At 41.1% G+C, this 230686-nt stretch carries 218 protein-coding genes, 1 tRNA gene, 1 other RNA gene, 2 pseudogenes, 3 riboswitches and 1 other annotated feature (2 of these 226 running past the window's edge); of the genes and pseudogenes, 107 read left to right on the plus strand and 115 right to left on the minus strand.

Going from position 1 to position 230686, the window contains the following annotated elements; all coding sequences use genetic code 11:
- The 3 genes in view from rsmD to HMPREF1521_RS01230 are tightly spaced (at most 11 nt apart) and all read left to right on the plus strand, a layout consistent with a single transcriptional unit that may run on beyond the window.
- Positions 1–98: the 3' portion of a 16S rRNA (guanine(966)-N(2))-methyltransferase RsmD gene (rsmD, locus tag HMPREF1521_RS01220; protein ID WP_038114851.1), read on the plus strand. The gene continues 454 nt to the left of window position 1, outside the view; only the last 98 of its 552 coding nucleotides appear in the window; the start codon falls outside the window, past its left edge; its stop codon occupies positions 96–98.
- Between the two features lie 4 nt (positions 99–102).
- Positions 103–594: a pantetheine-phosphate adenylyltransferase gene (gene coaD, locus HMPREF1521_RS01225; protein ID WP_038114853.1), complete on the plus strand. Its 492-nt coding sequence runs from the start codon at positions 103–105 to the stop codon at positions 592–594.
- Positions 595–605: 11 nt separating this feature from the next.
- A complete protein-coding gene (locus tag HMPREF1521_RS01230) occupies positions 606–1073 on the plus strand; it encodes a hypothetical protein (protein WP_038114855.1) in 468 nt (155 codons plus the stop codon).
- Between the two features lie 53 nt (positions 1074–1126).
- On the opposite strand, the gene HMPREF1521_RS01235 is transcribed toward HMPREF1521_RS01230, so the two are convergent.
- Entirely contained in the window at positions 1127–2842 is a 1716-nt protein-coding gene (locus tag HMPREF1521_RS01235; protein ID WP_038114857.1) for an NFACT family protein, read from the minus strand.
- Positions 2843–2975: 133 nt separating this feature from the next.
- Between HMPREF1521_RS01235 and HMPREF1521_RS01240 the strand changes: the two genes are divergently transcribed.
- The 52 genes and pseudogenes from HMPREF1521_RS01240 to HMPREF1521_RS01495 all read left to right on the plus strand — a co-directional run bounded on the left by HMPREF1521_RS01240 (position 2976) and on the right by HMPREF1521_RS01495 (position 58413).
- Positions 2976–3857 carry a YicC/YloC family endoribonuclease gene (locus HMPREF1521_RS01240; RefSeq protein WP_038114860.1) on the plus strand — a complete coding sequence of 294 codons (882 nt, stop codon included), beginning with the start codon at positions 2976–2978 and terminating at the stop codon, positions 3855–3857.
- A gap of 14 nt (positions 3858–3871) precedes the next feature.
- Complete coding sequence (remA, locus tag HMPREF1521_RS01245) at positions 3872–4141, plus strand: extracellular matrix/biofilm regulator RemA (RefSeq protein ID WP_038114863.1); 270 nt, start codon at positions 3872–3874, stop codon at positions 4139–4141.
- An 8-nt stretch (positions 4142–4149) separates the two neighbouring features.
- Entirely contained in the window at positions 4150–4779 is a 630-nt protein-coding gene (gmk, locus tag HMPREF1521_RS01250) for a guanylate kinase (RefSeq protein ID WP_038114866.1), read from the plus strand.
- Between the two features lie 4 nt (positions 4780–4783).
- The gene (rpoZ, locus tag HMPREF1521_RS01255; protein WP_038114868.1) at positions 4784–4999 is read left to right on the plus strand and encodes a DNA-directed RNA polymerase subunit omega; all 216 of its coding nucleotides are present in this window, start codon (positions 4784–4786) and stop codon (positions 4997–4999) included.
- A gap of 54 nt (positions 5000–5053) precedes the next feature.
- Positions 5054–6256 carry a bifunctional phosphopantothenoylcysteine decarboxylase/phosphopantothenate--cysteine ligase CoaBC gene (gene coaBC / locus HMPREF1521_RS01260; RefSeq protein ID WP_038114871.1) on the plus strand — a complete coding sequence of 401 codons (1203 nt, stop codon included), beginning with the start codon at positions 5054–5056 and terminating at the stop codon, positions 6254–6256.
- A 55-nt stretch (positions 6257–6311) separates the two neighbouring features.
- A complete protein-coding gene (locus tag HMPREF1521_RS01265; protein WP_038114873.1) occupies positions 6312–7967 on the plus strand; it encodes a SulP family inorganic anion transporter in 1656 nt (551 codons plus the stop codon).
- 33 nt (positions 7968–8000) lie between these two features.
- Positions 8001–8101: riboswitch (SAM riboswitch) on the plus strand.
- A 47-nt stretch (positions 8102–8148) separates the two neighbouring features.
- A complete protein-coding gene (gene metK, locus HMPREF1521_RS01270; RefSeq protein WP_038114874.1) occupies positions 8149–9339 on the plus strand; it encodes a methionine adenosyltransferase in 1191 nt (396 codons plus the stop codon).
- Positions 9340–9402: 63 nt separating this feature from the next.
- Positions 9403–11586, plus strand: coding sequence for a primosomal protein N' (priA, locus tag HMPREF1521_RS01275; protein ID WP_038114877.1), 2184 nt, complete (start codon positions 9403–9405; stop codon positions 11584–11586).
- A 13-nt stretch (positions 11587–11599) separates the two neighbouring features.
- Entirely contained in the window at positions 11600–12088 is a 489-nt protein-coding gene (gene def / locus HMPREF1521_RS01280; RefSeq protein ID WP_038114879.1) for a peptide deformylase, read from the plus strand.
- A gap of 25 nt (positions 12089–12113) precedes the next feature.
- Entirely contained in the window at positions 12114–13088 is a 975-nt protein-coding gene (gene fmt / locus HMPREF1521_RS01285; RefSeq protein ID WP_369759693.1) for a methionyl-tRNA formyltransferase, read from the plus strand.
- Complete coding sequence (locus HMPREF1521_RS01290) at positions 13072–13860, plus strand: DUF116 domain-containing protein (protein ID WP_038114884.1); 789 nt, start codon at positions 13072–13074, stop codon at positions 13858–13860. Before fmt ends, HMPREF1521_RS01290 begins: the two co-directional genes overlap by 17 nt.
- Positions 13847–15202 carry a 16S rRNA (cytosine(967)-C(5))-methyltransferase RsmB gene (gene rsmB, locus HMPREF1521_RS01295; RefSeq protein WP_038114886.1) on the plus strand — a complete coding sequence of 452 codons (1356 nt, stop codon included), beginning with the start codon at positions 13847–13849 and terminating at the stop codon, positions 15200–15202. The genes HMPREF1521_RS01290 and rsmB overlap by 14 nt, the downstream gene beginning before the upstream one ends.
- A gap of 20 nt (positions 15203–15222) precedes the next feature.
- Positions 15223–16269 (plus strand): 23S rRNA (adenine(2503)-C(2))-methyltransferase RlmN, encoded by a 1047-nt coding sequence (gene rlmN, locus HMPREF1521_RS01300; protein WP_038114887.1) that lies wholly within the window; start codon positions 15223–15225, stop codon positions 16267–16269.
- The gene (locus tag HMPREF1521_RS01305) at positions 16262–16963 is read left to right on the plus strand and encodes a Stp1/IreP family PP2C-type Ser/Thr phosphatase (protein ID WP_038114890.1); all 702 of its coding nucleotides are present in this window, start codon (positions 16262–16264) and stop codon (positions 16961–16963) included. Before rlmN ends, HMPREF1521_RS01305 begins: the two co-directional genes overlap by 8 nt.
- 27 nt (positions 16964–16990) lie before the next feature.
- Positions 16991–18910 carry a Stk1 family PASTA domain-containing Ser/Thr kinase gene (gene pknB / locus HMPREF1521_RS01310; protein ID WP_038116003.1) on the plus strand — a complete coding sequence of 640 codons (1920 nt, stop codon included), beginning with the start codon at positions 16991–16993 and terminating at the stop codon, positions 18908–18910.
- 8 nt (positions 18911–18918) lie between these two features.
- The gene (gene rsgA, locus HMPREF1521_RS01315) at positions 18919–19782 is read left to right on the plus strand and encodes a ribosome small subunit-dependent GTPase A (protein ID WP_038114892.1); all 864 of its coding nucleotides are present in this window, start codon (positions 18919–18921) and stop codon (positions 19780–19782) included.
- A 1-nt stretch (position 19783) separates the two neighbouring features.
- Complete coding sequence (gene rpe, locus HMPREF1521_RS01320; protein ID WP_038114894.1) at positions 19784–20434, plus strand: ribulose-phosphate 3-epimerase; 651 nt, start codon at positions 19784–19786, stop codon at positions 20432–20434.
- Positions 20435–20615: 181 nt separating this feature from the next.
- Complete coding sequence (gene rpsB / locus HMPREF1521_RS01325; RefSeq protein WP_038114897.1) at positions 20616–21368, plus strand: 30S ribosomal protein S2; 753 nt, start codon at positions 20616–20618, stop codon at positions 21366–21368.
- A 99-nt stretch (positions 21369–21467) separates the two neighbouring features.
- Entirely contained in the window at positions 21468–22148 is a 681-nt protein-coding gene (gene tsf / locus HMPREF1521_RS01330; RefSeq protein ID WP_038114899.1) for a translation elongation factor Ts, read from the plus strand.
- Between the two features lie 62 nt (positions 22149–22210).
- On the plus strand, positions 22211–22936 hold the full coding sequence (gene pyrH, locus HMPREF1521_RS01335; RefSeq protein WP_038114901.1) for a UMP kinase: 726 nt from the start codon (positions 22211–22213) through the stop codon (positions 22934–22936).
- Between the two features lie 5 nt (positions 22937–22941).
- Positions 22942–23502, plus strand: coding sequence for a ribosome recycling factor (gene frr, locus HMPREF1521_RS01340; RefSeq protein ID WP_038114903.1), 561 nt, complete (start codon positions 22942–22944; stop codon positions 23500–23502).
- 26 nt (positions 23503–23528) lie between these two features.
- The gene (locus HMPREF1521_RS01345; protein ID WP_232203159.1) at positions 23529–23753 is read left to right on the plus strand and encodes a hypothetical protein; all 225 of its coding nucleotides are present in this window, start codon (positions 23529–23531) and stop codon (positions 23751–23753) included.
- Entirely contained in the window at positions 23734–24495 is a 762-nt protein-coding gene (locus HMPREF1521_RS01350; RefSeq protein WP_038114909.1) for an isoprenyl transferase, read from the plus strand. The genes HMPREF1521_RS01345 and HMPREF1521_RS01350 overlap by 20 nt, the downstream gene beginning before the upstream one ends.
- Positions 24496–24497: 2 nt before the next feature.
- Positions 24498–25319 (plus strand): phosphatidate cytidylyltransferase, encoded by an 822-nt coding sequence (locus HMPREF1521_RS01355; RefSeq protein ID WP_038114910.1) that lies wholly within the window; start codon positions 24498–24500, stop codon positions 25317–25319.
- Positions 25320–25338: 19 nt separating this feature from the next.
- A complete protein-coding gene (locus tag HMPREF1521_RS01360) occupies positions 25339–26484 on the plus strand; it encodes a 1-deoxy-D-xylulose-5-phosphate reductoisomerase (protein WP_038114913.1) in 1146 nt (381 codons plus the stop codon).
- An 8-nt stretch (positions 26485–26492) separates the two neighbouring features.
- On the plus strand, positions 26493–27509 hold the full coding sequence (gene rseP / locus HMPREF1521_RS01365; RefSeq protein ID WP_038114916.1) for an RIP metalloprotease RseP: 1017 nt from the start codon (positions 26493–26495) through the stop codon (positions 27507–27509).
- An 18-nt stretch (positions 27510–27527) separates the two neighbouring features.
- A complete protein-coding gene (gene ispG, locus HMPREF1521_RS01370) occupies positions 27528–28604 on the plus strand; it encodes a flavodoxin-dependent (E)-4-hydroxy-3-methylbut-2-enyl-diphosphate synthase (RefSeq protein ID WP_038114918.1) in 1077 nt (358 codons plus the stop codon).
- A gap of 2 nt (positions 28605–28606) precedes the next feature.
- Complete coding sequence (locus HMPREF1521_RS01375) at positions 28607–30325, plus strand: proline--tRNA ligase (protein ID WP_038114921.1); 1719 nt, start codon at positions 28607–28609, stop codon at positions 30323–30325.
- 115 nt (positions 30326–30440) lie between these two features.
- Positions 30441–31268, plus strand: a complete 828-nt coding sequence (locus HMPREF1521_RS01380; RefSeq protein ID WP_038114923.1) for a PHP domain-containing protein — start codon at positions 30441–30443, stop codon at positions 31266–31268.
- Positions 31269–31283: 15 nt separating this feature from the next.
- A complete protein-coding gene (locus HMPREF1521_RS01385; protein ID WP_038114925.1) occupies positions 31284–32162 on the plus strand; it encodes an Asp23/Gls24 family envelope stress response protein in 879 nt (292 codons plus the stop codon).
- An 8-nt stretch (positions 32163–32170) separates the two neighbouring features.
- Entirely contained in the window at positions 32171–33481 is a 1311-nt protein-coding gene (gene miaB / locus HMPREF1521_RS01390; protein ID WP_038114927.1) for a tRNA (N6-isopentenyl adenosine(37)-C2)-methylthiotransferase MiaB, read from the plus strand.
- A 244-nt stretch (positions 33482–33725) separates the two neighbouring features.
- Positions 33726–34526, plus strand: a complete 801-nt coding sequence (locus HMPREF1521_RS01395) for a class I SAM-dependent methyltransferase (protein ID WP_038114929.1) — start codon at positions 33726–33728, stop codon at positions 34524–34526.
- Between the two features lie 26 nt (positions 34527–34552).
- A complete protein-coding gene (mutS, locus tag HMPREF1521_RS01400; RefSeq protein WP_038114932.1) occupies positions 34553–37174 on the plus strand; it encodes a DNA mismatch repair protein MutS in 2622 nt (873 codons plus the stop codon).
- On the plus strand, positions 37174–39162 hold the full coding sequence (gene mutL / locus HMPREF1521_RS01405) for a DNA mismatch repair endonuclease MutL (protein ID WP_038114934.1): 1989 nt from the start codon (positions 37174–37176) through the stop codon (positions 39160–39162). Before mutS ends, mutL begins: the two co-directional genes overlap by 1 nt.
- A gap of 1 nt (position 39163) precedes the next feature.
- Complete coding sequence (locus tag HMPREF1521_RS01410) at positions 39164–39979, plus strand: class I SAM-dependent methyltransferase (RefSeq protein WP_038114936.1); 816 nt, start codon at positions 39164–39166, stop codon at positions 39977–39979.
- Positions 39976–40905, plus strand: coding sequence for a tRNA (adenosine(37)-N6)-dimethylallyltransferase MiaA (miaA, locus tag HMPREF1521_RS01415; protein WP_038114939.1), 930 nt, complete (start codon positions 39976–39978; stop codon positions 40903–40905). The genes HMPREF1521_RS01410 and miaA overlap by 4 nt, the downstream gene beginning before the upstream one ends.
- Positions 40902–42140, plus strand: a complete 1239-nt coding sequence (locus HMPREF1521_RS01420) for a methionine gamma-lyase family protein (RefSeq protein WP_038114941.1) — start codon at positions 40902–40904, stop codon at positions 42138–42140. The genes miaA and HMPREF1521_RS01420 overlap by 4 nt, the downstream gene beginning before the upstream one ends.
- Positions 42141–42339: 199 nt before the next feature.
- Positions 42340–43401: a tRNA 2-thiouridine(34) synthase MnmA gene (gene mnmA, locus HMPREF1521_RS01425; RefSeq protein WP_038114944.1), complete on the plus strand. Its 1062-nt coding sequence runs from the start codon at positions 42340–42342 to the stop codon at positions 43399–43401.
- Between the two features lie 38 nt (positions 43402–43439).
- Positions 43440–45239, plus strand: a complete 1800-nt coding sequence (gene lepA / locus HMPREF1521_RS01430) for a translation elongation factor 4 (protein ID WP_038114945.1) — start codon at positions 43440–43442, stop codon at positions 45237–45239.
- A gap of 25 nt (positions 45240–45264) precedes the next feature.
- Positions 45265–46428 (plus strand): radical SAM family heme chaperone HemW, encoded by a 1164-nt coding sequence (gene hemW, locus HMPREF1521_RS01435; RefSeq protein ID WP_038116005.1) that lies wholly within the window; start codon positions 45265–45267, stop codon positions 46426–46428.
- Positions 46429–46514: 86 nt separating this feature from the next.
- Positions 46515–47117, plus strand: coding sequence for a nitrate/sulfite reductase (locus tag HMPREF1521_RS01440; RefSeq protein WP_038114947.1), 603 nt, complete (start codon positions 46515–46517; stop codon positions 47115–47117).
- 315 nt (positions 47118–47432) lie between these two features.
- Positions 47433–48462: pseudogene (hrcA, locus tag HMPREF1521_RS01445) on the plus strand (heat-inducible transcriptional repressor HrcA).
- Positions 48462–49007, plus strand: coding sequence for a nucleotide exchange factor GrpE (gene grpE, locus HMPREF1521_RS01450; RefSeq protein ID WP_038114951.1), 546 nt, complete (start codon positions 48462–48464; stop codon positions 49005–49007). The pseudogene hrcA and the gene grpE overlap by 1 nt, the downstream one beginning before the upstream one ends.
- Before the next feature lie 28 nt (positions 49008–49035).
- On the plus strand, positions 49036–50874 hold the full coding sequence (gene dnaK / locus HMPREF1521_RS01455) for a molecular chaperone DnaK (protein WP_038114953.1): 1839 nt from the start codon (positions 49036–49038) through the stop codon (positions 50872–50874).
- A gap of 16 nt (positions 50875–50890) precedes the next feature.
- Positions 50891–52027 (plus strand): molecular chaperone DnaJ, encoded by a 1137-nt coding sequence (gene dnaJ, locus HMPREF1521_RS01460; protein WP_038114955.1) that lies wholly within the window; start codon positions 50891–50893, stop codon positions 52025–52027.
- 55 nt (positions 52028–52082) lie between these two features.
- Positions 52083–52946 carry a 50S ribosomal protein L11 methyltransferase gene (locus HMPREF1521_RS01465; RefSeq protein WP_038114960.1) on the plus strand — a complete coding sequence of 288 codons (864 nt, stop codon included), beginning with the start codon at positions 52083–52085 and terminating at the stop codon, positions 52944–52946.
- A complete protein-coding gene (locus HMPREF1521_RS01470; protein WP_038114961.1) occupies positions 52943–53674 on the plus strand; it encodes a 16S rRNA (uracil(1498)-N(3))-methyltransferase in 732 nt (243 codons plus the stop codon). The genes HMPREF1521_RS01465 and HMPREF1521_RS01470 overlap by 4 nt, the downstream gene beginning before the upstream one ends.
- A 37-nt stretch (positions 53675–53711) precedes the next feature.
- Positions 53712–55007, plus strand: coding sequence for a tRNA (N(6)-L-threonylcarbamoyladenosine(37)-C(2))-methylthiotransferase MtaB (gene mtaB, locus HMPREF1521_RS01475; RefSeq protein WP_038114963.1), 1296 nt, complete (start codon positions 53712–53714; stop codon positions 55005–55007).
- Between the two features lie 11 nt (positions 55008–55018).
- A complete protein-coding gene (locus tag HMPREF1521_RS01480; protein ID WP_038114965.1) occupies positions 55019–55363 on the plus strand; it encodes a histidine triad nucleotide-binding protein in 345 nt (114 codons plus the stop codon).
- Positions 55364–55521: 158 nt separating this feature from the next.
- Positions 55522–55701, plus strand: a complete 180-nt coding sequence (gene rpsU / locus HMPREF1521_RS01485; RefSeq protein WP_004695751.1) for a 30S ribosomal protein S21 — start codon at positions 55522–55524, stop codon at positions 55699–55701.
- Positions 55702–55829: 128 nt separating this feature from the next.
- Entirely contained in the window at positions 55830–56273 is a 444-nt protein-coding gene (locus tag HMPREF1521_RS01490) for a GatB/YqeY domain-containing protein (protein ID WP_038114966.1), read from the plus strand.
- Between the two features lie 235 nt (positions 56274–56508).
- On the plus strand, positions 56509–58413 hold the full coding sequence (locus HMPREF1521_RS01495) for a glutamine synthetase (protein ID WP_038114967.1): 1905 nt from the start codon (positions 56509–56511) through the stop codon (positions 58411–58413).
- A gap of 85 nt (positions 58414–58498) precedes the next feature.
- Here the strand turns inward: HMPREF1521_RS01495 and HMPREF1521_RS01500 are convergent, their stop codons facing one another.
- Both HMPREF1521_RS01500 and tpx read right to left on the minus strand, forming a co-directional pair.
- The gene (locus tag HMPREF1521_RS01500; RefSeq protein ID WP_004695756.1) at positions 58499–58894 is read right to left on the minus strand and encodes a phosphate-starvation-inducible protein PsiE; all 396 of its coding nucleotides are present in this window, start codon (positions 58892–58894) and stop codon (positions 58499–58501) included.
- A 104-nt stretch (positions 58895–58998) separates the two neighbouring features.
- Positions 58999–59514: a thiol peroxidase gene (gene tpx / locus HMPREF1521_RS01505; RefSeq protein ID WP_038114968.1), complete on the minus strand. Its 516-nt coding sequence runs from the start codon at positions 59512–59514 to the stop codon at positions 58999–59001.
- Positions 59515–59732: 218 nt separating this feature from the next.
- Between tpx and HMPREF1521_RS01510 the strand changes: the two genes are divergently transcribed.
- The 11 genes from HMPREF1521_RS01510 (at position 59733) to HMPREF1521_RS01560 (ending at position 70597) form a co-directional block, all read left to right on the plus strand.
- A complete protein-coding gene (locus HMPREF1521_RS01510; protein ID WP_038114969.1) occupies positions 59733–61457 on the plus strand; it encodes an ABC transporter ATP-binding protein in 1725 nt (574 codons plus the stop codon).
- Positions 61444–63189: an ABC transporter ATP-binding protein gene (locus HMPREF1521_RS01515; RefSeq protein ID WP_038114971.1), complete on the plus strand. Its 1746-nt coding sequence runs from the start codon at positions 61444–61446 to the stop codon at positions 63187–63189. The genes HMPREF1521_RS01510 and HMPREF1521_RS01515 overlap by 14 nt, the downstream gene beginning before the upstream one ends.
- A gap of 1 nt (position 63190) precedes the next feature.
- The gene (locus HMPREF1521_RS01520) at positions 63191–63985 is read left to right on the plus strand and encodes an RNA methyltransferase (RefSeq protein WP_038114972.1); all 795 of its coding nucleotides are present in this window, start codon (positions 63191–63193) and stop codon (positions 63983–63985) included.
- A 136-nt stretch (positions 63986–64121) separates the two neighbouring features.
- Positions 64122–64976, plus strand: a complete 855-nt coding sequence (locus HMPREF1521_RS01525; protein WP_038114974.1) for a ChbG/HpnK family deacetylase — start codon at positions 64122–64124, stop codon at positions 64974–64976.
- Positions 64973–65965, plus strand: coding sequence for a lysylphosphatidylglycerol synthase transmembrane domain-containing protein (locus tag HMPREF1521_RS01530; protein ID WP_038114975.1), 993 nt, complete (start codon positions 64973–64975; stop codon positions 65963–65965). Before HMPREF1521_RS01525 ends, HMPREF1521_RS01530 begins: the two co-directional genes overlap by 4 nt.
- Before the next feature lie 13 nt (positions 65966–65978).
- Positions 65979–66428 carry an ACT domain-containing protein gene (locus HMPREF1521_RS01535; RefSeq protein ID WP_038114976.1) on the plus strand — a complete coding sequence of 150 codons (450 nt, stop codon included), beginning with the start codon at positions 65979–65981 and terminating at the stop codon, positions 66426–66428.
- 25 nt (positions 66429–66453) lie between these two features.
- Positions 66454–67743: a homoserine dehydrogenase gene (locus HMPREF1521_RS01540; protein ID WP_038114978.1), complete on the plus strand. Its 1290-nt coding sequence runs from the start codon at positions 66454–66456 to the stop codon at positions 67741–67743.
- A 5-nt stretch (positions 67744–67748) separates the two neighbouring features.
- Positions 67749–68663 carry a homoserine kinase gene (gene thrB / locus HMPREF1521_RS01545; protein WP_038116007.1) on the plus strand — a complete coding sequence of 305 codons (915 nt, stop codon included), beginning with the start codon at positions 67749–67751 and terminating at the stop codon, positions 68661–68663.
- 57 nt (positions 68664–68720) lie between these two features.
- A complete protein-coding gene (gene htpX, locus HMPREF1521_RS01550; RefSeq protein WP_038114980.1) occupies positions 68721–69593 on the plus strand; it encodes a zinc metalloprotease HtpX in 873 nt (290 codons plus the stop codon).
- Between the two features lie 13 nt (positions 69594–69606).
- On the plus strand, positions 69607–70014 hold the full coding sequence (ndk, locus tag HMPREF1521_RS01555; protein ID WP_038114982.1) for a nucleoside-diphosphate kinase: 408 nt from the start codon (positions 69607–69609) through the stop codon (positions 70012–70014).
- A gap of 67 nt (positions 70015–70081) precedes the next feature.
- On the plus strand, positions 70082–70597 hold the full coding sequence (locus tag HMPREF1521_RS01560) for a cob(I)yrinic acid a,c-diamide adenosyltransferase (protein ID WP_038114983.1): 516 nt from the start codon (positions 70082–70084) through the stop codon (positions 70595–70597).
- Positions 70598–70657: 60 nt separating this feature from the next.
- Here the strand turns inward: HMPREF1521_RS01560 and HMPREF1521_RS01565 are convergent, their stop codons facing one another.
- Positions 70658–70993 carry a hypothetical protein gene (locus HMPREF1521_RS01565; protein ID WP_038114985.1) on the minus strand — a complete coding sequence of 112 codons (336 nt, stop codon included), beginning with the start codon at positions 70991–70993 and terminating at the stop codon, positions 70658–70660.
- Positions 70994–71056: 63 nt separating this feature from the next.
- Here HMPREF1521_RS01565 and cobU point away from each other — a divergent pair, with 63 nt between their 5' ends.
- The 30 genes and pseudogenes from cobU to HMPREF1521_RS01710 all read left to right on the plus strand — a co-directional run bounded on the left by cobU (position 71057) and on the right by HMPREF1521_RS01710 (position 95621).
- A complete protein-coding gene (cobU, locus tag HMPREF1521_RS01570) occupies positions 71057–71635 on the plus strand; it encodes a bifunctional adenosylcobinamide kinase/adenosylcobinamide-phosphate guanylyltransferase (RefSeq protein WP_038114988.1) in 579 nt (192 codons plus the stop codon).
- Positions 71628–73145, plus strand: a complete 1518-nt coding sequence (locus tag HMPREF1521_RS01575) for a cobyric acid synthase (RefSeq protein WP_038114991.1) — start codon at positions 71628–71630, stop codon at positions 73143–73145. The genes cobU and HMPREF1521_RS01575 overlap by 8 nt, the downstream gene beginning before the upstream one ends.
- Positions 73146–73159: 14 nt before the next feature.
- On the plus strand, positions 73160–74155 hold the full coding sequence (cbiB, locus tag HMPREF1521_RS01580; RefSeq protein ID WP_038114993.1) for an adenosylcobinamide-phosphate synthase CbiB: 996 nt from the start codon (positions 73160–73162) through the stop codon (positions 74153–74155).
- Complete coding sequence (gene cobS / locus HMPREF1521_RS01585; protein WP_038114995.1) at positions 74152–75045, plus strand: adenosylcobinamide-GDP ribazoletransferase; 894 nt, start codon at positions 74152–74154, stop codon at positions 75043–75045. The genes cbiB and cobS overlap by 4 nt, the downstream gene beginning before the upstream one ends.
- A 292-nt stretch (positions 75046–75337) precedes the next feature.
- Entirely contained in the window at positions 75338–75985 is a 648-nt protein-coding gene (locus HMPREF1521_RS01590) for a GHMP kinase (protein WP_232203160.1), read from the plus strand.
- A 30-nt stretch (positions 75986–76015) separates the two neighbouring features.
- Positions 76016–77146, plus strand: a complete 1131-nt coding sequence (locus tag HMPREF1521_RS01595) for a histidinol-phosphate transaminase (RefSeq protein ID WP_038114996.1) — start codon at positions 76016–76018, stop codon at positions 77144–77146.
- 8 nt (positions 77147–77154) lie between these two features.
- A complete protein-coding gene (gene cobC / locus HMPREF1521_RS01600; RefSeq protein WP_038114999.1) occupies positions 77155–77793 on the plus strand; it encodes an alpha-ribazole phosphatase in 639 nt (212 codons plus the stop codon).
- The gene (locus HMPREF1521_RS01605) at positions 77793–78491 is read left to right on the plus strand and encodes a pseudouridine synthase (protein WP_038115001.1); all 699 of its coding nucleotides are present in this window, start codon (positions 77793–77795) and stop codon (positions 78489–78491) included. Before cobC ends, HMPREF1521_RS01605 begins: the two co-directional genes overlap by 1 nt.
- A 70-nt stretch (positions 78492–78561) precedes the next feature.
- On the plus strand, positions 78562–79635 hold the full coding sequence (locus tag HMPREF1521_RS01610) for a Xaa-Pro peptidase family protein (protein ID WP_038115003.1): 1074 nt from the start codon (positions 78562–78564) through the stop codon (positions 79633–79635).
- A gap of 15 nt (positions 79636–79650) precedes the next feature.
- A complete protein-coding gene (efp, locus tag HMPREF1521_RS01615) occupies positions 79651–80208 on the plus strand; it encodes an elongation factor P (RefSeq protein ID WP_038115007.1) in 558 nt (185 codons plus the stop codon).
- A 137-nt stretch (positions 80209–80345) separates the two neighbouring features.
- The gene (locus HMPREF1521_RS01620; protein WP_038115008.1) at positions 80346–80726 is read left to right on the plus strand and encodes an Asp23/Gls24 family envelope stress response protein; all 381 of its coding nucleotides are present in this window, start codon (positions 80346–80348) and stop codon (positions 80724–80726) included.
- A gap of 9 nt (positions 80727–80735) precedes the next feature.
- The gene (locus tag HMPREF1521_RS01625; protein WP_038115009.1) at positions 80736–81131 is read left to right on the plus strand and encodes an Asp23/Gls24 family envelope stress response protein; all 396 of its coding nucleotides are present in this window, start codon (positions 80736–80738) and stop codon (positions 81129–81131) included.
- A complete protein-coding gene (gene nusB / locus HMPREF1521_RS01630) occupies positions 81121–81525 on the plus strand; it encodes a transcription antitermination factor NusB (RefSeq protein WP_038115011.1) in 405 nt (134 codons plus the stop codon). The genes HMPREF1521_RS01625 and nusB overlap by 11 nt, the downstream gene beginning before the upstream one ends.
- The gene (locus tag HMPREF1521_RS01635; RefSeq protein WP_038115013.1) at positions 81525–82469 is read left to right on the plus strand and encodes a metallohydrolase; all 945 of its coding nucleotides are present in this window, start codon (positions 81525–81527) and stop codon (positions 82467–82469) included. Before nusB ends, HMPREF1521_RS01635 begins: the two co-directional genes overlap by 1 nt.
- A gap of 2 nt (positions 82470–82471) precedes the next feature.
- The gene (xseA, locus tag HMPREF1521_RS01640) at positions 82472–83695 is read left to right on the plus strand and encodes an exodeoxyribonuclease VII large subunit (protein WP_038115016.1); all 1224 of its coding nucleotides are present in this window, start codon (positions 82472–82474) and stop codon (positions 83693–83695) included.
- The gene (xseB, locus tag HMPREF1521_RS01645) at positions 83670–83876 is read left to right on the plus strand and encodes an exodeoxyribonuclease VII small subunit (protein ID WP_038115019.1); all 207 of its coding nucleotides are present in this window, start codon (positions 83670–83672) and stop codon (positions 83874–83876) included. Before xseA ends, xseB begins: the two co-directional genes overlap by 26 nt.
- A gap of 10 nt (positions 83877–83886) precedes the next feature.
- Positions 83887–84765 carry a polyprenyl synthetase family protein gene (locus HMPREF1521_RS01650; RefSeq protein WP_038115022.1) on the plus strand — a complete coding sequence of 293 codons (879 nt, stop codon included), beginning with the start codon at positions 83887–83889 and terminating at the stop codon, positions 84763–84765.
- Between the two features lie 31 nt (positions 84766–84796).
- On the plus strand, positions 84797–85279 hold the full coding sequence (locus HMPREF1521_RS01655; RefSeq protein ID WP_038115026.1) for a divergent PAP2 family protein: 483 nt from the start codon (positions 84797–84799) through the stop codon (positions 85277–85279).
- Positions 85276–86079, plus strand: coding sequence for a TlyA family RNA methyltransferase (locus tag HMPREF1521_RS01660; RefSeq protein WP_038115030.1), 804 nt, complete (start codon positions 85276–85278; stop codon positions 86077–86079). The genes HMPREF1521_RS01655 and HMPREF1521_RS01660 overlap by 4 nt, the downstream gene beginning before the upstream one ends.
- Positions 86080–86089: 10 nt before the next feature.
- Positions 86090–86974 carry an NAD(+)/NADH kinase gene (locus HMPREF1521_RS01665; RefSeq protein WP_038115031.1) on the plus strand — a complete coding sequence of 295 codons (885 nt, stop codon included), beginning with the start codon at positions 86090–86092 and terminating at the stop codon, positions 86972–86974.
- Between the two features lie 80 nt (positions 86975–87054).
- A pseudogene (locus tag HMPREF1521_RS09130) lies at positions 87055–87315 on the plus strand (methyltransferase domain-containing protein); the annotation flags it as partial.
- A 52-nt stretch (positions 87316–87367) separates the two neighbouring features.
- On the plus strand, positions 87368–87577 hold the full coding sequence (locus HMPREF1521_RS09135; protein WP_255325706.1) for a class I SAM-dependent methyltransferase: 210 nt from the start codon (positions 87368–87370) through the stop codon (positions 87575–87577).
- A 314-nt stretch (positions 87578–87891) separates the two neighbouring features.
- Positions 87892–88347, plus strand: a complete 456-nt coding sequence (gene argR / locus HMPREF1521_RS01675) for an arginine repressor (RefSeq protein WP_038115034.1) — start codon at positions 87892–87894, stop codon at positions 88345–88347.
- Between the two features lie 4 nt (positions 88348–88351).
- On the plus strand, positions 88352–90016 hold the full coding sequence (gene recN / locus HMPREF1521_RS01680) for a DNA repair protein RecN (protein WP_038115037.1): 1665 nt from the start codon (positions 88352–88354) through the stop codon (positions 90014–90016).
- A 41-nt stretch (positions 90017–90057) separates the two neighbouring features.
- A riboswitch (Lysine riboswitch) is annotated at positions 90058–90231 on the plus strand.
- Positions 90232–90309: 78 nt separating this feature from the next.
- The gene (gene dapB / locus HMPREF1521_RS01685) at positions 90310–91107 is read left to right on the plus strand and encodes a 4-hydroxy-tetrahydrodipicolinate reductase (protein ID WP_038115040.1); all 798 of its coding nucleotides are present in this window, start codon (positions 90310–90312) and stop codon (positions 91105–91107) included.
- A gap of 23 nt (positions 91108–91130) precedes the next feature.
- Positions 91131–92162: an aspartate-semialdehyde dehydrogenase gene (locus HMPREF1521_RS01690; protein ID WP_038115044.1), complete on the plus strand. Its 1032-nt coding sequence runs from the start codon at positions 91131–91133 to the stop codon at positions 92160–92162.
- A 24-nt stretch (positions 92163–92186) separates the two neighbouring features.
- Positions 92187–93077, plus strand: a complete 891-nt coding sequence (gene dapA / locus HMPREF1521_RS01695) for a 4-hydroxy-tetrahydrodipicolinate synthase (RefSeq protein ID WP_038115047.1) — start codon at positions 92187–92189, stop codon at positions 93075–93077.
- Between the two features lie 288 nt (positions 93078–93365).
- On the plus strand, positions 93366–93767 hold the full coding sequence (panD, locus tag HMPREF1521_RS01700) for an aspartate 1-decarboxylase (protein WP_038115050.1): 402 nt from the start codon (positions 93366–93368) through the stop codon (positions 93765–93767).
- Positions 93768–93846: 79 nt separating this feature from the next.
- Positions 93847–94692, plus strand: coding sequence for a pantoate--beta-alanine ligase (gene panC / locus HMPREF1521_RS01705; RefSeq protein WP_038115053.1), 846 nt, complete (start codon positions 93847–93849; stop codon positions 94690–94692).
- 8 nt (positions 94693–94700) lie between these two features.
- Positions 94701–95621, plus strand: a complete 921-nt coding sequence (locus HMPREF1521_RS01710; RefSeq protein WP_038115055.1) for a bile acid:sodium symporter family protein — start codon at positions 94701–94703, stop codon at positions 95619–95621.
- A gap of 228 nt (positions 95622–95849) precedes the next feature.
- On the opposite strand, the gene lexA is transcribed toward HMPREF1521_RS01710, so the two are convergent.
- Complete coding sequence (gene lexA / locus HMPREF1521_RS01715) at positions 95850–96521, minus strand: transcriptional repressor LexA (protein WP_038115058.1); 672 nt, start codon at positions 96519–96521, stop codon at positions 95850–95852.
- A 236-nt stretch (positions 96522–96757) separates the two neighbouring features.
- On the opposite strand from lexA, the gene HMPREF1521_RS01720 reads away from it, so the two are divergent.
- Positions 96758–97066 carry a LysM domain-containing protein gene (locus HMPREF1521_RS01720; protein ID WP_038115061.1) on the plus strand — a complete coding sequence of 103 codons (309 nt, stop codon included), beginning with the start codon at positions 96758–96760 and terminating at the stop codon, positions 97064–97066.
- Positions 97067–97156: 90 nt separating this feature from the next.
- Here HMPREF1521_RS01720 and HMPREF1521_RS01725 read toward each other — a convergent pair whose 3' ends face one another.
- Positions 97157–98167, minus strand: a complete 1011-nt coding sequence (locus HMPREF1521_RS01725) for a site-specific integrase (protein WP_038115063.1) — start codon at positions 98165–98167, stop codon at positions 97157–97159.
- A 109-nt stretch (positions 98168–98276) separates the two neighbouring features.
- Between HMPREF1521_RS01725 and HMPREF1521_RS01730 the strand changes: the two genes are divergently transcribed.
- The 3 genes from HMPREF1521_RS01730 (at position 98277) to HMPREF1521_RS09025 (ending at position 100886) form a co-directional block, all read left to right on the plus strand.
- Positions 98277–99599 carry a VanW family protein gene (locus HMPREF1521_RS01730; protein WP_038115068.1) on the plus strand — a complete coding sequence of 441 codons (1323 nt, stop codon included), beginning with the start codon at positions 98277–98279 and terminating at the stop codon, positions 99597–99599.
- A gap of 184 nt (positions 99600–99783) precedes the next feature.
- Positions 99784–100401 carry a phosphatase PAP2 family protein gene (locus tag HMPREF1521_RS01735; protein ID WP_038115072.1) on the plus strand — a complete coding sequence of 206 codons (618 nt, stop codon included), beginning with the start codon at positions 99784–99786 and terminating at the stop codon, positions 100399–100401.
- A 335-nt stretch (positions 100402–100736) separates the two neighbouring features.
- Positions 100737–100886, plus strand: coding sequence for a hypothetical protein (locus tag HMPREF1521_RS09025; RefSeq protein ID WP_198014205.1), 150 nt, complete (start codon positions 100737–100739; stop codon positions 100884–100886).
- Between the two features lie 237 nt (positions 100887–101123).
- Here HMPREF1521_RS09025 and HMPREF1521_RS01740 read toward each other — a convergent pair whose 3' ends face one another.
- The 3 genes from HMPREF1521_RS01740 to HMPREF1521_RS01750 all read right to left on the minus strand — a co-directional run bounded on the left by HMPREF1521_RS01740 (position 101124) and on the right by HMPREF1521_RS01750 (position 103778).
- On the minus strand, positions 101124–101870 hold the full coding sequence (locus HMPREF1521_RS01740; RefSeq protein ID WP_038115075.1) for a DUF4241 domain-containing protein: 747 nt from the start codon (positions 101868–101870) through the stop codon (positions 101124–101126).
- Positions 101871–101931: 61 nt separating this feature from the next.
- Positions 101932–102825 (minus strand): HAD family hydrolase, encoded by an 894-nt coding sequence (locus HMPREF1521_RS01745; RefSeq protein ID WP_038115077.1) that lies wholly within the window; start codon positions 102823–102825, stop codon positions 101932–101934.
- Between the two features lie 14 nt (positions 102826–102839).
- Positions 102840–103778, minus strand: a complete 939-nt coding sequence (locus tag HMPREF1521_RS01750) for a DUF1848 domain-containing protein (RefSeq protein ID WP_038115081.1) — start codon at positions 103776–103778, stop codon at positions 102840–102842.
- A gap of 244 nt (positions 103779–104022) precedes the next feature.
- Between HMPREF1521_RS01750 and HMPREF1521_RS01755 the strand changes: the two genes are divergently transcribed.
- The gene (locus HMPREF1521_RS01755) at positions 104023–104772 is read left to right on the plus strand and encodes a class I SAM-dependent methyltransferase (protein WP_038115084.1); all 750 of its coding nucleotides are present in this window, start codon (positions 104023–104025) and stop codon (positions 104770–104772) included.
- A 137-nt stretch (positions 104773–104909) separates the two neighbouring features.
- On the opposite strand, the gene HMPREF1521_RS01760 is transcribed toward HMPREF1521_RS01755, so the two are convergent.
- The 9 genes from HMPREF1521_RS01760 to ribD all read right to left on the minus strand — a co-directional run bounded on the left by HMPREF1521_RS01760 (position 104910) and on the right by ribD (position 114080).
- Positions 104910–106199: an amidohydrolase gene (locus HMPREF1521_RS01760; protein ID WP_038115087.1), complete on the minus strand. Its 1290-nt coding sequence runs from the start codon at positions 106197–106199 to the stop codon at positions 104910–104912.
- Positions 106200–106275: 76 nt separating this feature from the next.
- Positions 106276–107520 (minus strand): adenosylhomocysteinase, encoded by a 1245-nt coding sequence (locus HMPREF1521_RS01765; RefSeq protein ID WP_038115090.1) that lies wholly within the window; start codon positions 107518–107520, stop codon positions 106276–106278.
- Positions 107521–107573: 53 nt separating this feature from the next.
- Positions 107574–108638, minus strand: a complete 1065-nt coding sequence (mtnA, locus tag HMPREF1521_RS01770; RefSeq protein ID WP_038115094.1) for an S-methyl-5-thioribose-1-phosphate isomerase — start codon at positions 108636–108638, stop codon at positions 107574–107576.
- A 30-nt stretch (positions 108639–108668) separates the two neighbouring features.
- Positions 108669–109463: an S-methyl-5'-thioadenosine phosphorylase gene (gene mtnP / locus HMPREF1521_RS01775; RefSeq protein ID WP_038115097.1), complete on the minus strand. Its 795-nt coding sequence runs from the start codon at positions 109461–109463 to the stop codon at positions 108669–108671.
- Between the two features lie 110 nt (positions 109464–109573).
- Positions 109574–110452 (minus strand): Hsp33 family molecular chaperone HslO, encoded by an 879-nt coding sequence (gene hslO, locus HMPREF1521_RS01780; RefSeq protein ID WP_038115100.1) that lies wholly within the window; start codon positions 110450–110452, stop codon positions 109574–109576.
- A gap of 23 nt (positions 110453–110475) precedes the next feature.
- Positions 110476–110937, minus strand: a complete 462-nt coding sequence (gene ribE, locus HMPREF1521_RS01785; RefSeq protein ID WP_038115103.1) for a 6,7-dimethyl-8-ribityllumazine synthase — start codon at positions 110935–110937, stop codon at positions 110476–110478.
- A gap of 68 nt (positions 110938–111005) precedes the next feature.
- The gene (locus HMPREF1521_RS01790) at positions 111006–112208 is read right to left on the minus strand and encodes a bifunctional 3,4-dihydroxy-2-butanone-4-phosphate synthase/GTP cyclohydrolase II (RefSeq protein WP_038115105.1); all 1203 of its coding nucleotides are present in this window, start codon (positions 112206–112208) and stop codon (positions 111006–111008) included.
- Between the two features lie 20 nt (positions 112209–112228).
- Complete coding sequence (locus HMPREF1521_RS01795; protein WP_038115108.1) at positions 112229–112885, minus strand: riboflavin synthase; 657 nt, start codon at positions 112883–112885, stop codon at positions 112229–112231.
- Positions 112866–114080: a bifunctional diaminohydroxyphosphoribosylaminopyrimidine deaminase/5-amino-6-(5-phosphoribosylamino)uracil reductase RibD gene (gene ribD / locus HMPREF1521_RS01800; RefSeq protein WP_051435729.1), complete on the minus strand. Its 1215-nt coding sequence runs from the start codon at positions 114078–114080 to the stop codon at positions 112866–112868. Before ribD ends, HMPREF1521_RS01795 begins: the two co-directional genes overlap by 20 nt.
- A 74-nt stretch (positions 114081–114154) precedes the next feature.
- Positions 114155–114270, minus strand: a riboswitch (FMN riboswitch).
- 162 nt (positions 114271–114432) lie between these two features.
- On the opposite strand from ribD, the gene poxB reads away from it, so the two are divergent.
- Entirely contained in the window at positions 114433–116175 is a 1743-nt protein-coding gene (poxB, locus tag HMPREF1521_RS01805; RefSeq protein WP_038115111.1) for a ubiquinone-dependent pyruvate dehydrogenase, read from the plus strand.
- A gap of 125 nt (positions 116176–116300) precedes the next feature.
- Here poxB and HMPREF1521_RS08965 read toward each other — a convergent pair whose 3' ends face one another.
- The 5 genes from HMPREF1521_RS08965 to HMPREF1521_RS01825 all read right to left on the minus strand — a co-directional run bounded on the left by HMPREF1521_RS08965 (position 116301) and on the right by HMPREF1521_RS01825 (position 124061).
- Positions 116301–116474: a hypothetical protein gene (locus HMPREF1521_RS08965; protein WP_156924909.1), complete on the minus strand. Its 174-nt coding sequence runs from the start codon at positions 116472–116474 to the stop codon at positions 116301–116303.
- Between the two features lie 61 nt (positions 116475–116535).
- Positions 116536–120351, minus strand: a complete 3816-nt coding sequence (locus HMPREF1521_RS01810; RefSeq protein ID WP_038115112.1) for a PolC-type DNA polymerase III — start codon at positions 120349–120351, stop codon at positions 116536–116538.
- A 2-nt stretch (positions 120352–120353) separates the two neighbouring features.
- On the minus strand, positions 120354–121331 hold the full coding sequence (gene holA / locus HMPREF1521_RS01815) for a DNA polymerase III subunit delta (protein ID WP_038115114.1): 978 nt from the start codon (positions 121329–121331) through the stop codon (positions 120354–120356).
- An 11-nt stretch (positions 121332–121342) separates the two neighbouring features.
- Positions 121343–123319 carry a ComEC/Rec2 family competence protein gene (locus HMPREF1521_RS01820; protein WP_232203161.1) on the minus strand — a complete coding sequence of 659 codons (1977 nt, stop codon included), beginning with the start codon at positions 123317–123319 and terminating at the stop codon, positions 121343–121345.
- 175 nt (positions 123320–123494) lie between these two features.
- On the minus strand, positions 123495–124061 hold the full coding sequence (locus HMPREF1521_RS01825; RefSeq protein ID WP_038115119.1) for a helix-hairpin-helix domain-containing protein: 567 nt from the start codon (positions 124059–124061) through the stop codon (positions 123495–123497).
- Positions 124062–124173: 112 nt separating this feature from the next.
- Between HMPREF1521_RS01825 and HMPREF1521_RS01830 the strand changes: the two genes are divergently transcribed.
- Complete coding sequence (locus HMPREF1521_RS01830) at positions 124174–125403, plus strand: aminopeptidase (RefSeq protein WP_038116012.1); 1230 nt, start codon at positions 124174–124176, stop codon at positions 125401–125403.
- Between the two features lie 132 nt (positions 125404–125535).
- On the opposite strand, the gene HMPREF1521_RS01835 is transcribed toward HMPREF1521_RS01830, so the two are convergent.
- The 3 genes from HMPREF1521_RS01835 to HMPREF1521_RS01845 all read right to left on the minus strand — a co-directional run bounded on the left by HMPREF1521_RS01835 (position 125536) and on the right by HMPREF1521_RS01845 (position 130195).
- The gene (locus HMPREF1521_RS01835; protein WP_038115121.1) at positions 125536–126015 is read right to left on the minus strand and encodes a dCMP deaminase family protein; all 480 of its coding nucleotides are present in this window, start codon (positions 126013–126015) and stop codon (positions 125536–125538) included.
- 78 nt (positions 126016–126093) lie between these two features.
- Positions 126094–128562, minus strand: a complete 2469-nt coding sequence (gene leuS / locus HMPREF1521_RS01840) for a leucine--tRNA ligase (protein WP_038115125.1) — start codon at positions 128560–128562, stop codon at positions 126094–126096.
- Positions 128563–128653: 91 nt separating this feature from the next.
- Positions 128654–130195 carry a glycosyl hydrolase family 18 protein gene (locus tag HMPREF1521_RS01845; RefSeq protein ID WP_038115128.1) on the minus strand — a complete coding sequence of 514 codons (1542 nt, stop codon included), beginning with the start codon at positions 130193–130195 and terminating at the stop codon, positions 128654–128656.
- A 168-nt stretch (positions 130196–130363) separates the two neighbouring features.
- Here HMPREF1521_RS01845 and lgt point away from each other — a divergent pair, with 168 nt between their 5' ends.
- Complete coding sequence (gene lgt, locus HMPREF1521_RS01850) at positions 130364–131191, plus strand: prolipoprotein diacylglyceryl transferase (RefSeq protein WP_038115129.1); 828 nt, start codon at positions 130364–130366, stop codon at positions 131189–131191.
- A gap of 64 nt (positions 131192–131255) precedes the next feature.
- On the opposite strand, the gene hslU is transcribed toward lgt, so the two are convergent.
- From hslU to HMPREF1521_RS02100, 51 genes are all read right to left on the minus strand, one after another.
- Positions 131256–132650 (minus strand): ATP-dependent protease ATPase subunit HslU, encoded by a 1395-nt coding sequence (hslU, locus tag HMPREF1521_RS01855; protein WP_038115130.1) that lies wholly within the window; start codon positions 132648–132650, stop codon positions 131256–131258.
- A gap of 1 nt (position 132651) precedes the next feature.
- Positions 132652–133194, minus strand: a complete 543-nt coding sequence (gene hslV / locus HMPREF1521_RS01860; RefSeq protein ID WP_038115132.1) for an ATP-dependent protease subunit HslV — start codon at positions 133192–133194, stop codon at positions 132652–132654.
- Positions 133195–133259: 65 nt separating this feature from the next.
- Positions 133260–134576, minus strand: a complete 1317-nt coding sequence (gene trmFO, locus HMPREF1521_RS01865; RefSeq protein WP_038115134.1) for a methylenetetrahydrofolate--tRNA-(uracil(54)-C(5))-methyltransferase (FADH(2)-oxidizing) TrmFO — start codon at positions 134574–134576, stop codon at positions 133260–133262.
- A 38-nt stretch (positions 134577–134614) separates the two neighbouring features.
- On the minus strand, positions 134615–136942 hold the full coding sequence (gene topA / locus HMPREF1521_RS01870; protein WP_038115136.1) for a type I DNA topoisomerase: 2328 nt from the start codon (positions 136940–136942) through the stop codon (positions 134615–134617).
- Positions 136932–138131: a DNA-processing protein DprA gene (dprA, locus tag HMPREF1521_RS01875; protein ID WP_038115138.1), complete on the minus strand. Its 1200-nt coding sequence runs from the start codon at positions 138129–138131 to the stop codon at positions 136932–136934. The genes topA and dprA overlap by 11 nt, the downstream gene beginning before the upstream one ends.
- Before the next feature lie 8 nt (positions 138132–138139).
- Positions 138140–139702, minus strand: coding sequence for a YifB family Mg chelatase-like AAA ATPase (locus HMPREF1521_RS01880; RefSeq protein ID WP_038115141.1), 1563 nt, complete (start codon positions 139700–139702; stop codon positions 138140–138142).
- Between the two features lie 13 nt (positions 139703–139715).
- A complete protein-coding gene (locus HMPREF1521_RS01885) occupies positions 139716–140114 on the minus strand; it encodes a YraN family protein (protein ID WP_038115143.1) in 399 nt (132 codons plus the stop codon).
- A 215-nt stretch (positions 140115–140329) separates the two neighbouring features.
- The gene (locus HMPREF1521_RS01890; protein ID WP_038115145.1) at positions 140330–141124 is read right to left on the minus strand and encodes a ribonuclease HII; all 795 of its coding nucleotides are present in this window, start codon (positions 141122–141124) and stop codon (positions 140330–140332) included.
- On the minus strand, positions 141117–142022 hold the full coding sequence (ylqF, locus tag HMPREF1521_RS01895; RefSeq protein ID WP_038115147.1) for a ribosome biogenesis GTPase YlqF: 906 nt from the start codon (positions 142020–142022) through the stop codon (positions 141117–141119). The genes HMPREF1521_RS01890 and ylqF overlap by 8 nt, the downstream gene beginning before the upstream one ends.
- A gap of 224 nt (positions 142023–142246) precedes the next feature.
- The gene (gene rplS, locus HMPREF1521_RS01900; RefSeq protein ID WP_038115149.1) at positions 142247–142588 is read right to left on the minus strand and encodes a 50S ribosomal protein L19; all 342 of its coding nucleotides are present in this window, start codon (positions 142586–142588) and stop codon (positions 142247–142249) included.
- 154 nt (positions 142589–142742) lie between these two features.
- Positions 142743–143117, minus strand: coding sequence for a MarR family winged helix-turn-helix transcriptional regulator (locus HMPREF1521_RS01905; protein WP_038115151.1), 375 nt, complete (start codon positions 143115–143117; stop codon positions 142743–142745).
- A 169-nt stretch (positions 143118–143286) separates the two neighbouring features.
- The gene (gene glyS, locus HMPREF1521_RS01910) at positions 143287–145338 is read right to left on the minus strand and encodes a glycine--tRNA ligase subunit beta (RefSeq protein WP_038115153.1); all 2052 of its coding nucleotides are present in this window, start codon (positions 145336–145338) and stop codon (positions 143287–143289) included.
- Position 145339: 1 nt separating this feature from the next.
- A complete protein-coding gene (gene glyQ, locus HMPREF1521_RS01915; protein ID WP_038115155.1) occupies positions 145340–146215 on the minus strand; it encodes a glycine--tRNA ligase subunit alpha in 876 nt (291 codons plus the stop codon).
- Positions 146216–146586: 371 nt separating this feature from the next.
- Positions 146587–148104 (minus strand): capsule assembly Wzi family protein, encoded by a 1518-nt coding sequence (locus HMPREF1521_RS01920; RefSeq protein WP_038115159.1) that lies wholly within the window; start codon positions 148102–148104, stop codon positions 146587–146589.
- A gap of 106 nt (positions 148105–148210) precedes the next feature.
- Entirely contained in the window at positions 148211–148918 is a 708-nt protein-coding gene (locus HMPREF1521_RS01925; RefSeq protein ID WP_038115160.1) for a DNA repair protein RecO, read from the minus strand.
- Positions 148905–150236 (minus strand): hemolysin family protein, encoded by a 1332-nt coding sequence (locus HMPREF1521_RS01930; protein WP_038115162.1) that lies wholly within the window; start codon positions 150234–150236, stop codon positions 148905–148907. Before HMPREF1521_RS01930 ends, HMPREF1521_RS01925 begins: the two co-directional genes overlap by 14 nt.
- Positions 150237–150370: 134 nt before the next feature.
- Positions 150371–151270 (minus strand): GTPase Era, encoded by a 900-nt coding sequence (gene era / locus HMPREF1521_RS01935; protein ID WP_038115164.1) that lies wholly within the window; start codon positions 151268–151270, stop codon positions 150371–150373.
- Positions 151263–151739 (minus strand): rRNA maturation RNase YbeY, encoded by a 477-nt coding sequence (gene ybeY, locus HMPREF1521_RS01940; protein WP_038115165.1) that lies wholly within the window; start codon positions 151737–151739, stop codon positions 151263–151265. Before ybeY ends, era begins: the two co-directional genes overlap by 8 nt.
- 2 nt (positions 151740–151741) lie before the next feature.
- Positions 151742–152761 carry a PhoH family protein gene (locus tag HMPREF1521_RS01945; protein ID WP_051435730.1) on the minus strand — a complete coding sequence of 340 codons (1020 nt, stop codon included), beginning with the start codon at positions 152759–152761 and terminating at the stop codon, positions 151742–151744.
- Positions 152762–152769: 8 nt separating this feature from the next.
- Entirely contained in the window at positions 152770–153735 is a 966-nt protein-coding gene (locus HMPREF1521_RS01950; protein ID WP_038115167.1) for a TIGR01212 family radical SAM protein, read from the minus strand.
- Between the two features lie 82 nt (positions 153736–153817).
- Complete coding sequence (locus HMPREF1521_RS01955; protein ID WP_038115169.1) at positions 153818–155566, minus strand: B12-binding domain-containing radical SAM protein; 1749 nt, start codon at positions 155564–155566, stop codon at positions 153818–153820.
- Between the two features lie 58 nt (positions 155567–155624).
- The gene (locus HMPREF1521_RS01960) at positions 155625–156035 is read right to left on the minus strand and encodes a hypothetical protein (protein WP_038115171.1); all 411 of its coding nucleotides are present in this window, start codon (positions 156033–156035) and stop codon (positions 155625–155627) included.
- A gap of 172 nt (positions 156036–156207) precedes the next feature.
- Positions 156208–157656 carry an Asp-tRNA(Asn)/Glu-tRNA(Gln) amidotransferase subunit GatB gene (gene gatB / locus HMPREF1521_RS01965; protein ID WP_038115173.1) on the minus strand — a complete coding sequence of 483 codons (1449 nt, stop codon included), beginning with the start codon at positions 157654–157656 and terminating at the stop codon, positions 156208–156210.
- Complete coding sequence (gene gatA / locus HMPREF1521_RS01970) at positions 157653–159113, minus strand: Asp-tRNA(Asn)/Glu-tRNA(Gln) amidotransferase subunit GatA (protein ID WP_038115175.1); 1461 nt, start codon at positions 159111–159113, stop codon at positions 157653–157655. The genes gatB and gatA overlap by 4 nt, the downstream gene beginning before the upstream one ends.
- A gap of 11 nt (positions 159114–159124) precedes the next feature.
- A complete protein-coding gene (gene gatC / locus HMPREF1521_RS01975) occupies positions 159125–159415 on the minus strand; it encodes an Asp-tRNA(Asn)/Glu-tRNA(Gln) amidotransferase subunit GatC (protein WP_038115177.1) in 291 nt (96 codons plus the stop codon).
- Positions 159416–159475: 60 nt separating this feature from the next.
- Positions 159476–161473 carry an NAD-dependent DNA ligase LigA gene (gene ligA, locus HMPREF1521_RS01980; protein WP_038115179.1) on the minus strand — a complete coding sequence of 666 codons (1998 nt, stop codon included), beginning with the start codon at positions 161471–161473 and terminating at the stop codon, positions 159476–159478.
- 93 nt (positions 161474–161566) lie between these two features.
- A complete protein-coding gene (gene pcrA / locus HMPREF1521_RS01985) occupies positions 161567–163756 on the minus strand; it encodes a DNA helicase PcrA (RefSeq protein ID WP_038115181.1) in 2190 nt (729 codons plus the stop codon).
- Positions 163757–163981: 225 nt separating this feature from the next.
- Positions 163982–164923, minus strand: coding sequence for a manganese-dependent inorganic pyrophosphatase (locus tag HMPREF1521_RS01990; RefSeq protein ID WP_038115183.1), 942 nt, complete (start codon positions 164921–164923; stop codon positions 163982–163984).
- Between the two features lie 156 nt (positions 164924–165079).
- Complete coding sequence (locus HMPREF1521_RS01995; protein ID WP_038115186.1) at positions 165080–168262, minus strand: efflux RND transporter permease subunit; 3183 nt, start codon at positions 168260–168262, stop codon at positions 165080–165082.
- A 14-nt stretch (positions 168263–168276) separates the two neighbouring features.
- On the minus strand, positions 168277–169404 hold the full coding sequence (locus tag HMPREF1521_RS02000) for an efflux RND transporter periplasmic adaptor subunit (protein WP_038115188.1): 1128 nt from the start codon (positions 169402–169404) through the stop codon (positions 168277–168279).
- A 252-nt stretch (positions 169405–169656) separates the two neighbouring features.
- Positions 169657–170274, minus strand: coding sequence for a Type 1 glutamine amidotransferase-like domain-containing protein (locus HMPREF1521_RS02005; protein ID WP_038115190.1), 618 nt, complete (start codon positions 170272–170274; stop codon positions 169657–169659).
- A gap of 197 nt (positions 170275–170471) precedes the next feature.
- Positions 170472–170813, minus strand: a transfer-messenger RNA (tmRNA) gene (ssrA, locus tag HMPREF1521_RS08860).
- 54 nt (positions 170814–170867) lie between these two features.
- Complete coding sequence (bioF, locus tag HMPREF1521_RS02010) at positions 170868–172022, minus strand: 8-amino-7-oxononanoate synthase (RefSeq protein WP_038115191.1); 1155 nt, start codon at positions 172020–172022, stop codon at positions 170868–170870.
- Between the two features lie 4 nt (positions 172023–172026).
- The gene (locus HMPREF1521_RS02015) at positions 172027–172758 is read right to left on the minus strand and encodes a 6-carboxyhexanoate--CoA ligase (RefSeq protein WP_038116016.1); all 732 of its coding nucleotides are present in this window, start codon (positions 172756–172758) and stop codon (positions 172027–172029) included.
- The gene (locus HMPREF1521_RS02020) at positions 172758–173258 is read right to left on the minus strand and encodes a hypothetical protein (RefSeq protein ID WP_038115192.1); all 501 of its coding nucleotides are present in this window, start codon (positions 173256–173258) and stop codon (positions 172758–172760) included. Before HMPREF1521_RS02020 ends, HMPREF1521_RS02015 begins: the two co-directional genes overlap by 1 nt.
- Positions 173259–173408: 150 nt before the next feature.
- Positions 173409–173879 carry an SsrA-binding protein SmpB gene (gene smpB / locus HMPREF1521_RS02025; RefSeq protein WP_038115193.1) on the minus strand — a complete coding sequence of 157 codons (471 nt, stop codon included), beginning with the start codon at positions 173877–173879 and terminating at the stop codon, positions 173409–173411.
- An 8-nt stretch (positions 173880–173887) separates the two neighbouring features.
- Complete coding sequence (rnr, locus tag HMPREF1521_RS02030; RefSeq protein ID WP_038115195.1) at positions 173888–176251, minus strand: ribonuclease R; 2364 nt, start codon at positions 176249–176251, stop codon at positions 173888–173890.
- 55 nt (positions 176252–176306) lie between these two features.
- The gene (gene secG, locus HMPREF1521_RS02035) at positions 176307–176528 is read right to left on the minus strand and encodes a preprotein translocase subunit SecG (protein ID WP_038116018.1); all 222 of its coding nucleotides are present in this window, start codon (positions 176526–176528) and stop codon (positions 176307–176309) included.
- An 11-nt stretch (positions 176529–176539) separates the two neighbouring features.
- Complete coding sequence (sigH, locus tag HMPREF1521_RS02040) at positions 176540–177223, minus strand: RNA polymerase sporulation sigma factor SigH (protein WP_038115199.1); 684 nt, start codon at positions 177221–177223, stop codon at positions 176540–176542.
- Positions 177224–177297: 74 nt separating this feature from the next.
- On the minus strand, positions 177298–178029 hold the full coding sequence (gene rlmB / locus HMPREF1521_RS02045) for a 23S rRNA (guanosine(2251)-2'-O)-methyltransferase RlmB (RefSeq protein ID WP_038115202.1): 732 nt from the start codon (positions 178027–178029) through the stop codon (positions 177298–177300).
- A complete protein-coding gene (locus HMPREF1521_RS02050; protein WP_038115206.1) occupies positions 178022–178507 on the minus strand; it encodes a Mini-ribonuclease 3 in 486 nt (161 codons plus the stop codon). Before HMPREF1521_RS02050 ends, rlmB begins: the two co-directional genes overlap by 8 nt.
- Positions 178497–179945, minus strand: a complete 1449-nt coding sequence (cysS, locus tag HMPREF1521_RS02055; RefSeq protein ID WP_038116019.1) for a cysteine--tRNA ligase — start codon at positions 179943–179945, stop codon at positions 178497–178499. Before cysS ends, HMPREF1521_RS02050 begins: the two co-directional genes overlap by 11 nt.
- Positions 179946–179995: 50 nt before the next feature.
- Positions 179996–180198 (minus strand) — a binding site (T-box leader).
- Between the two features lie 162 nt (positions 180199–180360).
- Positions 180361–181314, minus strand: a complete 954-nt coding sequence (locus tag HMPREF1521_RS02060; protein WP_038115209.1) for a bile acid:sodium symporter family protein — start codon at positions 181312–181314, stop codon at positions 180361–180363.
- A gap of 135 nt (positions 181315–181449) precedes the next feature.
- Positions 181450–182919 carry a glutamate--tRNA ligase gene (gene gltX, locus HMPREF1521_RS02065; protein WP_084214610.1) on the minus strand — a complete coding sequence of 490 codons (1470 nt, stop codon included), beginning with the start codon at positions 182917–182919 and terminating at the stop codon, positions 181450–181452.
- Positions 182919–184097 (minus strand): 2-C-methyl-D-erythritol 4-phosphate cytidylyltransferase, encoded by a 1179-nt coding sequence (gene ispD / locus HMPREF1521_RS02070; RefSeq protein WP_038115210.1) that lies wholly within the window; start codon positions 184095–184097, stop codon positions 182919–182921. Before ispD ends, gltX begins: the two co-directional genes overlap by 1 nt.
- Positions 184081–185232, minus strand: coding sequence for a PIN/TRAM domain-containing protein (locus tag HMPREF1521_RS02075; RefSeq protein WP_038115213.1), 1152 nt, complete (start codon positions 185230–185232; stop codon positions 184081–184083). Before HMPREF1521_RS02075 ends, ispD begins: the two co-directional genes overlap by 17 nt.
- Before the next feature lie 15 nt (positions 185233–185247).
- Positions 185248–186621 carry a DNA repair protein RadA gene (gene radA / locus HMPREF1521_RS02080; protein ID WP_038115216.1) on the minus strand — a complete coding sequence of 458 codons (1374 nt, stop codon included), beginning with the start codon at positions 186619–186621 and terminating at the stop codon, positions 185248–185250.
- Between the two features lie 175 nt (positions 186622–186796).
- Positions 186797–189244 (minus strand): ATP-dependent Clp protease ATP-binding subunit, encoded by a 2448-nt coding sequence (locus HMPREF1521_RS02085; protein WP_038115218.1) that lies wholly within the window; start codon positions 189242–189244, stop codon positions 186797–186799.
- Positions 189245–189461: 217 nt separating this feature from the next.
- Positions 189462–190523 (minus strand): protein arginine kinase, encoded by a 1062-nt coding sequence (locus tag HMPREF1521_RS02090; protein WP_038115221.1) that lies wholly within the window; start codon positions 190521–190523, stop codon positions 189462–189464.
- 11 nt (positions 190524–190534) lie between these two features.
- On the minus strand, positions 190535–191074 hold the full coding sequence (locus tag HMPREF1521_RS02095) for a UvrB/UvrC motif-containing protein (RefSeq protein ID WP_038115225.1): 540 nt from the start codon (positions 191072–191074) through the stop codon (positions 190535–190537).
- Between the two features lie 6 nt (positions 191075–191080).
- A complete protein-coding gene (locus tag HMPREF1521_RS02100; RefSeq protein ID WP_038115227.1) occupies positions 191081–191560 on the minus strand; it encodes a CtsR family transcriptional regulator in 480 nt (159 codons plus the stop codon).
- 165 nt (positions 191561–191725) lie between these two features.
- Between HMPREF1521_RS02100 and HMPREF1521_RS02105 the strand changes: the two genes are divergently transcribed.
- The gene (locus HMPREF1521_RS02105; RefSeq protein ID WP_038115229.1) at positions 191726–192232 is read left to right on the plus strand and encodes an S-adenosylmethionine decarboxylase family protein; all 507 of its coding nucleotides are present in this window, start codon (positions 191726–191728) and stop codon (positions 192230–192232) included.
- Between the two features lie 62 nt (positions 192233–192294).
- Here the strand turns inward: HMPREF1521_RS02105 and HMPREF1521_RS02110 are convergent, their stop codons facing one another.
- From HMPREF1521_RS02110 to recG, 32 genes are all read right to left on the minus strand, one after another.
- The gene (locus tag HMPREF1521_RS02110; protein WP_038115232.1) at positions 192295–192978 is read right to left on the minus strand and encodes an HAD hydrolase-like protein; all 684 of its coding nucleotides are present in this window, start codon (positions 192976–192978) and stop codon (positions 192295–192297) included.
- Between the two features lies 1 nt (position 192979).
- On the minus strand, positions 192980–193405 hold the full coding sequence (sufU, locus tag HMPREF1521_RS02115) for a Fe-S cluster assembly sulfur transfer protein SufU (RefSeq protein ID WP_038115234.1): 426 nt from the start codon (positions 193403–193405) through the stop codon (positions 192980–192982).
- Positions 193406–193417: 12 nt separating this feature from the next.
- On the minus strand, positions 193418–194647 hold the full coding sequence (locus tag HMPREF1521_RS02120; RefSeq protein WP_038115236.1) for a SufS family cysteine desulfurase: 1230 nt from the start codon (positions 194645–194647) through the stop codon (positions 193418–193420).
- Positions 194648–194658: 11 nt separating this feature from the next.
- A complete protein-coding gene (locus HMPREF1521_RS02125) occupies positions 194659–195705 on the minus strand; it encodes a SufD family Fe-S cluster assembly protein (protein ID WP_038115239.1) in 1047 nt (348 codons plus the stop codon).
- Positions 195706–195714: 9 nt separating this feature from the next.
- Positions 195715–197124, minus strand: a complete 1410-nt coding sequence (gene sufB, locus HMPREF1521_RS02130; protein WP_038115241.1) for a Fe-S cluster assembly protein SufB — start codon at positions 197122–197124, stop codon at positions 195715–195717.
- A gap of 8 nt (positions 197125–197132) precedes the next feature.
- Entirely contained in the window at positions 197133–197876 is a 744-nt protein-coding gene (sufC, locus tag HMPREF1521_RS02135) for a Fe-S cluster assembly ATPase SufC (RefSeq protein ID WP_038115244.1), read from the minus strand.
- Positions 197877–198175: 299 nt separating this feature from the next.
- Positions 198176–199432, minus strand: coding sequence for a diaminopimelate decarboxylase (locus tag HMPREF1521_RS02140; protein WP_038115246.1), 1257 nt, complete (start codon positions 199430–199432; stop codon positions 198176–198178).
- A gap of 59 nt (positions 199433–199491) precedes the next feature.
- A complete protein-coding gene (locus tag HMPREF1521_RS02145; RefSeq protein ID WP_038115249.1) occupies positions 199492–199908 on the minus strand; it encodes a DoxX family protein in 417 nt (138 codons plus the stop codon).
- Positions 199909–200192: 284 nt separating this feature from the next.
- A complete protein-coding gene (gene groL / locus HMPREF1521_RS02150; RefSeq protein WP_038115252.1) occupies positions 200193–201818 on the minus strand; it encodes a chaperonin GroEL in 1626 nt (541 codons plus the stop codon).
- A gap of 121 nt (positions 201819–201939) precedes the next feature.
- Positions 201940–202221 carry a co-chaperone GroES gene (gene groES / locus HMPREF1521_RS02155; RefSeq protein WP_038115255.1) on the minus strand — a complete coding sequence of 94 codons (282 nt, stop codon included), beginning with the start codon at positions 202219–202221 and terminating at the stop codon, positions 201940–201942.
- A 124-nt stretch (positions 202222–202345) separates the two neighbouring features.
- Positions 202346–202924 (minus strand): ANTAR domain-containing response regulator, encoded by a 579-nt coding sequence (locus tag HMPREF1521_RS02160; protein ID WP_038115258.1) that lies wholly within the window; start codon positions 202922–202924, stop codon positions 202346–202348.
- The gene (locus HMPREF1521_RS02165; protein WP_038115259.1) at positions 202925–204316 is read right to left on the minus strand and encodes a sensor histidine kinase; all 1392 of its coding nucleotides are present in this window, start codon (positions 204314–204316) and stop codon (positions 202925–202927) included.
- Positions 204317–204318: 2 nt separating this feature from the next.
- Positions 204319–205350, minus strand: coding sequence for a tRNA (adenosine(37)-N6)-threonylcarbamoyltransferase complex transferase subunit TsaD (gene tsaD / locus HMPREF1521_RS02170; RefSeq protein ID WP_038115260.1), 1032 nt, complete (start codon positions 205348–205350; stop codon positions 204319–204321).
- Positions 205350–205796, minus strand: a complete 447-nt coding sequence (gene rimI, locus HMPREF1521_RS02175) for a ribosomal protein S18-alanine N-acetyltransferase (protein ID WP_038115263.1) — start codon at positions 205794–205796, stop codon at positions 205350–205352. Before rimI ends, tsaD begins: the two co-directional genes overlap by 1 nt.
- Positions 205796–206554: a tRNA (adenosine(37)-N6)-threonylcarbamoyltransferase complex dimerization subunit type 1 TsaB gene (gene tsaB, locus HMPREF1521_RS02180; RefSeq protein ID WP_038115266.1), complete on the minus strand. Its 759-nt coding sequence runs from the start codon at positions 206552–206554 to the stop codon at positions 205796–205798. Before tsaB ends, rimI begins: the two co-directional genes overlap by 1 nt.
- On the minus strand, positions 206538–207032 hold the full coding sequence (gene tsaE / locus HMPREF1521_RS02185) for a tRNA (adenosine(37)-N6)-threonylcarbamoyltransferase complex ATPase subunit type 1 TsaE (protein WP_038115269.1): 495 nt from the start codon (positions 207030–207032) through the stop codon (positions 206538–206540). Before tsaE ends, tsaB begins: the two co-directional genes overlap by 17 nt.
- Complete coding sequence (gene thiL, locus HMPREF1521_RS02190) at positions 207022–208002, minus strand: thiamine-phosphate kinase (protein ID WP_038115272.1); 981 nt, start codon at positions 208000–208002, stop codon at positions 207022–207024. The genes tsaE and thiL overlap by 11 nt, the downstream gene beginning before the upstream one ends.
- A 116-nt stretch (positions 208003–208118) precedes the next feature.
- Complete coding sequence (locus HMPREF1521_RS02195) at positions 208119–208679, minus strand: GerMN domain-containing protein (protein WP_038115274.1); 561 nt, start codon at positions 208677–208679, stop codon at positions 208119–208121.
- Positions 208680–208682: 3 nt separating this feature from the next.
- Positions 208683–209780: an N-acetylmuramoyl-L-alanine amidase gene (locus HMPREF1521_RS02200; protein ID WP_038115277.1), complete on the minus strand. Its 1098-nt coding sequence runs from the start codon at positions 209778–209780 to the stop codon at positions 208683–208685.
- A gap of 224 nt (positions 209781–210004) precedes the next feature.
- The gene (locus HMPREF1521_RS02205) at positions 210005–210946 is read right to left on the minus strand and encodes a ComEC/Rec2 family competence protein (protein ID WP_038115282.1); all 942 of its coding nucleotides are present in this window, start codon (positions 210944–210946) and stop codon (positions 210005–210007) included.
- Positions 210943–212523: a bifunctional ADP-dependent NAD(P)H-hydrate dehydratase/NAD(P)H-hydrate epimerase gene (locus HMPREF1521_RS02210; protein WP_038115285.1), complete on the minus strand. Its 1581-nt coding sequence runs from the start codon at positions 212521–212523 to the stop codon at positions 210943–210945. The genes HMPREF1521_RS02205 and HMPREF1521_RS02210 overlap by 4 nt, the downstream gene beginning before the upstream one ends.
- A 1-nt stretch (position 212524) precedes the next feature.
- Positions 212525–212896, minus strand: coding sequence for a holo-ACP synthase (gene acpS, locus HMPREF1521_RS02215; protein ID WP_038115288.1), 372 nt, complete (start codon positions 212894–212896; stop codon positions 212525–212527).
- A 282-nt stretch (positions 212897–213178) separates the two neighbouring features.
- Positions 213179–213970, minus strand: coding sequence for a hypothetical protein (locus HMPREF1521_RS02220; RefSeq protein WP_038115291.1), 792 nt, complete (start codon positions 213968–213970; stop codon positions 213179–213181).
- A gap of 132 nt (positions 213971–214102) precedes the next feature.
- Positions 214103–214186: transfer RNA gene (locus tag HMPREF1521_RS02225), tRNA-Leu, on the minus strand.
- 53 nt (positions 214187–214239) lie between these two features.
- Entirely contained in the window at positions 214240–215001 is a 762-nt protein-coding gene (surE, locus tag HMPREF1521_RS02230; RefSeq protein WP_038115293.1) for a 5'/3'-nucleotidase SurE, read from the minus strand.
- Between the two features lie 17 nt (positions 215002–215018).
- Positions 215019–216284, minus strand: coding sequence for a glycosyltransferase family 2 protein (locus HMPREF1521_RS02235; RefSeq protein ID WP_038115296.1), 1266 nt, complete (start codon positions 216282–216284; stop codon positions 215019–215021).
- Between the two features lie 19 nt (positions 216285–216303).
- Positions 216304–216975, minus strand: coding sequence for a CDP-diacylglycerol--serine O-phosphatidyltransferase (gene pssA / locus HMPREF1521_RS02240; protein WP_038115299.1), 672 nt, complete (start codon positions 216973–216975; stop codon positions 216304–216306).
- The gene (locus tag HMPREF1521_RS02245) at positions 216968–217609 is read right to left on the minus strand and encodes a phosphatidylserine decarboxylase family protein (RefSeq protein WP_038115301.1); all 642 of its coding nucleotides are present in this window, start codon (positions 217607–217609) and stop codon (positions 216968–216970) included. Before HMPREF1521_RS02245 ends, pssA begins: the two co-directional genes overlap by 8 nt.
- Before the next feature lie 14 nt (positions 217610–217623).
- Positions 217624–218346 carry a WecB/TagA/CpsF family glycosyltransferase gene (locus tag HMPREF1521_RS02250; RefSeq protein ID WP_038115304.1) on the minus strand — a complete coding sequence of 241 codons (723 nt, stop codon included), beginning with the start codon at positions 218344–218346 and terminating at the stop codon, positions 217624–217626.
- 12 nt (positions 218347–218358) lie between these two features.
- Positions 218359–219816: an IMP dehydrogenase gene (gene guaB / locus HMPREF1521_RS02255; protein ID WP_038115308.1), complete on the minus strand. Its 1458-nt coding sequence runs from the start codon at positions 219814–219816 to the stop codon at positions 218359–218361.
- Between the two features lie 73 nt (positions 219817–219889).
- Complete coding sequence (locus tag HMPREF1521_RS02260; RefSeq protein ID WP_038115311.1) at positions 219890–220075, minus strand: 4-oxalocrotonate tautomerase; 186 nt, start codon at positions 220073–220075, stop codon at positions 219890–219892.
- 127 nt (positions 220076–220202) lie between these two features.
- A complete protein-coding gene (gene recG, locus HMPREF1521_RS02265) occupies positions 220203–222245 on the minus strand; it encodes an ATP-dependent DNA helicase RecG (protein WP_038115313.1) in 2043 nt (680 codons plus the stop codon).
- Between the two features lie 220 nt (positions 222246–222465).
- Here recG and rpmB point away from each other — a divergent pair, with 220 nt between their 5' ends.
- Positions 222466–222654 carry a 50S ribosomal protein L28 gene (gene rpmB, locus HMPREF1521_RS08865; protein ID WP_071991523.1) on the plus strand — a complete coding sequence of 63 codons (189 nt, stop codon included), beginning with the start codon at positions 222466–222468 and terminating at the stop codon, positions 222652–222654.
- A gap of 77 nt (positions 222655–222731) precedes the next feature.
- Here the strand turns inward: rpmB and HMPREF1521_RS02270 are convergent, their stop codons facing one another.
- From HMPREF1521_RS02270 to tyrS, 6 genes are all read right to left on the minus strand, one after another.
- Positions 222732–223721 (minus strand): deoxyguanosinetriphosphate triphosphohydrolase, encoded by a 990-nt coding sequence (locus HMPREF1521_RS02270; protein ID WP_038115316.1) that lies wholly within the window; start codon positions 223719–223721, stop codon positions 222732–222734.
- The gene (locus HMPREF1521_RS02275) at positions 223718–224539 is read right to left on the minus strand and encodes a pyruvate, water dikinase regulatory protein (RefSeq protein WP_038115318.1); all 822 of its coding nucleotides are present in this window, start codon (positions 224537–224539) and stop codon (positions 223718–223720) included. Before HMPREF1521_RS02275 ends, HMPREF1521_RS02270 begins: the two co-directional genes overlap by 4 nt.
- Before the next feature lie 10 nt (positions 224540–224549).
- Positions 224550–225179, minus strand: a complete 630-nt coding sequence (locus tag HMPREF1521_RS02280) for a helix-turn-helix transcriptional regulator (protein ID WP_084214611.1) — start codon at positions 225177–225179, stop codon at positions 224550–224552.
- 104 nt (positions 225180–225283) lie between these two features.
- Positions 225284–227668, minus strand: coding sequence for a phosphoenolpyruvate synthase (ppsA, locus tag HMPREF1521_RS02285; protein ID WP_038115323.1), 2385 nt, complete (start codon positions 227666–227668; stop codon positions 225284–225286).
- A gap of 77 nt (positions 227669–227745) precedes the next feature.
- Entirely contained in the window at positions 227746–228387 is a 642-nt protein-coding gene (locus HMPREF1521_RS02290; RefSeq protein WP_038115325.1) for a CoA pyrophosphatase, read from the minus strand.
- 255 nt (positions 228388–228642) lie between these two features.
- Positions 228643–229851, minus strand: coding sequence for a tyrosine--tRNA ligase (gene tyrS, locus HMPREF1521_RS02295; protein WP_038115326.1), 1209 nt, complete (start codon positions 229849–229851; stop codon positions 228643–228645).
- Between the two features lie 156 nt (positions 229852–230007).
- Between tyrS and HMPREF1521_RS02300 the strand changes: the two genes are divergently transcribed.
- A protein-coding gene (locus HMPREF1521_RS02300) for a transglycosylase domain-containing protein (protein WP_038115328.1) crosses the window boundary here: on the plus strand, positions 230008–230686 show its 5' end (the start). Its footprint extends 1412 nt past the window's final position; 679 of the gene's 2091 nt are visible here — the first part of the coding sequence; its start codon is at positions 230008–230010; the stop codon falls past the right edge of the window.

Consider the following 230686-nt stretch of genomic DNA (forward strand, 5'->3'; position numbering starts at 1 on the left):
AAGTGTTTACATTACCTGAATCATGGGACTGTATCAAAGTACAGAAATTTGGTTATACGATGGTTTCCTATTTTGTAAATGCTGCTGAAAGGAGCTAGACCTGTGCGTATAGGTATATGTCCGGGGAGTTTTGACCCAGTTACAAATGGACATGTTGATATTTTTGAGCGGGGCAGTCGGTTAGTGGACAAGTTGATTATCGCGGTCAGCACTAATCCGAATAAAAACTCTTTGTTTACGATGGAGGAACGGGTCGAGATGATTCGAAACTCCGTAAAACATATTCCGAATGTTGAAATTGACTGTACAGGTGGTTTACTCAATGAATATGTAAAGTCTAAAAATGCGACTATAATTATTCGTGGGTTACGTGCATTGAGTGATTTTGAATACGAGTTTCAGCGCGCTTTATTTGCAAAATATTTGGATGATGACATTGAGACTGTTTTTATTATGACAAATAATAAATATTCTTTTGTCAGCTCCACAGGCATTCGTGAATTGGCTAAATTTGGTGGAAAGCTGGATGGTCTCGTTCCGGATGATGTAAAGTTAAAACTTGAAGAACGCTTTAATACGGTACATAATAAATAGGAGTGATTTGTATGAAAACAGAAAAATTATTAGAAGATTTAGAGGTTCTTATTGAATCCAGCAGTCGTATTCCTATGACTACTAAACGCATGGTAGAAGAAGATGAAATTATGCGTATTATTGACTCCATTCAAGAATCTTTACCGTTGGAGCTTGATGAATCACGTCGTATCGTAGCTGAGAAGGATAAGGTGTTGGCTGATGCCCAACGTCAGGCTGAAACATTAATCGATCAGGCGAAGGATTACATCGCTAAATTGACTGCTGAAAGTGAATTGGTTAAACAGGCTCAGGAACAGGCCAACCAAATCATCAATGCGGCAAATCAATCCTCTGAAGAATTGAAAGCCAGTTCAATCCAATATGCCGGCGATGTTCTTAAATATGTGGAAAACAACTTAGAAAAAACATTGGAAAGTTTACGTCAGAATCGTGAAAGCTTGAAGCAAACGGAAGAACGGACGGAAGAAAATCAATAGTTTAAAATTATAGTAGAAAGGCTATATGCAGAATAAACTGCATATAGCCTTTTTTAGTCGATATAGTTTTCAGGTTTCTTAGGTTCTACAATCATGGTTTGATGCGTATTGAATATGACAAATCCCAGCGGTGACCCAGGTGGCTTTTTAATATTTTTTATATAGGTGTAGTCAACAGGCACTTTACTGGTTTCACGAGCTTTACTGAAGTATGCCGCGTATTGAGCTACTTTGGATATAATCATATCATTCGGCTTCACGTTTAGTCTTAAGATGAGATGTGAGCCCTGAATTTCCTGCGTATGGAACCAGATATCAGTAGGTTTTGCAAAGCGATGTGTTAAATATTCGTTTTGCTGATTGTTGCGTCCGATGAAGATTTCGCCTTCATCTATTGTGAGGTGAATGTAATTGGATTTCCCCAATTTATAGGATAGCGGCTTTTTGGATTTTTTGATAATCCCCGCATCCATACATTCTCGGCGAATTTCTTCGAGACTTTCACGGGTAGTGGCAAGGGAGATACTGTATAAGATGGACTTTAAATATTCCAACTTTGTTGTGCTCGCATTGAGCTGATACTCGCCGCTGACCATACGATTTTTAAGTTTGGTATATAGTTTATAATACCATTGTGCATTTTCGACGATTGTCAACTGAGGTTTTAATGGAATGGTTAATGTTTCATTGTTTTCAGATAAAAGATTCGGTAATTCGATGGATGGTTGATATTGTACCTGCAGATGGGCGTTGATCATCAAAATATCACCGTATAGTTTGTATGTTTCCATCTTTTCCGTATCATCTAATTCGGCTTGAATTTTTTGATGACGTGTTTCTTCTTTCTTGATGGCTGCGGTAAGAATTTTTTCAAGCTCCTTATCCGCAGTGTGAATCGATTTTGTGGAATGAATGGATTCTTCTAATGCCTCTGAAATGGTTTTGTAGGTTTTGATGATTTTATAATCGTGCAGAGGTAGTGAGGCGTAAGCTTTTTTGTGATTACTATTCTCCAATACATAGAGGCCCGAGCTTGAGTTTAAGTCCGTACGAAGGCTGTAGAGAGCCTGTGCCAGATTGTTTATCTCCTCTTCTGACATGGATTCCATATATTCGTCGCCTATTAGTTGTGCTCGATGCAGTACTTCATCTAAAAGCGGCTTGCCGAAGCCGTTAAAGATAGAGCGGATGGTTTCCTGAACTGTACCGGTACTAAAGGATGTAAGAAGATTTAGTATTTCTGTTTCATCAAAGTCCATTAAATTGACGCGATTTGCATTTGGCGGTAGTTCATATGTTAATTTAGGCCCAATCGATCGCTCGCGATTCATGAGGGGAGAGACATGGATGAGGGATTCCAGAATTATATTATCCTGTACAAAAATACAGTTGGAATACTTGCCCATCAATTCCACATAAATATAGGTGGTTGTAATGGATCCGTCCATTTCCAACTTATCCGATTGGATACATAGTATTCTGTCCCCATTAATCTGTTCAACCTTTACAATGCGACTGCCTTCGATATGTTTGCGTAGGAACATACATAAGGAACTCGGTTCTTTTGGCAGATCCTGAAGCGGCTGGCTTAGATACAGTGCCGGATTGGAGCCTACGGTAATGATCAGATTCTGATCTTCATTATGTGCGCGAATTTTAAATAATAGCGTGGTTTTATCGATTTGGTATAATTTTTGTATTTGTCCTGTCTGTAATCGCTCGTGCAGCTCCTTGGCGAGTACGGACATGGTAAGTCCATCTAAATTCATGGCTATCCTTTCATAAATGAATGGTATAGAAATATAGTTTAGTATACCACAGAGCGAAGAGATTTCTTAGTATTTGAACAGCAAAAATGAATATTTCGTGGTACAATAAGAGAAACTGTAAGGAGGATGGTCTATGAAGAGTATGACAGGTTTTGGCTGCGGTACCGCCACTGCAGACAACCTTACTTGTACGGTTGAGATCAAATCCGTCAATGCACGGTATTTAGATTTATTTATACGAAGTCCGAAACAAATCAATCCTTTTGAAAACCTAATTCGAGAACAGATACAACAACATGTTGCTCGCGGTAAGGTAGAAGTATCCGTATCGATACAAGATGTGGGGGAACGGCCAAAAACTTTCACTATCAATCGTGTGCTGCGTGAGCAAATTCAGGAGATGTTGGTGGAGCAGGGCTTTTATACAACCCTTAAAGAGGTGCCCCTATCAGCGGTTATGTCCGTTTCAAATGAATGGATCCAACAACAGGATGAACCTGTTGCGGAAGATGTCATGATATCCGTTGTGACGGAGGCGACCGGTCGGGCTGTTGCACAGTTATTACAGATGAGAAGTGAAGAAGGTCGTCATATTCAAGAGGATTTGTTAAGTCGAATTTCTACGTTGAAATCAACGATTCGACGTATTGATGATAATAAATCGGTTGCCGTAGAAAATTATCGAAATCATATTTTATCAAAGATTAAGGAGTATTTAATAGAGCTGGAAGCGAGCATCAGTGAGGACAGATTTTTACAGGAAATTGCAATTCTTGCAGACAAGACCGATATTACAGAAGAGATTGTCCGATTCACCTCACATGTGGTACAATTAAAAAACACACTTATAGATGAGAATCCTATAGGTCGTAAGCTTGATTTTATCCTGCAGGAGATGAATCGAGAGGTGAATACTATCGGCTCCAAAACAGTTGATTCGAATATTACGGAATGGGTTGTTCAGTTAAAGTGTGAGTTGGAAAAAATTAGAGAGCAAGTACAGAATGTGGAGTGATAGGAGGTCCATGGATGAGTATTCAACTATTGAATATAGGTTTTGGCAATATGGTATCTGCAAACCGGGTTATGGCCATCATCAGTCCCGAGTCGGCGCCGATTAAGCGTATGGTGCAGGATGCCAGAGACAAGGGCTTACTCATTGATGCTACATATGGACGCAAGACTCGTGCTGTATTAGTTATGGACAGCGGTCAGATTGTGTTATCTGCAATTCAGCCGGAAACCGTAGCACATCGAATTGTGCAATATGATGTAGATGAAGATACAGTAGAAGCATAGGAGTATATATGTCAGACAGAGGATTGTTAATCGTTATATCCGGGCCGTCTGGTGCAGGTAAAGGAACCATTTGTTCTAATATTCGAAAGGAAATGCCGAATTTAGTTTATTCTGTTTCCATGACGACACGTGAGCCGCGAGTCGGTGAGGAGGAAGGCGTAAATTACTTTTTCCGATCAAAGGATGAATTTGAATCTCTTTTGGCAGAAGATGCCTTTCTGGAATATGCTAAAGTATATGACAATTACTATGGTACACCTAAGCAGCATGTAATGGATTTATTGGATGAGGGTAAAAGTGTACTGTTGGAAATCGATATACAGGGGGCGATGCAGGTAAAGGAACGCTTTAGTGATGCTGTATTTATCTATATCGTACCTCCGTCCTTAACAGAGTTATCCGAGCGGTTACATAATCGAGGAACCGATGCTAAAGAGGTCATTGATAAGCGTTTATCTCTAGCGTGTTCCGAACTAGCGCTGGCGCATCGTTATGATTATATTGTTGTTAATGATGATTTAGCGGAAGCTTCGGAGAAGGTAGCCTCTATCTTGCGGGCCGAATCCTGTAAGATCAGTCGCAATAAAGAACAAATTCAATTTATTTATAAGCAATACCAAGAGTCTAAGGAGAAGTGATAGTATGATGGTAAAACCTCCATTGAAAGCATTAGAAAATCAAGTAGACAGCAAGTATACATTGGTAACATTGGCAGCAAAACGAGCTCGTGAACTTACTGACGGCAGTCCTTGCCTTGCTGAACATACACATGCTACTGACAAGCCTGTATCTTTGGCATTTTATGAAATCGCTGAAGGTGAAGTCACTTATAAACGCACTAAAGAAGGTATTAAATAAAATGAATCAATTCCTTGTATCGTTGATACAAGGAATTTTTAAAAGGAGTAGACTATGCAGGGAAAATATATCGTTGTCGCCGTATCTGCAGGAATTGCAGCGTATAAAGCTATAGAAGTGGTCAGTCGCCTTCGTAAAAAAGGGGCCGAAGTTAAGGTTGTTATGACTCGAAATGCCACTCATATCGCATCTCCTTTAACCTTTGGTGAAATAAGCGGCCATCCTGTGGCTTTGGATATGTTTGAGCAAATACAGAATTGGAATGTAGAACATATTGCTTTGGCTACATGGGCAGATGCTTATGTAGTTGTACCGGCAACCGCTAATGTGATAGCTAAAATTTATGCGGGCATTGCCGATGATATGCTGACTACGACCATTTTGGCTACAACAGCACCAAAATATATCTGTCCGGCGATGAATACGGAAATGTATAATAATCAAATCACACAGCGGAATATAGAGGGGCTGAAAGTACTTGGATATCATATTCTTGAACCGTCCAGCGGCTGGCTTGCATGCGGTGTGATCGGGAGCGGCCGTCTACCAGAACCTGAAGAAATTGTAGCGTGGCTTGAAGCAGAGCTCTGTGCTACTGAAGAGTTTTCAGGAAAAACCGTATTAGTTACGGCCGGAGGTACGCAGGAAAATATCGATCCCGTCCGTTATATAGGTAATCGTTCCAGCGGTAAAATGGGCTATGCTATTGCTGCGGAAGCACAGAAAATGGGGGCTCGTGTTATTTTAGTGAGCGCACCTTCATCACTCGATGTGCCTAATGGGGTGGAATATGTACCGGTCGATTCGGCTGTATCTATGCAGAAAGCCGTTGAGTCTCGATATAAAGATGTCGATGTGGTCATCATGGCCGCTGCAGTGTCTGATTTTAGAGTTCTTAACAAAGCGGATCATAAAATTAAAAAAATGGATTCCATGACGTTGAAACTTGTCAAGAATCCGGATATATTGCAAGGCTTAGGAGCGCATAAAACACATCAATTATTAGTCGGGTTTGCTGCAGAAACACAGGATGTTGTCGCATATGGACAGGATAAGGTACATAGAAAACATCTGGATATGCTGGTTGCCAATGATGTAAGCAAGAGTAATGCGGGCTTTAATGTGGATACAAATGAAGGGTATTTTTTGTATCCTGATAAAGAGCCGAGGGCAATTCCTAACATGAAAAAAACGGACTTGGCCAAATGTATTCTTACGGAAGTGGCTGAGCTAATGAAATTAAAAAGTACAAGATAACTTTTTAAGATGTTTGTTTATATGGGTTTATAGAGAGAAGGAAAGTGTTAGTTAAATGTTTGCGATACAAAGGGCATATCGTCAAGGGGGATTAGCAAGATCACAGTGGAGTAATAATATTATTGCCGGCTTGGTGGTTGGTGTTGTGGCGTTGCCGCTAGCGATGGCTTTTGCTATTGCCAGCGGTGTTACACCGCAGGCAGGTATATACACCGCTATCATTGCCGGTATATTCGTGTCTATTTTTGGGGGTTCTCAAGTACAGATTGCAGGCCCTACGGGTGCATTTATTGTCCTGCTTAGCAGTATAGTGGTAAACTATGGCTTTGAGGGTTTACAGATTGCCACCATGATGGCCGGCATTATGCTGATTCTTATGAGTACGGCTAAATTGGGTACTGTTATTCGTTTTATTCCAACCCCTGTTATTATGGGCTTTACAGCAGGTATCGGAGTGACTATTTGGGTTGGACAATGGCCTTATTTTTTTGGTTTTCCGTCATTACCGTATATGGAGCATTTTCACGAAAAGTTATGGCTCATGATTCAATCTTTGCCATATTTGGATATTCCCACTCTGTGTATTGCATTGCTTAGTCTTGCTCTATTGCTGATATTGCCAAAGATTCCATATATCAATAAAATACCTGCTCCAATAGTGGCCATGATTGTCGCTACAGTGATTCAGAGTTACTATCAATTCCCTACAGTAAAGACTATAGGCAGTGCTTTTGGCGGTATTCCTCAAGGCCTACCGGAATTTTCCATCCCTAATCTGTCGTTGGATAAGATATTCTCGTTAATTGGTCCTGCTTTTACCATCGCCATGTTAGGCGCGATTGAATCTCTGTTATCTGCCGTCGTGGCCGATGGTATGAGCGGAACGAAGCATGAATCTAATACGGAATTATTCGGGCAAGGGGTAGCTAATATTGTAGCCCCTTTATTTGGAGGGATTGCGTCGACAGGGGCTATTGCACGGACGGCGACCAATATTCGACAAGGTGGAACATCACCTATCGCCGGAATTGTTCATGCCATCGTATTAGTGGCTATCCTATTGTTCTTGGCACCATATGCCGTGTATATCCCGTTGGCATCGATGGCCGCGATTTTATTTGTCGTAGCTTACAATATGAGTGATGTACCTCGATTTATTAAAATGATTATATTGGCACCGCAGGCGGACCGCATTATATTGATATTAACATTTTTTTTGACGATCTTTACGGATTTAGTCGTAGCTGTTAATGTGGGTGTTATATTGGCGGTATTGCAATTTATGAGAAAAATGGTGAGAACCATTGATGTTCATGAGATGAGTTGTGAGGAACTGTCGGAACAAGTTAAACACGAGGTTACCATTCATCCTGAAATTATGGTATATACCGTGGAGGGCCCCTTGTTTTTTGGCGCCATCAGCGCTTTTGAAAGGGCTCTTAACTCCATACATAAAGACCCTAAATTCTTAATTATCCGATTTGGACAAGTTCCATTTGTAGATTTAACCGGCCTTCGTATCTTGCGAGGTATTATCGAAGAGTTACAGAAAAGAGGAATAGAGGTTTTGCTGAGTGATGTCAATTATGATATACGCCACGAAATGTATAAATCTGATTTCTTAACGATTTTAGGTCGGCATCATATGTATCGCCAGTTTGAAAGTGCTTTACATAAAGCGGAACATGATTTAGCTGTTAAAATGTCTTGATTTCTACTAATAAATACACTATAATGATTCTGTAACTCATCAAGAGTAGTGGAGGGACAGGCCCTGTGAAGCTACAGCAACCATTCCAAGGAGAAAAGGTGCTAATTCCTATGGTGTGAGCCATTAGATGGGAGGTCTCTCATGAGTTCATGGGAGGCTTTTTTTATATTAGGAGGATAAAATGGCAGAAAAACATATGTTTTTTACTTCTGAATCAGTTACTGAAGGCCATCCAGATAAAATAGCCGACCAAATTTCCGATGCTGTTTTGGATGCGATTATTGAAAAGGATCCTGCTGCTCGTGTAGCTTGCGAGACTCTGGTTACGACCGGTCTTGTTCATGTGGTAGGTGAAATTTCTACTAATGTCTATGTAGACATTCCTCGCATCGTACGCGATACTATTCGTGAAATTGGTTATACTCGTGCGAAATTCGGATTTGACTGTGATACATGCGGTGTACTGGTATCTATTGACGAACAATCTTCTGATATCGCCATGGGCGTTGATGAAGCGCTCGAATCTAAAGACGGTCGCGGTGAAGTATTGGATAAGATCGGTGCCGGTGACCAAGGCATGATGTTCGGTTATGCATCTAATGAAACGCCGGAATTTATGCCGATGCCGATATCTTTGGCACATCGTTTATCCCGTCGCCTTACAGAAGTTCGTAAAGATGGTACCTTATCATATTTGCGCCCGGACGGAAAGACACAGGTAACTGTAGAATATGTTGACGGTAAACCGAAACGTATCGATACAATTGTTATATCCACACAACATAGTCCGGAAGTAACGCAGGAACAAATTAAAAATGATCTTAAGCGTTATGTTATCGACGCTGCGTTACCTGCGGAATTCGTTGATGAAAATACCAAATTTTTCATCAATCCTACAGGTCGCTTTGTAATCGGTGGACCTCATGGTGATGCCGGTCTTACCGGACGTAAAATCATCGTTGATACATATGGCGGTATGGCGCGCCATGGGGGCGGTGCTTTTTCCGGTAAAGATCCATCCAAGGTTGACCGCTCTGCTGCATATGCTGCCCGTTATGTAGCTAAGAACGTCGTGGCTGCAGGTTTGGCCGATAAATGCGAAGTACAGGTGGCATACGCTATCGGTGTTGCTCATCCGGTATCCATTTTAGTTGATACATTTGGTACGGCACATATCGAAGAAGAAAAAATTCAGGAATTGATAAAGAAACATTTTGATTTACGACCTGCGGGTATCATCGAAATGCTCGACTTATTGAAACCTCATTATCGTAAGACGGCTGCGTATGGTCATTTTGGTAGAACAGATGTTGATCTCCCTTGGGAACGTACAGATAAAGCTCAAATTTTAAAACGAGAAGCTGGCTTATAATGAAAAAGGTCTTGGTAGAACTTCTACTGAGACCTTTTATAGTAAATTTAAGGATGTGAACCTATGCGTGTTGCACAGATTATTATTAATCGACCGGCTAAACAACTACATAAACCGTTAAGCTATTTAATGCCGGAAAAATTCGGTACTGTTTTACCCGGTACACGTGTATTGGTTCCTCTTGGTAATAGTAGAGAGGAAGGAATCCTTATCGGGTACACCGAATTAACGGAGTCTCCCGAGTTTACACTGCGTAATATAGTACAGATTTTAGATAGTGAGCCATGGTTTACACCGGAAATGATGGATACGGCAAGACGACTAAATGAATATTATCTTTGCTCCTATGGTGATGCATTACGTCTTTTTACGGTTCATAAAACGTTAAAGTCCTATGAAGCTCCGAAAGAGGAGTGGCTTGTAGTCACTCCTGATTTTTCTGTTGATCAATTTAGTGCACGTAAAAGAAAACAACGTGAACTGGCCTCCTATTTGCTTGAGGTTGGGGGTGCATCCAAGGCTTTATTATTGGCTAAAGGTTATTCCCGTATGGTCATCAAGCAGGTAAGCGAAGCTTATGGGATAGTTGTCGAATCCCGATTCAAAGCTACCAAAACGGTTTTCGATGAGCTATTGACGGAGGAATATAAAATACCCTTATCAGAGGCGCAACAGAAGGCTTATGAGTCAATTCAATATGCCATGGATCATCATGTTTATCAGCCCTTTTTACTTCATGGTGTTACGGGGAGCGGTAAGACACAGATTTATTTGCGAGCTACCGCACGGTGTATCAGTCAGGATAAAACCGCTATCATTTTGGTTCCGGAAATTATTTTAACTGATCAGATTGTTCGTCGCTTTGTGGAAACCTTTGGGGATGAAGTCGTTGTTTTCCATAGTAAATTAACGGTGCAGCAGCGTAATAACAATTGGGAACGATTACGTCGTAAAGATAGTCATATCATTATCGGCGCTCGGTCCGCAATATTTGCACCGGCCGAAGATATAGGTCTCATTGTTGTCGATGAAGAGCATGATACATCTTATAAGCAGGAAGATATGGTGCGTTATCATGCAAGAAATGTTGCATTATGGCGTGGTGAGGCACATGGCTGTCCGGTAATTCTCGGGTCTGCAACACCTTCTGTAGTATCCTATTACAAGGCACAAAACGGCACATATCGGTTATTGGAGTTACCGAACCGTATTTTTGAACAACCGATGCCTTCCGTATCGATTGTGGATATGAAAGAAGAAATGCTGCATGGTAATTATTCTGTATTTTCCGATGCCATGATGCATCTTATTCAACGTACATTGGATGAGCATAATCAGATGATTATACTTTTAAATCGTCGCGGTTACAGCACATTTGTTATGTGTCGTGATTGTGGGGAAACGATTATGTGCCCTCATTGTGATGTGGCTATGGTATATCATCAGGCCGGTGAGGAGTTACGTTGTCATTATTGTGAACATCATGAACCGATTCCTGTTGTTTGTCCAAAATGTAAAAGTAAGCGCATCAAGTTTTTCGGATCCGGTACACAAAAGGTAGAGGAAGAACTGAGAGCTCACTTTCAACATGCCCGTATCGCAAGGCTGGATCAGGATGTAACGAAACATAAGCAAGTAGCGGAGGATATACTTCACGATTTCGGGAATCATAAATATGATATTCTATTGGGGACTCAAATGGTATCTAAAGGGCACGATTTTAAAGGTGTGACTGCCGTTGGCATTTTGACGGCGGATTCAGTATTAAATATACCTGTTTATTCCGCATCGGAGCGAACGTTTGATTTATTGACACAAACGTCAGGACGAGCTGGCCGTGGCGATAAAACTGGTCATGTCGTGATACAAACATATAATCCTTTAAACTATGCTATAATAAAGAGTAAGACTCATGATTATGTTGGCTTTTACCATGAAGAAATACAGAATCGTGAAGCCCTTGGTTATCCACCGTTCCGTGAAATGATTCATATGGTCGTACGTCATCAGGATATGAATACGCTGGAATCTGTTGCTAATCGCATAGTAAATGATTTGGAACGTCATAAGGGAAATCTGGATATAACAATTAACGGACCTTATGAAGCAAGTATTAAAAAGGTACGTGATATGTACCGTTTAGCGATTATGATTCGCGGTACGGATTTGACTGATATGAAGAAATATATATATCACTCGTGGATTTTTACGCAAGAAGGATTACTTATTGATGTAGATCCTGTGTAGTGTAGGAGAATTTATGGCGGTATTAGATGTGATTAAGGCGGGTCATCCGGTATTGAAACAAGTGGCGGAACCTGTTGACTATGTAAACAAAAAATTAAGAGCATTTATCGATGATATGGCGGAGACTATGTATGAAACACAAGGCGTAGGACTTGCAGCGCCACAGGTGGCCGTATCGAAGCGCATTATCGTCGTTGATGATCAGGTAGGTAGCGGACTTATCGCTTTAATCAATCCTGAGATTACACATGCTGAAGGCACACAGGTTGGTCCGGAAGGTTGCCTAAGTGTTCCCGGTTATTTTGGCGATGTGGAGCGATTTGAAAAGATTACCGTGAAGGGGGTTGACCCTTATAATAAGAAGGTCACAATTAAAGCCGAAGGATTTTTGGCTCGTATTTTTCAACATGAAATCGATCACTTAGAAGGACATCTATTTATTGAAAAAGCGACGAATTTACGATTAATATCGGATCATCCGGAGGAGAAAGAAATTGTCTAGTAAAAAATCGCTACGTGTTGTATTTATGGGAACACCGGATTTTTCCGTTCCCACATTAGAAGCGTTGGTGCGGTCTGACTTTTCTGTCGTAGGCGTGTATTGTCAGCCCGATAAACAAAAGGGACGAGGTAAACAGGTACAGATGCCGCCCGTAAAAATGGCTGCACTGGCTCATGATTTGCCTGTTTATCAACCTGTTACGTTGCGGGATGAAACGATTCAGGCTCAATTAGAACAGTTGAATCCGGATATAATTGTTGTCATCGCATATGGGAAGATTTTACCGCCATGGTTAATTCGACTTCCCCAATATGGATGCATCAATATTCATGCCTCTGCCTTACCGAAATATAGAGGGGCGGCACCGATTCATTATGCAGTTCTCAATGGTGATAAAGAAACCGGTGTTACCATTATGCATATGGATGATGGCCTTGATACAGGGGATATTATCGACATTGTTAAAACGGATATTCTGCCCGGGGAAACTACGGGTGAACTCTTTGACCGTATTGCACAGCTTGGCGCAGATACGATTGTACCTGTTTTGCATCGTTGGGTTAACGGTGAAATTAATGCTGTCCCTCAGAATGATGAAGAGGCAACACATACAGCTAAAATCACAAAGGAAATGGGTTTTATTGATTGGAATCGATCGTCCGTATCCATTGTTAATTTGATTCGTGGCCTTAATCCGGCGCCAGGCTGCTATACATTCTTAGGTGGTAAGCGGTTAAAGATATGGCGTGCTGACCTTGTTGAACAGATTTCTGCTGATGATAATACCATTGTTCTAAACGGTAAATCTGTGATACTCCAATCCGATTGTACTCCGGGAACTATCGTTTCACGTGCGGACGGATTGATTGTCGCTACCGGCGATCACGGATTTGTCCGTCTTATCGAGGTTCAACCGGAGAATAAAAAGCGAATCAGTGCAAATGATTTTGTAAATGGTCATCAAATAAAGGACGGGATGGTTTTTGGAAACCAAATCTAAGCAATACGAAACATTTCCCTTATATCTTGTGCTATCCACTTTGACTTGTGCCATTTTGACCGGGTTTTTGAGCTTTCTCATGTATATTTTATGGCCAGGACTTTTACAATTACACTTTATGGCGCCTCTGATTATCTGTGTAATACTGGTTCTAATTATTTGTATCATATGGTTCTTATGTGCTTCACTAATCGTGGCTTCTACGGGGATAGTTAAATTACATCCGGTTATTTTGCGCCTAGCAAACCGATTTATATATGGGCTGTTTCCTTTATCATTGGCTCTCGGCAAAGTGAGAGGTGTTACAAAGGATCGGTTGCGTCAGTCGATGATTGATCTGATTAATCATTTGGTTACACTTGATATGTATATTGTTGAACCGGAACGGATTCTTTTATTAACGCCACATTGTCTACAGGAAAGTTCCTGTGTACATAAGGTAACTCATGATGTAAATAATTGTAAACAGTGCGGACGATGTCAGGTGGGGGATTTATTACAAATCGCAAGGGACTACGGATGCCAGTTTATCGTTGTTACCGGCGGGACGTTGGCGCGTCTGAAAGTAAAAGAGGCACGTCCAAAGGCGATTGTGGCCATTGCGTGCGAACGCGATTTAGCAAGCGGTATGGCTGATGTATTTCCGATTCCTGTAATCGGTGTATTAAATGAGCGTCCCAACGGTCCTTGCTGTAATACAAAGGTTGATTCCGAACGTGTTCGTACCGTAATTGAACAATTGATTGGTAGGAATAATCATGACATTAGTTAAGAATAAGCAACAACCGAATATACGTTTATTGGCTGTGAAAGCATTGTCTGATATCAATCGCAACGGTGCTTATGCGAATATAAAACTGCAGGAATATTTGCGAACTTATCATTTAGAGGATTTAGATCGCCGTTTCTTCACTGAACTCGTTTATGGGGTTATTCGCAGAAGAAATTATTTAGATGCCATTATTGTTCATTTCGCTAACAGGCCTATAAAAAAGTTATCATCCATGGTCGTTGAGATTTTGCGCCTCGGTATTTATCAAATTTTATATATGGATAAGGTTCCTGAAAGCGCGGCGGTGAATGAATCCGTTAAATTAGCAAAAAAATTAACGCGAGGTTTGTCGGGGTTCGTCAATGCCGTCATGAGGTCCGTATTGCGTGACATGGATAGTATCTCCATCGGTGAATTGGCTACATCTGAAGCGGAGGAAATATCATTTATCTATAATCAACCTCTCTGGCTTGTGGAATTGTGGTTAAACGAAATGGGAAAAGACAAAACTATAGACCTTTGTTCCTGGTTTAATGAACAATCTCGTTTAACGGCTCGTATTAATACGATTAAGGTGAGTGTTGACGAATGTTTACAGGAGTTACGCGCATTAGGCTGGACTGTTGACCGGGATGAATATATTCCCGAATGTATTTATATCGATGGTCATCAAGGACATCTAGAGAAAGCACGCCCTGTTTTGGACGGGCATATCACGTTTATGGATAAAGCATCCATGCTTGTAGCCCATGTGGTTAATCCTCAGCCGGGTGAACGTATTCTGGACTGTTGTGCTGCACCCGGTGGCAAGTCAATGCATATGGCAAGCTTAATGGAAAATACAGGAGCTATCATGAGTTGTGATATATATGAACATAAATTACAATTAATGCAGTCCAATGTTGAACGGCTCGGTGTTTCCATTATCTCCATGAAATTACAGGACGGACGGACTTTGCCCGATTCATGGATTAATCAATTTGATCGTGTCCTGGTGGATGCACCGTGTTCAGGATTAGGTATTTTACAAAAAAAACTTGATATGCGTTGGCGTAAGTCCAGAGAGTTACTATTTGAACTGCCGACGTTACAATTAGAAATTCTGGAGTGCGCATCCAAAATGGTGAAGGTCGGGGGCTATCTCGTATATTCAACTTGTACTTTAAATCACGGTGAAAACGAGGATGTATTAGAGAAGTTTCTAGAACATCATAAAGACTTTGTTATTGAACCTGTAGAACTGAAAGGACTACCTTCATCTAAGGATGGTATGATTACCACCTATCCTCCTCGGGATGATATGGATGGATTTTTTATGGCTCGTATGAAGCGCCTATCATAATCAAAAGAAATGGAGTATTTATGATAGAATTATTGGGTAAGTCTTTAGAAGAGTTACAAATTATTTTCAAGACCCATAATATACAAAAATTTCGAGCGAAACAGCTACTTGATTATATATATCATAGGTATGTTTTTGACTTTCAGGAAATGACACAGTTTCCAAAAGATTTGCGACAGTGGTTAACGGAGAATTGTGTTATATCTATACCTGCATTAATTACAGAATCGATTGCACCTGACGGCAAGACCCGTAAAATTTTATTGGAAATGAATGACCACAGTAGGGTTGAAGCGGTGTTGATGGAGCAGCACTACGGATATTCCGTATGTGTCTCTTCCCAAGTGGGCTGTGCGATGGGGTGTGTGTTCTGTGCTTCTACGCAGGGCGGTTTATATCGTGATTTAACGGTAGCGGAAATCGTAGGTCAAGTTGTTATCTTTGGACAAATCATAAAGCAGCCGATTCACTCTGTTGTTGTAATGGGGGCCGGCGAGCCGCTTCAAAATTATGATAATGTATTGAATGCGCTTAAGTTATTACATGATCCTGCGATTTGTAATATCAGTTATCGTAAGATGACCATTTCTACCTGTGGCTGGGTTCCTAATATATATAAGCTTGCTGATGAAGGCTTACCGATTACGCTTGCATTGTCATTGCATGCGACAACTGATGATATACGACGCAGTATAATGCCTGTAGGAGCTCATTATAATTTGACTCAGGTGTTGGATGCGGTAAAATATTATTATGATACGACACAGCGTCGTATTACCTTTGAATATATTTTGATTGATTCCGTGAACGCCTCCTTTGATGAGGCTCATGTATTAGGACAAATCTGTAAGGATTTTCCTAATTGCCATGTTAATTTGATTCCTGTTAATGGCAATGAACATATTGATTTATATAAACCATCTATGATTAATATGAATAGATTTAAAGATATCGTCGCATCTTACGGTATATCTGTCACTATACGTAAAGAAATGGGCGATGCAATCCAAGCCGCATGTGGACAGTTGAAAGCTGCTCACGGTCGGGAAAAGGAGACTTATGAATAATTTTGTTGGTTTAAGTAAAATTGGTCTTGTACGGCAGCGTAATGAGGATCGCTTTTTTATAGACGGTCCTATTTGTGCTGTTACTGATGGTATGGGCGGCTATAGCGGTGGTGAAATTGCCAGCACGTATGCCGTGGATGAAATACGAGACTACTTATCCGCTATAGAGCATGTTGAACAGAAGGACTTATGTGATGCTGTTCTTCATGCGAATCAGCGGATTGTCGATCACGTAGCTCACGAAGAACGTCTGGCTGGAATGGGAACTACTGCAGTGGTAACCGCCATTGATGAAGATAAATTATATTGGGCCAGTGTTGGAGATAGTCGCCTTTATATTTTTAGAGACGGCGTATTGAGACAAATTACTACGGATCATTCTATGGTACAAGAATTACTGGATTCCGGAGACATTACGAAAGACGAAATGCTTACACATCCTCAAAGAAATTTATTGACCCGTGCCGTCGGTGTCGATGAAAATCTTGAGGTTGACAGTGGTGTTGAGACGGTACAAACCGGTGACCGTATCTTGTTGTGTACCGATGGATTAAGCGGATATGTAACGGATGAAGATATTGCATCCACTTTACATGCTATTGATGATAATATGCAAGCTATCGAATCTTTAATGACGGCTGTATATGATGTCGGTGCCGGAGATAATGTAACTATTGTGGTTGGTACAATCTAGTCTAGAAACGGAGAAATAATGAGTGCTATGAATATAAAGGATATACTTCTAGATAATCGATACCGCATCGTTGATAAAATTGGTGTAGGCGGTATGGCGGATGTGTACCTTGGAGAAGATACTTTATTAGGAAGACCTGTAGCTATAAAAATTTTACATGCAAATTTTGCTAATGATGATGAATTTGTTAAACGTTTTAAACGTGAAGCACAGGCGGCAGGTAAACTTAATCACCCCAATATAGTCAATATGTATGATGTAGGTTTTGATCAGAATTTACATTATATTATTATGGAATATGTTGATGGAGAAACGTTAAAGGAATATATAACGCGTCATGGTCGATTATCTATTGATGAAGCTGTGAAATTCACTATTGCTATTGCAGAAGGCCTCGAACACGCTCATGCGATGGGGATAGTTCATTGTGATATTAAACCTCATAATGTGATAATTACTCGTACGGGTCGTGTAAAAGTAACGGACTTTGGTATTGCGCGCGCTATGAATGCGACAAATACAGTAATGTATACCAATTCTATTTTGGGATCCGCCCATTACTTGTCACCTGAACAAGCTAGCGGTAAGCCTGTTGATGGAAATACGGACATTTATTCGTTAGGTGTTGTGCTGTACGAAATGTTGACGGGGCGTGTGCCATTTGAGGGAGAGACACCGATTGCGGTAGCTTTAAAACATGTGCGTGAAAAGGTTACTCCTCCGACTAGATATAATCCTTCTATCCCGCCGCTTTTAGAGGCGGTTGTGATGAAAGCACTGGCAAAAAATCCTGCTGATCGATTTGAGTCAATCTCGGATATGATTAGTGATTTACGGCTTTCACAAGGATTTACAATGGGAAAAACGCAACGTCATGAACCATATGATTTTGCGACACAAATGATTCCTGCGGTGGACCCTGACGCACTGGAGGATTTCAATATCGATAGAGAGAGTAGTCAGAAAGTTGAGAGTAAAAAGAAGCGTATGTTGAATAAAATTGCGTCTATCCCGCAGAAATACATTGTTCTAGGGGCGGCTGTCATCTTCTTAATCGCCTTTTTAGGAGCATTTTTAACTTATGGTAATTTCTGGAGTAATACAACTGTAGATGTGCCTAATGTGGTAGGCAAACAGGTATCCGTCGCTAAAAATATTTTAGAAGATAAACATCTACGCGTGTCTACTAGTGAGGTCACAAATTCTGATGTGCCCGCAGGACAAGTCATTTCTCAAACGCCGAATGCCGGTGAAAAGGTTAAAGAACAACGTACAATTCATCTCGTTGTCTCAAAAGGCGTAGGGGATCTTACGGTTCCGGATTTATCCGGTCTGACGGTGGATCAAGCTCGTCAGCGCCTAAAAGATTTAGGTCTTGTTGTAGGTAAGATTACACAAGAGAGTGTAGACGGAAAGCCTGACGGTGTCATCATCGCGCAAACGCCATCCGGTGATTCCAAGGTGTCTAAAGGGGCTACAATCGATCTTGTAGTAAATAAGGCGAAGGTAAAAAAAGTTAAGGTACCTAATGTAGTAGGCATGTCTTTAAAAGAGGCCCGTGATGCATTAAGTGCGGTTAATATCGCTGTAAATCAGGTGGCCGGTTCCGTAGAGGATAAATCTGTGGTAACGGAACAAAGTCTCAAAGCAGGCGATGAGGTAGATGAAGGTTCGTCCTTAAATCTTACGACCGAATATAAGGACAAAAAGAAGGACGATTCCAAACAAAGTGGCAATAAAACAACAGGAACCGTTGACGTAACAGTACCACCGGGATCAAAGAATCAGGAACTGAAGATCATCGTAAAAGATGATGAAGGTTCTGCCGTAATTTACGATGATACGAATAAGCCTGGTGATCGCATAGTTAAAAAAGTATCAGGTGTCGGCAATGTTCGTATCGAAGTATATCTCAATGGCGCATTAGTTCAGGATACGGCATTATAAGAGGCAGTATGATTACAGGCATTGTTATCAAGAATATGAACGGTTACTTCTATGTGCAAGATGAAGAGGGAACCGTTCATGAATGCAAGGTTCGTGGACGGTTGAAAAAAGGACGTTACAGTTTATTAGTAGGTGATCGAGTTACTATTTCCAACGATGGATTCGTAGAATCCATTCACGAGCGTCATAATTCGATGATTCGCCCCGCTGTGGCCAATATCGATCAGGTGGTTCTGGTCGTGGCCGCACATGAGCCAGATATTAACGAGCTATTATTAAATAAGATGCTCGTTATGATTGAACATGCGGATATTCCTATCATATTATGTGTTAATAAATGCGATTTAATGGATGCATCTACGATATCTCTGGTGGATCTGTATCGATCTATCGGCTACGATGTGATTATGACGTCCACTTATGCTATGACGGGGATTGATGAATTACGACATGTGCTGGAACATAAGGTCACTGCTTTTGCAGGCCCTTCAGGGGTTGGTAAAAGCAGTCTTCTCAACGCGGTGGATTCGAAATTTACGTTCCAAACAGGTGAAGTAAGCGATAAAATTAAGCGCGGTAGACATACGACGCGTCATGCATCATTATTTAGTTTGAATACGGATTCCTTCATCATGGATACTCCTGGATTCAGTGCTATCGAATTTAATGATGTATCATTGGAACGATTGACTACATTGTTTCCTGAATTTGCTGATTATGTAGAGGATTGCAAATTTAATCCTTGTTATCATGAACATGAGCCGATTTGCGGTATTAAAGAAGCGTTAGCATCCGGACTAATCCATAAGGGGCGCTATGATGCGTATATGTCCATACGAAGAGACATAGAGAATCAAAGAAAGAGGTTTTAAGATGATTAAAGTTGCACCATCTATGTTATCTGCTGATTTTGCTATCTTAAGTGAAGAGCTAAAATCCATTGAAACGGCCGGAGCGGATTTATTACATATCGATGTTATGGATGGACACTTTGTGCCTAACCTGACTTTTGGCGCTCCTGTTGTGAAAGCTATCCGGCCGTATACGAAGCTGCCTTTCGATGTTCATTTGATGGTGACAAATCCGGGAGATTATGTTGAAGAGTATGCCAAGATAGGTGTGGAGTACTTTACATTTCATCAGGAAACGGTACCTCATATACATCGTCTGGTGCAGCATATCAAACAATGCGGTATGAAGGCCGGCATTGCATTGAACCCGGGTACTCCGGTTGCTGTTCTTGAAGATATTGCGGCTGATCTTGACATGATATTAATCATGTCTGTTAACCCCGGGTTCGGGGGACAATCTTTTATACCGAACGCTATTAAAAAAGTTAAGCAAGCAAAGCTGTTACTTGAAGAGGTTGATAATACTTCGGCTGTAATCGAAGTAGATGGTGGTATCAACGATATAACCTGTGTCCCCATTAAAAGAGCCGGTGCTACGGTACTCGTAGCGGGATCTGCAGTATTCGGAGCTTCAAATCGGGCTCAGATGATCGAAGCGATTCGGACAAATTGATAGAATATTTCGAGAGGTGAATTCCAAAGAATTCACCTCTCTTTTGCTTGCTTTTAAAAAACTTTTTTGTTAAAATTAGTGGGTATGAAAAATATGCACGTCAGTGGACTTCGGTACTGTGCCTAATTTTGGGTGACCCGAAGGATGAAGCGGCGGAAGTTAATTAACAGGAGGTGCCACAATGGCAGTAGTATCAATGAAACAATTATTAGAGGCTGGTGTACACTTTGGTCATCAGACTAGAAGATGGAACCCTAAAATGGCGAAATTCATCTTCACTGAACGCAATGGTATCTATATCATTGATTTGTCTAAAACAGTTAAAAAAGTAGAAGAAGCTTACAGTTTCTTACGTGAAGTTGCTTCTCAAGGTGAAGTAATCCTGTTCGTAGGTACTAAAAAACAAGCTCAAGAAGCTATTAAAGAAGAAGCTATCCGCGCTAACATGTTCTTCGTAAATGAACGTTGGTTGGGCGGTATGTTGACTAATTTCAAAACAATTGAAACACGTATCAAACGTTTGAAACAATTGGAAGCTATGGCTGAAGACGGCACTTTTGAAGTATTGCCTAAGAAAGAAGTTATCGGTCTTCGTCATGAAATGGATAAATTGGAAAAATACCTTGGCGGCATCAAAGATATGCCTAAAATGCCAGGTGCGCTTTTCGTAGTCGATCCTAAAAAAGAAAAAATCGCTATTGCAGAAGCTAAAAAATTGGGTATCCCTGTTGTGGCAACAGTTGACACTAACTGCGATCCGGACGAAGTTGAATTCCCAATTCCGGCAAATGATGACGCTATTCGCGCTGTAAAATTGTTGGCTGGTAAAATGGCTGATGCTGTTCTAGAAGGTCGTCAAGGCGAGTCCTTTGAAGAAGCATTGGATAACATGGTAGCTGATTCCGCTGAAATGGTTCGTGACGGTAAAGCTTAATCGTTGTCGGATTGGCATTTGAAAGATAAATCTATAACATATATAATTAGGGTAAGGACTATATCCTTACCTTAATTAATACTAGGAGGTAACAAAATAATGGCAATTACTGCTGCTTTGGTAAAAGAATTGCGCGACATGACTGGCGCAGGTATGATGGATGCTAAAAAAGCATTGGTTGAAACCGATGGTGATATTGATAAAGCGGTTGACCTTCTTCGTGAGAAAGGTTTGGCTGCGGCAGCTAAAAAAGCTGGTCGTATTGCCGCAGAAGGCGTTGTTTCTTCTTACATTCATGCGGGCGGTCGTATCGGTGTATTAGTAGAAGTTAACTGCGAAACTGATTTCGTTGCTAAAACGGATGATTTCCAAAATTTGGCACGCGATATCGCTATGCAAATCGCTGCTGTTAATCCTACATACTTGAACCGTGAAGAAGTTCCTGCAGAAGTAATCGAACATGAAAAACAAGTATTGTTGGAACAAGCTAAAGTAGAAGCTGAAGAAGACGTAAAAGCAGGCCGCAAACCAAAACCTGAAGCTGTTTTGGAAAAAATGGTGGCCGGTCGTATTGAAAAATTCTATAAAGAAAATTGCCTATTAGAACAAGCATTTATTAAAGATGGCGACAAATCCGTTACAGACATCATTAATGAAAATATTGCAAAAATCGGTGAAAACATCAACGTACGTCGTTTTGTGCGCTACGGTTTGGGCGAAGGCATTGAAAAACGTCAAGATGACTTCGTAGCTGAAGTAATGGCATCTGTTGGTAAATAAGTAAGATTTAATAAGAGAACACCGTACAGTGTTCTCTTATTTTGCAATAGAGGAGTATACACATGGCAAAGAGAAACTTTAAGCGTGTTGTTTTGAAGTTAAGTGGAGAGGCATTAGCCGGAGATCAAGGTTTCGGCATTAATCCGGATGTGGTAGAAAAATTTGCCCAAGAAATCGCCAGTTTAGCAAAATCTACCGATTTAGAAATCGCTATTGTTGTTGGTGGCGGTAATCTATGGAGAGGATTGGCGGGAAGCAATCAAGGGATGGACCGAGCTACTGCCGATTATATGGGTATGCTTGCTACAGTGATGAACTCTTTGGCATTACAAGATGCATTAGAGCAGGCCGGGGTTGATACACGTGTTCAAACGGCTATCGAAATGCAGGAAATTGCCGAACCGTATATTCGTCGACGTGCGATTCGTCATTTAGAGAAAAAACGCATTGTCATCTTCGGTGCGGGACTTGGTAAACCATATTTTTCGACTGATACTACGGCTGCTTTACGTGCCGCAGAAATTGAAGCGGATGCTATTTTGATGGCAAAAAAATTTGCTGACGGTGTATATGATTCCGATCCTAAGACAAATCCTAATGCCGTAAAATTTGATGAGCTTACATATAACGATATTATTACGAAAGAATTAAAAGTTATGGACGCTACATCTACTACATTATGTAAAGATAATAATATTCCTATTATCGTATTTAGCATGGATATTCCTGGTAATATTACTAAAGCCGCTAAGGGTGAAGAAATCGGGACCATAGTTCGAGGAGAATGATTCAGATGGAAATTAAAGAGTTACTACAACAGCAAGAAGAGCGCATGACAAAGTCCATTGAGGCTTTAAAGCATGAATTTGCATCGATTCGTACGGGTCGTGCTAGTGTAGCTTTACTTGATAAAGTTATGGTCGATTATTACGGCAGTCAGACTCCAATCAATCAAGTTGCAAATATTTCCGTACCGGAACCGCGTATGATTGTTATCGCTCCATGGGATAAAACTATGATTGGTGCTATTGAGAAAGCTATATTACAATCTGACCTCGGCTTGAATCCTGGTAATGACGGGGCTCAAATTCGTTTGACTATTCCACAATTAACAGAGGAACGCCGTAAAGAAATCGTCAAGGTGGTTCATAAAAAAGCGGAAGATGCTAAAATCTCGATTCGCAATATTCGTCGTGATGTAAATGATGCTTTGAAAAAGGAAGAAAAAGCTAAAACGATTACCGAAGATGATGTTAAAGACGGATTAGATCAGATTCAAAAACTAACGGATTCTAAAATCAAACAGATTGATGAATTAAAAGCAGTAAAAGAAAAGGATGTATTAGAAGTATAATGTGCAGTTCTAATACTCTTATTGGAATGCCATGGCAGCTTGCAAAATCTCGTTTGCAGGCTGCCCATATTCCTTTTAAGGTGATGATTGGAGCATCCTTCAACCGATATTTTGAAATCGCTAATGAAGGATTGTATGTAGCACGTATTACCGAAGTTGATGAGTGTTTACATGTATTAGTGTATAGACCAATGATTGCTTCCGACTTTGGACGTTCTATCGAGGTAGACTATGCTAAAGAAAATATTTAACCGTAATCAGCCTTCCACATCTGACATTGATAATAATGCTATACCGAAACATGTTGCTATTATTATGGACGGAAACGGCCGTTGGGCGAAACGTAGAGGTATGCCACGTTCTATGGGACATAAGGCGGGTGCCGATGTATTAAAGCAAATTGTTATCGCTGCTGATGAACTGGGCATTAAGGCGCTTACCGTATACGGTTTTTCTACGGAGAACTGGAAACGGCCTGAACAGGAAGTTTCTCTTTTAATGTCTTTGATAAAAGAATATTTAAATAAAAACGTGAAATATATGCATGAGCATAATGTCCGTATCCGATTTATCGGGTTTATAGGCGGACTTTCACAAGAATTACAATCCATTATTGAGGATGCAGAACAATTAACGAAGAATAATACAGGTCTAACCTTGCAGTTGGCAATTAATTATGGTGGACGTGATGAAATAGTGAGAACCATATGTGATATTTCCGAATCCGTTGCTAATGGTTCCATTCGTATTGATGATATTACAGAGAATTATGTCAGTGAACATTTGTTTACGAAAGAGTTCAGCGATGTGGATCTTCTGATTCGTCCTAGCGGTGATTTTAGGATCAGCAATTTTCTCTTATGGCAGATTGCCTATGCGGAGTTCTGGTTTACAGATTTACATTGGCCTGATTTTACAAAGGATACATTGATTGAAGCTGTAATTGCGTATCAGAAACGGGAACGCCGATTTGGCGGCTTATATGAGGAATAAAAATGTTAAAAACACGCGTTATAACTGCTGTTATAGGGTTTATCATTGCTCTTGGGGCCATTACAATAGGAGGCTCTGTTTATGATACACTTATCACGATATTGGCACTTTTGGGGTGGCGTGAATTTGTCTTGCTAGGTAAAGCTAAACATGTGCGTATGTCTATCATATGGGGATACGCGAGTGTGCTATTGATCATGATTTCATTGGCTATACAGATGTATGTATTGGCAGGTGCCATAATTGTGTTAGGGTTATTCGCTAATTATATGTTGTGTACCTTCGGTGAAAGTAAATATAACATGTCGAGCGTATCGTACAGCGTCTTCGGTCTACTCTATGTAGTAATCGGCATGGCGTCGTTACTAATTATTCGCCATGACTCGGTATACATGTTATTACCTATGCCTTTTGAACTGTATAATTGGGGCGTCATTACATTGTGGTTTTTGTTATTCACTACTTGGGCCAGCGATACATTTGCTTATTTTGCAGGGCGCGCTTTTGGTAAGCATAAAATAGTTCCGACTATCAGTCCAAATAAGACTTTAGAAGGTTTTATCGGTGGATTTATCGGATGTATCATCACAGGTGCTGTTTTCTCCTATATTGTGGGAATTCCCTTTTGGTTCGGTATTCACGTAGGGATGATTTGCGGTATTTTGGCACCTTTAGGTGATTTATTTGAATCAAAATTAAAGCGTTTATGTAATGTGAAAGATTCCGGAACTTTGTTACCGGGGCATGGCGGCGTATTGGATCGCTTTGATAGTCTGCTGTTTACAGCTCCGGCGATACTTATTTACGTATTGATGCTTTCATAGACATTAGGGGATTCCTTTCATGAAATATCTTAGTATTATAGGAAGTACCGGTTCCATAGGTACACAAACATTGGATGTGGTCTCTCAGCATCCGGATCAATTTAAGGTTGTCGCATTAGTGGCGCATCATAATATCGATCTTTTAGAGAAACAAATCAAAGAATTTGAGCCGTTAATAGCAGGGATTGTCGATGAAATAGCATTTGAAGAACTGAAAAAACGTTATACCGGATCTACCAGATTAATTGGCGGTAAAGAGGCTCTTATTGCGGCGGCCACTATTCAAGAAGCATCTATGGTGGTGACGGCTATTGTAGGTGCTGCCGGCATCGAACCGACTGTTGAAGCTATAAAGAAAGGCAAGACAATAGGCCTTGCCAATAAGGAAACCCTCGTGGCCGGTGGCCCACTTATTACATCCTTAGCTAAAGCGCATAATGTTCAGATTTTGCCGATTGACAGTGAGCATAGCGCCATATTTCAATGTTTAGAAGGACAGGACCGCAGTAATGTGGATTCACTAATTGTAACTGCATCAGGCGGTCCGTTACGAACCTGGGATTCCGCGTCTATACAATCTGCTACAGCAGCGGACTGTTTACGTCATCCCACTTGGAATATGGGGAATAAAATTACCATTGATTCGGCATCATTATTTAATAAAGGCCTAGAAGTTATAGAGGCTCACTGGCTTTTTGATTTTGATTTTGACCATATTGATGTGGTAGTTCACCCGCAGAGTATTGTCCACTCCATGATTCGTATGAAGGATGGGGCTATTTTGGCACAATTGGGGAATCCCGATATGCGTGAACCTATCCAGTATGCTTTGACGTACCCGAAACGTGAGCATTTATCTATGACTCATTTGGACTTTTCAAAGGCGTTACAATTAGAATTTTTGCCGCCTCGATATGATGATTTTCCTGCATTACGACTTGCTTATGAGGTAGGTCGTGCGGGAGGCTTTAAACCGGCCGTATTTAATGCGGCAAATGAAACGGCTGTTTATGCATTTTTAGATGATAAAATCGCCTTTGGCGATATTTATAAGGTTGTTACAGCTGTTCTTGATTCTATGGGGAGAGAAGATATTTTTACATTAGATAATTTATTAGCCATCGATCGATGGGCCAGAGAAAAGGCCATATCATTGATGCCATAGGAGTATATATGACAACGGCATTAGCCACGATTTTTGTATTTGGCTTAATCGTATTTATTCATGAATTAGGCCATTTTATTACGGCCAAGATGTCGGGTATGCAAGTCGATGAATTTGCTATCGGTTTTGGACCGGCTATAGCGAAGGTGAAAAAGGGGGAAACCTTGTATTCCATTCGCATTATTCCATTGGGTGGATTTAATCGTATCTCCGGTATGAGTCCGGAGGAGGAACTCCATGAACGTTCATTTTATACAAAGCCGGCATGGAAGAAGTTTATCGTAATTTCCGCCGGCGCAGTATTTAATTTTTTGTTGGCTATCGTTATTTTCTTTGGTTTAAATTTATCGGTAGGCAATATGACCTATAGTGATGAACCGGTTATTGGGAATGTTATTTCCGGCAGTGCTGCAGAGCAGGCTGATTTAAAGGCTAACGATCGCATTATAACCATTGACGGTAAGCCGATTACTAAATGGGAAGAAATTCGTCCTAGCTTAATGGGGACCGCTAATCATGGTGTTCCTGTTGTGGTAAATCGTAATGGTGAAAGCATCGAAACGACTGTTATTCCTAAAATGGAGCAGGGATCAGTAAAGATTGGTATTTATCCTAGCTTTACCAGCGAGCAATACGGTGTAGGTGAAGCTTTCACAAAGGCTGTAACCGATACAGGTAAAACCATAACAGCTATGATACAGGGATTATACGAGATGATTCGCGGTACACAGGCCGCTGAGTTATCAGGTCCTGTAGGTATTTCACAAATGGCAGGAACGGTAGCTCAATCCGGATTTGCACCGCTTTTAGCATTTGCCGCATTCCTCAGCATTAATTTAGGTGTCATCAATTTATTGCCGTTACCGGTTCTTGATGGCGGACATTTGATTATTATTATAGTGGAGGCCATTACGGGGCGTAAGTTACCGGCTAAAGCGCTTATGTACATTCAAATGGTTGGCATCGCTTTATTGGTAACATTATTCCTATATGTGACGACTCAGGATATTTTCCGTTTACTATAATACAATTAGGAGATTATAATGATTATTCGTAAACCTACAAACGGTATCTATGTAGGTACAGTAAAAATCGGGGATTACGCACCGATTAGTATTCAGTCAATGATTACTACGGATCCTGTACATATGGAAAAAGCCATTGCGGAAATCAATCATCTGGCTGAAGCTGGTTGTGAGTTGGTACGTGTCGCAGTACCTACAATGGCTTCCGCAAAGGCGATTAAGGCTGTTCGTGCGGGTATTTCTATCCCCTTGATTGCAGATATTCATTTTGATTATAGATTAGCTCTGGAAGCTATTGATAATAATGTCGATGGTTTGCGTATCAATCCCGGGAATATTGGCGGTGAAGATAAGGTATTGGCGGTTATAGAAAAAGCAAAACCAAAGCAGATTCCGATTCGAATAGGTGTCAATGCGGGTTCACTGCCAAAACATATTCTTGATGCTCATGGCGGGCATCCTACGGCAGACGGAATGGTGGACACCGCATTGGAGCATGTTCGTATTCTTGAAAAACTCGATTATCGTCAGATGAAATTATCTATAAAGGCAACCGAGGTGCCTCTTATGGTTGAGGCATATCGTAAATTATCTGATAAGATCCCCTATCCATTGCATTTAGGTGTTACGGAGGCTGGAACGATAAAACAGGGTACCATTAAATCCGCTATGGGAATCGGGGCTTTATTATTGGATGGTATCGGAGATACATTGAGGGTTTCACTTACGGGAGATCCGATTCATGAAATTGAAGTAGGCCGAAGTATTTTAAGTAATCTAGGTCTGCGAAACTTCGGGGCTACCATGATTTCCTGTCCTACCTGTGGACGATGTCAGGTAAATCTGTTCGATATGGCCGGGATTGTGGAGGAACGCTTAGCGTCTATTAAGGCACCTATTAAGGTGGCTGTCATGGGCTGTGTTGTAAATGGTCCCGGGGAAGCACGTGAGGCTGACTTCGGTATCGCCGGCGGTAACGGACAAGGAATTGTCTTTAGAAAAGGCGAGGTTATTAAAACTGTGCCTGAATCTGAACTTGTAGATACATTATTTAGAGAAATCGATCAATATTTAGAATTATTGGATGAGGAGTAATTATGTTAGCCAGTAAATTGTATGCGCCTACATTACGTGAAGTTCCGGCTGATGCAGACGTGGTGAGTCAACAGTTAATGTTGAGAGCGGGCTTTATTCGGAAAACGGCCAGCGGTTTATATAGCTTTTTGCCATTAGGGTGGAGAAGTATAAAAAAAATCGAAGCTATTGTAAGAGAAGAAATGGACCGTGCTAACGCACAGGAAATTATGATGCCTATTTTACAGCCGGCTGAGATTTGGAAAGATTCCGGTCGATGGAAGGCATATGGTGCGGAAATGATGCGCATCCATGATCGCCATGAAAATGAATATTGCTTGGGACCGACTCATGAAGAAATGATTACGACCTTAGTAAAAAACGAAATTAACTCATATCGTCAATTACCTGTAAATTTATATCAGATTCAAAGTAAGTTCCGTGATGAACGTCGTCCCAGATATGGTTTGATGCGCAGTCGCGAATTTATTATGAAGGATGCTTACTCCTTTGATATAGATGAAAAAGGTCTCGATGAATCCTATAAATCCATGTATGACGCATACATGAACATTTTTAACCGCTGCGGTCTTACGTTCCGTCCGGTTGAGGCGGATTCTGGTGCTATCGGCGGTAGCGGGACTCATGAATTTATGGCTATTGCCGATGCCGGTGAAGCGGACATCGTGTATTGTACAGCTTGTGACTATGCGGCCAACATAGAAATCGGTAGACCTGGTGTTATGAAGCAGGATGAAGAAGTATATAAGAATCTCGAAATTGTGGATACTCCTCATGCTAGTACTATTGAAGCTGTTGCAGATATGCTTAACCTGCCATTGGAGAAAACAATTAAAGCCGTTGTATTTTCAATTGACGAAAAGGTTGTTCTGGCTATCGTTCGAGGCGATCATGAGGTTAATGAAATTGCGGTTCAACATGCTGTGCTCGGCACGGTGGAACCGGAAATGGCTACGCCGGAAGAACTTGAAAAAGTAGGTTTGACGGCCGGCTTTATAAGTCCTGTAGGATTACATCAATCAGATGATTTCGCTATCGTTGTTGATGAGTCCGTTATGGAAACATATAATGTGTGTGGTGGCGCTAATATAAAGGATGCACATTATATCAATATCAATCCAAAACGGGATTTTGATGTGGATGATATCATCATCGCTCCAATTCGTCTGATTACAGACGATGATGTATGCCCTTGTTGCGGCGGTACTTTGGAACATGCTAAAGGTATTGAAGTAGGACAAGTTTTTAAGTTAGGTACAAAGTATTCCGAAGCGTTGCAAGCTACATTCCTGGATCAAAACGGTCGACCAAATCCGATGGTTATGGGCTGTTATGGTATCGGGGTATCCCGCACATTGGCGGCGGCTATAGAACAATATCATGATGAAAACGGTATTATCTGGCCGCGTGCCATTGCACCGTTTGAAACCGTTATCGTGCCTATTAATGCGAAGGACTCGGTTTTGATGGAGGCAAGTCAGAGAATTTATGATTCTTTGCAACAGGCCGATGTAGATGTATTATTAGATGATCGAAAGGATCGGGCCGGTGTCAAGTTTAAAGATGCGGACCTCATCGGTTATCCATTGCGTATTACGGTAAGTAAGAGCACCGTAGAACATGATGAAGTGGAAATTCAAATTCGCAAGTCGGGGGAGACCATCACTTGTGCTATAGATATGGTTACATCTAAGGTGACCGAATTACTGCAAAATTTATAATTAAGATTGCGATTTCGATGAATATTCATCGGAATCGCAATTTTTTCCTCTTCTTGAATTAATTATAGGAATCAGTCATAATTAATTAATAAGGTAATTATAATGGGAGGCATGTATGTTAGTTGATTTTCATATGCATTCCACATTTTCGGATGGGGTTGAATCTCCTGAATCTTTATTTCGTCATAGTTTAGCCTCTAATCTGTCGATGATATCCTTAACAGATCATGATGAAATAGATGGAATTATGATGCTGCGTGATGCTCAGAAAAAATGGGATTTTGCACAATCTATAAAGATTATTACAGGCTGTGAGTTTAGCGGTAATTATAAAGGTAAAGATATTCATATTTTAGGATATCGTTTTGATGAGACTGATGAAAAACTTATGCAATTCATCAATTATGTCAAGGCTGAAAGAGCTTCGCGCGTTGCAAAGATGATTCAACGCTGTAACGAGGCAGGTTATCGTATTACGATGGACATGCTTGAAAATACATTTCCTCATGCTCGGGCATATGGGCGACCTCATATAGGTCAACTACTCATCGATAATGGGTATGCAAAGGATATTAACGAAGTCTTTTCCACCGTTTTACATAAGGACAGTCCCTGCTATATACCTAAGGTTAAGATTGAAGTTCCAAAGATTATCGATATCATTCACACAGCAGGGGGCTTAGCTGTTATGGCTCATCCTAAGTTAATCCGTAACGATGATTATGTTGTAGAGATGTTAGAGTTTGATTTTGACGGTATTGAGGCATACCATTCTAAGCACGATAGTACGGATGAATCGAAATATAAGGCTTTAGCAATGGAACGCCATCTATTTATTACAGGCGGATCGGATTATCATGGCATTCAAGGTAAACCTCCTGCAAGATTAGGTGATTTTGTAGTCGATAGTGAAAGTGTGTCCAAATTTATAGATTTATTATAAATACCGAGGTAAAGTATGGAAGTCATTGCATTTGTTGGCAGCAGCGGGACAGGCAAAAGTCATCGTGCACTTGTTCTAGCTCATGAAAATAAAATAGAATGCATCATCGATGATGGTATTTTAATTCATGATAATAAAATTGTGGCAGGTTTTTCAGCTAAAAAGGAATCAAGCCGTCTGAAAGCGGTACGACGCGCTATATTTCAGGATCCTGTGCAGGTGAAGTCGGTTCGTGATCAACTGGATAAAATCAATCCGAATAAATTAATGATTATCGGCACATCGGATAATATGGTGAAAAAAATAACGAAGGCCTTGGGATTACAGGAACCGGACCGTTATATACGCATTGAAGATGTGGCGACACCGAAGGAAATAGAGCGCGCTCAACATGCGCGTTTAAAGGAAGGCAAGCATATTATTCCCGTTCCGACGATGGAGCTTAAACCTCATTTTAAAGGGTATCTTATCGATCCGATTAAGACGATGTGGCGCCGTCGAACATTGAAAAAACAGGATCAGGATACATTGGGACAAATCGGGTCTGAAGGCTTTGAACGATCTGTTGTACGTCCTGCTTTCAGTTATTACGGGCGCTTAACATTCGATGACGATGTGATTATCAAGTTGATTCGTAACGGTTTAAAAAAAGTTGCCGGTGTAGACGAATCCAGTGATATTTCTTTTAAGAAGAGTAAAAAAGGACAAAACGGACTCATTTTGGATATGGCCGTTGTCATTGAACACGGGTATCCCGTCAAGAATTTGATGCAACAGGTGCAAAAGTCCGTACGTAATGAGATTGAATATATTACCGGTATGTCTATCGAGCGAATGTCCATCAAAGTGAAGAATATTGTAGAAACAAAACGGAAAATTATAAAACATATGTAGGAGTTGGAATGAAGTCATACTATATTTATACTTACGGTTGTCAAATGAATACGGCGGATTCGGAGCGGCTGGCACATCAGTTGGAGTCAGTAGGCTATATTCCTACTGATGATGTGGAACAGGCGGATTTGATTATATTGAATACCTGTGCGGTTCGGGAGACTGCCGAAACGAAGGTGTACGGTCGTATCGGTGAATTAAAGCATTTAAAAGCGAAAAATAAAGATTTAATAATCGCTATTACCGGATGTATGTCCCAGAAAAATCAGGCGGATATGTTTAAACGGGCGCCGCATATTGACATCGTACTGGGGACACATAATATTCGCCATATTAATGAAATGATTGCCGAAGTGGAGCGCACTCATGCGCATCAAATCAATGTTGATATGGATAATACGGTGTTGCCGGAGTTACAAGCTAAACCTAACGGTATATTTTTTGCCTGGGTTCCTATAATGAACGGGTGCAATAAATTTTGTACATATTGTATTGTGCCTCATGTCAGAGGTCGAGAAATCAGTCGTCCCGTATCTGCAATCGTAAAAGAAGTGACGGAGTTAGGACAAAAAGGATTCAAAGAGATAACATTACTCGGGCAAAATGTGAATTCCTACGGTTTGGACTTTAAAGACGGTACTGATTTCGGAACACTCATAGATGCGTTAGACGGTATTCCTGGCATTGAGCGTGTTCGTTATATGACGAGCCACCCTCAGGATATGACGAAATCTATGATTGATGCGCTTGGCCGTTCGAGTAATGTGGTAACACATCTACATCTACCGATTCAATCCGGTTCCAATCGGATTTTGCAGAAAATGAATCGTCATTACACGGTTGAGCATTATAAAGAGCTTTTACAATACTGCAGAGAGAAAATTAGAGATATCGTAGTCACTACCGATATTATTGTAGGCTTTCCGGGTGAAACCGATGAGGATTTTGAACAAACGCTAGAATTATTACAGGATATCCGTTATGATATGGCGTATACATTTATATACTCAAAACGTTCCGGTACGCCTGCAGCGACCATGGATGAACAGATACCGGAAGAAGTGAAACGCGTACGTCTACAAAAATTGATGGATATACAGAATGAAATTTCTCTGGAGTTAAATAAAGAAATGGAAGGCAAGGTATTTGATATCATTGTAGAAGGTCCTAGTGCAAAGGATGAATCCATGTGGTTCGGACGTACATCAGGTAATAAAATGGTTCTCTTTCCAAAAGATGAATCTTTGAAAATCGGTGATACCGTTTCAGCTCATATTGATAAAGCTCAAACATGGGTTTGCTACGGAAGCATTTTATAATACATGAATTAAAGCGTTAAAGAGAACACACCATTATTATGTAATTTCTAAAGTTAGATCTATCTGGTTTAAGTTTAGCGTGTACTGCATATGGTGGAGGTGTTCTCTTTTTTATTGTATGACAGATGATGATTAGAAAATATGTGTGTTATAATAATAGAATAATATAAAAGTTGTATATTGATGACTTTCATAGGTATGAACACCATTTAGATTTCTTATTTTCTATAAAGAAGGTGTAACTATGAAATTGGATTTAAACGCTGTAGGTGAAACGGCCTTATTAACTTTATATGCGCGAGCGAAAGATTACGAGTCAGAACAATCCGTATTAAAGGATAAAAAATCATGGGATATTATAAAACAAATCGATTATGATTTCAGTCAATTTAAAGATGTAAAGATGTCCTATTACGGAATTTTAGGACGGGCGAAAGTAATCGATGAGGAGATACGAAAGTTTATATCTATATATCCAGATTGTATTGTCGTATCTTTAGGTGCCGGTTTAGACACAATGTTTTATCGAGTCGACAACGGTTATATTGATTGGTATAATATTGATTTTGCCGGAGTGATTGAGGCGCGTACACATTTCTTTGTACCGCATGATCGTGTACATAATCTGGTGGGCTCCATAACTGAAGATTCATGGACTGCTCAAATTGAAACAAACGGTCGTAAATTGCTGTTTGTGAGTGAAGGCGTGGTCATGTATCTTACACTGGATGAAATGAAGCAGTTCTTAGGATTACTGACGGATTCTTTTGAAGAATTCACGTTATATCTTGATATGATTTCTCCTTACGTGGCAAAACGCACAAAACAGCATGATATGCTCAGTAAGATGGATGTTTCATTCCAATGGGGCACAAAAGATGGTCATGAAATTATGGACATGAATCCTAAACTTAAACAGACCGGACTGATTAACTTTACGGGAAGCATGTTGTCATTGGCTCCTGTAGTCTATAAATTGTTGTATCCGATTATTTATTTAGTTAACAATCGATTGGGTATATATGAATATAAGCGGAATATATGATATGACTCATAATATATGAGGTGAATATGAGTAAAAAACAGACACCAATGATGGAACAGTATCTTGATATCAAATCGAGATATAAAGAGGAACTTCTGTTCTTTCGGTTAGGTGACTTTTACGAATTGTTTAATGATGATGCTTTGTTAGCATCTCGAGAATTGAATATAACGTTAACAGGACGTCCTACGGGCGATGAGGAACGCACACCGATGTGTGGCGTTCCTTTTCACGCTGCTGAAAGCTATATAGAGACGTTGGTTAAAAAAGGTTATAAGGTAGCTATTTGTGAGCAGCTGGAGGATCCTAAAGCGGTTAAGGGCATTGTAAAACGGGATGTCATAAAAGTTATGACGCCGGGGACTGTTATGACGGAAAATGCCAATGATGCGCGGGCCAATAATTTTTTAGCTTTATTTTATATGGTAAAAGATTCGTGGGTTCTCGTTTTTTCCGATGTATCAACCGGTGAAGTCATTTGGCATCGCATTACTGAATCCGATAAAAAGAGTGATATGTATGATGCGTTAAGCATGTATAGACCGACGGAAATCATTCTGCCTGAAGGTAGCGAATTACCTCGAGAAATTCGAGACTTTATCGGTAATCAATTCAGCAATGTTGTATTTTCTCCATTTTCCACCTATCATACACAGCGGGAAGTAGCGGAACAGGCGGTAGCCCATTTCGGCGATTTGGGCCTGATGGAAGAAGATGTATGGGAAGCATTGGGGTTTATGTTGTTATACCTGCAAGATGTCATCAAATCTCCGATTTCCCATATCAATTATGTGCATCAGCTGAGTGTAGGTAATCGACTTATCTTAGATACATCTTCATTGCACCATTTGGAAATTACGCACAATCTTCGCGACGGTGGTCAGAAGGGAACATTGCTTGATGTATTGGACAGAACCCTTACACCGATGGGGGCACGGCTGTTAAAACAATGGCTTGAAAGTCCATTGACGGATATTAATCAAATTCAACGTCGACAATCCGCTATTTCAGAGCTGATCACTCGCGGAGCGGAACGGACCGATTTGCGGAATAAGCTCGACTGTATTTATGATTTTGAACGCATTGTGGGCCGCGTGGAAACGGGTTCCGTATCGCCACGGGATTTGACTGCCTTACGGGAATCGTTAGCAGTATTGCCGGAATTAAAAAATACTTTAAACATTTGCACCAGTTTAGCGTTAACATCTATTAATGAACGCATTCAAAATCATCGTGAATTATATGATTTACTATATAATGCTATAGCAGAGCAGCCGGCTCTTACATTAAAAGAAGGACGCGTTATAAAAGACGGATATAATGAAGAACTGGATGAACTGCGTTCGTTGACTACCGACAGTCAAAAATGGCTATCCAAGATGGAAGAGGACATCAAGGCTGCAACGGGCCTTTCCAAAATCAAGACCGGTTATAATAAGGTATTCGGTTATTATTTTGAAGTATCTCATAATAAATCCGAACAGGTGCCGGATTATTTTATTCGTAAGCAAACACTATCTAATGCGGAACGGTATATTACACCGGAACTTAAGGAATTTGAAATTAAAATCCTCAGCGCAAAGGAAAAAATGATTGCTCTTGAACACCGGTTATATCAGGACTTGCGAGAACAGATTAAGGCTGTTATTAAAGACATACAACAGACCGCACGAGCTTTGGCGGATTTAGATGTGCTCTGTTCTTTAGCATTGGTGGGATACGAAGAAAATTATATTTGTCCCACGTTAGCAATGAACGGGCAAATCAATATTCGCGATGGACGGCATCCGGTAATCGAGAAATTTCTGAAGCGTGAGGTTTTTGTACCGAATGATGTGGTATTAAATCATGATGATGAGGAATTTCTGTTGATTACGGGTCCTAATATGGCCGGTAAATCCACCTATATGAGGCAAGTCGCTATCTTGATGATCATGGCGCAAATCGGTTCGTTTATCCCCGCTCGGGAGGCAGCTATTTCACCTGTAGACAGAATCTTTACACGCGTAGGTGCCAGCGATGATATTTCTACGGGGCAAAGTACTTTCATGGTGGAAATGAAAGAGGTTGCCTATATTTTAGAAAATGCCACCTCTAATAGCCTTATAATCCTTGATGAAATAGGTCGTGGTACGAGTACCTTTGACGGACTAAGTATTGCTCAAGCCGTCGTTGAACATATATGCAAGCACATACATGGTAAGACACTGTTTGCAACGCATTATCATGAGCTCATCACCTTAGAGGAAACTTACAGTAAATTGAAAAATTATACGGTTGCGGTTAAGGAAAAGGGAAAAGATGTGGCCTTTTTGCGTCGCATTATCAGAGGTGGTGCCGATCGCAGTTACGGTATCCATGTGGCCCGATTGGCTGGATTACCGAATTCCGTGCTGAAACGGGCTGAAGTTATTCTCGCGTCTCTAGAGGATCAGAGCAACGATGCCGATGATTTGAATCAACGCGTGATTATACCGCAAGCCTCCAATGTCGTAAAACAGGTAAGTGAACCGGCGACGGGGAATCTATTTACTCATTCCGTGGTAGACAGCTTGCTTGATTTAGATGTGATGAGCATGACTCCGATTGAAGCGTTGAATATACTGTATCAACTACAAGAAGAGGCTCGCAAAGGAGGCGGTAAATAATGCCGACCATTCATGTACTGGATGAAAAGACAATTAATAAAATAGCCGCCGGTGAAGTCGTTGAACGTCCTGCTTCCGTCATAAAAGAGCTTATCGAGAATTCCATCGATGCATCGGCGACGAATATAGAGATTGAAATCGTAGATGGCGGTGTTTCCTATATGCGTATTACCGATAACGGTATCGGTATGACCGAAGAGGATGCGCGATTAGCTATCTTGCGTCATGCGACGTCTAAGATTCAGCAGGTGGAGGATCTCTTCGATATCGCTTCTTTAGGGTTTAGAGGTGAGGCATTAGCCAGCATCGCGTCGGTTTCTCATTTTTCGTTGATTACGCGTAAATCAGAGGATGAATTGGGCACGCGTATTACATTGGACGGCGGAACTTTCACGGACTGCATTCCCTATGGTGCGGCACCGGGAACGACTATTGAAATCAAGGATTTGTTTTATAATACGCCAGCACGACGTAAATTTCTCAAAACAGAGCGCACCGAATCATCTAAAATTCAGGATATTGTCGGTAAATTAGCTCTCAGCAATTCTCATATATCATTTAAACTTACCATCGATGACCGGGTGGCCATTATAACGCCCGGAAACGGTAATATAATTGATACCGTGGCGGCTCTTTACGGTTATAAAACGAAGGATGATGTATTTTCTGTTGCCTATGAAAGTGATTCAATTTATATTGACGGTGTTGTTAGTAAGCCCACATTATTAAAGAGTACACGATTATGGCAGACCATTATCGTCAATAACCGTGTCATTTCCGACAAGACTATTATGAAGGCTATCGATAATGCATACCATGCGCTGTTACCGAAAAACGGCCATCCCCTAGTCGTGCTTCATATTACGGTACCGGCTGATATGGTGGATATTAATGTGCATCCTCGTAAAAGTGAAGTAAAATTTTCTGATGAAAAATTAATCTTCAAGGCTGTTTATCATGGTATTCTTAATGCATTGAATAATCCTCTGCATGAACGGTATGAACGAGAATCTTCTTCCTATATGCCGGGGACCATTGATACGAATGGTGAAAGTACTGTCGATACTCATGGTAAAAGTACTTATGATTCGTATCAATCGGGAATGATGGTGAGAGATGATATGCAGTCTGCCGAACATATCGCTACAGCCGTAGAGTATGATAAGGTTTTTGGCAGTCGCCGCAATAAAGGTTATGAGGTAATGCGCGATGAAACCTCACAGTTTGTAGATTCTTTAAAGAGTCACGGTTTTACGCCGCCACCCCCAAAGTCTACATATGAACAGGAAACCTTTACGGATAATACGTTTAATTCCGTTCCGGCCGCTTATACCAGTTATACGGCGGAAGATGTGGAGAAATTCAAATCCTTGAAACAGGATATGATAGAAACGAATCAAGCGGAGCGGATTATTCGGAACTCCGGATTTTTACCTATGGGACAAGTCGCTTCCTGCTATATTCTGGCTAAAAAGGGTGATGATCTTTATATTATCGATCAACATGCCGCACACGAGCGTGTCCGTTATGATAAATTATGTAAATCATCGGAAGCGATTCCTATGCAATCTATTCTTGTCCCTCAGTTACAGGAGGCTACAGAGGATGATATGACGCTCGTAGAAGAGGAGCGGGACGTATTACTCGATTTAGGTTTTGATGTGGAGCTGGGAGGACCCGCACAGATCAAATTGGTAGGCTCCCCCGTTGATTTGGTGGAATCGAAAGCATTTGAGATTTTACAATATGTATTCTCGTATTTGCATGATCATCAAAAGCCTACTAAGGCACAACTACGACATGAAATGTTAGCCTATGCTTCATGTAGAGGTGCAATCAAATCGGGACATAATCTGAACATGTATCAGATGGCGACATTGATTGAGGATTTATTTAATACGGAAAAACCTTATGTATGTCCTCACGGACGTCCTACGATTATCAAGTTTACACCCGATGAGTTAGGAAAATTATTTTTACGGTCTTAATATGAATATCATTACCACATCACAAAAATCAAATGGTTTCATTCAGGAGGAAGCTAAGCATTTGGCTTCCTCTATTCCTATGACTTATGTAAAGCGGAATAAATCGTCGATGGCACAGCTTTTTGAAGCGTATCACTCTGATTTTATCGCTGTTTTATCAGGAGACGGTCTGACTATATATTTTTCGCCTTCTCAACACCATACATTTCATCTGTCCATGGCTCAGTTACGTATTTTACGCATACAGAGAGGTGAGGGAGACCATCTGATTAATGCTGTGCAATCTATTTTGACAGCGGTACATCCCGTATCTATGCTTTCAACGTTCAGTTTACTAGACTGTACAGCGGGGCTCGGCAGTGACAGCGTTGTCTTAAGTTACGGATTTCCGGATGCTCATATTACGTGTTTAGAAGCATCATTACCCATATGGTTATCAACATCCTATGGACTGAGCCACTATGAGCATAGGCAGGTGGAGGTAACGGCGGCGCTACGTCGAATTTTGATGCATCATGCATCTTTTGAGGAGTATTTACCTACGTTAAAGGATGATGCTGCAGATATTCTTTATTTTGATCCCATGTTTGAAGTGCCTATTGAGGATAGTCCACAATTTAAGCCGTTGCGGGGGCATACAGTGGAAAGCGCGATTACGGAGTCCATCATAGATGAAGCTATGCGTATCGCTAAATACGGTTTTATTATTAAGGAGCGGCCTTTCAGTTCTATCTTTCAACTACATTCACCGGATCAATGGATTGGGGGAAAATACAGTCGTATCGGTTATGGCGTATATATAAAGGAGACAGTGTGAATCCATTAATTACCATCGTGGGGCCTACAGCGGTAGGAAAAACAGAGCTCACGCTAGAGTTGGCGCATGAATTGCACGGAGAAGTCATTTCCGGAGATGCCTATCAAGTATATAAGCAGTTGAATATCGGTACGGCAAAACCGTCAGCCCAGGAGTTACTACGCATAAGACATCATTTAATCGATATTCTCGAACCCGATGACTCTTATTCGGTATCAATCTTTCAGAGTCAGGCGCGATATATTATTGATGAGTTATCCTCTCGTAAGATTTTACCGATTCTGTCAGGTGGAACAGGCTTATATGTGCAGTCATTATTAGAGAATTATAATTTTAATGATGTAAAGCCCGATGAATCGTTACGAGCTTCATTAGATAAACTTTATGAGCGGGATGGTATTGAAGGTTTACGTAAGTATGCTCGACAATTGGGTAAGGCTAATCACATTGATATTTTGTATACGGATAAGCATCGTTTATATCGATCCATAGAAATATTACATCATGGTGATGTGGAGTCTTTACGTAACCAGACTAAAGACGGACTGTCTTATATGGGCCCCGTTATAGGACTCATGCGCAATCGTGATGAATTATATGAACGCATTAACTTACGCGTCGATATGATGTTTGACGCTGGTCTTGTGGATGAAGTGCAGCGGTTGGTGGAAAGCGGTGTAAATCCCGCATGTCAAGCTTTCAAAGGTATCGGCTATAAAGAGGTCGTCGAATATTTAAAGGGTTCCATTACGATTGATACTTGTCGGGATTTAATTAAAAAAAATACGCGTCATTTTGCAAAACGACAAATTACATGGTATAAGCGGATGCCCTATATCCAATGGATTTATATAGATGATACGACGTCAAAGGATTATATTTTTAATACAGCTATGGAATTGATTCATAGAGAAGGATTAGTATGACATTAGAAGAAATACGCACTAAAGCCCTTGAAATGGCTGAACCGGAGTTTAAAAAATTTGAACCTATCGCATTGGTGAATACAAAAAAAATATTGGAAGCTTTTAAAGAATGTCAAGTATCTGATTATCATTTTAACGGGACTACAGGTTACGGCTATAACGATGTGGGCCGAGAAAAACTAGATGAGGTGTTTGCCTATGTATTTAAAGGTGAAAAAGCTATTGTACGGCCTCACTTTGTATCCGGTACCCATGCATTGGCCACAACGTTGATGGCGCTAATGGGGAATGGATCGAATGGTACTGAATTCATTTATGCTGTAGGGGCTCCTTATGATACGATGCAGTCGGTTATAGGCTCTACCCGAGAAGTGAGAGGTTCCCTGATTGAAAAGGGCTTTACCTATACTGAAGTTCCTTTGAAGGACAATACTTATGATGTTAAAGCTATCGCAAATGCGGTTAACGACAATACGCGTGTTGTCGTCATTCAACGATCTCGCGGTTACAGTACGCGTGAACCTTTATCCGTGGCGGATATTAAGATTATTGTAGATGCTGTAAAAGAAAAAAATCCGAAGACAATTTGCTTTGTCGATAATTGTTATGGAGAATTCACAGAATTAAAAGAGCCGTTAGAGATTGGCGCCGATATCATGGCGGGGTCACTCATTAAAAATGCCGGCGGCGGTTTGGCTCCGACGGGCGGTTATATCGTAGGCCGTGCGGATTTAGTAGAGGATGCGGCATATCAATTGACGGCACCGGGTCTTGGAGACCATATGGGCTCTTATACACCGGGATATCGATTGTTCTTCCAGGGATTATTTATGGCTCCTCATGTGGTCCTGCAAGCTCTAAAGGGTGCCGTATATACCGCTGCTGTGGGGGAACTGCTCGGTTACGACGTATTTCCTAAGGTGAATTCGAATCGTTATGATTTGATTCAGGCTATCAACTTGAATAACGGGAAGGAAATGGAACAGTTTTGTCGCGGTATGCAGGCGTATTCTCCTGTAGATGCTCATGTGCATCCCATTCCGGGCGATATGCCGGGCTATGAAGACAAAATCATCATGGCCGGCGGTACATTTGTACAAGGATCTTCCATAGAGTTGAGTGCAGACGGTCCCGTTCGTCCTCCATATACAATTTTTATGCAAGGCGGACTAGTATTTGAACACTCCATGCTCGGTATTTTAGGCGCCGCAGAAGAATTGTTAAAATATAGATAATCCAAAGAATCTCTTTCTCTATACGGGAAGGGATTCTTTTATTTCAAATCTTTTCAATATACCTGTTTCTGGGCTATAATATAAGTTACTATGATTTTATAGTGATACTACTCGGACTTTTACACCGAACTAGTGTTTTTACACGTCAGGCTTTCACCCTGATTGTTTTATGATCAACAGATCATTAAAAGGAGAAAGTATGGAAAAAGTTATCGCTGTAGCTATGAGCGGTGGCGTGGACAGCTCCTTGACGGCTGCCATGCTACTGAAACAAGGCTATAAAGTATTTGGTATCACCCTTTGGCTGTGGGTGAGCGGCACCCCTTATGATTCGGTGCCTCTAGCTGTTACGGACGCCAAGAAAATGTGTGATTTTCTCGGTATCGAGCATCATGTAATCGATGCAAGAGATGTATTCTACGACAATGTAGTTGATTATTTTGTAAAAGAATACTCTTACGGACGTACGCCGAATCCTTGTGTGTTTTGCAATAAAAATATCAAGTTTGATTTAATGCTCAATCGTGCTATTGAACTGGGGGCGACACATATGGTGACAGGTCATTATGCACAGGTTAACTATAATGAATCGACCGGTTTATATGAATTACATAAGGGCATAGATCCTACAAAGGACCAGAGTTATGTATTGTATAATATGAACCAGCGCATTTTGAGTCATCTCATGTTTCCTTTAGGGGGGCAATGTAAGACAGAAACCCGCAAGATGGCCGAAGAATTCGATTTACCGGTTGCAAAGAAACCGGATAGTGTCGATATTTGTTTCTTGCCTCACGGAAATTATCAAAAACTCGTGGTAGAGGAAATGAAAGAAAAACCGAAAATCGGCAATATCGTTACTGAGGATGGAGAAGTATTAGGTAAGCATACAGGTTTATTTAACTACACCATCGGGCAGCGTAAGGGGCTCGGCATCGCTTATAAACATCCTCTATACGTTATCGGTTTTAATGGCGAACGTAATGAAGTTATCGTAGGTCCTAATGAGCGACTCTTTACCAATCGTATGATCTGTAAATTTTATAATTTCCTGGATGATACGATTCATAAGGAATTAAAGGCGGAAGGAAAGATTCGTTACGCCGCTAATCCATCACCTTGTAAGGCACGAATCCTCGATGATGATACGATGGAGGTCGTCTTTGAAGAACCGCAACGGGCTATCACGCCGGGACAGTCTGTAGTCTTTTATAACGGCACTCAATTACTGGGAGGTGCTGTTATCGATCAGGTATGTTAGAAAGGAGTATACAAATCTCGGGATTTGTATAATAGATTATGTCAACGAAACACATTCGTAACTTTTGTATTATCGCCCATATTGACCATGGTAAGTCCACCATCGCCGATAGATTAATTGAATATACGGGCACATTACAAAAACGTGAAATGGAGGCACAAGTATTAGACTCCATGGATCTGGAACGGGAACGCGGTATTACAATTAAGGCTCAATCCGTACGTATATTGTATAAAGCGCACGATGGCGAGGAATATATTCTCAATCTGATCGATACGCCGGGTCATGTGGATTTCAGTTATGAAGTATCACGTTCTCTTGCTGCTTGTGAAGGGGCATTGCTGGTTGTGGATGCCGCACAGGGCGTAGAGGCTCAAACGTTGGCAAATGTATATCTTGCGTTAGAGCATGATTTGGAAATCATCCCTGTTATCAATAAGATCGATCTGCCATCGGCTGACCCTGATCGTGTAAAACAGGAGATTGAAGATATAATCGGTCTGGATGCATCTGAAGCTGTGCTCTGCTCCGCAAAATCCGGTATTGGTATTCCCGATATTTTAGAGGCCATCGTCAATAAGGTACCGGCTCCACCGGATAAATCGAATGAACCGACACGGGCATTGATCTTTGACAGCCGTTTTGATTCGTATAAGGGCGCTATTGCGTATGTACGGGTTAAAGAGGGGGCTATTAAGGCAAAAGATACAATTCGTATGATGCATGATAAGAAGGACTTTGATGTAACTGAGCTTGGTATTTTTACGCCGAATCTCGTGCCTGTACAAGAATTACCATGCGGCTCTGTAGGATGTATTGCGGCGAGCATTAAAAATGTTGCGGACTGTCATGTAGGCGATACAGTTACATTGGCGGACAATCCGGCACCGGAACCGTTGCCGGGATATCGCAAGGCCGTATCCATGGTATATTGCGGCTTATATCCGACGGATTCCAAGGATTATGAAAACCTTCGTGATGCATTGGAAAAATTACAGCTCAATGATGCCGCTTTGGAATATGAAGCTGAGACGTCGTTGGCGCTCGGCTTCGGATTCCGTTGTGGTTTCCTCGGGTTGTTGCATATGGATGTTATTCAGGAACGTCTGGAGCGTGAATATAATTTATCCCTTATTACTACGGCGCCGTCTGTAAATTACAAGGTATATAAGACCAACGGAGAAATGATTGAAGTTGATAATCCTGCGAAACTGCCGCCGCCAACTGAAATCGATTATATTGAAGAACCATATGTTAAGGCTACAACAATTGTTCCTAAGGATTTCGTCGGCACTATTATGGAATTGTCCCAAGATAAACGCGGTGAGTATCAATCGATGGAGTATCTTGATGAGACACGCGTGTCCGTCGTTTATCATCTGCCGTTGAGTGAAATCATTTATGATTATTTCGATAAATTAAAATCCGCTACGAAGGGATATGCTTCTCTTGACTATGAGTTAATCGGTTACAAGCAGTCGCCGATGGTTAAGATGGATATTTTATTAAATGGTGATCCTGTTGATGCGTTGTCCATTATTGTACATAAGGACAGAGCGGCTACACGGGGGCGTGCATTGGCGGAGAAACTGAAGGAACTCATTCCTCGTCAAATGTTTGAAATTCCGATTCAAGCTGCAGTAGGCACGAAAATTGTGGCTCGCGAGACGGTAAAAGCATGGCGAAAAGACGTGCTCGCGAAATGTTACGGCGGCGATATTTCGCGTAAGCGTAAATTATTGGAAAAACAAAAAGCCGGTAAAAAAAGGATGAAATCCGTCGGCTCCGTTGAGATTCCGCAAGAAGCATTCATGGCTATACTCAAGGTTGAGGATTAATATGATACAAACAGATTCAAAAACTATGAATCTGTTTACAATAGGGGATATGGGGCTGTATGTCCATATCCCTTTTTGTAAACAGAAGTGTATTTATTGTGATTTCCCAGCATATCAAAATTTACAGGATTATTATGAGACCTATATATATGCTCTCGTGCAGGAAATCGACTTGTGGGCTAATGAGCATCCTGAATCGAAACTTCGCCCTATTGATACCATTTATTTTGGTGGAGGAACGCCGACGGAATTATCCATAGATCAGTTAAAAATGATCTTAGATAAAATACGTCATACGTTTACCATTATAGATTCTTGTCATATGACCATAGAGTCGAACCCTGGAGAAGTTGTTTTAATATATCTAATTAAGCTGGTCAGTCTCGGTTTCAACCGCATCAGCTTCGGTATTCAAACCTTTGATGATAAGGCTCTTTCACGGTTGCATCGCAGCCATACGGCGAAAAAGGCCATACAGGCCGTACAAGATGCGAAGAAAGCCGGTTTTGAGGATATTAATATTGATCTTATTTATGGATTGCCGAATCAAACGGTGGCCGATGTTCAGCGAAACTTAGAACTCGTTCGGGATTTACCGATTAATCATATTTCTACCTATGGACTTCAAGTTGAGGCGGGAACGTATTTATATCATCTTGTAAAAAAGAAATTGATTTCCTTACCCGATGAAAGTATTGATGAATCCATGTATGATACCATGATGACAGGTCTATGTGAACTCGGATTTGAACGCTATGAAATTTCTAATTTTGCTAAAGGCGGATCGTACAGTCGCCATAATTTAAAATATTGGCATTATATAGATTACTTAGGTTTTGGAGCCGGTGCACATTCCTTTTATGATGGCGTGCGACGAAGTAACAACCGCAATGTCATGCCGTATATTCAATCGGTCGATCGATATGAAATGCCGACTGTCGAAACGGAGAACATATCTATTGAACGGGCACAGGAAGATTTTTGTTTCCTTGCACTTCGAACAAAATGGGGCCTTGATGAGAAGCTGTTTAAGGATCGATTTGGTATCTCTGTGCGTAATTTATTTGGCCCGAGTATAGATGAATTAGTTGCTAAAGGATTGATGAACTTTCATCATGGCGCCTATCATGTAACACCTGAAGGTGCAAAGCACGGAAACTATGTTTTTGGTCAATTTATTCGTGAATAATGTATTTTCTCACAGATTCTCAAAATCCGATATGTTAGGATTAATAGGATGATGATGAATAAGCATGCTGGATTTGAGGAGGAACGATGAAGACATCGGTTATATTACACGGTTTACATAATGAATTTTCATTGGAACAAATGAAAGCATGTATAGAACTAGCTGAAAAATATGGCGGTTCGTTTCGTCATGTTGTGACAGGTTTGCAGATTACAGGGATTGAAAAAGAGGATAAAGAACAACTTATTTCCGAATTGCCGGAAGGGGTTACTACGGTCATTCATCGCGGTGTAAATTCGCTTATCGCTTGTGTCGGAAAGGGCCATTGTAAAAATGGCCAAATGGAGACTCAAGAGCTGGCGGATTATGTGGAACGTAAACATTATGGGCGTAAGACATCTCATAAGTGTAAAATCGGTATCAGCGGATGTGGGCGTAACTGTCCGGATGCCATGGTGAAGGATATAGCCTTTATCGGTACATCTCATGGTTTTATGCTTGCCGTTGGTGGTACAACGGGGATTAAACCGGAGGCCGGAAAAATACTGGCTCGAAATTTATCTGTGGAACAGGCTAAAAAAGCGGTTGATATCTTGGTCGACTGGTATGCGGAAAATGGTGAACCTCGGGAACGTATGGGAAAATTATTAGTAAGACTGGGGAATCCGCTTGAAGGTTTAGAGCTATAATTAATAAACTTAAATAGTATATAAAAACACTTATCTATTTTACAGGTCTAATAATTTATTTTTCAATTAGATTTATTTTTATCTGTTTGAGAAATGAATAGAGGATTGTCAAACGTGAGATAGGATAAGTGTTTTCTTATTTATAGTCTTTGATTTTTTGACTAATTAATTTCAAAAATTGAATTGTCTTTTTGACTAAATAGATATTATTTGAGTTTTTAGGGATTTTTTTTGCTTGACAATTTATGTAAGTGTGATAATATTATACATGCGATTAGCACTCAAAGTTTATGAGTGCTAACAAGAGGTGTTATTATGGATGAAAGAAAACAGCGCATCTTGAAAGCCATAATTGAAGATTACGTTAAATCCGCAGAACCGGTAGGGTCAAGAACGATTGCAAAGAATTATAATCTCGGTATCAGCCCTGCGACGGTGCGCAATGAAATGTCCGATTTGGAGGAATTAGGCTATTTGGAGCAACCTTATACATCGGCGGGACGTATTCCTTCAGCGAAGGGCTATCGTTTATATGTCGATTCTATGATGAATCGACAACCTGTTCCATTACAGGATGCTGAAAAAATAGAAATGATTTGGAAACATTCCAACGGGTCAACGAGTGAATTATTTTTCAATATGGCTAAACTGCTTTCACAAGTGAGCCATAGCATGAGTTTATTTCTTGCACCGGCGCATGACAGCGCCTTAGTGAAATATATTCATGTATTGCCTCTAGGCGGTCATCAGGCTATCATGGTTGTGATTACCGAGGCGGGGGCGTTAGATAACGAGTTGATGTACTTTGGTGAAAGCGTATCACCGGATGTATTACAAGATTTAGCATTACAATTCAGTAATGCCTTACAGAATGTAAGCATCGGTTATATTACGGCCGAAGCGTTGGGTACGATTTTGATTCATATGGAAGGACCTAAGGAGGTTTTATTGGTTTTCTCGGAAACCTTATTACGAGCGATTAATAAACGCAAGTTGTTTTACTCCGTAGGCGCTACGGAGTTGTTAAATCAACCGGAGTTTAAATCTGTTGAAAAGGTACAACCCTTACTTTCATTAGTGGAAGAACAGAATGAATTAGGACAGTTATTGAAAGATGATTCGCCGACACCGATAAAGGTAAAAATAGGCGTGGAAAACCAGACGGAGGCACTCCACACGATGAGTGTGGTGCAGGCTGATTTCAGGAATCAAGAGCAGCCGATAGGAACACTGGCTATTCTCGGCCCGACGCGGATGGAATATGGGCGTATCATCGGTATGCTGTCACATATGAAACATGTAATGGAAACCATGATAAAAGAACAAAAATAGAAAGGGTATGTAATGGCTGAAGAACAAGACATTAAACAAGAGGCGACTGATGAGAAGGTGGAAAATCCTCCCGTTGAAGATTCAGTCGTTGAAGAATCCGATGAGGCGGTAACAGATGTCGCTCAAGTGCTGGAAGAGTTGAAAGCTGACTTTGATAATCGCTATAAACGGTTACAGGCAGATTTTGAAAACTTTAAACGGCGCACGAATCAGGAAAAGGAACAACTTGCAGGATTCGTTAAAGGAGATGTGCTTACCGATTTACTTCCTGTTTTGGATAATTTTGAACGCGCTGTTCAATCTCCTGCAGAAGGTGATGCAAAGGTATTCCTCGATGGATTCATCATGATTCATCAGAATCTGATGGCTATGCTATCTAAACATGGCTTAGCTGTTATCGAAGCTGTGGGAAAACCGTTTGATCCGAATTTTCACCAGGCGATTATGCGTGTACCGTCAGATGAATATGAGTCTGATACGGTCTGTGAAGTATTGCAAACTGGCTATACTGTTGATGGACGTTGTATTCGTCCGGCGATGGTAAAGGTTGTTGAGTAGATTATATAGTATTAGGAGGTCATATATTATGGCAAAGGTAATTGGTATTGATTTAGGGACTACAAACTCTTGTGTTGCTGTTATGGAAGGTGGCGAACCTACGGTTATTACTAATCAGGAAGGTGCTCGTACAACCCCTTCCGTCGTTGGTTTTGCTAAAAACGGTGAACGTCTTGTAGGTCAGTTGGCAAAGCGCCAGGCCGTATCTAATCCGGAAAACACGATTATTTCCATCAAACGTCATATGGGTAGTGACTACAAAGTTAAAGTGGAGGGTAAAGAGTATACACCGCAAGAAATTTCTGCGATGATTCTTCAAAAAATCAAATCCGATGCGGAAGCATATTTGGGCGAACCTGTAAAACAGGCTGTTATTACGGTACCTGCTTATTTTACAGATGCTCAACGTCAAGCTACAAAAGACGCTGGTGCTATTGCAGGTCTTGAAGTTCTTCGTATCATCAACGAACCTACGGCTGCTGCACTTGCATACGGCGTAGATAAGGATGAAGACGGTAAGGTTCTCGTATTTGACCTTGGTGGCGGTACATTCGACGTATCCATTCTTGAATTAGGCGACGGCGTATTTGAAGTATTGGCTACATCCGGTAATAACCATCTTGGTGGTGATGACTTTGACGAACGCATCATGAAATACCTTATTGAAGAGTTCAAAAAAGAAACCGGTATCGATTTGTCCACCGATAAATTAGCCGATCAACGTCTAAAAGAAGCGGCAGAAAAAGCTAAAATCGAATTGTCCGGTGTAGCAAGTACGAATATTAACTTGCCATTCATCACTGCTGATGCTACAGGTCCTAAACATTTGGATGTAACATTGAGCCGTGCAAAATTCGAAGAATTGACAGCTGATTTGGTACAGGCAACGATTGAACCTACACGTAAAGCGATGCAAGATGCCGGCCTTTCTGCATCCGATATTGATAAAGTATTGCTTGTCGGTGGTTCCAGCCGTATCCCTGCTGTGCAGGAAGCTATTAAAAAAGTTTTGGGTAAAGAACCGACTAAAAACGTTAACCCTGACGAATGTGTTGCCATCGGTGCAGCTATTCAAGGCGGTGTATTGGTAGGTGAAGTTAAAGATGTATTGTTGCTCGATGTAACTCCATTGTCCCTCGGTATTGAAACAATGGGCGGTGTATTTACACGCATTATCGACCGAAATACTACAATTCCTACATCTAAATCTCAAGTATTCTCCACGGCGGCAGATAATCAGCCGTCTGTAGATATTCATGTATTACAAGGTGAACGTGAATTTGCGGCGGACAATAAGACATTGGGTCGTTTCAACTTGGATGGCATTCCGGCGGCTCCTCGCGGGGTTCCTCAAATCGAAGTGACATTTGATATCGATGCTAACGGTATCGTACACGTAAAAGCTAAGGATTTGGGTACTCAAAAGGAACAAAAAATCACAATCACATCTTCCAGCGGTTTACAACAAGAGGAAATCGACCGCATGGTAAAAGAAGCGGAAGCTCATGCAGCGGAAGATAAGGCTAAAAAAGAAGAATTAGATGTTAAAAACAATGCGGATTCTTTAGTTTACCAAGCGGAAAAAGCATTAAAAGACCTTGAAGGTAAGGGCGATGCTGCTTTGATGAAAGAAGTGGAAGAAGCAAAAGATAAATTGAAGAAATCTATCGAAGCCGGCAACATTGATGACATCAAAAAAGACAGTGAAGCTTTAACTGCTCCATTACACAAGTTAGCTGAACAAATGTATGCAGCTGCTCAACAGGCACAACAAGCTGCGGGCGGTGCTGAACAGCAAGGTAGCGCAAAAGCTGATGATAATGTTGTAGATGCGGATTATACAGTAGTGGATGACGAAAAGAAATAAGAAGGGTTGGTAATGAATGGCACGGGATTATTATGACATTCTGGGGGTCAGTAAAAATGCTACTCAGGATGAAATTAAAAAAGCCTTCCGTAAAAAGGCTCGCCAATACCATCCGGATGTAAATAAAGATAATCCAAAGGAAGCGGAAGCGAAGTTTAAAGAAGCAAACGAAGCTTACGAAGTATTGTCTGACGAAACAAAAAAAGCACAGTATGACCAGTTCGGCCACGATGCCTTCAAACAAGGAGGCGGTGCGGGGGCCGGAGGTTTCCAAGGCGGCTTTGGCGGTTTCGGTGATATTTTCGGCGATATCTTTGGCGGTATGTTTGGGGGCGGACGCCAACAACAGGGACCTCAAAAAGGCAATGACTTGCGCGAAGATATAGATATCTCCTTTGAAGATGCGGCTTTTGGTAAGTCTATGGACATTGAAGTACATCGTCATGAAGAATGTGATCACTGTCATGGTACCGGTGGTGAACCGGGATCTCGTGTCGATACGTGTCCAAACTGTCAGGGGTCCGGTCAAGAAACGGTTATTCAGAATACTCCATTTGGGCGTATGCAATCTGTTCGTACATGTTCACGCTGTCACGGTAGCGGTAAGATCATTGAGAAACCATGTTCTAAATGTCGCGGTTCCGGTGAGATGTTGGCGAAACGAAAAATTTCCATTAAAATACCTGCCGGTGTGGATAGCGGATCCAGATTGCGCGTCGCCAATGAAGGGGAACCTGGTATCTTAGGCGGCCCTAAGGGTGATCTTTATGTGTATATCTTCGTTCGTCCTCATAAGGAATTTGAACGAAATGGAAATGACGTGATCAGTCGTGTGAATATCAGCTTTGCTCAAGCTGCATTAGGTGCCTCTATACAAGTGAACACTTTAGATGGTAAAGTAGAGTTAAAGATTCCGGAAGGTACTCAAACGGGAACGGCGTTCCGCGTAAAGGGCAAAGGTATTCCTTATTTGCGCAACCCTAAACAACGGGGGGATCAACATATCGTGGTAAATGTCCAAACGCCTAAGAAATTGACCGATACACAGCGTGAGTTATTATTGCGATTTGCTAATGAAAGCAATGAGGACGTCAATAATTTACAGGTAAGTAAAAGTCTCTTTGATAAGATAAAGGACTGTTTAACGAAATGAACAGCTCATGTGAAAGAATGGTTCATTTCTTCACATTCCCTATAAAGGAGCATATATGCAATGGATAGAAATATCCATTGTCTGTGAAAGAGTAGCCACCGATGAGGTGACTACTCTTTTTTACGATTATACAGACAATGGAATTATAGAAGAGGATATAGAGGATAATCCAGATTTACTTAAATACACCCTATATGCCGATGCATCATCAGATGTCAGGATGATAGAGGCGGATTTAAAGAGTCGTCTTATAGAGGCTGATATCGAAGTTTCATCAATTGTGTCACATATGCTTGATGAATCGACATGGCTGAATTCGTGGCAGCAGTATATTGAGCCTACTGAAATACTTCCCGGTTTGGTTATCAAGCCTGCTTGGCAGGATTATGATAATACTGATAATAAAACAATTATAGAAATCGATTCGGACATATCCTTCGGTACAGGGGCTCACGAAACGACGAGAAGCTGTGCGGAGTTGCTGGAGAAATATAGCAGATCTATTAATCTTGATGATGTGACCTGTCTCGATATAGGAACCGGTACAGGCATACTCCTATTGGTAGCATCTTATTTAGGAATTACACATCTTGTAGGGATTGATATCGAAGAGTATGCGGCTCAGCAGGCTCGTCTCAACTGTGATACTAATCATGTAAAGGCGGATATTATTTGTGGTAATCTGGACAGTGACTTTGATGGATCGGCACAGATTATTCTTGCTAATTTGACGGTAGATCCGTTAAAAATATTGCTGCCTCAGATAGGGTCTAAACTGGATGATAAGGGCGTTTTAATTATCAGCGGAATTATCGATGATCGTTATGAGGAAATTATGCCTTACATCATGAATAACTGGAACATTATTGAGGAGCGAGTGTCAGGCCCCTGGCATACATTCGCATTAGAGAAACGATGAAAAAAATATTTATTTCTACGCCATTAAGTGAATATATTGAATTACCTCAAGATGTGACTCATCATGTGCTTCATGTATTTCGTCATCGTCTTGAAAGACCTATTATCGTCACCGGTAGTGACGGGCGATGTGGTAGTTACAGAATTATGGAAGAAATAGATGGGAAAGCGAAGGCTGAACTTATCGAGTACGTAGATTCACAGGAGGCCATGTACCGCGTTGTGTTGGTCCAATCTTTTTTAAAGGGTGAAAAGCTGGAGTGGGTATTACAGAAAGCAACCGAACTAAATGTAGATACTGTCTATTTAGTAAGCACATCTAATTGCGTTGCTAAATACGATGATAAAAAATTGACCTCCAAAGTATCGCGATGGGAGAAAATTATGCTGGAGGCGGCCCAACAATGCGGACGGAATCAGTTACCGTCTCTTGTTGTAGGAGAAACGCTTTCACAAGTATTAAAGATTGAAAAAGAAGCAGTAAAACTGGTGGCCTATGAAAATGAAAACGGTCTGACTATAAAGGATGCATTACAAAATGTATCATCCGACTCGTCAATCTCGGATATTCTCATCTGTATAGGCCCGGAGGGGGGCTATCAAGAGAAGGAAATCAATGCTATTATAGAATGTGGTGGCCAATCGGTATCGTTGGGACATACTATTTTGCGAGCTGAAACGGCTGCTATAGGCGCGTTAGCGATGATTCAATATGAATTGGAATTATAAAATTAGAACAGATATAGATTTAGAATTGAGAGGTGCAATGAAAACCGTTGCTTTTACAACCTTGGGGTGTCGTGTTAACCAGTACGATACGGATGCCATGAAAGGTTTATTTTTACAGAATGATTATCGGGCGGTCGACTTCGATACAAAGGCGGATATTTATGTCATTAATACATGTTCCGTTACGAATATGGGGGAGAAAAAATCCCGACAGTTAATTCGCAAGGCAAAGCGTCAAAATAAGGATGCTTATGTTATCGTGACAGGATGTTATGCACAGCTTGATCCCGATGCCATTGCGGCCATTGATGGGGTTAATCTCGTTATCGGCACGAATAATCGTTCTAAAATCGTAGAACTTGTTGAACAATTGGAATCTACGGAACGTCAAATCAATGCTGTCCGTGATATTATGAAGGAATCAAATTTTGAAGAAATGCCGCTGTATGGTAATGAATCCGACAAATCACGAGCGTTCATGAAAATTCAGGAAGGCTGTAATAATTATTGTGCATTCTGTATCATTCCCTATACGAGAGGTCAGTTAAAATCCCGTAAAATCGATGATATTGTACGGGAAGCGAATCGATTGGTGGAACACGGATTTCATGAGATTGTTCTGACCGGTATTCATTTGGGAAATTACGGTGTTGAATTACCGGGGCGTCCTACATTAGCTGATGTAGTGAAAGCATTGCTTGAAATTCCAAACTTATATCGTATCCGCTTCGGTTCCATCGAATCCGTTGAAGTATCTGATGAGTTGGTGGAATTAATGGCGACAGACAGACGGGTATGTCCGCATCTACATTTGCCGTTACAGGCCGGATCCGATCATGTATTAAATCTTATGAAACGACATTATAGGTTGCAAGAATATAAGAATTTGATAGCAAGTCTACGAGCTCGCATTCAAGATTTGTCAATTACGACGGATATCATCGCCGGGTTCCCTCAGGAAACGGATGAGGATTTTGAAGAAACCTTACAAACCGTCCGAGAAATCGGTTTTACTCATATTCATGCTTTCCCGTATTCTATTCGTGAAGGCACACCGGCGGCAACCATGCCGAATCAGGTGCCCGAGGCTGTAAAAAAGACTCGCGTAGCGCTTTTAAATAGTCTTAGCCAATCCGGTTATGAAGCATATGCCAAGTCCCGCATCGGTAAGCCCGGCGAAATCCTGATTGAGAAAGAAGAGAATGGTTACTATACGGGTTTAACAAGTGAATATGTAAATGGTAAAATTAAATCTGATGGATTACATAAAATTGGTGATCTCATCGGTGGGATTGTTACAGGATTAGAGGATAATTATTTGATTATTGAATAAGGAGTTTAATTATGAGCGACTGCATTTTCTGTAAAATTATCAATGGTGAAATTCCTTCTAAAAAAGTTTTAGAGAATGATAAGTTCTATGCATTTCATGATATTCAACCTGTCAAAAAAGTACATGTACTGATTGTGCCTAAAAATCACGTTTCTAACATTGCTCATCTTAATGAAAAGAATGAAGATTACGTTGAAGGATTACTACCTTTTGTTCGTGATGTTGCAAAAGAACTCGGTATTTCTAAAGATGGTTATCGTTTGATTTTCAATACTGGTGGAAAAGCCGGTCAAACCGTATTTCATATGCATGCTCATCTCTTGGGCGGTGAAGAGATGGGATGGCCTGAAGCATGATTATCCAGATGTCAGACTACTTTACAAGGCCTATTAAAAATCCTATAAAATATACCGGAAAATATTGACAGATACTGGTACACTGCATATAATATGTATATGTGCGTATATAAATTATCAGCACTTCCCTGAGATTATTTTTGGAGGGAGGGATATAGATGTCTGAAATCAAAGTCGGTAAAAACGAAACGCTTGAAAGTGCTCTTCGCCGATTCAAACGCTCCTGCCAAAAAGCAGGTGTTTTGTCTGAAGTTAGAAAGCGCGAACACTACGAAAAACCGAGCGTAAAAAGAAAGAAAAAATCTGAAGCAGCAAGAAAACGCAAATTCAGAGCATAAGATGATTACCCTAATTCTGCCTTTTCATGGCTTCATGAAATTCGGAATTAGGGTTTCTTTATATTATTTGGCTAACTAAAGGTCAGTATGTACGATAGAGCATTCTATTATTTTAAAAGGAGGCTATGATGAGCTTAAAGGATCAATTAAAAGAAGATATGAAAGCCGCAATGAAGGCTCGTGAAGAAGGAAAGACGGCATTATCTGTTATCCGCATGGTAAATAGCGCTATTAAAAATACGGAGATCAATGATAAGGTAGAACTTGATGATGCCGGTGTTCTCGGCATTTTGGCGAAGGAAATGAAAACTCGTCAAGATTCCTTAACAGAATTTGAAAAAGCAGGTCGTGAAGACTTAATTAGTCATGTAAAAGAAGAAATGGCTGTATTGCAAAAATACTTACCAGAGCAATTGAAAGAAGATGAAATCCGTACAATTGTACAAGAAGCCATTGCTGCATGTGGTGATAACGTAAATATGGGCGATGTTATGAAACATGTAATGCCAAAAACAAAAGGGCGTGCAGATGGTAAGGTTGTCAATAATATTGTTAAAGAATTACTTGGATAATATATAGTGATATCAACGGCTATTCTATATACAGTTATTGATTAGAGTTGATAGTAATGAGTGTGTTGGATGTAACTTTAAGAAAATAATGAAATTCTATAGAAAGTTATTGACATATATTTTCAACATATGATAATATGAATTCAATAAAATAATTGGTCAACGAGGACTCCACTTTAGATATATAATTTATATATTTATTTGTTGGAGTCTTTTTCTTTTAGGAGGAACAAATATGTCGACAACTAATGAATTATTATATTACATTCCAGCGGGTCAATATGGGAAAGAAGGCGTTCTTGCATTATTAGAACAACATCCTGAAATCAAGTTCGTATCTCTTGTAGGTATTGACTTAGCAGGTAATGATACTGATGAAAAGATTCCTATGTCAGCATTCTTCGATGACTACGAATCTTTCTTTGAAGGTCGTGCTGTTCAAACAGATGGTTCCTCTGTAGTACTTACAAATATTGCTACATTAAATAATGCTCGTGTAGATATGTGGGGTGATCCAAGTGTGAACTGGTTTGTTGATTACAACTACGAAAATATTGATCCTGTCACAGGCTTACCAACTGGTACACTTCGTATTCCTGCATTCTTGATGCATAACTATCGCTATGTAGATTCTCGTTCTATTTTAAAACGCAGCTGCGACTATGTGCGTGCTGAATTATTGGCTTTGATTAAAGAACATGGCTTACCTAGTATGCCACATGTGAAAGCTGATGAAGTTGTAGATATCATTTTCACATCTGCAACAGAACTAGAATTCTGGGTAAAAACTCCATCTAGAACAGTTACAAAAAAAGAATTATCCGTATCCCAAAAATTACAAGAACAATACTGGCAACGTACTCATGGTACAGTTCGTACTGCATTAGAACAAGCTGTTGAACGTCTTGATCGATATGGTATGGTTGCTGAAATGGGTCATAAAGAAGTAGGTGGCGTTAAAGCTAAACTTGATGAAGATGGTCATGAAGCAGTTGTATTAGAACAATTAGAAATCGACTGGAAATTCTCAAATAATCCATTACAAACAGCAGATAATGAACTACAAGCTCGTATCATTGTTCGTGAAGTATTCCGTGAAAATGGCCTTGATGTAACATTTAATGCAAAACCAATAATTGGTGTAGCTGGTTCTGGTGAACATACTCATTTTGGTGTTATGGCTAAATTAAAATCTGGTAAAGTTGTTAACTTATTTAGCCCAGAAGATATGCGTAAAGAATCTGCTAGCTCTTTAGGAATTGGTGCAATTATGGGGCTTTTAAAACACTATGAAGCCATTAATCCATTCATTAGCTCTACAACAGATTCTTTAAATCGTTTAAAACCTGGGTTTGAAGCGCCAGTATGTATTGTTACATCTTTAGGTACTGATCCATCTGAACCTAGCCGTAACCGTACAATCCTTTGCGGTTTAATTCGAGATATCGATAATCCTATGGCAACACGTTACGAATTGCGTTCTCCAAATCCTTACACTAATACATATACTGCTTTAGCATTAATCTTTATTTCTGCATTTGATGGTATGAAATATGCTATTACATCTGGTAAAACACAAGCCCAATTGGAAACAGAGCTTTCCAAAGAAGTAGGTGAAACATCTGATTATCTTGCTACAAATCGTGCATACCGTACTGAAAAAGATGTATTTGATGATTTTACACAAGAAGAACGTAATCAAATGTTTGGTGTTGCTCCAGCTACTGTATGGGAAAATATAAAGGGTTATCAAAATAATCCTGAATTAGTAGAAACATTGGCTCAAGGCAATGCATTTGCTAAAGATTTAATGGATTCCTTTATTGCCTCAATTCTTAAACGTTGGAAACTAGTTTTGGCTAATCGTTTAATTCCAAATAATTTGGATACAGTTCGTAGTATGGTTGCAATTCATACTGACAGCCGAAATAGTGTAGATGATAAACGCTTTGCAGAAGTTAATGATTTACGTTTCTACCTTGCTAAAGATAGTGACGATCGTAAATCCTTATTCACTCGTTTAATTGATGCACTTAATGATGGTGAATATGATCTAGCATCTCAATTACAAATTGAAATGAATGATAAAATGGAAGAATTAGAAGCTAAGTACGCTAACTACAGCAAAAATATCTTCTAATTAATTAAATTACCCATAAAAATGGCCTCTACCGTAGTAGAGGCCATTTTCTATTTAGAGATATAGAAGATAATTAATTCTATGGTTATTCATTATGTCCAATAAACTTTTCTACTAGTACTAAACTACATACAAGTACAAAAATTGCGACAGACCAAATCAAATTATCAAATGATGATTCATGATTGATAATTAGAAGTCTTACAATTGCAGTTATGCCAATGTATAAAAAGAAGTTAAGCGGAAAGTGGAAGTTATTTTTAAAGTATTTGACGATGAGTGCAATAAACTCAAAGTATAGAAAGAAGGTAATTAGTTCTTCAATTAATAAAGAGTATGTACTATAACCTTGAATATTTGCCCACGTAACATAGACAAGACTAATCAATGTATTAATAAGTGCAATACAAAGTGCAATACCAACGCCTACAAGGGCTATATTTTTTATCGTTAATAATAGTTTAGAAATACGAATCCACATATAATAATCACCTACAATACAAATACTAACCACATAAAAAAGACCGTACACCGTACGGTCTTTTTATGATTACACAATCGTATAATCAAATGAATATCTACGGACTAGATATCAGCTTTAATTGCTTCTAATGCAGCATCGAAGTTAACTGCTTGAGTTACTTCAGGTACATATTCAACATAAGTTACTTTGTTATCTTTGTTGATTACTACAACGCCACGAGTTAAAAGACGAAGCTCTTCAATCAAGAAACCATAGTTTTCACCGAAGGAAGCATCTTTGTGGTCAGACAAAGTAACAACTTTATCTACGCCTGCAGCACCACACCAACGTTTTTGAGCGAATGGTAAGTCCATAGAAATTGTCAATACGACTACATCTTCGGAAAGTGCTGTTGCATCTTGGTTGAACCAACGTGTCTGAGCATCGCAAACACCTGTATCAAGAGATGGTACAACGGAGATTACTTTTACTTTACCGTCAAAATTCTTTAATGTTTTAGGTTGTAAATCATTGCTCAAAACCGTGAAATCAGGAGCTTGTTGACCTACTTTAACTTCAGGGCCCACCAAAGTAATAGGACCACCTGCAAATGTAACTACACCAGTACGTTTTTCCATGTTGTATTCCTCCTAAGAGTTTCAATGTTAAGTAAATTAAGGATACGTCTTGTATCTATGCATAGTATATCATTTACACATCTATAAGTAAATCAAAAAATTCGATATACTTTCAGAAAAGATATTGTATTGATAATATAATGAAAAAAATAGTAGTATTTATATAGCAAACATACTATGATACATATAGACTATGTTAAATATAATTGAGAGGAATTATGAAATCTGTAGATTTTTTTAAAGATTTTTTCCGCCGTGAAGGTTGGATTTATGCAATAGGCATCATGTTGTTGATGGCAATTGATGTGGCTTTTTTATTGGTCCCTCAATTTATCGGAAATGCTATCGATACATTGAGTCATAACAAGGAGGGCCTTGTTCGTTATATTTTGTATTTTGTGGCACTATTAATTATTATAACTATTTTGAAAGTTATCTCCCGTCGCACTTTATTAGGATCCATTCGGAGGATGGAGTATCAGTTTCGTCAGAAGCTTTGTAAGAAGGCGCTGCAGATCGAGACGACTTATTACGAAATGAACGGACCCGGCAAGGTGATGGCGCTGATGACCAATGATGTGACATCGTTGCGCGTTGCTTTAGGGTTGGGCGTGATGATCGTTGTGGATATCGTATTTTATTCCATTGTGGGCTCCGTAGTATTAATCAAAAAAATCGACATTCTCTTGGCGGCTCAAATCATGACGCCTGTATTATTTACCTTAATTGCAATTTTTCTGTTAGGACGTAAGTTGAGGGTTAAACAGAGAAGTGCACAAACGACGTACAGCGATATGACTGAATTTGGACAGGAACTGTTTCAGGGCATGGATGTGATGCGAGCTTTCAATCGTGAATCGGTCATTGAAAAGTTGTTTGATAATATCAATCGGCTAAATTATAACAAGAATATGGATGTCGCTTTATATGATTCTATTTTGACACCGCTCACACGGATTGCACCGTTTATCTGTATCAGTATCAGCATCTTTGTATGTGGGCGTCTCGCTGTGGAGGGGCGTATGAGCATCGGTGAGTTTGTTACCATTAATTCTTTTATCATGCTCATTATAGGCCCTTTAATCAGTGTCGGTTCACTCATATCCATCATACAGAAGGGGTTGGCATCGTTAGACCGCATCATGGATTTTATGAAATTACCGCCGGAAAATATCAAGGATACCGATTCCATATTAACGTTAGAGGATATTCATGTCAGATTTTTAAATTTTACCTATGATAACGCAAAGGTTCAGGCATTATCGCAGGTGACGACAACAATACCGAAGGGCTCTTTTATAGGCATTGTAGGAAAACCGGGCTCCGGTAAAAGTACACTATTCAAATTGTTGATCGGCTTGCAGAAAAGTCCTCAAAAATCAATTTATTTCGGCAATCGTGATATTACAGATATTCCTTTAGGCGTATTGCGTAATTCCGTTGCCTATGTGCCTACACAATCTTATCTATTGAGTTCTACAATCGCAGACAATATCACCTTCGGCCAGAGTTCCATTCATCACATATCTTTGGAGGAAGCCGCTAAAAAAGCGGATTTGTATAGAGATTTAGGTGATTATCTGCACGATGATCTACATGTCTTAGGGGAAGAAGGGCGCGATCTGTCCGGCGGACAACAACAGCGCATCAATTTGGCGCGCGGATTTTATAAAAATGCTCCTTACTTGTTATTAGATGACTGCTTTTCCGCATTAGATGCGATTACGGTTCATACGATTCTCGATACACTGCGTTCCTCCCATGAACAAACCATACTTTGTATTTCTCAACGCCTGGAGGTAATAGAAAAGGCTGACAGCATTCTCGTCTTTGATGAAGGACGTATCGTAGAATCCGGAAATCATCAAGAACTATTAAATAATAAGGGCTTGTATTATACATTATATATGGCACAGAGAGGGGCCGCACATGAAGAAGCGTAATGTCCGGAATGATTGGGCTTTATTTAAACATTTAAGTGCTTATATACGTCCATATATGGGTATATTGATGATAGCCGCATTTGCTTTGTTAGGAAATCTTATCTTATTATTGTTGCGGCCTTACTTGTCCAAGCAGGTCATCGATCTTGGTTTTGCTACAAATGATATACATGTAATTCAATATTATGCTGTCCTGTATGCTATAACGATTTTGGGCAGTGTTATATGTATATTTGTAGAAAACTATTTCTTAAAATCATTCGGTCAAAAGATTATTTACCATATACGGGGGATTATCTTCCGGAAAATACTCAATAAATCACATAAAGGTTTTTATAAACTACCTATAGGTAACTGGGTGACGCGTATTACTAATGATGTAGAAGCATTACGAACTCTATATACAGAAGTTATTCTAAGTCTTTTAAGCAGTTCTCTCATGATTATCGGTATTTTAGGCTTTATGTATCTCATCAATATTCCTTTAGCCATTATCATGACAATACTTGTGCCTATTATGGGAGGTATCATATGGATATACCAGAAGTTCTCCCGCAAGGCGTTCCGCCAGGTGCGTACTTCTGTGGCCGCATCCAATGCGAGTATTAAAGAACTGTTAAATTATATTGTTATCGTAAAAACCTATCGTGGTGAACGCAATATAGAGGATCGTTATGACGAGGTAAACAAAAGATTTTTAGCGGCCGGTATTTTCGAGGTTACCACGTTTTCTATCTTCAGGCCTCTTGTGGATGGTCTGTTTTTCGTTGCTCTTATCGTTATATTTACGACGACAAATCTGGTCGACTCCGTTGCTGATGCAGGTACAGTTTTCGCGTTCATCCAATATATGGATCGCTTCTTTCAGCCTATGAAAGAAATCGCCGATAAATACAATTCACTGCAGAGCGCTTTGGCCGGTGCGGAACGGTTAGTTCCTTTGCTGGAGGAAGAAGATAGACAGCTGATTACATCTGTTCCCGATGAATTTAAAGTGATTCGCAGCATTCGATTTGACCATGTTTGGTTTTCTTATCTAGATAATGATGAATATGCCTTGGAAGACTTTACATTATCCGTTAATGCCGGTGAATTTATAGGTATTGTCGGTCCGTCGGGCAGCGGCAAGACCACATTACTTTCACTATTGATGGGCATTCATAAACCAACCAGGGGTGCAATTTATATAAATGATATCAATATTGCGGATTATGACAGTTCCTTACTACGACATATTATGGGTTATGTTTTTCAACAGGCCTATTTATTTAAAGGAACTATAGAGGATAATCTGAAGTTATTCGATACCTCTATTCCCGATGAGGATATGGTGAAAGCGGCCCGTCAGGTGAATTTGGACGGCATGATTCAACAGTTGCCGGACGGTTATAAAACATCTGTAGGCTATTTGGGTTCTCTATTGTCGGACGGACAGAAACAATTACTCGCTTTCGGCCGTACATTATTGAGCAAAAAATCGATATTATTATTGGATGAAGCAACCGCAAATATCGACAGTCATACGGAAAAAGCAATCCAAGCCAGCATCGAGCGTATACGGGGCAGTAAAACTATTCTCAGCGTGGCTCATAGATTATCCACGGTTGAGGATGCAAATATAATCGTATATTTGGAATATGGTAAAATGAAGGAAATCGGTTCTTTTGATGAACTTATAAAGAATAAGGGCGCATTTTATAATTTATGGCGACAACAACGTGACGGGAGATAGTATGGAGTATATTCAATCAAAAGACAATAAGACGATTAAGCGCATGGTTGCCTTAAGTAATCGAAAATATCGTCAGAAATATGATGAATATGTCCTAGAAGGTATTCGATCGATTCGTGATGTGGCGAAAATGGGTGCTATTAAAGTTATCGTTATACGAGAATCGAAAATGAAGGAACACACTATTCAGGAGTTATTAAGTGTATCAGATATACAATCTGTACCGACATATATCGTTCAGGACCCTTTGTTCGACAAGTTGGAAAACTCCGTTCATGGTCAAGGTGTGATGGCTATAGCAAATAAACCTAAATATTTTATTGATGATTTGCGCATAACGGACGGTTTATATGTAGCGTTGGACGGGGTACAGGATCCGGGTAACTTGGGGACCATTATACGTACGGCCGTAGCGGCAGGCGTGAAAGGAATATTCTCGTTGAAAGGAACCGTGGATCCGTTTAATGATAAGACTGTGCGCAGCACAATGAGTGCACTACATAAGATTCCTTTATATGAGGATGTATCACTATCGGAATTTTATGATGTAATCAGAGAACAGAGAATAACAACTTATGTAACAGCCTTGGAGAATTCAGTACCATATCAAGATATCCGGTATGCTTCGCGCAGTTTATTAATATTCGGTAATGAAGGTAATGGTGTATCAAAGGAGATATTAGATTTCTCTGATTACCGTATTTCTATTCCTATGTACGGAGATATAGAATCTCTCAACGTATCGATAGCTGCGGCACTTTGCATGTATAAGGTGCAGGAACAGCTTATCAAATAAGATTTTAAAAGTCCTCTGCTAGTATACAAGCAGAGGACTTTTGTATTGATTTTTGATACCTGTATTTGGTACAATAACATATATCCTTTGTGGGAGAACAAAGTTCTCCCTTTTTTACATGAAAAGGAAGATGATTATGTCCAAACTTATTGTAAATGCTGATGATTTTGGCCTTCATAGTTCTGTAAACAGAGGGATTATTGACGGTCATCGTACAGGTATTATTACGAGTACCTCCTTATTAGCAGGAGGCGAAGCTTTTACAGAAGCCATAAGCATGGCTAAAAAAAACCCAAAGTTGGACATCGGTATTCATATCGCCTTGGTTGGAGGTCTCAAACCGGTATGTGATCCATCTGAGGTATCGTCACTATTGACGGAACAGGGAAGATTTCCCAATACCTATGTGGAGTTTATAAAAAGACTTTATACGGGTAAAATTAATTTTGATGAATTGCGTAAGGAAATACAGAGTCAAGTATCCATAATTATGAATGCCGGTCTTAATATAACGCATATTGACGGGCATCAACATATGCATATTCTTCCTAGCGTGTTACCACTTGTGGTGGAACAGGCGAAACAGTATGGTATAAAGGCGATTCGCATTCCTCAGGAGATGAGCGGATTTATCAATTATTCGTACAATCCGGTTCGCTTTCTCGGCAAAGTGGGGCTTTCATCGGTAGCGGATAATGCACGCTCTTTTATCAGAAGTAATAATATTATAAGCACCCAATTTTTCTGGGGCATGATAAATGGCGGTCATATCAATCAAAAGACCTTAATGGGAATTTTGAAAGAGGTAAGTCACCGTAGCGGTACCCATGAGTTGATGATACATCCGGGCAATGATGATAGAGCCCTCAGCAGCCGTTATGACTGGGGATATCACTGGGAGGATGAATTGAAAGCAGTTTGTTCGCATCATACGCGTTTATATATTAATCAGCATAAGATTGAGTTGATTAATTATGGAGATTTGGCATGAGTAAGATGATGAAGAGAGGCATTCTGATGCTTCTCTTACTCATCAGCGTATCTGCAGGGATCATATATTACACCATCGATCTGGAAGCACTTAAAACGATAAGGCGCTTTAACGCAGTTTCGTTGTTGTTAGCACTTCTGGCTTTAACATTGGGAATGTACTTTGATGGATTACGGTTGCAGAGACTCGTAAAAATAGGTGGTTATAAGCTGTCGATTCAAGCTGTACTTCGCGTTATATTCAGTAATTATTTTATGGCTATGTTGACGCCGGGGGCCAGCGGAGGGGCCGTAGCTCAGGTTTTGGTCCTTAAAAGTTATGGTGTACCGTTGGGAAAGGGAACACCTATCGTATTGATACGTACGGTATTCTCAATTATGTTTCTCGTAGTCATGTTACCGTTCGTTTTTCTTCACGACGCCATTGAAATACCATATATTTCACGAAATATGTTGCTTGTATTTGCTGTTGTGGCGGTAATAGCGACCTTATTAGGAACCTATATATTACAAACTAAATATATGCGACAATTTGTATATCGTTTAGCTAAGTACTTTAAGGTAGATAAAACTAAAGACTGGTTATCGAAGCTTGAAACCTTAAATCAGGGACTGGGATTATTATATAAGAAACCGGGACAGTCTATTGTCGTATTTTTTGAATCCGGCTTGAGCCTGCTTTGTTTATATTGTATTGCACCGGCCTTAATGTATGCTTTTACATCGGATATTCATATCATCGATGTGTTGGATCGGATGATTCTATTAAATCTCATTTTATATTTTGCACCGACACCTGGGGGAACAGGAATCGCAGAAGGATTGTTCGTAGTTCTATTCGGTTCATTCGTGCCGGCCGGAACAGTTGGTATTGTGGCTGTTGCATGGCGCGTTGTAGCGGAGTATTTACCGTTTTTTATTGGAATGTATGCGGTGTTAACATTATATGGGCGACAATTTGTGGCTCAGGAAACATCACATGAACAGTAAGGGAGTGTATTGTATGTCTAAACCAAAAAAAGATAAGTTTTATCTTGTGCAAGAAGATATTTTACCGGAAGCGATCAAAAAAACCATTAAGGTAAAGGAAATCCTAAAATTAGGTGAGGTTAAGACGATTAACGAAGCCGTTGAAAGAATGGATTTGAGTCGTTCTGCATATTATAAATACAAGGATTATGTATTCCCGTTTTTTGAAATCGCTCAAGGTAAGATTGTAAGCATAACCGTATCTATGTCGAACGAATCGGGTATGTTATCCAGTGTATTGAAAGCAATCGCCGATCGAAACGGCAGTATTTTAACGATCAATCAGGATATTCCGCTACAGGGGATTGCCAACAGCAGTATCTCTTTTGAGACAAAGAATTTACAAGGTTCCCTCGAGGATTTACTGCATGAAATCCGCTCTATGAAGGGCATTATTAAGGTAGAGATTTTAGGACAGGCTTAGTCCGCATTTTGAGGATAGAATTATTATGACCACTGTTAAAATCGCTTTATTAGGTTTCGGTACGGTCGCGCAAGGGACATTTAATTTATTGCAGACTAATGCAGCAATCATTAAAGATCGTACCGGTGTTGATATTGATATCGCAAAAATTTTTGTGCGCAATCCTGATAAATACAGCAATATTACTTTGCCTGTAGCAACTAAATATGTGACCGATATAAAAGATATCATAGAAGATGATTCGATTCAAATCGTTGTGGAGTTAATGGGGGGCACAACCTTTGCCAAGGATTGTGTAGAGGAGGCTCTTAAAGCGAAGAAAAACGTCGTTACGGCTAATAAGGATTTATTAGCTGAATCGGGTCCATACTTATTGGAACTGGCAAGTAAAAATGGGGTGGATTTGCGCTTTGAAGCCTCTGTATTAGGCGGTATTCCTATTATTCGCACATTGTATGAATCTTTGGGTGGCAATCATATTACGGAACTCATCGGTATTATGAACGGCACGACAAATTTTATTTTATCTAAGATGACCGATGAAGGTTTGAGCTATCAAGATGTACTAAAAGAAGCTCAGGAATTGGGTTATGCTGAGGCGGATCCGACGGCTGACGTGGAGGGGCTCGATGCGGCTCGTAAATTGGCAATTTTGGCATCCATCAGCTTTAATCGCCGTATTTTCTTTGACGATGTATCCGTTGAAGGGATTACAAAAATCGATACGGAAGACATTGCATTCGGCAAAGAATTCGGCTATAACATCAAATTACTAGGCATTGCGAAGGAATCTAATAAAGGGTTATCACTTAATGTTTATCCCGCATTTGTACCGGTTACGCATCCGTTGGCCTCCGTGCGCGGTTCTTATAATGCGATTTATGTGAAAGGCAACGGAATCGATGACGCCATGTTCTATGGTCGCGGCGCGGGCAGCTTGCCAACGGGCAGTTCCGTAGTAAGCGATATTATGGAGATTGCGAAAAATATTTCCAACGGATCTACCGGTCAATTGAAATCATTCTATTATGATCAAAAGAATATTTACGCACCCGGTAAAATTCAATCCAGTTACTATATACGACTAGCTGTAGATAATAAAACGGGTGTCTTAGCTAAAATTTCCGCTAAATTAGCGGAACAAAAGATTTCCGTCCTATCTATTGTGCAGCGCAATATGGATCCTGAAATGGCAGTGCTTGCTATCGTTACGTCTAAATGCCCTCGTTCGTACATTTTAAATCTTATAGACTCTTTTAACAGCTTGCGTTCTGTTCAATCAGTCAATAGTGTTATTCGTATTATGGAAGATTAATGGATATGAAAACCATACGCGTTCAAGTTCCGGCTACCAGTGCTAATTGCGGTCCCGGTTTCGATTGCCTGGGATTGGCTTTAAATTTATATAATATCTTTACTTTTACACCCCTTGAGGATGCCATGGAGTACACGTATACATTTGAAGGGTTTGGTGCCGACATCCTCCGCATGGAGGATCCTAAGAAAAATCTCATCGGATTTGCCATGGATCAGGTCTTTGCAACTGTTCAGGAACCGATACGTTACGGTCATATTACTTCAGAAACATTAATTCCTCCTTCGCGTGGTTTAGGTAGTAGCAGCACCGCTATTGTGGGCGGTTTGTTATTGGCGAATACTCTCGTTAAAAATCCGTTGACTAAAGAAGAACTTCTGGTAATCGCCAATCGCATGGAAGGTCATCCTGATAATGTGGCACCGGCGATTTACGGAAACTTATGTTGTGCAACCGGCTTAAAAACAAAAGTATTAAATACGGTAATTCCCGTTCCGGAGGAACTGCACTTTGCCGTAGTTGTACCGGAGGTATTGGTTTCTACGGAATATGCCAGGTCCGTATTGCCTCATCATATTCCTTTTAAAGAGGCGGTTCAAAACGTGAGCCATGCATCACTGTTTGTAACGAGTCTTATTACACATCAGTTAGATAATCTGTCTATAGCTTTGGAAGATAATTTGCATGTACCATATCGAAAAGCCTTAATTCCTCATTGCGATGATGTATTTATGGCCGCTAAAACGGAAGGAGCCTATGGTGCAACCATTAGCGGATCCGGCTCTACATTGATTGCTTATACCGATAAATGTCATGTTGAAAACGTCGCAAAAGCTATGGGAGAGGTATTCACATCTCATGACGTTGAAAATAAAATATATTGTCTGGAAGCTGATACAAAAGGAGCAAGAATTATATAATTTATGGTATAATTATAGTGTTGTAGCATAGCCACAACACTATAATCGGAGGAAACCATGAACAATATAAAAACAACTCTTTTATTAGCGCTGTTAACAGCTATTTTAATGGCTGCAGGCGATATGATCGGCGGAAGAAACGGCATGCTATTGATGTTCGTCATATCAATGGGGATGAATTTCATGTCTTATTGGTATAGTGACAAAATCGTTCTTGCCCAATATCATGCACAGCCTGTAACAGCGGAATCAAATCCAAAATTGTACGGTATGGTCGAGAGATTGGCAAAAAACGGCCAATTGCCTATGCCGAAGGTTTACATCATTCCCAGCGAGGTGCCGAATGCGTTTGCTACCGGCAGAAATCCGAACAATGCGGCGGTTGCTGTTACGCAAGGTATTCAACAGCTATTGACGGATGATGAACTTGAAGGCGTACTCGGTCATGAATTAACACATGTTAAGAATCGCGATACGTTAATCAGTACCATTGCCGCTATGTTGGCGGGTGCTATTTCAATGATAGCGCAGGTGTTGCAGTTTTCTGCTTTCATGGGGCGCGGAGACAGTCGAGACGGACAGGGGAGTAATCCTTTAGCTCTCATCGGCATGATTATACTGGCACCTCTTGCTGCGGGACTCATTCAAATGAGTATCTCTCGAACTCGTGAATTTGCGGCCGATGAAGGCGGCGGTGATATGTGTCGCAATCCGATGGCACTGGCATCGGCTCTGGCTAAAATCGATTACTACTCTAAACATGGTGCACTACCTAATGCAAGCAATGCGACGGCACATATGTTTATCATCAATCCTATGGTCGGTATTGGTGAAAGTTTCAGTAATCTTTTCAGTACACATCCACGTACGGAGGAACGTATTGAAAAATTAAAAAAACAAGCACAAAACTCTAAATACATTCAGCATTAACAGGAGGTAAGCCATGCAAGAAACATTAGTTTTAATCAAACCGGATGGTGTAAAACGCCAATTAAGCGGTGAAATTCTAAGCCGTTATGAACGTAAAGGCCTTGTGATTAAGGCTTTAAAATTGCTACATGTGCCTCGTGAACTGGCGGAAGAGCATTATGCGGAGCATAAAGATAAACCGTTCTTTGGTGAATTAGTCAACTTTATTACATCCGGACCTGTTCTTGCATTTGTTTTAGCAGGCGAAAATGCAGTTGTATCTGTACGTGCTTTAAACGGGGCTACTAATCCTGTAGATGCGGCTCCTGGCAGTATTCGTGGTGACTATGCTTTAACGATGGATTCCAATGTGGTTCATGCGTCAGATTCTCCTGAATCGGCAGCGCGTGAAGTACATCTTTGGTTTCCGGAATATAAATAATTTTAAGGTTCATATCATGTAACTCGTTTACATTCGTATCATGTTCTATTTATAAGGAGGTATTTATATGGCTAGTAGTGTATATACTAAAACGGGTGATACCGGTACGACAGGTTTATATACGGGCGAAAGAGTACCGAAATCATCATTACGAGTGGAAGCTTATGGTATAATTGATGAATTACAGGCCTTTATAGGTCTTGCCAGAGCGTATGCGGAGAATGCACGAGTTCAAGTAGAATTATATGATTTGGAACGTACATTATGGACGCTGATGGCGGATATCGCGAGTCTCAATAAGGCTCCGGATGTAACGGACCAACAGGTAAGGCATCTTGAAAAAGTGATCGATAAATTTGATGAGAAATTAGAACCTTTATCTAATTTTGTCGTTCCCGGGGATAAACGATCCTCTGCATATTTGCATGTTGCGAGAACGATAGCACGTCGTGCAGAACGCGCTTTATGGCGTGTATTAGATAGCGGCGAAAGCGTTCATGAGTCGAATTTGCGATACTTGAATCGCTTATCGGATCTTTGTTTTATCCTGTGCCGCGTAGAGGAAGAAATCGGAGCTGAATAAATAAAAAAAGCTATGTTTATACATAGCTTTTTGCTCGTTATAGACCTTATTGAGAAGACCTTATTGAGATATAGTTTGATTTAATACATCTTGAGGGCTTGGGTAATAGAAGAAGATATGAGGAATTTCATATCTGAATTTTTTTCGTAATAAATCGGACAATGTCGCTTCAAAGCAGATGATCTTGTCTGCTCCAAAGTCGAAATCCTCCACGAGGACCAACAGTTGTGGTTCTACTTGAGGTGCATTATCTGGTAATGCCTCCGGTGGTAGAGGTACATTTACCACCACGCGTACGGTACCGATGTATTTACCTTGACCGTCGTCGATAGCTACTCGGTAGGTATTATCCCATAAGGTGGCCATCATTTTTAATTTCATATTCATAATTTCCATAGTATCGCTCCTTTGTTATACTTATAATGATACTGAAATTATAAATTCTTGTATAGGTGCATTATGAAATCCAGAATTATCCTGTGTTCCGGTGGAGCACGCAGCGGAAAAAGTGAATTTGCGGAATCTTTAGCGCTTTCATTCGAAGGGCAAAAGGCCTATGTAGCGACAGGGCAAGCCTTTGATGATGAGATGTCGGATCGAATCAAAAAACATCAGGAGAGACGAGGGGCGTTATGGAGAAACTATGAAGTACCGCTTCATCTTGCATCATCATGGGATGATATTTCCTCATCTGCCGATGTGGTGCTCATTGATTGTCTGACCATGTTTACCACGAATCATATGTTAAAACACGGATCAATCACGGGGCAGGAAGATGTAAATGAGTTAGAAGCATCTATACTTTCAGAATTACATACATTATTGAAGTCGATTCAATCAACGGAAGGTAAAACCGTTATATTTGTTACGAATGAAATCGGATTGGGTATTGTACCGGATAATAAATTGGCTCGGTATTTCAGAGATATTGCGGGGCGTGTTAATCGCGCGGTAGCCGATGCGTCAGACCAGTTATATTTGACGATTAGCGGTGTAACCATTGAATTAAAATCTCAGGAGGTTCATATAAATGGCTAAGAAAATCATGTTTCAAGGAACCAGTTCCAACGTAGGTAAAAGCATTCTGTGTACCGCTTTATGTCGAATTTTTTACCGCAAAGGATATAAAACAGTTCCTTTTAAGGCTCAAAATATGGCCCTCAATTCATATGTTACGAAATGGGGCGATGAAATTGGTCGTGCTCAGGTGGCACAGGCGGAGGCTGCCGGCATTGATCCGATTGTTCAGATGAATCCTGTTTTATTAAAACCTACAGGTAATCAGTCGTCGCAAGTCGTTCTCATGGGAAAACCCGTAGGTGTATATAGCGCTAAGGAATATCACACAAAGTATTCATTAACTGCACTGGACAAGGTTAAGGAATCCATTGATTTTTTGGATTCCAATTTTGATATGATGGTCATCGAAGGGGCCGGAAGTCCTGCGGAAGTTAATCTCAAGGCTAACGACATCGTCAATATGCGCATTGCAAAGATGACTAATGCACCTGTTTATCTCATTGCCGATATCGATCGCGGTGGTGCTATCGCATCAATTGTAGGTACATTAGAATTACTGGAGCCTGAAGAGAGGGATTTAATTAAAGGCATTGTAATTAATAAGTTCCGGGGAGATATTAAGTTATTGGAACCTGCGTTGACATTTATCGAGGAAAAAACCGATAAAAAGGTAGTCGGTGTTATTCCGGCTATTGAAAATCTTGATATCGATGAAGAAGATTCCGTAGCATTAGAGAATAAACGTAACAGCGGCGGCAAGGATATTCAAGTTGTCGTTATGCAGACTCCGAAGATTTCCAATTTTACGGATTTTGATGCGCTCAATTATGAACCGGATGTTTCAGTGCGCTTTGTAGGACCGGGAGACGTAATAGGTAAACCGGATCTCATCATATTGCCGGGGTCTAAAAACACCTTGGCGGACCTTACATATCTGCGGGATTCCGGCTTTGCTGAAGAGATTAAGAAGCTGGCGGCTGCCGGCACACCTGTTATCGGTGTATGCGGAGGAAATCAAATGCTCGGTAAGACGATTTTTGACCCGCATCACATGGAAGGTGATATCGATGAAGTGGAGGGCCTTGGACTCGTTGAATCGACAACGACCATGAAGGATCAAAAAACAACCCATCAGGTTCAATTTAACGCATCGAACTTACAGTTTCTTAACGGCACCTATACGGGCTCGTATTTAGTAGGCTATGAGATTCATATGGGGGATACGACCCCGCTGGAAGATTCCGTTACAAGATGTTTTTCTATCACAAGTCGCAGTGAAACGCCTGTACAAGTAGTGGACGGTTTCATTGATGGAAATCACCAGGTGATGGGTACGTATATTCATGGCATATTCGATAATGACGAATTCAGACGTTTTATCATCAATCAATTGCGTGAACGTAAAGGTTTAAAACCGTTGGATGTCGTATTCCATTATTTTGAACATAAGGATGCGGCATATAATCGCCTGGCCGATATCGTGGAAGAACATCTGGATATGGATTATATTATGTCTAATTTGAATTAAAATAGAGGATTTAAATGGAACAGTTAACAGTATGGCAATGGTTTACAAAATATAGCTTCGTTTGTATTCCTGTGTTAGCATTTTTATTGGATATTTTTATAGGGGATCCTAAAAGTAAATATCATCCGGTAGCGATCATCGGACGCATTATCTCCTTTTTTGAGGCTGTTCTTTACAAGGAAACCGATAATGATACAAAAAAATTATGGTACGGAGGTATTGCGGTAGGTCTTATTTTATTGACCGTATATATTCTCGCTTCGCTTATACTTTGGATTGGCGGCGTGATTCATGAATGGGTTTATTACGCCATCGAAGTGCTTTTACTCTATATCTCTATTTCTCCTCGTTCTTTAGCAGGGGCGGGCTTTGAAATCGGACAGCTTTTAAAACATGGTAATATTGAAGGTGCCCGTCAACGGCTATCTTGGATCGTAGGTCGTGATACAGCCGATCTTGATGAAGGTGAAATTACACGCGCTACGGTAGAAACAATTGCTGAAAATACCGTTGACGGTATCGTTGCACCGCTATTTTTCTTTATTCTGGGTGGATCCATGGGGGCTATTCTTTATAGAACCGCAAATACGATGGATTCCATGATGGGATACAAGAATCAGAAATATTTATTTTTCGGTCGTGTGGCGGCCCGCTTGGATGATATCTTAAATTGGATTCCGGCTCGTATTACATTTATTCTCTTAGTCGTATCCGCATTTTTTCTACGATTTGATGCAAAGTCGGCTTTTAAGATAGGGGTTCGCGATGCTAATAAGCATCCAAGTCCAAATGGCGGCTATGCCGAAGCACCGGTAGCAGGAGCCTTACACATTCGTTTAGGCGGATATAACCAATATTTCAACAAAATGACCTTTCGTGAATATATGGGCGATCCTATTGAAGCTATGAATCGCAATCATATTACGAGATCTATTTATATGATGTACTTTACGACATTGCTGATGGTTATTATCAGTACAGTTATAACCTATGGGATGATGGAACAATGACACCTTTCTTTATTGCATTGCAATTTTTAACACGTATAAAATTAGTGAACCAGACAGATTGGTCAGTAGAGGATTTCGGTAAATCCGTGGCCGCTTTTCCTTATGTAGGCTTGATTATCGGATTATTTTTGGCTATATTATACGGTATTTTATCCTTATTTATACCTCGCATGCCGTTAATGCTGATCATCGTAGTAGCTGAGTTTCTGTTGACAGGCGGACTTCATGCGGATGGCTTGATGGACACCAGCGACGGACTGTTTTCCGGACGTGAGAAGGAGCGAAAGCTTGAAATCATGAAGGACAGTCATGTCGGTTCATTCGGGGTCATCGCCTTTATTTTTGTTACGCTTTTAAAATGGCAATTATTGGCTGCTATTCCATCCGCCGAATTTATTCCGATGGCACTTATCATGATGCCTCTCATGAGTCGATGGACCATGGTATTCAGTATTCGAGCGTATCCTTATGCACGTAAAGAAGGCATGGGCGCCGCCTTTGCAAATTATGGCCCCAAGCATGTCATGCTATATAATACGATTTCTACATTCTGTATGCCGCTTATATTGCTTTTCATCGGCAGTATCTTGTATACCGTACTATATGGAGTCTATGCGGTGATTTCCGTGCCTGATGTAGAATATATATCTGGATTAGGTATATTGGTATATGCTACATTAGGTATTTTCCAAATCAATGTGATAAGCATGATTGTCGCTTATATTATCAATATAGCTTTAAACGGATATATCGTAAAACAGTTGGGAGGTACTACCGGCGATACATACGGTTTTGTTACAGAAGTGACAGAGGTATTGCTTTTATTTGTATATATCATCATTTTATCTATTTTATCCGCTACGGTTGCATCCAATCCAGCCGTATTTTAGAACGTAAATCATAAAGTATTTACCTCTGACCTTATATTAATGCATTTGATGAAAGGAGTTCATGGTGACCTATTATGTGAGAGCCCCCGGTACATGTGGAGAATTTCTCCAAGGGTCCATTGATGGACAGTCATTTTTAGTGACTTGTCCCATAAATCGATACTCTTATGCATTAAGCGATGTGAAACATCCTTTTTATAATTACTTTTGTTCCCTCCAACCAAAATCTGCTCGTGCCAGACAACTTGTTTTAGCTAGGAATCAACAGGACAAAACAGATACATCCGTATATGTGAGATCGGACATTTTGCAAGGAAAGGGGATGGCATCCAGTTCCGCAGATATCGCCGTGACGGCCATGGCGACAGCTCTTGCAATACATCGTGAGTTATCATTTAAAGAGCTGGAGCGTATCTGCTTAACCGTTGAACCTACAGATGCTTCATTTTATCCCGGAGTTACGCAGTTTGATTATTTTGAAGGAACTATTTCCGAACATTTAGGTATGTGTCCGCCCTTAAAAATCCTCGTTTTTGATGAAGGAGGAAGTATCGATACGATTGCTTTTAACCGACAGGATGATTTAACCGAAAAAATCAAGGAGAAAGAACCGATTATAAAAGAATCGCTGGATCTTTTTAAACGAGGATTAAAGACTCATGATATCAATCTCATCGGGCAAGCCGCTACATTGAGTGCCTTCGGTAATCAACGCATCCTATATAAACCTGATTTATACAGCTTTCACGATATCGGTGTACATTATCATAGTGTCGGTACTATTATCGCTCATAGCGGTACTATCATGGGTTTATTATTTCCCGTTGATTATGGTGGTATTGATGATTGTAAGCATGAAATCATGCGAACTTTACCACATCTAACGTATGTAGATACTGTAGAAACAACTAACGAGGGATTGACCTATATCAAGCGATGAAAATAAAGTTTATAACAGAAAGAGAATATTATGTCAGATATACATGGGGGCAATATTTTTAAGTTTGCCCATGAACAACGTATTGAACCGTATGAGGTTATTGATTTCAGCGCCAATATAAATCCATTGGGCCCTAATCAGAAGGGACTTGATGCGCTACATAATCGATTGCGGTATATTAATCATTATCCGGATGCCACAAATGATGATGTATTAAATGCGATTGCCGATACATATGGTGTAGATAAACCCCAAATTGTTGTGGGGAACGGAGCGGCTGAACTGCTTTATGCGATTTGTCGTCTGCCGAATTATACGGGGGCATTTGTTCCGGCACCGGGATTTTCTGAATATAAAGAGGCTTTAAAGGCCAGTCATATTCCGGTCCGTGATATATTCTATCGACCTCGTATCGATGATAATGGAGTACCGTATTTTGAGATACCTTACTTAGCATTAGAAACATTTGCGGCAGAACTAAAGGGGCAGGACGGTAGAGTTATCGTTTTCCTGGGAAATCCAAATAATCCGGACGGAACTTTACTTGATATCAACCATACACGTATCCTTGCCGGTATGTTAGCCGATGCAAACAGCCTGCTCGTCATCGATGAGTCATTTATAGATTTTGTTGGAAATGATATGCTTTGTGATAATGAGCAGTCCATGCGACAGCTCATTGATGAATTTGATAACATCATTATAGTTCATTCCTTTACTAAGTTTTATGCCGTGCCGGGTCTGAGAATCGGTGCTGTATTTGCAAATCCGAATATCATTAAACAGCTACAATCTTTTATTCCTGCCTGGTCTGTCAATACTTTGGCACAGGCCTATCTGGAGGCTGCCCTCAATGATTCAGATTATGTAAAACGAACAAAATCCGATGTACAGGATGAACAGAAGTTTATGTATCAAAGTTTGTCGGCTATAGAAGGCATTACAGTATATCCGCCATCAGCGAACTTCATGTTGTTACATATTGAGAAAGACGGTATTACAGCGGATTCGATTAATGAAGTTTTGAAGAAGCATAACATGATTGTACGGAATTGCGACAACTATGAAGGACTTGGTAATCAATGGATTCGTCTGGCTATCAAGGACCATGAATCAAATGTGACCGTATCAGGTATAATAGAAGAAATATTTAAAGCATAGGAAAATATATGAAAACGTTATACATCGTTCGTCACGGTGAAACTGACTGGAACAAGATGGGAAAATATCAGGGTATTACTGATGTACCCTTAAATGAAAACGGGTTAGCACAGGCTAAGGCTTGTGGTGAGGCTCTCAGTCATGTACACTTTGACAGAATCTTATCAAGTGATTTATCTCGTGCATTGGTGACGGCCGAATCCATTCGACGAAATCGGTTGATACCGATTTCGACTGATAAACGATTACGGGAATTAAATTTCGGTGATTGGGAGGCTTTATTGTTTTCAGAAATTGAAGAACGTTGGCCCAGTTTAATCGATGAAATGTATTTAAAACCTCATATTGTCAGAGTTCCAAATGGTGAAAGCTTTAAGGAATTACAGGAGCGCGCGTGGGCAGGACTCGAAGAGTTTATCTCTGCTAATGACGAGGAAGAAACATTACTCATTACTTGCCATGGCGGCACCATTCGGACGTTGTTGTGCAAATTGCTGGATATCTCCATTAGTCATTGCTGGAATTTCAGTCAAGGTAATACGGCGATTAATCGTGTCTTTTACAATGGTATGGGTGAATTCGATCATAATATACTGAACCTATTGAATGATACGGCTCACGTAGATACGCTGCAGGGATATCAGTAATGAGACTTGATAAACTATTGGCCAATAAAGCCTACGGCAGTCGTAAGGAAGTACATCAAATTATCAAAGATAAACGTGTATCTGTTAACGGAATAGTAGTAACTAGAAAAGATATGCATATTGATCTGGATTCGGATAATATCACTGTTGACGGCCAAAGGGTCAATCGTACACAGGCGTACTATGTTAAGTTTCATAAGCCGAAAGGGTATGTGACAGCTGTGGAAGACCCGATGCATCCTGTCGTGATGGATTTACTGCCGCCCGAATTTCGGAAGATGGGCGTCGTTCCCGTAGGTCGTCTTGATAAGGACACGGAAGGCCTTCTGTTATTGACTAATGACGGTGTATGGGGGCATTCTATCATAAACGGTCATAAACATATACCGAAGGTATACTATGTTGAGTATGACGGTACATTATCAGCTGACGGATTACAGCGCATCCGTCAGGGAATCGTATTAGGTGACGGAACGGTCTGTAAACCGGCTGTATTAGAAATTCTTTCGCCAACCGCTTTGCACATGACAATCGAAGAGGGAAAGTATCACCAGGTGAAACGCATGATCGGTGCTGCGGGAGGAACGGTAACTTATTTAAAGCGCCTTTCCGTCGGATCTGTTGATTTAAACGGTATCGAAACGGTCGGATCAATGCTAGAATTAACCCCATCAGAGGTGGACGCATTTAAAAAGTAGCATGAAATCCTATTCAATATAGGTAATTTATGGTAATATTAGATGTACTTTATAGACTAGGAGCATGATTATGAACGGATTAAATCGGCTACAGCAGTATATCAAAGAGCAAGAGTTAACAGGCGTTATTTTAGTGAGTCCTACAAACCTTCACTACTTTGCTGGGTTTACAGGGTCCACGGGCTTTGCGGTTATCACCGCGGAGAAAGCGTTTATGATTACCGATTTCAGATATACCGAACAGGCTCAAATGCAATGTGAGGGATATGAGGTAATTCAATATGAAACGACTGTTATGGATTCTCTTGTAGATATTTGCAATGATAATCATATTCATGAAGGACTCTTCGGTATAGAAGGTAAATATATGCCTGTCGATACATATGAAACATTATGTGATACATTAGATGAACGGTTTAATTTTACGTCTACTAATTTTGCCAAGCTTCGTGCCGTAAAGCGAGCGGATGAGCTCGATTTATTACGGAAGGCCGCCAGGATCGGAGATGACGCATTTTCCGCATTGTTACCGCAATTAAAGGTCGGTATGACGGAAAACGAAGCGCGAATCATCTTAGAAACGGAAATGTTAAAGCGCGGTTCGGAAGAACCCTCCTTTGCGACCATTGTCGCTTCAGGCAAACGCTCCAGTATGCCTCACGGGGTAGCCAGTGATAAGGTGATTGAAATCGGAGATTTTGTAACCTTTGATTTTGGTGCCGTATATAAGGGGTATCATTCCGATATGACTCGAACCATAGTTATGGGGGCGGCGTCAGACGAGCAAAAAAAATTATACAGTATCGTATTGGAAGCACAAAAAAGAGGTGTTGCCGCAGTTAGAGCCGGTATTACAGGCAAAGAACTGGATTCGGTTTGTCGTGACTATATACGTGATAAAGGTTATACCAGGGAGTTTAACCATGGGACCGGTCACGGTGTAGGTCTTGATATTCATGAGGAACCGGTAGCCAATCCGAAATCCGATACGGTATTTGAAGAAAATATGATCATTACGGTAGAACCGGGGATTTACATATCAGGCTCTATCGGATTGAGAATAGAGGATAGTGTCATCGTCAAATCTGACGGCTATGAGGTGTTGACACACAGTCCAAAAGAGTTAGTTGAAATAGGTATTTAAAAGGAGAAGAGTTAGATGATTTCCAGTAATGATTTTCGTCCAGGTGTAACCGTTGAAATCGACGGTAATGTATGGCAGATAGTTGACTTTCAACACGTAAAACCAGGTAAAGGTGCGGCGTTCGTACGTACAAAAATGAAAAATTTGCAAACTGGTTCCGTAGTAGAACGTACATTCAATGCCGGTGAAAAGGTGCCTAAAGCACATGTTGACCGTCGTCGTATGCAATACTTGTACGAATCCGACGGTGCTTACACATTCATGGATAACGAAACCTATGATCAAGTTGAATTGAATGTTGAACAATTAGGTGATGCTAAAAATTTCCTTCTTGAAAATATGGAAGTATCTATCATGTTCTTCCAAGGTATCGTAATCGGTCTTGATTTGCCTGTAGCCGTTGAACTTCGCGTTGTTGAAACAGATCCTGGCATCCGTGGCGATACTGCAACGGGCGGTAACAAACCGGCTGTACTCGAAACAGGCTATACTGTAAAAGTACCTCTCTTCATTGAAGTGGACGATGTACTTCGTATTGATACCCGTACAGGTCAATACATCGAACGCGCCTAATACGTTTTGATATGTATTGGGGACAGATCTTTTCATGGAATTTTATTCCCCATATATCGTAACATTTACACTATGAGCACTTGTCGTCTATGTAATTATATATAGGGGATAAGTGCTTTTTTATGAAAGAGGCCAGTATGACTAAAAAAAATACTGAACTAGAATCGGGAAAAATTAAGATCAGTGATGATGTGTATGCCACCATTGTTACCATTACCGCTTTGGACACTAAAGGTGTTCATCATATGAGCTCCACCTTTAACGATGGAGTAAATACGCTACTTCGTCGCAAAACCGATCATGAAGGGGTTAAGATATCCTTTAATGATGAAGGCGCGATTGCGGTTACATTATATGTGTGCATCCAATACGGGTATCGAATTCCTGATGTAGCTTTGCGATTACAGGAACGTATTAAAACAGCATTGGTATCCTATACTGAAATTGAAGTACAGACTATTGATATTGTTGTACAGGATATCGTTTTTGACGATCTTGTACCCACACCTCGGACATAGGAGGTATCTATGACTTCAGATAATAAACTAAATTATGGACTCGATGTGGATACTATTAACATTGCCGATTCGGTTATTATTGATGTGGCGACTAAAACGCTGGGAACTATCCCCGGTATTCACTCGTTAAGCCCTCGTTTTTATGATGAACTGGTAGAAGGTATTACACATGCCTTTGGTCAACGTAATCTGCCGGGAATTAACGTAAAACATCGCAAAGGCTTTTTAGAGGTCAATATATATATTAAAGCTCTATATGGATATAATCTCATCGACTTGTCCAAACAGTTACAACTAGAAATACAACAGACCTTAAAAAATATGCTCGATCTTGATCATGTAAAGGTGGATGTACATATTGAAGGGATTGTGAAAGAAAAGGAGCCGACCTCACATGAGAACTAAAAAAAATCGACGAGAAGCCCGTCAATATGCTTTTCAATTATTATTTGCCAATGAATTTCATAGTGACCAAGTCGATGTACAATTTCCTGAAGGGGATATACCGAAAGACATGGATACGGAATATGCCAAGTCAATAGTACAGGGCGTATTGGCAAATCAAAATACTCTGGATCAACAATTACAACCATTTTGCAAGAGCCGGAAGGTTGAACATCTGGATAAAGTGGATCGCACAATCTTACGATTGGCCCTTTGGGAAATGACAAATGACAGAGAATCATTGGAACCTTCCATTGCTATCAATGAAGCGATTCAATTGGCAAAAGTTTTCGGGTCCGATGCATCCTATAAGTTGGTAAACGCCATATTGGATGCATATAATAAGAGCAAATAATGAAGCGTTATTATTTAGGTATCGATACGAGTTGTTATACGACCAGTTGCGCTATTGTCGACAACAACTTCATTATTGTGGAAGAAGTGCGAAAGCTTCTCGATGTAAAAGCAGGCGAACGAGGGCTGCAACAATCAAATATGGTATTTCAACATACGAGAGCATTACCTGATTTAATCAAACAACTTCCCAAGGTATCGATCGAAGGTATCGGTGTCAGCGGATTTCCTCGCCGTGAAGAAAGTTCCTACATGCCTGCATTTATGGTGGGGTTAGGACAAGGACAGACATTAAGCCATTTGATGGATGTGCCGCTTCATATCTTTTCTCATCAGGAAAATCATATCCTGGCGGCTTTACGGAATATGAAGACCATACCGACAGAACCGTTTCTGGCATTACATTTATCGGGCGGTACAACGGAACTCGTTCATTGCCGGTATGAAGGAAATGGTATGTTTACATCTCATATCATCGGTGGCTCTAATGATTTGCAAGGCGGTCAATTTGTGGATCGTATCGGTGTTGCGATGGGACTGTCATTTCCGGCCGGGCGCGAACTTGAATTACTCGCATTGCAAACTGAATCCTATAAATCATTGCCGTCCTCTGTAAAAGACGGATGGATCAGTTTTGCCGGTCCTTGTAGCGCCGCTATGAGACGCGTTGAACCCGATATGGATAAAGCTGATTTGGCGCGTGCCGTCTTTTCATGTATCGCCAACTCCCTGGAAAAATTGTTTACCTACCATTTAGAGAAACATCAGGTAAGAACACTCGTTGCGGTGGGGGGAGTCATGAGTAATTCCATTTTACGAAAACGGATCGAACAATATTGTAAACGTCAACATATACAATTACATGTAGCAGAGCCTCGGTTTTCCGTTGATAATGCGACAGGTAATGCGTTTGGGGCGGCTTTTTTACAAGAGGTTATCAGATAATCGTGAATGTGTTAACTATTACGCAATTAAACAACTTAATAAAACGGACCTTGGATCGCGAATATCTGCTAAAAAACGTCTATGTAAGCGGCACTATTATCAATGCAAAGAGGCATAGCAGCGGTCATATGTACTTTTCCTTAAAGGATGAGGAGTCCGCTATCGATGTAACCATGTGGTCCAGTACAGTCATGCAAAAAGGGCTTGCCTCATCTATTCAAAACGGCTTGTTGGTAACTGTGAAAGCATCCGTAAACTTTTATAATAAAATGGGTCGTTTAAATCTGATTGCATCAGATATGCAGATAGGGGAAAAGAGTCCGTTACAGCTTGAATTTGATGCATTAAAAAAGGAATTAACCGCATTAGGATATTTTGATGACAGCCATAAACAGCCTCTGCCGTATATGGCAAAGTGTATCGGCATTGTCACATCTCAATCGGGTGCCGTATTGCATGATATACTACATGTGAGTAAAAATCGTAATCCGCTGGTACAATTTAAATTGTATTCCGTACCGGTTCAAGGACCGGCAGCAGGACCTGTTATTGCCAAAGGGATTGCCGCTGCCGATGCAGATCCGGATGTAAACGTAATTATTGTCGGGCGTGGCGGCGGATCTATGGAAGATCTATGGTGCTTCAATGATCGTGCTGTGGTGGAGGCGATTTATAAAGCACATACGCCTATCATTTCGGCCGTGGGACATGAAACGGACTATACATTATGTGATTACGCAGCAGATGTACGTGGGGCTACGCCAAGCCATGCGGCGGAATTATCGGTTTTACCTCTTACGACATTACAGGAACAGTTACTGGAGAAAAAAGAATTCCTGCATCAGTTCATACACTATACGTTACAACAAAAAAGAACGGATTTAACCGTACTGTTTAATCGTAAACTGGGGATTCCGGCCCTTCAATTTCTACATAAACAAAAAACACTGTTGCAACAACTTTCACAATCGATGAAAACATCGGCAGTTGAAGCCTGTCGTACAGAACGTCATAATTTAGCATTACTGGCTCAGCAAATGGAATCACTTAATCCATTACACATGATGCTGAAGGGCTATGCTAAAGTTGAACATAGAGGACAATCGGTTATATCCGTATCACAGGTCCATCCTAAAGATGATATCCGTATTATATTATCAGACGGTAATGTATCTGCAACAATTAAGGAGGTGCATATAGATGAGCGCATCACTGAAAAGTTATGAGAAAAAATATAAAACATTAGAAGATATCGTTAAAAATTTAGACGAAGGAGACATGACAATTTCTGAATTATTGACGCAATATAAAAAAGGACTCACATTGGTAAAAGAATGTGCGGCCATGTTGGATTCCGTAGAGACTGAGGTACAACAGATTATCGAAGAGGTACGCATCAGTGAATAAGGAGATTCATATGTTCAAAACATATTTGGAATCGAGTAAAAACAATATTGAACAATGGCTCGGAGAAATATTGAAGAGTCCTAATACGGAATATGCACCGCTCTATGAATCCATGGAATATAGCCTTATGCAAGGCGGTAAACGTATTCGCCCTATACTGACCCAGGCGGTTCTTGAAATGTTTGATAAGATCCCTGCGGATTATAAGGAATTTCTCTGCGCTATGGAATGCATTCACACGTATTCCTTAGTTCATGATGATCTTCCTGCCATGGATAACGATGACTATCGTCGCGGTAATTTGACTAACCACAAAGTATACGGGGAAGGAATGGCAATTCTTGCCGGGGACGGCCTCTTAACCTATGCATTTCAATTAATGGGTTCCAATAGAACCGCCAGCGCGGAGCAGAGAATCAAAGCTATTATCTGTGTAGCTAAAGCGGCAGGTCCGGAAGGTATGGTAGGGGGCCAGGCTTTTGACTTGTTGAGCGAAAATCGGCATATTCCGCTGGAGGAACTGAAGGTCTTACATAGAGGCAAAACAGGAGCACTGTTTAATGCCGCTGTTGAACTGGGGCTCATTTTAGCAGATGCGGATGCAAATACATATCGGGCTTTTATGGAGTATGCGAATTGTTTAGGATTGCTATTCCAAATCACCGATGATATCCTAGATGTAACAGGAACGATAGAGGAACTCGGTAAAACGCCCGGAAGCGATATTCGACAGCACAAGTCGACCTATGTGGCATTACTGGGTCTCGAAGGGGCGATACGGCAGGCTCATATGGTTGGCAATCAGGCACATGATGCATTGAAGAGCGTCGCTTATGATACAGCCATCCTTGAGTCGTTAATTGATTATCTGTTAGAACGAACAAATTAGAGAGGTTTATACCTGATTATAGGTACATGGAATGATTGATATATTGCTACAAACAGCACATAATTATATAGCCCAGGCCGCATTTTGGGGCTGGTTTTCCGCACAGGCCATCAAGTTTATATGGCAGCTTGTACGCTTCCGTCGATTACGATTCGAACGACTAGTAGGATCGGGAGGGTTTCCAAGTTCTCATACATCCTTTGTCATTGCTACCACGACGGCAATATTTTTAAAAAATGGAGGCGTATCGGATTTATTTGTCCTTTCTCTGGTGTTCTCCATTGTCGTCATGTATGATGCATCCGGTGTACGGTTAGAGGCGGGTCGTCAAGCACAGATCTTAAATCAGATTGTAGACTACTTTTCAAAACGTAATATACCTGTTGTTATAACCCGAAAGGAAGCCTTAAAGGAATTACTGGGACATACGCCTGTTGAAGTATTCGGCGGATTAATTCTCGGTATTCTCGTAGCATATATTCAATTTTATTATGTGTATAATGGTGTCATATGAGTACTAAAGAGCGATTAGATGTGCTTCTCGTCAACCGGGGACTTTTTGAAAGCAGAGAAAAAGCGAAGGCCGCTATTATGGCAGGCCTTATATTTATGGATACTACGCGTATCGATAAGGCGGGAACAAAGATTCCTGTAGATGCCGATATTCACGTTAAAGGAAATACCTTGCCGTATGTAAGTCGTGGGGGGCTTAAATTGGAGAAGGCTATCAAAATGTATCCCATCAATCTGCAGGATGCGGTCATGGTTGATATCGGGGCCAGCACGGGCGGATTTACGGATTGTGCATTACAAAACGGGGCTACAAAGGTTTTCGCCATCGATGTGGGATATAATCAATTAGCCTGGAAATTACGCCAGGACCCTCGCGTTATCAATATGGAAAAGCAAAATATTCGCACCGTTACACCAGAGCAATTAGGCGAACAGGTTGATTTCATATCCATCGATGTAGCTTTTATTTCTCTTGATAAAGTTTTGCCGGTTGCAACCACGTTATTAAAGCCTGAAGGCTCTCTGGTCGCCCTGATCAAGCCCCAGTTTGAAGCCGGGAAGGAAAATGTAGGTAAAGGCGGTATCGTTCGGGATGAAGCTGTTCATAAGGATGTATTGCGGAGAATATTACATGTCGCTTTTGATTGCGGTCTTTATCTCTATGGCTTAACGTATTCCCCCATCAAGGGAATGGAAGGTAATATTGAGTTCTTAGGATATTTTAAGAAAAGTAAAGAAGGAGCTTTGCCGATAGATGACAAATTGATTAATTGTGTCGTAAGTGAAGCTCATTCATTATAGGAGATATACTATGCGTATCGGATTTTTCCCCAACATGGGAAAAAGCAATATTATGGCGGTCTTAAAAATGGCAGCTCATATTTGCAGAGAAGAACAGATTGAAGTTTTTTTGCCGGATGACTTGGAGTCCGATGCACCTGCTCGAGTGTTACAAATTCCAAAAACACATATCTTACCGCGTCCTGATATATTCAAACAGATTGATATTGCATTCAGCTTTGGTGGAGATGGCACAATTATTCATTTGGCGCGTCAAATTTACCCTTATAAAGTCCCCGTATGCGGTATTAACCTAGGCGAATTGGGCTTCTTGAATCAGATTGAGGTCCATCAGCTACAAAGTCATATTAAACGTATAGCTCAAGGTGATTATAACATTGAAAAACGGGGCCACTTATATGCATATATAGATCGCAGTAATGGCGATGAAGAAGAATTAGTCCCTATCATTAATGAAATCGTTATAACCCGCGCGGAACCGGCTAAGATGGCCCGTATCAATATGTCCGTTAATAATCAGCATACGCAAATGTATCCTGCTGACGGATTGATCATCGCATCAGCTACGGGGTCTACCGGTTATAACCTTTCAGCAGGCGGTCCGATTATGAAGCCGGATAACCGATCGATTATCGTCACACCTGTGGCACCTCATTTGATTCAGGGCATATCCATGGTTCTTGAAGAAGATGATACCATTCAAATCACGATGCCGGAACGGGAGCCGCAACTTCATATCTGTATTGACGGTACCTTTGATTATACTTTTACAAATCAGGAGGTACTGCATATCAGTTCTAATCCCGTGTATTGTCTGTTCGTTCGCTTTAAAGATCAATGTTTTTTCGGCACCTTATTTAAGAAACTGGCATCCCGCAGGGATGAGCTTTTATAATATACATTCTCAAGGGAGATGTTTTTATGATAAATATTAATAATGCCGTTCAATTTCAACATCTCATATGGGATCGCGTTATGACGAATGCCAAAGTCGTAGTGGATGCGACTTGCGGAAACGGTCATGATTTATTATATCTGGCGGAGCGTGCACAAAAAGGATGTCACTTGTACGGCATTGATATTCAAATGCAGGCCATTAACACCAGTAAAGAATTACTACGGTCTAATGGAATTGCCCAGGATGTGAGTCTCACATTTATTCATAGATCTCACGACAAAGCATTATCAGAAGATATTAAGGATAACAATATTGATCTGATGATTTTTAATTTAGGATATTTACCAGGAAGTAATCATCAAATTATAACTGAACCGCATCATACCATTAATGCCATTCAAGAGGGGGCTGGGAAAATTAGACAACTCCGGAGTTATTACGGTTGTTGCTTATCCGGGAACGGAAGAGGGGTTAGCAGAAAAAGAATACTTGCAATCGTATTTAAAAAACTTGAATCAGAAGCTGTATAATGTATGTCATTGGCAGCCTATGAATCAGGTAAACCAGCCCCCTGAATTATTTATTTTACAGAAGCGATAGAGTATTTGTTATTATTAATAACTTTAATGCATATATGACTAATAAAAGACCTGTTCCCGGGTCTTTTATTTATACATCGGTATATAGTAATTCTTAAATTATTAATTTCCTATAAATAGATGAATACTATAGGCTATGCATTTGTAGCTAATCAGTATATTGAATGTTAACAATATTTTAAATATTAGTATAATATGCATAAGACGTATACTATATGCGATATATACCATATATTAATTATGAATATATGGTATAATAATAAATAGAAAGATACTATTCTCTTTTATGTGCAGGTTTAAAAAAGGGAGTTCAACATGAAACGTTATCGCTATAACAAAATTAAAGAAATCGTACAGTCTAAGGCGATTGAGACCCAGGAAGAATTGGCGGCAGCCTTATTAGAAGAGGGGATTGAGGTAACACAGGCTACCGTTTCCAGAGATATTAAGGAACTGATGTTAATCAAAATTCCTACAGGTGATGGGCATTATCGATATGCATTATCTCCGGAGGAAAACGTAGTTCTTTCTCGCAGCCGCATCAATCGACTATTCCAAGATTCTCTAATCAAAGTGGATCATAGCTTGAACCAAGTCGTGCTACATACGATTCCGGGTTCAGCTCAATCTGTTGCATTTTCCATCGATCATGCAAAATGGAATGAAATCATCGGTACCTTAGCCGGGGATGATACAATTTTGTTAATTGCAAAAACGGAAGCGGAAGTTCCTGCAATTTTAGCTAGAATTCAAGATTTAATGAAGGACTAAATATATGTTAACGCAAATGAGCATTCGTAACTTTGCGTTGATTGAGCAAATGAATATTTCATTTAACGATGGTATTACTATCTTTACCGGCGAAACTGGGGCAGGGAAGTCCATTCTTATGGATGCCTTCAGTATCCTTTTAGGAGAACGCGCAAGCAGCGAGTTCATTCGTCACGGTAAAGATAGTTTTGTTATAGATGGAACTTTCGATATCGCCAATCACAAAAGTATACAAGAATTATTGGAATCCAAAAATATTATTGTCGAAGACGATGAGTTGATACTATCTCGATCATTTAACAAGAACGGTAAATCTACGATTCTCGCAAATGATCAGCCGATACCGCTTAAAGCACTTAAGGAAATTGGACAGTGCTTGGCTGATATTCATGGTCAATATAGTAATCAACGCCTATTGCAGGCCGATACACATCACGAATATCTTGATACATATAATACGGAAGGCCGGAGGGCTTATAAAAATTATGTAGAGGCTTATAAGTTTTATAAAGAAGCAAAGCGAGAAGTGGATCATTTACAGGAGAATATGGCGGAACGAGCTCGCGAACTTGATATGTTGCGATATCAAATCGACGAAATTGAGGAAGCAGGGCTTACAGTAGGCGAAGATACAGCTATTTCTGAAGAACTTAAACGGCTCGACAGCTTTGAGCATATCGATAAGGTCCTCGCTTCCTGTTATGATGCATTTTATAACGGTCGGCAACCACTACTTGATACGGTTAATTCAATCAAGATAGAGGTCAATGACCTCCTTAAATACGATGAATCTTTAAAAGATGTATCCGAAATGGTCAATTCGGCTTACTTTCAACTGGAAGAGGCGGCTCAATCACTTGATCGTTATAGAGATAATATCAGCTATGATGAGGAACGTTACAAATTCTGCCAGGATCGTGATACTACAATCTATGGATTGAAGAAAAAATACGGTGAAAGCATTGAGGATATCCTGGCTTATGAGGACAGGGCGCAGACACGACTTGAGGAATTAGAACATTTGGTATTCGCTCAGGATGAATTGGAGGAGCGATTACATCAGGCTGAAAGTAAGGCAAAAACAGCTCTTATTGAATTGGAAACAATTCGGTCAAAAAATGCAAAGCTCATCACTGCTGCATTGCAGAAAGAATTAGTCGACCTCGGTATGCCTAAAGGAAATATAGAATTTCAAATCGTTCAAGCCGATGAATTGACGGCTTTGGGTGCCGAATCCATCGAATTGCTGTTTACAGCGAATAAAGGGGAGCAGTTATTACCGCTTCATAAGGTAGCTTCCGGTGGCGAGTTGGCGCGTATAGCCTTAGCTTTCAAATCGGTATTTCGCACCGATACCTACAAAACGATGGTATTCGATGAAATCGATGTTGGCATCAGCGGTGATATTGCCCTAAAGGTAGCTGAAAAAATCTTGGCTTTATCAAAAATGAATCAGGTGTTTTGTATTACACACTTACCGCAGACGGCAAGTATCGCGAAACAGCACTATCATTTATCCAAGATAGAACAGGATGAACGAACCGTATCAACATTAGCGGTTTTAAACAGTAAAGAACGGGTTATACAGATAGCATCAATGATGTCAGGTCGCAGTATGTCCGAGACGGCATTAGCGGCAGCACAGGAACTAATTGACCATTTTCATTGACTAAAAGCGTATAATTTCTTATACTAGTTATATTAACTAAATAAATTGGTAGAGGAGCGAGTATAAAGAGTAATCATGAGGAGCCGGCATGCATTGAATCGTGATAAAAGGGATGCTTGCCGAAGTTCGATGATTGCCAAAACATCGTTCTGGTTGTCTATTTAATAAGTGGATGACTGTCATCAATATATTATTGGTGGAGTGCTATCATTGATCTTTTAGTATGAGTTATATTATTTGTATAAACTATGAGGCCAGTGGATACTTCCACTGGCTTTTTTGGAGGGGGATATATGATTCGAGTAATGGTAAACGGTGCCGGCGGAAAAATGGGCCGTGAAGTGGTCAAAGCGGTACATAATGATTCCGAATTAACTTTGGTAGGCGGTATCGATCCTACAAAATCAGGTCAGGATATAGGTACAGTAGCCGGTATTGAACAACTAGGCATTACCATGAAGGTTTCTGTGGATGAGGTTTTAGGTGATACAAAACCTGATGTTATCGTCGATTTCACAAGTCCTGCAGTTATTTACGAAAATGCAAAAAAAATGCTCTCTGCCGGTATTCATGTTGTAATCGGAACAACCGGTTTAACGGCGGAACAGCGGAATGAGCTAGATACAATCGGCCGTAAACATAATGCAAATTGTCTAGTGGCACCTAATTTCTCACTCGGTGCCGTTATGATGATGAAGGTATCCGCTGAGTTAGCACCTTATTTTCCGAATGTGGAAATCATTGAATTGCATCACAATCACAAATATGATGCTCCGTCAGGAACTGCAATTCTGACAGCGAAATTAATTAATGATGCAAAAATGGCGGCACAGGTTACAGCTGATGAGGATTTGACCCGTGAAAGCTTACCCGGTGCACGCGGTGCCAAAGTGGATGATGTAACGATACACAGTGTACGCCTACCCGGTTATGTGGCACATCAACAAGTCTTATTCGGCGGGTACGATGAAACATTGACCGTACGACATGACAGCTTGAGCCGTTTATCCTTTATGCCGGGTGTTGTATTGGCTTGTAAAAAGATAGCATCTATACCGGGCTTAACATACGGATTGGAGCATTATTTATAATATATAATCAAGGAGATATATTCATGAAAAAACCAAATCTTGCAATTCTTGGTGCAACCGGTGCTGTAGGGGCCGAATTTATTACACTAATCGAAGAGCGAAACTTTCCTTATGAAAATCTTAAATTATTGGCTTCAGCACGTTCCGCCGGTACTGAATTAACGGTAAACGGTAAAACGTACATAGTTGAGGAGGCAAAGCCTGAATCTTTTGAAAATATCGATATTGCACTGTTTGCAGGTGGTTCAATTTCTAAAACATTAGCACCGGAGGCGGCTAAACGAGGTGCTATCGTCATCGATAACTCAAGTGCATTCCGAATGGATCCTGAAGTACCGCTCGTAGTGCCGGAAGTTAATCCGGAGGATATTTTAAAACATAAGGGCATCATCGCTAACCCGAACTGCTCCACTATTATCATGAGCTTGGGACTGAAACCGCTACATGATATTTCCCCAATTAAACGTATCATTGTAAGTACATACCAGGCTGTTTCCGGGGCCGGCAAGGAAGGTATTGAAGAGCTTGAAAATCAAGTTAAACAATATACGGCAGGCGAGGAAATGACCGCTAATTTGTTGCCGACAGGATCGGCACCGAAACATTACCCTATAGCTTTCAATTTATTACCACAAATAGATGTTTTCCTCGATAATGATTACACTAAAGAAGAAATGAAGATGGTCAATGAGACTCATAAAATTCTTCATGACGATTCGATTCAGGTGGTTCCGACTACGGTACGTGTACCTGTATACCGTTCGCACTCTGAATCCGTATTAGTGGAAACTGCAGAACCTGTATCTGTTTCAGCTTTCAAAGCGGCATGTGAAAAATTCCCGGGTCTACAGGTAAAAGATAATCCGGCGGAGCAAATTTATCCTATGCCACTATATACATCTAATCAAAACGACTGTGAAATCGGTCGTATCCGTAAAGACTTATATAACGATAAGGCAATGAATTTTTGGATTGTAGGGGACCAAATACGTAAAGGCGCTGCATTAAACGCTTTACAAATTGCCGAATACTTGGTGGAAAAACAAGCATTCTAATTATCGATCAGGGGGAGGACAGATATGAAAACCTTCGGACGTGTATTAACAGCTATGGTTACGTCATTCAATGAGGATGGATCTGTAAATATTCAAAACTGCATTTCAATGGCAAATTATTTATTAGAGCATGGCTCGGATGGTTTAGTCGTATGCGGTACAACAGGTGAAAATCCAACCATATCCAGAGAGGATAAATTGAAACTCTTCTCGGCAATCGCCAAAGAATGCGGTCACAAAGGATCAATTATCGCTAACGTGGGATCAAATGATACGGCAGGATCTGTAGACTTTGTAAAAGAAGTGTCAACGATTCCTGGAATTGATGGTTTACTCGTAGTGGTTCCATACTATAATAAGCCGAATCAGCAGGGACAATATTTACATTTTAAAGCTATCGCAGAGGCAACTACATTACCGATTATGGTGTATAATGTGCCAGGTCGAGTAGGTACCGGTATTTTTCCAAATACTTTGGCCCGGTTACATAAAGAATATCCGCATATTTGTGCAATTAAAGAAGCAAGCGGTAATTTAATGATCGCTTCTGAAATCAAACGATTATTACCGGATCCGTCCTTTATGCTCTATAGCGGAGATGATGGTTTGGCATTACCGATTTTATCCGTTGGCGGATGTGGTGTCGTATCTGTTGTTGCCCATGTAGCCGGCACGGATATCAATGCCATGATTCAGGCTTTTGAAGCAGGGCATAATCACGAGGCGATACGCATTCATCAGACTTTGGCTGAAATTACAAAAGCCATGTTTATTACAACAAATCCGATTCCTGTAAAATATGCAGTTCGTAAACTTGGTTTGCCTGCAGGTGCATTCAATTTGCCTATGTGTGAACCATCAGAAGAAGAAGCAGCTTATATAGATAAGGCATTAGCTGAGTATAAAAAGCAATAAATATTTTTTTATCCATTTACACATAGAACATAAATTTATAGCCGCCATTACAGATGTAGTGATGGCTATTTTTATGTATATATCTATGGTCCTATAAAGGACCTAATCAACTTTTAAATTTATATAATTGCAAATTCTCGCATTAATTTTAAATTATGATATAATCTGACGTGGAGATAGTATTTTTAACTATACTCTAGTCTACTGTTAATTTCATGATAAACAGAACGATTGTGAAAATCAGAACCGACCTGATGGCGGATACATTTATTACACAAGGAGTTTAACATGATACTAACAATGCTGAAAGGCAAAATTCACAGAGCTACGGTAACACAAGCCGAACTTGATTATGTAGGGAGCATTACTATTGATGTGAATCTATTGAATGCATCCGGAATACGAGAATATGAGCAAGTTCAAATCGTAGATATTAATAATGGTGCACGATTTACCACGTATACTATAGCGGGTAAACCCGGCAGCGGGGTAATCTGTCTCAACGGAGCAGCCGCACGGAATGTACAGGTAAATGATAAAATCATTATTATGTGTTATGCACAAATCGATGAGCATGACATTGAGAGTCATAAACCTCTCGTTGTATTTGTAGATGAAAAAAATAAGATAAGTCATATAAGAAACTATGAAAAACATGGTTTATTAGTTGATCAAAATAACGGTATTTGATTATAGCTGTAATTGATTGAAAATACAGTAGACTGTATAGGACTATCTTCGATTCTATAAATTGACGGAGGAGACTTTCATGAACGTTATAAACACAGTACATGATGTACGAACACTTGTAAATAAGTGGAGAAAAGAAGGCTATACAATCGGTTTTGTACCGACGATGGGTTATCTGCATGAAGGACATGCCGCACTGATGCGTCGAGCCCGTGCGGAAAACGACAAGGTCGTTGTATCAATCTTTGTAAATCCTGCTCAGTTCGGAGAAAATGAAGATTTAGATGCGTATCCGCGAAATCTTGAGGGTGATAAAAGCTTATGTGACTCTATAGGTATAGACGCTATTTTTGCACCGGATGCAACCGAAATGTATCACGATCCAAAGGCATTTGTGGACATTATTGAGCTATCTAAAACCCTATGCGGTGTTACGCGACCGATTCACTTTAAAGGCGTTTGCACTGTTGTGAGTAAACTATTTAATATAGTGCAACCCAATAATGCTTATTTTGGACAAAAAGATGCGCAACAACTGGCTATTATCCGTAAAATGGTAGAAGACTTAAATTTTCCGGTTACGATTATAGGGGTTCCTATCGTAAGAGAGGAGGACGGATTAGCCAAATCATCGCGCAATACATACTTATCTCCATCAGAACGAAAAGCGGCTACCATATTATATAAATCCATACAGGTAGGTCAAAATACAATAGTACCCGGCAGTTCAGCTGATTCCATTATCAATGCTATGACAGACGTTATCAATACAGAACCTTTAGCTCACATTGATTATGTCTCGATTGTCGATGCCGTTACAATGCAGCCTGTTGATACAATAGATCGACCTGTATTAATCGCCTTAGCGGTATACATAGGTCATACACGCCTTATTGATAACTTTTCCTATGAATTACATCAATGAGGTGCTGTATGAATATCATGGTATCCATTAATCGTTTTGTATCAAAATATATAATTTTATTGATCTTAGTCTTTTCATGTATCGCATATATGCTACCTGATTATTTTATATGGGCCATATCCTACACACCACTTTTACTGGGAATAGCTATGTTTGGCATGGGTCTTACCATCAGTCTGAAAGATATAGAAGGTATCATTAAGCATCCAAAATATATTTGTATAGGTGTTATTGCACAATATACGATTATGCCCTTAAGTGCATTACTGTTATGTCATATATTTGTCCTACCAGCGGATATCGCGTTAGGAATTATTCTGGTTGGCTGTTGTCCGGGTGGAACCGCCAGTAATGTCATAACCTATCTTGCCCGTGGTGATGTAGCTTTATCTGTTGGAATGACCATAGCCTCAACCATATTGGCACCGCTTATAACGCCATTACTCATTCTATATCTTGGTGGAACATGGATCCATGTAGAGTTATTGCCCATGATGATTACGACGGTAAAAGTTGTCTTACTGCCTATCATACTAGGGGGCGTCGTACAATGGATAAGTAAATCACATATACAGGAAATCAGATCGATCAGTCCTATACTATCCATTGTTGCTATTGTTCTGTTAATAGCTGCAATCATCGCTATTAATAGGGACAAAATACTGATTTCCGGTTTGCTGACTTTAACGGTAGTAGGAATCCATAATATAATGGGACTCATTTTGGGGCTAAGTGTAGGTAAAATTTTTCAACTGGAACACGACAAAACTACGGCGCTCGCCATAGAAGTGGGGATGCAGAACAGTGGGCTGGCCGTTACATTAGCAGCTACCAATTTTGCAATGAATCCGTTAGCGACTTTAGCCGGTGCCATATTTAGCGTATGGCATAATGTATCAGGAGCAATTTTTGCCAGTCTGCGTAGATAATATATATTATAGCCAAAAATACCAGAAGATAATTTAAAAAATATATGTAAACAAAAATGTTGGAATGATAACTCTTACTCGAGACATTCCAACATTTTTATTTATATAGATAGAGTATTATTTATATAGAGTATTATATTGTAAAAACATTTTATTCTTAAAACATATTGTTTAAGGGTATTGATTTAAAATATCGTTTAAAGATATTCATCAGATGTATTCTTAATATTAAATACGATCTCGTACTAGACCGATAACTAAACCCTCAATATGGCAGTCATCAACGATGATAGGGTCAAAATCATCATTTTCCGGCTGTAAGCGAATATGTCCGTTTTCTTTATAGAAACGTTTAACCGTCGCTTCATCATCGATACGGGCAACGACAACATCGCCATTATTCGCTGTATTTTGATGGCGTACGATAAGCATATCCCCTTCAAATATGCCGATATTCATCATAGATTCCCCTTGAACGCGGAGCATAAAGCAATCGGAATCACCTGTTAATTGTACAGGTAAAGTCAATGTAGTTTCTAAATTTTCGACAGCCGTAATAGGCATACCGGCCTGTACAGTCCCGATAAGAGGCACCTGCTTGAGTCCGGCACCGAGAAATTCAAAATTATCGGAACTGGAAGTTTCATTACCGCTGACGGAAATATTGGGTTTTATATCCTCTAATACGGTAATAGCCCGATTTTTATTAGGATCACGCTTAATGTAACCGAATTTCTCTAACGCATTGAGATGAGACTGTACCGTAGAGGTGGAGCTGAGGCCTACATGTGTACAAATTTCACGAACTGTAGGGCAACGGTATTCATTATGTAAAGAATCCTTAATAAAATCCAGTATACGTCGCTGTTTTGTGTTTATATCTGTCGCAGGGCGTCTCACGGCTACCTCCAATGTTTTAATATCTTAAATACAGTAAAATAGGTCATTTAACATGTTATAAAATTAGAAATTACATCATTAATATCGTCTTATAGGTCTATTATAGATAAAATTATAATTTTTTGCAAACATTTGTTCTGGAAAGTCTTGAACGAACATTCGTTCGCGTGCTATTATTAACATGTAAACAAACAAATGTTCTTAAATTTATGTTCGATATAAATGTGAGGTATGAGATGAAACAGATTATGATAATGGTAGGAATGTGCTTAACAGTATTATTTGGATATCATATGACAAACCCTGCAGTGCAGATTAATCCACATGCTGTACGTGAGGTAAAAGTACAAGCGGGGGATACCATGTGGGATATTGCAGCGCGTACAGCTCATACGGATATGGATGTACGGGAAGTAGTATATGCAATGAAGGAATTAAATAAAATTGATGATTCCGGTACGCTCGTTCCCGGTACGGTATTAAAGGTACCGACTAATCTTCAAGGTAGTCCAGTTAGAGCTTTGGACTATGTGGCTCAAAACTAAATATATATGGAATCATATGTTCCACACAAGAAGCAACCAGTTACAAAACTGGCTGCTTCTTGTTATATTAGTATGGTTTGATTGAAATCATTATTTGAATCGTTTCTCAAAAATTGTGGCAATCGGATTATCTACAAATTTATTTGCCTCGTTAATATATCTACGTACCATATTAACGCTGTGATGACGTGTTTGACGCATGATATTACGTTCTTCTACGCCATAAGCTGCGGCCGTCGTCGCAAATCCGTGACGCAAGCTATGAGCACCATACATGGCCGGATCAAGACCGATAAGAGATACATATTTTTTTACAATCTCCGCAATCATCTTATCGGAAATAGCATTTTTACGAATATTCATGTTTTTTGTAAAGCCTCTAAACACCGGCCCTTCTGTAATCCCAGCCGCTCGAAGCCATTGCTGTAAGGCGCGTACTGCATCTAGAGGTGAACCGGGGATAGATGGAATTGCTACCACCGCGCCTTGACCTTCCTGGTCCGCCTTTGAGGACTCTACAAAAATCTCCAGTCCTTGAGGAGAAAACTGTAAATTTTCTACTGTTAAAGCCGCTATTTCACTGCGTCTAAAAGCCCCCATAAAACCGATAAGTAAGATAGCTTTATCTCGCAATAATTGCAACTCAGGCATATCGAGTTTACTCATACAATCTAAAATATCTTCAATATCTTCCAGTAATACCGGTGTTTTACCCTGTTGAAATGTACCTTTTAGTCGACGAATACCGCGAAGTGCCTGCTTAACAATGGGAGCCATGCAGGGATTTTCTCCAACGCCCGAAGCATTATAATTTTCTGAAATGGCACTGATTCTACGTGATATGGTATTTGCCTTTGCATAATCCGCTAAATCATTGATATAATTTACAATTGTTTCCGGTGTAGCCGGGAAATAAGATACCTTTTGATACGTGCACCAGTCTACAAAATCGTCCCAATCCGATTCATAGGCGTCTACCGTGTTTTCCGCCTTGGATAATAAAATACTTTGCTTTGCTTTCATAGAAAGTTTAGTACTGTTCATAAAGGCATCATTATGACGTAAATAAAAATGTTTTTGTTGTTCCTTGGATCCTGACATTAGTTCACCTTTACCTTACATGTATACTCTAATTGTATCATAGAATAGCGTTTCATATGCTATAATATAAGGAATACAAATACTAATCAGGGAGAGTCATATAGGATTTATGAACAGGAAATATCTTTTATTATGTGCCATCATACTGACCATTAATACCGGTGGTTGTACATATATACCGACGCAACATGTATCATACGGCGTGTATTATAACGATATGGATTTATCCAATATACCGAAGGATGAGTTGCAAAATCGTATTACTGAATTATTTAATGCTACACCTCATACGGTAACTATCGATATTGGCAAGACCACGAAACAGGCATCATATAATGATCTCGGTATTAATGTCGATACGGAAACATTGGTGAAAGCGATTTCAACATATGGCTACGAAGATGATTTATGGACACTCATCAATCATCGGTTCCATGCGTTATATTACGGACAGCACTTTGAAACACAATACAGGCTGGATGAGGTGAAGAGCAGAACCTATTTATCGGAGTTAGCAAAGACTATTGATACACCCGGTCATGACGCCTATCTATCAGTAGAAGGCGGTCAGGTTGTCATGCATCCCGGGAAAGAAGGCAAACGCATCGATATTGATGCTACGTTACAGCAAATTAAAGACAATATAGCTGCTGGAAATACCATAACGCATATAGATATGGTTTATACTACGAAAAATACAATAAAAGTAACCGATCAGGACATTAAGCCTTTAACTGCGATTTTAGCATCCTATACGACGAATTATGATGCCAATAATACGAGCCGTACTCATAATATTCAGTTAGCCTCCGATAAAATCAACGGCACTTTATTAAAACCGGGGGAAGTATTCTCCTTCAATAAAATTGTAGGGGAGCGTACAGCAGAAGCCGGATATGATGATGCACCGGTTATGATTAACGGTAAACTCGTACCCGGAGTCGGTGGCGGCATTTGCCAGGTGAGCTCTACCATATTTAATACCGCTTTATTATCCGGTATGACAATAGTTGAACGTACGCCGCATTTTGAGCCTGTCGGATATATTCCGGCCGGTCGTGACGCCACCGTTGCATGGGGTTATTTGGACTTTCAGTTTAAAAATCCATATCAGCAATCCGTATATATCATAAGTGTAATGGGGCGAGGAACATTGACGATATATATCATCGGTACACCTCAGGACAAGCCAAAAGATGTATCTATATATGTAGGTGATCAAAAGGAAATTCCTAATAAAACGATTACCAAGGTAGATCCATCAATCAAAGAAAATCAGACGCAGGAAGGCCATGTCGGTCTATCAATGAATACATATCGACAAATTACCTATGGAAACGGCGTCAGTCAAACCGATGTGTACGAGTCCGTATATGATCCGGTAGATACGATTATTACGACAAGGTCGGCTCAATCCGTAAAAAAACATTAATTAAAGATTTCATTAATTATAGCCTGAACTATTGACCATACGTTATAAATAGTTTAGGCTATTGTTTGTACTCGTAAATGAGATAGTAAATATAATTAGTTGTAAAAGAACCGAATAATGAGAAAGAATTTGAATGCATATTATTCTCACTCTTTCTCATTTAGCTGTGATATGAGAGGATACTATGGACGCAATATTACAATTTGATCACACCCTGATTTTCTATGTACATGACCACCTTGTATATAGCTTTTTAACGCCTATCATGGCATTTTTGTCAAAAATAACCGGCAGCGGTATTTTATGGATTATAATCGCTTTATTATTGATGATTCAGAAAAAATATCGCGTATTAGGCATTGCAATCATCATTGCATTAGGATTTGTATTTATTATCGGTGATCAAGGCTTAAAACCGCATATAGCAAGATTAAGACCTTTTGTAGATTTTCCGGAAGTTACGGTACCATCGATTTCAGCATTGCCATTAGCTAACACGTATTCATTCCCGTCCGGACATACTTTTGGTTCATTTGCATCAGCTATGACCATTTACCTGGGGCTAGGTCAAATCGCGCCTCAGAAGCGATATTTAGGAATTATAGCATTAATTGGATCATTAATCGTAGGATTTTCAAGAGTTTATCTGTTTGCACATTATCCGACAGATGTATTAACCAGTTTAGTATTAGGCATCATTGTAGGATGTATAGCTTGGAAACTCGCACGAATCGGCTGGGACTGGTGGACTAACCGTCACAAAGATGTAGAATACGAACCATATACATTTAAACGTAAATAAGCTATAAAACGTATAATAAAAGAAATTGGGCCATTAGAGCCCAATTCTTTTATATAATTACTTCCGATAATATATCGTTATCGGAAGTAATTATATAAAAGTAAGGAAACTAACCAATATTTTATAAGCCAATCTTTTATTTATAAAGTTTACGGTATTTATATTACACCTAAAATATTCCATATCTATCAATGAATTATTTCTTTTATATAATTCATATTAATAACAATTGGTATATGTTGATTAAGTTGATATTGAATTTAATTGAAATCAATTGTAAAATAGTCATATAAATTATCTAAATTACTCATATTAACTCTTACGGAGGTTTTTATATGTGCTGGTGCGAAGTTATAACAAAAGCTAAACTAGGTAGTCTTAAACGTCTCGGTCAAGGTATGGAGGCTTCCCTGCATTTTATGGCGGAAACGATTTTACTGCTCAGCTGTTTACGCGTCGTTATCCGTTGGGTCTTTGGAGTCTAACCCGGGATTTAACCTAACTTTATAATATTCAGATATATTTATACTATGAAATAATTTACTTAAAATAAAGCACCTGAATTAATCGTATCAAATACTGATATGATCAATCCAAGTGCTTTTTATTTTAGTGCCTTATTTACTGTTTTATTTGATAACGAATGAGAATACATGATAGCATATTCAATATATATTAAACTATCATTAATATCTCATAATGAAATACTACCTGAAATAAATCTAATTTGTTTTATATGCTTCGGTACAATCAATAAAATCCATGATAATTTGGCATATCTTACCATTTTTATCAAATGCCCAATATACAGGATATAAACCATCTCCAAATCCGGATTGAATCATAGGCACCGATAAATCCGTATTAGGAATCGTGAAATTAATCCAATCCCCCTTTGATCGTTGGTATCTTGGATAAGCCAACGCATTCAGCTGAAAAAGAGTACTATAATAATCATCATATATATTTTTTTCAGGATTCTGTTGATGCCAATCCTTATAGAAAATATCATAAGCCTGTATTGTCGCTTCATCAACAATAGTTGCTAAGCCCGCTTCAACGGGAAATCCTACATAGCTATCCTTATTCAGTTCGTCGAGATTCTCAGACCCTTTTAGAGCCAATTCATAGTAAACAGGTTCATTAGCGGTAAAAATGACACGAGTAGCGACATAGCGAAATGTATTCTGCTCAAACTCAGCTACCTTTGTTTCCAATAAATAGGTTCCGGGTTCAACGGTCCGAACATATGTATCAGGCATATGAGGTAACATAATAAGCGGATCACAACATGTAAGTTGGCCTGTTGGAAAATTTACCGTCCCCATAGGTAATGTAAATAAAGGTTTTCCCATCAGTTCATCCCGATTAAATAAGTCTTGATAATCAACGGTAGGTTTCCATACGCCTTCCGAGCCTAATCGATTAAAGGTATCTATCCATTTTTGAGGAATCTCTTTGATATTCATGTGTATCCTTTCTAAACAGGTAAATAATTTTTCTATTATGCATATTACATTATATAATTTATCAATTCTTTTCAGCCTCTTGTTTATCTTTTACATATTGACGTTCAAGAGCTTCATAAGCGGCAGTTTTATCGATAATCTGCTTAACTATCATATCAAGATGTGAGCTTTCACTATAGTCAGCCGGCGCATAATATCGTATACGATGATGACGCATCATTTTATAGACTTTATCCTTATTCTGCTCGTCCGGATCATACACACCGATGGAATGTCCGCCGTTGGCATTAACAAGGCTCATACAAGGAATATCCGTATCACTGTCACCGATATAAATCATATTGCGGAACGGTACGCGCTGTTCCTCGGGTTTAAGATAGTCATTAACACGAGGATCGTTGATATCGAGCACACCTTTTTGAATGCGGAATAAAAACTGAGTTTTATTCGTATAATTAATGGCTTGTGCTGGCCATGTAGCAACGCCCTTATCATCGAACAGGAACGCACTGGCATAGATTTTTGTGAAAGCCCCCTCTTTTGCCATTTCCGTACCTTCAATCATTTCCTTCAGTCCCGATGAAATGATGTAATGTTCAATATGTACACCCTTTTCCGCTCCGTATTGTCGAATTCGTTCAAACCAGGTTCGTACACCGTCATATAATTTAACTTTAGCGCCATAAGCTGATAACAACTCCTTTGTAAGAAATTGTTTACCATATGATTTAGTAGCCATCATATACATATAGGCTAAGTTATTATCCATATCGTGCTGCTTGGCAAGTCCGTTCGATTCTTTCCAGAATGCATCCACATCGATATCCAGAGATTGAATATATCCCTGAGCCTGCATATCGTCAGGCGTCAATGTCTTATCAAAGTCATAACATATGGCTAATACAGGGTTAGAATTATTTTCTTGTTGTTCTTCAGTTCTCTCTCGGGTAATCATACGCACCTACTCTACTAAAATAAAGAATCTTGTCTATATGGTTCATCGATAATCCAGCTCGTTTCATCACTCATTCGAATTGTATCACCTGTTAAAACATGTCCCAACAGTAAACTTGAATCAGGATCATGTCGCAGTCTATTTCGGCGTACCGCTTCTTGATTTGTGTTGGCATAACAGTACTTACAAAAATGACTGCAACTGTCATAAGCACCGATATCCCCGTGTAAGTAACAACTGCACTCGGGCCGAGCCGGTGTACGTTTAGGCGCCTTCAACTTAACATGCCACGCCCGCTCATAACAGTCGAGTATCAAACATCCCGAGGTATTTGCTCCTGCATTGGAAAATATATGCCCTTCCCCGCAGGTCTTAAGCTCCATATGATGAGCCTTTGCAATTGATACGAATTCAGCGATGATCTTCATCTGTATATCTATATCCGGACGGTACCCATCAGGAAAATTCTGAGCTACCTTATCGAACATATCTATAAAACTGACCACAACCGTATCAGTGTACCCTTCAAGCGCCTTTGCCATTTTTTGAAAGCTTTCACAGTGATAATCAAAGGTATAAGCATGGGTTAACATAATCGGATCATATCTCCACACCATAGATTGGGGATTTAAATGCATACTTATTTGCTTAAATCCTTCAAGAACCGTTTCGTAAGGCGGCACAAAAGGTTCAATATCGGTTCCGTACGGTGTTATAGTCATATGCCAATATTGACGATAAGGCTCGATTACATCCATATAAGGTATGAAAGGAACCGGATTTTTTGTACAAAAGGCTATGCCGTCCACTATATCGGGACTAATCCTATAACGCGTTATTAATTCGGAATGATACGGATTGCTTACATCTACATACCCTTCACGTATACGATTTGCAAACCAGAGGCCGTAAAAGGCGGGAATATCCGTGCGCTGTCCCGTTTGTAAAATCATGTACTCTCCTCTTATCACAAGCTCTCAGCAAATTTACAAATTAATTTATGATTCTTACATAACAATCGATACCATAAAGCCGTTTGATTCCTATCGATACAAAATATAACAGTATTATAGCATAAAGATTAGATGTCTTTCATGAATGATTCTTAATAATTATTTATAGATTTATGTGATATTTCTTGTATAGTTCATGTTCAATCTATGATACTATATAAGAAATACATAAAAAGGAAAGACTATGAACGATATATTTAATCATCATACTTCTACGGAGGAGGACAAAACATTTATTACATCATACTGGAGTGAGCGCGCTCATGATTTCAGCGCCTTACGTGCTAAGGAACTTAACAGTACAAAGTTAAATCTATGGCGTAATGAACTGATGAGTCATCTTGATAATTTAGGCTCAAATCTACATATATTGGATATCGGATGCGGGGCCGGATTTTTCAGTATCATTCTGTCAGAACAAGGACATGAAGTTCACGGTATCGATATTACACCTAATATGATTCATGAAGCCAATTCATTAAGTAAATCATTGGACTGCAACGCCACATTTTCCGTTATGGATGCTGAACATTTAACCTTTGATAATGAGGCCTTTGATGTTGTAGTGGCACGCAATGTAACATGGAATTTACCGAATCCGGATCAAGCCTATAAAGAATGGCTTCGCGTATTAAAACTAGGAGGACTGTTGCTCAATTATGACGCGGAGCACGCAAGGAATCATCATCACTTGCCCGCAACTGTTCACAATGCACATGAACATATCAGACCTGAATTACTCGATAAATGCCATACTATATACCATATGTTGGAGATTTCATCTTTTACACGCCCACAATGGGATACAGAACTGCTCAGTAAATTAGGGGTTACATCTGTCATCGTTGATCCGACAGTAGGGCCACGCATATATAATGAAGAAAACGAATTTTACATTCCCGTACCCATGTTCTTGGTAAAAGCAATTAAATAAAGTCAACCTCTATATAATACAAAACCCACTCTACAATGCATCATGAGTGGGTTTTCTTCTTACTGTTAGTTATCCTTAATGTATAGAATCATCAAAGGTATAGTTCACGATAAATTTTGTTTTAGAATTGACTGCTTCTAATTACTAAAATAAGCTTGAGCCTTATTAATTTCCGCTCTTAGTTTTTCTTCATCAATGGTAAGCAGTTCCTTATCTTTCATAAGAACTTTACCACCTACAATTGCGGTATTGGCATCAGAGCTGTTAGCGGAGTATACAAGTGCGGCTAAATCATTGTAGCGAGGCAGCCAATGCATGCCGGATACATCATATAATACAATATCAGCACGATAACCTGCTTTCAAAAGTCCTAAATCATTATATCCTAATGCCTTTGCACCTTCTACAGTCCCCATAGCCCATGCAGCTTGAGCGGGAATAGCTTTAGGGTCGTATAGTCGAGCTTTATGAAGGGATGCCGCTAAACGGACTTCTTCAAGCATATCCGCATTATTGTTAGAAGCGGAGCCATCTGTTCCAAGGCCTACGGTAATACCTTTAGCAATCATTTCAGGAACAGGTGCGATGCCGCTTGCCAATTTCAAATTGGATTGAGGATTATGGGCAACCGCTACATTATTTTCGGCCATAATGTTCATATCTTCATCGGTCACATGTACGCAATGCGCCGCCAATGTCGTATTCCAGAAGAGTCCTAAATCATGCATATGAGCAATCGGTGTTTTACCCGTTGCTTTCATCACATTCTCCACTTCCCCCTTTGTTTCGGATAGGTGCATGTGAATGCCGCAATTAAGCTCATGTGATAAAGCGATAACCTTTTCCATGTATGAATCAGGGCATGTATATGGTGCATGAGGCCCCAGTAAGACCTTGATACGATTATTATCAAACCCATTCCAAGTGCGATATAAATCCGCATTCTCCGCCAATGCCTGGTCTGCTGTCGGTGAAACACCGGCAAGTCCGCGAGACAGAACAGAACGTATCCCTGTTTCCTTCACCACCTCCGCAGTCGTATTCATAAAAAAATACATATCGCTGAAAGTAGTCGTACCGGATCGTAACATTTCCGCTATGCCCAACTGTGTGCCGCAACGCACATAATCATCGTTTAATTTGGCCTCTGTCGGCCAGATCGCATTTTCCAGCCAGTCCATCAATTCTAAATCATCCGCGTAATTTCTAAACAGCCCCATCGCAATATGCGTATGAGTATTTACAAGGCCAGGTGCGGCCAACTGACCTTTCCCATCCAGAGTTTCTTTCGCATTTGCTTTCACGTATGAGACTTCATCATCAGTTAGAATTGATGTTATATAGCCATTTTCAATTTCAATAGCATGATTTTTAAGAACCCCCTCATCGGTGAGGACGTCCACATGGGTAATCAATAAATCAGACATAATATCTCCTTTAAGTTAGCATTGCAACATAAGCCTTTTCTAAGCACTTACAGATTTCGCTCTGGCAGAACTTATATCAGTTTACTTTTGTCAAATAATCGATTTGTTCCTGCGTTAACGTGTCCAAATCATATCCCATGGAATGTAATTTGATTTTTGCAACTTCCGTATCCAGTTCATGAGGCAATACGTATACTTTTGGTTTCATATCGGCACCGTTATGCAAAATATGTTCCGCTGCCAATGCCTGCATAGCGAAAGATAAATCCATAATTTCAGCAGGATGACCATCACCGGCCGCGAGATTTACGAGTCGACCTTCAGCTAATACATATAGTTTGCGACCGTCAGACATCGTATATCCTTCAATATTTTGGCGTACACGTTCATGACTTACAGCAATCTCTGTGAGATCCTTTACATTCACTTCGCAATCAAAGTGACCTGCGTTACACATGATAGCCTGATTTTTCATCACTTCATAATGTTCTTTTACGATAACATCTTTACAGCCTGTTACGGTACAGAAAATATCCCCCACCTTGGCAGCCTCAATCATAGGCAATACTGTGAAGCCGTCGAATACAGCTTCAATCGCCTTGATTGGATCCACTTCGGTTACGTATACATGGGCCCCCAGACCCTTGGCGCGCATGGCGACCCCCTTGCCGCACCATCCATATCCGGCAACGACGACATTTTTACCCGTTACGGTAAGATTCGTCGTACGCATGATGCCGTCCCATACGGATTGTCCCGTACCATAGCGATTATCAAAAAGATATTTACAATACGAATCATTTACGGCAATCATAGGAAACGTCAACTGTTTTGCGTGTTCCAATGCATATAGACGATGTACACCCGTAGTTGTCTCCTCACTGCCGCCTATGAGACGTTCCTTTGCATCCTGGCGCGAAGTATGTAATAAATTTACAAGGTCTCCGCCGTCATCGATAATAATATGAGGTTTGTGATCAAGTGCCTTATGGAGAAAATTGAAATATTCTTCATCCGTACAATCATACCAGGCGTATACGGTGATTCCCATGTCTACAAGCCCTGCCGCCACATCATCCTGAGTGGATAACGGATTAGACCCCGTTACGATGACATCGGCACCGCCGCGTTTTAATACGGTTGCAAGATATGCGGTTTTAGCCTCTAAATGAACACTTACCACGATAGTTTGTCCTTTGAAAGTCTGCTCTTTTTCAAAACGATCGCCCAATGTATTCAATGTAGGCATAAAATTGGAAACCCATTCAATCTTCTTACGTCCTTCTGGAGCAAGATTAATATCTTTGATCAACGACTGCATGATATTTACCTCTATAAAGTTTCTTATATAAATCTATGAAAAAATAAATACAATTATCTGTTCTGTACGATGTGACGCAATTTACCGATAGATTCCTCAAAATCAGGTGTAAGAACGCCTTCTTCCGTGATGATGGCCGTAACCAATTCATGGGGGGTCACATCAAAAGCCGGATTGAGTACATCTATGCCCTCCGGTGCAGTTTGTACGCCGTGAAACGATGTAACTTCATAAGCATCACGCATTTCTATCGGTATGTCACTACCATTTTTTAAAGTAAAATCAAATGTACTGTACGGAGCAGCCACATAAAACGGAATATTGTGGAATTTTGCGAGAACGGCCAAACCATAGGTGCCGATTTTATTGGCTACATCACCTTTTGTGGTAATACGGTCCGCACCGACAATTACAGCATCAATTAATCCTTGTTGCATCGCATAAGCCGCCATATTATCCGTTTCCAGTGTAACGGGAATATCGTCCTCATGTAATTCAAAGGCCGTGAGACGTGCCCCTTGGAGTAGCGGACGCGTTTCATCTGCATAAACGCGTTCCAATTGACCTGTTTCATATAATTTACGAACAACACCCAATGCCGTACCGAGTCCGCCCGTAGCTAATGCCCCCGCATTGCAATGCGTCAGAATACGCAAATTGCGCTGACCTTCAAATAAAGAAGCCCCGGCCTCGGCCATACGTCTGTTAAGAACTACATCTTCTTTGTGAATCGATTCGGCTTCTGCCGTAATAATTTTTATAATGTGCTCCATGTCAGATGAAGTTTTAGTCTCAGCTTTCACCAGGTTTACAATGCGCTCTACGGCCCATGCCAAATTAATGGCGGTAGGACGTGTTTCCTTAAGGCTTTCACTAAAATCATAAAAAGTAACTAACTGCTCGTTAAACGGAGCATCAAGTCTTGCCGCCTCCATAGCCGCCAAAATAAGGCCATAGCCGGCAGCAACACCTATGGCGGGAGCCCCGCGAACACGAAGCATTTTAATCGCCTCTGCCACCTGACGCCAATCGGTGCAGTTAATATATGAAATCTCCGTAGGTAATTTCGTCTGATCCAATAAAATTAAAGTAGACTCTTGCCACTCAATATTATTCATAGATCCTCCTTTGTGCGGTTCAGAACCTTATTATAATTTAAAGCCGCCGTATTCATGCATACGATTATGTGCATCATAGCGGGCATTCACATCGATAAGATCAATGGCACCCAGAATAAGAGATTTCAGTTGTGATGCCATATTCGCCATCATTTCAACCACCTCTCCATGCGTTAGGACATCATCGGAAATTCCTGCGGCATAATTTGTAATCATAGAAATAGTGGAATATGCCATTTCCGCCTCATTTGCAAGATTTACTTCAGGCACATTTGTCATACCTACCGTATCGCCACCAAGCATATGGAACATCTTAATTTCGGCCGGTGTTTCAAATCGTGGACCCTCTGTGCATACATAGGTCCCGCCGTTATGAATAGATAAACCTTGTTCTGTACCGACCTTTTTCAGAATATCCCGCAATTCCGGACAATATGGATTGGTTACATCTAAATGAGCCACCGGACGATTACCGCCTTCATAAAATGTGGTGATGCGGTTTTTGGTAAAATCTAGGAATTGATCCGTTAATACAAAATGACCGGGCTTAAAGTTTTCGTTTAATGAACCTACAGCGGTCGTAGAAATGATAAAGGTGACACCTAATTTTTTTAACCCCCAAATATTAGCACGATAATTTATCTTGTGCGGAGGGATCGTATGATCTTTACCATGTCGGGCCACAAAGATAACGGTCTTTCCGTGGTATGTACCTTGTACATAATCAATTTCACCATATGGTGTCATTAAAGATTCTTCATGAATATTTTCAAAGATAGATGGATCGTATACACCGGTACCGCCGATTACACCAATTGCACTCATAGTAACCTCCTGTAATTAATACATGTTCGTCTTTATTGTCTCACAGAATAGAAAAAGAGGCTATAGCAAAAGCTTATAGCCTCTATAATTTATAATTATCTTTACAAGCCTTATTGTATGGGACCTTTCGGGCTGAACATCTCTTTCAGTTCCTCGCGGCTGAAATGATATTTTTCATTACAGTAATGACATACAAGTTCTGTCGTTTCGTCTTCTAAAAGAGCCTTTTTATCTTCTTCACGCAATGTCATAAGGACGCCGGCAAAACGATCTCGACCGCAACGACATTGAAAATGAATCGGTTCATTATATACTTCATTAACAGTCAGTCCATCGAGCACTCGTTCTACAAGGCCTGTACCATCCGGATGAGCTTTTAAATATTCAGTTACAGGACCTAATTCGTTGATGTTTTTTTCTACTTGCGCCAATGCCGCATCCGTTGCATCGGGTAAAGCCTGTACGATAAATCCGCCGGCTACGATTGTGTGATAATCGGGGTCAACCAATACACCGAGGCTGATAGTTGACGGCACCTGTTCGGAGGCATACAAGTAATAAGCTAAATCCTCCGCTACCTCGCCACTTTGGATAGGACTGGCGGATGTATAATCCTGTGCAAGCTGTGTGAAACGAGTCACCTGCACCTCGCCTTTATGACCGACCGCGGCACCTACATCAAGCTTTCCTTCATATTTAAGCGGTATATCCACATGTGGTTCATCTACATAGCCGCGCACCGTATTATCTGAAAAAGCATCCACATGGACAACGCCAAGCGGTCCATCACCTTTAATGCGAAGGCTTACATTTTCATGATTCTTGAAATCTCCGGCTAACAGAATGGCCCCTGTCATGGCGCGACCTAACGCAGCCGTTGCAACCGGCCATAAATCATGGCGTATACGTGCTGTTTCAACCGTATCCGTTGTAACGGCCAATGACATACGGACCCCTTCACGAGTGGTAAAACGTTTTATATAATCCATTCCAGTATTTCCTACACATTCTATTAGATTTGATCGATAAGGTTAACCATTTCGATGGCGCCCATAGCGCAATCATATCCTTTATTCCCCGCCTTAGTACCGGCACGTTCGATAGCTTGTTCAATATTTTCTGTCGTAACGACACCGAACATTACAGGAATACCTGTTTCCAAGGAAACATGAGCAATGCCCTTTGCCACTTCATTACATACATAATCATAATGGGTTGTAGCTCCACGGATAACGGCACCTACACAGATTACGGCATCATAACGTCCGGACAAAGCAGCCTTTTTAGCGATCAACGGGATTTCATAAGCACCGGGAACCCAAATTACGATGATATCTTCCTGTTTTACATCATGACGTAATAAGCAGTCCTCTGCACCACCGATCAACTTTGTCGTAATAAATTCGTTAAAACGAGAGCCGATAATAGCAAATTTCTTACCGGTACCTAATAAATTACCTTCCTGAATCATCATGTTATAACCTCCTGTATTTCTTTTCAAAAGAAATTTTATTATATGAATAGTAAAGAAGCAGATATGAGTTAATTCTCTAACATATGACCCATTTTCTCTTCCTTTGTCTTTAAATAGCCTGCATTAAATTTATTCGCCGCAATGATGAGCGGTACTCGACTATTTACATCGATTCCCCAATGCTCCAGGCCATGGCGTTTTTCCGGATTATTCGTCAACAGACGAATACTCTTGATGCCCAAGAAACGGATAATTTGAGCCGCCAATGAATATTCACGCATATCTGCAGGAAAACCTAGTTGCTCATTAGCCTCCACCGTATCAAGACCTTGCTCCTGTAATGCATAAGCCTTAATCTTATTGGTTAATCCGATACCACGACCTTCCTGTCGCATATAGACAACTACGCCTTTGCCTTCTTTCTCAATGGCACGTAATGCGTGATCCAGTTGCTCGCCACAGTCACAGCGTTTTGAACCGAATACGTCACCTGTCAGACACTCGGAGTGAATACGTACGAGTACGTTATCACAGTTCTGTACATCGCCCTTAACGATTGCTAAATGTTCTTTGTGGTCCAATTCATTCTTAAATACGAAGATATTGAAATCACCGAATTTTGTGGGCAACTTAGAGCAGGCCCCAAGTTCTATCATATCTTCATGTTGTTTACGATATTCAATAAGTTCCGCAACAGATGCGATTTTCAGATTATGTTCCTTTGCAAAGAACAGCAAATCCGGCAAGCGAGCCATATCACCGTCATCCTTTGTTATTTCACAGATGACAGCCGCCTCCTGTAGCCCGGCTAGGCGACAAAGATCAATAGATGCCTCAGTATGGCCTTGACGAACTAAAACGCCCCCCTCTCTGTAGACAAGCGGAAATACATGTCCAGGTCGACGGAAATCTTCCGGTTTAGCATTCGGGTCTAACAGTTTTTGAATTGTATACGCCCGTTCCGCCGGAGATACGCCCGTTGTGGTATCTGCATGATCCACGGTCACCGTGAAAGCCGTCTCATGATTATCAGTATTTTTAGATACCATTGCAGGAATGCCCAACTTCTCAAGTGCTTCGCGACGCATCGGTGTACACACGATACCGCGTGCATATTTTACCATGAAGTTGATATTTTCCTGATTGGCAAATTCAGCGGCGATAATGAGGTCGCCTTCGTTTTCGCGGCTTTCATCATCGACGATGATAACAGGTTTACCGACCTTTAGGTCCTGTAAAACCTCCTCAATAGAATGTAATTGTTCACTCATGGGAACACTCTCCTTATTACTTATATAAATCCATTCTCTACAAGGATGGAATGCATTGATTTTTCTTCTTTATTTTCAGTGGATTCAACACCGACATTCATAAAATGACGTATATAACGTCCCGCAATATCAGTTTCCAGGTTCACCTCTGTACCGATATGCGCAGTACCTAGTACAGTTTCACTCAATGTATGAGGAATAATTGATACGGAAAAACTACTGTCTGTACGTCTCATTATGGTAAGGCTGATGCCATCTATGGTAATAGAACCTTTATAAATGACATAATCCATAACGGATGTTGGTGCATCAATCGTAAAAATTACGGCATTATCCGTCTGTTCACGGTTGATAATACGTCCTGTCCCGTCCACATGACCGGCCACAATATGTCCACCGAACCTTCCGTTTGCCGGCATGGCACGTTCCAGATTGACCGGTTGATGAACTTTCAGATTTGTGAACGTCGTCATTTTAATCGATTCGGGCATAACATCAGCCGTGAACACGTCATTCCCGATTGTCGTAGCCGTCAGGCACACCCCGTTGACCGCTACGGAATCGCCTATTTTTAAATCATCAAAGATCTTTTTACCACGAATTGTTATAGCCAAGGATTTAGGGCCTTTCTTAATATTTTCAACACGGCCGATTTCTTCAATGATTCCCGTGAACATAAGCGTCCCTCCTTCCCTGACGATATGCTTCGATGCGAATATTATTATCAATCACCGTCGCTTTTGTGAAAGTTAACCGAGGTGAAGCGTCTAAACTTTCAAAACCTCTGCCGCCTACAGCCGGTGTCGCATCGATACCACCGATAAGCGTATCACCGATATAGGTAACAATCTTATCAAAATTCATCGTTTCTACAAAGGAACTGATGATTGCGGATCCCCCTTCAACTAAAAGGGATGTATATCCTAAATCGCCCAGTTTTGTAAGAACATCATCGATAGATAATTTTTTTATATCGATGAGAATGTCCGTTTTATGACTCTTACGTGTAGATGTGGTCTCTATAACCGTAATAATCGCCCCGGCATTTTCAAGGGCCTTAATACGTTCCTTAGGACAACCGTCGGATACGAAAATATGCACCGCTCGCTCCTTCACATCAAAAACACGACTTGTAACAGGCGTTCTACCCAAGCTGTCCAGAACGATAACATCCGGTTGATGAACCGGAATAGGACTATTGAGAATACCATTATCCAACAAGGCATTACCTAACTCTTTGTCACTGAGACGACAGTTCAGCTGCGGATCATCGGCCAACACCGTACCGATGCCGATAAGCATCGCATCATGTGTGGCCCGCAATACGTGACCGTCACGCCGTGATGATTCATTTGTAATCCATTGAGATTGACCGGTGAAAGTGGCAATTTTACCATCCAATGACATGGCGCTCTTTAAGGTGACAAAAGGCTTCCCCGTTTGAATATAGGTAAAAAAATGCTCGTTCAATTCGCTACATTCGTGTAAACAAACTGGAGATACTATCTCGATACCTGCCTCTTTCAACATGGCAATCCCCTTACCCGATACGAGCGGATTCGGATCAGTGCTGCCGATAACAACCCGACGTATACCAGATTCAATAATGCGTAGTGCACATGGAGGGGTCTTGCCGTAATGAGAACAAGGCTCTAAGGTTACATATAAAGTCCCCCCCTCTGCCCTGTCTCCGGCTTGATCCAAAGCATGAACCTCCGCATGGGCGGTACCCGCTTTATGGTGATACCCTTCACCTACTATTTCATTATCTTTAACGATTACAGCCCCTACCAGCGGATTGGGTGCCGTATGGCCTGCGGCCAGTTTTGCCAGTGCAATGGCGCGTTTCATATATACTACGTCATCCATCACATATCACCTCAATAAAAAAAAGGACTATAATATAGTCCTTCGGGTCATCATAAATAGCACATACCTATTATGTGCTCCGTCTTTTCTCATCCAGACTCTACTGTCGGTATCGGAATTACACCGATTCGTACCCATAAGGCTCGCGGACTATACCGCCGGTAAGGAATTTCACCTATCCCCAAAGACTCATCTATTTTGTTTATGAATTAATAGTAACACTTTTATAAGCCTTATGCAAGGATAAGACAATTGTAACATTTCTCACATAATTAGTGTTTGAACAGGTTTAGTATAGATTATATGGTTTAATAAATCATGATTTTGATATTTATTATTAAATATAGGTGATAATATGGCAAAAAAACGTATTTCGGATGTTCTAATAGAAGTTCTTGCCGATGCGGGTATAGAACGAATTTATGGTATTACAGGAGACAGTCTGAACTCTGTAAACGATAGTTTACGTCGTAACGGTAAGATTGCTTTTGAACATGTACGCCATGAGGAAACTGCGGCCTTTGCCGCCGGTGCTGAAGCGGGATTAACGGGCAAGCTCACGGTATGTGCGGGGAGCTCAGGTCCCGGAAATTTACATTTAATCAACGGTCTATTTGATTGTCATCGCAACCGTGTGCCCGTATTGGCGATTGCCTCTCACATCCCTCAGTCTGAAGTCGGTTTGAGTTACTTTCAGGAAACACATCCGGAAAATCTGTTTAAAGAGTGCTCTTGCTTCTGTGAACTGGTATCCAGTCCTAAACAGATGCCGGAAATCTTATTCCGAGCTATGAATGCGGCCGTAGGCAATCAGGATGTTGCAGTTATCGTCCTTCCTGGCGATATTGCAGTTATGGAAATGGAAGTTGATAAATTACCGGTATGGCACCATCCTAAATTACCTCATATCATCCCGCAACGAAGTGATATAGAAGAAATGACAGCTCATCTTGAATCCGGTAAGCGTATTACCTTATTCTGCGGTGCCGGCTGTGAAGGGGCTCATGACGAAGTTGTGGAACTGGCTAAACGTTTACAGGCCCCTGTTGTACACGCTTTCAGAGGCAAAGAATGGGTGGAATGGGACAATCCGTATGATGTGGGTATGACGGGTTTATTAGGATATACATCAGGATATCGTGCTATTGAACAATGTGATACTCTTGTTATGCTCGGTACAGATTTCCCGTATCGTCCGTTCTATCCTGAAAACGCTAAGGTTATTCAAATCGATAGAGATCCTGGCGCCTTAGGACGTCGTGTTCCTTTAACACAGGGAATTATAGGCAATGTGAAGGATACTTTGAAAGAGTTGTTACCACTGATTTCTCAACGTGACGACACGGAATTTATCGATACAATCCGCAAGGCCTATAAAAAATTCCGCTCCGATCTTGACAGCTATGCTGTGGCAGAACTGGATGGTGTAGCTATTCACCCTCAGTATTTCGTTAATCGTCTCAATACATTAGCGGCTGAGGATGCAATTTTTACCTTTGATGTGGGAACTCCTGTCATTTGGACGGCACGCCATCTCAAAACCAATGGAAAACGCCGCATTCTAGGTTCCTTTAATCATGGATCCATGGCTAATGCTATGATGCATGCCATAGGGGCGCAAAATGCTTGTCCTAATCGCCAGGTCATCTCCCTCTCCGGCGATGGCGGTTTTACGATGATGATGGGTGAAATGCTTACACTTAAACAGTTAAATCTTCCTGTAAAAGTATTTGTATTCAACAATGAGGAACTGAGCTTTATCGCGATGGAAATGAAAGCCTCAGGATATCTTGATTACGCAACGGATTTCGTAAATCCGGACTTCGGAAACCTCGCTGAAGCAGCCGGCATTAAGGGCATCAGCATTGAAAATTCCAGTGAGGTAGACGAAAAAATAAAGGAAGCACTTAACCATAACGGACCTGTTATCATCAATGTGCGCGTCGATAAACAGGAACTTGCTATGCCTCCTAAAATTGCATACCAGCAAGCTAAAGGATTCAGTAAATATCTGATTAATGCAATCCTTGACGGACGTGGTACGGAACTCAAGGAAATGGCCAAAACAAACTGGATGAAATATAAGTCCTTATATTAATAATTGGCGTTACAATTTAATCCTGCAAATCTTTCAAAAAGGGTGTCATCATTTGGTGACACCCTTTTTGTTGACTGATTTAACAATTGTATACGCTGATAAAGTCCCATATCTATTATTGTTTATTAACGATAATAATCATCCTCATAATCATCTTTATATCTTATTTCGTCAATCTGCGAGGGAGTCAACACATTACCGTCCTCATCAACATATTCTCCAAATTCATTAAAATACACACCTGGGATATCCGATACGTCCAAATTAAGATCAAAAGACTTTAGTAATTTGCTAACCATTCTTTATATCTCCCATCTGACCAAAGATTTGATATCTTATAAAGTGCTTAATAAGTTCATATTACGCCCCGAAGAGCGACATTTGTTCATCTTCAGGTAATTCACCACAACATTTGAGGTCTTTCATAAGATCAATGATAGTATTGGATACTTTACAACGGCGCTGCAAATCCTTCAAGGAAGTAAACGGTTTTTTCTCCCGCTCCTCAACTATGGCATCCGCAACCTTTTCGCCCAATGAATCAATAGCTAAAAACGGCGGTAATAATGCACCGTCCTTAATACTGAATCGGCGTGCCTCCGAATGCTGTATATCAACATTACTGAATCGATAGCCTCGCTGGTACATTTCCATTGATACTTCTAAAGCGGACATGAGATCTTTTTCTCTCGGGCCGGCTGCTTTATCCAGAGCTTTTATCCGATTAAATTCCGCTAACTGAGTCTTAAGATCCCCTGTCATGATTCGTAAATCAAAGGCCTTCGCCCGAATAGAGAAGTACGCCGCATAAAATGCGAGCGGATGATATACCTTAAACCATGCGATACGGAACGCCATCATTACATAGGCCACCGCATGGGCTCTAGGGAATAAATAAGAAATCTTTTTACAGGATTCAATAAACCATTCCGGAATATTATTATCTCGCATTTCCGCTTCAAATTCCGTCGTGGCTTCACCTTGTTTATTCCGCTTTTCAATACCCTTACCTTTACGGACATTTTCCATAACAAAAAAGCTATGTTTCCTGTCCATACCGCGATGAATCAGAAAATTCATGACGTCATCACGGGTAGAAATAGCTTCATTCAATTTACAGGTTCCATTTTTAATGAGATCCTGTGCATTATCAAGCCATACATTAGTACCGTGAGAAAATCCCGAAATACGCACCAAGTCCGAAAATGTTTGCGGTCTTGAATCCTCCAGCATACCGCGTACGAATTTAGTCCCGCATTCCGGTACAGCAAGGCTCGCCACCTGATCCCCCTGTAATTGTTCAGGTTTTAATCCGATACCCTCCGTAGACGAGAATAGACTCAATGTCTTCGGATCATCAAACGGTATCGTTTTCGCATCTATACCTGTTAAATCCTCTAACATACGAATAATAGTCGGATCATCATGGCCGAGAATATCAAGCTTCGTCATACGCCCTTCGATAGAGTGATAATCGAAATGTGTTGTAATAACACCGCTATCCTTTTTATTCGCCGGATATTGAATCGGCGTAAAATGATGCACATCCATATCACGAGGACATACCATGATGCCCCCCGGATGTTGTCCCGTCGTATTCTTTACATTTGTGAAGCCTTTGGCAAGGTTCTCGAAAAAACCGTTACGAGCCTGTATTCCACGCACTTCGGCATATTTTTTTACATACCCGAAAGCCGTTTTATCCGCAATAGTACCAATGGTACCCGCTTTAAATACATTATCACGTCCGAAAAGTTCCTCCGTATATTTATGGGCCTTCGCCTGATAATCACCGGAAAAATTAAGGTCGATATCAGGTACCTTGTCCCCTTCAAAACCGAGGAAAATGGCAAACGGAATATCGTGACCGTTGGTTTCTAGATCGTGACCGCATTCAGGACATTGTTTGCGAGGCAAATCAAATCCGCCCGCATATTCACCATTCTCAAAAAATTGTGACCACTTGCAATGCGGACATATATAATGAGGAGGCAACGGATTAACCTCCGTGATTTCTGACATGGTAGCCGCAAAGGATGAGCCTACGGATCCACGGGAACCAACAAGATATCCGTCATCTAGTGATTTTTTAACCAACTTGTGAGCAATATAGTACAATACACCGTATCCATTGGTAATGATACAATCCAGTTCATAATCCAGACGCTCCTGTACGACACGTGGCAACGGATCTCCATAAATTGCTTTCGCATTGCGATAACACATTTCTGTGAAAGCCTCATCGGCACCTTCGATTTTCGGTGAATATGTTCCGTCAGGAACCGGCTTAATCTCTTCGATACTGTCATTGATAGCTCGTGTATTTGTCACGACTACTTCATAGGCTTTTTCCGGAGTCAAATAAGGGAAAGATGCCAACATTTCATCAGTTGTACGCAAATGGAGGTCCGGTTGCTCATCAGCATCAGGATAGCCGCATGCAGTAAGCATAATTTCGCGATAAATTTTTTCTTCCGGATGCAGATAATGTACGTCACAAGTAGCGCATACAGGCTTATTCAATGCTTCACCAAGCTCTATGACAGTCTTATTCATGTCGATAAGAGCCTGTTCATCAGGCATCAAGCCTTTACGAACCAGGAAGGTATTATTCGTATGCGGTTGAATCTCCAAATAATCATAGAAAGAAGCGACTTCTAGCAATTCCTCTTTCGTCGCCCCCCGAACGATGGACTGCATCAGTTCACCGGCTTCACAGGCGGATCCAATAATGATTCCCTCTCTATGTTCTTCGATGACGGAACGAGGAATACGGGGACGAACCTTGTAATGTTCCAGATGAGAAATAGAAATCATCTTGTAGAGATTGCGAAGACCTACCATATTTTTCGCCAACAGAATAATATGGTATCGTTTATCTTTAACCTTCGGTTTCTTCTTATCTAGTACAGGCTCTTCATCACGTTCTACGGTAGCATCATCGATGAGATATCCTTCCACACCGTAAATTACCTTAACGCCCAATTCCTTACCGAGGGCTTGCGCTTCGGGGAATGCCTGCACTACACCGTGATCAGTAATGGCCACTGCCGGGTGTCCCCATTTTTTCACGGTTTTAAAGAGATCTTTAACGGAAACAAGGGCGTCTTTATCGCTCATCTTAGTATGTAAATGTAACTCAACTCGAGAATCCGGACGATCTTCCGAACGTTCAACGGTACGATCCACTTCTTTAATACTGCGAATTGATAAAACGAAATCTTTGTCAAACCGATCTTCATAGGCGACATTCCCCTGTACCATAACGGTTTTAAGACCTTTCAGCTGCTTTAACAATTTATCGCCATCCTCAGGGGAATCTGTAAATTTGATAAATTTCATGCTATTCGTTTTATCGCAGATACTGCCGGAAACAATGGATTTTCCGGTCCGTGTATCCCGTTTTTCAAGTCCTACAAATACGCCTTCAAAAATAACACCGTTTTCATTGGACTGAACGGACATAATTGAAACCGGATCTCCGTCAAAGCGTGGACCTACTATCATACCTTCCTCAGGAGGTATCTCCTTCGGTGCACGATGAGGATATTTTCCGTCTCCGTTACCGGCCTTTACAGCTCCTTTTAAATTTCCTCCTTTAGGTGACAGTGATTTCGTGCCGGATTTCTTTTGACCACTGCTGATAGATGCAACCGTATTACATTGCGTTGATGCCGCTGCAGTTTGCGCTGGCATCACAATGGGACTATTATCAAAATACCCTAATTCTACAGCTTCGACGAAAGGAGCAAAATCATCCTCCTCATCATATCCATCGTAACAGTCTCGATGACTTTCCGCTTCCGAGTCCTGTATGCCTGCAAAGGATTGCCCGTATTTAGGACGCAATGCGGCTTCCTTCTCTTCCCGACGAGCTTCCGCCTCCTCAATCCATTCACCGGCACCACAGCCGCCACCGTAATAATACGTGTCCAGTCCTTCTCCCGTTTCAGTGTCGACCTTCCAGACAAAGCAGCAAGACGTATCTGTATTTGTAGGAATAGCATCAAAGGAAATATTTTTTTCCTCATACCATCGAGTCAATCGCTCACGAAGACTTAACAATGTTGTAAAAGCTGAATCTGCAGCCTGAATGGTGACTTGTTGACTATGGCAGTTCACATAAAATGAAGATTTCTTATTCTGTTTTGGTACAACACGATAACGTACTTTCATCTTTATCCTTTATACCCACAATAGGTTATACATAAATCTCTAAATCGCCATATATCGCCCTTACTGCTGCGACTGTCGAGTATAATTTCGTACAGGCCCTTCAGCAAGGCACGTAATGCTTTAATTGATATACGTGAACTCGCTTCATAGGCCAGTTTAATCGGATACGGCTTAAAGGACGAATTATTATCCTTACATAGATTTTCGATAGCTTTTACGGACATGCCGGCCTGACGACATTCGCTGACGAGCAGCTGCAGACGTAATTGCCCTTCAATATAGCTCATGGCGCGGTCCAGTTCCTTATAACTGAACATAAACGGAAACAGTTCCAATAAGGTATTGATGTCACGTTTCAATAATGCTTCCTTAAAGGCGAAAATATTTTTTGCTCCGTAGTCACTGCTGTTTTCCTCAAGAAATTCTTTCGTAATGACCTTTTCACCCGTAATTTGTAAAAAATATCTGTCAAACTCGGTTCGCATAAAAGAAACCGGAACATCCTGCCACAGGTCTATAAGATGAGACACATATTCCTGTGCATCAGGGAGTAGTTTAAATCCATGAGATGTGCAATATTGACGTATCCACATCACAAGGTCGGCCCCTTCGAGACGTTTACATTGATGATTCGGAATTTTATCCAAAAGCTCTTTATTCTGCTTAATTCGTTTATCGATCATATCATGATAGATAAGCACTATCGGATTATCACCTTTATAATTTGTGAACAGTTCATATAAAGGGGTCCATGCATCGCTGTTTTTACCGCTTTTACGAATAATAGGCAGGTTTACAAGGCAAAATACCTTCTGATCTCCAAACAATGAATCTTCACAAAGTTGTTCACTGATTTTCTGTGGCCCCGCCTCATCATCGAGTACCACTACGGGAAGGTCCGGATATGTAGCGAGGAATTTTCGTTTTTCTTCTTCTATCAACTGCGGTTCATCACCGTAGATAAGATAAATTTGTGCCATATATCCCCCTTTCACAGATGTACATCACCTATAAATTTATATCCTAATATATGAATATGTTCATCGGACGGATCCACATCACGCATAGCGCCATGGGCGCTACCGAACAATATGTCACTGCGTGGAGCCTGCGCAAACAGCTCATCGATGACATGCGACCGACTCGTTATAAAAACCGTATGAATCTCATCATTTAATTGTAGTTTTTTTTCCGCTCTTTGTCCATTATATACCATAATTTGTGCCATATGATTTTGATATAGCACAGTAGATTTTCCATTACTGTGAAAGTAGATAGCCTCCACGTCATGAGGCTTTACACCATAGGCACGAACCGCATTATAAATATAATATTCATTGGGGGCCACCTTGATATGATCCGGTGCATCAATATATAGATATGCCTTTTCATGATTTGGCGTTATGCATAGCAAAACATTACACTGCTTCATCGGTATATAGTGAACAATACTGTCTTTATGATATTGTGTCATTATAATGGAAAGCATATATGTAAAAATCATTAAGCCAGAACAAAGGAAAACTAATTTTCCGGACCGATTCGTTTCCGGTTCTAATAAACAGGTAAAAACATAAAGGAAAACATAATATAAATAAACGCAACAAGGCTCCATCATACCGGTCCAGACCAGACCGATATGACTATGACTCAGCAAATGATTTATATATAAGGAACCGCGCAATAAAAAGTCTATCATGCACCACAACCATGGTATCGTCACTATATAACTGATTAATACGGTGCAGACTATACACATGATAGCTATATCTAATAACGGTGCGACTATACATGCCGCTATAATACCTACGAGACTTATATAATGAAAGTAATATAACTGTAACGGCAATATTAATAATTGCGCCGACAGATATAGAACCACGGGTGCTTTCAACCACGAAGGCAACCATTGAATGCGCTCATATAACGTGGTGCCCCATAAGAGTAAACCGTAAGTGGCCCCAAAGGATAGTTGAAAGCTCACATCCAGTACGGATAAGGGGTCATACATAATGCAGCATATGGCACAGATACACAAAGCCTGTTTCGCCTGATAAAAACGACCTTTTATATATGCGATACACAGTAGTAAACACATCAATGTGGCACGTACCACAGGGGCACTACCGCCGACAATAGCACAATAAAAAATCGCCATACACACACCGACTATAAGACAGGTTCGTTTTTTCAGTCGTAAGAGACGTCCTATTCCGTAAACTAGTGCAAGAAGCAAGGCTATATGTGAACCTGATATAGATAGAATATGAATGAGTCCCGTATAGGCAAAGCTTTTCATCGCTTCTTGGCCCAATTCATTATAATGGCCACCGAGAAATAACGCCTGAGCCAGAACCCTAGCGGTTCCTGTCATCTGTTGACCGATTTGCGTGTCCACAGACTGTCGCACGGTGCCGCAACTATGCAAACACCATCGATATACCTTGACGATTACACTCTCTGTGTATCGAAATGTCTGAATATCCTGAATTGATGCTATGCGATACATAGCATCGTACATACGCCCCGTCTGAAAATTACTGATATATCGACCACGCCAGTTAATGCGTCCCTCCTCCTCCACCATGAACAGAGATTTCGGTTCGCCTGTGACGACGGCTATATCACCTAAGCATGGCTTTATTTCAGAATCTATTACCTTTGTATATACGGTTATAACACCCTTTCCCATTGTATATACATCCTTAGCGGTCTCTTTAAAGGGGTGAACCTTTTTTATCTCAAGATCATATTTATAATACGAAGTATCATGGAGAACTGTTTCCTCCGGCGCAGACGTAACTATCCCCAAGTATTCTCCATCCTGATGTAAATAATAGGCTTCATATGAATTGTAATCCAGAATAACTCTGGATATATGCCAATACGATATAAAGCTGCTGCCAACCATAATCATGATAGCTAAAATTAAATGTCTAACGGAACATCCTTTCCATACTGCTTTCACCACTGTTATACACATGTATCCAACGCAAACGGCCACTATGTAATACATATTATGCAATATAACATGATGTTGTCCGTAACCTGATATTATGCCGCATATCATAGCGCATAAAATGAGATGAGCCCATACGCTGTGGGTAATCGTATGGGCTGAGGATATGTGACGATTTTTATCGTCAAATCGTAATCTTGTCATGAATTTTCTTAAACAGTCCATCCCCAATTCCCTTCACCTCCTTGATGCCTTCAATGGACGTGAAAGGTCCCTTTTGATTACGATACTCCTCTATGCGTTTTGCCGTGGCAGGGCCGATTCCCGGCAATGTATCAAGATCTTTAATTGTGGCCGTATTGATATTGATTTTTTTACCTCTCAACAACATTTCAGGATTACCGTGAAAGTTAAATATCACATGTACATGATCCCCTCCACTGACACTCTCAGCCATATTCAGCGAATCCACATCGGCGTACGGCAGCAATCCGCCTGCAAGGGCAATCAGATTACCTACCGTAGCATTCTCTTCTATTTCATAAAGTCCAGGCGTGGCAACAGCGCCGCTCACATAGGCAACAGGCTTATGGTTATTGTCTGACGTTATCGTTGCCATCTCCTGATTAACTTCATCGCCACCTGGCAATTCAGTGCCCCCATCTGTTATAATAGGCCATAGGAAATAAATTCCTACTAAAATACACAGGATTAATATAGGTATCATAAATCGTTTCAACCGTTCTTTCATAATGCACCTCCTATGTAAGGATTTCCTTATGAAAGAAAAAAATCCTACCGGTGACACTATTGGTCACCTCAGCAGGATTTTCACGATTAATATCGAATATAAGGAGAATTATATGAATCAAGATACATTACGAAAATACGCCCGTACACTATTGCAGTCCGGCGTAAATTTGCAAGAGAATCAAACCCTCGTCGTTTCAGTAGATGTGGAAAATAAAGATTTTACTGTCATCGTCACGGAAGAAGCGTACCGGCTAGGAGCTAAAGAGGTTGTAGTAAATTGGCGCTCTTCCCCGATTACACGACAACGCTTATTGCATGCGAAAGCGACTGTATTGGAGAATCCGGCTAACTGGATTCCTGTATTCTATGAACAATACATAGACGATAAAGCAGCCTTTTTATCATTAATCAGTGCGAACCCTAATGCACTTACAGGCATTCCGACCGAACGAATTTCACTTCAATCTCGAAATCTTAATAAGGTATTATCCTTCTATCATACGGCGATTATGAATTCTACTGTCACCTGGTGCGTTGCCTCCGTGCCTACGGTACTATGGGCCGATTTATTAGGCTATAAGGGTACCGATGAAGAAAAAATCGACCAGTTATGGCAGACCTTATTAAAACTATGCCGTATCGAAGGCATAGAGCCTAAAGATACATATAAACATCATATGGCTAAATTACGCCATCGCCGTGAAGCATTAAACAAACTGGATTTGAAAGCATTGCGCTATACTTGTGAAAACGGAACCGATTTATTGCTTGAACTGCCGGAAGGTCATATTTGGCAAGGCGGTGAAGAACAATCCAAAGACGGTACTGTTTTCAATGCCAATATACCGACAGAGGAAGTATTCTCGGCACCACAATACAATGGAGTCAATGGCGTTGTATACAGTACAAAACCGCTCATCTATCAGGGCAATACGATTTCCGATTTTTCCTTTACTTTCAAAGACGGCAAAATCGTGGATTATACGGCAAATGAAGGTCTCGATGTACTGAAAGAATTAGTGGAAACGGACGAAGGTTCACTATATTTGGGTGAAGTCGCCTTAGTTGATCACTACAGCCCTATTAGCCAGTCCAACCAGATTTTCTATGAGACTCTATTCGATGAAAATGCATCCTGTCATCTAGCGATCGGTGCGGCCTATCCGACATGCCTAAAGAATAGCGACGGCTTATCCGAAGAAGAATTAAAAGAGCGCGGTTTAAACCATTCCTTGACACATGTGGACTTTATGATCGGTCATGAAAAAATGAACATCAAAGGCTATACACGTGATGGTCAAGAGGTTGATATTATGGTAAATGGTCACCTGCAATTTTAATATAATAAACCCTATCTATTGAATGATATGAACCTTTTCAAATGGATAATCCATTAAAAGGAACTCATCATAAAAATATCAACAGATAGGGTTATTTATTGTATATCGATGAATAATCACTTATATCGTGTCTTACAAAGTAATATTTAAAGTCCGTCCTGTAGCCTGATATTCAATGATATCCACACCGGCTGTTTTCAGCATACGTTTAGAGGCTTTAACCTCTTTTGTATCCTTGTAGAGATCATCTCTATATATTACAGCCTTGATACCGCTTTGAATAATTGCTTTGGCGCATTCATTGCAGGGAAATAAAGTAACATAAATTTTAGAGCCTTCTAGCGAGCCTCCGCGATAGTTTAAAATCGCATTCAGTTCACTATGAACGGTGTAAAAATATTTATTATCGTCCGCTGTCTCCCGTTCCCATGTAAAATCATCATCACTACAGTTTAAAGGCATTCCGTTATAGCCGATGGACAAAATCTTATTATCATTGCTTACAATACAGGCGCCTACCTGTGTATTCGGATCCTTTGAGCGTTGTGCCGCTAAAATGGCAACCCCCATGAAGTATTCATCCCAAGTAATATAATCACTGCGTTTTGCCATACTTACCCCACTTAAATAAGCCCCCTTCTACCTATGTAGTTGGGGGCTTACATTTTCGAACAAATAGTATATCGTTATTTATTTTACAACGATATTTACAAGCTTGCCGGGTACGTAAATAACCTTTACGATATTTTTACCTTCTGTAAATTCCTGAACACGGCTGGACTCTTTAGCCATAGCCTCTAATTCTTCCTTCGTTATATTTACAGAAACAGTTAATTTATCACGTACCTTGCCATTAACCTGTAACACGACCTCCACTTCGTCTACAACGAGAGCGGATTCCTCATATACAGGCCAGCTTTCAGTATGAATGGATGTAGTTTCACCCAATTCATGCCATAATTCCTCGGTCATATGAGGAACAAACGGTGCCAAGAGAAGTAATAAGGAGTGAGTCAATTCATTCGCCAATGCGCTATTGATGGACTCTGCCTTATCCTTGTGTGCGTACATCGCATTGACAAGTTCCATGATAGCGGAAATGGCCGTATTAAAGTTAAAGTTATTATCAAGATCTTCCGTAACCTTTTTAATAACACGGTGCAATTCACGACGCAATGCCACCTCATCTTTTGTAAGTTCACCTGTATTATGTTTCTGGGCTTCCGTATGATACGCGTCTACGATGCGCCACACACGACCTAAGAAACGATACGAACCTTCAACACCTTGGTCGGACCAATCGAGATCACGATCTACAGGCGCTGCAAAGAGAATAAACAGACGCGCGGTATCGGCGCCATAAGTGTTGATGATTTCCTCAGGAGATACCACATTACCTTTGGACTTAGACATCTTGCTGCCTTCCTTAAGCACCATACCTTGTGTCAATAGTCCGCGGAACGGTTCATTTGATTCGATAAGACCTAAATCGTGAATAACCTTCACAAAGAATCGGGAATACAATAAATGAAGAATAGCATGTTCGATACCGCCGATATACTGGTCAACATTCATCCAGTAGTTAGCAACTTTCTTATCAAAAGGCGCCTTATCGTTCTTCGCATCCGTATATCTCAAGAAATACCAGGAAGAATCGATAAATGTATCCATCGTATCGGTCTCACGACGTGCGGGACCTCCACATTTCGGACAGGTTGTATTCAGGAAGCTTTCAGACGTCGCCAACGGAGATACGGCGCCTGATTCGAATGTAACATCCTCAGGCAAAAGTACAGGCAAATCTTCTTCGGGAACGAGCTGTTCACCACATGTTTCACAATATACGACAGGAATCGGCACGCCCCAATAGCGTTGACGGGAAATCAGCCAGTCGCGAAGGCGGAAATTGACTTTACCTTCACCGATGCCTCGCTCATGGAGGGCTGCGGTAATATTTTTACGAGCCTCTTCGGAGGTTTGACCGTTAAATTCTCCGGAATTTACCAAGATACCATCTTCATGATACCATTCCTGCCATTTTTCAAGGCTGTACTCTTCACCGTCACGGGCAACGACCTGTTTAATCGGCAAATCATATTTATGAGCGAACTCCCAGTCACGTTCATCATGTGCAGGAGAGCCCATGACAGCGCCGGTACCATAATCTACCAGTACATAGTTTGCAATCCAAACCGGCACCTGTTCGCCGGACATTGGATTTACGGCATAGGAACCGGTAAACATACCTTCTTTCGGAGCCTCTGTAGAGGTACGATCGATATCGCTCATGTTGCGCATCCGCGTAATGAACGCCTCCAGTTCCGCCTTGTTCGGAGCCGTGTCAATCAGGCGTTCCACATAAGGATGTTCAGGAGCCAATACGACATAGCTGACGCCGTAAATCGTATCTACCCGTGTAGTATATACGGATATACGTTCATTAATGGACGGCATATCAAAAGAAAACTCAGTACCTTCTGACCGACCGATCCAGTTTTTCTGCATCAACTTAACGCGCTGAGGCCAGTGGTCCAGCGTATCCAAATCGGCCAATAAACGATCGGCATATTCGGTGATTCGCAAGAACCATTGAGATAAATCCTTTTTCTCCACCGGATTATCACAGCGCCAGCATGCACCGTCTATAACCTGTTCGTTCGCTAGCACCGTATGACATGTTTCGCACCAGTTTACTTTTGCTTCTTTTTTATAGGCCAAGCCTTTTTTATAGAATTGTGTAAAGAACCATTGTGTCCATTTATAATAGTCTTCTTTACATGTCGCTACTTCGCGTTCCCAATCATACGACAATCCGAGGGCTTTTTGTTGTAATTTCATGTTCTCGATGTTATCAAGAGTCCATGTTTTCGGTGCAATACCGTGCTTGATAGCCGCATTTTCTGCAGGCATACCAAAGGAATCCCATCCCATCGGATGTAATACGTTAAATCCCTTCATTTTTTTGAAACGGGCTACAACGTCACCGATAGAATAGTTACGCACATGCCCCATATGCAAATTTCCCGATGGATATGGGAACATCTCGAGTACATAGTACTTTTCCTTGGATTCATCATACTCTGTCTTAAAAGTATGGTTTTCCTCCCAATACTTCTGCCACTTTTTTTCAATATCTTGGGCTACATATTTTTCGTTCATGTAGGGCCTCCTAAACAATGGCAATCTTAACAATTTGCCGTTTTCTAATTAATATTTTTATTTTACTACTTACTATGAAAGCAGTCAAACTCTAGCGTTTTACGACTTTTATCGATTCCTGTTCCAAGCGTTTCTTTTCCGCTTTAGCCTTAGCCGCTTCTTCCTTTGCTTTACGCTTTGCCTCTTTCTTAGCAGCTTTTTCCTTCGCCTTTTTTTCTAAACGTTGTTTGTAAGCATCTACCTTCGATAATGATTTCTCCTCTGTTTTTACCGGTTCATTAACTATAGCATCAGCAGATTTAGGTACACCTTTTCCCAAATCTCTTTGCTGAATCATGGCAATGGTTGATTCATCTTCAAAACCTTTACGCCATGCCGCAAAACCGCCCAAGTTCATGTCTTTGATAAGATCCAACTTAAATCCTAATGAGGTATTATCTTCAAACCAGATACGATCATGACTGCCGCCTCTAGGAATCGATAAATAATACAGTTTTAACTGGTCATCCCATTGCATTTGATCTTTATATGTGGAAAAATATTGCGCTGAATTTCGCATAGGTAAGGTTTCAGCCTTGGCATATCCGTTTGTATCTCGCCATAGGCGCATATAAAACGGAATGCCGAGTACAAGCTTGTTTGCCGGTACTTCATGAATCATTTTTTCCACATTTTTCCGCACCCATGGATAACTTGATACAGGTCCGGCAAAGGTACTTTTTGCCCACGTTTCATCATATGCCATAAGAACCACATAATCTACCGTATCGGCATAAGCCTTGCGATCATAGACCAAAGACCATTCAGGGCTGTTAGAATAACCGGTTACATCAATGGATGATTTAATATTATACTGATGTAGATACCCCGACAAATACGCTACGAATTTGGTCAATCTCTCCCGGTCGACATAATTGATATTTTCAAAATCAAAATTATATCCGTCAAAACCATATATATAAGCATATTGTACGAGGTTATGGGCATATTTTTTCCATAATGCTTCATTTGCCAAAATACCGCTCGTAAAGCCCGGATCAAATCGATTCGTAATCAATGGCCAGACGTGATAGCCATTCTTTTTATAAGCTTTCACATAGTCGACACTTACATTAGGACTCGATTCGATACCTGTACTATGTAGTTTAAACCAACTCGGTGAAATGATATTATCTCCACTGGTATTAAGTTTTGTTCTATACGGAGCCCCTTCCGTAGGCCACGGATCGAAAGCCCAAGCTAACGGTGTTTGTAATGTATACGATTCCTTAACATCTGTCGTATCAGCACCGGGACTCAAAGTAATACCGTCCTGATTTTTCGTATAGCTGACACCCAACATCGCTGCACCGGATTCGATATCCACATAATTAGATCCGTTAACCTTTGTTACCGGTAATTTAACGGGTTCCCCCACATTAAAAGGATTGATAAAGATCGTGTTACCTCTTAGTTCCAATTGTGGTACATAAACTGTATAGGATGTTTTATATTGATTCGTCTCATAACGACGTGTAGTAGTATTCAAATACTGATCCAGCGGTACCAAAACCTCCGCTTGCACTGCAGTAGTAGCTAATGCGGACAATACCAATGCTGTTAATGATTGAATAATTTTAGATTTACGGAACATTGAATCTCCTAACTCTAGTCTCTTTCAAAGAGCATAATAACAATTCTTATATTATACCATATTTGTTTAGATTCACAGACATATGTTGTCATCAGCACATATGTACACTATAATTTAAATTGTATATTTTAAAAAATATAATAACGATAAAGGTATAAGGAGATTTATATGCATCAATATCTATTTTTTATTGGGGATTTCCCGATCAGAGCCTATGGAACCATGTTAGCATTAGCCATCTTATGCGGAGCCTCTGTAGCCTATGTTTTACTAAAAAAAGACGGCCGCGGCTGGCATGAACACATCGTGGATTTTTCAATTACCGTCGCCGTTGCGGGACTCATCGGGGCACGTCTCTGGGATGTATTTTTCTTCGATTGGGATTATTACGGAAATCACCTATTGGAAATCCCCTTCGTTTGGCAAGGCGGCATGGCTATTCAGGGCGGTGTTGTTCTCGGTACGATTGCCGGTTACTGGTATTTACGAAAGAATAATATCGATTTCTGGGCCTTCGCGGATATTTTTGCGCCGGCCCTCATCTTAGCACAGTCCGTGGGACGCATGGCTAACCTGTTAAACGGCGATGCCTTCGGACATCCTACAGGAGGAAATTTCGGTATTATTTATCCTGAAAGCACCCTTGCTTATCGCACATACGGTAATCAACCATTATGGCCTGCAGAAGTATGGGAAGGACAAATCGATATTCTCATCTTTGTAGCGCTGCTGTTATTCAGCTCGTTTAAACATGCTAAAGGACAAGTATTCATACTGTACGCCATCCTGTATTCAAGTGCACGTTTCTGCCTGGAATTCTTACGCGGTGATTATGTAGATTTAACGCTCGGTCTTAAATCGGCACAAATGACGAGTGTCATCGTTATCGTCATCGGTATCATTCTCTTCATCTATCTGGGATATTTGGAGAAAAAACAATTATTGGCTACCGAAACAGTTACAGTACAAAACACGAAGAAACATAAAAGAAAATAATGACAATAAGCCCCTCCGACGGTAACGTAATATTACCGTCGGAGGGGCTTTGTTTTTCTGTTATCTACAAAATATACTGTGATAAATCCTGATCTTCAACCAACGTATTTAATCGATCCTCAACCATAGCGGCCGTAATGGTTACCTCTACCGGTTCAGGTGCCGGTGCATTGTAGGAAACATCCTGTAACAGGTTTTCCAAAATAGTATGCAATCTGCGAGCACCGATATCCTCCGTTTCATTATTGACACGATATGCCAACTCGGCAATCTTATCGATAGATTCATCGGTAAAATGAACCGTTACATTATCAGCCTGTAATAACATATAGTATTGTTTTAACAACGCTTGTTGAGGTGTTGTCAAAATAGCCTTAAAGTCTTCCTTACTGAGGCTGTTCAATTCTACGCGAATAGGAAAACGACCTTGCAGCTCAGGAATTAAGTCGGACGGCTTCGACACATGGAATGCGCCGGCCGCAATAAACAAAATATGCTCCGTATTGACAGGGCCAAATTTTGTGGATACCATGGATCCTTCTACAATAGGTAAAATATCGCGCTGTACACCTTCACGGGATACGACGCCGCGTACATTTTCATTTCCCGCTGCGATTTTATCGAATTCATCGATAAAAATAATGCCTTCCCGTTCCGCCAATTTAATGGCTTCTTCGTGAACCTCATCCATATCAAGCATATCTTCCGCAATTTCCTCTGCAAAGATTGTTCGTGCATTTTTCACCGTAGTGGTCCGTTTTTTCGTACGTTTCGGCATCATGGCATTCAACATATCCTGAATGTTATTCGCCATATCCTCCTGACTCGTTCCGGCCCCGATACCGGCCACATTTTTCTGTTGATCCCGAACCTCTATTGTGATTTCCTTATCATCTAACAGTCCGCCGGAGATTTGCTTTAATAAGGTTTCCCGTTCGTCCGCCTTACTTTCAGTCTTTATATCAGCCTTAGACTCAGACTTCTCCTCATTATTATTAAACAGCATTTCCAACGGATTAGTAAATTTCTTTGCCCCTCCGGATGAGGGCAATAAAATATCTACCAAACGTTGATTAGCAAGCCTGGTCGCCTTTACATGATTCTTTGTCTTTTTATCTTCTTTCACCATACGAATGGAGTTTAATAAAAGGTCTCTAACCATGGATTCAACATCTCGACCTACATAGCCGACTTCTGTATATTTTGTGGCCTCTACCTTTACAAAGGGAGCATGCATGATTTTAGCCAAACGACGAGCTAATTCCGTTTTACCGACACCGGTAGGTCCGATTAGAAGAATATTTTTCGGTACGTATTCATCGCGGACCTCTTCCGGCAACTGTTTTGCGCGCCACCTGTTTCGAAGGGCGATAGCCACCATTTTTTTTGCCTCTTTTTGTCCGATAATATATTTATCCAACTCGGCAACGATTTGTTTTGGGGTATAATTGTCTTTCATATTATGCCTCCAATTCTTCTACAATGACATTATGATTTGTATATACACAGAGATCCGCTGCAATATGCAGGGATTTTTCCGCAATATCCCGAGCTGACAGTTCCGTACTCTCCGCCAATGCACGAGCCGCCGCTAATGCGTAATTTCCGCCTGAGCCGATAGCACAAATACCATCATCAGGCTCAATAACCTCGCCATTACCGGAAAGAAGTAAAATTGTTTCTCCGTCAGACACAAGTAATAAAGCCTCCAGATTGCGCATCATCTTATCACTGCGCCAATCTTTAGCAAGTTCTACGGCACTGCGCAATAAATTCCCGTTATAACTGTTTAATTTTGCTTCGAACTTATCAAACAAACTAAAAGCATCCGCAACGGAACCGGCAAAGCCCGTAACGATTTTACCGTTGTAGATACGACGTACCTTTTTAGCCGTATTCTTCATCACAACGGCTTGTCCAAACGTTACTTGACCGTCACCGGCGATGGCAACCGTATTACCGCGCTTTACAGCGCATATTGTAGTGGAATGAAATTCAGACATTCTAAACCTCCCCAATAGCATGATAAGGCTCGAAGAATCATATTCACAAGCCTTATCATATAGTATTAAATTTGTTCCCGTTCTTTCAATAGTGATAATTCATCAAGAGCACGGCCTGCAATAAGAGCATTCTTCTCTTTTTTCTTGCGAATTCTCTCCGGCCATGATTCCATTATACCAAAATTTATATTCATCGGCTGAAAATTTGAACCTTCATAATTTGAAATATATTGGCTCAGTGCTCCGCAAGCCGTAGTCCTCGGAAATTCTATAAACGGACGTTCCGAAATATATCGTTCAACCTGAATCCCTACCATTAACCCGCTGGCAGCAGATTCCAAGTAGCCTTCAACACCCGTCATTTGCCCTGCAAAGAACAACCTCGGTTCTTTTTTCAATTGAAAAGCATGGTTCAATAACTCCGGCGAATTGATATATGTGTTGCGATGCATTACACCATACCGAACGAACTCCGCATTTTCAAGTCCCGGAATCATGCCGAATACACGTTTCTGCTCACCCCATTTCAAATGAGTCTGAAAGCCGACCAGATTGAACATGGTGCCTTCCTTATTCTCCTTACGCAATTGTACAACCGCATACGATTCCGCATTTGTTCTCTTATCTATAAGACCTACAGGCTTTAATGGACCGTAACGCAATGTATCTTCGCCGCGGCTCGCCATGATTTCTACAGGCATACATCCTTCAAAATATATTTCCTTTTCAAAGTCTTTCGTCTGTACCGCATCAGCCGTGATCAATTCATGCCAGAACGCTTTGTATTCTTCTTCTGTCATAGGACAGTTAAGATAGTCCGCATCACCTTTATCATATCGGGAGGCCGCAAAAACCTTATCGTAATTTAAGGATTCAGCCGTCACGATCGGTGCCGCCGCATCATAGAAATAGAATCCCGTTTCACCGGTAAGTGTTTTTATCTTATCACCCAATGCTTCAGATGTAAGTGGACCCGATGCAAAGATTACAGTCCCCTCTGACGGAATCTCTGTAACTTCCTCATGATGGACCGTAATATTCGGGTGAGCTTTTATCTTTCGAGTCACCATTTCACTGAATAAATGACGATCCACCGCCAAAGCCCCTCCCGCGGGAACAGCCGTAGCATCGGCGCATTCCATAATGAGAGACCCTAAACGACGCATCTCCTCCTTTAAAAGACCTACGGCGTTCTCGATATTACCTGCCCGTAGCGAATTACTGCATACGAGTTCGGCGAATTGATCCGTCTGATGAGCAGGCGAACTTTTATGTGGACGCATTTCATATAGCTCCACATGAACGCCGCGATTAGCTAACTGCCAGGCCGCCTCGGAACCGGCGAGTCCGGCACCGATGACGATGACATATTTTGTATTCAATAGTTATTCCTCTATAGCGCTACCCGCAACGGAGCTTTTTATTTAGACTCCTCAGCAACGGGTTCACTCTTTTTCTTTCTAGTTTTCTTAGGCGGACGTGTAGGACATGACTCATTAGAACAGAATTTTTTTATCGTTCCGTTCTTATACGTTTTTTCAACAATAATTGATCCGCATGTATCACAAAAGTCATGTGTCGGTTTATCCCACAGTGTAAAATCGCATTGTGGATATCGATTACAGCCGTAAAACAAACGACCCCTGCGAGACTTGCGTTCTACGATTTCCCCTTCTTTACACTTAGGACAGGTTACACCGGTCCCTACGGTGATAGGTTTTGTATTCTTACACTCAGGGAAATTGGAACATGCTAAAAATTTACCGTAACGTCCGAATTTATAAACCATAGGACTACCGCAGACTTCACATGTTTCATCACTCTCCATAGATACGATTTCAACACGCTCCACATCATTGGCTTCCTCTAATTCTTTTGCAAAAACCCTATAAAAATCTGTTAATACCTTCAAATATGTATCTTTACCGGTTGCGATGGCATCAAGCTCTTCTTCCAAATCACGGGTAAAACCGGTATTGATGATTTTTTCAAAATAGGCAATTAAAAAGTCTACCACGACAAAGCCCAGCTCTGTCGGAACAAACTGTTTGTTTGTATTTTCCACATAGTTGCGGCTCACAATCGTATCCAGAATCGGAGCATAGGTACTAGGACGTCCGATGCCGAGTTCTTCCAAAGTTTTGATGAGGCTCGCTTCCGAGTATCGTGGAGGTGGCTGTGTAAAATGCTGCTCAGGCAATACTTCAACGGTATGAACCACATCATTCTTCTTAAGTGCCGGCAATTGTGGAGATTCATCTTTTTTAGAGTCTTCATAAACGACACTGAACCCGGGGAACAATACACGGGTCCCCGTCGCTTTAAATGTATATTCATCATGAACTGAAAGCTCAACCGTTGTAGACTCATTCTGTTGGGGTGCCATTTGGCTTGCCATGAATCGATTCCAGATTAATGTATACAACTTGAGTTCATCACGACTTAAGAACGGTTCCACCATTTTAGGTGTCAACTCAAGAGAGGTCGGACGAATCGCCTCATGCGCATCCTGAGCGGAACCTTTTGAGCCGTATACATTAGGACGGGATGGATAATATTCATCACCATATGTACGAATAATAAAGTCCTTCGCCGCTACCTGCATTTCCTTGGAAATGCGCGTAGAATCCGTACGCATATAAGTGATCAGACCTACATGACCGTATGAGCCGATTTCCAAACCTTCATAAAGATGTTGTGCAATCATCATGGTCCTCTTAGCACCAAAATTCAACTTACGCACACCATCCTGTTGTAATGTGGATGTCGTAAACGGAGGTGCCGCTTTACGAGAGCGCTTACGTTTCTCGATATTCGTCACCACCGCATCAGCATCGCCGATAGCATCAACCACGGATTGTGCTTGACCTTCAGCGGTGATATCGATTTTCTCACCTTTAATATGTGTTAACTCAGCTTTAAAGGACTCTTTCTTCGACGTCTCAAAATTGCCTTCAATACTCCAGTACTCTTGCGGAACAAAGGCTTGAATCTCACGTTCCCGCTCGCAAATAAGACGTACCGCTACGGACTGTACACGACCGGCACTGAGACCTTTACATACCTTTTTCCATAAAAGTGGACTTAATTTATACCCCACAATACGGTCCAATACACGTCTCGCCTGCTGAGCATCCACCATATTCATGTCGATGGTGCGCGGCGCATTAAGCGCATCCGCTACAGCGGATTTAGTAATTTCATTAAATGTGATACGACACGTAGATGTAGGATCAACATTTAAAATGTACGCTAAGTGCCAGGAAATGGCTTCACCTTCGCGGTCCGGGTCAGTCGCCAGTAAGACGGCACTGCTGTCATCGGCATAAGATATAAGTTCATCAATGACCTTTTTGCGGCTCACCAAATTGCTGTAACGAGGTGTAAAACCGTGTTCGATATCGATACCCATCTGCGATTTAGGCAAATCCCTTAAATGGCCCATACTGGCTTTTACCACATAATTAGGCCCTAAAAACTTTTCAATGGTTTTAGACTTAGCAGGTGATTCCACGATAACCAGAACTTTACCGTCAGGATTATATACACGTGGTTCACGCTGTTCAGGGGGCATCGACGTTTGTAATACGGACTTATCCCGTACAATTCCCACAGGTGTCAACGTTTCCTTACCGATTTTTCCTGTTATGGTAGTACCTGTGCTTTTAGATTTCTCTTTCTTCTTTTTCTCTGTACTTGCGCCAGCTGTTTTAGGCTCGCCAATAACGATTGATCGTTTAATGGACAAGTATATCACTCCTAGTAATATTAATATAGCCTCTCGGCGGATTATGCTCGATGGCACCTTCCAGTTCCAAGTCGAGCAATATAGGTTGTATTTGCTGTAATGGCATATGAGTTTCATGCAGTATATCACTGACGGTGATACATCTGTCAAACGGTATTACATCCAATACCTTACTCCTATTCAAATTACAGCTTAACACACCGCCCCCTTGTGTATCAACACTTTTACCATTATTTATAGATGTATCCGTATCTTGTGCTTGTGAAAGTTGACCCGTTACACTATCTCTCATTATCAGGCCGTATTCCTTTACGATATCCTCCACACCCGTCAATACATGAGCCCCTTGCCGTATAAGCCATTTATTCCCATCCGCCACATGATCCAATAAATTACAGGGGACGACAAATACATCCCGCCCTTCACTGTTGGCCATGTCAGCAGTGATTAAGGAGCCGCTGCTCGCACGCGCCTCGACAACGATAACGCCTTTACATAGACCGCTGATAATACGGTTACGGGCCGGAAAATGCTTGGCTGAAGGAGGCGTTCCCGGTGGATATTCGGACAGGAGCAGGCCCCCCTCTTGTAACATGCGATCAAATAATTTCGCATTATCACGGGGATAAGCGATATCAAGACCACATCCCATGACGATAATACCGTATCCATGTGCCGATAACGTGCCTTCATGGCTATGACAGTCGATACCTCTTGCCCCTCCGCTGACAATAACCGTTACATATTTAGATAATTCTTTACCGAGCATACGCGCCACATTTCGACCATATATGGAACATTTACGGGCACCCACAATACCGATTTTAGGAATACGGTCATCCAGTAGTGCCCGATTCCCTCTCATAAATACGATGGCCGGCGGATTGTAAATATGTCGAAGAATCTCCGGAAAATCCGCATCTAAATACGTAAGATACGACATATGATATTCCTGAATTTTATCATATATACTCTGCAATCGTTCATCCTTGGCATTAGCGGATATACAGTTTATATACCGTGTTGTCATTGATGTAAATGACTGCAGATTATTCGGATTCTTAACCGCTTCCCACGCATCATAAGGGCTTCCGAATTTTCTGATCAGTTCACGAATGTGTGCAGGGCCTATATAATATAAGCTTTGAAGCCCTGCTATATAAAAATTATCCTCATAAATTTTAGTCATAATCGCTCCTACTGTTCACTGCGAAACATCATCGCCTCAGATATGTGCTTTTCTTCCACCTCAGGATTTCCCTCTAAATCAGCAATAGTTCTCGACACTCTTAGAATCCTGTCAAAGGCACGACCGCTCATGTGAAAGCGTTCAAAAACAGTGCCGAGTACATGCCATGCGGAATCCGTCACATTACATAATTCTCGTATTGCTCTATGCGGTAATTGTCCGTTAGAGCTAAAAGGAAGTCCCTCATATCGTTTACCTTGTAATGCTACGGCCTCAACAACCTGATGACGCATGCTTTCACTATCCATGGAGGAATACGTCGTATCCAGCATATGTTCTAATGTAGGCCGCTCCACAGGAATATGTAGATCGATGCGATCCATGATCGGTCCCGACAGACGCCGCTGATAATTATGAATGTCCGTTTGAGAACATAAACATTCCTTATACGGATCATTGTAATATCCGCAAGGGCATGGATTAGCCGCAAAAATACAGATACAGTCGGCCGGATAGATATAATTTCCTTGCGACCGGTTAATCGTTATCGTCCTCGACTCCAGCGGTTGTCGAAGCGCCTCTATGACCTGCCGTTGAAATTCAGGGGCCTCATCCATAAAAAGAACACCGCCATGAGCCAAGGTGATCTCACCGGGCTTCCCTGAGATACCGCCGCCCACCATACTCGCTACTGTTGCCGTATGATGCGGATGCCTGAACGGTCTCGTTTTTACGAGCCCTTCATTACCAAGTAATCCCAATACATCCTGAATCCTACTCACTTCAACTATTTCAGACCATGACATGGGCTGCAGTATGGTGGGTAAACGCTCAGCCATCATCGTCTTCCCCGCACCGGGCGGTCCCACCATAATACAATGATGATGTCCTGCGGCACTGAGCATCATAGCGCGCTTACCTAAATCCTGTCCGCGCACATCTCCAAAATCAACAGCGTATTCTCCCATTACGGGCACATAGGATTCATCTGTATTTATAACGGGATTACAAATATCGTCCGACTGTGATTGACCGCCTTTGGCATGACTTTCAATTAAGGAAATAATCCCCTGCAGTGTAGTCTCACTATGAACCGTCAGATTAGGTATAGCCTCTAATGTATGCCCGTTAACAGGATTGGTATAGACTGTTCGGCAATTATTCTCCATTGCGGACAGAGCCATGGCAAGGGTTCCGTACGTTGTAAGAATCGTTCCGTCCAAAGCGAGTTCACCCATGCATATACACCGCTCGAACAGCGATTGTAAATTTTTCTTCCGTCCTTTAATCTGACCGGAGGCCAGGATGATACCTATGGCAATCGCTAAATCAAGGCCTGCACTGCTTTTTCGTATATTGGCAGGCGCTAAATTGACCACGATACGCCGCATGGGAAATTCATAACCGCTGTTTTTTATAGCTGCCCGCACACGTTCGCGTGCTTCCTTTACGGACTGATTCGGCAATCCGACGATATCCAATACGGGCAGTCCCTGTGAAATATCGACCTCAACCGTTATGACACATCCTTCGATACCGTGCAGCGTTGCTCCATATAGTTTTGCATACATAACCGTACCTCTCTTAAAAACATTGCGGTAAATAATGAATGGAACTTTGAAAGTCTTCATGCAGATACACTTCGATGACATCAAAAGAAATCTCTTTCCAGCGCCGTTTCTTTTGATATAAATCGTATAAGTACAGCATGGCAGCTCGTTTTATATGCTTCTGCTTTTTCTTTGATACCGCCTCACGCGCCAAGCCGAACTGCACGCCGCGACGCGCCTTTATTTCGATAAAATGATAGACTAAATCCTTTTTAGCAATAATATCGATTTCTCCCAATTTTGTACGGTAGTTCGTTTCCACAATGGACAGTCCCATCTTTTCTACATAAGAAACAGCTACGCGCTCTCCCCATTCACCGAGGGCTTTTGAATCGAGTTCATTGAATGACTTACCGGTACTCATCGTTTGCATATAGCCTCCTCAATCATTAACAACAATCACAGTGACGTATTAAAAATTCATCATAATGGATCAAATGTGCCATTATCAGCCGTTGTATATTTATATGTGTAGCGTAGAATGATTGGCTCATAAAGTAAATAGAAAAGAGGTTCCCAATAGTCACACAGGTGACCATCAGGAACCTCTATACGGATTTAAACTATATACAATTTTAATTTATAAATCTATTCTTTCACCCAGCCTACAATTGATTTTATAGGCTCAAAACTTTTGCGATGAAGCGGTGTCACACCTTGCTGTTCCACGGCTTCTTTGTGCAGTTCAGTGTAATAACCCTTGTGAATACCGAAACCATACCCCGGGTATTCCGCGTCTAAACTCTTCATATACCGATCGCGTGTAACCTTAGCAATAATCGATGCGGCCGCAATATTAGCGCTCTTGCTGTCCCCTTTGATAATAGACTCTACGGGAACAGTTAAATCAGGCAACTTCATGGCATCGACCACTACGGCCTCGGCCGGTACCGATAATGTGCGAACAGCTTCATACATGGCCTGACGGGTCGCTTCATAAATATTGAGTTCATCAATCTTTTCCGGACCATAAGAAACACAGCTTACCGCCACAGCCTCTTTCATGATGATATCATATAAAGCCTCACGTTTCTCTTCGGTTAACTTTTTCGAATCATTAAGGCCGGGAATAAGTGTCATCGGCGGCAATATGACCGCCGCTACCGTCACAGGTCCCGCTATAGGCCCCCGTCCAACCTCATCCACACCGGCAACATGATATAAATCCTGATCATAGAATATGCCTTCATAATCATACATTCCCATGAGGCGTTGCTGTTCTTGCAGCTCTTTCTCCTGGCGCTTAATATAAGCCGCGGCCAACTTCTGCACGGAACTGCGTGAGTCCGCTTGAGCTAGCGGTAAAATATCCAAAGCTTTATCTGTTTCAAAAAGCGCCTTAATATCCTGTACTTTTAAATCCGATAATTCTATCTTATCCATTACGGGACCCCTCATTATCATCAGCATAATACGGTTCTTCATCGACCCTGTCCAGGGTAATCACGCCGAGTTTTCCGTTACGATAATCCTGTAGTATGATTCGACGTGCCTTATCAAAATCGACGATGCCGCCGCTTACAAGACATCCGCGACGACGACCGATACTTTCAAGAATCATATCAACATCTGTCATCTCAGTCTCTTTTAATTTATAGCGCTCAACTAAAATCTGAGGCCCATTAGTTAAAAGATGTGTAATAAGTTGCTTGATGACATGCTCTAAATCATATACATCATCGGATATGGCCCCTGTCATGGCCAGACGAGCCGCCGCGCGCTGATCCTCGAGTTTTGGCCATAATACACCGGGTGTATCTAAGAGTTCCAGATTTTTACCGATTTTAACCCATTGTTGCCCCCGAGTGTGCCCCGCCTTATTAGCTGTTCTTGTAGCGGCAGAGCCGGCCAATGAATTTATCAATGTAGACTTACCGACATTAGGAATACCCAAAATAATGGTTCGCACGGAACGACTTCGAATCCCCTTCGCCATCCAGCGATCAATGATAGGTTTACTGAGACGTTCCACTGTAGATAAGAGTTTCTTATTTCCCTTTCCTGACTTGGAATCAATAGAAAGTACGGTAATACCCTTATTCATAAAAAACTCGGTCCATTCCTTTGTCGCTTTCGGGTCTGCCAGATCTGCCTTATTCAATAGTACGATGTGCGGCTTCTGTCCGATTAATTCGATAATAACGGGATTGGCACTAGACCTCGGAATACGTGCATCAAGCAGCTCGATAACTACATCTACCTTTTTGATATACTCGGTAATCATTCGGGTGGCTTTCGCCATATGCCCGGGAAACCAATGCACGATAGGTGAATCTGCCATAGTATATCCTTTCTATTTCCACATATTAAATCAAATGTGATTATCAAAATATTTCAATATTTACATATATGATTACTATATCGTAAAAATCATTCATATTAACTATATTGTATATTAGCTGTATCTTAAATATATAGCATATTCGATATTTCATCAAACAAAATGCCTAAATGTCATAAGTTAGACAAAAATAAAAGGCTGCCATCGGCAGCCTTTTAAGAACATTAGCGTTTTTCGCGAATACGAGCAGCTTTACCAGTAAGGTTACGTAAGTAGTACAATTTAGCACGACGAACAACACCACGACGCATAACTTCGATTTTAGCTAAACGTGGGCTGTGAAGTGGGAATGTACGTTCTACACCTACACCGGATGCAATACGACGAACTGTGAAAGTTTCACGAACGCCACCATTTTGACGTTTGATTACCAGGCCTTCAAAAACCTGGATACGTTCACGGCTACCTTCCACTACTTTTACGTGTACACGCACGGTGTCACCGGAGCGGAATGTAGGAATGTCTGTACGTAATTGTTCCTGTTCGAGTACGTTAATAATGTTCATTGTTTCCTCCTGTTTGCAGACATTCAATACCTACACCTTATAGGCAGCGGACTGTCTCAAATTAACAGAACAATAATACCATATAACAGGACCTTTAATCAAGTATTTTCTATATAAAAAATTATACTATATCATTTAGATTTCATAATGGAGTCTATTTAGAAAGTTTCTGTAACAGCCTGAACAATTCATCCTTTTCAACATCGCTCAATTCGGAAAATATATGTTTTAGGTAATCCTCGTAGGATGACGACAAATCTTTACCCAATTTTTCTCCTTTGGAAGTGAGACCTATAATGGATACTCTCTTATCCATGAAGTCGATATGTTTAGTTACATATCCTTGCTCAATGAGAATATCCAGTTGTTCCGAAACCGTGGCCGGCCTCATATCAAGAGCGTTAACAAGATCTTTTTGCGATGCTCCCTGACCTCTCATGTATAGCTCTATGAGAATCCGTTGACGCGAATTTTCTTTACCACTTGGCACCTTTCGTAAGGCTTTATATAATTCAACCTCTGTAATCATAAGATTTCTCCTTACAACTTTGTATACTATTTGTATTCGCCGTTACATTTTAAAATCCTGCATAGATTACAAATTTCATATGAATTATAACTTTCAATCTGTATTGTGCAATCCTGTAAAAGTACACAGCTAAAAAGGACGAGTCGCAACAACTCGTCCTTTCACCATTCTATTTCAATGCGCTAATATCGCCGATAATAGCCATCACATTATAAGCTAACCGAAGTAATTGCAAACGATTGTTTTTAATTGCTTCATCTTTATCCATAACCATCACATCTTCAAAAAATGTATTGATTGCAGGAACCAGCATAGCCGGTACGGCAACAACGGCATCATAATCATGAGCATCCCATGCAGCAAGACTGGCTTCATATGCTTTAGAAGCCGCCTCAAACAATGCTTTTTCCGCATCTTCCTTAAGGAGCGACGCGTTAACGGACTCATATGTCACATCTTTCACCAAATTATACATGCGTGTGTAAGCTTGAACAAGTTCAACATCTTCGTCGATACGGTTTGCAAGCAATGCATTTACAAGGCCTTCCGCATCTGCCACAGACAATTCGTTGTTAGATAACAGTAAATCGATAACATGATGCGGTACTTCACGATCAAGAAAAATATTTTTCAAACGGAGAGTAAAGAACTCCTCAACCTGACCAAGCAATTCATCCTGTTTATCATCCGGCACGTTAAGCAATTTCATAGATGCTTTAAAGATAGGACGCAAACTGATATTCCAGTCACTGCCCAGTAAAATATTCAAGATACCGATAGTTTGACGACGCAACGCATATGGATCCTGAGAACCTGTAGGAATCAAGCCGCGACTGAAAGTAGCAACGATATTATCCACTTTATCAATAATGGATAATACTTTGCCGGCTTCGGTTTGAGGCAATACATCACCTGCAAAACGCGGTAAATATTGTTCAAAAATAGCTTCCGCTACGTCTTCTGATTCACCATCAAGTAGCGCATATTCCTTACCCATAACACCTTGTAATTCGGTAAATTCTGTAACCATACCCGTAGTAAGGTCCGTTTTTGCAAGCGTGGTAGCTCGTTCCAACACAACCGCTGCATCTTCATGCAAATCGCATTCTTCACCGAAAATACGACCTAATTCCAACAATCGTTCCGTTTTATCCGCTAAATTGCCAAGACCTTCCTGGAATACGATTTTAGTCAAACCATCTTGATGCTCGATAAGAGGTTTCTTGCGATCTTCGTTGAAGAAGAATTTAGCATCATCTAAACGAGCGCGCAATACGCGTTCATTACCGGCCTGAACCACTTCGATGGAATGATCGGAGCCGTTACGAACTGTTAAGAACATTGGCAACAATTTGCCTTCTTGGTCAACCAATGGGAAATAACGTTGATGGTCTTTCATTGGTGTAATGATAGCTGCATCTGGAAGTGCCAAGTAGGACTCTTCAAAGCCACCACACAATGCTGTAGGCCACTCAACGAGATAGTTGATTTCTTCTAACAAATCATCATCCCAAACGATGGATGCCTTATTAGAAGCCGCAATATCATGTAATTGTTTGGAGATCAATTCACGACGTGCGTCTTGATCAACCATAACAAAGTTTTCTTTTAATGTATCTACATAGGATGCTGCATTTTTGATAGTGAATTCATCAGCCCCTAAGAATCGATGACCACGTGTTACATTGCCTGATTTTACAGTAGCAAATTCTACAGGAATTACTTCTTCATCAAGTAATGCTACAAGCCAACGTACAGGACGTACGAATTTAGCATCTAAATTGCCCCAATGCATGGATTTAGGGAAATTAAGACCTGTAATTAATTGTGGCAACATGTCTGTGACGATATCTTTTGCAGATACGCCAGCAGTTTTAGTTTCAGCGTAAATATAGCCGTCTTCTACAACAAGATCAGCTACATCAAGACCTTTACCACGAGCGAAACCGATAGCAGCCTTTGTAGCATTACCGTCAGCATCATAAGCGATGGAGGCGGAAGGACCTTTATGACGTTCGCTGATTTCAGCAGATGTATCGGCAAGGCCTTTCACGATAAGAGCCAAACGACGAGGTGTACCGTATGTTGCGATGCTTTCAAAAGGAAGATGGGCATCATTTAATTTTGTTTCGGCCAATTGTTTCAATTGACCTAAGATATTTGGCATAAAGCCGGCAGGAATTTCTTCTGCACCGATTTCAAACAATAAATCCTTTGCCATCTTATTTATCTCCTTTCAAAAGCGGGAATCCCAATTCTTCGCGTTTAGCGAGGTATTGTTGTGCACAAATACGCGCTAACGCACGTACACGGCCGATGAAAGCAGTACGTTCGCTGATGGAAATAGCGCCACGGGAATCGAGCAGATTAAACGTATGAGAACATTTCAGCACATAATCATAAGCAGGCAGAACATAACCGGCTTCGCATACGCGTTTTGCTTCTGCTTCGTACATATCAAACAATTTGAAAAGCATATCTGTATCTGCTAATTCGAAGTTGTAAACGGATTGTTCAACTTCGTTGGCATGCCATACATCGCCATAGGTTACATTGTCATTCCATTTAAGATCATATACGTTTTCAACGCCTTGAATATACATAGCCAGACGTTCTAAACCGTATGTAATCTCTACGGAAACTGGTTTACAGTCGATGGAACCGACCTGTTGGAAATATGTGAACTGAGTTACTTCCATACCGTCGAGCCATACTTCCCAGCCAAGGCCCCAAGCGCCCAATGTTGGAGATTCCCAGTTGTCCTCTACGAAACGGATATCATGATCCTCAGCATGAATTCCCAATGTAGCTAAGGATTGTAAATACAATTCTTGGATATTATCAGGTGACGGCTTCACGATAACTTGGAATTGATGATGTTGAAACAGACGATTAGGGTTGTCACCATAACGACCGTCTGCCGGACGACGGGACGGCTCCACATAACATACGGCCCAAGGTTCAGGACCGATAGCATGCAAAAATGTTGCAGGATTCATTGTACCTGCACCCTTTTCGATGTCATATGGATTTTGAACGATACAACCTTGCTCGCTCCAGAATTTTTGTAGATTTAAAATAATCTCTTGAAATGTCATTGTTGCCTCCACTATACAATGCTTTCTGTGAAAACATTTTCGTTACAAACAAAAAAGTCCCTGTAACGAAAAACGTTACAGGGACGAGTATACCCGCGGTTCCACCCTATTTGGCTTGCGCCCTCTTTTTTCTATGTTGGCCTTTACTAACAGATACCTGCGTTCCTGCCAATGCTCTACAGCGCCTTCAACCAAATGTGAGCTTACACCGTCCTCACTCGCTAAAGAGGTTTACTACTCTGCTTCATCGCATATATTATACGTAATATTGTAACAATACAGAGGGATGAATGTCAATCTAATAACTTTTATACACATAATCAACATTTAAATACTACATTATCCAAATTCTATAATTTAACCATCATTCTTTAGAATGTACGCTTTACATCAACACCGACTAAATAAGCCGTTTTATCTTTCTTCTCAGTCATATTATGGAGTCTGGATACGCCAATTTTAGCGCCAAGGGACCAATTTTGAGATAGTTTACGATTGTGATCAAGCCATACATTGAGAGCCGTCGCATCAGTATTAACTTCACGATTTAACTGTAAATATTCCACATTAAGGGCTGTCAGGTTTGCCTTCTTATCCCAATGGCCAAGTCTAGCGTATAAACGATTACTGCTGTTGCCCATATAGTCGCCAATGATGTGACCTTTATGCACATAGCCATCACTATATGACCAATGAGAATACCACCAGTTACTTGTCTTGCCACCTTCTAAGCGAAGATTCCAATTGTGGTTTTTACCAATTTTCGGAACGTATACCCCTGCGGTCCACGCAATACGGGATGGACTCGGTATGAATCCTAATCCTGTCGCCTGATCCTCGCCATATACCATACCATATACTTCCATAGATGGTAATGTCCATTTTATATCATACCCGGCAATACTGTTCCACTTATCTTTGGAACGTACTGATTCATTTTTTCCCGTTAAGAAACGACCGTAATCAGATAAACTTAAATGACGACCTTCACCACCCATGATGGACGTCAAACTGGCACCCAATACAAGTCGTTTAGTCGGAGACACCTCAATGCGGGCGCCGAAAAAGTCCGGATGCTTAACATCGCTTCTATCATCCGATAATTTTGCATATACGAATGTAGGTTTTACAGATCGCAAAAATCTAAATGTGCCACCTATTTTTACAGGGTTAATTGTCGTCACTTTCACACCGGTTAAAGCATTCATATTATTGGACAAATTAAGGGATGATTGATACATCGGGCCCCACCAGAGTTCATCTTTACCTGCTTGAACCTCTACGGCCCCGATATGTGTTTTAACATAGCCGTTAATAAGTCGTGCACTGTTATTTCCGGCAAATAAATCGGTACGAGGCGTCACAGCATACGCCACATGATTACCGGCGGTACCGCGAATATTCATTTCGCCACTTACCGTAGTACCACGATTATACGTATATCCGTTATTATTTCCATTTAACGGTTGATATGTACTGGCGGTACGAGTCCAACCACCTTGATTTTGATTATAGGCCGGTGAATTGGTAGATGTTACCGATACTTTCACGGAATCAACAATAATCTTGGAATCCTGTTCACCGGTTGCCAAGGTCTGCATATCATCGGCATATTCAGATTCAAGATTATAAATCATGGATTGAATGAATTGAGGTGTATTACTGTCTACCTTACTATTAGCCTCTGCAATCCATTGGGCTACCTGTAAACGCGTATACGGTTTTGATGTCGGTAATGTATCAATATATCCTTGTGCATGCAAAGCATCAATCATATCGTAAGTTGTTGAACTGAGATTAATATTTGGCGATACGATTTGTGTCGCATAAACAGAACCAAATGACATAGTCATAATAGCAGCGGTAATCAATAATTTATTTGCTTTCACGGAATAACTCTCCTCACTATACTTAATTACACATAACGAACACACACACTTTAATGTAAAAAAAACTAAAATCTGATTAAAAAATTTCTATCAAATTCAAATCACTTTATTTTATCATAGTATTCAGAAAAATAACGCTGTTCAAGGGTTCACCAATCTCATGAGATGCATAGGCATATAAGAGTTTTTCCAGTTCGGTCCAAAGAGAACCGGAAAATTCCATCTGCAGCTCATCCCCCCATTGAAAGCTTAAAAGTATAGGTAATGCTTTTTTTACTGACGGAGATACACCCATCTGTGTTACAGTGTAAAGTTCCCGCCAGAAATCATCGGCATTTTGCCGATTCATAAAATAATGTGCCTTAGGCACAACACCGGCCAATGACAACAGTTGCCATCCCAGCATAATCGTTCCCAGTCGAACATTACGCTGTCGAATGGACTTTGAATAATTTACCACTACATCGAATACGTTGCGATCCGCATCATACAGCGCAAAAAGTTCCTGTATAAGTTCACTGGCCACTGCCGCATAAGCGATATTTTCAAGATTGGTATCTAACGACTCCACAACATAGGATCCGTCAATCTGTGTTACATTCACGTATTCCCCATAGGGAACAACTGTAATGTACATGGCGCTGAAAGGTCGTAAATAGGAACCGTTACGCATACTCTGCAGGCGTTTATGCGGTAACGATGCCCGTATGATACCTAAGCTCGGCGTGATGAAAGTAAAAACAGAATATAGCTTATACTTTTTTCGACTGATAACGATAGCCGGTGTATTGAAAGCTCCGCTAAGCTTCTTCATGCTCTTCTTCCACAGGTTCCTCTTCAGGAAGCGGCGTTACCTTGAGGCGCGAAATTCGATATCCCTGCATCTGTGTTACCTCGAAGGTATATCCGTTGGCATCTACCGTATCCCCTACGATTGGCGTGCGCTCCAACAAACCGAACACATATCCGCCGATAGTATCTGAATCGGAATCTTCAATCTCAATATTCATTATTTCTTCAACTTCGTCAACGAGAACCTTTCCGTCAAATTCAAATGACCCGTCCGCATACGACATGGTTGCCGGTAAATGAGGTTCATGCTCGTCCTGAATATCTCCGACCAGCTCCTCAATGATATCTTCAAGACCAACAAGGCCGACCATACCGCCATATTCGTCAACGACAACCGCTAAATAGATCCGGCGTGTACGCATATATTGCAACAAGGTAGACAACTTCATGACTTCGGGAACGGTTAAAATATCCCGCTTGATGTTCCTTAAATCCTTCTTCGCTTGGTTAGGACGCTCCATGAGGTCCTTAATATGAACGAGGCCGATGATGTGATCCTTATCCTCTACACACAAAGGATATCTCGTATGAACGGTCGACCGAATCACCTTCATCGCTTCATCATAGCCGTCCTCGACGAAGACACAGTCCACATCTTGTCGCGGTACCATAACCTCTTTAGCCATACGGTCCACAAAGTTAAATACATTATCGATGAGCTCCGATTCAACCTGGTCTAGTTGTCCTTCTTCATGACTGCGGGAAATCATCATGCGAATTTCCTCTTCCGTGTACACCAGATCAAGTTCTGTAAGATATTTTGTTTTATAAAACTTAAGAATAACCGTGGAAATCTTACCGGCAATCCAGATGAAAGGATATACTAGACGACCGGCAGCCACAACGATACGACTATATGTATTTACGTATTTTGTAGGGAAAGATAAACCTAACGCTTTCGGTACAATTTCACCGAAGATCAGCACGATAAGGCTGATAAACAGCAATAACAGAATATCCAACAGAAAATGCATCCACTCGGTCTGCACATTTAGAAAGGACATCAATCTATCCACTACATTGTCAAATACGAAAGTCCCCGTTCCAGCCAGAGCAAGAATAAAGAACAGAATTAAAAACTGGGTCGTATTCAAAAAGTATTCCGGATTTTGATATAACTTTAAGAGAAATTCCCTGTCCCTTTCTGCGAGAATATCCATATCCTCGACATGTTCTTTTCTGAGCCGAGCAAATGAAAACTTGGCAACCACAAAAAAGTTAATTAAAAATATACATAACAGACCGAATCCTAACGGTATCAGCCCATCTACATTATCCATGCAAAATCCTTTCCATATCATCACATGATGATATCACCGAACTTATAAATACGATTTTACTGCGATGTATGATTTCGTATTTTAATTACAGAACATTATATATAGAGTATATCAAAACAATCGATTATTGTTTATTATTTCTTATATCCTAATTCGGATAACATACCGGATTTATTGCGCCAGTCCTTTTTAACCTTAACCCAAAGGTCGAGATATACCTTTGTAGCCAACAACTTTTCCACATCAGCCCGTGCCTCTGCACCAAGTTGTTTCAAGAGCGCACCGCGTTTTCCGATAATAATGCCCTTTTGTGAGTCCCTTTCACAGTAAATGGTGGCACGTACATACATTGTACCATCGGGGCGCGTTTTCATTTCATCCACGTCTACGGCAATGGCATGAGGAATTTCATCGCGTGTCGCGAGCAGAATTTTTTCCCGCACAATATCGGAAATGATAAGCCGCTCCGGTTGGTCCGTAATCATATCCTCAGGGAAATATTGAGGGCCTTCGGGCAAGACTTCTTCCAGTACGCGCAAAACCTCGGACAAATTCTCCTTATCCTTTGCGGAAATAGGAATAACCCCTGCAAATGGATACGCATCCTGATAAGACACGATTGCCTCTAACAGTTCTTCTTTTTTTAATGTATCGATTTTATTTACCACTAAAAAGACAGGAACTGTAACGCGCTTTAGCTGTTCTATGATGAAATTATCTCCTGGGCCGCGTTTTTCATTGCCGGCCACCACGAAGAGGACCGCTTCCGTTTCCTTTAATGATTCGATGGCCGCATCCACCATGAATTCCCCCAGCTTATGCTTAGGCTTATGCACACCCGGCGTATCCATGAAGACGATTTGTTTCGATTTATCCGTATATACGCAGATGATGCGATTACGCGTCGTTTGCGCCTTATCGGAAACGATGGCAATCTTATCACCTATAAGGGCATTTATAAGGGTAGATTTTCCCACATTAGGACGGCCTACAACGGCTACGAAGCCCGATTTAAAATGTTCATTCTTATTCATTGTATGGTGCATCCTCCCGCACATAACCGAGATTACCGAGAACGAATTCCTCCTCCGTTCTCATTTCCTTTTTGTCCTCATCATTCATATGATCATAACCTAAAATATGCAGACAACTATGAGTCGTTAAGTACGCCAGTTCCCTCTCAAAGCTGTGACCGTATTCGATAGCCTGTTCACGGGCACGCTCCAGAGAGATAATCATATCACCCAATAAATGATGCTCCTCTTCACTACCTTCATAGTCATCCCCCTCATTAAGGGCGAAAGAGAGAACATCCGTCGGCCTATCAATACCTCGATATTGATTATTAAGTTCATGAATCTTCGCATTATTACAGAGGAGAATACTCATCTCATCCTCTTCAAGACCATAAACGCGACTCACTTCATCACATACCTTGCGGATAATCGCCTCAATCCGTGAATCTTGTTCTATATCTTCGTCATAGCTGATATGTATATACATACTTATTCTTTCACCATACCCTTATTAGCATCTTGAACCGGAATTACTTTAGCTGCATCCCGAGTTGACTTCTGTTCATGATAGGCGTCGTAGGCTTTCACAATACGTCCTACCAAATCATGGCGCACCACATCCTGATCACTAAAGTAAACCATATTGATACCCGGCACATGGCGCAATACCTTTTCCGCCTCACCGAGGCCCGACACAACCCGTGGCGGTAAGTCGATTTGTGTTTTATCACCGTTGACCACCATTTTAGAATTGTTCCCTAAACGGGTCAGAAACATTTTCATCTGTTCCGCCGTCGTATTTTGAGCCTCATCTAAAATGACGAAAGCATTTTCAAGCGTGCGTCCGCGCATATAAGCAAGAGGTGCCACTTCGATGGTGCCGCGCTCCATAAATCGTTGCACCTGTTCGATTCCGAACATTTCATGCAAGGCATCATATAAAGGACGTAAATACGGATCCACCTTATCTTGCAATTCACCGGGCAGAAAGCCGAGCCGTTCACCGGCTTCGACGGCAGGACGAGTCAATATGATTTTATCCACATTGCGGTTCTTTAAATAAAAGGCCGCCAAAGCCACAGCCAGAAATGTTTTACCTGTACCGGCCGGACCGATACCAAATGTAATAGTATTCTTGCGGATACTGTCCACATAATATTTCTGACCTTCCGTCTTAGGCGTAATATTTTTACCGCGCATATTTACGGATAATGTATCCTCAAACATGGTATGTACCGCATCCGCTTTGCCATTAGCCACAAGCTTCGCCGCAATTCGCACTTGAGATTCCGTAATCGTACTGCCCTCTCGATAGAGAAACACGAGTTCCTCCAAGGTGCGATACAAAGCGGCCACTTGATCTTCGTCGCCTTTGATGACCACCGTATCGCCGCGAGCCACTACATCCGCCGTAATGACATCTAGCATCATATGCAGATAACGATTATGTTGACCTAAAATCGACTGAGCTAGGTCATATGTAGGAAATGTAAAGATTTGTTCGCTCATACAACCTCCTAATCTATAAACTGACGAACCGCCTTACCATTCAGATAATCACATAGATCACCTTGTCGGGCATCCAGTTCATCCATCTTATCATCTATTAAATCCTGTACACGCCACCATCCCATGGACCAATTGGTAAACAGGGTATTATCCTCCGGTGCACGTCCTACTAAACGCTGCAACACGATATCGGGATGCAGATGACGCACGAAATTAACCACGCGGTCAGCATACTCTTCGGCGCTGATCAAAGTAAATCGACCCTCCTGATACCATTTCGCCATCAGCGTATTCTTAACGATATACAAGGCATGTAATTTAACTTGATCGACCCCGAGGGCTGATAATATGCGAGCCCCTTCCACCGTATCCTGCATCGTATCCCACGGCAGATTAACAATCATATGAGCGGTCACATTAAATCCATACCGCTTAATCCGTAATACAGCATCGATAAATTGAGCTAGATCATGACCGCGATTAATCTTTTCCAATGTATCATAATTAACGGTTTGCAAACCCAGCTCGATATAAATATCCTTGTGAAAGCGGTCTCTGATATCGGCGAGAATATCCAGATATTCATCAGCAATACAATCAGGTCTCGTCGCAATGGCAATACCTACAGCCGCATCGATGCAGCCCTGCTCCATATAACTTTTGAAAGCGGCCAATTCCAAATAGGTATTACTGAAATTCTGGTAATAGGGAATAAATTTTTTCGCCTTGTACTTAGGACCGATATGCGCGATATTCTCCTCTAACTGCATTTTAACCGTCATAGTTGCGGGCAGATTTTCATACCCCGCACCGATTTCCCCGCAAAACGTGCATCCGCCTACACCGGCGGAACCGTCCCTGTTAGGACATGTGAGCGGTAAGGCGACAGGTAATTTATATACCTTTTCACCATATCGTTCCTTATAAAATTTTGATACCATACGATATCGCTTCGGTCTTGTCGTATCAGTCATGACACTCCTGTTTGTACACATTATCAATATTTTTTACAATTATACAATGGGATAAAAATTTAAAATTATCGATGTCACTTTATTAAGGCTCAACATGCGGTCGTATAAACGGCGGCACCTCTTTGTTAACATCGATGACAACCGTAAGCGGTTCATCCTGTATATTCCTAATGCCCAGTACGTTTGCCGTTTCTTTAGACATAGGCATTTCTACGTATTGTTGACGGATCTTGCGCCACTCCTTAAACGTGTAATTTGGAATATATTGAGATGCCAGTTCTTCATTACGCCAGAATGCCTCCCCTTCTTGTAAAAGCTCCTTCGTCTGCTTAGGCAGCCCTACTGCTTCACTACGAACCTTTCCGCGATAGCTCACCAATGTATCATATTGCAATAGTTCTGCAGCAATCATATCATTTCGATCAAGGAAAAATCTATAAAGAAACTCTATCTGGTCTATATCCTTCAGATTTACCTTATGGTGTCCGGCCGCAAGCCAGGCTTCAGTCATTTCCACAAAATATGTAAATGCATCAGCAGGACCATTGATCAATTTAGCCCCAATATATGAGAACACAGTCCTAAAGCGTTCGCTATTATAGAATCGTTCAAAGACGTCTTCAAAGTGCTTTAAAAATCGTACATCTTCATAAGGCAATACATGCGTACTCAACACCTCATAGGGTGCCAACGGGTCACTCACATAATGATATTCATCCATGCGACGTACACCGGAGCCTTTCAGCAATTTCAGAAAACCGATTTGCAACGCATGAGGCTGCAAGCTGAACAAATCATTGAAGGATTGCCCAAAGCGAGCTTTATCCTCATACGGTAACCCTACGATAAGATCCATGTGCACATGTGTACGGCCAGCCTCGATAATCGGCCGAATAGCGGTCTGAATATATGGCCAATCATTATAGCGGTTGATAGCGTCCAAGGTCTTCTTATGCGTACTCTGCACGCCCACTTCAATTTGAATCCGCCCCGGCGGTGTTTCACACAGGATACTTGTCTCCCATTCCGTCATGAGCTCCGGTTCCATTTCCAAATGGAAGTTCGTTTCCGTATCAGCATTTTTTATGAATTCCATCAGCGGTCTATGATGAGCCGGTGCACAATTAAAGGTGCGGTCCACAAATTTTACCTGCTTGACATTATGGTCGATGAACCATTGTAACTCTTTAAACGTTCTTTCCTGCGGAAAAAAGCGCACCGTATTTTTATTGCCCGACAAACAGTATTGGCAGGAAAACGGACAGCCACGAGACGATTCATAATAAATAATCTTATGCTCCAAATCGACCATATCCTCCTCTACATAAGGAAATGGAATAGTGCTGAGATCCTTAACCTCCACAGTTGTCGTAGATCCCATAAGAGCACCGGACACATGACGACCGCGTACGCCGGCAATAGGCTCCTCTAGGCCATCACGATTATCGGACAGTGCCCTAATCAGATGGTAAAAGGCTTCCTCCCCTTCCCCCTGCACAACGTAGTCTACAGAAGGACATCGCTCCAGAATTTCATCAGCTGTAAACGATACCTCGGGGCCGCCGAGGATAATTTTAATATTCGGACGCACGGCTTTCACCATGTCCACCACATGTAATGTCATCTCGATATTCCAGATATAGCATGCAAAACCGAGCACATCGATATTGCGTTCCGTTATATCGCTGAGAATATGTAAAACAGGCATATTAATAGTGTATTCCACTATATCGTATGCCTGTCCATGAGCCTTGCCATAGGCCTTAAGATAGCGTAAGGCCAAAGAAGAATGTATAAATTTTGAATTCAATGTCGATAAAACTACGTTCATATTTCCTCATCATCGAATGGCCTCGCCACCGTCTAGTCATAATATAATTATTATATCATTAAAAGAGACCAAAGATAAAGGAAATGATGGCCCCTATCAGGATGATAGCACCTACGACGGTAAAAATAAGACTACCGAAAATCACGATGACCGCAAAACCCACCGCAAGTATTAACAACAAGATGATGCGACTGAGCCAGTTTGAGCCTCCAAAGTGATATACTTTAACACGCGGACCGTATTGCTCATATCCTTCATAGTACGCTCGCTCCTGATCCGTAGCGGTCGGTGTAGATTCGACATGGACAGACTCACCTGCTTCATCGATGGTAACACCGTCAAAATCACGACGTTCATCATCCGACAAAACCCGTGTATTCGGTTCACTTTGTGTATATCCTGTAGAATCCGTATATTGCCCAGCATCTTGATGTATATTTTTCTCTCGTTTATCTGTTCTGTCAGTCATGATTATATCCTTTTTAGGTTACAAACATTAATAAATTTTATACAATGTATTATATCATAAAATGCTGATATACATGCAAAAACATCCTCTACTACACAGTCTATTAATACATAGCATGTGTATGTAGAGGATGTTATAACTGTTAAGCTGTATATCAAAAAACTATTCCAGATTAGTCCTTTAAGAATTTTTGAAGTAATTCATTAACCATACCGGGGTTGGCACGACCTTTGGATTCCTTCATAACCTGACCGACCAGGAAGCCGATAGCTTTACCGTTACCGCCTTTAAAATCGGCAACAGGTTGCGGATTATTGGCAATAACCTGCTTAACAATCTCTTCAATCGCACCGGTATCGGTAATTTGTACGAGCCCTTCTTCTTTAACGATCGTGTCCGCATCTTTACCTGATTCCCACATGGACACGATAACCTTTTTCGCAATCTTACCGGAAATTGTGCCCTTCTCAATAAGAGCAATCATACCGGCCAGATTTTCCGGACTTACCTTCGATTCAGCAAAAGTCAATCCGTTTTCATTGATCATCTTGGACAAATCGCCGAGCATCCAGTTGGATACCGTTTTAGGGTCCGCACCGGCCTGTACAGTCGCATCAAGATAATCTGCTGTCTTACGGGATACCGTGAGGATAATCGCATCTTCACGTGGTAATCCGTATTCAGATATGAAGCGGTTAATCTTGGCATCCTGCAACTCAGGCAATGCCTTACGAGCCGCTTCGATTTCTTCATCAGTGATGACAATCGGTACCAAATCGGGTTCCGGGAAATAGCGGTAATCATTTTCCGCATCCTTCTTGCGCATTCCCAATGTAATACCCTGAGCATCATCCCATGTACGCGTCTCCTGATCCACAGTACCGCCATCTTCAATCAACTGAGCCTGACGTAACGCTTCATACTCGATAGCTTTTTGAATACCCGTTAAAGAATTGACGTTCTTTGTTTCTGTACGTGTACCGAATTCAGTATCACCGCGAAGTCGTACGGATACGTTACAGTCACAACGAAGGGAGCCTTCCTCCATACGGCCGTCGGATACTTCCAGATATTGTAAAATAGAACGCAGTTTTTCAACGTACGCCTTTGCCTCCGCACCGGAACGAATATCAGGTTCCGATACGATTTCCAACAATGGTACACCTGTACGGTTATAGTCAACATTTGAGAAATTGGAATCGGAAATAGTATTCCCGCTATGAACGAGCTTGCCCGCATCCTCTTCCATATGGATACGCGTGATACCGATACGCTTTGTTTCACCGTCTACCTCGATATCCAGGTGCCCATTTAGACAGATCGGCAAGTCATATTGAGATGTCTGATAATTTTTAGGTAAATCCGGATAATAATAATTCTTGCGGTCAAATTTATTAAAGTGGAGGATATCGCAATTTAATGCTAAACCTACCTTAATAGCATATTCCACGACCTTTTTATTCAACACAGGCATAGCCCCAGGTAGACCTAGACACACCGGACATACATGTGTATTTTGGTCACCGCCGAATTCAGTGGTGCAACCACAGAAGATTTTAGATTTAGTCTTAAGCTCTGTATGAACCTCTAAACCGATGACCGTTTCATATTTACTGCTCATAGAGAAACCTCCCCTGTCGGTGCTACTAATTGACAATCCGGACGGGCTTGTTCAAATGTGAAAGCCGCGCGAAGCAATGTTTCTTCACCCATAGCAGGGCACAATAATTGTAGCCCAACCGGTAAATTATTGCTGCTCATACCCGCAGGAATACTGATACCCGGAATGCCCGCCAAGTTTGCCGGTACCGTACAGATATCCTCTAAGTACATAGCCAACGGATCATTTACCTTTTCACCGAACTTATATGCCGTATTTGGCGCCGTAGGTGTCAACAATACATCTACTTTGGAGAAAGCTTCATCCAGTTCGTTTTTTATCAAGCGACGTACTTTCAAGGCTTTCAAATAGTAGGCATCATAGTAACCGGAACTCAATACATATGTACCAAGGAGAATACGACGCTGTACCTCCTGACCGAAACCTTCGGTACGAGTTTTGGTGGACATATCTACCAAGTTATCCGCCGGTACGCGCATACCATAGCTTACGCCGTCATAACGAGCCAGGTTGGAACTTGCCTCAGCCAAAGCGATAATATAATACGCGGATAACGCATATTTAGAATTAGGTAATGAAACCTCAACGATTTCAGCACCTAATTTCTTGTATGTATCAATTGCCTCATCCATAGCCTTGAGAACATCGCTGTTTAGACCGTCCCCGAAGAATTCCTTAGGCACACCGATTTTAAGCTTAGTCACATCATTTACAAGGGCCTTCGTATAGTCTACACGCGCCCCAGGAATCGATGTGGAATCCTTCGCGTCATGCCCGGAAATAGCATTTAATACCAAGGCGGCATCCGTTACATCCCGCGTAACAGGTCCGATCTGATCCAAGGAGGACGCAAAGGCGATAAGCCCATAACGAGATACATTGCCGTAGGTAGGCTTCAAACCTACTACACCACAAAAAGATGCAGGTTGACGGATGGAACCGCCCGTATCGGAACCGAGAGCCCAAATTGCACTGCCACTGGAAACAGCAGCCGCACTACCGCCGGAAGATCCGCCCGGTACACAGTCATTATTCCAGGGATTAACCGTTTTAGCCAAAGCGGAATTTTCCGTAGATCCGCCCATAGCGAATTCATCCATATTCAATTTCCCGAGAATAACGGACTGATTCGCATCGAGACGTTCCACAACAGATGCATTATAAGGAGGCACGAAGTGCTCCAACATTTTAGATGCACACGTCGTCGTCTCTCCTTTTACACATATATTATCTTTCAGTGCGCCCGGAATCCCGGCCAATGGAGAAATTACTTCTCCTTTAGAGATAGCTTCATCTACAGCCTTCGCCATAGCGAGCGCCCGTTCATGAGAGTCGGAAAGATACGCATGTACAGTCGGTTCTACTTGTGCTTTATGAGCGATAACAGCCTTCGTCAATTCAACGGCACTGATTTCTTTATTCACTAATTTCTTATGTAATTCATGAATGGTTGCCACTGCAAAACCTCCTATTCCTGTACGACACGAGGTACCTTAAAGTACCCGTCCTCTGCTTCCGGCGCATTGGATAATGCTAAATCATGATCGAGAGACGGCTTTAATTCATCCTCTCTCAATACGTTCTGCAACGGTACGGCATGGGCCATCGGATCTACGCCATCTAGTTCCAATGCATTTAGTTCCGCAACATAAGACAAGATGTCGGACAATTCTTTTTCTATATGTGCCGTATGATCTTCTTTTACTTCTAATCGTGAAAGCAAGGCAATATTCTTAATTTCCTCTTGGCTGATTTTCATCGATACACATCCTTTCATATTGTATTATTATAATTCATATAGCTTACATTTTCAAAGGTGTTAACCGTTCCAAGGCCTTATGAGTTCCAGAAATTCATCTTCATTCATGACGCGAATTCCCAATTCATTAGCCTTCGTTAATTTGCTGCCGCTGTCTTCCCCTGCCACGACAAGTGTTGTTTTCTTCGAAACGGATCCGGTCACCTTCGCGCCGTGGGCCTCAAGGATTTTACCGGCTTCACTGCGGCCCATGGATTCCAATTTTCCCGTTAATACAACGATTTCTCCATCCATTTCATTACCTGCAGACTCAGCCACATCAACGGTCATCTTTAAACCGGCAGCCCGTAACCCTTCAATAATCTCTATATGCGAAGGATCTTCTCGATACTCTACAATACTGTCCGCCATGGTAGGCCCGATTTCCTCTACAGCAACAAGTTCATCCTTCGTAATCGTAAGAAACCTATCCATAGATTGGACCACATGAGCTATAGTAGCTGCCGCCTTTGCTCCGATGAGACGGATGCCCAAACCGTATAACACTCGATCAAGGCCTCGATTTTTAGAATCGGCGATAGCTTTCACCAGATTCTCCGCCGACTTCGTACCCATTCGTTCCAGCGTAACCAACTGATCCACAGTCAAATGATACAAATCAACTACATTGGTAATCAATTTTGCATTGATCAGATTTTCTATGATACTCGGCCCTAAGCCGTCTATATTCAAAGCGTCGCGTGATGCGAAATGAATAATTTGCTCCTTTTCAATGGCAGGACAGTGCTTATTTGTGCAGCGTACGGCCGCCTCCCCTTCACGTCGAACCGCAGGAAATGAGCATACGGGACATGTACTAGGAATCGTAAATTTAACCTCTGAACCGGTACGTTTTTCAGGTAACACACGGATAACCTCGGGAATGATTTCAGCAGCCTTGTGAATCATCACATGGTCTCCGATTCGGATATCTTTTTCATCGATAAAGTCCTGATTATGCAAGGTGACACGACTCACATTCGTGCCGGATACGAATACGGACTCCAATTCACCGGTCGGCGTGAGAACACCGGTTCGCCCCACATTAATCGTTATATCCTTAAGGACCGTTTCCACCTCTTCAGGAGGGTATTTATAAGCTGTAGCCCATTTCGGATCTTTTGCAGTACTACCTAATATCTCCTGGTCATCAAAACTATTGACCTTTATAACCATACCATCCGTATCATATGGTAACTCGTGACGCTTTTCTCTCCAATATTCAATGGTTTCAATAACTTCATCGATTGTCTTACATACGCGATAATGAGGATTAACGGAGAACTTAAAGTTCTCCAAACTGTGTAACAGTTCCTCTTGACTACGAATACCTGCACCTTCTTCAGAGCCGATTGCATAAGCGAAAAATGCAAGATTCCGACTGGCCGTAATCGCCGGATCCTGTTGACGCAGGGAACCTGCAGCGGCATTACGGGGATTTACAAAGGTTGGCAAGCCTTCCTCATCACGCTCCTCATTGATGCGTTTAAATTCACTATGAGGCATATACGCTTCACCGCGGATTTCTATGAAATCCGGTGCACTTTCAAGAGATAAGGGGATAGACTTGATGGTACGTACATTAGCCGTTACATCTTCACCGACACGGCCGTCACCACGAGTTACGGCACGTACAAACATACCGTGTTGATAATGTAAATTCACAGCGAGACCGTCAATTTTAAGCTCCACCACATAAGCGGACGGTTTATGCCCCAATTCCTTTTCTACACGCTGAGCGAATCCTCGTACTTCATCAGCATTAAAAACATTGGACAAACTCAACATGGGACGACCGTGGACAACCTTCTCAAAAGAGCCCTCCACCTTCATGCCTACACGCTGAGTCGGAGACGACGGCACAATATATTCGGGATGTGCAGTTTCCAAATCAACGAGCTCACGATATTTTGTATCATATTCATAATCACTCATTACAGGCGCGTCCTTCACATAGTACAAATACTGCGCATGAGTCAACTCTTTCTGTAATTCTTCTATTCTATCTTTCGGATTCATACTCTATCCTTTTATGTTCAACTACATAAGCTTGCTTCAAGTTTAATGATATGTAGTTATTCTTATATTGAAAAAATCTATATAAAAAAGGTGTTATCCCTTTTTCACTGGTGCGAACTTCGCCATTACCACGCGTACCCCTTGCGTCGGAAATTCAATGGTCAATTTCATACCGGCCCCTTCTCCAGCAACACCGATAACCTTACCGTTCCCCCACTTACTGTGAATTGCGGTATCACCAATCTTCCAATCGGCAATAACTTCATTTCGAATAATCGGCTTTGTTACGGGACGACTGGTTACACTCATATGCTGTGGTACATGACGTTTAATGTCGTCAGGCACCTTTCGTTTAGCACGCAATGAATCAACTAATTCCTCCGGAATCTCATCGATAAAACGGGATGGTAAATAACTGCTTGTACGACCAAATACGGTACGCGTTGTGGCATTTGAGATGAATAGTTCCTTCTCCGCTCTCGTAATTCCCACATAAGCAAGGCGACGTTCCTCTTCAACTTCATCAGAATTCATCAACGTCCGGCTATGCGGAAACAGTCCTTCTTCTAAGCCACATAAGAATACGATAGGAAACTCCAAACCTTTAGCGGCATGCAATGTCATCAAGGTAACCTTAGACTCTTCCTGTTCAAAGGAATCCACATCATTTACAAGGGCGACCTGCTCCAAGAAATCTTCTACTGTACCTGTGGGATTTGTATCCTGAAAGTCTTTTGCCACAGACAACAGTTCACCGATATTTTCAGCACGCGCCTGATCCTGCGGATCCGCACTTTCCTCTAATTGTGCAAGATACCCGGTCCTGTCCAAGATAGATTCTAAAATTTCTAAAACAGATTTATCATCCATTTCAGCGACCAACGTGAAAATTAGAATGCCGAATTCTTCCAGCTTTTCTTTTGTCTTGCCCTTGATAGAATCAACCAGGTGTAATTGGGTCAACGTCATAAATAGAGATGTCCCATTAGCACGAGCATATTCCTGTAACTTAGATACCGTAGTTGCACCGATACTTCGCTTTGGAACGTTAATAATCCGCAATAGGCTGAGATCATCGAAGGGATTATATAAAACCCGTAAATAGGCTAAAACATCCTTAATTTCTTTGCGGTCATAGAACTTTGTCCCCCCCACCATCATATAAGGCAAGGCTCGTTTAATTAATGCTTCCTCAAGTACACGGGACTGAGCATTTGTACGATATAAAATCGCCATATCTCCATATGGCACACCATGAACATCATGCTTTTTGGTGATCGTATCGCCGATGAAAGCCGCCTCTTCATGCTCGGATTGAGCCGTAAAATGCTGAATTTTAGGCCCGTCCACCTTATCGGTCCACAAATTTTTCTCAGGTCGACCTTCATTATTATCGATAACCGCATTAGCCGCATCGAGAATAATCTTTGTAGATCGGTAGTTCTGTTCCAGTTTTATAGATGTACAATTCGGATAATCCTTTTCGAAATCCAGAATATTTTGAATATCCGCCCCGCGCCATGCATAGATACTCTGATCCGCATCGCCTACGACGGCGATATTTTTCCAGTACGAAGATAATAAATACGCCAACAAGTATTGAGCATGGTTCGTATCTTGATATTCGTCAATCATGACGTAACGAAAACGCTTGCTGTATTTATCGAGGACCGCCGCATTTGTCTGCAATAATTTAACAGCTACGAGCAATAAATCATCAAAATCCAATGCATTATTTTTGCGCAGTTCCCGTTCATAATACTCGTATACATCCGCTACCTTTTGTTGGTAAAAGTCACACGCCTGTTTACGGTAATCCGATGCGAACTGTAATTTATTCTTCGCATCTGAAATAGCAGCAATCATAGCCCCCACGGGATAGTATTTATCATCAAGGTTCAACGCCTTCAATGCGGCCTTGATAACAACCTGAGAGTCCGATGTATCATAAATCGTAAAATTACTGTTATAGCCTAAAAAATTATCTAATTCAAAGCGTAAAAACTTAGCACAGAAGCTGTGAAATGTACTGAGCCAGATACGATTGGCCACATCACCTACAAGACCTTCCACACGGCTTTTCATTTCCTTAGCCGCCTTATTGGTGAAAGTAATAGCCAGAATTTCGTAAGGATTGACACCTTGTGCCAATAGGTGAGCAATTCGCACCGTTAACACTTTTGTTTTACCAGATCCGGCACCTGCAAGAATCAATAAAGGGCCTTCCGTATGTTGTACCGCTTTTTGTTGTTCTTTATTCAAACCTGTTAATAACGAATTCATCAGAATACCCCCGAAAGCCCTTAATGATTAGATCTAAAATCAGATTCAATCTATTTTCATCTATATATAAAGACTTAACCTATAACATTACATCTAATCAATATAATTAGGATATTATAGTAAAGTGTTATATAATCCTAAGTCTAATCTTTAATGTTAAATATAATCTATTACATTACATAGAGAACAAGAACGTTGCATAGCAACGTTCCCATTTTACATATCTTATTTCATAGCCCCCAAAATCGGTGGTACAATTTGTTTTTTACGAGACATTGTATTCGGCAGGAATACGGAGTTATCTTTTATATCTTTCCCGAATGCATTTTTTACAACATCATTAACTTCACCGCTGAACAATAATGTGGTACTTTCATCAAGAATATTCGTAATCATAATATATGATGCATCATAATTATTAGCACTGCGAAGCGCTTCCAAGGCGGTAATTAATTCATTTTGTTTAGCCAGAATTTCGGTCGTATCCATAACGGAAATTTGCCCGATAGAAATAGTTTTACCCGCTTCGGAAAATTCCTTCATATCCGTACGAACGATATCATCATTCGTCAAATCGGAAATATCCGCACCTGCTTTCAACATATCCAAGCCGTATACGGCAAGTTCTACACCGGCAATATCAGCAAGCTTATGTGCCATTTCCTTATCTGTTTCCGTACATGTAGGTGAACGGAACAATACGGTATCAGAAATAATGGCAGATAACATTAGTCCGGCAATATTCTTGGGAATGTCCTGATTATTTTCTACATACAACTTAGTCAAAATCGTATTAGTACACCCTACCGGCTCCATACGAATAAATACAGGTCCATCCGTTTCAAAGTCGCCAATGCGATGATGATCAATTACACCGCACATATTCATCGTTTTATAGCCATCGATGATTTGTTTAGATTCATTATGATCAGTTAAATATAAATTTCCACCTTCCGGACATGTTTCCTCCCAATTAGTAACAATTGTAGGATGAGCAAAGCCAAAATAATCAAGAACAAAAGCAGTTTCTTTATTCACTGGTCCGGCACATACAGGTGTGGCAGGGGTCCCCATTTGTGTCAAAAAATTAGCAAAGGAAATAGCGGAACAGATAGAATCCGTATCCGGACTTTTATGGCCTGCTACATATGTTTTTACGTCACTCATACTATACCTCTTTTATCAATAAATATATAACTTCATTGACTTAAGTCAATCCGATTTTTAACTTATTCATTATATCATAATTCACACAAAAAAACACGCCACTACTATGTAGTGGCGTGTTTTAAACCATCATAATATACAAAATATTAACGATGTTTATTCATGGTCTTTCTTACGGTTAGTCAACAAGCCGGGTCCAAGTTTTTCAATGATGATGAACAACATCGGAATGATAAATATACCGAACAATGTTGCCGTCGTCATCCCTGCAACCACGGTAATCCCCATTGATGTACGAGCACCGGAACCGGCACCAGTAGATACAGCCAACGGTAATACACCGAGGATAAACGCAAAGGATGTCATCAAGATTGGACGCAAACGTATCTTCGCAGCTTCAATAGCTGCATCAACAACATTCATGCCCCGTTCATCGACACGAATCTTAGCATATTCAATAATCAGAATCGCATTTTTCGCCGCTAATCCCACCAAGGTAAGTAAACCGATCTGCATGTAAATATCGTTCGCCAGCTGATACCTGCCCGTAAAATTCAACAAGAACGGTATCAACGATGCACCGATCATACCGGACGGTACGGAGAACAATACGGCAAACGGTACCTTCCAAGATTCATACAAAGCGGCCAAGATCAAGAATACGAATACCAGGCCTAAGCCGAGAATCATAATAGTTTGAGATCCCGCTTTCAACTCTTCACGGGATTGTCCGGCCCAGTCATAAGTATAACCAGCCGGTAATGTTTTAGCAGCTGCGTCTTTCAAAGCATTAATAGCATCACCGGAGGAATAACCATTCGCTTGGGAACCGCCGATTTGTACGGCCATCGCATTATCGAAACGAGTGATACTGGATGGAGTACCGGTTTGTTCCTTCGTAATGTAATTTGATACCGGTACCATCGTTCCTTTACTATTACGAACGGCTAGCATATTAAGATTATCTGCATTCTGACGATATGCATCTTCAGCCTGTACAACAACCTTATAGTTTTTACCGTATGTAGTAAAGTCATTAACCTGAATACTGCCGTAGAAACCTTGTAATGTAGTAAAGATATCGGATATTGCCACTCCATCTTGAGCCGCTTTATCGCGATTTACATCAAATTGTAAGGTTGGGGTGGATGTATCGAATGTTGTATAAATTGATTGAATTGCAGGACTCTTACGCGCTTCCGCTAAGAAATCATTAGCACGTTCAGCCATAACCTGTGCACTATCACCGGACTTATTGATAATATACATACTGAAACCGCCGGTAGTACCAAGGCCCGGAATGGATGGCGGATTCATAGCGATAACAGTAGCCTCCGGTACTTTTTGAGCTGCAAAACCAAATGTTTGACCGATCATAGCATTAATAGATGTATCGGAGGTCGTGCGGTATTTCCAATCAGCCATAGAGGCAAAGATAATACCGGCGCTGGTTTTTTGCCCTCCTCCTAAGATGTCAAAACCGCCTACCGTAAATACTTCCTGGAACAATTGTTCCTCAGGTTTCTTTTCCGGATCATTTTTACGTTCTAAGAACGAAGCAATCTTTTCAAGAGTCGCCATCGTACGATCCATTGTTGCCCCAGGAGGCTCATTGACAGCAATCATATAATAACCGCTGTCTTCCGCCGGTACGAAAGCCGTCGGCAGGAAGTGGAAAATTAACGCTGTACCGCCCGCAAATATAAGCAACGTGATAATCGTTAAGCTCAATCTATGACTCAAGCGAGCTAATTGAAGGCCATACCAATTGCTGAATCTGTCGAGACCTTCATTAAATTTATTCAATTGACGATGCACCCAATTTTCATGATTATTCGGTACATGCGGTTTCAACATCGTCGCACATAGTGCCGGTGTCAATACAAGGGCAATAATGGCGGAGATAACAACGGATACGGCAATGGTCAAAGCGAACTGCTTATACAGGATCCCCGTCATACCGCCCATAAAGGCAACCGGTACGAATACGGCAACCAGTACAAAAGCGATACCGATTACAGGGCCCTGTACATTTTCCATCGCTTTGATGGCAGCCTCTTTCGGAGGTAATCCATTGTATTTCAATTCATATTCGACGGCTTCCACCACGACGATAGCATCATCGACGACAAGACCGATGGCCAGCACCATCGCAAACAATGTCAATGTATTGATGGAGAAGTCCAATATGACAAATGCGCCGAATGTGCCGAGCAATGATACCGGTACGGCAATCATAGGAATGATTGTGGAACGCCAGGATTGTAAAAATACATATACTACGACTAACACGAGGAGTAAAGCTTCAAAGAAAGTATGCTCAACTTCATTAATAGATGCACTTACGAACTTCGTATTATCGACGACAACGTGATATTCCAGATCAGGCGGGAATGACTTGGATTGCTCTTCCAGCACTTTCTTTACGTTAGCAATTGTTTCAAGTGCATTCGCATCATTTTGCAAGGAAACAGCAAAACCCGCTACCTCTTTATGATTTGTTTTAGCGGAGAAATTATAGTCCTCTGCACCAACCTGAATACGGGAAATATCTTTTAAATGGAGTACTGTACCTTGAGAATTTGTTAATGAAATATTACCGAACTGTTCCGGTGTTACAAGACGCCCCTCAATCTTAATAGGATATTGGAATGCCTGCTGACCATTTGTCGGGTTTTGCCCCACAGTACCGGCCGCAGCCTGCAAGTTCTGAGCCTTAATAGCGGCTGTAACCTCTGAAATGGTAACACCCATTTTCTGCATCTTCGCCGGATCTAACCAGATACGCATGGCATAGTCAGAACCGAATTCCTGTACAGAACCTACGCCTTTAATGGATTTAATCTCATCCATCATATAGTTGGTTCCATAGTTTTTAAGGAATGTAGAATCATAGGTACCATTTGGCGAATTCAATGAGAATACCATCGCCATATCACCGGACGATTTTGTAGTCGTTACACCTACCGCCTGTACTTCGGACGGCAATTGTGAAAGTGCCGCCTGTACACGGTTTTGAGTGTTAACGGTATCCATATCGGCATCGGTTCCCTGATTAAATTGAATCGTTAAGGAATAGCTGCCGTTACTGGAACTGTTGGACGTCATATAGTCCATATCTTGTACACCTACAATTTGTGTTTCAATAACACTGGCAACCGTATCATTTACGACCTGTGCCGTAGCACCGGTATAGGCAGTATTAACACGGACCGTAGGTGGAGAAATTTGTGGATATCGAGCTACCGGGAGGTTCATCATGGAAATGAGACCTACCAACGTAATAACAATAGCTATTACGATGGCAAAGATAGGCCGATTAATAAAGAATTTCGACACGATCTAGCCTCCTCTTATTTTGTTGACTTCAATTGGTCTTTTGTAAGCATATTAGGGGTTACTTTCACACCGTTCTTAACCTTTGTTAAGCCGTCGACGACAATGGTATCCCCTGCGGATAAACCGGATTTAACAATTGTATTGCCATCTGTTGTTCCGCCGATTTCAACAGCTTTCTGTTCAACCACACCGTCTGCATTGACTACATAGATAAAGTTTTTATCCATGATTTGCAAAATCGCACGAGATGGAACCAAGATAGCATTCTTCAATTTTTCCCCCGGTGAAATTACGGTAGCGAACATATTCGGCAATAATAGATGATTAGGATTTGGGAATGACGCTTTCAACACAAGCTTACCTGTGGAGCTGTCAAGACTCTTTGCAGCCTGTACAACCGTACCTAATTCACCATATTCCTTACCATCAGCCAATTTTAATTTTAAATTTGTACCGCTTGTATCATCACCGGAACGATTTTTCATGAAATCGAGATACTCTTGTTCCGTCATGCTGAATTCAACAAAGATCGGATCGATAGAATCAATCGTTACCAATTTCGTGGAACCGGCCTGAACAAAGGTGCCTAAATCTATGTCATCCATGCGAAGTGTACCTGAATACGGTGCATATACTATAGTATCACCTAAATTATCCTGCGCAATCTTAACAGATGCTTCATAAGCGTCATAAGTAGCCTGAGCCTGTTCTGCCGTACTACGTTGTGTATCTACACGTTGTTGAGCGATGGCATCTTCTTTAGCCAAATTTTCATAGCGTTGCAAATCCACCTGAGCATTTTTCAACGTGGCATTGGCCTGTGCCGCCTGTGCCTCGGCATTAGCCAGGCTAGCTTCATACTCGCGGGAATCAATACGATATAACGGTTGCCCCGCTACAACCTGTTCCCCGCCTTTAACATATTTTTCCACTACATAACCGGTTACACGGGCATGTACTTCTACAGAATTCTCTGCTACAACAGTACCGCTAAATGTTTGATCCACTTGTGTATCACTGGCGGTTATCTTGTATGCATTAACAGCCACGTCACCGGATTGCTGTTGGTTATTTCCACAACCAGCAACCATAACGACTGACACTACGAGAGCCGCCAACATACGGGAATAACGAAACTTCATTATCTATACTCCTTTTCAGAAACTAATCATTTTGGGCACAATAAAATCACAAATATTACAATTTATTTTACTTTATTCTATTTATGAAGTCAACTTATAAGGACATTCTGAACACAGTAAAATACAGATAAAATCTAGATAAACATTCTTCCATTGTATGCAATAAAAATGGTAAAAATCATTGACATTAAATATTTAAATGTGAACACTTATAACTTTCAAGAATATAAAATTATAAATCACTAGTTTACTTTATTTGTTTTCATTTAATACCGTATAACCATTATCATTCACTAAAATTGCTTCATTATTGTTTATCGGCACTAATGATATCTTATCTTGATAAATATCTAATGTTTTCTGAGCAGTTTCTTCAAATGGATACTCTCCTATATGCGGCAGAACATAATGATCAAATACATTTAACCCTGCATAATCATCTAATTCAGAGGCTATACTTTTATCATCCATTATGTGATTATATTCAATATTCTCAGACATAATGATTGCCCCTGCGGATTCACCGATATAGAATGCCCCTTCTTTGATTCTTTTAACAAGGACCTTTATAAGATTTTTCTTTTTTATTTCCTGCAATAAATAAAAGGTGTTCCCACCGGATATACATATACATTCCGCCTTTAAAATTTTATCCTTTAAATAGCCTTCATCAAATTTGGTAATATCAATAATTTCAACTTCATACCCTAGCAATCTCAGCATCTCAATACCTTCATCGATATATCCAGTATATGGTTCGACATTTCCGGCAGTAGGAATAAAAATTATTTTATTCGAAACCATTTTTGAAAGATACTTTTTTGTTATACTTTCTGTTCCCGCTAAATATGACATAAGTAAAATTTCCATAAACTATCACCCCTCAAATTTTTTACCACCTATTAATAATAAAATGGTTCTTACTATACAAAAAACCGCCTAAGAATCTACCTAGGCGGTTTTAAAACCACTTAATCGGCTGTTCTCCATCTATTATAGCCGAATAATCTTAAATTTATCTGTAAACACCTACTCATTTCTCAAGAAATAAATGTAGGCCTCTCATTTGGTGGAGATGAGGGGAGTCGAACCCCTGTCCAGAAGTGTTGCCATATAGACTTCTCCGAGTACAGTCTATGATTTGAGTCTCAGGTTGCTATCGCTCACAGACAAGCTACACAACCCCAGTTCATATTATCTCGCCTAATTCATATGAACAACTAAATTAGGCCAGCCTACTGTTTGACGTCCATTCACACTTGGTAGGCACAAGTATGAGGGACGTAGCTTATGCAGCTAATGCAAAATTTTCTTCTGCGTTTAAATGTTTTCCCACCGTTTTACGGCCTCATGGAACGCCGACTCGCTATCTATACCACACGCACCCCTGTCGAAACCTTTACATCCCCGTGCGTCGGTTAAATAATTATAAGCCTATTTATACACACTGTCAATTTTAGCAATTAAATATTTCTCATCGCCTGTTGCAAAGACCTGCACACATAATCTATCTGTTCCTTAGTATGTGCGGCAGTCACGGTGAGTCTGATTCTGCTTTCACCGACAGGAACCGTCGGCGGACGGATAGCTGTTCCGATAATGCCGGATTCCCGCATCGAATGAGACACAGCCAAAGCATCTTCATTGCTACCGATTATAATCGGAAATATCGGTGTCGTATCCGTTGCCTCTATACCGAATGTTCTTAATGCTCGAGCCATATAAGCCACATTATCCTGTAGCTGTTCATAAATATCAATATCGGTTTCAATCAAGTTAAGAGCCGCCAATGCAGCGCCTATATCAGCCGGTGATAATGCCGTTGAAAATATAAAACTGCGACTGAAATTGACAAGATAATCGACAATGACCTTCGACGCAGCCGCATAGCCGCCTACGGAACCCAAGGCTTTACTCAATGTACCTAACTGAATATCCACAAGTCCGTCCAAGCCAAAATGTGCTGATGTCCCGTGCCCCTCGCCGATAACACCTGTCGCATGAGCGTCATCGACCATGATCAGCGCATTATATTCTCGGCTCAATTCATATAGCGTATCCAACGGTGCTATATCACCATCCATACTGAATACTCCATCCGTAACAATCAACTTACGCGTATCCTTCGGTACGTTCTTGAGTAGATATGTTAAATGCTCCGTATCACAATGTCGATACGTCTGTATAGCCGCTTTACTTAGACGGCAACCGTCAATGATGCTGGCGTGATTTAATGCGTCACTGAAGATAATACTGTTTTTGTCGCACAAAGCGGATATCGTCCCCACATTCGCCATATACCCCGTATTAAAAATCAGGGCACTCTCGGAATGCTTAAACTTTGCAATGGCTCTCTCTATCTCTGTAAACAGAGGAAATGTACCCGATACAAGGCGGGCTCCGCCGGATCCGGTCCCATATTTCTGTACGGCCTCTATAGCCGCAGATTGTATGCGGCTGTCAAAGGTCAGCCCCAGATAATTATTCGAGGCCATCATCAGATACTCTCTATCATCATACAGTACACGCACCGCATCTATGGGATGATACTCTTTAATAGTCCTGAAATTATGACTGATTTCTTTATCTTTTAATTGTTGTTGAAAGTATTCGTACATCTTTTCACCATTCAACTAATACCGGGGCAGACTCCAAATAAGCGATTAATTTTGATATATCTGTTCCCGTTTTAACAAAAAAGGTACGCCCTCCGATGGATGAACCCATTTCTTTCATATGAGGAAGACGATGATATACACCGTCACAGGCGACATAGCCTACCGTATAATCCGGGTCATCGGACCAGCACAATTCACCGACAATGCCTTCACAGGATTGTACCTTCGAGGCTAATACCAGAGCCTCGCGCATATGTTCATTCATATTGTATATACTGAGATCTGAGCAGGTGTCCATATGACTGACACGCACGCCTCGCTGACCTTCATCAATGCGTTCACCCGAAACGGAATCAATCAACATAGCGCCGCGCATAGATGTTGATAGACCACATAATAAAGATACCCCTTTATCCACGGATGCAGAAGTAATTTCAGTTTTCTCCAGAAGTTTCTTTGCCAGTAAACGGGCATCGGATACGTCGGAGGTTTCATGCTCCTCTACGTCCAACACGGAGATATGCCGTATGGAATCCGTCGGTACAAGATCGACAGTGATATTGATAAAATCAGCAACCCCTTTACTATGATGTAAAGCTCGATCAACTAAAGACTGAGCCACTGTCCCCACCTGATCCATCGTAACAATACGCTCTGCACCGGAAATATGATGTCCTCCCGATTCATGAGGACCTCCTTGAGCAGCACGCATACGTATACTATATAAAGGTTTCATCATAACACCTTCCCTTTTACGGAGTGATGTTGAGGTACCTGATTATGAATTTTCTGGAATACTTTCACAAATACGGGGGCCATAATAACGGTGAAAATCATACCCGGTACGGCTAATCCGATCATTGGTAACGCCGCTTTTCCGATATATAGAGATAGCGATAATCTTGCTAAAGCCGATGCAATAGGACCGGATATGATAATGCCGACCATATGATTATGACACACCCACAAAATCAACCCTACAATCAGTCTGAACTGCATAGCAATCATCACATTCAATATGGTTTGTGTCCCCAGTGCCAAACCGATTAAGCTCGATAAACAACCGCTGATAATGTACTTCTTAAACCCGAATACGGCGCAAATTGCCACCGCCAAAGGTGCGGACAGTTGAAATTCTATGCCCGGTATAACATTGGGAATTTTGATTGCCCCCAGCACAGTAATCATAGCCGTTAAAATTGCGATTTCCGTAATGTACCTGATGTTCTGATTCATGATAATCTCCTCTACCTAGATAATGTTAACCACAAACTTTCTTATAGTTTACATTATAATTAGAGAATCATAATTATACAAGAAAAAACTGCATTTCAAATTATGAAATGCAGTTAACAATTAGCTACAGAACAGCGCATCGCTGTAAGATCAATATTTCTGTTGTTCCTTCAAACGTTTTTCTATATCGCGTTTCGCATCGCGTTCCGCCATATCCTGACGCTTATCGTAAAGTTTTTTGCCCGTTACGAGACCGACCGTAACCTTTACATAACCACGACTGAAATGAAAGTTTAACGGTACCAAGGAATATCCTTTTTCCTTCACCTGCGCGTGCAATTTATTGATTTCCGATTTATGCATCAATAACTTCCGGGTCCGTTCAGGCTCATGATTAAAGCGGTTCCCCTGCTCATAAGGACTGATATGCACGCCGTAGAGTAACAGTTCTCCCTTATCAATGCGGCAGAAACTGTCCTTTAAATTCAATTTTCCTTGCCGAATGGATTTAATTTCCGTCCCCGTCAGAGCAATGCCGGCTTCATAGGTTTCATGAATATTAAAATCATGGCGCGCCTTACGATTATCAGCAATAAGCGACGGATTTGATTGTTTTGCCATATAGCCTCCTATCGTTTACGTTTTCCCTTAGACTTTTTCGAACCGCTTCGTTTCGATGTTTTATGAGATTTCTTACGGCTTGATTTACCTTTACCCGCTTTACTTTTGAAAGCATCATATTTCGAGCGACCGGAACCGTCCTTACGAGAAGACTGCTTTCTACGCCCCTTCGTTTTGGATCCGCCCGACTTGCGGGCCCCACTACTTCTACGAGAATCACCGTAATCCGAATCATTGTTCAATTGTTCCTGAATCGCCGCCAAATTATCAACTTCACCGAGAACAAAATCAATTTGTTTCTTCTCTACATCGGCTTTCACCAAGGTTACCGTTACGGTTTCCCCTAATCGATATATGCGTCCGGTCCGTTTGCCTACAAGGACGAAATGTTCTTCGTCAAAGAAATAGTAATCATCCGTCATCATACTGATATGAACGAGACCGTCAATGCCGTTTTCGAGTTCCACGAACATACCGAAAGATGTGATACTCGAAATGATCCCCGTAAATACTTCCCCTACAAAAGGAACCATATACTGAGTCGTCTTCAAATCCGTCGTTTCCCTTTCCGCTTCGGTTGCGACCTGTTCCTGAATCGATGAATGTTCCGCGGCACGTACTAAAAATTCCTCATCCACATCTCGTTTACTATATCCGTTCGGCCAGTGCATATCAGCCTTCAACAGACGATGCACCATTAGATCCGGATATCGACGGATCGGCGATGTAAAATGCGTATAACAAGCGGATGCCAGACCGAAATGCCCCACATTTTCCACGCTGTACTTAGCTTGCTGCATGGATCGCAACGCCATAATCTGAGCAACTTGTTCGATATCTTTTCCCTTTACCGTATCGAGAATTTTTTGAAAATCCCGCGGTGCAACGCCATCAGCACCGAGAATGAGGTTTTCACCTAGATAGTTGAGAACCTTTTGAAAGAGAGATAATTTCTCCTCGTTAGGCATTTCATGAATACGATATACGGATGCCCGATGTGTATCCTTTAAATGAGTTGCCACCGTTTCATTGGCGATAAGCATACATTCTTCAATGAGTCGCTCAGCTAAGGTTCTGTCACGTTTCACAATGCGCAGTGGCGTCCCCTCCGAATCAAGTAACACCTTGTACTCAGGAAAATCAAAATCCAATGCACCACGTTGACGACGCATCCGATTAAGAATATTCGCAATCTCCGCCAAATCCCGTAACATAGGCATAAAATCCGCCAAATCCGGAGGAATAATGTCTTCCGCCAAAGCCTTGTATACCTCTTTATAGCTGCAACGACGTCCAACTCGGATAATGGAAGGCTTAATACGGTAGTTTACCACCTGACCTGCTTCATCAATTTCCATCATGCAGGTCATAGCATATCGGTCTTCGTGCGCATTTAAACTGCAGATACCGTTTGATAAGACCTCCGGCAGCATAGGTACGACGCGGTCTACGAGATATACGGAGGTGCCGCGTTTATAGGCTTCTTTATCAATGGCCTGACCGGATGTTACATAATGACTGACATCCGCAATATGAACACCCAATTCGTAATTACCGTTCAGTAGCTTGCGCCCACTTACGGCATCATCCAGGTCTTTTGCATCTTCACCATCTATGGTAACCATCTGCAAATCTCTGAGGTCCCATCGCTTTGGATCATCATGAATAACTGTATCGATACGCTGACTGGCCTTGATTACATCGTCAGGAAATGAAAACGGAATCTTATGATTCGCCATGATACAGTTGATATCAAGGCCCACATCTCCCTTATAACCGAGAATCTCCGTAATGACCCCTTCCGGCTTTTTATCTCCTTCCGGCCATTTTGTAACTTTTACCAATACCTTCGCACCGCTACGAGCATCCAAGGTATTTTCAAGTGCTACAAATATATCTGTACCGATTCTTTCATCATCCGGTACGACAAAGCCGAAATTCTGTTGCCGATCATAGGTGCCGACAATCGTTTCATTAGCACGTTCAATAATATCTATAATGAGCCCTTCCCGCTTGTGATTGATATAGGTGGACGGAATAACTCGAACACGTACCTTATCATTATGCATAGCGGTACCTTTATATTTTTCCGGAATATAAATATCATCTTCCCCTTCAGGCATGATGACAAATCCGAAAGATTTACGATACCCCTTATAGATTCCTTCATATTCATCATAGTGTTGTTCTTGGTACATATATACATCAGGGCGTATAGATTGCAAAACGCCTTCTTTTCCAAGGCTATGAGCGGCCCGAATAAACCGTTCCAAATCTTTGCCGCCCTTAATATGATTATCTACAGCGGCATCCTCGATATGATATGCATGTGGTTCTATGGATTTATAAAACTGTAATACTTTTTTCTTCAAGACTCCACATCCTTTAATTATAAAAAATAAAAGCCTGCAATGCAGGCTTTTATCATTAGAATTGATTAATCATTGCTCCTAATACTAAGCTCAACACAGCAAAGATAATCCCCAATATAATCGTACATCTGGACAAGAAACCGTCTAAACCTCGTTCCTTACCGCCAAACGAGGAATCCGCAGCGCCGGATACGGCACCACCCATACCTGAACTCTTACTGTTCTGCGCTATTACAACCACGATTAATAATACGGATACGATTATTTCTAGGACCATAAAAATATTTGTCACTGTTGTCTTCCTTCCTGTGAGACTCCGACAGAGTCCAATACACGATGCTCTAAATACTTCTCTAATTTACGTTTAACCCTTTGTAACGCATTGTCTATCGATTTAACACTGCGCTCCGTGACCTTCGCCATTTCTTGGTAAGATCGTCCATCAAGATAACCTTCCAAAACCTCCCACTCAAGATCACTCAAAATATGGCCGATATTGCGCTCAATATCATCCAGTTCCTCTTGGCTGATAATCAGTTCCTCCGGATTTGTAACCTTTGCGGAAGACAGCATTTCAATCAAAGTTCGCTCCGATTCCTCCGTATAAACAGGTTTGTTTAACGATATATAGGAGTTTAACGGTGCATGTTTCTGGCGCGTAGCAGACTTGATAGCCGTTATGATTTGCCTTGTAATACATAGTTCAGCAAAAGCTCTGAATGATGCTAATTTGTCATGTTTAAAATCACGAGTAGCCTTATAAAGCCCAATCATACCTTCTTGGATGATATCCTCACGATCGGCCCCTACGAGAAAATAGGAACGAGCCTTAGCACGAACAAAGTTCTTATATTTATTGACTATATAATCGATTGCAAACTCATTTTGCTCTTCCTGAGCAATGACCACAACTTGCTCATCGGTCATTTCTTTGAAATTGTAATCGGACTTGCGTGTATGAATCATCTTCATAGTGTGCTCCTCCTTACAATCACGAGAGAAAACCCAATATAATTTATTATACTGAAAGCATCTATGATTTTCAACTATTTAGTTTGTCTCTGTCGCACGGCCTCATACATGAGAACAGCTGCCGCTACAGATGCATTCAGAGAATTCAGACGACCATACATCGGAATTGTAACGAGAAAATCGCACGCTTCCTTTACGATGCGACTGATACCCTTTCCTTCATTCCCGATAACGAGAACCGTAGGAACCGTCATATCAGCTTCGTACAAGGTTCTGTCGCCCTCCATATGAGCACCCAGGACCCAAAAGCCCCGCTTTTGTAGTTGCTTGACCGTCTGCGCCACATTACCGACTTGAACAAGTGGAATTTGTTCTATAGCACCGGCTGAGGTCTTGGCTACAGTAGCATTAATCGGTGCGTTATGTCGCTTCGGAATGAGTACCGCCGTAGCACCGGCACATTCGGCCGTTCGAATGATAGCCCCCATATTATGAGGATCCTCCACACCATCCGTAAGAATCAGTAACGGTACTTCATGGTCGGTCTCTTGCAATACTTCACCTAACTCTTTGAATTGTACGGCGGACACGAACGCGATAACCCCCTGATGAGGTACATCAAGTTCATACTTATTCATCTGCTTAATCGGTGTAGGTCGCACCTCAATTCCGTGAGATTTTGCAAGGCCCACAATATCGGCAAGCCCTGTTTTAACCTTATCCTCACTGACCAGAATGCGTTGAATGGAGCGCCCGCTTTTAAGGGCTTCCTTGACCGCATTACGGCCTACGATGTAATTATCCATGATTCATACCTTGTAAAGTCGCGGAAAAAGCTTCACGCATCAACATTTGTAAACGTTCATCCTGTCGTGTTTCATACAGAAATCCCAGAACCGCCTCAAAGGCGGTACTGCTGCGATACTCCTGAACAGAACTGCTTTTAGGGACATTCACATGACTGTTTCTGGCCCGTCTCGCTACAGCCTGTTCATCTTCCGTGAAAGTAGTCTCCAACACCTGCAACACCTTTGCTTGAGACCTTGCACAGATAAACTCCGTCACAATGGTGTGCAATACCTGCACCTTAGAAATATTCATCTGCACCACGCGCTCCCGAACGTACATTGAGTATACGGCGTCCCCGATATAGGCGAGCATCACCGCATCCGCGCCAAGGGCATCCTCAATTGTACGACTGCGTAAATGCATGGGTTCTTTATCTAACTGATGTAATTTTTTAACGGCTTCATTTCTTAAGAACTGAAATTGTTTAAACTTCACGTTTTTTCCACCGTGCCCCTTGAGGAGAATCTTCAATAACAATACCGATATCCGATAAACGATCTCTGATGCAGTCCGCCAATGCCCATTGTTTTTGATCTCGACAAGCCTGACGAACAGATAGGATAACTTGCATCAATTCTTCATATTCCGCAGCATTAGCACCGGTATTACCTTCCCATGCCTTTTCAAGAACACCGATAATTTCCGTCATGAATTTAAAGATGCGTTTTACTTCGGCAATAGCCTCCTGACATACAACGCCGTTACGGCTTGAAACCTCCTGATAATAAATGTTGATTTCTTTTGCCAAGCCGAACATACTGGACGTAGCTAATGCCGTATTAAAATCATCGCTCATGGCGGCTTCAAATTCTTCTTCGTACGTCTTCGCTCGAGCCAGTAAACGTTGCGCTTCATCACATTCGCCCGCTTCACAGCCTTCCAAATACAATAGATTTTCAATAGCTGTACTTAAACGTTCCAAGGACTTATTAGCCTCTTCAAGACGTTCATCGGAAAAATCCAACGGACTTCTATAATGGGTACTCAACAAAAAGTACCGCAAAGCATCCGGACTATATTGCTCTAAAATATCTTTTACCAAGAAAAAGTTATTCAGAGATTTCGACATTTTTTCGGAGTTAATCGTGATAAACCCATTATGCAGCCAGTAACGTACTGCCGGATGTTGTCCGGAACAACCTTCGGACTGAGCGATTTCATTTTCATGATGAGGGAAGATCAAATCACTGCCGCCGCCATGAAAATCAAATTCCGTACCGAGATATTTCTGGCTCATGGCGGAACATTCGATATGCCAGCCGGGACGACCGTTGCCCCACGGACTTTCCCAGTACGGTTCACCCGGTTTAGCGGCTTTCCATAAAGCGAAATCCATCGGATTATGTTTACGCCCGTCCACCTCAATACGAGCACCGGCTTCCATATCATCTAATGTACGTCCGGATAATTCGCCATAATGATCGAATTTTTCAACGCTGTAATATACGTCGCCGTCAAGTTCATAGGCATACCCCTTTTCAATCAAGGTGCTGATCATGGCGATGATATCATCAATATGTGTAGACACGCGAGGGTAAATATCCGCACGCTGTACACCGAGCGCATCCATCACCTCAAAGTAACTGTCGATATAACGATTTGCAATAGTATCCCAAGATACGCCTTCCCCATTGGATGTATTAATAATTTTATCATCCACATCGGTGAAGTTTTGCACATATGTAACCTTATAGCCTACATGCTTCATATACCGGCGGATTACATCCCATGTTACGAACGGACGCGCATTACCGATATGAGGATGATTATATGGTGTTACACCACATACATACATCTTGGCTTCCCCCGGTGTTACAGGAGAGAACACCTCTTTTTGACGCGTCATAGTATTATAAACTGTAATTTCTCTCATCGTTGCCGATGCCTCCATCTTTTATAAAATAAAAAAGACCCCTCATCTCATACAGAGACGATGGTCCGCGGTTCCACTCTGTTAGGTACATTCATACCCACTCGACGCATAACGGCGCGTGACCGGACAAACCTACCTATAATCGGAATGTCAGCTCGTGAATGCATTTCATCTACCTATCCTTGGACCCTCCCACCATCGATCCTCGCTAAAAAGTTAGTTGTAGAGTACTTCTTTCAGTCTCAGCTATTAATATATAACCTATTTAAATATGTAATAATTGTACCAATTACACCATATAATGTCAATGATAATACGACAAATCCTCATCCGCGAAGATCATGTGCTTACCCTTTTAAACACAATAGAGTCATTCGAGAATGAGGATTAACATCGTTTTACATTATCTATCAAATTATGCTTTTTCCAACTTTTCCCGATCATCATGCTTACGGCATATACCGGCAAAAATAGATCCTGTAAAGTTATGAATAATAGAAAATACCGCACCGGCCACAGCCGCTTGAGGTGTAAAATGTTTCATAGCTAGAGACACAGATAATGCTGAATTCTGCATTGCCACTTCAATCTGCATAGCGCGTCGAGAAGAGACATCTATACTGAGGATTTTACACACCACATATGTCACTACATAACCGCTTAAATTCTGTACTAGACAAGCTACAAAAATAATGATGCCCGTTTCAGCGATACGTTGTTGATTGACAGCTGTAACCGCTGCTAGGATAAGCAATACAGCGATAGCGGCAATAGTAGGACAGACGGATTTAACCGGTTCAATCTTTACACCAATAAAATAGTTTAATACTATACCTAAGATAATCGGTACCAATACAATCTTTATGATTGAAATAAACATTGGCATAAATGCTATTTCAATCGATGATGTAACTCCTGCATATAATACTACGAATAATGGAGTTAACACCGGTGCTAATAAGGTTGATACTGTCGTAGCCGATACGGACAACGGCACATTACCGTTAGCCAAGAAGGTCATAACATTGGATGCGGTGCCGCCCGGGCAGGCACCTAATAAAATAAATCCGATAGCTATTTCCGGAGGAAAATTAAATGCTATACCAACCAAGAAGCCTGCTAGAGGCATCCATAAAAATTGAATGACAGAAACTAAAATAACCTTTAAAGGTTGTTTAAATACATCAATGAAAACTTGAGCTGTCAATGTCAATCCCATTGCAAACATGACAAATTGTAACATATATGCCACATACGGCGTCATCCATGCAAAGAAATTCGGTAGCAAATAGGCTATAACAGCCGTTAACAACACGATCCAGGACAGATAACTATTAAATAAGCGATTCACGGAATGAACAAATTGCATTATATACACTCACTTTCAAAAAAATCAAATAAAACACGCCGATAATTATAGCAAATATATAACGGTAACACAAGAAAGCCTCTTATAAACTATATGTTCATAAGAGGCTTTCTTAATACCATATTATCTTAAGTATTATTTTGTAAGGTTCCCCGCAGAATCCAAACGATGTAAGCATCGTTCTTTACCGAGTAATGTTACGATATTATTCAAATCCGGTCCATGCATTTGACCTGTTAAGGCAACGCGAATCGGCATGAATACAAACTTACCTTTTAAAGATGTTTCCTTCATAACCGCCTTGATAGTTGCCTTTACGGCATCCGGCGTAATTTCATCCAATGCGGACAAAGCATTACGGAATGCAGTCAATACAGTCGGAGCGGATTCCTCATTCAGAACGGCACGTAATTCTTCTTCGTGACCTTCTTCAAGGAACACCGTATCCACCATGAACATCCCCACATGATCCTTGATTTGTGCACCAAAGCTGATATGATCGCGGAATGTGGAGCATAACAATGTTAAATGATCTATATCCGCTTGATTTAAACTATCAGGAGCCAGTCCGACTTCCTTTAAATGCGGTAAGCAAAGATGGAACAGTTCTTCATCAGTTAAGTTCTTCATATAATGGAAATTGATATGGTTCAACTTGTCGATATCGAATACGGCCGGATTTTTCGCAACCCGATCCATAGAGAAGGCTTCAATTAACTCATCAGGCGTGAAGAATTCATTTTCCCCTTCCGGAGCCCAGCCTAACAATGCCAAAAAGTTCACCAAAGCTTCCGGTAAATAGCCTAATTGTTTATATTGCTCTACCGATGTGGCGCCGTGACGTTTGGACATCTTCTTATAATCCTTGCCGAGAATAAGGGAAATGTGACCGAATGTGGGAATATCCCATCCTAAAGCTTCATAAATAGCCATCTGACGAGGCGTATTGGATAAATGTTCCTCCGCCCGGATAACATGGGTGATCCCCATCATGTGGTCATCCATAACTACGGCAAAATTATATACGGGAATACCGTCAGATTTAACGATAACAAAGTCACCCACCCCATTGGATTCGAAGGATACATGACCACGTACCATATCATCAAAGGCATAGGTCTTGTTCAACGGAACACGCAAACGGATCGTCGGTTTGCGGCCTTCCGCAATATATTTTGCCTTTGTTTCTTCATCTAAATGTTCACAGTGACCGTTATATTTAGGTGTTTCTCCACGGGCCATCTGCTCTTGCCGTACTTCTTCAAGTTCTTCCTGTGTGCAGTAACATTCATAAGCTTTGCCTTCATCCAGTAGACGTTGTGTTACCGCTTTATATAGTTCTAATCGTTCTGTCTGACGATACGGACCGTTATCACCGCCCACATCGATTCCTTCATCCCAGTCCATGCCGAGCCATTTCAAAGAAGCCTTGATATTTTCTTCACTTTCACGAGTGGAACGGGTTAAATCCGTATCTTCGATGCGCAATACGAATGTCCCTTTTTCCTTACGTGCCAATAGCCAGTTAAACAATGCGGAACGGGCGCCACCGATATGAAACGGCCCCGTAGGACTTGGAGCAAAACGAACTTTCATGGAACTCATTATAAAACCTCTCCTTCATATACAGAAACGACAGCCTGAGCGGCAATGCCTTCACGACGACCTATAGCCCCTAACATCTCATTGGTTGTCGCTTTAATACTAATGCGTTCTAATGGTATGTGCAGCACCGATTGCAGGTTTGTCTTCATATCATCGATATGAGGCTTTAATTTCGGTGTTTCAGAAATAACCATAATATCTATATTATAGGCTTCAAGCCCCCGTTCTTTCAATAAGGAATTCACTTTTCCCAGTAAAAGTAGACTTGAAATCCCCTTATATTGATCATCTTCCGGCGGGAAATAAAAACCGATATCTCGAAGTCCTGCAGCCCCCAGCATGGCATCCATCAACGCATGAATGAGCACATCCGCATCGGAATGTCCATCAGGTCCCACATCCGATTCGATGTGAACACCGCCTAATATACAGGGACGCCCTGCTTTTAACTGATGAATATCATAACCGAATCCAATGCGCATACGCTTCTCCTCAATCCCCAAATACCGATTTGCCACAGCTATATCATTAGGGGTCGTCACCTTTATATTACAGTAATCACCATCTACAATATGTACCGGCTTACCTAAATATTCTACAAGAGACACATCATCCGTTCCGAGGAATGCATCATCGCTTGCCTTCTGGTAGGCCTCCTGAAATAGTTCCTTCTGAAAGCCTTGCGGCGTCTGTATCTGATAAAGCTCGCTGCGTATCAATGTTTCTACGACCTCATGATTATTATCGATGCGCTTAATCGTATCCGTAGCAGGCACACCCACCGTGGCGGCCCCATATTTACGGGCGGCAGCGACAACGGACTCAAACATATCTGTCGTTGCCAGAGGACGGGCTCCGTCATGCACAATAATGATAGAACTTTCATTAGAAACGACCTTAAGGCCACAACCTACGGAATCCTGACGCTCCGAGCCGCCCGTTACGATGCGCGTAGGTACGGATATATCAAGAGATTCTATATGATTCGCCATATACTTCTCTTCACCGTCAGCAACCACTAAAATAATTTCACCAAGACCTTTAATCCTTGCCACCTGTTGTAAGGTACGTTGAATAATGGAATAGTTTCCCAAAGGGATGAATATTTTATTCTCCTTATATGCCATACGCCGACCTGCACCGGCGGCTAGAACTATACAGCTAATCTCCTTGTCCATGTTGTCCCCCGTCGACACGAGCAAAAATCATGCGACCCGCACTCGTCTGTAAAATCGATGTAACCATGACCTCCACAGACTGACCTACGTACGGTCTGCCATCCTCAACGACAATCATCGTACCATCATCGAGATAGGCCACACCTTGATGAATCTCCTTACCCTCTTTCATAATCTGAACGCGAATCCATTCACCCGCAATAAGAGCCGGCTTCAGTACATTCGCCAATTCATTAAGATTCAAGACCGTAATACCTTGAACACGGGCCACCTTATTGAGGTTGAAATCGTTAGTCATCAATTTCCACTGCTTATCGAGGGCGAGACGCATCAATTTAGAATCCACCTCGGTTAAATCATCGTAATCGTCTTCGACAACCTCAATCGCTACATTGTTAGCATCCTGCATCTCCTTTAAAATATCAAGACCGCGACGACCTCGATTGCGCTTTGTAGCATCGGCGGAATCCGAAATAATTTGTAATTCATTCAATACAAAAAGAGGTACCACAAGAGGGCCTTCAATAAAGCCGGTTCCGCACAATTCCTTGATACGGCCATCAATAATTACGGATGTATCTAATAATTTTGGCGTACTTTCAAATTTATCATTTTTATGGTTGGAAAACATTTTAAAGCGACCCGGTTTCTTCGTCCCATCCTCGCGCCACTGCTGTACATAGTTCAGATAGATTTCAGGCCCCTTACGAGCCATAATTTTAAGTCCGCTATACCCGAAAATGGCACTCAAAATGATTGGAATATAAGGTCCGATTATAGGCACCTGATTAAATGCGACACCGATTAAATTTGCAATAATAAGACCGAATAATAAACCGATGGTGCCCGCAATTAATTCTTGGTTCGGAATGTGTGAAAGAACCCGTTCCAAACGTTTAGAAACAACTAAACCCTGCTTCAAAATAAATGATGAAACTAAATACCCAATAATTACACCTAGCACCGTACCGAAAATCAGAACTCCAAGCCGAGCAACGGTCAATGACATATCCCCAAAAGTCTCGAATTGTGATACCAAATACGGATCGATAATCGGTGCTAATGTGTCCATTCCGACGTAGGCGGCCGTGCCCACAAGAATGGCAATAACATAACGTAAAATGCGATAAATCATCAAATCACCTCCTAATTAAGAAAATACCAGCTGCATCGCTTCTGTAATAGATTTGACGCCGCGAATCTGAATGGATTTATCATTATCCTTGATCTGTTTATAATTACCGTCAGGAATAATAAACTTAGTAAAGCCTAATTTCTTCGCCTCGTTGATGCGCTGTTCGATGCGCGGTATGCTTCTAACATTGCCGGTCAGACCTACTTCACCGAGTATAACCATATCTGTCGGTACAATGCGATTTTTTAAATTAGACACAATCGCCACAGCCATAGATAAGTCACAGGCCGGTTCATTTACCTTGAGACCTCCGATGACGTTTACATATACATCTTTATTACCAAGTGTAAAACCGCAACGTTTTTCAAGGACCGCCAGCAATACGATGAGTCGATTTAAATCATAGCCGATAGCCGTCCTTCGCGGCATACCGAATGCGGTAGTCACCACTAAGCTTTGCACCTCCACTAAAATCGGGCGAACCCCTTCAAGATAAATCATAACGGCACTGCCGCTTTCTTCATCGGAGCGCTCCGCCAGTAAAGAGGCAGATGGATTGGATAATTCCTGTAACCCCTCTTCTACCATAGCAAAGATTCCCGTTTCGGATGTGGAACCGAAACGATTTTTAATGGATCTCAAAATTCTGAATTGATACGATCGTTCGCCTTCAAAGTAAAGTACTACATCAACCATATGCTCCAGCATTCGAGGTCCTGCAATGTTTCCATCCTTTGTTACATGTCCGATGATAACGGTCGGAATGTTGCGTTCTTTACAGAACCTGAGTAAGCGTGATGTACATTCGCGCACTTGACTGACACTGCCGGGTGCGGCGTCAATATCCGCCGTATACATTGTCTGAATAGAGTCGATAACGAGTAATGACGGCATCAATGAATCCGCTTGATCCAGAATATGATCCAAATCGGTATCCGCTATGACCTGTAATCGTTCACCGTTGATATGTAATCTCTCTGCACGTAATTTCAGCTGTAATTGTGATTCTTCTCCAGATGCATACAGAACGGTTCCCACCGTATCGGCAATTTGCTGTGATACCTGTAAAAGTAAAGTCGATTTACCGATACCCGGATCCCCACCGAGCAGCATCAATGCACCCGGTACGATACCGCCCCCTAAAACGCGATCGATTTCAGAAAAGGTCGTCGATATGCGCGCAATGGAGGATAGCTCGATATCCGGTAATGCCGTCGGTTTTACGGACTGCTGTCCGATGCTGCGCCCCGGCGTACGGCTATGCTTCGTTTCTTTTACAATTTCCTCAACCAGAGTATTCCATTCACCGCATTGCGGACATCGTCCCATCCATTTTGACGATTCAGCTCCGCAATTTTGACAGAAAAATACAGATTTTGCTTTTGCCATAATCCCTCAGATACTTTCACGATAGATATAAAAAAGGTCATGAATGATAATCATTCATGACCTTTGTGCATAATTTTACTACAAGTGGTCAACTATTATCATCTAATAGTATACCATTTAAGCTCTATATTTTATATGAAAGCTTATAAATAACCGCATAATCTATCGGATTACATTATACAGTCACAACAATTTCGTCACCTTTGGCATCCGCCTTGATAGTCGTGCCTTCCACAGCTTCGCCTTTCAAGATAAGGTCGGATACAGGATCCTCAATCAAACGTTGAATAGCACGTTTCAAAGGACGAGCACCCATAGCGAAATCGGAACCTTCTTTCACAAGTAACTTCATTGCTTCCGATGTAATATCCAAATGTAAATCGCGTTCTTCAAGACGTTTTTTAACACTGCTCATCAAAATCGTAACAATTTGTTCCAAATCTGACTCTGTCAATGGATGGAATACAATCATTTCATCGATACGATTCAAGAATTCCGGCCTGAAATGACGTTTTACCGCATCCAGAACAGCTTTCTTAGCTTCCTCAAAATCGATCGGTTTCTTTTCATTTACCACAGCATCCGTTTTCTTTGCCGCCAAGAAGCCCAATTCCGGGGAATCCTTCTGTAACGCTTTAGCCCCCAAATTACTTGTCATGATGATAACGGTGTTTCTAAAGTCCACTGTACGACCTTGACTATCTGTAAGTCGACCGTCATCAAGAACTTGTAACAAGATATTGAAAAAGTCCGCATGAGCTTTTTCTACTTCATCGAGCAAGATAACGCTATATGGTTTACGACGAACGGCATCAGTCAATTGACCGCCTTCTTCATATCCTACATATCCCGGAGGTGCACCGACTAAGCGCGATACGGTATGTTTTTCCATATATTCCGACATATCAAGTCGAATCATGGCCGATTCATCCCCGAATAACGACGCCGCCAAAGCTCTCGCCAATTCGGTTTTACCTACGCCCGTTGGGCCTAAGAATAAGAAGGACCCGATAGGACGTTTAGGATCTTTAAGACCCGCTCTCGCACGACGTACAGCCTTAGCTACAGCTGTAACCGCATCGTTCTGACCGACAACGCGTTTATGAAGTTCATCCTCCAAATGAAGTAAGGTTTGTGACTCTTCTTCCGCAATTTTTGAAACGGGAATGCCCGTCCATTGCGCTACTACAGCCGCAATATCTTCTTCTGTAACAACTAACTTCTTGTCGCTTGTCTCTTTAGCTTCCGATTTCTTATCATCGATTTCCTTTGCGATGCGTTGTTCTTCATCGCGAAGCTTGGCAGCCTTTTCGAAGTCCTGCGCCGTTACAGCCGCTTCTTTTTCCTTCTTTACATTGTTAAGCTGATCTTCCAAAGCCTTGACATCAGGAGCCGCGGAGAATACCTTCATACGCACCTTGGATGCCGCTTCATCAACCACATCAATGGCTTTATCAGGTAAGAAACGGTCCGTAATATATCGACTCGATAATGTAACGGCTGCTTCCAAGGCTTCATCGGTAATCTTAGCCTTATGGAATGCTTCATAACGATCCCGTAAGCCCTTTAATATTTCCAAAGCATCCTCTTCAGACGGTTCCCCCACCTGAACAGGTTGGAAACGACGTTCTAAAGCCGCATCCTTTTCAATATGCTTCTTATATTCATCAAGTGTTGTGGCACCGATAACCTGGAATTCACCACGTGCCAAGGCCGGTTTTAAAATATTCGCCGCATCCATAGCGCCTTCACTTGCACCGGCACCGACCAAGGTATGGATTTCATCGATGAAGACAATCATATCATCATGTTTTTGCACCTCATCGATGGCCTTTTTCAACCGTTCTTCAAATTCACCGCGGTATTTTGCGCCTGCGAGCATGGCACTAATACTGAGAGAAATGATGCGTTTATTACGCAAAATTTCAGGCACATTACCATTGACGATACGTTGTGCCAACCCTTCAGCAATCGCCGTTTTACCTACGCCCGGTTCACCGATAAGGACAGGATTATTTTTGGTTCTGCGACTAAGAATTTGAATGACACGTTGAATTTCTTTATCACGTCCGATAACAGGATCGATTTTACCCTGTTTTGCCGACTCATTAAGATCTGTGGCAAAATCGGCCAAATCGCCAAGTTGACCATTGCTATTAGCGCCATCTTGACCGCCCTGTTCCCCGCCTTGTGCGGATCCGAGAATTTTGCGAATAGCATCAACCACATCATTGTTACGGATATTCATATCCCGCAAGATGGCGATACCTACACCGCCACCATCGCTGAGTAAGCCCAACAGAATATGCTCCGTGCCTACATAGTTATGATTCATGCGGTTCGCCACTTCAATGGCAAGTTCCAGCACATGTTTAACACGAGGTGTCATATATACGGAATTAGGCTCTTTATTTCCGCGTCCCACTTGTTCGACTACGTCTTCAAGTACATCCTCCGTCGTTACACCTAAATCGTTAAGCGCTTTTGCGGCAACACCGTTTTTCACCTTGGTAAGTCCTACGAGTATATGTTCTGTTCCCACATAATCGTGGCCTAATTCCAAGGCTGCTTCCTGAGCGAAGGAAAGAACCCGTTGTGCATCATCCGTAAAACGTTGCATCATAAATATCACCTCATCTATCATTTTTAATTTAACATTCTCTTTATAAAATATCATCCCAAACTTAATCGGGATTTCTTATGCCTATTCGACATACATCTATAGAAACGATAATGTTACTGATAAACATCATCGATATATAAATTATTCTGTATATTATATTATTTGATATTATATTATTTGTACGTGTACGTTATTTATATTATTTCCGCACATTTTATTATTGTGAAAGTTTCTGTCTAATCACCTTAGCCCGATAACTATCACGTTCTAAATCACTTAATTCTTCACTACCCGCATATTTACAGAGAAAATTGGGACGTGTAATCGATACTAGTTCATTAAACGTATCATTCCCCCAATCAGGTAGAATGCCTAAATCAACACCTAATTGAATATCGCTGAGCTTTGTTAAAGCCTCCTTACCGCTGACCCGTCGCGCATATTGCAGAACGCCATATGAACGCCATAGCACATCCTCTAAGGATTCTTTATCATTATGCATCAGCGCTTGACGGGATTTACGTTCTTCCGCAATAATCCCCTCCACGATTTTTAAAAGCTGTTCAATGGTGGATTCTTCACTGATTCCCATCGTACGTTGATTGGAAATCTGGTAGATATTACCTAATGCATCGGAACCTTCACCATAAAGACCTCGTACGGAGTACCCCAACTGAACGATACTGCGCACAAGGCGCGTGATTCGTCCGGACATGGTCAACGCCGGTAAATGCAACATAACGGAAGCCCGTAATCCGGTTCCCACATTAGTAGGACACGCCGTCAAGTAACCGAAGCGTTCATCAAACGCATAGGGATGTTTTGCCTCGATGGCTTTATCGATTTGCACAGCATGATCATAAGCCTGTTGTACATTCAAGCCCGGAGTCATAGATTGAATCCGTAAGTGATCTTCCTCGTTAACCATAATGACGATGGACGCATCATCGGAAACGAGTAAGCCACGATAGGGCAACCGTTCTTCTAAAGCCGGACTCATTAAATGCTTTTCAACCAGCACAGCTCTCTCATGCTGACTCAACTGTTCAAGACTGATATTGGAATATTGATGTCCATCCGCCTCTTTCAAAGGTTGTAACAAACCGCGTGAAATGGCATTAACCTTTTCTAAAGATGATTGATCGTTGCGATTTGTAAATAATAAGCCCTCAAAATTTCTCGCGAGCCGAATCCGGCTGGAAATAACGATATGATCCGACTCCTTAGAATCATGACGTAACCATTGACTTAACGGAGAGTCTAATATAGTATCTATCATAATATCTTTCCTTATTCCTTATGTCCATCAATAATGCTTTCCAAATTTTTAATTTTATCCCGCAATACGGCTGCTTCTTCAAAGTTTTCCGCTTGTACTGCATTATCCAGTTGATGACGCAATCTCTTAACTTCATGTTTAGCCTTGAATACATTTGTCCCCCGACTAGGCACGGAGCCCTCATAATCGGAACTGCCCTGCAACCGTCGTAACAACGGTTCAATTTCATCGCTAAACGTGTCATAACATTGTCCACAGCCGAATTTACCGACGTGATTGAATTCATCATATGTAATACCGCATTGCGGACAACGCTTTGACTGATGTGATTTCAACAGGCTGTCAGGATATACCATATTCTTGAAGAAATCATTCGTAAAGAAACTGTTATCCCACATATCATTCATAAACGAGCTATACGGAGACAATTTTCCTTCCTGCTGTAACTCATTAGCACACGAACTGCACAAATGCTGTTCTGTCTTTTTATTATTTATGATATTTGTCATATGAACAGTAGCTTCATTTTTTTTACAATGATCGCACAACATGGATCATCACTCCTTTCGCAATGCGTCCACCATGGTGGCGTATAATTGACGAATTGCTTCATTTCTATTTTCAATATCCACATGCTCAATCAATGTGGCAAAGGAATTATGCATAATCTGCGCTTCTCGATTCGTAATCTTATTCGCCTGAAGTAATTGGAACAAAGACTGGTCTACATCGCGTATATCGATCAGGCGCTCCACTGTATTAGGCCCTTCATAAATACGATATGTCGTTACGGCCGGCAACGAGTCCGATTGGTTCTGATTTAATTTTGTGATGCGTATATAACCACCTAAACCGCGTCTCGATTCGACATCAAAACCTCGTTCATTGGAAAATCGTGTATTCAACACATAACTGATTTGGGATGGTGCGCAATTCAGCTCATCGGCCAACTCGTTTCGTTTTAAAATCAGCTTTTCCTGTTCCTGTCTCATTTTTTCTAATATAAATTTTTCTATTTTATCAGCTATCATACTCATTTATAACACCTCTTTGTCTTTTTGCTCTTTACGATAATTCTATTATATTTGACTATTTGACCTTTGTCAATAAAGGTCAGATATTTTTTGACCTTCTATATTAAATAGACTTATACGGAAATAATATGTATAATATATAAGATATATTTTGAAAGAAGGTGTACCATGACAGAAGCATTAGGACAAGAACTATTAATTGATTTATATTCCTGTGATGAAGATGCAATCTCATCAGCAACCTCTGTACAGGAAAGCGTAGCTACCGCATTTGATCTGGCGGATATCGATGTGGATGAAATCAGTTGTCAAGTTATGGATGAAGAAATTGCCCTTCTTTCTGTGGCACCTAATTTTCATTTTACCTTGCATACCTATCCTGCATTGGGCTATGTAGCCGTAGATTTATATTCATTTGAACAATCTTTGCCGCTCACGCTGATCATGAAAGCATTGCGCAAATCTTTCAGAGCGGAAAAGGTCAAGGCGACGAGTGTGCAACGTGGAGATTTCGGCAATGAACGAGATATGAAGCCTCGTCGAAAAACAAAAATCACCACACTGGGCCGCGTATCACGCACCCGTATTCAATTAAAGCAAACCGGTGGAAAGCTAAAAAAACAAAGCGCTAAGATGATAAAAACCATCGCAAAGAAAAGCGGATTACATAAATAAAATCGTTTCAATATGCAAAAAGAGATTGCTACCCAACAGGTAACAATCTCTTTTCTTTTTAATTATCTACGCACAAGCATCTCTTCCAGATCGAGTACTTGAGCGATTTCATCTACATCATCACAAAGATATTCCGCATCTGCTTCTTTCAGTTCCGCTTCCGTACCGTAACCGTAAGTGACACCGATAGAAATGCAACCAAGTTCATTGGCTGCTTCAATATCGTATTTTCTATCACCTACCATGAACGCCAGTCTGCGACCATTTGTATCTGTTAGCGGATTACCGCAAAGGGCAAGAGCCTTTTCGAGAATTTCTTTCTTATGTAGTAGACCGGATTCGTAATCAGCACCAACAATCACATCAAAGTAAGGTGTTAATTCAAAATGGTCTAATATCTCTTTTGCAAAATGTTCCGGTTTTGCCGTAGCCAGAACAATGGTATACTGTTCCGCCTGACATTTAGCGAGCAAGTCTACGATATTGGGATACACTTTATTTTCAAATTTACCGATTGTACCATAGCGTTCACGAAACTTCTTATATGTTTCTTCGGCCTGCTCATGAGTTAATCCACAATGTTCCTGAAAAGAATCTACCAACGGCGGTCCTAAAAACAGAAGCAATGTTTGCTCATCCGGAATCGGATAACCGAAATGGTTTAACGCAAATTTTACACTTGTCAGAATCCCTTCCTGAGAGTCCGTCAATGTCCCATCTAAATCAAACAATATCGTCTTCTTCATATTATTTCTTTAGAGCCTCTTTTAATGTATGCCATGCAAGAACAGCACATTTAACGCGTGCCGGCATATTAGAAATATTTTGCAATGCCATCGCATCTTCTAATTCTTCCAACTCATTCTCATCGGTCACTTCTTTTTTTATCATGCCCAAGAAAATCTCTACCAACCGTAATGCTTCCTCTACAGATTTACCTTTGATAATATCAATCATCATTGATGCGGAAGCCTGACTGATTGCACAACCGGAGCCCGTATAGGCCGCATCTTTAATGATGCCATCCTCTACATTGATCTGCAGTGTTAAATCATCACCGCAACTTGGGTTATGCCCATGCTCGGATGTTGTAAATTTAGATAATTCACGTTTATTACGCTTATCCTGATTATGTTCCAAAATAAGTTCCGTATAGAGTTGATCCATTTCCATTGATCGCTTCTCCTAATCTTTAAAGCCCATGACTGAACGAACAGTCTTCAATACGTCAAGGAAAGCATCCAAATCTTCCTTACGCGTATACAAGTACATACTTAGCCGTGTGGATGCGGACACATTATAGAATGCGCCCAAAGGTTGTGCACAATGATGACCGGAACGTACGCAAATTCCCTTTGAATCCAGAATAGTTGCTACATCATGAGGATGCACATCATCTACGGTGAAAGCAATTACGCCGTGTTTTTCCTTAGGATTTTGGGATCCGATTACATGAACATGAGGTAATTCCACAATCTTAGGTAAGATATAGGAAACCAATTCCTCTTCATAAGCCTCGATAGCATCCATACCGAAGGATTCAAGATAATCAATGGCGGCATGAAGTGACACCGCGCCGTCCGCATTCGGTGTGCCGGCTTCAAACTTATAAGGTAATTCGTTAAATGTCGTAGTCTGCTCTTTTACATACTCAATCATGTCCCCGCCCAAAAGGAATGGAGGCATCGCTTCCAACAGATCACGCTTGCCGTATAATACACCAATGCCTTGAGAGGCACACATCTTATGTCCTGAAAATACAAAGAAATCGCAATCTAACGCTTGTACATCGATTTTCTTATGCGGTGTGGATTGTGCCCCGTCAAGGACGACAACAGCCCCGACCGAATGGGCTTTCTCCGTCAATTCTTTCACAGGAAACTCCATACCGAGCACATTACTTATATGCGCAAAAGCAACGATTTTAGTGGTTTCATCAATCTTATCGATTTCACCGTCCTTCAAATGTCCGCTTTCATCAAGATACATATATTCCAATGTAGCCCCTGTCTGTTCGGCCACATATTGCCATGTAACGAGATTAGCATGATGCTCCGCAACGGTAATGATGATTTTATCACCTTTTTTTACATTATGAAGGCCGTAACTGTGGGCAATCAAGTTCATCGATTCCGTACTATTGCGGGTAAAAATGACCTCTTCCCGTTCACGGGCATTGATGAATTCCACCACTCGATCACGAGCATTCTCATAAGCTTCGGATGCTTCGATAGCCAAAATATGAGAACCGCGATGAGGGTTACCGTTATGCTGTGTCATGTGTTCAACAATACGGTCCACTACAACTTGTGGAATTTGTGCGGTCGCACCGCTATCTAAATAAATTACGCGGTGTCCATTATGCTCTTTATGTAATATAGGAAAATCTTTATATGCTTCTGCAATAGGTCTCATAAAACGCCTCTTTAAATTTTATTACGTACAGCCGCTAATGCCGCTTCTTCAATCGCTTCATCACCAATACGGTCTATAATCGGACGAATCATAGATTCTACGATGATATGCTTCGCTTCAGTTTCACTAAAACCGCGACTCATAAGATAGAACAATTTATTATGGTCGATTTGACCTGCACTCGCCGCATGATTACCAACTACATTATCTTCTTTACACAACAAGAGCGGCAAAGAAACCGATTTTACAGTCGGATCTAACAATAAGCATGTATCTTCTTCCGCACCTTCAGATGCAGTGGCTCCATTAAGGAAATCCAGTGTGCCGCGGAATGATTTTTTAGCATTACCGCTGAGGGCACCTAAATTATGAATATCGCTGAAAGATTTCTTGCCGCCATGGCTCATCACCATGGCAATATCGAATTTCTGCTCTTTATTACCAAGATAAGCAATATCGTGAACGATGTGAGATTCCTGTCCCACTAAATCATGATAGTAATTCAAGAAGTTTTCACTGCCGCCGATTTCGATATTGATATATTCCACATCGGCTCGGTCTTCTAATTTAGTATAGCGATGTTCGATATGTTGTACATGTTCAGGTAAAAGATTCACCTTTTTCACTACAACCTTAGCGGAGTCTTTTACATCGTATTCACTCAAGTAACTAACATTTATCAACTCATGGCCGGAACCGGTTACATAAAATTGAACTTCTAATTCAGCGCCGTTTTCGACGATAAACTGAAAGCGATTCGCCACGCGTTGAGATGCATCGATACGGATACCCACAAGCTCTTTAGCATTTGCAGGAATATGAATAGCATACCCTTCCGCGTTATCGACTAGTTCCTGTACCGCTTCTCGATTAGCACCTTCATAAGAACCATTCATCAATGGTGTTCCTTTTGACAGTGGTGAAAATATATTTTTATTCGCCTCTACAGCGATCGATTGTACAGCTTTGTCTTCTCCCGCCAAAGATCCTACAGTATGATTGACGCGCAACCATCTGAATGTCGGTCTAGGGAGTACATTAAATAGTAATTCGCTCATAATTCCTCCTTAACCGATAGAACCTTCTAATTCAAGGTTGATTAGATTGTTCATTTCAACTGCATATTCAAGCGGCAATTCTTTGGAAATCGGTTCAACGAAGCCTCGAACAAGCATTGCCCGAGCTTCTTCTTCACTGATACCGCGAGTCATGAGATAGAAAATCGCCTCATCGGAAATACGACCGATTTTAGCTTCATGACCTAAATCCACATTATCGTTTTCAACGATAATAGCCGGGATTGTATCCGATTGAGATTCAGCATCAAGCATTAACGATTCGCAGGAAACAGTAGCCTTTGCATGTTCCGCCTTTGGACCGATTTTCAAAAGGCCGCGGTAGATTGCAGCGCCACCGGATTTGGAAATGGATTTAGAGTTTACATTACTTGTCGTATATGGTGCATTATGAACCACTTTACATCCTGTATCGAGGAATTGTCCTTCACCGGCAAATGTTACACCCGTAAATTCCGCATGAGCACCTTCACCATTTAGAATACTCATCGGATACAAGCAGGATACCTTGGATCCGAAGGAACCGGAAACCCATTCAATTGTCCCGCCTTTGCCTACAACACAACGTTTCGTGTTGAGATTATACATATTTTTAGACCAGTTTTCAATTGTAGAATAACGCAATGTAGCATTATCCTTAACGAACAATTCAACTGCGCCCGCATGAAGATTGGATACATCATATTTAGGAGCGGAACAACCTTCTATAAAGTGAAGCTTTGCACCTTCCTCCACGATGATCATCGTATGCTCAAATTGACCTGCACCCGGCGCATTCAAACGGAAGTAGGACTGCAAGGGAATATCTACCTGTACGCCGGCCGGAACGTATACGAAGGAACCGCCTGACCACACGGCGCCATGAAGGGCCGCCCATTTATGGTCCGTAGGAGGAATCAAGGTCATCCAGTATTTTTTTACGATTTCTTCATGTTCATGAAGAGCCGTTTCAATATCGGTATATATAACCCCCTGTTTAACAAGATCTTCTTGAATACTGTGGTATACAACCTCTGAGTCATACTGAGCACCTACACCTGCAAGAGATGTTTTTTCCGCTTCAGGAATACCTAAGCGGTCAAATGTGCTTTTAATTTCTTCCGGAACTTCATCCCAGTTTTCTTTCATATCAACTTTCGGCTTAACATAGGTGTGAATATTTGCCATATCCAAGCCGGAAATATCGGGAATCCAGTTAGGAATTCCCATGCGATTATAAATCTCCAAGGACTTCAAACGGAATTCGAGCATCCATTCAGGTTCATTTTTATTGGCCCAAATTTCCCGGATGATATCTTCCGTCAAACCGGTATCCGAAATATAAGAATATTCAAAGTCATTCTTTATATCGTAGACACCGCGGTCCATATCCGCCACTTGGGTTTTCTTTCTTTGTTCCATAGTGCCTCCTATGCTAATGATTTGTATGCGTCATAACCTTTTTCTTCGATTTCACGCACGAGAGAAGCATCCCCGGTTTTAACGATTTTACCGTTGATTAAAACATGAACAAAATCAGGTTTCAATTTTTGTAAAATTTGGTTATGATGCGTGATAATCAATACAGCATTATCTTCATTGTGAAAGCGCTGTACCCCTTCAGATACGATACGAACCGCATCTACGTCAAGACCGGAATCGGTTTCATCAAGAATCGCCAATTTAGGATTCAAAATGGACATTTGAAGGATTTCATTCTTCTTGCGTTCACCGCCGGAAAACCCTTCATTTACATAACGTTGTGCATAAGATGTATCAAAAGATAATTCATCCATCTTGGTTTTCAGCTCTTTTTTGAACGCCAACGCCCGTACGTTCTCACCTGTAATTGTGGATTTAGCTGTACGGATAAAATTTTCTACAGTAATCCCCGGAACGGAAATAGGATTCTGAAAGGACATAAAGATACCTGCTTTGGCGCGATCATTTACGGCATCTTCCGTAATATCCTTACCGTCAAAAATGATAGAACCCTCGTCCACTGTATAGGTAGGATTTCCCATAATAGCATTGGCCAAGGTGGACTTGCCGGCACCATTTGTCCCCATTACGACATGAATTTCACCCTTATTAATTGTTAAATTGATACCCTTCAAGATCTGTTTCTCTTCGACAGATACCTTTAAGTCTTTTACCTGAAGTAATTCAGCCAAAATGTTCACTCCTTCTTATTATGTATATTGCCATTACAGGATATATACATCTATTTTATGTAAAACATATATAATGACACATATAAAAAGGCGGTACGCACTAACGTGGATACCGCCGTATTTCTCGCCAACTTAGCAAGTGTGTGCATAACAATCTACACTCATTATACATTCTTATCTAAATGATAGCAAGATATTCCTACTAAAATATACTGGAATTAAAAGAATATCAAGTATTACATATATTGATACGTTTTTATTAGTATTCGTTCTCATCCTATTCGATTCTCAATATTAAATTATAACTTGGAAAAATCTAATGTACGGAATAAATCATCATATGTTTCGGCACGACGGATTTGCGTAACAGAACCATCTTTATGCAGGAGTAATTCCGCTGAGCGCAATTTACCATTATAGTTAAAACCCATCGAATGTCCATGCGCCCCCGTATCATGAATTATGATACGATCACCTATATCGATTTTAGGCAATTTCCGTTGGATAGCAAATTTATCATTATTTTCACACAATGATCCTGTCACATCATATACATGATCCTTTGGTTCATTTTCCTTACCCATGACTGTAATGTGGTGATATGATCCGTATAATGCCGGACGCATAAGATCGGCCATACAGGAATCAAGCCCGATATAATGACGATATATATCCTTCTTATGAATTGCTGTAGATACAAGGTACCCGAATGGGCCTGTTACCATGCGCCCGCATTCATATGCCAAGGCGATATCATTGAGACCATTGCCTTTTATAATCCTGTCATATGCGTCATGAATACGTTGGCCTAACCGTTCAAAGTCAACAGGTGTGTCCTCCGGTTTATACGCAACGCCTACACCGCCGCCAAGATCGATAAACTCGACATCAATGCCAAGTTTGTCTTTGATGTCTACAGCAAGATTAAAGCAGATTTCCGCAGTACCTACAAGGCCGTCAATATCCAATTCATTGGACACAACCATCGTATGTAAGCCGAAATGTTTAACACCTTTCGCCTGTAATTGCTCATAGGCCTCAAATATTTGATCACGGGTCATACCGTATTTAGCTTCCTCGGGAAGACCGATAATTGTATTACCGCCTTCTTTCAAAGGACCCGGATTATAGCGTACACAAAATGTGTCGGGTAAAGACCCATGATTCTTTTCAAGATATTCTATATGTGTAATATCATCTAGATTGATAATAGCTCCTAACTCCAATGCTTTTTTATATTCCACATATGGCGTATCGTTGGATGTGAACATAATATCGTGACCCTTTATGCCCACCTTTTCACACAGCAATAACTCCGCCAGCGAGGAACAATCCGCACCGACACCCAAATTTTGCAACAGTCGCATAATATATGGATTCGGGGTAGCTTTTACGGCAAAGTACTGTTTGAACCCCTTGTTCCAGGAAAATGCATGGATGAAAGATTTCATATTGTTAATAATGCCTTCCTCATCATAGATGTGGAAAGGTGTTGGATAGTCAGCGATAATGGCTTCCAACTGTTCAGCTGTAAACGGAACTGTTTTCGTATTCATAATAACCTCTCTATAAAATAAAAGGCTCATCAACATGATGAGCCTTTATATCCCAATTATTATTTAAATAAAGCTTTATCTAAACTATAGCGACCTGCACCGGCAAAGAACAACATAATGGCGCCGAAACCAAGTTGAGACGGATAGTCCCAGCCAAAGAAACTGCCGTTCAGATTAATAATGGTAGCCGTTGCTAAAGTGCCTACAAGCAGAATAGCACCAATACGTGTAAATAATCCTACCGCAATAAGAATACCGCCAATCATTTCAGCAAGTGCAGCCGCAGTTCCCAGCATTTCATAGCCGCCGGATACACCTAAAGGAGCCAGCATGGCACCTACCTTGTATAATCCTTGAGAGCCGCTAAGCCATTTTAAATAGCCATGATAAAACATGGAAATCCCCAATGCTAATCGATAGATAAACAAGCCAAAGTTAATATAATTAGGTTTACTTTTGAATATAAAGTTTAACACAGTAACACCTCTTTCTCTATTATATAGATAAATTTCAATATACCAAGTATATATTAAAATAGTGCTACTTGTCAAACAAGACTCATATAAAATTCTATAGAATTATAACATACTAACCTTTCAAAATCAATTTTATCGATGTTAATTATTAACGCAAGAATTTACAATCAAAATTATTCGACTAATACATCGAAAATCAAAAATAACCCTAATGAATTTAAGAGTATAGAAATCTTAATTCATTAGGGTTATTGTAAAATTGACTAGAAAGTTTTAGCAGCTGATTACATCATACCGCCCATACCACCCATAGGAGGCATTGCAGGTGCTGCAGCATTTTCATCTACCTTATCAGCAACAATAGTTTCTGTAGTCAAAACTAATGATGCGATAGATGCGGCATTTTGAAGTGCTGAACGTGTCACCTTCGCAGGATCGACGATACCGGATTTTACCATATCTACATATTCTTCAGTCAATGCATTGAAACCGATACCTGCCTCTGTATTTTTAACCTTTTCAACGACCACGGAGCCTTCAAGGCCTGCATTGTATGCGATTTGGCGAACTGGTTCCTCTACAGCGCGTTTTACAAGGTTAATACCAGTCTGAACATCACCGGTCGCTTCCAATGTATTCAATGCAGGGATGATATCGATGAATGTGGTACCCCCACCGGCTACGATACCTTCTTCAACAGCGGCACGTGTGGCATTCAATGCATCTTCGATGCGGAGTTTTTTATCTTTCATTTCAACTTCTGTAGCAGCACCTACTTCGATAACAGCTACACCGCCGGACAATTTAGCAAGACGTTCCTGTAATTTTTCACGGTCAAATTCGGAAGTCGTTTCTTCCAATTGTGCACGGATTTGGCTAACACGTTGAGCGATTGCGTCCTTATCACCTACGCCATCGATAATCGTCGTTTCATCTTTACTGATGCGAACCTGGCGAGCTGTACCAAGATCTTCAAGCTCTACGGAGTCAAGTTTACGCCCCATATCTTCAGTGATTACGGTACCACCTGTTAAGATAGCGATATCTTCAAGCATAGCTTTACGACGGTCGCCAAAGCCAGGAGCCTTAACAGCTACCGCTTTAAATGTACCACGCAATCTGTTTACTACCAATGTAGCCAATGCTTCACCTTCTACATCTTCAGCGATAATAAGAAGTTCTTTACCTACTTTTACCACTTTTTCAAGTGTTGGTAACATATCCGCAATAGCACCGATCTTACGATCCGTAATCAAGATATATGGATTATCCATAACAGCTTCCATACGGTCAGGATCGGTTACCATGTATGGAGAAATGTAACCACGGTCAAATTGCATACCTTCTACTACGTTTAAAGCCGTTTGTAAACCTTTGGATTCTTCAACAGTGATAACGCCGTCGTTACCGACTTTTTCCATTGCTTCCGCAATCAAACCGCCGATTTCTTCATCTGCAGCGGATACGCTTGCAACTTGAGCGATTTCCGCTTTTCCGGAAACTTTGATGGAGCGTTTTTTGATTTCATCCACCAATGTTTTTACAGCGGTTTCAATACCTTTTTTCAAAATCATCGGATTAGCACCGGCTGCTACATTACGCATACCTTCTTGAATCATGGCTTGAGCCAATACCGTGGCAGTCGTAGTACCGTCCCCTGCTACATCATTAGTTTTGGTAGCAACTTCTTTTACCAGTTGAGCCCCCATATTTTCAAATGGATCCGGTAACTCAATATCGCGGGCAATCGTTACACCGTCATTTGTAATTGTGGGAGAACCGAATTTTTTATCTAATACCACATTGCGGCCTTTAGGTCCCAATGTAACCTTTACAGCATCTGCCAATTGATCAACGCCGCGGCCTAAAGCGCGACGAGCTTCTTCGTTAAACAAGATTTCTTTTGCCATATGTATTACCTCCTACATAATTGGACTATCCAATGCAATAGAAATATATATCTGTGAAAGCGCTATATGAATACTCAAATATAACGCTTCTAATAAATATTTAACCTATTATTTTAACCTATTATAATATTGCTAGAATATCGCGTTCACTGATAATCAAGTGAGTAGCGCCGTCGATTTCTAACTCGCTACCGGCATATTTCGCGAACATAACATGGTCGCCAACCTTAACTTCCGGAGCTACACGTTGACCATTGTCACATAGTTTACCGGAACCTACAGCTACGACTTCACCTTCTTGAGGTTTTTCTTTTGCTGTATCGGGAAGAAAAATACCGCTCTTCGTTTTTTCCTCTTTTTCTACTAAACGAATAACAACACGATCAGCTAATGGTTTTAACATATGATGTCACTCCTTTTTTATCTCATTCACCTGTTAGCACTCAAAGACATCGAGTGCTAATTACAAGTATTATTATAACCTAACTTAAAATAATTGCAAGACTTTATTTTGATTTTTTGACTATTTAGGTTTTTCCTGATTTATTAACTTGTTCAATAATACATTGACAGGTTTTTACTATAGACATATGTTGCTTCATACTTAGGCTTCGTATACGTCCATAGGCTTCTTCCTCGGAAATTTTATATAGCTCCATAAGAATGCCCGTTCCTCTTTGAATAAGCTTGCGCTCCTCCAAGGATTGTTCCAATTGAACCATCTGCCTCCTTAAACTTTCATCGGATTTAAAACGTCCTAACGCCATTTCCAAGGTAGGCATCAACTGATCCTCCCGCAACGGTTTGATTAAATAACCGTACACCCCCGATTCACGGGCTTTATCAATTAAATCCTGTTGGCTATAACTCGTGAGTAACACAACCGGTGCATAATGATGAAAACCGATTTGTCGGGCCGCCTCGATACCGTCCAACTCAGGCATTTTTACATCCATTAAAATAATGTCAGGATGATGATCTTTGCATAATTGAATCGCTTCTATTCCATTGGAGCCTTCCCCTACCACTTCATGGCCTTGAGACTCCAATATATCCCGTAAATCCATACGAATAAGGGATTCATCGTCTACAATAGCTATGCGCATTTATTTCTCCTTTTTCATATGAATCGTAACAGTCACACCTTTTTGTGAATTCGCTATGCGTAAAGATCCTTTTAATTCATGGGTGACCAGATTATTAATAATTGTCAATCCTAATCGCTTATTAGAAACTATATCGAAATCTTCCGGCAATCCACGACCGTCGTCACTGAAGGTCATGATGATGTCATCATCCGTTTCATCAACGGCTAAATGAATATTTCCGCTTTCACCGTCTAAACCATGTTCCAGACTATTGGTAATCAATTCATTAATAATGAGTGACACATAACTCGCCACATATGAGGAAATTAATATATCTGCTCCCTCATAAGTAAAGGTTACCATTTGATTATGACGGACCATACTGAGTCTTAGCAATCGACACAACTCATCATATATGGAACGTACACCGATATAATCCTCATCATAATGTGACACTATATCATGAACTAATGCCATGCTTTCAATGCGATTGATTCCTTCCTGCAAAGCTTGTTTTACTTCCGGTAAATTCGACCGGCGGGCCTCCATACGCAAAAGCCCGGCTACCGTCTGCAGATTATTTTTTACACGATGGTGAATTTCTTTAATGATAGAATTTTTTACGAGCAACTCCTGCTGCTGTTTACTTTCATGGGTGCAATCATGGAGAACTAAAAAACACCTCGTTTCATTACGACCCATGGCGATAGGAATCATATGCTGACGAATGACCATATCCTGATAGATTTCTTCACTGGTGTATACAGTCCTGTTCTCTAATACCTGCTGTATAGCGGAGATTTTTAAGGCCCCCCCGTAAATTGATGAACCGATGAGACGACGATTAAATCCCAATATATCGACCAGCTGTAAGGCGGCTTCATTGCCGTAAATAATTGTATTAGTATGATCAAATATGATAAGTCCGTCCAGATACGATATAGGTTCATAGAACTGTATCTGTTCATCTGTCGCAGTCAACATGAGCCGATGCATCGTATCCGATAATATATACTCCCGTTCAAATTGATCAGGTTGAACGGAGGTAGATAAGGTAAATGAAATACCTCCGATGATCCGCCCCCCATTATCAACAATGGGAAAAACATGTTCGCGGCTTGCTTCAGCGGTTCCACATTGAGGGCACCCCTTATCAAACATATTCCGCCATAAATAGGAACTCTTTGTCCGACGCGTCACAATCTCCGTATCATTACGCATGATACAGAGCATATTAATACCGTCCTTATGGATGTCCTCATAATAGGATTTTAAAAGTGGCGTAAAAATCTGTATCCTTTGACGGGTTACAGATTCGCCAAAGGATATAAGTGTGCTGATATGCTCAAGTAATGCTGTTTGTGATGGTCCCAATGGGGTTTCATTCAAAATATCCTGATCGATATCCACAATTAATCCTCTTTCCAAGACACATAACCTATTTCAACACTCGGTTTCGCATTTAATGTAAGATCGCTGAATTTCCCGGCCTTAGCCATATAATAGGCTCTACATCCAATCATAGCCGCATTATCCGTGGATAAAATCTTGTTAGGTTTATAATAAAGGAACCCTTCCTTGTGACACATGTTTTCTAATGCGCTCTGCAAACCTTTATTTGCGGATACTCCGCCGGCAATAGTGATGCGAGTTTCCCCCAATGTATGTGCCGCATCCTTCGTCTTTTCCACCAGTACATCAACGATGGCTTTTTGAAAGGATGCCGCCACATCCGCTTGGTTAACAGGCTCGTCTTTCTGCTGTTTGCTGTTGAGATAATTGAGGACCGCAGACTTTAAACCGCTAAAACTGAATTCAAAATTTCCGGGTTCGCTCAAAGCCTTCGGAAACTCAACAGCATTTTCATCGCCTGTAACGGCAAGAGCATCGATATGAGGTCCTCCCGGATAAGGAAAACCCATTACGCGAGCAATTTTATCAAACGCCTCGCCCGCTGCATCATCCCGGGTTTGTCCTAAAATATAAAATTCTTCATACCCTTTCACATGAACGAGCATCGTATGTCCACCGGATACAACGAGACTTAAAAACGGCGGTTCCAGATCAGGATTGGCAAGAAAATTAGCAAAAATATGCCCTTCCATATGATGTACCGGCACCAAGGGGATTCCTGTTGCAAAGGATAATCCCTTTGCCGCTGCAACACCGACCAGCAAAGCACCAACCAGTCCGGGACCATATGTCACACCGATATGATCAATGTCTTTCAAAGTAATCTTTGCATCTTTTAAGGCCTGATCAATGACAGGGATTACCTGTTCGATATGATGGCGGGAAGCAATTTCAGGTACAACGCCGCCAAATTTTCTATGTATTGGAATTTGACTGGATATAACATTCGATAAAACGGTGCGACCATCTTTGAGGACTGCCGCCGATGTTTCATCACAGCTGCTTTCCAATGCTAATGTATATATACTCATTATATTTCCTTTGTAACGAGAGACATGATATATGCATCTTCCTTAGGTTCCGAATAATAGTCTTTGCGTATACCCTTTACAGTAAATCCTAAATTTCTATACATAGCCAAGGCCGATAAGTTTGAAATTCGGACCTCCAGAAAGATTTCCTGCATCCCTCGCTTAACACATGCATCAATTAAACGTTCCATCAATTGAGTACCGTAGCCCTTGCACCGAGCTTCGGGGATAATGGCGATATTCGTAATCTGTCCTTCATCATAAATAAGCCAAACACCGCCATATCCGATAATTCGGTCATTTTCTATCAGCACCATATACAGCTTATTCGATGTTTTGTCCAACTCAGACGTAACAGACTCTAAGCTCCATGGAACAGAAAAAGATACCTGTTCAATTTCATAGATAGCCTGTGCATCTTCTATGGTAGCCATTCGAATATCCATCATTCTGCCCCTGCCGCTTCCGTCACGATAACAGAAGGATTTTGAGATAGCATATCCTGGTTATCCTTATGGCGTTCCTCCCATAAAACCTCAGCCTCGGAGCGACGGATATAATAAGGCACCATATCCATCGGATCCGATATAAGATTCTTACGCGCCAATTCTTTTCCGGCCAACAATAAGGAGCTCGCCTTAGGAATCCTTCTCATTATATCGGCAATCGTGCAGTTTGAATCACTTTCATCTAACAGTTTTTCGATACGCTTGATACCGTCCCCGATGAAAATAACCTTCTCCTTATAATCTCTAAAACGATTAATCAAATTTGCAGCTTCAACAACAAAAGGATCTTCGATGCGAAGTAAACGATTTGCCTCATAATGGTATAGGGCTGCATAGACATGTTTTTTTTGGGCGTCCACAACAGTACAGATTGTATAATCCGTATATGGAATATTATGAGCCAGACTATCCATAGTCATAACGCCATACAAGGGAATCTGCAAGGCATAGGCCATCGCCTTCGCTGTTCCCATACCAATTCGCAGCCCCGTAAAAGATCCGGGCCCGATACTAACCATTATTCCTTTCAACATATCTTTTGTCACCTGTGTCAATTGTAAAAGCATATCGATATGCGGCACCAACTGTTCGGAATGAGTCAATCCGGCTTGTACGGTTAGTTCACCCACAAGGCGTTCTTCATCCATTAATGCAACACTGGAAACAAGAGAGCTAGTTTCAATTCCCAACCACATAATGGCCTCCTATCTCCAACAAATCATCCATTTCAAGATAATTGCTATCAAGTATAATCAAGCGACTCATATCATCGATGGTCTTTAAATTGATCCACAAAGTTTCATCCGGTAATTCATCACGAAACTTGTCCGCCCATTCTACAATAGATATCTGATCCTCTGTATATTCATAAAATCCGATGTTTTCAAGTTCACTTACATCATCTAAGCGATACACATCAAAATGATATAAAGGGCCGGACCCTGCGATATATGAGTTCATAATTGCGAAGGTGGGGCTTGTAATCTCTTCCGTTACACCGAATCCCTGAACAATACCTTGCGCCAAATGAGTCTTGCCTGTACCCAGATCACCGACGAGTGCTACGCATAAGGGCTCTTTTTTTTTGCTTAACCATTTCCCCAGTTTTTTACCAAAATCCTGTGTATCTTCTACCGAATGAGTTTCCAATTGAACCCGCGCTTTATGATTCATGAAAATGATTATATCCTTTCGCTTCAATAGTTGTAATCGTTTTATCCGGCGTCACCATCTGCACCATGGCCGGTCCCGACAAAACTTCACCAATTAATGAAATACCATCCATATCCTGTAATTGAGGAACTAAAGATTTCGGTGCAGTAAAGACAAGCTGAAAATCTTCCCCTCCATACAGTGCATAATCCTCGGGATTAGTCTGTAGATGTTCAGCTAAGGCATATGTTTCCTTATGTAAAGGAATCGCCTTTTCCTCAATAACAATTGATACGGAGCTGGCCGATGCAATTTCATTAAGCTCACTGGCAAGGCCATCACTGATATCATTCATACTGTGAACCCCAAGATCTCGCAATCTCTGTCCCAGAAAAACCTGTGGTTCAGGACGTTGATGACCGATCTTGGTCATAGTATATCCATCCAGTGAATACATAAGTGCACTCAATCCGGTGGCGGCATATCCTAGATAATTGGTCACGCCCACCACATCGCCGATTTGAGCTCCGCTACGTAATACGGCACAACCTTGCGGTACTTCACCGATAATGGTTACTGTCCAAACCATAGATCCTTCGATACGTACTGTATCGCCTCCTAAGATATTAACACCATACTTCTTACATTGATCTTTGATACCTCTATAAATTTCATCCAATATATCCGTATCTATATGACCCGGTGCAGCTACAGACAAAACCACTTGCTTAGGCGTCCCCCCCATTGCAGCAATATCGCTTAAATTAGCTGACATGAGGCGATATCCCACATCATAGGGCATCATATAGTGAAAGCTGAAATGAATCCCTTCCACCATTGTATCCGTACTGATTAACTGATTCACATGCTCAGAAGTATTGTAAATGGCACAATCATCACCAATACCTTGAATTACCGTATCCGGATTATAAATGGTATCACTCTGAATATGACGTATGAAATTAAATTCTCCTATCTGTTTTAATTGCATCCCATCACCTAATTTCCGATTACTGTACTCTTTGTATTGTAACATATAATAAAGTCAACAAAAATAGCAGGCAGTCGATATGTTATCGACTGCCTGCTATTTTGTGCTGATTCCTATTATTTTTTAATAAGATCATTCATTCGTTTTACCGGTTCGCTTGTATCAAAACCGCCTATCGTATCCACCTTTTTCCCGTCGGATACAAAGAGAACACCGTTAATATTATCAAATGACGTCAACGTATTAACAATCGCCGCCATTTGTAATTTAACTGTTAAATCTCCACCTTTGGCTGCAACAAAGGCTTTATTGACCTCAACAGAAGCAATACCGTTCTTGACCGTAACAGAATTGATTTCCACATCCTTGGAGAATACCGGATACTGTTGCGCTCGATCGGATTCCAGCATTGCAAGTAATGCTGCTTTTGGAGTTACCTTATTAGCTTCCGTATCAACAGTTTTCTGTTTGACACCGGAGCCATCTTCCGTAGGAACATAGAATACCATTTTTACCTTCTCATTCGATGTTTTTGTTGTTTCTGCATCCTTATTTATCTTTGACTCCTGTACAGGTTCACTTTTACCTGGAGTCGGTGATTGTTCCGGTCCACAGCCTGCAGCAAAAGCGAGAATGCCAATACAGAGGATCGATAAAACTTGCTTACGTAACTTCATCCATTAACCTCCAAAGTAGCTCGCAATACCATTGGCAATGCGTTTTGCAAAATCCTCTTGTGTTTGTGGCGATTGTAATGCCTTTTCTTCATTAGGATTTGAAATGAAACCGAGTTCAACAAGAATTGCAGGCATATTAGAATGTCTCAATACATATAAGTTGCCTTCTTGACTGCCGCGATCTCCGCCAAAACCAGGAGCATTAGCAATTTGAGATTGTACCTTTTGAGCCAATCGCAAGTCATTACCAGTCTTACTATAATAGTATGTTGCAATACCACCAACACTTGGATTATTAAACGAATTGATATGAACACTAACCAATGCATCGGAATTATTAGCATTCGCAACATTAACACGAGCACCCAATTCATCAACACCGCTCGCATTAGGACCATATACATCCACATCGGATGTACGAGTCATAACAACCTTGGCACCACGAGATTCCAAAGCGGCTTTCAAATATTTGGAAACCGGCAATGTGATATTCTTCTCTTGTACCCCATGAGGACCGATAGCACCCGGATCACTACCACCATGACCTGGATCGATAGTAATAGTTTTACCGGAAAGACCTCCCGATGTAGAGTACTTACCGGAACCACCAGGCAAATTCTTTGCCGGATGTGCGGAAGGTGACGGCTTCTTGCCATAATAAGCAGGCTTAGATGCGATCCCTTTCTTTTGTACATCTACAACGATGCGATACGGCTTCTTATTAACCGTATCTTTTTTCAAAGAAAAGACTTTTACATCACCCGTATCAAGGGCAGAAGGTGTTGTAATCGTTACGGTTACGTCTTTACCCACTTGAGAAAATTGAGCTGAATTAGCAATACTGGAATCCATCGTAATATTCCGTTTCGCTGTTTTCAACTTGGTGTTTTTCAAGGTGACCGTCGTCGTTTTCCCATCCTTGCTAATCGATGCGGACGCTTTTACAGGCGTGGATAAATCCATAACTATACGTACGTATGGTGCTGGTGCATCCGTTCTTGTCACCCATCGAGCATCCTCAAGATTAGCCGCCTTTGCCTGAGTCAATAACAGGGGTATAGCCATCAAGACTGCAAGGCAAATAAAAAATAGTTTACGCAATACATTCACTCCAATCTAACTGACATACATTGTGTCCAAACCATAGAGATGAGCCGACGAAAGCTTTGTCTATCAAAGTCTCATCGTTCCAATCTATCGATAAACTAATATTAGATTATAAATAGATTATTTCATACAAAGATGAAGACTAGTATATTGATTATACATAGAACCCTTATGTAAAACACATCATAAGAATTGTATTCTACAAATCAAAATCAATCCTACCTCTCTGTAGTAATTTGCCATTCATTCCCATCCGTACTGATGTGGATACGTCCCATCGTATCCGTACGGTAAATAGCAATATTGTTTTCCTGCAAGCGACGCAATGCCACATCGTGAGGATGACCATACTTATTATACATGCCATTTGAGATTAATGCACTCTCTGGCTTGATAGATTTCAAAAAATCTTCTGAACTGCTCGTGCGAGATCCGTGATGTCCTACCTTCAAAATACGTGCAAAAAGCTTGGAATTCAGTTCTTTTACCAATTTTTTCTCTTCTTGTATTTCTGCATCTCCCGTAAAGAGCATTGAAAATTTGCCGAAAATCAATTTTCCTACAATCGAATTATTATTAAGATCCGGCTCTCCTTTTTTATCGGTAAGCGTTTCATTCCACGGTGCATAAACTACAAAGACCGCCCCATGTCCAAAATCCACCACATCACCATTTTTTAAAGTCGAGCGTTGAATCTTATTTTTTTCAATCCAGCGTTCATAGGTTTTATACATATTGTTATCTACGGCGATACCGTCATCATAAACATGCTCAATAGGCATTGCTTTCGTAATTGCCAAAAATCCGCCCATATGATCTGCATGAGGATGGGTAATAATTACATTTTTAAGCTTTGTAACCCCCATTGATTTCAGTTGAGCCACGATATTCTCACGATGTTCTATATCACCGGTATCAATCATACTGTACTCATCACCTATTTTGAGTAAAATGGCATCACCTTGACCGATATCGAGCATATATATATCAAGATGTCCCTCAGGTGTCGTCGTTTTCGTATCAATTGAATATTCCTTAGATGTTGTTACGGTATTGCTTATCGCATTGGCGACATCTGTCGACTTACATCCGGCAATGGCAAAAACAGGAATACATAAAAGCAACAAAAAGGCTAATAAGCGTTGTATTTTATATGTCATTCCCGTTCTCCCAACAATTCACCAATAACTTGTCCGATATGGAGACTTACGTCACTCGGCGTATACCCCCAAGGCCTGTTATCAAATAAGAGATCGGCACTGCGGCTATGTACATAAACTCCTAATACAGCACTATCCTGCAATGAATAACCTTGACTGATAAAAGCGGAAATAACCCCTGTTAATACATCACCCATACCACCTGTTCCCATTCCGGAATTTCCAATAGTATTGATATATACAGTTCCATCCGGTAACGCCACCAAAGATGGTATACCTTTCAGCACAAGAACAACATTATGGGCCATTGCAAAAGCTCGAGCCACTATTACGTAATTACGTTCAATCCACTTGACAGGCATATTGATAAGGCGACTGAATTCACCCAGATGAGGCGTCATCACACATGATTGTATTGATTTTGACACGGAGTATAACTTATTAAGATCACCTGATACCACGGCATCTTGATTTACAATACCTATATGCCCCATTGCGTATAATGCATCTGCATCAATCACCAAAGGATTATCACACATAGTAAGTACAGATTGGACAAGTGTTTTTACTTCATCGGTACGTCCCAAACCCGGGCCGATGGCAACAACATTACGTTGCTGACATAAACCGCTTATATCAGCAGTTATAGAGGTAACCATAACTTCAGGAATAATGCGGCCTTGCACAATTTTCTGTATCTTTTCAGGTACAGCCAATGTAGTCTTACCTGCGCCGCTATGAACAGCCGCTTCACCGGCCAACATGGGGGCCCCGACCATATCCCCTGAGCCGCCGATAATGAGCAAATTACCGTTTACACCTTTATGAGCCGTATCGGGCCGATACTCTATTAATAGCTCAGCTAATTCGTTATCAATGGTAAATGTTTGATATCTATCCACTATCATCTGTTGCCATGGAACCCCTAGAGGAGCAACGATACAAACTCCTCCGACATTTTTTCCCGGATAAAGCAACAGCCCCTGCTTCATTGCACCGAAGGTAACCGTATAATCACAAGCTAAAGTACCTTCAGAAATCTGACCCGTTGTCGCATCCAAGCCGGCAGGTACATCAATAGCCCATACCGCAAATCCATATTGAGTTCTCATGATATCAATATCATGCAAAATCTCTATTGTCGAACTTCGTAAAGCACCTTCCAGTCCGGTACCTACCAAGCCCTCCACAACAACGACGGCCTGACTCCAGTCATTAAAATCATCGTATGCCTCCACGCTGCATCCGATGGTCTTACATCGCTTTAGCTGACTCTGAAAGAGAGTACTTCCCTTATCAGGATTCCCACAAAGTACAACGCGTACAGGTACACCTTGCTCCATAAGATGACGTGCCGCAACCAGTCCATCCGCACCATTATTACCGCAACCGCAAAGGAATAACACAAAGCGCCCCTGCATGTTGTTTTCATCCAGCTGAAGCAAATCATAATTTTCCCACAAGGCATCTACGAGACCTCTGCCGGCATTTTCCATTAATAGCTCTAAAGGAATATCAAAAGCGGTAGGAACAACTTGATCAATATATTGTGCATCTTCTCGCGTCAATATGTGCATGCTAATCTCCTTCAAAAATAACCGTACTCATCGCATATGATTGGCAATGACTGATAGATACGAGAATATTCTTGTACCCTTTCTCATCATATATTTCCTTAAATACACCTTGTAAACGAATGAAAGGTGCCCCTAACTTATCATGGGCTACTTCTATATCTAACCAGGAACCTCTGCGCAATCCGGTTCCTAAGGCCTTCAGAAAAGCCTCTTTTGCCGTATATATGCCCGCATAAGATTCATATTTGCCTTTATTACGACTTTCACAATATGCTATTTCAGCCTCTGTAAATAGACGTTCAAGAAACCGGTCAGATTTATTAATCGCATCGGTAATACGTTTAATTTCAATAATATCATTACCTAGCCTCATATATGCCTCCTATATACACTAATAATTTTATTATACACGTATAATAGAAGAAAAAAAAATTCCGACCCCATTGGTACAACAGGATCGAAATTTATGTGGTGTCAGATCATCTTATATTCATAATACCTATAATATATCTGACCCGTTCATTATAACAAAGTTAATTCTATGAGGCAATCATAAAATATAAAATAAATCCATAGCAATATGTAAATCTATATATTACTAATTATTATATAAACTAGATAATCGATTATCAACATATCCGAATATAGCAATAGATTATGCCCGTGTATCGAACGGTAATTTAGGAACTCCGTAAATCTGCACCTTTCCCTTATAATTTACGGCTACATACATGATCCCCTTCCGATAATCCATATCTTCAACCTCCATACCGCTGGTATATGGCATAATACTTTGAACATCACCGCCTTTATTTACAAAAACAAATGACGACAAAGTTGTAAAAATGGTACTGCCATTATGAGCATAAGCCCCATTATTATTTAGATTGCTATGTTGGGCATTGATTCTAGCAGAACGTAATCGTTTAAACCGTGCATCATAATAATTAATAGTTCGATATGTATTGGTTAAAGGTAAAATGGATACAAATTGATTCAATTCAGTATCATAAGCCAGATTAAAAACTTTATCACTCAGTTTGATCGGACTTTCCACCTCTAATGTATCCGCATTGATGGGCGTCACCATATAACCATTAACTATCGCATTGGTAGTATAGAGCTTATTCGTCTTCGGATTATAGGTCAATGTATTCATGTGTCCTAAATTATTTTTATCTTTATATTCATAACGATTAACGACGTTAAAATTGCTCGGATCCAATTCATAAATAATCTGTTTTGTACTCTCTTCGTTAATGCATGCTAACACGAACACATCTTTCTTCGAATTATAACAAAACCCCTGACATTGATTAACGCCTTCATTTAAAGGTACTGTTGCTAATAACTTTAACGACATAGGTGTTTGAACCTCTGATACACGACGCTCCACAGTCGGCATCATTATTAACGTATTAATATAATCTAAAATTGCCTGATCCATAAATACTCCTCATTAAATTCAAACTAAAGCATTTAACATAAAAACTAATAAGAACTAATAAATCCAATGAAATATATAAGAATTTAATATATAAAAATAGGCGGCAAGACATAAAGCCTTACCGCCTAAGTTTGGTGCCGGAGGTGGGACTTGAACCCACACGGTGTTACCCGCTTGATTTTGAGTCAAGTGCGTCTGCCATTCCGCCACTCCGGCATTTCGGAACATTTGTAATTATACCTAAACGCCCAAATGATGTCAATATATTTTTATTTTTTATATAAAATTTTTTGAACAGCTTCCATATCCGAATCGGATTGTTGTTTCCATGTCAAAGCTACAGCAGTGATATAACCCTTTCGAGCATACTCCACATCAGTCGGAACAGCCTCCGCACCATAATCCAGTTCACCGGCTAACCAGTAATAATCCTGGCCTCTCGAATTAATACGAGCATCAATGATATTACTATAAGTTTGTAAGCCTTGACTCACTATTTTAAAATGATCCCAATCACATACACCTCTTAGTGGAAAGTTCACATTCAACAATCCCGGAAACTGACCGGACACATAGATTTTTTCTATCAAATCATGAATAAATGGATGCATCTCTTCCGCTCTTTCCGTGGAGTAACGCTCCACGGATAATACCAATCCTGGAATACCGTAAAAACAACTCTCCATAGCCGCTGATACTGTTCCTGAATACAGCACATCGGAACCTAAATTGAAGCCATGATTAATGCCTGAAACAACTAAATCGGGTATATCATCCGTTAATAAATAACTCAAACCGAATTTCATACAATCCGACGGAGTCCCTGTTAGTGCATAGAGGCGAGGATTTTCATCCTCGCCATTATAAGCATCTAACTTTAAAGGATTTTCCGTAGTCAATGCATGTGATTTGGCACTTTGCTCCACAGCAGGTGCCACAACGGTAATGCGATAAAACTGTCCTAAATAATCAGCCAAATTACGTAAGCCACCGGCTAATATACCGTCATCATTACACATTAAAATATGCATATCTACTCCTGAAAAGTCTATTTTCTACTCTTTTTATTCATGTCGCCCATACGAGTCAATTTGACATCATATAAGCCTACCGCACGTGTATGCTGCGTATGAGACCACACCTTATTATGCCGTCTGAAAAAGCCCAAAATATTAACGGGAATCCACGAATATACAAATAAAGGATATAACAAATAATAGAGCCAGATCTTAGGCGGCACCTTAATTTTTAACAATACTACAAGCGGAAACAGGTATTGTCCCACACCGATAATGGTCCATACAGACATCGGTAAAATCTGATAAAGAATATTGGTATAAATAGGTATATACGCATTAATATAAGATAACACTAAATATATAGTAGTCATCAATAAGAAATACGGTTGACTCACCTGAAATATACCGTCCAAAATCATAAGATTTCCCGTTTTAATGCCTATAGCAAACAGCTTTGGTATATACCGCCCTGCACAATCAAACTGACCTTGTGCCCATCGTAAACGCTGCTTGCAAGATGCCATCATGGTCGTTACCTTTTCATCATATACGATAGCATCATGAGCCCAACAGGTACGAACACCGTGAGTCAATAATTTCATGGAAAACTCCATATCTTCCGTCAAGCTGTTACAATCCCACCCGTATTCTCTGATAACAGACGTACGAATACACATGCCGGTTCCACCTAAAGCAGTAGATAAGCCAACCCGATATTTTGCCAAATGCCACATATGATTAACCATCCAGAAAGCGATGGAAAATGTACCTGCCACCCAGGAATCTGTAGGATTCTTAGAGTTAAGATATCCTTGAATAACGGACTCGCCCTTCTCTAAATGATCATTCATTTCTAACATAAATTGAGGATGTACTAAATTATCGGCATCAAAAACAAGAAATGCATCATAATGAGTATCCATTTTCTCAACGCGGTCAAACATCCATCCCATGGCATACCCTTTGCCGACCTCATCTCTGTTGACGCGCACATGCACATTGGCACCTGCCGCTTCCGCAACCTCTGCAGTCTTATCGGTACAGTTATCAGCTACAACAAAAATATCATATAGTTCATCAGGATAATCCAAGCCACGTAAATTTTTTACCAGCTCTCCCACTACAGTTTCCTCATTATGTGCACATACCACAATGGCAAAAGAATTCTTCGGTGTGTAATTTTTATGTACCCCTGACCGCCACATACCAATAACGGCTAGTACAAAATAATAAATCGTATAAATCACGATTATTACCTGCATAGGAATCAATAATAGATCCAGTAGGTAATTCATACTAATATCCTCCACACACCTATTTACGCACTATATTTATGGCCGAGTTACAAAGCCCAAACAACACATACCCGGCGAAAATCATAACAGCCCATGTATGCCAGTCATACACGAGACATGCTACTACAAAAACTAAGGTAACGGCAATTGCGATGTAGTTAATGCGCACCGCACTATGACCTTTAAAATCAGGATATTTTACTTCGCTAACCATGAGAATACCCACACAAATCATGGCTACCGCAAGCACAAGCTGAGGCACCGACACACCACACAATACATACGTTGCCGCCAAACAGCCGGCCGCAGGAATCGGTAACCCCTCAAAATATCCATGAACTTCATCAGTTTTAATGTTAAAACGAGCTAAGCGAAAGGCTCCCAAAACGGCAAATGCCAAAAGTGGTATATACGCTACCCATCCTAAACCGAATAATTCCTTCGTATATAACATATAGGCAGGAGCCACACCAAATCCGACCACATCGGATAAAGAATCCAATTCGCGTCCCATAGGACCTGCTACGCGCAATGCACGTGCTACACGACCATCAAGGCCATCTGCGGCCAAAGAAAGCAAAATACATATAGCTGCCGCAAATGAATTCCCTGTAGCAGAGAAAGTGATACTGATAACACCAAATGCTAAATTAGCAGCGGTAAATAAATTAGGAATAACAGACTTATTCATGACGCAACCTCCCTATAACGGTATCTCCGCCCGTAATATGTTGACCTTTTTCCACGAACAACTCTACATCCTTGTCCATATACAGCTCAGTACAAGAACCGAATTTTATCATTCCGTACAATTGTCCACGCTCAAGCATACTGTCAAGATCTGTCCAAGATACGATGCGTCGAGCTAAAAGCCCTGCAATTTGTGTTACCAATACAGCAGTACGATCATTTTCGATACAAATTGTATGTCGTTCATTTTCAAACCCTACATCTTCTTTAAAGGCAGGCAAAAAACTTCCCATCGTATAATGACGATATGTAATCTTTCCGCCGATAGGTGCTCGGTTTGCATGTACGTCAAATACGGATAAGAATATGGTAACTTTTTTACATTCCCGATGTAGATATATATCTTCATAAACATCTGAAATATCCATGATTTTACCATCCGCAGGGGATAGAATTAAATCCGGATCTTGAGGGATAACGCGTTTTGGATTTCTGAAGAAATTGATAAAAAATAAAGCCAAGATAAAAGGAATAATAGCGATAATATAATATCCAAAAAACGCCAATACCGCTGAAAGAACGAGCATAGCACCAATCAGCGGGAACCCTTCTTTTATAATTGGTCCTGTAGGCACAATTCAACACTCCTCTATTTATTTCTAATAACCGTCCACATAAACTTAGGAATAGCCAACATTCGGCCGATCCGTTTAGGTTCTAAATATAATCGATACAACCATTCAAGTCGATTTTGCTGCATCCAATGTGGAGCCCGAGGAATATTACCGGCCAGAACATCAAATGATCCTCCGATACCGATAGCTACCACACCATCGAGATGACTCAAATTTTCTGAAATCCATTGTTCCTGTTTTGGAACACCTAAAGCAACAAATACAAGCTTGGCTTTGGAATCACCAATGGCTTTTATGATTTTCTGTTCTTCTATGCTATCGAAAAATCCATCATGAATTCCGACAATATTCAAAGGACCGATTTCAGCAGATAAATTATCAATCGCTCGCTGAGCAACACCTGGTGCCGCCCCTAAGCAGTATACAGGAATTCGATGAGTCGCCGCAACCTTAAATAATTCCTTCGTTACATCCACACCGGTCACACGTTCCGGTACATGTTCACCGTTACGCTCTGCAGCCCATAAAATGCCAGCCCCATCCGGTACGACAAGACTAGCATTATTCAATATGGTATGCAATGTAGGATTTTCATTTGCCAACATAACCATTTCTGCATTAGCCGTTGCTACTAAATGTAGCCCCGGCTCTGCAGTTAGTTGTAAAATACGTTGAACCGCCTCATTCATTGTTAAACAATCAATAGGCACAGACAAAACAGAAATACGTTTACTCAATGTAATACTCCATTATAGACCACTATAATTTGGTGCTTCCACTGTAATACTTACATCATGCGGATGACTTTCTTTCAATCCCGCCGCCGTAATTTGAATGAATTGAGTATTCTCAATCATCTCTTGGATGTTATGGCATCCGCAGTATCCCATGCTCGCACGCAAACCACCAACCATTTGGAAAATTGTATCGGTCAACATACCTTTATAAGGTACGCGACCTTCTATTCCTTCAGGGACCAACTTCTTAGCCTCTGTCTGGAAATAACGATCTTTACTGCCCAGTTTCATGGCACCCAAGCTGCCCATACCACGATACACCTTATAGGATCGCCCTTGATAAATCACTGTTTCTCCGGGACTTTCATCAGTGCCGGCCAAAATATTCCCCATCATGACCACATTAGCGCCGGCTGCAATAGCCTTTGCGATATCGCCTGAGTACTTGATTCCTCCGTCAGCAATGATAGGAATACCATAACGGCGACCGACTTGTGCCGATTCATATACAGCTGTAATTTGAGGTACGCCTATACCGGCAATAACGCGCGTAGTACAAATGGAACCGGGCCCGATCCCAACCTTAACAGCATCAGCACCGGCTTCTATAAGAGCCTCTGTACCGGCCGCTGTCGCCACATTGCCGGCGATGACGGGAATATGAGGATATGCCTGTTTAATCTCCTTAAGTGTACGAAGCACGCCTGCAGAATGGCCATGAGCGGTATCGACGATAATTACGTCCGCCTTAGCAGACACTAATGCATCCAAACGGTCATACAGATCCTTGGATACACCTACGGCAGCACCGACCAACAAACGGCCGTTGCTATCCTTTGCTGCATTCGGATATTTTGTGGCTTTCTCAATATCTTTAATGGTAATTAAACCTTTTAAATTACCATCTCCATCTACAAGGGGCAGTTTTTCTATACGGTGTTCACTTAAAATAGATTTTGCCGACTCCAGGGATGTCCCTTCCGGTGCAGTTACAAGCCCTTCCCGCGTCATACAGTCACCGATTTTTCGAGTTAAATCAGTTTCAAATCTCATATCGCGATTTGTTATGATCCCTACTAGTTTACCATGTTCTGTTATAGGTACACCAGAAATTTTATATTTTGCCATAATTTCAGATGCATCTGAAAGCAAATTCTGCGGACTTAAATAGATAGGATCAACAATAACACCATGTTCAGAGCGTTTCACTTTATCTACTTCATGTGCCTGTTCCTCTATGGACATATTTTTATGAATAACACCGAGGCCTCCTTCACGAGCCATAGCAATAGCCATTCTCGATTCGGTAACCGTATCCATTCCGGAACTGATCATCGGGATATTTAATGTAATATCACGTGTTAAATGACTTTTCAATTCTACTTCATTTGGTAATACATCAGATGCAGCAGGCACTAACAATACATCATCGAAAGTTAAGCCGCGCATACCGAATTTATCGTTTCTCATATTTCCCTCCCGTATAATAAAACAAAACTACGACCCTCCCAGCCCTGAAGGGCTGGGCAGGACAGTCGTAGCTTTAGCGTTCAGACCGCAAAATGCCGCCTTCCATATAATCATCTTTTTTCATATCTACGAAGATTACCTTTACCGCATCTGCCGGAACCTTAACGATTTCCACGGCTGCCTTCGTAATAGCTTCACCTAACTGTTTTTTCTGTTCTTTTGTACGCCCTTCAACGAGCTCTACATGAATAAGTGGCATAGTTACCTCCATAGATGAAAGAAATAAATTGTTTGTTCTATTATACGGTATGAAGAACTGTTACACAAGGGGCAAAGCCAGATAAAATCTATATTATTGCCACTTATGAACTTATAACTTCTACCTCTTAATTATACAATATTCTTAAAAATTTTTCACCAAATCTTTTTTCTAACTCGGGTTTCATAACTGATTCAAGCCGTTCCATGCCAAAAGCCTCGGCATAATGTAATACATCCTGACGCGCTTTCACGAGAATGTCGATATCCTTAATAATATTGGCGACCCGCAGATCAGGTAATCCGGATTGAACCAGTCCGAACAGTTGTCCCGAGCCTCGCAACAACAAATCCTGTTCCGCCAATTCAAACCCGTCCTGTATCTGCTCCATCAGTTTAAGTCGCTCCCGGGTCAAATCATTTTTTGCATCGCTCACTAAAATACAGTACGATTGTGCTGTATCGCGCCCTACACGGCCCCGCAACTGATGTAATTGTGATAAACCGAATCTTTCGGCCCCTTCTATGCACATAATCGTCGCATTCGGTACATTCACACCTACCTCGATAACAGTCGTCGATACGAGCAATGAAATATCACCATTATAAAAGTCATTCATAATGGTCTCTTTTTCATCAGGCTTCATCCGCCCATGAATAAGCCCGACATTGAAAGTCTTATAAAAATAATTTTTAAGTTCGATATATAACTCTTCTGCCGCCTGTAAATCTAATTTCTCCGATTCCTCTACGAGAGGACATACTACATAAACTTGTCGGCCTTCTGCCATTTCCTTTCCAAAGAAGGTGCGCAATCGTTCCGTATACGAACCATCCACCACATAAGTTCTGACCGGTTTACGCCCCGGCGGCATTTCTTTGATTAAAGATACGGCTAAGTCTCCATATACGGACAGTGTCATTGTACGAGGTATAGGTGTAGCGGTCATAATCAATACATGAGGATATTCCCCCTTTTTTTGCAATCTGGCCCTCTGTTCGACACCAAATCGATGTTGTTCATCAATGACGATGAGACCTAGTTTAGAAAACTGTACGCCTTCCTGTATCAGTGCATGAGTTCCCACAACGATACTAATAGTACCGTCGGCCAGCCCCGCATATATACGCTCTTTCTCTTTTTTACCCGTGGACCCGGTCAACAGTTCAATAGAAATTTCCAAATTATCACACAGATTGCGAATACCTTCATAATGTTGAGCCGCCAGAATTTCTGTAGGCGCCATCAACGCCCCCTGGAATCCGTTTTCAACAGCTTTGATCAAACTCAGTGTAGCTACAACGGTCTTACCCGATCCTACATCGCCTTGTAACAGACGTTGCATAGGTCTTTCATCCTCCATATCCGAGGAAATATCCTGAAAAGCACGCTCTTGATCTCCGGTTAAGGAAAATGGCAGTTCTTCAATACAACGCTCTATTAAAACTCCGTTCGGTTCCATTTTAAAGCCTTTATGCCGTTGTTCCTTATTTCTCAACAACGCAAGACCTGCCTGCATAACAAACAGCTCTTCATAAGCCAATTGGTGACGGGCCAGTTCATACTGCTCCGAAGATTCCGGAAAGTGCATCGCTTTAAATGCATCATAACGATTCATATACTGATGGTTTGATAAAATTTCTTCAGGCAGAATTTCATCCATCGCCTCATGAGATTGAAACCAATTCCTTACAGCCGACCGTACTACAAATTGGGATACACCATCTGCAAGAGCGTAAATCGGCACGATACCACGGTCCGGTTCAGCAAACTCCCCCAAATTTTCTATTTGAGGAGTATTCATCTGCATGGCACCATATTGAAACTCGGCCTTTCCATAGACATAAAGGCGCTGTCCGATTTTATAAAAATTCTTTTTATATCCTTGGTTAAATAATACGATTTTTAACGATCCTGTCCCATCAGTAATGACAATATCCAAAATAGATAAACGGGACCTCGGTCTTTTTTCTTGAATACCGAATACTACACCAACAACACCACCGGTCATTCCCGTTTTTAAATCTCCAATCTTATAGATGATTCGTCGATCTTCATAGGTACGAGGGAAATAGGTTAACAAGGACGTAATATTGTTAATACCCAATTTATGTAGTTGTTTCTCCCGACCCGGACCTACGCCTTTAATCGTAGTTAAACTTTCATCCATAAGAACTCCTCTAAACCTCCAAATGATTGCATGATATATCCATTTTTACATATCATTGTACAAAAGACCTGTCATATCATAAAATATGATATATAGTATACTTTATATTGTAGTATATTTCATAAAAAGAGCAATATGTACTATAAAACACTTGCTTTAACCTAACCTTTATGATAATATACTTTTGTTATGTTATAGATTAAGCTTGGAGGTGGAAACTATGGCAAACCTTTGCGAAGTATGTGGCAAATCCACATCTAGCGGCATGAACGTGAGTCATTCTCACATTCGCACAAGAAAGACTTGGAAACCGAACATTCAAAGAGTACGGGCGCTTGTAGACGGTGCTACAAAAAAAGTAAATGTATGCACACGCTGCCTTCGTTCTAATAAAATTACACGCGCGTAAAATAAAAAGTACATGTACTCTTCAAGGCTGCAAAGTCTAAAAAAGAAGTTAGTTCAAATGAACTAACTTCTTTTTTATTACAAAGTAATGTTAGGAATGTAATACTGCTTAAATAGCTTGATAGCATATTGATCTGTAAGACCCGCTACATAATCCACCACATCACGGGTCGAATAAAATCCTTCCCGATTAGTACATTCCTCCATGTCATGCGGATGTTCCATAAAATGGACAAATAGATTTTTAACCACATGAGAGGCTTTACTTCGATCCGGAATCAAAGCCGGAGCCAGATAAACATGCTTAAACATAAACTTACGTAATATATTCATCGTCATCTCCACGGTATCTGACATGGCGATAGCCGGTTTATCCAAAGATTCTCGAACCATATCCTCTACCATAGCGGTAATCATACTGGACGGAGTCATACCAAAATGCTCACGAACCTCTAACGGCAAATTCTCCGCCTGTAGCATTCCGGCCCGCTGCGCATCATCAAAATCATGACACAAATAGGCAATTCGGTCTACAATGCGAATAATTTGTCCTTCCAAGGTAACGGGAATCGTCGGTCCCGTATGTCCTAAAATACCGTTCCGAACAGCGGATGTAAGATTTAAACCTTGATGTTCTCCATGTTTTTCTAATACTTCCACCATTCGTAAGCTTTGTTCATTATGATTAAAATGCCCAACCATATCGCGTAAGGCATACTCCCCTACATGTCCAAACGGAGTATGACCCACATCATGTCCCATAGCAATAGCCTCGACTAAATCTTCATTAAGACGTAATGCACGGGCTACGGTACGGCCGATCTGCCCTACCTCCAATGTATGGGTCATACGCGTCCGGTAATGGTCCCCCGGCGCAATATACACCTGGGTTTTGTGTTTTAATCGTCTAAAACATTTACTGTGAATGATGCGATCTCGATCACGTTGAAATGCTGTGCGAAGCGGATCAGAAGCTTCATCCTCATCTCGAACGGCATCGCGGCTCTTTGCCGCATAAGGAGACAAAAGCAGTTCTTCTCTCTCCTCTATTTGTTCCCGTATATTCATTTACCCTCCAGTCCACGGTTACGATCGATGAGTTGCATCACAAGGGAAGCCGTTTCCTCTATAGATTTATTGGATACGTCCAGCACTTGGCAATGTAGACGTCTCATAACAGCTTTTGCGTATTCCAGTTCCGCCTGAATACGCTCAATGGATGCATAATTTGCTTCATCTTCTAAGCCGATAGCGCGCAACCGTTCACTACGAATATTATTTAATTTGAAAGGATCTATAATCAGACCCACGATTTTCTTTGCCGGAATCTTAAATAACTCTTCAGGCAACGGCACTTCCGGTACCAACGGCAAGTTAGCCGCTTTAATTTTTTTATATGCTAAAAACATGGAAAGCGGAGTTTTACTTGTTCTGGATACCCCTATGATAACGATATCCGCCTTTTCAAAGCCCGACGGATTTTTACCGTCATCATATTTTACAGCAAATTCAATAGCCTCCACCTTTTTAAAGTATTCCTGGTCCAGTTTATGAACCATACCTGCCGTCATACGAGGCTTAGTCGTGGCTACCGTACCTACCGCCTCTAAAACGGGACCCATAATATCCACAGCCGGAATCTTGTATTGAGCCACCTTCTCATGTAAATATTTACGTAACGACTCGGATACAATAGTGTGACAAATTACATGGTTGCCTTCTTTTGCATCGGCTATAATTTCATCAATTTGATCCTTACTGTCAATATATGGAATTCTAACAATTTCAATCTGCTCTTTATCATACTGACTGGCTGTGGCACGTGCCACGGCTTCAGCGGTTTCCCCGAGGGAATCCGATATCGCATATATAATCTTTTCTACCATTCTCAAAACCTCAATGAATACTACATTCTAAAAATATTTTTGTCACAGTTGTTTTCGATACTCGGCCAACAACCTTTAATCGTTTCTTATGCCCCGAGTCCTCCCGAACTACAACAGGCAAAGAATCCACCTCGTAATCTATCATCTTCTGCGCCGCTTCTACCAATGTATCTGTAGGCTCCACGGCGATTACCTTGCTCACAGGGGTCATAATCATAGATATAGGCATAGTATGTGAATCCATTTGTCCCATAGAGGCGCGTAATAAATCCTTTCGCGACACAATACCGACTAAATAGGAATCATCACAGACAAGAATTGTTCCTACATCCTCTGTAAATAATGTTACAATCGTATCATATAAATTCGTATTATCATTGACAACCACGGCTTGAGATAACACATCGGACACTCGAAATGACTTCAGACGTTCCGCCGTCTGTGTTTCCTTTGAAAGTCCTACATAATAATATCCCACATTAGGTCGCGCATCGAGAACCCCGAGCATAGTCAGTACAGCCAAATCTGACCGTAATGCGGATCTTGTGACCTCTAAGTGCTCAGCAATTGCACTACCCGTAACAGGACCTTCTTCACGAACAATCTGAGCAATTTGTTCTTGTCGTTTCGACAATTTCACACCGTAACCCCCTTTCATCTCTGACTGTATTATATCCTATGTTTCCATTCAGAAAAAGAGGAGACCCGAAAGCCTCCTCATTTCCGCACATATTAACTATGAAATTACCATACTAATTCATCAGAATCCTGACGACCGCGACCGGTCATGGCATCTAACATGATGCGTTGTTCCAATTGAGCTACCATTTTTTTCGTACTAACCACTGCATCAGGGTTAACGGAAATAGAATCGATGCCACTCTTTACGAGGAATTCACAAAGTTCAGGATATACGCTTGGTGCCTGTCCGCAAATAGATACGGTTTTACCGTCCTTATGAGCCACTTCAATGAGATGATGAATCGCTCTACGCACCGCTAGATTCCGCTCATCATAAATATGTTGAACAGTTTCATTATCCCGATCACAACCGAGAACAAGCATCGTCAAGTCATTGGAGCCGATAGAATACCCATCAACATATTGATTAAATTGATCAGCCAAGATGATATTGGCAGGAATTTCAGCCATGAGCCAAATCTTAAAATCCTTACCGCGCACAAGACCTTCTTCTGCCATTAAGCCCGTTACAAGTTTTGCTTCTTCCACGGTACGACAGAACGGAATCATAACTTGCAAATTCTTAAATCCAAATTCATTACGTACTTTTTTAATAGCTTCCAATTCTAATTTGAAAGCTGGTAAATATTTTGGATCATAATAGCGGGATGCGCCACGCCAACCCAATAAGGCACTGGACTCATGAGGCTCGTATTTATCTCCGCCTTTAAGGTCCCGATATTCACTGGATTTAAAATCGCTTAAACGAACTACCACTTGTCTAGGCGCCAACGCCTGACATACTTTACGCATACCTTCCGCCAAAGTATTCACGGCTACGTCACTACGCCCCGTTTCAATGAGATGTAACGGATGTTCATGAATGAAGGTAGTCCATATAAACTCTTCACGCATGAGACCGATACCGTCACAAGGTAATACCCCATATTTTTCAGCTAAGTCAGGGTCACCTAAGTTCATATAAATCTTAGTTCCCGTTACAGGCACATATTCAGTAGCTACAGCAGCGGAAGCCTGCACTTCAGGTTTCTTGACGATATCCTCTACAATACCGTCATAAACGATACCATTTGTAGCATCAACCGTAATCATCTGACCGTCTTTAATAGATGTTGTCGCTTCATGACTGCGGCTCTTGGTACCTACAATACACGGAATACCGAGCTCACGGCTGACAATAGATGCATGACATGTCATACCGCCCGCATCGGTAACGATAGCTTTCGCCTTTTTCATAGCCGGAACCCAGTCAGGGGCCGTCATAGCAGTTACAAGGATTTCCCCTTCTTTGAACTCATCGATATCCTCAGGATTGATGATAACATGAGCCTTACCTGCTGCATTACCAGGAGAAGCAGGTAGACCTTTTACAACGATATCACGATTAGCAGTTGCTGCTGACATATCTGTAGTCTGAGGCGCATCAGATTTCTGCTTACGGGACCAAACGGTTTCCGGACGCGCTTGCAGAATCCAAATTTTACCGTTTCTTTCATCAACACCCCATTCCATATCCATGTAACAACCGTAATGTTTTTCGATTGCTTTCGCATATTCGGCAAGCTCCAATACCTGCTCATCGGAAATAACTTGAGCCTTTGCCTCATCGCTTGGAACAACCTCTTCAACGCAATCGCCATCAGCCTTTCGAACAAGACGGACATGTTTATCATTGATCATGCGGTCCGTAATTTTCATTTTTGCTTTATCCACACGGAAATTATCGGGCGTTACAGTCCCCTGTACAACATATTCACCAAGGCCCCAAGAACCTTCAATAAGAATATTGTTATCATCACCGGTTACAAGATCAACCGTAAACATAACGCCGGCGGCTTTAGAGAATACCATCATCTGAACAGCGGCACTCAACGCGACCGTCATATGGTCAAAACCTTGTTTTACACGGTAATATGTTGCGCGGTCCGTGAAAGTAGATGCGTAGCATTCTTTTACTTTCTCAATGATAACATCGGCACCGCGTACATTTAGATACGTATCTTGTTGACCGGCAAAACTCGCATCCGGTAAATCTTCAGCAGTTGCACTGGAACGAACCGCTACAAACGGATCTTTCTCCTTAACCTTTTTACCTAATTCTTCATACGCTTTACGAATTGCCTTTGCTAAATCCTTAGGCATTTTTTCTTCGCAAATCATACGGCGAATCTTAGCACATACTTCACGCAATAATGCAGAGTTTTCTACATCATCCAAAGCATCCAGTTCAGCTCGAATTTTATCCTCCAAGCCTGTTTCTTTCATAAATTCACGATACCCATAAGCCGTTGTAGCAAAGCCGTAAGGTACAGGTACATTAGTGGAGGATGTCAATTCCCCTAAGGAAGAAGACTTACCACCGACTAAATTAACATCTTCACGTTGTAATTCATCAAACCAAAGTACGTATGCTGTTTCGCGATTCATGTGAGAACCTCCTAGATTAATTAGTGCAACACATTAAACCTTTTACACATAAATAGTATACCTTAATTTATAATCTGTCAATTTTTGTGGGCATTATTATGTAAATGAACATCCCTATATATATCTAAAAAGTTCTTCAGTACCCGCCCAGTCAGTCCCCATATGGTGTATTGTTTATAGGGATAGAAATAGACAGAGTAGTTTTGTCTAATTTTCCAATCGATATTGTAGCCCTCTAATAAATGGAACGGAAAATCGCGCAACGGTCTTGTAGCTATGTCAAGGTGTCCTACAGTTGGTTCCATATCTAACAGATACCGTAGTGGAACGGTAAACACCTCACCTACCTCATCGATATTCGGTTTGAATTGACCGGTATGCAGTCGTACTGCTACGGCATATAGTTTTACACCTATGGCGGATACTAAACAATCTAAATTACCAAGTAGTTCAATTTTGTCTAACCCTATGCCTAGTTCCTCAGAGCATTCACGCATGGCAGCATAAGCACCGCTTTTATCATTAGGTTCACAGTGACCACCGGGAAAGCTGATTTCACCCGGTTGACGTCGCAACGTATTGCTACGTACGGTAAACACCACATGATCCTCTCCATCAATTTCTAATAATGGTACAGCTACTGCCGCAGTTATAACATCAATATCGGTAAGAACAGTATGTTCCCGCTGCTCTAAAAAGTTAGTTAATTTTTTATCCATATTATATAATCCTCTTACAAGTCAATATGATCCGCTTACAAATAATATTTAGCTTTATGGTATATGAATTAAGGTTTTATGTTTCAAGTTCATTTTTATATTTACTTTCATTATACATTAGCTTGTAAAAGATAATCACTAACTTATAGATAGTAAAATATCAATATCATAGATAGAAAAAAACTGTGACGGGGTTTCTGCACCCCATCACAGTTTTATATGAAGTTAAAATTTAGTTAAATATATTAAGTTAAATTAGTTAAATTTAATTTTCACAAATTTGCGTTTACCTACTTGAAGAATCATGCCGTCTTCAAGAGTAATATTTTCTTCGCTATATTTTTCACCATTTACTTTGAAAGCACCCGCCTTAATAGAGCGACGAGCTTCACCATTGGATGCGGTCAAACCGGCATCTGTACAGAACTGCGGTACAAAGATTGGTGCTGCTGGCGCATCCATAGCATATTCGGGAATATCCGTAGGCATAGCGCGTTGTTGGAATACGCGTTTGAATTCCTCTTCCGCCTCTAAAGCCGCTTCTTCACCATGGTACAAACGAACGATTGTGCGTGCTAACTGCATCTTCGCATCACGAGGATGCAATTCACCGGATTCAAGTCGCGTTGTCATGTCTTCCTGATCTTCGATAGACATATCGGTAACAAGCATGAAATAACGCATCATCAATTCATCAGAAATGGACATTGCTTTGCCGTACATTTCTTTTGGCTCTTCATCGATACCGATGTAGTTTCCTAAAGATTTACTCATTTTTTGAACGCCATCAAGACCTTCCAATAACGGCATCGTGATAACCACTTGCGGTTCTTGACCTTCTATTTCTTGTAGATGACGGCCCATTAACAAGTTGAACGTTTGGTCTGTACCGCCAAATTCAACATCTGCATGTAATGCGACGGAATCTTGACCTTGCATCAATGGATACATGAACTCATGAACCCCGATAGGACGACCTTCTTTAAAGCGCTTATTGAAATCATCACGTTCCATCATTCGCGCAACCGTATAAGAAGCAGCCAAGCGAAGTACATCGGCAAAATTCATCTGTTCCAACCATTCACTGTTATCGCGAACGATGGTTTTTTCAGGATCTAAGACCTTAAAAATCTGTGCTTTATATGTTTGTGCATTTTCCAGCACCTGCTCTTTCGTAAGTGGCGGACGAGTTACACTTTTACCGGACGGATCGCCGATACGGGCCGTGAAGCCGCCGATAACGATCACAACCTGATGACCGAACTCTTGGAATAAACGAAGTTTACGGAGCGGCACGGTATGGCCCAAATGAATATCCGGTGCAGTTGGATCTAAGCCCAACTTTACAACTAAAGGTTTATTCTCCTTGATAGATCTTTCTATTTTTTTTACGAGATCTTGTTCGTTAATTAAATCCGCTACGCCATGTTTAATTTGACGCACTTGTTCTTGAGCACTAATCATAACAATCCTCCTAGAAATACTATTTTATAAGTATACCATTAACTATAAACTTTCACAATTATATATAGTATTGGTTTGATGCAATTTATGATATAATATTTACAACTGCGTAATAGATTTTACGTTATATTTACTAAGGAAAAAAGAGGTGACTCTATGAGTAACAACTCAAATACGAGAGCTCGCCGCCGCACATCAGGCGGCAGCAGTTCTGAACAGAAGAAAACCAATAGAAAACGTTTCTTTTGGATTATCACTCTTCTCATAATACTCATCGTAGCGGGTGGTGGTTGTGGTTTTATCAGTGCCACACTATCAAATTTACCGGATGTCTCAAACGTAAGACCTTCTGCATCATCTCAAATTTATGATGTTCACGGTAATCTCATCACTACAGTCCATTCAGTGGAAAACAGATTACCGGTACCACTCAAAGATGTACCGAAAGATCTACAGGATGCTTTCATCGCTACAGAAGACTCTCGTTTCTATTCCCATCATGGCATTGACCCAATCGGGATTTTGCGTGCCGTATGGGTTAATATTATTCATAGCGGTGTTTCTGAAGGTGGTTCTACAATTACACAGCAACTTGCCAGAGGTATGTTCTTAACACAAGACAGAACACTGAAACGTAAAATCTCGGAAGCGCTCTTAGCGATAAAAATTGAACAGAACTATACAAAACAAGAAATTCTTGAAATGTATATGAATCAAATTTACTTCGGTCAAGGTGCTTATGGTGTACAGTCCGCATCGCATGTATACTTCGGCAAGGATGTACAGGATTTGACATTGGCTCAAGCCGCTCTCATTGCCGGTCTTCCTCAAAGCC

It is taken from the genome of Veillonella sp. AS16 (assembly GCF_000517785.1).
Lineage (GTDB): Bacteria > Bacillota > Negativicutes > Veillonellales > Veillonellaceae > Veillonella > Veillonella denticariosi.

Bases quoted from the DNA above. Each gene is read 5' to 3' on its own strand.
- HMPREF1521_RS01230 (WP_038114855.1), top strand. From the start codon at position 606: ATGAAAACAGAAAAATTATTAGAAGATTTAGAGGTTCTTATTGAATCC.
- HMPREF1521_RS01235 (WP_038114857.1), bottom strand. From the start codon at position 2,842: ATGAATTTAGATGGACTTACCATGTCCGTACTCGCCAAGGAGCTGCAC.
- HMPREF1521_RS01240 (WP_038114860.1), top strand. From the start codon at position 2,976: ATGAAGAGTATGACAGGTTTTGGCTGCGGTACCGCCACTGCAGACAAC.
- remA (WP_038114863.1), top strand. From the start codon at position 3,872: ATGAGTATTCAACTATTGAATATAGGTTTTGGCAATATGGTATCTGCA.
- gmk (WP_038114866.1), top strand. From the start codon at position 4,150: ATGTCAGACAGAGGATTGTTAATCGTTATATCCGGGCCGTCTGGTGCA.
- rpoZ (WP_038114868.1), top strand. From the start codon at position 4,784: ATGATGGTAAAACCTCCATTGAAAGCATTAGAAAATCAAGTAGACAGC.
- coaBC (WP_038114871.1), top strand. From the start codon at position 5,054: ATGCAGGGAAAATATATCGTTGTCGCCGTATCTGCAGGAATTGCAGCG.
- HMPREF1521_RS01265 (WP_038114873.1), top strand. From the start codon at position 6,312: ATGTTTGCGATACAAAGGGCATATCGTCAAGGGGGATTAGCAAGATCA.
- metK (WP_038114874.1), top strand. From the start codon at position 8,149: ATGGCAGAAAAACATATGTTTTTTACTTCTGAATCAGTTACTGAAGGC.
- priA (WP_038114877.1), top strand. From the start codon at position 9,403: ATGCGTGTTGCACAGATTATTATTAATCGACCGGCTAAACAACTACAT.
- def (WP_038114879.1), top strand. From the start codon at position 11,600: ATGGCGGTATTAGATGTGATTAAGGCGGGTCATCCGGTATTGAAACAA.
- fmt (WP_369759693.1), top strand. From the start codon at position 12,114: ATGGGAACACCGGATTTTTCCGTTCCCACATTAGAAGCGTTGGTGCGG.
- rsmB (WP_038114886.1), top strand. From the start codon at position 13,847: ATGACATTAGTTAAGAATAAGCAACAACCGAATATACGTTTATTGGCT.
- rlmN (WP_038114887.1), top strand. From the start codon at position 15,223: ATGATAGAATTATTGGGTAAGTCTTTAGAAGAGTTACAAATTATTTTC.
- HMPREF1521_RS01305 (WP_038114890.1), top strand. From the start codon at position 16,262: ATGAATAATTTTGTTGGTTTAAGTAAAATTGGTCTTGTACGGCAGCGT.
- pknB (WP_038116003.1), top strand. From the start codon at position 16,991: ATGAATATAAAGGATATACTTCTAGATAATCGATACCGCATCGTTGAT.
- rsgA (WP_038114892.1), top strand. From the start codon at position 18,919: ATGATTACAGGCATTGTTATCAAGAATATGAACGGTTACTTCTATGTG.
- rpe (WP_038114894.1), top strand. From the start codon at position 19,784: ATGATTAAAGTTGCACCATCTATGTTATCTGCTGATTTTGCTATCTTA.
- rpsB (WP_038114897.1), top strand. From the start codon at position 20,616: ATGGCAGTAGTATCAATGAAACAATTATTAGAGGCTGGTGTACACTTT.
- tsf (WP_038114899.1), top strand. From the start codon at position 21,468: ATGGCAATTACTGCTGCTTTGGTAAAAGAATTGCGCGACATGACTGGC.
- pyrH (WP_038114901.1), top strand. From the start codon at position 22,211: ATGGCAAAGAGAAACTTTAAGCGTGTTGTTTTGAAGTTAAGTGGAGAG.
- frr (WP_038114903.1), top strand. From the start codon at position 22,942: ATGGAAATTAAAGAGTTACTACAACAGCAAGAAGAGCGCATGACAAAG.
- HMPREF1521_RS01345 (WP_232203159.1), top strand. From the start codon at position 23,529: ATGCCATGGCAGCTTGCAAAATCTCGTTTGCAGGCTGCCCATATTCCT.
- HMPREF1521_RS01350 (WP_038114909.1), top strand. From the start codon at position 23,734: ATGCTAAAGAAAATATTTAACCGTAATCAGCCTTCCACATCTGACATT.
- HMPREF1521_RS01355 (WP_038114910.1), top strand. From the start codon at position 24,498: ATGTTAAAAACACGCGTTATAACTGCTGTTATAGGGTTTATCATTGCT.
- HMPREF1521_RS01360 (WP_038114913.1), top strand. From the start codon at position 25,339: ATGAAATATCTTAGTATTATAGGAAGTACCGGTTCCATAGGTACACAA.
- rseP (WP_038114916.1), top strand. From the start codon at position 26,493: ATGACAACGGCATTAGCCACGATTTTTGTATTTGGCTTAATCGTATTT.
- ispG (WP_038114918.1), top strand. From the start codon at position 27,528: ATGATTATTCGTAAACCTACAAACGGTATCTATGTAGGTACAGTAAAA.
- HMPREF1521_RS01375 (WP_038114921.1), top strand. From the start codon at position 28,607: ATGTTAGCCAGTAAATTGTATGCGCCTACATTACGTGAAGTTCCGGCT.
- HMPREF1521_RS01380 (WP_038114923.1), top strand. From the start codon at position 30,441: ATGTTAGTTGATTTTCATATGCATTCCACATTTTCGGATGGGGTTGAA.
- HMPREF1521_RS01385 (WP_038114925.1), top strand. From the start codon at position 31,284: ATGGAAGTCATTGCATTTGTTGGCAGCAGCGGGACAGGCAAAAGTCAT.
- miaB (WP_038114927.1), top strand. From the start codon at position 32,171: ATGAAGTCATACTATATTTATACTTACGGTTGTCAAATGAATACGGCG.
- HMPREF1521_RS01395 (WP_038114929.1), top strand. From the start codon at position 33,726: ATGAAATTGGATTTAAACGCTGTAGGTGAAACGGCCTTATTAACTTTA.
- mutS (WP_038114932.1), top strand. From the start codon at position 34,553: ATGAGTAAAAAACAGACACCAATGATGGAACAGTATCTTGATATCAAA.
- mutL (WP_038114934.1), top strand. From the start codon at position 37,174: ATGCCGACCATTCATGTACTGGATGAAAAGACAATTAATAAAATAGCC.
- HMPREF1521_RS01410 (WP_038114936.1), top strand. From the start codon at position 39,164: ATGAATATCATTACCACATCACAAAAATCAAATGGTTTCATTCAGGAG.
- HMPREF1521_RS01420 (WP_038114941.1), top strand. From the start codon at position 40,902: ATGACATTAGAAGAAATACGCACTAAAGCCCTTGAAATGGCTGAACCG.
- mnmA (WP_038114944.1), top strand. From the start codon at position 42,340: ATGGAAAAAGTTATCGCTGTAGCTATGAGCGGTGGCGTGGACAGCTCC.
- lepA (WP_038114945.1), top strand. From the start codon at position 43,440: ATGTCAACGAAACACATTCGTAACTTTTGTATTATCGCCCATATTGAC.
- hemW (WP_038116005.1), top strand. From the start codon at position 45,265: ATGAATCTGTTTACAATAGGGGATATGGGGCTGTATGTCCATATCCCT.
- HMPREF1521_RS01440 (WP_038114947.1), top strand. From the start codon at position 46,515: ATGAAGACATCGGTTATATTACACGGTTTACATAATGAATTTTCATTG.
- grpE (WP_038114951.1), top strand. From the start codon at position 48,462: ATGGCTGAAGAACAAGACATTAAACAAGAGGCGACTGATGAGAAGGTG.
- dnaK (WP_038114953.1), top strand. From the start codon at position 49,036: ATGGCAAAGGTAATTGGTATTGATTTAGGGACTACAAACTCTTGTGTT.
- dnaJ (WP_038114955.1), top strand. From the start codon at position 50,891: ATGGCACGGGATTATTATGACATTCTGGGGGTCAGTAAAAATGCTACT.
- HMPREF1521_RS01465 (WP_038114960.1), top strand. From the start codon at position 52,083: ATGCAATGGATAGAAATATCCATTGTCTGTGAAAGAGTAGCCACCGAT.
- HMPREF1521_RS01470 (WP_038114961.1), top strand. From the start codon at position 52,943: ATGAAAAAAATATTTATTTCTACGCCATTAAGTGAATATATTGAATTA.
- mtaB (WP_038114963.1), top strand. From the start codon at position 53,712: ATGAAAACCGTTGCTTTTACAACCTTGGGGTGTCGTGTTAACCAGTAC.
- HMPREF1521_RS01480 (WP_038114965.1), top strand. From the start codon at position 55,019: ATGAGCGACTGCATTTTCTGTAAAATTATCAATGGTGAAATTCCTTCT.
- rpsU (WP_004695751.1), top strand. From the start codon at position 55,522: ATGTCTGAAATCAAAGTCGGTAAAAACGAAACGCTTGAAAGTGCTCTT.
- HMPREF1521_RS01490 (WP_038114966.1), top strand. From the start codon at position 55,830: ATGAGCTTAAAGGATCAATTAAAAGAAGATATGAAAGCCGCAATGAAG.
- HMPREF1521_RS01495 (WP_038114967.1), top strand. From the start codon at position 56,509: ATGTCGACAACTAATGAATTATTATATTACATTCCAGCGGGTCAATAT.
- HMPREF1521_RS01500 (WP_004695756.1), bottom strand. From the start codon at position 58,894: ATGTGGATTCGTATTTCTAAACTATTATTAACGATAAAAAATATAGCC.
- tpx (WP_038114968.1), bottom strand. From the start codon at position 59,514: ATGGAAAAACGTACTGGTGTAGTTACATTTGCAGGTGGTCCTATTACT.
- HMPREF1521_RS01510 (WP_038114969.1), top strand. From the start codon at position 59,733: ATGAAATCTGTAGATTTTTTTAAAGATTTTTTCCGCCGTGAAGGTTGG.
- HMPREF1521_RS01515 (WP_038114971.1), top strand. From the start codon at position 61,444: ATGAAGAAGCGTAATGTCCGGAATGATTGGGCTTTATTTAAACATTTA.
- HMPREF1521_RS01520 (WP_038114972.1), top strand. From the start codon at position 63,191: ATGGAGTATATTCAATCAAAAGACAATAAGACGATTAAGCGCATGGTT.
- HMPREF1521_RS01525 (WP_038114974.1), top strand. From the start codon at position 64,122: ATGTCCAAACTTATTGTAAATGCTGATGATTTTGGCCTTCATAGTTCT.
- HMPREF1521_RS01530 (WP_038114975.1), top strand. From the start codon at position 64,973: ATGAGTAAGATGATGAAGAGAGGCATTCTGATGCTTCTCTTACTCATC.
- HMPREF1521_RS01535 (WP_038114976.1), top strand. From the start codon at position 65,979: ATGTCTAAACCAAAAAAAGATAAGTTTTATCTTGTGCAAGAAGATATT.
- HMPREF1521_RS01540 (WP_038114978.1), top strand. From the start codon at position 66,454: ATGACCACTGTTAAAATCGCTTTATTAGGTTTCGGTACGGTCGCGCAA.
- thrB (WP_038116007.1), top strand. From the start codon at position 67,749: ATGAAAACCATACGCGTTCAAGTTCCGGCTACCAGTGCTAATTGCGGT.
- htpX (WP_038114980.1), top strand. From the start codon at position 68,721: ATGAACAATATAAAAACAACTCTTTTATTAGCGCTGTTAACAGCTATT.
- ndk (WP_038114982.1), top strand. From the start codon at position 69,607: ATGCAAGAAACATTAGTTTTAATCAAACCGGATGGTGTAAAACGCCAA.
- HMPREF1521_RS01560 (WP_038114983.1), top strand. From the start codon at position 70,082: ATGGCTAGTAGTGTATATACTAAAACGGGTGATACCGGTACGACAGGT.
- HMPREF1521_RS01565 (WP_038114985.1), bottom strand. From the start codon at position 70,993: ATGGAAATTATGAATATGAAATTAAAAATGATGGCCACCTTATGGGAT.
- cobU (WP_038114988.1), top strand. From the start codon at position 71,057: ATGAAATCCAGAATTATCCTGTGTTCCGGTGGAGCACGCAGCGGAAAA.
- HMPREF1521_RS01575 (WP_038114991.1), top strand. From the start codon at position 71,628: ATGGCTAAGAAAATCATGTTTCAAGGAACCAGTTCCAACGTAGGTAAA.
- cbiB (WP_038114993.1), top strand. From the start codon at position 73,160: ATGGAACAGTTAACAGTATGGCAATGGTTTACAAAATATAGCTTCGTT.
- cobS (WP_038114995.1), top strand. From the start codon at position 74,152: ATGACACCTTTCTTTATTGCATTGCAATTTTTAACACGTATAAAATTA.
- HMPREF1521_RS01595 (WP_038114996.1), top strand. From the start codon at position 76,016: ATGTCAGATATACATGGGGGCAATATTTTTAAGTTTGCCCATGAACAA.
- cobC (WP_038114999.1), top strand. From the start codon at position 77,155: ATGAAAACGTTATACATCGTTCGTCACGGTGAAACTGACTGGAACAAG.
- HMPREF1521_RS01605 (WP_038115001.1), top strand. From the start codon at position 77,793: ATGAGACTTGATAAACTATTGGCCAATAAAGCCTACGGCAGTCGTAAG.
- HMPREF1521_RS01610 (WP_038115003.1), top strand. From the start codon at position 78,562: ATGAACGGATTAAATCGGCTACAGCAGTATATCAAAGAGCAAGAGTTA.
- efp (WP_038115007.1), top strand. From the start codon at position 79,651: ATGATTTCCAGTAATGATTTTCGTCCAGGTGTAACCGTTGAAATCGAC.
- HMPREF1521_RS01620 (WP_038115008.1), top strand. From the start codon at position 80,346: ATGACTAAAAAAAATACTGAACTAGAATCGGGAAAAATTAAGATCAGT.
- HMPREF1521_RS01625 (WP_038115009.1), top strand. From the start codon at position 80,736: ATGACTTCAGATAATAAACTAAATTATGGACTCGATGTGGATACTATT.
- nusB (WP_038115011.1), top strand. From the start codon at position 81,121: ATGAGAACTAAAAAAAATCGACGAGAAGCCCGTCAATATGCTTTTCAA.
- HMPREF1521_RS01635 (WP_038115013.1), top strand. From the start codon at position 81,525: ATGAAGCGTTATTATTTAGGTATCGATACGAGTTGTTATACGACCAGT.
- xseB (WP_038115019.1), top strand. From the start codon at position 83,670: ATGAGCGCATCACTGAAAAGTTATGAGAAAAAATATAAAACATTAGAA.
- HMPREF1521_RS01650 (WP_038115022.1), top strand. From the start codon at position 83,887: ATGTTCAAAACATATTTGGAATCGAGTAAAAACAATATTGAACAATGG.
- HMPREF1521_RS01655 (WP_038115026.1), top strand. From the start codon at position 84,797: ATGATTGATATATTGCTACAAACAGCACATAATTATATAGCCCAGGCC.
- HMPREF1521_RS01660 (WP_038115030.1), top strand. From the start codon at position 85,276: ATGAGTACTAAAGAGCGATTAGATGTGCTTCTCGTCAACCGGGGACTT.
- HMPREF1521_RS01665 (WP_038115031.1), top strand. From the start codon at position 86,090: ATGCGTATCGGATTTTTCCCCAACATGGGAAAAAGCAATATTATGGCG.
- HMPREF1521_RS09135 (WP_255325706.1), top strand. From the start codon at position 87,368: ATGCCATTCAAGAGGGGGCTGGGAAAATTAGACAACTCCGGAGTTATT.
- argR (WP_038115034.1), top strand. From the start codon at position 87,892: ATGAAACGTTATCGCTATAACAAAATTAAAGAAATCGTACAGTCTAAG.
- recN (WP_038115037.1), top strand. From the start codon at position 88,352: ATGTTAACGCAAATGAGCATTCGTAACTTTGCGTTGATTGAGCAAATG.
- dapB (WP_038115040.1), top strand. From the start codon at position 90,310: ATGATTCGAGTAATGGTAAACGGTGCCGGCGGAAAAATGGGCCGTGAA.
- HMPREF1521_RS01690 (WP_038115044.1), top strand. From the start codon at position 91,131: ATGAAAAAACCAAATCTTGCAATTCTTGGTGCAACCGGTGCTGTAGGG.
- dapA (WP_038115047.1), top strand. From the start codon at position 92,187: ATGAAAACCTTCGGACGTGTATTAACAGCTATGGTTACGTCATTCAAT.
- panD (WP_038115050.1), top strand. From the start codon at position 93,366: ATGATACTAACAATGCTGAAAGGCAAAATTCACAGAGCTACGGTAACA.
- panC (WP_038115053.1), top strand. From the start codon at position 93,847: ATGAACGTTATAAACACAGTACATGATGTACGAACACTTGTAAATAAG.
- HMPREF1521_RS01710 (WP_038115055.1), top strand. From the start codon at position 94,701: ATGAATATCATGGTATCCATTAATCGTTTTGTATCAAAATATATAATT.
- HMPREF1521_RS01720 (WP_038115061.1), top strand. From the start codon at position 96,758: ATGAAACAGATTATGATAATGGTAGGAATGTGCTTAACAGTATTATTT.
- HMPREF1521_RS01725 (WP_038115063.1), bottom strand. From the start codon at position 98,167: ATGTCAGGATCCAAGGAACAACAAAAACATTTTTATTTACGTCATAAT.
- HMPREF1521_RS01730 (WP_038115068.1), top strand. From the start codon at position 98,277: ATGAACAGGAAATATCTTTTATTATGTGCCATCATACTGACCATTAAT.
- HMPREF1521_RS01735 (WP_038115072.1), top strand. From the start codon at position 99,784: ATGGACGCAATATTACAATTTGATCACACCCTGATTTTCTATGTACAT.
- HMPREF1521_RS09025 (WP_198014205.1), top strand. From the start codon at position 100,737: ATGTGCTGGTGCGAAGTTATAACAAAAGCTAAACTAGGTAGTCTTAAA.
- HMPREF1521_RS01740 (WP_038115075.1), bottom strand. From the start codon at position 101,870: ATGAATATCAAAGAGATTCCTCAAAAATGGATAGATACCTTTAATCGA.
- HMPREF1521_RS01745 (WP_038115077.1), bottom strand. From the start codon at position 102,825: ATGATTACCCGAGAGAGAACTGAAGAACAACAAGAAAATAATTCTAAC.
- HMPREF1521_RS01750 (WP_038115081.1), bottom strand. From the start codon at position 103,778: ATGATTTTACAAACGGGACAGCGCACGGATATTCCCGCCTTTTACGGC.
- HMPREF1521_RS01755 (WP_038115084.1), top strand. From the start codon at position 104,023: ATGAACGATATATTTAATCATCATACTTCTACGGAGGAGGACAAAACA.
- HMPREF1521_RS01760 (WP_038115087.1), bottom strand. From the start codon at position 106,199: ATGTCTGATTTATTGATTACCCATGTGGACGTCCTCACCGATGAGGGG.
- HMPREF1521_RS01765 (WP_038115090.1), bottom strand. From the start codon at position 107,520: ATGCAGTCGTTGATCAAAGATATTAATCTTGCTCCAGAAGGACGTAAG.
- mtnA (WP_038115094.1), bottom strand. From the start codon at position 108,638: ATGAATAATATTGAGTGGCAAGAGTCTACTTTAATTTTATTGGATCAG.
- mtnP (WP_038115097.1), bottom strand. From the start codon at position 109,463: ATGAGTGCAATTGGTGTAATCGGCGGTACCGGTGTATACGATCCATCT.
- hslO (WP_038115100.1), bottom strand. From the start codon at position 110,452: ATGGATTATATAAAACGTTTTACCACTCGTGAAGGGGTCCGTATGTCA.
- ribE (WP_038115103.1), bottom strand. From the start codon at position 110,937: ATGATGATTCAGGAAGGTAATTTATTAGGTACCGGTAAGAAATTTGCT.
- HMPREF1521_RS01790 (WP_038115105.1), bottom strand. From the start codon at position 112,208: ATGAGTGAACAATTACATTCTATTGAGGAGGTTTTACAGGACCTAAAG.
- HMPREF1521_RS01795 (WP_038115108.1), bottom strand. From the start codon at position 112,885: ATGTTCACGGGAATCATTGAAGAAATCGGCCGTGTTGAAAATATTAAG.
- poxB (WP_038115111.1), top strand. From the start codon at position 114,433: ATGGCAAAAAAACGTATTTCGGATGTTCTAATAGAAGTTCTTGCCGAT.
- HMPREF1521_RS08965 (WP_156924909.1), bottom strand. From the start codon at position 116,474: ATGGTTAGCAAATTACTAAAGTCTTTTGATCTTAATTTGGACGTATCG.
- HMPREF1521_RS01810 (WP_038115112.1), bottom strand. From the start codon at position 120,351: ATGAAAGTACGTTATCGTGTTGTACCAAAACAGAATAAGAAATCTTCA.
- holA (WP_038115114.1), bottom strand. From the start codon at position 121,331: ATGGCACAAATTTATCTTATCTACGGTGATGAACCGCAGTTGATAGAA.
- HMPREF1521_RS01825 (WP_038115119.1), bottom strand. From the start codon at position 124,061: ATGAAAGAACGGTTGAAACGATTTATGATACCTATATTAATCCTGTGT.
- HMPREF1521_RS01830 (WP_038116012.1), top strand. From the start codon at position 124,174: ATGAATCAAGATACATTACGAAAATACGCCCGTACACTATTGCAGTCC.
- HMPREF1521_RS01835 (WP_038115121.1), bottom strand. From the start codon at position 126,015: ATGGCAAAACGCAGTGATTATATTACTTGGGATGAATACTTCATGGGG.
- leuS (WP_038115125.1), bottom strand. From the start codon at position 128,562: ATGAACGAAAAATATGTAGCCCAAGATATTGAAAAAAAGTGGCAGAAG.
- HMPREF1521_RS01845 (WP_038115128.1), bottom strand. From the start codon at position 130,195: ATGTTCCGTAAATCTAAAATTATTCAATCATTAACAGCATTGGTATTG.
- lgt (WP_038115129.1), top strand. From the start codon at position 130,364: ATGCATCAATATCTATTTTTTATTGGGGATTTCCCGATCAGAGCCTAT.
- hslU (WP_038115130.1), bottom strand. From the start codon at position 132,650: ATGAAAGACAATTATACCCCAAAACAAATCGTTGCCGAGTTGGATAAA.
- hslV (WP_038115132.1), bottom strand. From the start codon at position 133,194: ATGTCTGAATTTCATTCCACTACAATATGCGCTGTAAAGCGCGGTAAT.
- dprA (WP_038115138.1), bottom strand. From the start codon at position 138,131: ATGACTAAAATTTATGAGGATAATTTTTATATAGCAGGGCTTCAAAGC.
- HMPREF1521_RS01880 (WP_038115141.1), bottom strand. From the start codon at position 139,702: ATGTATGCAAAACTATATGGAGCAACGCTGCACGGTATCGAAGGATGT.
- HMPREF1521_RS01885 (WP_038115143.1), bottom strand. From the start codon at position 140,114: ATGCAAACGATGAGTACCGGTAAGTCATTCAATGAACTCGATTCAAAA.
- HMPREF1521_RS01890 (WP_038115145.1), bottom strand. From the start codon at position 141,124: ATGGATAAGATAGAATTATCGGATTTAAAAGTACAGGATATTAAGGCG.
- ylqF (WP_038115147.1), bottom strand. From the start codon at position 142,022: ATGGCAGATTCACCTATCGTGCATTGGTTTCCCGGGCATATGGCGAAA.
- rplS (WP_038115149.1), bottom strand. From the start codon at position 142,588: ATGAACATTATTAACGTACTCGAACAGGAACAATTACGTACAGACATT.
- HMPREF1521_RS01905 (WP_038115151.1), bottom strand. From the start codon at position 143,117: ATGATTACAGAGGTTGAATTATATAAAGCCTTACGAAAGGTGCCAAGT.
- glyS (WP_038115153.1), bottom strand. From the start codon at position 145,338: ATGGCAAAGGATTTATTGTTTGAAATCGGTGCAGAAGAAATTCCTGCC.
- glyQ (WP_038115155.1), bottom strand. From the start codon at position 146,215: ATGACATTTCAAGAGATTATTTTAAATCTACAAAAATTCTGGAGCGAG.
- HMPREF1521_RS01925 (WP_038115160.1), bottom strand. From the start codon at position 148,918: ATGAAGAAGCTTAGCGGAGCTTTCAATACACCGGCTATCGTTATCAGT.
- HMPREF1521_RS01930 (WP_038115162.1), bottom strand. From the start codon at position 150,236: ATGGATAATGTAGATGGGCTGATACCGTTAGGATTCGGTCTGTTATGT.
- era (WP_038115164.1), bottom strand. From the start codon at position 151,270: ATGAATAAGAATGAACATTTTAAATCGGGCTTCGTAGCCGTTGTAGGC.
- ybeY (WP_038115165.1), bottom strand. From the start codon at position 151,739: ATGTATATACATATCAGCTATGACGAAGATATAGAACAAGATTCACGG.
- HMPREF1521_RS01945 (WP_051435730.1), bottom strand. From the start codon at position 152,761: ATGAGCGAACAAATCTTTACATTTCCTACATATGACCTAGCTCAGTCG.
- HMPREF1521_RS01950 (WP_038115167.1), bottom strand. From the start codon at position 153,735: ATGACTGATACGACAAGACCGAAGCGATATCGTATGGTATCAAAATTT.
- HMPREF1521_RS01955 (WP_038115169.1), bottom strand. From the start codon at position 155,566: ATGAACGTAGTTTTATCGACATTGAATTCAAAATTTATACATTCTTCT.
- HMPREF1521_RS01960 (WP_038115171.1), bottom strand. From the start codon at position 156,035: ATGACTGACAGAACAGATAAACGAGAGAAAAATATACATCAAGATGCT.
- gatB (WP_038115173.1), bottom strand. From the start codon at position 157,656: ATGAGCAGTAAATATGAAACGGTCATCGGTTTAGAGGTTCATACAGAG.
- gatC (WP_038115177.1), bottom strand. From the start codon at position 159,415: ATGAAAATCAGCCAAGAGGAAATTAAGAATATTGCCTTGCTTTCACGA.
- ligA (WP_038115179.1), bottom strand. From the start codon at position 161,473: ATGAATCCGAAAGATAGAATAGAAGAATTACAGAAAGAGTTGACTCAT.
- pcrA (WP_038115181.1), bottom strand. From the start codon at position 163,756: ATGAATTCGTTATTAACAGGTTTGAATAAAGAACAACAAAAAGCGGTA.
- HMPREF1521_RS01990 (WP_038115183.1), bottom strand. From the start codon at position 164,923: ATGAGTGACGTAAAAACATATGTAGCAGGCCATAAAAGTCCGGATACG.
- HMPREF1521_RS02000 (WP_038115188.1), bottom strand. From the start codon at position 169,404: ATGAAGTTTCGTTATTCCCGTATGTTGGCGGCTCTCGTAGTGTCAGTC.
- HMPREF1521_RS02005 (WP_038115190.1), bottom strand. From the start codon at position 170,274: ATGGAAATTTTACTTATGTCATATTTAGCGGGAACAGAAAGTATAACA.
- bioF (WP_038115191.1), bottom strand. From the start codon at position 172,022: ATGTACGAATACTTTCAACAACAATTAAAAGATAAAGAAATCAGTCAT.
- HMPREF1521_RS02015 (WP_038116016.1), bottom strand. From the start codon at position 172,758: ATGAAACCTTTATATAGTATACGTATGCGTGCTGCTCAAGGAGGTCCT.
- HMPREF1521_RS02020 (WP_038115192.1), bottom strand. From the start codon at position 173,258: ATGAATCAGAACATCAGGTACATTACGGAAATCGCAATTTTAACGGCT.
- smpB (WP_038115193.1), bottom strand. From the start codon at position 173,879: ATGGCAAAACAATCAAATCCGTCGCTTATTGCTGATAATCGTAAGGCG.
- secG (WP_038116018.1), bottom strand. From the start codon at position 176,528: ATGGTCCTAGAAATAATCGTATCCGTATTATTAATCGTGGTTGTAATA.
- sigH (WP_038115199.1), bottom strand. From the start codon at position 177,223: ATGAAGATGATTCATACACGCAAGTCCGATTACAATTTCAAAGAAATG.
- rlmB (WP_038115202.1), bottom strand. From the start codon at position 178,029: ATGGATAATTACATCGTAGGCCGTAATGCGGTCAAGGAAGCCCTTAAA.
- cysS (WP_038116019.1), bottom strand. From the start codon at position 179,945: ATGAGAGAAATTACAGTTTATAATACTATGACGCGTCAAAAAGAGGTG.
- HMPREF1521_RS02060 (WP_038115209.1), bottom strand. From the start codon at position 181,314: ATGCAATTTGTTCATTCCGTGAATCGCTTATTTAATAGTTATCTGTCC.
- gltX (WP_084214610.1), bottom strand. From the start codon at position 182,919: ATGAGTTCCATGAAAGTTCGTTTTGCTCCAAGTCCTACGGGGCCGTTT.
- ispD (WP_038115210.1), bottom strand. From the start codon at position 184,097: ATGGACAAGGAGATTAGCTGTATAGTTCTAGCCGCCGGTGCAGGTCGG.
- HMPREF1521_RS02075 (WP_038115213.1), bottom strand. From the start codon at position 185,232: ATGATTTATCGCATTTTACGTTATGTTATTGCCATTCTTGTGGGCACG.
- radA (WP_038115216.1), bottom strand. From the start codon at position 186,621: ATGGCAAAAGCAAAATCTGTATTTTTCTGTCAAAATTGCGGAGCTGAA.
- HMPREF1521_RS02085 (WP_038115218.1), bottom strand. From the start codon at position 189,244: ATGATGCAACGTTTTACGGATGATGCACAACGGGTTCTTTCCTTCGCT.
- HMPREF1521_RS02090 (WP_038115221.1), bottom strand. From the start codon at position 190,523: ATGATAGATACTATATTAGACTCTCCGTTAAGTCAATGGTTACGTCAT.
- HMPREF1521_RS02095 (WP_038115225.1), bottom strand. From the start codon at position 191,074: ATGTTGTGCGATCATTGTAAAAAAAATGAAGCTACTGTTCATATGACA.
- HMPREF1521_RS02100 (WP_038115227.1), bottom strand. From the start codon at position 191,560: ATGAGTATGATAGCTGATAAAATAGAAAAATTTATATTAGAAAAAATG.
- HMPREF1521_RS02105 (WP_038115229.1), top strand. From the start codon at position 191,726: ATGACAGAAGCATTAGGACAAGAACTATTAATTGATTTATATTCCTGT.
- HMPREF1521_RS02110 (WP_038115232.1), bottom strand. From the start codon at position 192,978: ATGAAGAAGACGATATTGTTTGATTTAGATGGGACATTGACGGACTCT.
- sufU (WP_038115234.1), bottom strand. From the start codon at position 193,405: ATGGAAATGGATCAACTCTATACGGAACTTATTTTGGAACATAATCAG.
- HMPREF1521_RS02120 (WP_038115236.1), bottom strand. From the start codon at position 194,647: ATGAGACCTATTGCAGAAGCATATAAAGATTTTCCTATATTACATAAA.
- HMPREF1521_RS02125 (WP_038115239.1), bottom strand. From the start codon at position 195,705: ATGAGCGAATTACTATTTAATGTACTCCCTAGACCGACATTCAGATGG.
- sufB (WP_038115241.1), bottom strand. From the start codon at position 197,124: ATGGAACAAAGAAAGAAAACCCAAGTGGCGGATATGGACCGCGGTGTC.
- HMPREF1521_RS02140 (WP_038115246.1), bottom strand. From the start codon at position 199,432: ATGAATACGAAAACAGTTCCGTTTACAGCTGAACAGTTGGAAGCCATT.
- groL (WP_038115252.1), bottom strand. From the start codon at position 201,818: ATGGCAAAAGAAATCTTGTTTAACGAAGAAGCTCGTCGCGCTTTAGGC.
- groES (WP_038115255.1), bottom strand. From the start codon at position 202,221: ATGTTAAAACCATTAGCTGATCGTGTTGTTATTCGTTTAGTAGAAAAA.
- HMPREF1521_RS02160 (WP_038115258.1), bottom strand. From the start codon at position 202,924: ATGCGCATAGCTATTGTAGACGATGAATCCCTTATTCGTATGGATTTA.
- tsaD (WP_038115260.1), bottom strand. From the start codon at position 205,350: ATGAGTATATATACATTAGCATTGGAAAGCAGCTGTGATGAAACATCG.
- rimI (WP_038115263.1), bottom strand. From the start codon at position 205,796: ATGGATATTCGAATGGCTACCATAGAAGATGCACAGGCTATCTATGAA.
- tsaB (WP_038115266.1), bottom strand. From the start codon at position 206,554: ATGTGGTTGGGAATTGAAACTAGCTCTCTTGTTTCCAGTGTTGCATTA.
- tsaE (WP_038115269.1), bottom strand. From the start codon at position 207,032: ATGAATCATAAAGCGCGGGTTCAATTGGAAACTCATTCGGTAGAAGAT.
- thiL (WP_038115272.1), bottom strand. From the start codon at position 208,002: ATGCAATTAAAACAGATAGGAGAATTTAATTTCATACGTCATATTCAG.
- HMPREF1521_RS02195 (WP_038115274.1), bottom strand. From the start codon at position 208,679: ATGAAGTTACGTAAGCAAGTTTTATCGATCCTCTGTATTGGCATTCTC.
- HMPREF1521_RS02205 (WP_038115282.1), bottom strand. From the start codon at position 210,946: ATGACATATAAAATACAACGCTTATTAGCCTTTTTGTTGCTTTTATGT.
- HMPREF1521_RS02210 (WP_038115285.1), bottom strand. From the start codon at position 212,523: ATGCACATATTGACGCGAGAAGATGCACAATATATTGATCAAGTTGTT.
- acpS (WP_038115288.1), bottom strand. From the start codon at position 212,896: ATGAGGCTAGGTAATGATATTATTGAAATTAAACGTATTACCGATGCG.
- HMPREF1521_RS02220 (WP_038115291.1), bottom strand. From the start codon at position 213,970: ATGGATCAGGCAATTTTAGATTATATTAATACGTTAATAATGATGCCG.
- surE (WP_038115293.1), bottom strand. From the start codon at position 215,001: ATGCATATTTTAATGTGTAATGATGACGGTATATTAGCCGGTGGCTTA.
- HMPREF1521_RS02235 (WP_038115296.1), bottom strand. From the start codon at position 216,284: ATGAATTACCTACTGGATCTATTATTGATTCCTATGCAGGTAATAATC.
- pssA (WP_038115299.1), bottom strand. From the start codon at position 216,975: ATGAATAAGTCTGTTATTCCTAATTTATTTACCGCTGCTAATTTAGCA.
- guaB (WP_038115308.1), bottom strand. From the start codon at position 219,816: ATGAGAAACGATAAATTCGGTATGCGCGGCTTAACTTTCGATGATGTA.
- HMPREF1521_RS02260 (WP_038115311.1), bottom strand. From the start codon at position 220,075: ATGCCACTTATTCATGTAGAGCTCGTTGAAGGGCGTACAAAAGAACAG.
- recG (WP_038115313.1), bottom strand. From the start codon at position 222,245: ATGGATGAAAGTTTAACTACGATTAAAGGCGTAGGTCCGGGTCGGGAG.
- rpmB (WP_071991523.1), top strand. From the start codon at position 222,466: ATGGCAAACCTTTGCGAAGTATGTGGCAAATCCACATCTAGCGGCATG.
- HMPREF1521_RS02270 (WP_038115316.1), bottom strand. From the start codon at position 223,721: ATGAATATACGGGAACAAATAGAGGAGAGAGAAGAACTGCTTTTGTCT.
- HMPREF1521_RS02275 (WP_038115318.1), bottom strand. From the start codon at position 224,539: ATGGTAGAAAAGATTATATATGCGATATCGGATTCCCTCGGGGAAACC.
- ppsA (WP_038115323.1), bottom strand. From the start codon at position 227,668: ATGAATCGCGAAACAGCATACGTACTTTGGTTTGATGAATTACAACGT.
- HMPREF1521_RS02290 (WP_038115325.1), bottom strand. From the start codon at position 228,387: ATGGATAAAAAATTAACTAACTTTTTAGAGCAGCGGGAACATACTGTT.
- tyrS (WP_038115326.1), bottom strand. From the start codon at position 229,851: ATGATTAGTGCTCAAGAACAAGTGCGTCAAATTAAACATGGCGTAGCG.